General features: G+C 63.1%; 204 protein-coding genes, 3 tRNA genes, 17 pseudogenes and 1 riboswitch (2 of these 225 running past the window's edge). Of the genes and pseudogenes, 125 read left to right on the forward strand and 99 right to left on the reverse strand.

Annotated features, from left to right (window positions below; genetic code table 11):
- On the forward strand, window positions 1–75 hold the 3' portion of the coding sequence (locus tag ACO07W_RS15250; protein WP_421844424.1) for a trypsin-like peptidase domain-containing protein. Its footprint begins 1305 nt before the window's first position; the window shows 75 of its 1380 coding nt (coding positions 1306–1380); its start codon lies beyond the left edge, outside the window; the stop codon is at window positions 73–75.
- Window positions 72–617: a MogA/MoaB family molybdenum cofactor biosynthesis protein gene (locus ACO07W_RS15255; RefSeq protein ID WP_421844426.1), complete on the forward strand. Its 546-nt coding sequence runs from the start codon at window positions 72–74 to the stop codon at window positions 615–617. The genes ACO07W_RS15250 and ACO07W_RS15255 overlap by 4 nt, the downstream gene beginning before the upstream one ends.
- Before the next feature lie 41 nt (window positions 618–658).
- On the opposite strand, the gene ACO07W_RS15260 is transcribed toward ACO07W_RS15255, so the two are convergent.
- The 3 genes from ACO07W_RS15260 to ACO07W_RS15270 all read right to left on the reverse strand — a co-directional run bounded on the left by ACO07W_RS15260 (window position 659) and on the right by ACO07W_RS15270 (window position 2383).
- Complete coding sequence (locus ACO07W_RS15260) at window positions 659–1327, reverse strand: SAF domain-containing protein (protein WP_421844428.1); 669 nt, start codon at window positions 1325–1327, stop codon at window positions 659–661.
- Window positions 1328–1392: 65 nt separating this feature from the next.
- Window positions 1393–1716: an FmdB family zinc ribbon protein gene (locus ACO07W_RS15265; protein ID WP_421844430.1), complete on the reverse strand. Its 324-nt coding sequence runs from the start codon at window positions 1714–1716 to the stop codon at window positions 1393–1395.
- Between the two features lie 73 nt (window positions 1717–1789).
- Window positions 1790–2383, reverse strand: a complete 594-nt coding sequence (locus ACO07W_RS15270) for a 5-formyltetrahydrofolate cyclo-ligase (RefSeq protein WP_421844432.1) — start codon at window positions 2381–2383, stop codon at window positions 1790–1792.
- An 85-nt stretch (window positions 2384–2468) separates the two neighbouring features.
- On the opposite strand from ACO07W_RS15270, the gene ACO07W_RS15275 reads away from it, so the two are divergent.
- The 5 genes from ACO07W_RS15275 (at window position 2469) to ACO07W_RS15295 (ending at window position 6872) form a co-directional block, all read left to right on the forward strand.
- Window positions 2469–3380, forward strand: coding sequence for a UTP--glucose-1-phosphate uridylyltransferase (locus tag ACO07W_RS15275; protein ID WP_421844434.1), 912 nt, complete (start codon window positions 2469–2471; stop codon window positions 3378–3380).
- A 76-nt stretch (window positions 3381–3456) separates the two neighbouring features.
- The gene (gene glp, locus ACO07W_RS15280; RefSeq protein ID WP_421844436.1) at window positions 3457–4740 is read left to right on the forward strand and encodes a gephyrin-like molybdotransferase Glp; all 1284 of its coding nucleotides are present in this window, start codon (window positions 3457–3459) and stop codon (window positions 4738–4740) included.
- A 20-nt stretch (window positions 4741–4760) separates the two neighbouring features.
- Complete coding sequence (locus ACO07W_RS15285; RefSeq protein WP_421844438.1) at window positions 4761–5414, forward strand: GNAT family N-acetyltransferase; 654 nt, start codon at window positions 4761–4763, stop codon at window positions 5412–5414.
- Between the two features lie 232 nt (window positions 5415–5646).
- Complete coding sequence (gene glpR, locus ACO07W_RS15290; RefSeq protein ID WP_421844440.1) at window positions 5647–6747, forward strand: gephyrin-like molybdotransferase receptor GlpR; 1101 nt, start codon at window positions 5647–5649, stop codon at window positions 6745–6747.
- Between the two features lie 52 nt (window positions 6748–6799).
- A tRNA-Ala gene (locus ACO07W_RS15295) sits at window positions 6800–6872 on the forward strand.
- 155 nt (window positions 6873–7027) lie between these two features.
- Here ACO07W_RS15295 and ACO07W_RS15300 read toward each other — a convergent pair.
- Both ACO07W_RS15300 and ACO07W_RS15305 read right to left on the reverse strand, forming a co-directional pair.
- Window positions 7028–7483: a peptidoglycan DD-metalloendopeptidase family protein gene (locus ACO07W_RS15300; RefSeq protein WP_421844442.1), complete on the reverse strand. Its 456-nt coding sequence runs from the start codon at window positions 7481–7483 to the stop codon at window positions 7028–7030.
- Window positions 7484–8458: 975 nt separating this feature from the next.
- Window positions 8459–10432, reverse strand: coding sequence for a PE domain-containing protein (locus tag ACO07W_RS15305; RefSeq protein WP_421844444.1), 1974 nt, complete (start codon window positions 10430–10432; stop codon window positions 8459–8461).
- A 382-nt stretch (window positions 10433–10814) separates the two neighbouring features.
- Here ACO07W_RS15305 and ACO07W_RS15310 point away from each other — a divergent pair, with 382 nt between their 5' ends.
- Window positions 10815–11066, forward strand: coding sequence for a hypothetical protein (locus tag ACO07W_RS15310; RefSeq protein ID WP_421844446.1), 252 nt, complete (start codon window positions 10815–10817; stop codon window positions 11064–11066).
- A gap of 21 nt (window positions 11067–11087) precedes the next feature.
- Here the strand turns inward: ACO07W_RS15310 and ACO07W_RS15315 are convergent, their stop codons facing one another.
- A complete protein-coding gene (locus tag ACO07W_RS15315) occupies window positions 11088–11834 on the reverse strand; it encodes a class I SAM-dependent methyltransferase (RefSeq protein ID WP_421844448.1) in 747 nt (248 codons plus the stop codon).
- 228 nt (window positions 11835–12062) lie between these two features.
- On the opposite strand from ACO07W_RS15315, the gene ACO07W_RS15320 reads away from it, so the two are divergent.
- The 3 genes from ACO07W_RS15320 (at window position 12063) to ACO07W_RS15330 (ending at window position 14510) form a co-directional block, all read left to right on the forward strand.
- Window positions 12063–13013 (forward strand): GNAT family N-acetyltransferase, encoded by a 951-nt coding sequence (locus ACO07W_RS15320; protein WP_421846029.1) that lies wholly within the window; start codon window positions 12063–12065, stop codon window positions 13011–13013.
- A gap of 126 nt (window positions 13014–13139) precedes the next feature.
- On the forward strand, window positions 13140–13823 hold the full coding sequence (locus ACO07W_RS15325; RefSeq protein ID WP_421844450.1) for a DUF5642 family protein: 684 nt from the start codon (window positions 13140–13142) through the stop codon (window positions 13821–13823).
- A 27-nt stretch (window positions 13824–13850) separates the two neighbouring features.
- The gene (locus ACO07W_RS15330; RefSeq protein ID WP_421844452.1) at window positions 13851–14510 is read left to right on the forward strand and encodes a DUF5642 family protein; all 660 of its coding nucleotides are present in this window, start codon (window positions 13851–13853) and stop codon (window positions 14508–14510) included.
- 7 nt (window positions 14511–14517) lie between these two features.
- Here the strand turns inward: ACO07W_RS15330 and ACO07W_RS15335 are convergent, their stop codons facing one another.
- Complete coding sequence (locus tag ACO07W_RS15335) at window positions 14518–15114, reverse strand: alpha-ketoglutarate-dependent dioxygenase AlkB (protein WP_421844454.1); 597 nt, start codon at window positions 15112–15114, stop codon at window positions 14518–14520.
- A 105-nt stretch (window positions 15115–15219) separates the two neighbouring features.
- On the opposite strand from ACO07W_RS15335, the pseudogene ACO07W_RS15340 reads away from it, so the two are divergent.
- The 3 genes and pseudogenes from ACO07W_RS15340 to ACO07W_RS15350 all read left to right on the forward strand — a co-directional run.
- Window positions 15220–16152 (forward strand): annotated as a pseudogene (locus ACO07W_RS15340) (arginine deiminase family protein); the annotation flags it as partial.
- Window positions 16153–16519: 367 nt separating this feature from the next.
- Complete coding sequence (locus ACO07W_RS15345; protein WP_421845748.1) at window positions 16520–17746, forward strand: IS110 family transposase; 1227 nt, start codon at window positions 16520–16522, stop codon at window positions 17744–17746.
- Between the two features lie 21 nt (window positions 17747–17767).
- Window positions 17768–18046 (forward strand): annotated as a pseudogene (locus ACO07W_RS15350) (arginine deiminase family protein); the annotation flags it as partial.
- A gap of 75 nt (window positions 18047–18121) precedes the next feature.
- Here ACO07W_RS15350 and ACO07W_RS15355 read toward each other — a convergent pair.
- Window positions 18122–19690 (reverse strand): dolichyl-phosphate-mannose--protein mannosyltransferase, encoded by a 1569-nt coding sequence (locus ACO07W_RS15355; protein ID WP_421844456.1) that lies wholly within the window; start codon window positions 19688–19690, stop codon window positions 18122–18124.
- Window positions 19691–19714: 24 nt separating this feature from the next.
- Between ACO07W_RS15355 and rsmI the strand changes: the two genes are divergently transcribed.
- The gene (gene rsmI, locus ACO07W_RS15360; RefSeq protein WP_421844458.1) at window positions 19715–20578 is read left to right on the forward strand and encodes a 16S rRNA (cytidine(1402)-2'-O)-methyltransferase; all 864 of its coding nucleotides are present in this window, start codon (window positions 19715–19717) and stop codon (window positions 20576–20578) included.
- A 7-nt stretch (window positions 20579–20585) separates the two neighbouring features.
- On the opposite strand, the gene ACO07W_RS15365 is transcribed toward rsmI, so the two are convergent.
- Complete coding sequence (locus ACO07W_RS15365) at window positions 20586–21707, reverse strand: hypothetical protein (protein ID WP_421844460.1); 1122 nt, start codon at window positions 21705–21707, stop codon at window positions 20586–20588.
- 123 nt (window positions 21708–21830) lie between these two features.
- Entirely contained in the window at window positions 21831–23105 is a 1275-nt protein-coding gene (locus ACO07W_RS15370; protein WP_421846030.1) for an aminodeoxychorismate synthase component I, read from the reverse strand.
- A gap of 523 nt (window positions 23106–23628) precedes the next feature.
- On the opposite strand from ACO07W_RS15370, the gene ACO07W_RS15375 reads away from it, so the two are divergent.
- Window positions 23629–25320: a hypothetical protein gene (locus ACO07W_RS15375; RefSeq protein WP_421844462.1), complete on the forward strand. Its 1692-nt coding sequence runs from the start codon at window positions 23629–23631 to the stop codon at window positions 25318–25320.
- A gap of 41 nt (window positions 25321–25361) precedes the next feature.
- Here ACO07W_RS15375 and metG read toward each other — a convergent pair whose 3' ends face one another.
- Complete coding sequence (metG, locus tag ACO07W_RS15380) at window positions 25362–26918, reverse strand: methionine--tRNA ligase (protein WP_421844464.1); 1557 nt, start codon at window positions 26916–26918, stop codon at window positions 25362–25364.
- Window positions 26919–26937: 19 nt separating this feature from the next.
- Here metG and ACO07W_RS15385 point away from each other — a divergent pair, with 19 nt between their 5' ends.
- The 5 genes from ACO07W_RS15385 (at window position 26938) to ACO07W_RS15405 (ending at window position 33016) form a co-directional block, all read left to right on the forward strand.
- Window positions 26938–27801: a TatD family hydrolase gene (locus tag ACO07W_RS15385; RefSeq protein WP_421844466.1), complete on the forward strand. Its 864-nt coding sequence runs from the start codon at window positions 26938–26940 to the stop codon at window positions 27799–27801.
- A gap of 162 nt (window positions 27802–27963) precedes the next feature.
- Window positions 27964–29091 (forward strand): transglycosylase family protein, encoded by a 1128-nt coding sequence (locus ACO07W_RS15390; protein WP_421844468.1) that lies wholly within the window; start codon window positions 27964–27966, stop codon window positions 29089–29091.
- Window positions 29064–30017: a 16S rRNA (adenine(1518)-N(6)/adenine(1519)-N(6))-dimethyltransferase RsmA gene (rsmA, locus tag ACO07W_RS15395; protein WP_421844470.1), complete on the forward strand. Its 954-nt coding sequence runs from the start codon at window positions 29064–29066 to the stop codon at window positions 30015–30017. Before ACO07W_RS15390 ends, rsmA begins: the two co-directional genes overlap by 28 nt.
- Before the next feature lie 80 nt (window positions 30018–30097).
- On the forward strand, window positions 30098–31057 hold the full coding sequence (locus tag ACO07W_RS15400) for a 4-(cytidine 5'-diphospho)-2-C-methyl-D-erythritol kinase (protein WP_421844472.1): 960 nt from the start codon (window positions 30098–30100) through the stop codon (window positions 31055–31057).
- Between the two features lie 324 nt (window positions 31058–31381).
- Window positions 31382–33016 (forward strand): fatty acyl-AMP ligase, encoded by a 1635-nt coding sequence (locus tag ACO07W_RS15405; RefSeq protein WP_421844474.1) that lies wholly within the window; start codon window positions 31382–31384, stop codon window positions 33014–33016.
- A 69-nt stretch (window positions 33017–33085) separates the two neighbouring features.
- On the opposite strand, the gene pth is transcribed toward ACO07W_RS15405, so the two are convergent.
- The 9 genes from pth to ACO07W_RS15450 form a co-directional block, all read right to left on the reverse strand.
- On the reverse strand, window positions 33086–33661 hold the full coding sequence (pth, locus tag ACO07W_RS15410) for an aminoacyl-tRNA hydrolase (protein WP_421844476.1): 576 nt from the start codon (window positions 33659–33661) through the stop codon (window positions 33086–33088).
- 12 nt (window positions 33662–33673) lie between these two features.
- Window positions 33674–34336, reverse strand: coding sequence for a 50S ribosomal protein L25/general stress protein Ctc (locus ACO07W_RS15415; RefSeq protein ID WP_421844478.1), 663 nt, complete (start codon window positions 34334–34336; stop codon window positions 33674–33676).
- A 156-nt stretch (window positions 34337–34492) separates the two neighbouring features.
- Complete coding sequence (locus ACO07W_RS15420; RefSeq protein ID WP_421844480.1) at window positions 34493–35359, reverse strand: oxidoreductase; 867 nt, start codon at window positions 35357–35359, stop codon at window positions 34493–34495.
- A gap of 183 nt (window positions 35360–35542) precedes the next feature.
- Entirely contained in the window at window positions 35543–36181 is a 639-nt protein-coding gene (locus ACO07W_RS15425) for a TetR/AcrR family transcriptional regulator (protein WP_421844482.1), read from the reverse strand.
- Between the two features lie 76 nt (window positions 36182–36257).
- Complete coding sequence (locus ACO07W_RS15430; protein ID WP_421844484.1) at window positions 36258–36944, reverse strand: LpqN/LpqT family lipoprotein; 687 nt, start codon at window positions 36942–36944, stop codon at window positions 36258–36260.
- Window positions 36941–37309, reverse strand: coding sequence for an arsenate reductase (glutaredoxin) (gene arsC / locus ACO07W_RS15435; protein ID WP_421844486.1), 369 nt, complete (start codon window positions 37307–37309; stop codon window positions 36941–36943). The genes ACO07W_RS15430 and arsC overlap by 4 nt, the downstream gene beginning before the upstream one ends.
- Window positions 37310–38290 carry a ribose-phosphate pyrophosphokinase gene (locus ACO07W_RS15440; RefSeq protein WP_421846031.1) on the reverse strand — a complete coding sequence of 327 codons (981 nt, stop codon included), beginning with the start codon at window positions 38288–38290 and terminating at the stop codon, window positions 37310–37312.
- A gap of 99 nt (window positions 38291–38389) precedes the next feature.
- On the reverse strand, window positions 38390–39889 hold the full coding sequence (glmU, locus tag ACO07W_RS15445; RefSeq protein ID WP_421844488.1) for a bifunctional UDP-N-acetylglucosamine diphosphorylase/glucosamine-1-phosphate N-acetyltransferase GlmU: 1500 nt from the start codon (window positions 39887–39889) through the stop codon (window positions 38390–38392).
- A 121-nt stretch (window positions 39890–40010) separates the two neighbouring features.
- Window positions 40011–40082, reverse strand: a tRNA-Gln gene (locus ACO07W_RS15450).
- A 366-nt stretch (window positions 40083–40448) separates the two neighbouring features.
- Here ACO07W_RS15450 and ACO07W_RS15455 point away from each other — a divergent pair.
- The 4 genes from ACO07W_RS15455 (at window position 40449) to ACO07W_RS15470 (ending at window position 46989) form a co-directional block, all read left to right on the forward strand.
- On the forward strand, window positions 40449–41042 hold the full coding sequence (locus tag ACO07W_RS15455) for a TetR/AcrR family transcriptional regulator (protein WP_421846032.1): 594 nt from the start codon (window positions 40449–40451) through the stop codon (window positions 41040–41042).
- Window positions 41043–41141: 99 nt separating this feature from the next.
- Entirely contained in the window at window positions 41142–44816 is a 3675-nt protein-coding gene (gene mfd / locus ACO07W_RS15460; protein ID WP_421844490.1) for a transcription-repair coupling factor, read from the forward strand.
- Window positions 44817–44824: 8 nt separating this feature from the next.
- Entirely contained in the window at window positions 44825–45889 is a 1065-nt protein-coding gene (locus ACO07W_RS15465; protein WP_421844492.1) for a nucleoside triphosphate pyrophosphohydrolase, read from the forward strand.
- 356 nt (window positions 45890–46245) lie between these two features.
- Complete coding sequence (locus tag ACO07W_RS15470; protein ID WP_421844494.1) at window positions 46246–46989, forward strand: lytic transglycosylase domain-containing protein; 744 nt, start codon at window positions 46246–46248, stop codon at window positions 46987–46989.
- Window positions 46990–47179: 190 nt separating this feature from the next.
- Here ACO07W_RS15470 and ACO07W_RS15475 read toward each other — a convergent pair whose 3' ends face one another.
- The 3 genes from ACO07W_RS15475 to ACO07W_RS15485 form a co-directional block, all read right to left on the reverse strand.
- Entirely contained in the window at window positions 47180–47560 is a 381-nt protein-coding gene (locus ACO07W_RS15475; protein ID WP_421844496.1) for a DUF308 domain-containing protein, read from the reverse strand.
- 149 nt (window positions 47561–47709) lie between these two features.
- Window positions 47710–48204 carry an SRPBCC family protein gene (locus ACO07W_RS15480; protein ID WP_421844498.1) on the reverse strand — a complete coding sequence of 165 codons (495 nt, stop codon included), beginning with the start codon at window positions 48202–48204 and terminating at the stop codon, window positions 47710–47712.
- A 68-nt stretch (window positions 48205–48272) separates the two neighbouring features.
- Window positions 48273–48692: a hypothetical protein gene (locus ACO07W_RS15485; RefSeq protein ID WP_421844500.1), complete on the reverse strand. Its 420-nt coding sequence runs from the start codon at window positions 48690–48692 to the stop codon at window positions 48273–48275.
- Window positions 48693–49043: 351 nt separating this feature from the next.
- Between ACO07W_RS15485 and eno the strand changes: the two genes are divergently transcribed.
- The 4 genes from eno to ACO07W_RS15505 are packed head-to-tail and all read left to right on the forward strand — an operon-like array spanning window position 49044 to window position 52553.
- Window positions 49044–50339, forward strand: a complete 1296-nt coding sequence (gene eno / locus ACO07W_RS15490) for a phosphopyruvate hydratase (RefSeq protein WP_421844502.1) — start codon at window positions 49044–49046, stop codon at window positions 50337–50339.
- Between the two features lie 49 nt (window positions 50340–50388).
- On the forward strand, window positions 50389–51093 hold the full coding sequence (locus ACO07W_RS15495; RefSeq protein WP_421844504.1) for an FtsB family cell division protein: 705 nt from the start codon (window positions 50389–50391) through the stop codon (window positions 51091–51093).
- Window positions 51086–51598, forward strand: a complete 513-nt coding sequence (locus ACO07W_RS15500) for a DUF501 domain-containing protein (protein WP_421844506.1) — start codon at window positions 51086–51088, stop codon at window positions 51596–51598. Before ACO07W_RS15495 ends, ACO07W_RS15500 begins: the two co-directional genes overlap by 8 nt.
- Window positions 51599–51635: 37 nt before the next feature.
- Entirely contained in the window at window positions 51636–52553 is a 918-nt protein-coding gene (locus ACO07W_RS15505) for an exopolyphosphatase (RefSeq protein WP_421846034.1), read from the forward strand.
- Here ACO07W_RS15505 and ACO07W_RS15510 read toward each other — a convergent pair.
- From ACO07W_RS15510 to ACO07W_RS15590, 17 genes are all read right to left on the reverse strand, one after another.
- On the reverse strand, window positions 52550–53332 hold the full coding sequence (locus tag ACO07W_RS15510; protein ID WP_421844508.1) for a mannan-binding lectin: 783 nt from the start codon (window positions 53330–53332) through the stop codon (window positions 52550–52552). The genes ACO07W_RS15505 and ACO07W_RS15510 overlap by 4 nt on opposite strands.
- Before the next feature lie 10 nt (window positions 53333–53342).
- A complete protein-coding gene (locus ACO07W_RS15515) occupies window positions 53343–53897 on the reverse strand; it encodes an Mce protein (RefSeq protein WP_421844510.1) in 555 nt (184 codons plus the stop codon).
- Window positions 53898–53930: 33 nt separating this feature from the next.
- On the reverse strand, window positions 53931–55223 hold the full coding sequence (locus ACO07W_RS15520; RefSeq protein WP_421844512.1) for an MlaD family protein: 1293 nt from the start codon (window positions 55221–55223) through the stop codon (window positions 53931–53933).
- Window positions 55178–56293, reverse strand: a complete 1116-nt coding sequence (locus ACO07W_RS15525; protein ID WP_421844514.1) for an MCE family protein — start codon at window positions 56291–56293, stop codon at window positions 55178–55180. Before ACO07W_RS15525 ends, ACO07W_RS15520 begins: the two co-directional genes overlap by 46 nt.
- A 2-nt stretch (window positions 56294–56295) precedes the next feature.
- Complete coding sequence (locus ACO07W_RS15530) at window positions 56296–57405, reverse strand: MCE family protein (RefSeq protein ID WP_421844516.1); 1110 nt, start codon at window positions 57403–57405, stop codon at window positions 56296–56298.
- Window positions 57402–58448, reverse strand: a complete 1047-nt coding sequence (locus tag ACO07W_RS15535; RefSeq protein WP_421844518.1) for an MCE family protein — start codon at window positions 58446–58448, stop codon at window positions 57402–57404. The genes ACO07W_RS15530 and ACO07W_RS15535 overlap by 4 nt, the downstream gene beginning before the upstream one ends.
- Window positions 58441–59496 carry an MlaD family protein gene (locus ACO07W_RS15540; protein WP_421844520.1) on the reverse strand — a complete coding sequence of 352 codons (1056 nt, stop codon included), beginning with the start codon at window positions 59494–59496 and terminating at the stop codon, window positions 58441–58443. Before ACO07W_RS15540 ends, ACO07W_RS15535 begins: the two co-directional genes overlap by 8 nt.
- On the reverse strand, window positions 59493–60995 hold the full coding sequence (locus ACO07W_RS15545; protein ID WP_421844522.1) for an MCE family protein: 1503 nt from the start codon (window positions 60993–60995) through the stop codon (window positions 59493–59495). Before ACO07W_RS15545 ends, ACO07W_RS15540 begins: the two co-directional genes overlap by 4 nt.
- 1 nt (window position 60996) lies before the next feature.
- Window positions 60997–61764, reverse strand: coding sequence for an ABC transporter permease (locus ACO07W_RS15550; RefSeq protein ID WP_421844524.1), 768 nt, complete (start codon window positions 61762–61764; stop codon window positions 60997–60999).
- 91 nt (window positions 61765–61855) lie between these two features.
- The gene (locus ACO07W_RS15555) at window positions 61856–62722 is read right to left on the reverse strand and encodes an MlaE family ABC transporter permease (RefSeq protein WP_421844526.1); all 867 of its coding nucleotides are present in this window, start codon (window positions 62720–62722) and stop codon (window positions 61856–61858) included.
- 58 nt (window positions 62723–62780) lie between these two features.
- Window positions 62781–63533, reverse strand: coding sequence for a hypothetical protein (locus ACO07W_RS15560; RefSeq protein ID WP_421844528.1), 753 nt, complete (start codon window positions 63531–63533; stop codon window positions 62781–62783).
- Between the two features lie 396 nt (window positions 63534–63929).
- Window positions 63930–65456 (reverse strand): sensor histidine kinase, encoded by a 1527-nt coding sequence (locus ACO07W_RS15565; RefSeq protein WP_421844530.1) that lies wholly within the window; start codon window positions 65454–65456, stop codon window positions 63930–63932.
- Window positions 65453–66226, reverse strand: coding sequence for a response regulator transcription factor (locus ACO07W_RS15570; RefSeq protein ID WP_421844532.1), 774 nt, complete (start codon window positions 66224–66226; stop codon window positions 65453–65455). Before ACO07W_RS15570 ends, ACO07W_RS15565 begins: the two co-directional genes overlap by 4 nt.
- Before the next feature lie 258 nt (window positions 66227–66484).
- The gene (locus ACO07W_RS15575) at window positions 66485–66769 is read right to left on the reverse strand and encodes a WXG100 family type VII secretion target (protein ID WP_421844534.1); all 285 of its coding nucleotides are present in this window, start codon (window positions 66767–66769) and stop codon (window positions 66485–66487) included.
- Between the two features lie 62 nt (window positions 66770–66831).
- The gene (locus ACO07W_RS15580) at window positions 66832–67128 is read right to left on the reverse strand and encodes a WXG100 family type VII secretion target (RefSeq protein ID WP_421844536.1); all 297 of its coding nucleotides are present in this window, start codon (window positions 67126–67128) and stop codon (window positions 66832–66834) included.
- A gap of 158 nt (window positions 67129–67286) precedes the next feature.
- Window positions 67287–68465 carry a PPE family protein gene (locus ACO07W_RS15585; protein ID WP_421844538.1) on the reverse strand — a complete coding sequence of 393 codons (1179 nt, stop codon included), beginning with the start codon at window positions 68463–68465 and terminating at the stop codon, window positions 67287–67289.
- 113 nt (window positions 68466–68578) lie between these two features.
- A complete protein-coding gene (locus tag ACO07W_RS15590) occupies window positions 68579–69403 on the reverse strand; it encodes a PPE family protein, SVP subgroup (protein WP_421844540.1) in 825 nt (274 codons plus the stop codon).
- A 348-nt stretch (window positions 69404–69751) separates the two neighbouring features.
- Here ACO07W_RS15590 and ACO07W_RS15595 point away from each other — a divergent pair.
- A tRNA-Leu gene (locus ACO07W_RS15595) sits at window positions 69752–69825 on the forward strand.
- Window positions 69826–69927: 102 nt separating this feature from the next.
- Here ACO07W_RS15595 and ACO07W_RS15600 read toward each other — a convergent pair.
- Together ACO07W_RS15600 and ACO07W_RS15605 are read right to left on the reverse strand one after the other, a co-directional pair.
- Window positions 69928–70293: a DUF4345 domain-containing protein gene (locus ACO07W_RS15600; protein WP_421844542.1), complete on the reverse strand. Its 366-nt coding sequence runs from the start codon at window positions 70291–70293 to the stop codon at window positions 69928–69930.
- Window positions 70294–70493: 200 nt separating this feature from the next.
- Window positions 70494–71006, reverse strand: coding sequence for a nitroreductase family deazaflavin-dependent oxidoreductase (locus ACO07W_RS15605; RefSeq protein ID WP_421844544.1), 513 nt, complete (start codon window positions 71004–71006; stop codon window positions 70494–70496).
- A 226-nt stretch (window positions 71007–71232) separates the two neighbouring features.
- Between ACO07W_RS15605 and ACO07W_RS15610 the strand changes: the two genes are divergently transcribed.
- From ACO07W_RS15610 to ACO07W_RS15640, 7 genes and pseudogenes are all read left to right on the forward strand, one after another.
- Window positions 71233–72009 (forward strand): DUF427 domain-containing protein, encoded by a 777-nt coding sequence (locus ACO07W_RS15610; RefSeq protein WP_421846035.1) that lies wholly within the window; start codon window positions 71233–71235, stop codon window positions 72007–72009.
- Window positions 72010–72072: 63 nt separating this feature from the next.
- Window positions 72073–73634: pseudogene (locus ACO07W_RS15615) on the forward strand (FAD-dependent monooxygenase).
- Between the two features lie 392 nt (window positions 73635–74026).
- Window positions 74027–75217: a YncE family protein gene (locus ACO07W_RS15620; protein ID WP_421844546.1), complete on the forward strand. Its 1191-nt coding sequence runs from the start codon at window positions 74027–74029 to the stop codon at window positions 75215–75217.
- A 157-nt stretch (window positions 75218–75374) separates the two neighbouring features.
- On the forward strand, window positions 75375–77006 hold the full coding sequence (locus ACO07W_RS15625) for a long-chain fatty acid--CoA ligase (protein WP_421844548.1): 1632 nt from the start codon (window positions 75375–75377) through the stop codon (window positions 77004–77006).
- A 91-nt stretch (window positions 77007–77097) separates the two neighbouring features.
- Window positions 77098–78156, forward strand: a complete 1059-nt coding sequence (locus ACO07W_RS15630) for a dihydrodipicolinate reductase (protein WP_421844550.1) — start codon at window positions 77098–77100, stop codon at window positions 78154–78156.
- An 82-nt stretch (window positions 78157–78238) separates the two neighbouring features.
- Complete coding sequence (locus ACO07W_RS15635) at window positions 78239–79141, forward strand: class II glutamine amidotransferase (protein WP_421844552.1); 903 nt, start codon at window positions 78239–78241, stop codon at window positions 79139–79141.
- A 24-nt stretch (window positions 79142–79165) separates the two neighbouring features.
- Entirely contained in the window at window positions 79166–80047 is an 882-nt protein-coding gene (locus ACO07W_RS15640) for a patatin-like phospholipase family protein (RefSeq protein WP_421844554.1), read from the forward strand.
- Window positions 80048–80076: 29 nt separating this feature from the next.
- Here ACO07W_RS15640 and ACO07W_RS15645 read toward each other — a convergent pair whose 3' ends face one another.
- Window positions 80077–81156: a patatin family protein gene (locus ACO07W_RS15645; protein WP_421844556.1), complete on the reverse strand. Its 1080-nt coding sequence runs from the start codon at window positions 81154–81156 to the stop codon at window positions 80077–80079.
- A gap of 81 nt (window positions 81157–81237) precedes the next feature.
- Complete coding sequence (locus tag ACO07W_RS15650) at window positions 81238–81681, reverse strand: lipoprotein LpqV (protein ID WP_421844558.1); 444 nt, start codon at window positions 81679–81681, stop codon at window positions 81238–81240.
- Window positions 81682–81796: 115 nt separating this feature from the next.
- Here ACO07W_RS15650 and ACO07W_RS15655 point away from each other — a divergent pair, with 115 nt between their 5' ends.
- Both ACO07W_RS15655 and ACO07W_RS15660 read left to right on the forward strand, forming a co-directional pair.
- Entirely contained in the window at window positions 81797–82453 is a 657-nt protein-coding gene (locus ACO07W_RS15655) for a cysteine dioxygenase (RefSeq protein ID WP_421844560.1), read from the forward strand.
- Window positions 82450–82845, forward strand: a complete 396-nt coding sequence (locus ACO07W_RS15660; protein ID WP_421844562.1) for a rhodanese-like domain-containing protein — start codon at window positions 82450–82452, stop codon at window positions 82843–82845. Before ACO07W_RS15655 ends, ACO07W_RS15660 begins: the two co-directional genes overlap by 4 nt.
- Here the strand turns inward: ACO07W_RS15660 and ACO07W_RS15665 are convergent.
- Genes ACO07W_RS15665 through ACO07W_RS15675 form a run of 3 tightly spaced genes read right to left on the reverse strand, consistent with a single transcriptional unit; the run spans window position 82834 to window position 86514 of the window.
- On the reverse strand, window positions 82834–84636 hold the full coding sequence (locus ACO07W_RS15665) for an alpha/beta hydrolase (RefSeq protein ID WP_421844564.1): 1803 nt from the start codon (window positions 84634–84636) through the stop codon (window positions 82834–82836). The genes ACO07W_RS15660 and ACO07W_RS15665 overlap by 12 nt on opposite strands.
- Window positions 84633–85427: an enoyl-CoA hydratase gene (locus tag ACO07W_RS15670; protein WP_421844566.1), complete on the reverse strand. Its 795-nt coding sequence runs from the start codon at window positions 85425–85427 to the stop codon at window positions 84633–84635. The genes ACO07W_RS15665 and ACO07W_RS15670 overlap by 4 nt, the downstream gene beginning before the upstream one ends.
- A 13-nt stretch (window positions 85428–85440) precedes the next feature.
- Complete coding sequence (locus tag ACO07W_RS15675) at window positions 85441–86514, reverse strand: enoyl-CoA hydratase/isomerase family protein (protein WP_421844568.1); 1074 nt, start codon at window positions 86512–86514, stop codon at window positions 85441–85443.
- 242 nt (window positions 86515–86756) lie between these two features.
- Here ACO07W_RS15675 and ACO07W_RS15680 point away from each other — a divergent pair, with 242 nt between their 5' ends.
- A complete protein-coding gene (locus tag ACO07W_RS15680; protein WP_421844570.1) occupies window positions 86757–87608 on the forward strand; it encodes a Bax inhibitor-1/YccA family protein in 852 nt (283 codons plus the stop codon).
- A 161-nt stretch (window positions 87609–87769) separates the two neighbouring features.
- Here ACO07W_RS15680 and ACO07W_RS15685 read toward each other — a convergent pair whose 3' ends face one another.
- Both ACO07W_RS15685 and ACO07W_RS15690 read right to left on the reverse strand, forming a co-directional pair.
- The gene (locus tag ACO07W_RS15685) at window positions 87770–88987 is read right to left on the reverse strand and encodes an acetyl-CoA C-acetyltransferase (RefSeq protein WP_421844572.1); all 1218 of its coding nucleotides are present in this window, start codon (window positions 88985–88987) and stop codon (window positions 87770–87772) included.
- 207 nt (window positions 88988–89194) lie between these two features.
- Window positions 89195–90168 (reverse strand): annotated as a pseudogene (locus tag ACO07W_RS15690) (SGNH/GDSL hydrolase family protein).
- Between the two features lie 230 nt (window positions 90169–90398).
- On the opposite strand from ACO07W_RS15690, the gene ACO07W_RS15695 reads away from it, so the two are divergent.
- The 4 genes from ACO07W_RS15695 (at window position 90399) to ACO07W_RS15710 (ending at window position 95061) form a co-directional block, all read left to right on the forward strand.
- Window positions 90399–91469 (forward strand): alpha/beta hydrolase, encoded by a 1071-nt coding sequence (locus ACO07W_RS15695; RefSeq protein WP_421844574.1) that lies wholly within the window; start codon window positions 90399–90401, stop codon window positions 91467–91469.
- 84 nt (window positions 91470–91553) lie between these two features.
- Window positions 91554–92960 (forward strand): cystathionine beta-synthase, encoded by a 1407-nt coding sequence (locus ACO07W_RS15700; protein WP_421844576.1) that lies wholly within the window; start codon window positions 91554–91556, stop codon window positions 92958–92960.
- A gap of 147 nt (window positions 92961–93107) precedes the next feature.
- Window positions 93108–93779: an RDD family protein gene (locus tag ACO07W_RS15705; protein WP_421844578.1), complete on the forward strand. Its 672-nt coding sequence runs from the start codon at window positions 93108–93110 to the stop codon at window positions 93777–93779.
- Between the two features lie 100 nt (window positions 93780–93879).
- On the forward strand, window positions 93880–95061 hold the full coding sequence (locus ACO07W_RS15710; protein WP_421844580.1) for a cystathionine gamma-synthase: 1182 nt from the start codon (window positions 93880–93882) through the stop codon (window positions 95059–95061).
- A 13-nt stretch (window positions 95062–95074) separates the two neighbouring features.
- Here ACO07W_RS15710 and greA read toward each other — a convergent pair whose 3' ends face one another.
- The gene (greA, locus tag ACO07W_RS15715) at window positions 95075–95569 is read right to left on the reverse strand and encodes a transcription elongation factor GreA (protein WP_421846036.1); all 495 of its coding nucleotides are present in this window, start codon (window positions 95567–95569) and stop codon (window positions 95075–95077) included.
- A 221-nt stretch (window positions 95570–95790) separates the two neighbouring features.
- Window positions 95791–96225: a DUF4307 domain-containing protein gene (locus ACO07W_RS15720; RefSeq protein ID WP_421844582.1), complete on the reverse strand. Its 435-nt coding sequence runs from the start codon at window positions 96223–96225 to the stop codon at window positions 95791–95793.
- A gap of 128 nt (window positions 96226–96353) precedes the next feature.
- On the opposite strand from ACO07W_RS15720, the gene mca reads away from it, so the two are divergent.
- Genes mca through ACO07W_RS15740 form a run of 4 tightly spaced genes read left to right on the forward strand, consistent with a single transcriptional unit; the run spans window position 96354 to window position 99964 of the window.
- The gene (mca, locus tag ACO07W_RS15725) at window positions 96354–97226 is read left to right on the forward strand and encodes a mycothiol conjugate amidase Mca (protein ID WP_421844584.1); all 873 of its coding nucleotides are present in this window, start codon (window positions 96354–96356) and stop codon (window positions 97224–97226) included.
- A complete protein-coding gene (locus ACO07W_RS15730) occupies window positions 97223–97546 on the forward strand; it encodes a hypothetical protein (RefSeq protein WP_421844586.1) in 324 nt (107 codons plus the stop codon). The genes mca and ACO07W_RS15730 overlap by 4 nt, the downstream gene beginning before the upstream one ends.
- On the forward strand, window positions 97533–99566 hold the full coding sequence (locus tag ACO07W_RS15735; RefSeq protein ID WP_421844588.1) for a thioredoxin domain-containing protein: 2034 nt from the start codon (window positions 97533–97535) through the stop codon (window positions 99564–99566). The genes ACO07W_RS15730 and ACO07W_RS15735 overlap by 14 nt, the downstream gene beginning before the upstream one ends.
- Window positions 99567–99580: 14 nt before the next feature.
- Entirely contained in the window at window positions 99581–99964 is a 384-nt protein-coding gene (locus tag ACO07W_RS15740; RefSeq protein WP_421844590.1) for a nuclear transport factor 2 family protein, read from the forward strand.
- Between the two features lie 62 nt (window positions 99965–100026).
- Here ACO07W_RS15740 and trhA read toward each other — a convergent pair whose 3' ends face one another.
- Window positions 100027–100758, reverse strand: a complete 732-nt coding sequence (trhA, locus tag ACO07W_RS15745; protein WP_421846037.1) for a PAQR family membrane homeostasis protein TrhA — start codon at window positions 100756–100758, stop codon at window positions 100027–100029.
- A gap of 147 nt (window positions 100759–100905) precedes the next feature.
- Here trhA and ACO07W_RS15750 point away from each other — a divergent pair, with 147 nt between their 5' ends.
- The 3 genes from ACO07W_RS15750 (at window position 100906) to ACO07W_RS15760 (ending at window position 103708) form a co-directional block, all read left to right on the forward strand.
- The gene (locus ACO07W_RS15750) at window positions 100906–101694 is read left to right on the forward strand and encodes a (2Z,6E)-farnesyl diphosphate synthase (protein ID WP_421846038.1); all 789 of its coding nucleotides are present in this window, start codon (window positions 100906–100908) and stop codon (window positions 101692–101694) included.
- Window positions 101695–101764: 70 nt separating this feature from the next.
- On the forward strand, window positions 101765–103135 hold the full coding sequence (locus ACO07W_RS15755) for a hypothetical protein (protein ID WP_421844592.1): 1371 nt from the start codon (window positions 101765–101767) through the stop codon (window positions 103133–103135).
- Window positions 103136–103285: 150 nt separating this feature from the next.
- A complete protein-coding gene (locus ACO07W_RS15760; RefSeq protein ID WP_421844594.1) occupies window positions 103286–103708 on the forward strand; it encodes a hypothetical protein in 423 nt (140 codons plus the stop codon).
- Window positions 103709–103794: 86 nt separating this feature from the next.
- Here the strand turns inward: ACO07W_RS15760 and coaA are convergent, their stop codons facing one another.
- A complete protein-coding gene (gene coaA, locus ACO07W_RS15765) occupies window positions 103795–104733 on the reverse strand; it encodes a type I pantothenate kinase (RefSeq protein WP_421844596.1) in 939 nt (312 codons plus the stop codon).
- Window positions 104734–104906: 173 nt separating this feature from the next.
- Here coaA and glyA point away from each other — a divergent pair, with 173 nt between their 5' ends.
- From glyA to ACO07W_RS15795, 6 genes are all read left to right on the forward strand, one after another.
- Window positions 104907–106199 (forward strand): serine hydroxymethyltransferase, encoded by a 1293-nt coding sequence (glyA, locus tag ACO07W_RS15770; RefSeq protein ID WP_421846039.1) that lies wholly within the window; start codon window positions 104907–104909, stop codon window positions 106197–106199.
- A 492-nt stretch (window positions 106200–106691) separates the two neighbouring features.
- Window positions 106692–106967, forward strand: a complete 276-nt coding sequence (locus ACO07W_RS15775; protein ID WP_421844598.1) for a hypothetical protein — start codon at window positions 106692–106694, stop codon at window positions 106965–106967.
- A gap of 563 nt (window positions 106968–107530) precedes the next feature.
- Entirely contained in the window at window positions 107531–107737 is a 207-nt protein-coding gene (locus ACO07W_RS15780) for a zinc-ribbon domain-containing protein (protein ID WP_421846040.1), read from the forward strand.
- Window positions 107738–107778: 41 nt separating this feature from the next.
- Window positions 107779–108081 carry a WhiB family transcriptional regulator gene (locus ACO07W_RS15785; RefSeq protein WP_421844600.1) on the forward strand — a complete coding sequence of 101 codons (303 nt, stop codon included), beginning with the start codon at window positions 107779–107781 and terminating at the stop codon, window positions 108079–108081.
- A gap of 119 nt (window positions 108082–108200) precedes the next feature.
- A complete protein-coding gene (locus ACO07W_RS15790) occupies window positions 108201–108341 on the forward strand; it encodes a hypothetical protein (protein WP_421844602.1) in 141 nt (46 codons plus the stop codon).
- Between the two features lie 384 nt (window positions 108342–108725).
- The gene (locus ACO07W_RS15795; RefSeq protein ID WP_421844604.1) at window positions 108726–109010 is read left to right on the forward strand and encodes a hypothetical protein; all 285 of its coding nucleotides are present in this window, start codon (window positions 108726–108728) and stop codon (window positions 109008–109010) included.
- 341 nt (window positions 109011–109351) lie between these two features.
- On the opposite strand, the gene ACO07W_RS15800 is transcribed toward ACO07W_RS15795, so the two are convergent.
- The gene (locus ACO07W_RS15800; RefSeq protein ID WP_421846041.1) at window positions 109352–110182 is read right to left on the reverse strand and encodes an EamA family transporter; all 831 of its coding nucleotides are present in this window, start codon (window positions 110180–110182) and stop codon (window positions 109352–109354) included.
- Window positions 110183–110836: 654 nt separating this feature from the next.
- Here ACO07W_RS15800 and phoA point away from each other — a divergent pair.
- The 6 genes from phoA (at window position 110837) to ACO07W_RS15830 (ending at window position 119658) form a co-directional block, all read left to right on the forward strand.
- A complete protein-coding gene (phoA, locus tag ACO07W_RS15805) occupies window positions 110837–112357 on the forward strand; it encodes an alkaline phosphatase (protein WP_421844606.1) in 1521 nt (506 codons plus the stop codon).
- A gap of 313 nt (window positions 112358–112670) precedes the next feature.
- Window positions 112671–113978 (forward strand): threonine/serine ThrE exporter family protein, encoded by a 1308-nt coding sequence (locus ACO07W_RS15810; protein ID WP_421844608.1) that lies wholly within the window; start codon window positions 112671–112673, stop codon window positions 113976–113978.
- Window positions 113979–114566: 588 nt separating this feature from the next.
- Window positions 114567–116069 (forward strand): group II intron reverse transcriptase/maturase, encoded by a 1503-nt coding sequence (ltrA, locus tag ACO07W_RS15815; protein WP_421840437.1) that lies wholly within the window; start codon window positions 114567–114569, stop codon window positions 116067–116069.
- Window positions 116070–116199: 130 nt separating this feature from the next.
- On the forward strand, window positions 116200–117027 hold the full coding sequence (locus ACO07W_RS15820) for an acyl-ACP desaturase (protein ID WP_421846042.1): 828 nt from the start codon (window positions 116200–116202) through the stop codon (window positions 117025–117027).
- A gap of 344 nt (window positions 117028–117371) precedes the next feature.
- Window positions 117372–118673, forward strand: a complete 1302-nt coding sequence (locus ACO07W_RS15825; RefSeq protein ID WP_421844610.1) for a PhoH family protein — start codon at window positions 117372–117374, stop codon at window positions 118671–118673.
- A 109-nt stretch (window positions 118674–118782) separates the two neighbouring features.
- Window positions 118783–119658 carry a polysaccharide deacetylase family protein gene (locus ACO07W_RS15830; protein WP_421844612.1) on the forward strand — a complete coding sequence of 292 codons (876 nt, stop codon included), beginning with the start codon at window positions 118783–118785 and terminating at the stop codon, window positions 119656–119658.
- A gap of 57 nt (window positions 119659–119715) precedes the next feature.
- Here ACO07W_RS15830 and ACO07W_RS15835 read toward each other — a convergent pair whose 3' ends face one another.
- Both ACO07W_RS15835 and glpX read right to left on the reverse strand, forming a co-directional pair.
- Complete coding sequence (locus ACO07W_RS15835) at window positions 119716–121125, reverse strand: class II fumarate hydratase (protein ID WP_421844614.1); 1410 nt, start codon at window positions 121123–121125, stop codon at window positions 119716–119718.
- A 43-nt stretch (window positions 121126–121168) separates the two neighbouring features.
- Window positions 121169–122254, reverse strand: a complete 1086-nt coding sequence (glpX, locus tag ACO07W_RS15840; RefSeq protein WP_421844616.1) for a class II fructose-bisphosphatase — start codon at window positions 122252–122254, stop codon at window positions 121169–121171.
- Between the two features lie 113 nt (window positions 122255–122367).
- Here glpX and ACO07W_RS15845 point away from each other — a divergent pair, with 113 nt between their 5' ends.
- Window positions 122368–123024, forward strand: a complete 657-nt coding sequence (locus tag ACO07W_RS15845) for a DUF4245 domain-containing protein (RefSeq protein WP_421844618.1) — start codon at window positions 122368–122370, stop codon at window positions 123022–123024.
- Window positions 123025–123062: 38 nt separating this feature from the next.
- Entirely contained in the window at window positions 123063–123860 is a 798-nt protein-coding gene (locus ACO07W_RS15850; RefSeq protein ID WP_421844620.1) for a dienelactone hydrolase family protein, read from the forward strand.
- Here ACO07W_RS15850 and ACO07W_RS15855 read toward each other — a convergent pair.
- The 5 genes from ACO07W_RS15855 to ACO07W_RS15875 all read right to left on the reverse strand — a co-directional run bounded on the left by ACO07W_RS15855 (window position 123841) and on the right by ACO07W_RS15875 (window position 128664).
- Entirely contained in the window at window positions 123841–125010 is a 1170-nt protein-coding gene (locus tag ACO07W_RS15855; protein WP_421846043.1) for an AI-2E family transporter, read from the reverse strand. The genes ACO07W_RS15850 and ACO07W_RS15855 overlap by 20 nt on opposite strands.
- A 338-nt stretch (window positions 125011–125348) precedes the next feature.
- The gene (locus tag ACO07W_RS15860) at window positions 125349–126443 is read right to left on the reverse strand and encodes a 3-beta-hydroxysteroid dehydrogenase (protein ID WP_421844622.1); all 1095 of its coding nucleotides are present in this window, start codon (window positions 126441–126443) and stop codon (window positions 125349–125351) included.
- A 64-nt stretch (window positions 126444–126507) separates the two neighbouring features.
- Entirely contained in the window at window positions 126508–126756 is a 249-nt protein-coding gene (locus ACO07W_RS15865) for an exodeoxyribonuclease VII small subunit (protein ID WP_421844624.1), read from the reverse strand.
- A complete protein-coding gene (gene xseA / locus ACO07W_RS15870) occupies window positions 126746–128047 on the reverse strand; it encodes an exodeoxyribonuclease VII large subunit (RefSeq protein WP_421844626.1) in 1302 nt (433 codons plus the stop codon). Before xseA ends, ACO07W_RS15865 begins: the two co-directional genes overlap by 11 nt.
- Window positions 128044–128664 (reverse strand): lipid droplet-associated protein, encoded by a 621-nt coding sequence (locus ACO07W_RS15875; protein WP_421844628.1) that lies wholly within the window; start codon window positions 128662–128664, stop codon window positions 128044–128046. Before ACO07W_RS15875 ends, xseA begins: the two co-directional genes overlap by 4 nt.
- Before the next feature lie 74 nt (window positions 128665–128738).
- Between ACO07W_RS15875 and ACO07W_RS15880 the strand changes: the two genes are divergently transcribed.
- Complete coding sequence (locus ACO07W_RS15880; RefSeq protein WP_421844630.1) at window positions 128739–129737, forward strand: 4-hydroxy-3-methylbut-2-enyl diphosphate reductase; 999 nt, start codon at window positions 128739–128741, stop codon at window positions 129735–129737.
- Between the two features lie 38 nt (window positions 129738–129775).
- On the opposite strand, the gene ACO07W_RS15885 is transcribed toward ACO07W_RS15880, so the two are convergent.
- Entirely contained in the window at window positions 129776–130933 is a 1158-nt protein-coding gene (locus ACO07W_RS15885) for a DUF6542 domain-containing protein (protein WP_421844632.1), read from the reverse strand.
- A gap of 153 nt (window positions 130934–131086) precedes the next feature.
- Here ACO07W_RS15885 and ychF point away from each other — a divergent pair, with 153 nt between their 5' ends.
- From ychF to ACO07W_RS15910, 5 genes and pseudogenes are all read left to right on the forward strand, one after another.
- Window positions 131087–132160: a redox-regulated ATPase YchF gene (gene ychF / locus ACO07W_RS15890; protein WP_421844634.1), complete on the forward strand. Its 1074-nt coding sequence runs from the start codon at window positions 131087–131089 to the stop codon at window positions 132158–132160.
- A gap of 274 nt (window positions 132161–132434) precedes the next feature.
- Window positions 132435–132800, forward strand: a pseudogene (locus ACO07W_RS15895) (peptidoglycan endopeptidase); the annotation flags it as partial.
- Window positions 132801–132922: 122 nt separating this feature from the next.
- A pseudogene (locus tag ACO07W_RS15900) lies at window positions 132923–134197 on the forward strand (IS256 family transposase).
- A 64-nt stretch (window positions 134198–134261) separates the two neighbouring features.
- Window positions 134262–134432, forward strand: coding sequence for a hypothetical protein (locus tag ACO07W_RS15905; RefSeq protein WP_421844636.1), 171 nt, complete (start codon window positions 134262–134264; stop codon window positions 134430–134432).
- 292 nt (window positions 134433–134724) lie between these two features.
- Entirely contained in the window at window positions 134725–135048 is a 324-nt protein-coding gene (locus ACO07W_RS15910) for a putative quinol monooxygenase (protein WP_421844638.1), read from the forward strand.
- 14 nt (window positions 135049–135062) lie between these two features.
- On the opposite strand, the gene ACO07W_RS15915 is transcribed toward ACO07W_RS15910, so the two are convergent.
- On the reverse strand, window positions 135063–135758 hold the full coding sequence (locus tag ACO07W_RS15915; protein WP_421844640.1) for a guanylate cyclase: 696 nt from the start codon (window positions 135756–135758) through the stop codon (window positions 135063–135065).
- Window positions 135759–135812: 54 nt separating this feature from the next.
- On the opposite strand from ACO07W_RS15915, the gene ACO07W_RS15920 reads away from it, so the two are divergent.
- Window positions 135813–135980: a hypothetical protein gene (locus ACO07W_RS15920; RefSeq protein ID WP_421844642.1), complete on the forward strand. Its 168-nt coding sequence runs from the start codon at window positions 135813–135815 to the stop codon at window positions 135978–135980.
- Here ACO07W_RS15920 and ACO07W_RS15925 read toward each other — a convergent pair.
- Entirely contained in the window at window positions 135974–136807 is an 834-nt protein-coding gene (locus tag ACO07W_RS15925) for an adenylate/guanylate cyclase domain-containing protein (protein WP_421844644.1), read from the reverse strand. The genes ACO07W_RS15920 and ACO07W_RS15925 overlap by 7 nt on opposite strands.
- Window positions 136808–136904: 97 nt before the next feature.
- On the opposite strand from ACO07W_RS15925, the pseudogene gnd reads away from it, so the two are divergent.
- A pseudogene (gnd, locus tag ACO07W_RS15930) lies at window positions 136905–138002 on the forward strand (phosphogluconate dehydrogenase (NAD(+)-dependent, decarboxylating)); the annotation flags it as partial.
- 16 nt (window positions 138003–138018) lie between these two features.
- Here the strand turns inward: gnd and ACO07W_RS15935 are convergent.
- A pseudogene (locus ACO07W_RS15935) lies at window positions 138019–138369 on the reverse strand (alpha/beta fold hydrolase); the annotation flags it as partial.
- 12 nt (window positions 138370–138381) lie between these two features.
- Between ACO07W_RS15935 and ACO07W_RS15940 the strand changes: the two are divergent.
- Window positions 138382–139526, forward strand: a protein-coding gene (locus tag ACO07W_RS15940; RefSeq protein WP_421840069.1) for an IS3 family transposase whose coding sequence is annotated in 2 segments (ribosomal slippage) — window positions 138382–138649 and window positions 138649–139526 — 1146 coding nt in all. Because the reading frame shifts where the segments join, the coding sequence is not laid out codon by codon here.
- A gap of 61 nt (window positions 139527–139587) precedes the next feature.
- Here the strand turns inward: ACO07W_RS15940 and ACO07W_RS15945 are convergent.
- Window positions 139588–140181 (reverse strand): annotated as a pseudogene (locus ACO07W_RS15945) (alpha/beta hydrolase); the annotation flags it as partial.
- A 355-nt stretch (window positions 140182–140536) separates the two neighbouring features.
- Between ACO07W_RS15945 and ACO07W_RS15950 the strand changes: the two are divergent.
- From ACO07W_RS15950 to ACO07W_RS15960, 3 genes are all read left to right on the forward strand, one after another.
- Window positions 140537–141481, forward strand: a complete 945-nt coding sequence (locus tag ACO07W_RS15950; RefSeq protein WP_421844646.1) for an antibiotic biosynthesis monooxygenase — start codon at window positions 140537–140539, stop codon at window positions 141479–141481.
- Between the two features lie 244 nt (window positions 141482–141725).
- Window positions 141726–142631 carry an alpha/beta fold hydrolase gene (locus ACO07W_RS15955; protein ID WP_421846044.1) on the forward strand — a complete coding sequence of 302 codons (906 nt, stop codon included), beginning with the start codon at window positions 141726–141728 and terminating at the stop codon, window positions 142629–142631.
- 4 nt (window positions 142632–142635) lie between these two features.
- On the forward strand, window positions 142636–143877 hold the full coding sequence (locus ACO07W_RS15960) for a WS/DGAT domain-containing protein (RefSeq protein WP_421846045.1): 1242 nt from the start codon (window positions 142636–142638) through the stop codon (window positions 143875–143877).
- Window positions 143878–143883: 6 nt separating this feature from the next.
- Here ACO07W_RS15960 and ACO07W_RS15965 read toward each other — a convergent pair whose 3' ends face one another.
- A complete protein-coding gene (locus ACO07W_RS15965; RefSeq protein ID WP_421844648.1) occupies window positions 143884–144498 on the reverse strand; it encodes a MarR family transcriptional regulator in 615 nt (204 codons plus the stop codon).
- The gene (locus tag ACO07W_RS15970) at window positions 144495–146081 is read right to left on the reverse strand and encodes a pyruvate, phosphate dikinase (protein ID WP_421846046.1); all 1587 of its coding nucleotides are present in this window, start codon (window positions 146079–146081) and stop codon (window positions 144495–144497) included. Before ACO07W_RS15970 ends, ACO07W_RS15965 begins: the two co-directional genes overlap by 4 nt.
- A gap of 235 nt (window positions 146082–146316) precedes the next feature.
- Here ACO07W_RS15970 and ACO07W_RS15975 point away from each other — a divergent pair, with 235 nt between their 5' ends.
- The gene (locus ACO07W_RS15975) at window positions 146317–146835 is read left to right on the forward strand and encodes a DoxX family protein (protein WP_421844650.1); all 519 of its coding nucleotides are present in this window, start codon (window positions 146317–146319) and stop codon (window positions 146833–146835) included.
- 38 nt (window positions 146836–146873) lie between these two features.
- Here the strand turns inward: ACO07W_RS15975 and ACO07W_RS15980 are convergent, their stop codons facing one another.
- The gene (locus tag ACO07W_RS15980) at window positions 146874–148307 is read right to left on the reverse strand and encodes a short-chain fatty acyl-CoA regulator family protein (protein WP_421844652.1); all 1434 of its coding nucleotides are present in this window, start codon (window positions 148305–148307) and stop codon (window positions 146874–146876) included.
- A gap of 110 nt (window positions 148308–148417) precedes the next feature.
- On the opposite strand from ACO07W_RS15980, the gene prpD reads away from it, so the two are divergent.
- The 4 genes and pseudogenes from prpD to ACO07W_RS16000 all read left to right on the forward strand — a co-directional run.
- Entirely contained in the window at window positions 148418–149923 is a 1506-nt protein-coding gene (gene prpD / locus ACO07W_RS15985) for a 2-methylcitrate dehydratase PrpD (RefSeq protein WP_421844654.1), read from the forward strand.
- Window positions 149920–150864 carry a methylisocitrate lyase gene (gene prpB / locus ACO07W_RS15990; RefSeq protein ID WP_421844656.1) on the forward strand — a complete coding sequence of 315 codons (945 nt, stop codon included), beginning with the start codon at window positions 149920–149922 and terminating at the stop codon, window positions 150862–150864. The genes prpD and prpB overlap by 4 nt, the downstream gene beginning before the upstream one ends.
- On the forward strand, window positions 150845–151975 hold the full coding sequence (locus ACO07W_RS15995) for a bifunctional 2-methylcitrate synthase/citrate synthase (protein ID WP_421844658.1): 1131 nt from the start codon (window positions 150845–150847) through the stop codon (window positions 151973–151975). The genes prpB and ACO07W_RS15995 overlap by 20 nt, the downstream gene beginning before the upstream one ends.
- Before the next feature lie 110 nt (window positions 151976–152085).
- Window positions 152086–152553: pseudogene (locus ACO07W_RS16000) on the forward strand (DUF3556 domain-containing protein); the annotation flags it as partial.
- 51 nt (window positions 152554–152604) lie between these two features.
- On the opposite strand, the gene ACO07W_RS16005 reads toward ACO07W_RS16000, so the two are convergent.
- On the reverse strand, window positions 152605–153879 hold the full coding sequence (locus ACO07W_RS16005) for an IS256 family transposase (RefSeq protein ID WP_421840071.1): 1275 nt from the start codon (window positions 153877–153879) through the stop codon (window positions 152605–152607).
- A gap of 129 nt (window positions 153880–154008) precedes the next feature.
- Between ACO07W_RS16005 and ACO07W_RS16010 the strand changes: the two are divergent.
- Window positions 154009–155277 (forward strand): annotated as a pseudogene (locus ACO07W_RS16010) (DUF3556 domain-containing protein); the annotation flags it as partial.
- A 112-nt stretch (window positions 155278–155389) separates the two neighbouring features.
- Here ACO07W_RS16010 and metE read toward each other — a convergent pair.
- Window positions 155390–157669, reverse strand: a complete 2280-nt coding sequence (gene metE, locus ACO07W_RS16015; protein WP_421844660.1) for a 5-methyltetrahydropteroyltriglutamate--homocysteine S-methyltransferase — start codon at window positions 157667–157669, stop codon at window positions 155390–155392.
- A 158-nt stretch (window positions 157670–157827) separates the two neighbouring features.
- Window positions 157828–158043: riboswitch (cobalamin riboswitch) on the reverse strand.
- A 372-nt stretch (window positions 158044–158415) separates the two neighbouring features.
- On the opposite strand from metE, the gene ACO07W_RS16020 reads away from it, so the two are divergent.
- Entirely contained in the window at window positions 158416–159564 is a 1149-nt protein-coding gene (locus ACO07W_RS16020) for a thiolase family protein (RefSeq protein ID WP_421844662.1), read from the forward strand.
- Between the two features lie 318 nt (window positions 159565–159882).
- Here ACO07W_RS16020 and ACO07W_RS16025 read toward each other — a convergent pair whose 3' ends face one another.
- Genes ACO07W_RS16025 through ACO07W_RS16035 form a run of 3 tightly spaced genes read right to left on the reverse strand, consistent with a single transcriptional unit; the run spans window position 159883 to window position 162502 of the window.
- Window positions 159883–160899 carry an NAD(P)/FAD-dependent oxidoreductase gene (locus ACO07W_RS16025; protein ID WP_421844664.1) on the reverse strand — a complete coding sequence of 339 codons (1017 nt, stop codon included), beginning with the start codon at window positions 160897–160899 and terminating at the stop codon, window positions 159883–159885.
- The gene (locus ACO07W_RS16030) at window positions 160896–161408 is read right to left on the reverse strand and encodes an isoprenylcysteine carboxyl methyltransferase family protein (protein WP_421844666.1); all 513 of its coding nucleotides are present in this window, start codon (window positions 161406–161408) and stop codon (window positions 160896–160898) included. Before ACO07W_RS16030 ends, ACO07W_RS16025 begins: the two co-directional genes overlap by 4 nt.
- Window positions 161402–162502 (reverse strand): type III polyketide synthase, encoded by a 1101-nt coding sequence (locus tag ACO07W_RS16035; RefSeq protein ID WP_421844668.1) that lies wholly within the window; start codon window positions 162500–162502, stop codon window positions 161402–161404. Before ACO07W_RS16035 ends, ACO07W_RS16030 begins: the two co-directional genes overlap by 7 nt.
- A 407-nt stretch (window positions 162503–162909) precedes the next feature.
- Between ACO07W_RS16035 and ilvA the strand changes: the two genes are divergently transcribed.
- The 3 genes from ilvA (at window position 162910) to ACO07W_RS16050 (ending at window position 166140) form a co-directional block, all read left to right on the forward strand.
- Window positions 162910–164127 (forward strand): threonine ammonia-lyase, encoded by a 1218-nt coding sequence (ilvA, locus tag ACO07W_RS16040; RefSeq protein WP_421844670.1) that lies wholly within the window; start codon window positions 162910–162912, stop codon window positions 164125–164127.
- Between the two features lie 133 nt (window positions 164128–164260).
- Window positions 164261–165421, forward strand: a complete 1161-nt coding sequence (locus ACO07W_RS16045; protein WP_421844672.1) for an SDR family NAD(P)-dependent oxidoreductase — start codon at window positions 164261–164263, stop codon at window positions 165419–165421.
- The gene (locus ACO07W_RS16050) at window positions 165418–166140 is read left to right on the forward strand and encodes a CPBP family intramembrane glutamic endopeptidase (RefSeq protein WP_421844674.1); all 723 of its coding nucleotides are present in this window, start codon (window positions 165418–165420) and stop codon (window positions 166138–166140) included. Before ACO07W_RS16045 ends, ACO07W_RS16050 begins: the two co-directional genes overlap by 4 nt.
- A 73-nt stretch (window positions 166141–166213) precedes the next feature.
- Here the strand turns inward: ACO07W_RS16050 and ACO07W_RS16055 are convergent, their stop codons facing one another.
- The gene (locus ACO07W_RS16055; protein ID WP_421844676.1) at window positions 166214–167596 is read right to left on the reverse strand and encodes an NAD(P)H-binding protein; all 1383 of its coding nucleotides are present in this window, start codon (window positions 167594–167596) and stop codon (window positions 166214–166216) included.
- 246 nt (window positions 167597–167842) lie between these two features.
- On the opposite strand from ACO07W_RS16055, the gene ACO07W_RS16060 reads away from it, so the two are divergent.
- Both ACO07W_RS16060 and ACO07W_RS16065 read left to right on the forward strand, forming a co-directional pair.
- A complete protein-coding gene (locus ACO07W_RS16060; RefSeq protein WP_421844678.1) occupies window positions 167843–168958 on the forward strand; it encodes a CaiB/BaiF CoA transferase family protein in 1116 nt (371 codons plus the stop codon).
- 54 nt (window positions 168959–169012) lie between these two features.
- A complete protein-coding gene (locus ACO07W_RS16065) occupies window positions 169013–169774 on the forward strand; it encodes a 3-hydroxyacyl-CoA dehydrogenase (RefSeq protein ID WP_421844680.1) in 762 nt (253 codons plus the stop codon).
- Between the two features lie 145 nt (window positions 169775–169919).
- On the opposite strand, the gene ACO07W_RS16070 is transcribed toward ACO07W_RS16065, so the two are convergent.
- A complete protein-coding gene (locus ACO07W_RS16070) occupies window positions 169920–170051 on the reverse strand; it encodes a hypothetical protein (protein ID WP_421844682.1) in 132 nt (43 codons plus the stop codon).
- Between the two features lie 352 nt (window positions 170052–170403).
- Here ACO07W_RS16070 and ACO07W_RS16075 point away from each other — a divergent pair, with 352 nt between their 5' ends.
- The 3 genes from ACO07W_RS16075 (at window position 170404) to ACO07W_RS16085 (ending at window position 173787) form a co-directional block, all read left to right on the forward strand.
- Window positions 170404–172803, forward strand: a complete 2400-nt coding sequence (locus tag ACO07W_RS16075) for an MMPL family transporter (protein ID WP_421844684.1) — start codon at window positions 170404–170406, stop codon at window positions 172801–172803.
- A gap of 133 nt (window positions 172804–172936) precedes the next feature.
- Window positions 172937–173149 carry a hypothetical protein gene (locus tag ACO07W_RS16080; RefSeq protein WP_421844686.1) on the forward strand — a complete coding sequence of 71 codons (213 nt, stop codon included), beginning with the start codon at window positions 172937–172939 and terminating at the stop codon, window positions 173147–173149.
- Window positions 173146–173787: a class I SAM-dependent methyltransferase gene (locus tag ACO07W_RS16085; protein WP_421844688.1), complete on the forward strand. Its 642-nt coding sequence runs from the start codon at window positions 173146–173148 to the stop codon at window positions 173785–173787. Before ACO07W_RS16080 ends, ACO07W_RS16085 begins: the two co-directional genes overlap by 4 nt.
- A gap of 45 nt (window positions 173788–173832) precedes the next feature.
- Here the strand turns inward: ACO07W_RS16085 and ACO07W_RS16090 are convergent, their stop codons facing one another.
- Both ACO07W_RS16090 and ACO07W_RS16095 read right to left on the reverse strand, forming a co-directional pair.
- Complete coding sequence (locus ACO07W_RS16090) at window positions 173833–174546, reverse strand: NAD-dependent deacylase (protein ID WP_421844690.1); 714 nt, start codon at window positions 174544–174546, stop codon at window positions 173833–173835.
- A gap of 115 nt (window positions 174547–174661) precedes the next feature.
- Window positions 174662–174829: pseudogene (locus ACO07W_RS16095) on the reverse strand (DUF1697 domain-containing protein); the annotation flags it as partial.
- Window positions 174830–174906: 77 nt separating this feature from the next.
- Between ACO07W_RS16095 and ACO07W_RS16100 the strand changes: the two are divergent.
- From ACO07W_RS16100 to ACO07W_RS16115, 4 genes are all read left to right on the forward strand, one after another.
- Entirely contained in the window at window positions 174907–175350 is a 444-nt protein-coding gene (locus tag ACO07W_RS16100; protein ID WP_421844692.1) for a PPOX class F420-dependent oxidoreductase, read from the forward strand.
- 21 nt (window positions 175351–175371) lie between these two features.
- The gene (locus ACO07W_RS16105; protein WP_421844694.1) at window positions 175372–175587 is read left to right on the forward strand and encodes a DUF5302 domain-containing protein; all 216 of its coding nucleotides are present in this window, start codon (window positions 175372–175374) and stop codon (window positions 175585–175587) included.
- 431 nt (window positions 175588–176018) lie between these two features.
- Window positions 176019–176591 (forward strand): HhH-GPD-type base excision DNA repair protein, encoded by a 573-nt coding sequence (locus ACO07W_RS16110; protein WP_421844696.1) that lies wholly within the window; start codon window positions 176019–176021, stop codon window positions 176589–176591.
- 33 nt (window positions 176592–176624) lie between these two features.
- Entirely contained in the window at window positions 176625–176771 is a 147-nt protein-coding gene (locus ACO07W_RS16115) for a DUF1059 domain-containing protein (RefSeq protein ID WP_421844698.1), read from the forward strand.
- Window positions 176772–176814: 43 nt separating this feature from the next.
- Here ACO07W_RS16115 and ACO07W_RS16120 read toward each other — a convergent pair.
- Window positions 176815–177935: pseudogene (locus ACO07W_RS16120) on the reverse strand (hypothetical protein).
- A 16-nt stretch (window positions 177936–177951) separates the two neighbouring features.
- Window positions 177952–178671: a hypothetical protein gene (locus ACO07W_RS16125; RefSeq protein ID WP_421844700.1), complete on the reverse strand. Its 720-nt coding sequence runs from the start codon at window positions 178669–178671 to the stop codon at window positions 177952–177954.
- Window positions 178672–178865: 194 nt separating this feature from the next.
- Here ACO07W_RS16125 and ACO07W_RS16130 point away from each other — a divergent pair, with 194 nt between their 5' ends.
- On the forward strand, window positions 178866–180164 hold the full coding sequence (locus ACO07W_RS16130; RefSeq protein ID WP_421844702.1) for a mannosyltransferase: 1299 nt from the start codon (window positions 178866–178868) through the stop codon (window positions 180162–180164).
- A gap of 12 nt (window positions 180165–180176) precedes the next feature.
- Here the strand turns inward: ACO07W_RS16130 and ACO07W_RS16135 are convergent, their stop codons facing one another.
- Window positions 180177–180461 (reverse strand): 4a-hydroxytetrahydrobiopterin dehydratase, encoded by a 285-nt coding sequence (locus ACO07W_RS16135; protein WP_421844704.1) that lies wholly within the window; start codon window positions 180459–180461, stop codon window positions 180177–180179.
- 26 nt (window positions 180462–180487) lie between these two features.
- Here ACO07W_RS16135 and ACO07W_RS16140 point away from each other — a divergent pair, with 26 nt between their 5' ends.
- From ACO07W_RS16140 to ACO07W_RS16165, 6 genes and pseudogenes are all read left to right on the forward strand, one after another.
- Window positions 180488–180889 (forward strand): (deoxy)nucleoside triphosphate pyrophosphohydrolase, encoded by a 402-nt coding sequence (locus tag ACO07W_RS16140; RefSeq protein WP_421844706.1) that lies wholly within the window; start codon window positions 180488–180490, stop codon window positions 180887–180889.
- 9 nt (window positions 180890–180898) lie between these two features.
- Window positions 180899–181081: pseudogene (locus ACO07W_RS16145) on the forward strand (amidase); the annotation flags it as partial.
- A 129-nt stretch (window positions 181082–181210) separates the two neighbouring features.
- Window positions 181211–182485: an IS256 family transposase gene (locus ACO07W_RS16150; RefSeq protein ID WP_421840071.1), complete on the forward strand. Its 1275-nt coding sequence runs from the start codon at window positions 181211–181213 to the stop codon at window positions 182483–182485.
- A gap of 57 nt (window positions 182486–182542) precedes the next feature.
- A pseudogene (locus ACO07W_RS16155) lies at window positions 182543–183859 on the forward strand (amidase); the annotation flags it as partial.
- Between the two features lie 101 nt (window positions 183860–183960).
- Window positions 183961–185847, forward strand: a complete 1887-nt coding sequence (gene typA / locus ACO07W_RS16160; protein ID WP_421844708.1) for a translational GTPase TypA — start codon at window positions 183961–183963, stop codon at window positions 185845–185847.
- Window positions 185848–185919: 72 nt separating this feature from the next.
- Window positions 185920–187812: an ABC transporter family substrate-binding protein gene (locus ACO07W_RS16165; RefSeq protein WP_421844710.1), complete on the forward strand. Its 1893-nt coding sequence runs from the start codon at window positions 185920–185922 to the stop codon at window positions 187810–187812.
- 59 nt (window positions 187813–187871) lie between these two features.
- Here ACO07W_RS16165 and ACO07W_RS16170 read toward each other — a convergent pair whose 3' ends face one another.
- The 3 genes from ACO07W_RS16170 to ACO07W_RS16180 form a co-directional block, all read right to left on the reverse strand.
- Window positions 187872–188498 carry a TetR/AcrR family transcriptional regulator gene (locus tag ACO07W_RS16170; protein ID WP_421844712.1) on the reverse strand — a complete coding sequence of 209 codons (627 nt, stop codon included), beginning with the start codon at window positions 188496–188498 and terminating at the stop codon, window positions 187872–187874.
- A 348-nt stretch (window positions 188499–188846) separates the two neighbouring features.
- Window positions 188847–189890, reverse strand: coding sequence for a PPE family protein (locus ACO07W_RS16175; protein WP_421844714.1), 1044 nt, complete (start codon window positions 189888–189890; stop codon window positions 188847–188849).
- A gap of 15 nt (window positions 189891–189905) precedes the next feature.
- Window positions 189906–190208 (reverse strand): PE family protein, encoded by a 303-nt coding sequence (locus ACO07W_RS16180; protein ID WP_421844716.1) that lies wholly within the window; start codon window positions 190206–190208, stop codon window positions 189906–189908.
- Between the two features lie 256 nt (window positions 190209–190464).
- On the opposite strand from ACO07W_RS16180, the gene mshB reads away from it, so the two are divergent.
- A complete protein-coding gene (gene mshB, locus ACO07W_RS16185; protein ID WP_421844718.1) occupies window positions 190465–191373 on the forward strand; it encodes an N-acetyl-1-D-myo-inositol-2-amino-2-deoxy-alpha-D-glucopyranoside deacetylase in 909 nt (302 codons plus the stop codon).
- A gap of 92 nt (window positions 191374–191465) precedes the next feature.
- Window positions 191466–191927 carry a hypothetical protein gene (locus ACO07W_RS16190; protein ID WP_421844720.1) on the forward strand — a complete coding sequence of 154 codons (462 nt, stop codon included), beginning with the start codon at window positions 191466–191468 and terminating at the stop codon, window positions 191925–191927.
- 10 nt (window positions 191928–191937) lie between these two features.
- On the opposite strand, the gene ACO07W_RS16195 is transcribed toward ACO07W_RS16190, so the two are convergent.
- The gene (locus ACO07W_RS16195; protein WP_421844722.1) at window positions 191938–192825 is read right to left on the reverse strand and encodes a PE family protein; all 888 of its coding nucleotides are present in this window, start codon (window positions 192823–192825) and stop codon (window positions 191938–191940) included.
- Between the two features lie 244 nt (window positions 192826–193069).
- Here ACO07W_RS16195 and ACO07W_RS16200 point away from each other — a divergent pair, with 244 nt between their 5' ends.
- A complete protein-coding gene (locus tag ACO07W_RS16200; protein WP_421844724.1) occupies window positions 193070–195640 on the forward strand; it encodes a bifunctional FO biosynthesis protein CofGH in 2571 nt (856 codons plus the stop codon).
- A gap of 72 nt (window positions 195641–195712) precedes the next feature.
- Here ACO07W_RS16200 and ACO07W_RS16205 read toward each other — a convergent pair whose 3' ends face one another.
- Together ACO07W_RS16205 and ACO07W_RS16210 are read right to left on the reverse strand one after the other, a co-directional pair.
- Window positions 195713–196045 carry a hemophore-related protein gene (locus ACO07W_RS16205; protein WP_421846047.1) on the reverse strand — a complete coding sequence of 111 codons (333 nt, stop codon included), beginning with the start codon at window positions 196043–196045 and terminating at the stop codon, window positions 195713–195715.
- Window positions 196046–196278: 233 nt separating this feature from the next.
- The gene (locus ACO07W_RS16210; RefSeq protein ID WP_421844726.1) at window positions 196279–198318 is read right to left on the reverse strand and encodes an FAD-dependent oxidoreductase; all 2040 of its coding nucleotides are present in this window, start codon (window positions 198316–198318) and stop codon (window positions 196279–196281) included.
- Window positions 198319–198636: 318 nt separating this feature from the next.
- Between ACO07W_RS16210 and fdxA the strand changes: the two genes are divergently transcribed.
- Both fdxA and dapC read left to right on the forward strand, forming a co-directional pair.
- Window positions 198637–198963: a ferredoxin gene (fdxA, locus tag ACO07W_RS16215; RefSeq protein ID WP_421844728.1), complete on the forward strand. Its 327-nt coding sequence runs from the start codon at window positions 198637–198639 to the stop codon at window positions 198961–198963.
- A 38-nt stretch (window positions 198964–199001) separates the two neighbouring features.
- Complete coding sequence (gene dapC, locus ACO07W_RS16220) at window positions 199002–200090, forward strand: succinyldiaminopimelate transaminase (protein ID WP_421846048.1); 1089 nt, start codon at window positions 199002–199004, stop codon at window positions 200088–200090.
- 56 nt (window positions 200091–200146) lie between these two features.
- Here dapC and ACO07W_RS16225 read toward each other — a convergent pair whose 3' ends face one another.
- The gene (locus tag ACO07W_RS16225) at window positions 200147–202969 is read right to left on the reverse strand and encodes a DEAD/DEAH box helicase family protein (RefSeq protein ID WP_421844730.1); all 2823 of its coding nucleotides are present in this window, start codon (window positions 202967–202969) and stop codon (window positions 200147–200149) included.
- A 178-nt stretch (window positions 202970–203147) separates the two neighbouring features.
- Here ACO07W_RS16225 and ACO07W_RS16230 point away from each other — a divergent pair, with 178 nt between their 5' ends.
- Window positions 203148–203717 carry a hypothetical protein gene (locus tag ACO07W_RS16230; protein ID WP_421844732.1) on the forward strand — a complete coding sequence of 190 codons (570 nt, stop codon included), beginning with the start codon at window positions 203148–203150 and terminating at the stop codon, window positions 203715–203717.
- 31 nt (window positions 203718–203748) lie between these two features.
- Here the strand turns inward: ACO07W_RS16230 and ACO07W_RS16235 are convergent, their stop codons facing one another.
- Window positions 203749–205023 (reverse strand): IS256 family transposase, encoded by a 1275-nt coding sequence (locus ACO07W_RS16235; protein ID WP_421840071.1) that lies wholly within the window; start codon window positions 205021–205023, stop codon window positions 203749–203751.
- 126 nt (window positions 205024–205149) lie between these two features.
- Here ACO07W_RS16235 and ACO07W_RS16240 point away from each other — a divergent pair.
- Window positions 205150–205428 (forward strand): annotated as a pseudogene (locus tag ACO07W_RS16240) (alpha/beta hydrolase fold domain-containing protein); the annotation flags it as partial.
- A 58-nt stretch (window positions 205429–205486) separates the two neighbouring features.
- On the opposite strand, the gene istB reads toward ACO07W_RS16240, so the two are convergent.
- Both istB and istA read right to left on the reverse strand, forming a co-directional pair.
- Window positions 205487–206278, reverse strand: a complete 792-nt coding sequence (gene istB, locus ACO07W_RS16245) for an IS21-like element helper ATPase IstB (protein ID WP_421839995.1) — start codon at window positions 206276–206278, stop codon at window positions 205487–205489.
- Window positions 206278–207513 carry an IS21 family transposase gene (istA, locus tag ACO07W_RS16250; protein WP_421839994.1) on the reverse strand — a complete coding sequence of 412 codons (1236 nt, stop codon included), beginning with the start codon at window positions 207511–207513 and terminating at the stop codon, window positions 206278–206280. Before istA ends, istB begins: the two co-directional genes overlap by 1 nt.
- An 83-nt stretch (window positions 207514–207596) precedes the next feature.
- Here istA and ACO07W_RS16255 point away from each other — a divergent pair.
- Window positions 207597–208076, forward strand: a pseudogene (locus tag ACO07W_RS16255) (prolyl oligopeptidase family serine peptidase); the annotation flags it as partial.
- 224 nt (window positions 208077–208300) lie between these two features.
- On the opposite strand, the gene ACO07W_RS16260 reads toward ACO07W_RS16255, so the two are convergent.
- Both ACO07W_RS16260 and ACO07W_RS16265 read right to left on the reverse strand, forming a co-directional pair.
- Window positions 208301–209134 (reverse strand): DUF2637 domain-containing protein, encoded by an 834-nt coding sequence (locus ACO07W_RS16260; protein ID WP_421844734.1) that lies wholly within the window; start codon window positions 209132–209134, stop codon window positions 208301–208303.
- A gap of 537 nt (window positions 209135–209671) precedes the next feature.
- Window positions 209672–211267 carry a PucR family transcriptional regulator gene (locus ACO07W_RS16265; protein WP_421844736.1) on the reverse strand — a complete coding sequence of 532 codons (1596 nt, stop codon included), beginning with the start codon at window positions 211265–211267 and terminating at the stop codon, window positions 209672–209674.
- Between the two features lie 83 nt (window positions 211268–211350).
- Between ACO07W_RS16265 and pruA the strand changes: the two genes are divergently transcribed.
- Together pruA and ACO07W_RS16275 are read left to right on the forward strand one after the other, a co-directional pair.
- Window positions 211351–212982 (forward strand): L-glutamate gamma-semialdehyde dehydrogenase, encoded by a 1632-nt coding sequence (pruA, locus tag ACO07W_RS16270; protein WP_421844738.1) that lies wholly within the window; start codon window positions 211351–211353, stop codon window positions 212980–212982.
- Window positions 212982–213950 (forward strand): proline dehydrogenase family protein, encoded by a 969-nt coding sequence (locus ACO07W_RS16275; RefSeq protein WP_421844740.1) that lies wholly within the window; start codon window positions 212982–212984, stop codon window positions 213948–213950. Before pruA ends, ACO07W_RS16275 begins: the two co-directional genes overlap by 1 nt.
- A gap of 46 nt (window positions 213951–213996) precedes the next feature.
- Here ACO07W_RS16275 and ACO07W_RS16280 read toward each other — a convergent pair whose 3' ends face one another.
- From ACO07W_RS16280 to ACO07W_RS16290, 3 genes are all read right to left on the reverse strand, one after another.
- Window positions 213997–214611: a TetR/AcrR family transcriptional regulator gene (locus tag ACO07W_RS16280; RefSeq protein WP_421844742.1), complete on the reverse strand. Its 615-nt coding sequence runs from the start codon at window positions 214609–214611 to the stop codon at window positions 213997–213999.
- Between the two features lie 136 nt (window positions 214612–214747).
- Window positions 214748–215212: a MaoC family dehydratase gene (locus ACO07W_RS16285; RefSeq protein ID WP_421844744.1), complete on the reverse strand. Its 465-nt coding sequence runs from the start codon at window positions 215210–215212 to the stop codon at window positions 214748–214750.
- Between the two features lie 199 nt (window positions 215213–215411).
- Window positions 215412–215969 (reverse strand): FAS1-like dehydratase domain-containing protein, encoded by a 558-nt coding sequence (locus ACO07W_RS16290; protein WP_421844746.1) that lies wholly within the window; start codon window positions 215967–215969, stop codon window positions 215412–215414.
- Between the two features lie 317 nt (window positions 215970–216286).
- Here ACO07W_RS16290 and ACO07W_RS16295 point away from each other — a divergent pair, with 317 nt between their 5' ends.
- The 3 genes from ACO07W_RS16295 (at window position 216287) to ACO07W_RS16305 (ending at window position 220306) form a co-directional block, all read left to right on the forward strand.
- Window positions 216287–217744, forward strand: coding sequence for an aldehyde dehydrogenase family protein (locus ACO07W_RS16295; RefSeq protein WP_421844748.1), 1458 nt, complete (start codon window positions 216287–216289; stop codon window positions 217742–217744).
- A gap of 111 nt (window positions 217745–217855) precedes the next feature.
- Window positions 217856–218767, forward strand: coding sequence for an alpha/beta fold hydrolase (locus ACO07W_RS16300; protein ID WP_421844750.1), 912 nt, complete (start codon window positions 217856–217858; stop codon window positions 218765–218767).
- A gap of 108 nt (window positions 218768–218875) precedes the next feature.
- Window positions 218876–220306 (forward strand): acyl-CoA synthetase, encoded by a 1431-nt coding sequence (locus ACO07W_RS16305; protein ID WP_421844752.1) that lies wholly within the window; start codon window positions 218876–218878, stop codon window positions 220304–220306.
- A 131-nt stretch (window positions 220307–220437) separates the two neighbouring features.
- Here the strand turns inward: ACO07W_RS16305 and ACO07W_RS16310 are convergent, their stop codons facing one another.
- Window positions 220438–220662: a hypothetical protein gene (locus ACO07W_RS16310; RefSeq protein WP_421844754.1), complete on the reverse strand. Its 225-nt coding sequence runs from the start codon at window positions 220660–220662 to the stop codon at window positions 220438–220440.
- A 165-nt stretch (window positions 220663–220827) separates the two neighbouring features.
- Between ACO07W_RS16310 and ACO07W_RS16315 the strand changes: the two genes are divergently transcribed.
- Entirely contained in the window at window positions 220828–221328 is a 501-nt protein-coding gene (locus ACO07W_RS16315; RefSeq protein ID WP_421844756.1) for a MarR family winged helix-turn-helix transcriptional regulator, read from the forward strand.
- Between the two features lie 16 nt (window positions 221329–221344).
- Here the strand turns inward: ACO07W_RS16315 and dapD are convergent, their stop codons facing one another.
- Window positions 221345–222298 carry a 2,3,4,5-tetrahydropyridine-2,6-dicarboxylate N-succinyltransferase gene (gene dapD / locus ACO07W_RS16320; protein ID WP_421844758.1) on the reverse strand — a complete coding sequence of 318 codons (954 nt, stop codon included), beginning with the start codon at window positions 222296–222298 and terminating at the stop codon, window positions 221345–221347.
- 62 nt (window positions 222299–222360) lie between these two features.
- Between dapD and dapE the strand changes: the two genes are divergently transcribed.
- The 8 genes from dapE to ACO07W_RS16360 all read left to right on the forward strand — a co-directional run bounded on the left by dapE (window position 222361) and on the right by ACO07W_RS16360 (window position 229477).
- Window positions 222361–223425 (forward strand): succinyl-diaminopimelate desuccinylase, encoded by a 1065-nt coding sequence (dapE, locus tag ACO07W_RS16325; RefSeq protein ID WP_421844760.1) that lies wholly within the window; start codon window positions 222361–222363, stop codon window positions 223423–223425.
- A 131-nt stretch (window positions 223426–223556) separates the two neighbouring features.
- Complete coding sequence (locus tag ACO07W_RS16330) at window positions 223557–224126, forward strand: TIGR00730 family Rossman fold protein (RefSeq protein ID WP_421844762.1); 570 nt, start codon at window positions 223557–223559, stop codon at window positions 224124–224126.
- Window positions 224127–224337: 211 nt separating this feature from the next.
- Window positions 224338–226128, forward strand: a complete 1791-nt coding sequence (fadD6, locus tag ACO07W_RS16335; protein WP_421844764.1) for a long-chain-acyl-CoA synthetase FadD6 — start codon at window positions 224338–224340, stop codon at window positions 226126–226128.
- Between the two features lie 128 nt (window positions 226129–226256).
- Window positions 226257–227081, forward strand: coding sequence for a dihydropteroate synthase (folP, locus tag ACO07W_RS16340; RefSeq protein WP_421844766.1), 825 nt, complete (start codon window positions 226257–226259; stop codon window positions 227079–227081).
- Window positions 227078–228076 carry a glucosyl-3-phosphoglycerate synthase gene (locus ACO07W_RS16345; protein ID WP_421844768.1) on the forward strand — a complete coding sequence of 333 codons (999 nt, stop codon included), beginning with the start codon at window positions 227078–227080 and terminating at the stop codon, window positions 228074–228076. The genes folP and ACO07W_RS16345 overlap by 4 nt, the downstream gene beginning before the upstream one ends.
- A gap of 59 nt (window positions 228077–228135) precedes the next feature.
- Complete coding sequence (locus ACO07W_RS16350; protein WP_421844772.1) at window positions 228136–228522, forward strand: DivIVA domain-containing protein; 387 nt, start codon at window positions 228136–228138, stop codon at window positions 228520–228522.
- 5 nt (window positions 228523–228527) lie between these two features.
- Window positions 228528–229106 (forward strand): DNA-3-methyladenine glycosylase I, encoded by a 579-nt coding sequence (locus tag ACO07W_RS16355; RefSeq protein WP_421846049.1) that lies wholly within the window; start codon window positions 228528–228530, stop codon window positions 229104–229106.
- 203 nt (window positions 229107–229309) lie between these two features.
- A complete protein-coding gene (locus ACO07W_RS16360) occupies window positions 229310–229477 on the forward strand; it encodes a DUF3117 domain-containing protein (protein WP_003885506.1) in 168 nt (55 codons plus the stop codon).
- Between the two features lie 46 nt (window positions 229478–229523).
- Here the strand turns inward: ACO07W_RS16360 and glgA are convergent, their stop codons facing one another.
- Window positions 229524–230686, reverse strand: the 3' portion of a protein-coding gene (gene glgA / locus ACO07W_RS16365; RefSeq protein ID WP_421844774.1) for a glycogen synthase. Its footprint extends 1 nt past the window's final position; 1163 of the gene's 1164 nt are visible here — the last part of the coding sequence; its start codon straddles the right edge of the window (only 2 of its three bases are visible, at window positions 230685–230686); the stop codon is at window positions 229524–229526.

A 230686-nucleotide genomic window follows, 5' to 3' on the forward strand; every position in this document is an offset into this window, starting at 1 on the left:
GTGGTTTTGACCTTTGAGGATCCGTCCGGCGGTAGCCGCACGCTTCAAGTCACCCTGGGGAAGGCGGATCAGTGATGGTCGATGCGCAGTGGTCAGACGGCAGATATACGGTTGCAACCATGGAACAAGGTGCGGAGATGGTAGTCGGCCGGGCACTCGTCGTCGTCGTCGACGATCGCACTGCGCATGGCGATGAAGACCACAGCGGGCCGCTCGTCACAGAATTGCTCACCGAGGCCGGGTTCGTCGTTGACGGTGTGGTCGCGGTCGCGGCCGACGAGGTCGAGATCAGAAACGCGTTGAACACAGCTGTGATCGGCGGTGTGGACTTGGTGGTGTCTGTCGGTGGCACCGGGGTGACGCCCCGCGATGTCACGCCAGAGGCCACCCGCGACATTCTGGACCGAGAAATTCTCGGTATCGCCGAAGCCGTCCGGGCCTCCGCGTTGTCCGCGGGCATCATTGACGCCGGATTGTCCCGCGGCTTGGCGGGTGTTTCCGGAAGTACGCTGGTCGTCAACCTCGCCGGCTCTCGCTATGCGGTGCGCGACGGGATGGCGACGTTGAATCCGCTGGCCACGCAGATCATCGGCCAATTGTCGAGTTTAGAGATCTGAATCTTTGATCTGGTTCGGGTCGCGCGACGGCGAGGTCCCGATCAGTGCAGGGTGAGGGTCACCGTTTGACCAAGCGTTGAACCTGCCACGGTGTTGGCCACCCCAGCCGGCAGCGCGACCAACACGACGCGGTCGCTTTCCGTGCCTTGAGCCGTGCGCCTGGCTGAGACAAGGACCACGACGGCGTCAGTGGCGACAACCTTGGTGGTGGCTTGGTTTGCCGCCTGCGAGTCGAGTGCTGGTGCCGCCAACACGTCGACCACATCTCCGACTCGAACAAGGTCGATGAGAGCCGAGTCGGCTAGATGCAGCGGCACGACGCGGGCTCCGGGGCCGGCCGTCGATTCGGCCAGCCTGCTGCCCAGCAGTCGGACGTTTGTGAGCACTTCGCCGCGCCTCGTTGGGCTGGCCAGCGTCGAACCGACCACTTCGCCGAGTTGGGCTTGTGCCCCGTCGGGAAGGGTTGCAGCCGAACGCTTTTCCATCCGGATATCGTCGCGGGTCAATGCCGTGCCGGGGCGCAGGTCGTGGGTGGCCACAACCACTTCGGCTAGATCAGCATCCGGATTCGACCGGATTGCCGCAACGCCGGCCAGCACCGCGAGTGCGCCGGCCGCGATGCGGCGGGCCAACACCGTTCGGGACCAATCCGGGCGCAGCAGCGTCGATAACCGGCTAAACAATCCGGGATTGAGCGAAGATTCCGGCACGCTGCAACGGTAGGCGCAGGACAGCGCCAGGAACTGTCAGGCTGAATCTCTTTGTGGATAACCGCTTAGCTCGACGTGGTCGCCGTAGATGTCGTGGAGCTGGTTGATTTCTCGGCTGAACCCGACGTTTTGCTCTCGGTCGACCCCGAACTCGTGGTTGAGTCGCTGGTGGAGGACGACCCGCTACTCGAATCGTTCGACTTCTTGCCCGACTCGCGGCTGTCGGTGCGGTAGAAGCCGCTGCCCTTGAACACGACGCCGACGGCGTTGAACAGCTTGCGCAGTCGACCGGAGCATTGTTTGCATGAGGTCAACGAATCCTCGGTGAAGGACTGCACAGCATCGAAGCGGTCGCCGCATTCGGTGCATTCGTAGCTATAGGTCGGCACAAAAACCTCCGGGTATATCAGTCCGATTTAGCACTCTATCGCTTCAAGTGCTAGAACCGCTACGTGAGTCTCGTCATTCCCGGCAGGGCAGTGCGAGTAGCCCGCGCTCCGGTGTGAGCGCGTGAGTCATCCGGATGTCGTGTGGTTCGGACGGTAACTCATCGACCAATTCCGCGTCCCGCACGACAGCGACCAGTTGGGCTTGGGGATCTCGGTACGTCAGCGAGCGATCGTAGAAGCCGCCGCCGCGGCCAAGTCGGATTCCGCTGCGGTCGACAGCCAGTGCCGGGACGAACACCAGGCCCGCTTCGGCGAGCACCGACTCGGGCAGCCAGGGCCCGGGCGGTTCGAGTAGTCCCCAGCGCCCGCGGGAAAGTTCGCCGGGTGTGTACTCGCCCCATTGCAGCGGCGAAGCAATACCGTTGGGAGTGGACCGTACGACCGGTAGCAGCACCCGTGCAGCCCGGTCCCGTAACGCATCGAGCATCTCGATCGATCCTGGTTCGGCGCCAACCGGGACGTATGCGCAGATTGTGGATGCGCCACTCGCGATGGTCGTCATCTGGGTGCGCAGCATGCAGGCTTCGGCAGCCCGAACGTCAGCGGCGACACGAGTTCGGGCTGCAAGCAGCTGTTCCCGCCACGCGGTCTTGCTTACGGTTGCCATACCTCTAACCATGACAGCGTGAGCTTTCCGCGGCCACGACGCCTCGGCAACGCCGATTCGTGACATGGGCGATATCGTGTGAACGATGTCTAGCCGCGAAGTGCAGGTTCCTTTCACCGCAATCGTCCCTGCGGCCGGGCTGGGCACGCGTTTTCTACCGGCGACAAAAACGGTGCCCAAGGAGCTGTTGCCGGTTGTTGACACCCCGGGCATCGAGCTGGTCGCTGCTGAGGCTGCCGGGGCCGGCGCCAAACGCTTGGTGATCGTCACCTCTGCGGGTAAAGACGGAGTCGTTGCGCATTTCGTCGAAGACCTCGTTTTGGAGGGCACGCTCGAGGCTCGTGGCAAGCAGGCCATGCTGGCCAAAGTGCGTCGGGCTCCCGCTCTGATCGAGGTTGAGTCCGTCGTGCAGTACGAGCCGCTCGGGCTGGGCCATGCTATTGGCTGCGTGGAGCCGACGCTCTCGGCTGCCGAGGACGCGGTCGCGGTGCTATTGCCCGATGACTTGGTGCTGCCGACCGGTGTTCTCGAGACCATGTCGAAAGTGCGGGCCCGCCGCGGCGGCACGGTGTTGTGCGCTATTGAGGTCGCACCGGACGAGATCAGCGCATACGGGGTTTTTGACGTCGAGACAGTGCCTGACGCCGCTAATCCCAATGTGCTGAAGGTCAAGGGCATGGTCGAGAAGCCCAAAGCCGAAGAAGCCCCGTCGATGTATGCGGCGGCCGGTCGTTATGTGTTGGATCGCGCCATATTCGATGCGCTGCGCCGCATCGACCGCGGCGCAGGTGGTGAAGTGCAGCTCACCGACGCCATTGCTTTGCTGATTGCCGAGGGGCATCCGGTACATGTTGTCGTGCACCGCGGATCCCGACACGACTTGGGAAATCCCGGCGGGTACCTCAAGGCTGCGGTTGACTTTGCATTGGATCGTGATGACTATGGGCCGGATCTGCGGCGATGGTTGGTGGCGCGATTGGGTCTGACCGAGGAGTAGCTGGGCGATAAGACTCGGGCCTGGCGACGATACGGCTGCGGACGATCCGCCTGATTCGACGGCAGAAAGGCGCGCTGTGCGTTCAGTGGAGGAGCAGCAGGCCCGGATCTCGGCCGCCGCGGTAGCCCCAAGACCAATACGTGTCGCCATTGCTGAGGCGCAGGGATTGATGTGTGCCGAAGAAGTGGTCACCGAGCGCCCGCTGCCGGGCTTCGATCAGGCCGCGATCGATGGTTACGCGGTACGCAGTGTCGACGTACTCGGCGTCGGCGAGTCCGCTCCCAGACATGACGAAGCCGATGATTTCGTTGACGAGGACGGGCGTGACGTGCTGACCCTGCCGGTGATGGGATCCATCGATGCCGGCTCTCGCACACCCAGCAGGCTGCAGCCCCGTCAGGCTGCCCGGGTGCAGACCGGGGCTCCGCTACCGACGCTGGCCGACGCGGTTCTGCCGTTGCGGTGGACCGACGGAGGCACGTCGCGCGTGCGAGTGCTGCGCGGTGCGCCGGCGGGTGCTTATGTACGGCGTACCGGCGATGACGTGCAGCCCGGTGATGTCGCCGTGCGGGCCGGGGCGATCATCGGCGCTGCCCAGGTCGGTTTGTTGGCGGCAGTCGGCCGGGAACGGGTGCTGGTGCACCCCCGCCCGCGTCTGTCGATCCTGGCAGTCGGGGGTGAGTTGGTCGATATTTCGCGAACCCCCGGTAACGGGCAGGTTTACGACGTCAATTCCTATGCGTTGGCTGCCGCCGGCCGGGATGCCGGTGCCGAGGTGAACCGGGTGGGCATCGTCAGCAACGACCCGAAGGAACTCGGTGAGGTTGTGCGGGGCCAGATCAACCGGTCTGAGGTCGTGGTAATCGCAGGTGGGGTCGGCGGCGCGGCGGCCGAGGCGGTGCGGTCGGTGCTGTCCGCGCTCGGCGAGATGGAGGTTGTCCGCGTTGCTATGCATCCGGGATCTGTCCAGGGCTTCGGTCAGCTCGGTCCGGAAGGTGTTCCGACATTTCTGCTGCCGGCCAATCCGGTAAGCGCCTTGGTGGTTTTCGAGGTGATGGTCCGGCCGCTGATCCGGCTGTCGCTGGGCAAGCGCCACTCGTTGCGGCGGATCGTCCAGGCTCGCGCGCTGTCGCCAGTTACGTCGGTCGCTGGGCGCAAGGGATACCTGCGCGGTCAGCTGATGCGCGATCAAGACACCGGCGAATATCTGGTCCAGGCTCTGGGCGGTGCTCCCGGGGCGTCGTCGCACTTGCTGGCGACGCTTGCGGAAGCAAACTGTCTGGTTGTCGTTCCCAGCGGTGCGGAGCAAATTCGCACCGGGGAGATCGTCGACGTCGCCTTCTTGGCTCAGCACGGCTAGCGGCAGCACGGCAAATTCTTGTGAATCTGTGGGGCTCCAACGCACGGCATCCGGGTTGGCCGATGGCCGTCGGGCCACTGCGGGTTGATGCCGGGCAGATCCGATTGCGGCCGATCCGGATGCGGGACGGAGCGCATTGGAGCCGGATCCGGTTGGCCGACCGCGCCTACCTTGAGCCGTGGGAGCCCAGCCCGGAAGGGGATTGGACTGTCCGGCACTCGGTTGCTGCGTGGCCGCCAGTGTGTTCGGGTTTGCGTTCGGAGGCCCGCAAAGGTCGCATGCTGCCGTATGTGATCGAGCTGGACGGACAGTTTTGCGGTCAGCTGACCATCGGGAACGTCACGCATGGAGCACTACGGTCCGCCTGGATCGGCTACTGGGTACCGAGTTTTGCGACCGGTGGCGGGGTGGCCACCGGAGCGTTGGCGTTGGGCCTGGACCACTGCTTCGGACCAGTCACGTTGCACCGTGTCGAGGCAACGGTGCGTCCGGAGAACGCCGCTAGCCGGGCTGTATTGGCCAAGGTCGGCTTTCGGGAAGAAGGACTGTTGCGCCGCTACCTCGATGTCGACGCAGCGTGGCGAGACCATCTGTTAATGGCCCTCACTATTGAAGAGGTGGATGGGTCGGTGGCGTCGACTCTGGTACGTGCCGGGCACGCTAGCTGGACCTGAGGGGGTAGGTGGGCGGGCCGAGCAACAGGCGTGAGCTGTCCGGACTGGGTGACCCGTCTCAATGCTTGGTAGCTGTTGCGCGCGGAATTCCCCAAGAATCCTGTTACTAACGTGACACGTGGTGCGTGTGGTGCTTGTAAGACACGAATTACAGGTGTGTAATTGCGGTGGGCGCTTTTGGCCCGGCCGCGCAGGCCACTGACGTGCCTCGCGGGAAAGGAGCAGGTAAGTCATGCCAAGCATCCCGCAATCGTTGTTGTGGATTTCGCTTGTGGTGCTCTGGCTGTTCGTGCTGGTGCCGATGCTGATCAGCAAACGTGACGCCGTCCGGCGCACCAGCGACGTGGCCTTAGCGACCCGGGTACTGACCGGCGGTGCAGGTGCTCGTCTGCTGCGGCGTACGGGTCCGGCCGCGGGGCATCGCAGTGATCCCCACTGGCGGCCCGGGGAAGACTGGGAGCACGAGGCTTTCGACGGCGAACTCACCGACGTCGAGCAGGATCAAGATGCCGACGATGGGCGTGGTCGGGAAGCGGTCGTCGTGCCGGTTGCAGATACCGGTGACGATCAAGACGCGGAGGCCGACGAGCCCGACTATCTGGACGTTGACGTTGTCGACGAAGATTCCGCGGCGCCTCCGGCGGGAGGTGGCACACAGGTAACCGAGCCGGCGCTGCTCGCGGTCGACTGCTCGGCCGACACCGAAGAATTCGATACCGAAGAATTTGAAACCGTTGCAGGATATGTCGTCCAGGACGCCGGCCACGACGGACAGCCCGCTGATCAAGAGCAAATCGGCGAGTACGAATTTGTCGAGGACTCATCCGGGTTGGAGGCTGAGCAGACCGAGGGCGACGACGATGAACCCCCGGTGACCGTCACGGCGGGCTCGTCGCGCTGGCGCCGGTACGACACAAAGACCGCGGCCGCGGTGAGCGCGCGCAAATACGTGTTCCGCAAACGCGTGCTGATGACGATGGCGGTGGTTCTAGTCGGCTCAGCCACTGCCGCGTTTGAGGTAACGCCGTTGGCGTGGTGGGTATGCGGCAGCGCAACCGCGGTGACGGTGCTCTACCTGGCATATCTGAGGCGACAGACTCGGATCGAGGAGAAGGTACGTCGGCGCCGGCTGCAGCGGGTGGCACGGGCGCGAGTTGGCGTGGAGAACGATCATGACCGTGACTATGACGTCGTGCCGTCTCGTCTGCGCCGCCCCGGTGCGGTCGTTCTTGAGATCGACGACGGCGACCCGATCTTCGAGCACTTGGACGATCCGGAGTCGATGCGTGGCTTCGGGTGGCCCAGAGACCTGCCACGTGCCGTCGGTCAGTAGGGCTTGCAATGTTCGGCCCAAAGGGTCGCGACTGGTAGCCTGCTAGCGATCAGGGGCTATGGCGCAGTTGGTAGCGCGACTCGTTCGCATCGAGTAGGTCAGGGGTTCGATTCCCCTTAGCTCCACTTATTTATTGTGAGCTGCGTGAATTCGGCTGTTTGACCCGTGTCAGGACTTTCCGCAGCGAGCACGGGTTCCTATCCGGGGCGCGGGGCCGCCACGTGGTCGGCCTCGCAAGCGATATCGTCCTAACTGGACTCGAGGGTGAGTTTGGTTGTGGTCATCGGCGATCGTCGGCGGTCATCGGAGGGTTGATCGCGTTGCGGAGCAACGGCATAGGGTCGGTCTTGACCGCCGGGTTGTATTCACCGGGCATATAAGAAACGTGTAGGTGCGGGGCGGTGCCGCCGTTGGTAGCTGAATCGGGATTGATCCGCGCAACCCGCTGCCCGGCCCGCACAACGTCGCCGACAGCTACCTCACTGATGATGTGTCCGAGTTCCCAAACCCCGTGATCGGACGCAATGACGAGCCAGCCAGCCGGGTCAGGTCCGCCGTAACCCCGTGCCGCTCCAGTGAAGAGAACACGGCCGCCCTCGGGTGCGTACACGGCACGGTTCCCGCTGCCGCCTGGGAATCCGAAATCAACTCCGTAGTGAAAACCACCACGGCGCGGCCCGTACGGCGAGGTGAGGATACGACCAGATTCCAGCGGCCAGTACGTCACGGCTGACATTTGCTGCAGCTGCGATAGAGGCGGTGGGTCGTGTGTCATTTGTCCGTAGCGGAAAAGTAGTTTCCGACGGATGCCGGGGACGCGACAGTGAACCCGGACCACGTTAGTGGGCTGATCTCCCACAGGGATGTGTTCATTCTTCCCTCCGCAATGGATGGAGTTGTCCGACGATCCATACCGGCAGCATGTGTGGCGACAGGATCGCGACGCATACCAAACGGGAACACGGTCGGCCGCAGGTGGCCCGCACCACACGCAGCGCGCTTCGGGTGCCGCAGTTACCGTGCGGGCCAAGGCAACCTGCCGCGGATGCTGGCCTCGACGCGAGCCAGGAGAGCTGGGTGGTGATCGTTGTCGTCGAGGTTGCCCGAGACGCAGTCTGTGACATCCATGAAGGCAAGACGGCAACGGCCAGAGTTCTTTGACCGGTAGCGTTTGCGCGCCTGCTCGGTGTGGCCCGGCCGCACCTAAGTGGAGTTGGGTGTCCAGCACGCGCGTGATTGGGCGGGCAAGTTGGCTCCTTCCGGCGCCTAACCTGGGATCTCGTGGAGCTGTGTGGTGGAGATGCTGAGACCGCCCGGTTTTAGGTACCCCGCGCCGGCAGGACTGGTGGATGGCCGGCGCGGGGCCCTTCCGTCGCAACATGCGAGAAGCAGGAATCTCGGCGCAACGGAAGACTCTTTGAGCACCGCCGGGCTGCGATGTCTCCGAGGATTACAGCTTGTGCCTTCAGCGGGCAAAGAACATCAGCCAAGATGCGTAAACGGGTGCGATCACCGTCTGCGCTAGTTGGCAGCGCTACACCGAGCCGGATCTTCTTCCGAACGGTTTGTGCGCGTGTGAACTGGCTTTCTGGCGTAGCGGAGGGTGTCGTACTGGGCTGCGCTGATACCGCGGTTCTCGTGGGTAGACGCGGCTGGGGCGTCGAAGCTATGTCAGACGCAATCAACAATTGACGGCCCATTCCGTGGCTTCCTAGGTGACGAAGGGGTTAAATACTGGCGGGATGATTTGGTTGCCGGTCACGCCGGTGAGCCTGACCCAGATCTGTGCGGGGATATTCACTGCCTGGTAGATGCCGGCGCCGATCCAGGAGACCGGTTCCTGTAAGAAGGCGGGCACCGCATCGACGATGTCACTTACCCCCTCGTAGACGAAGAAGGGGATCGTTGCCGCGATCGTGCGCGACGCCAGATTGAGTTGGGTGCCGACATCGGGATAACCCTGAGCGGCGAATGAGGCGCTGAGCACACTGAACAGGTTGGCTCCCGGATCAACAAAGGTGCCACCGAAGCTGGGATCCGTCAGGGGCGCTCCCTGCATATATGGCAGCGGCGCAATGCCGAATTGGTCCATGATGGTTGGCGTTGTACTGACGATTTGCCATGCGTTGTTGATATACCCGTCTGTCGCATCGGTGTAGGCCTCATCAAAGATGAGGAATGTCGCTGTCTCACGGGGTGATTGGAACCCGTGGCCCAAGCCGAACGGGTCGCCCGCTGTGTGACCGTGATCGGTGACGACGAGCGTGGTGAATTCCTCGCCGTTGTTGAGGGGATTGGCCTCCCATTCAGCTACTGCCCCCAACAACCCACCGCCACCTACGGTTTGGGAACCAAGATTTTCATCCATGTTCCGGATAGCCAGCTCGTACTGCGGCGAATCGCCGCCGTACAGATGGCCGACTTCATCAACACCGACGAAGTAAGAGAAGATGAGGTTGCCCTTATCTGGATCGGCGGCCAGGATTGCGGCCTGAGACTTCGTGCCGACGAGGTCCTGGGTAGCAGTCCAATTCGTGTCGCCCGCGATTTGCGGGACGAATTCGATGGTGTCGGCGGGGTGCGAGCCTGCGCCAGCGATTTGAGTTATGATCTCCCAATTGCCGATGACCGTGGTGTTGACCTCGTCGCCATAGGTCATCTCGAGTTGGTTGTAGACGGTTGACCATGTGTCGTATGTCCACGGGGTGAAGACGTTGTTGGTGACGCCAGCGGTCTCGCTCCACACGCCGGTCTGGATGGTGGTCCACGAAGGGTTGGAGACGGTGGTGTGTCCGACGATCGTCGACGCAGAGGTGACGCTCTGTTCCATCAGTGCGTGAAAGTTCGGGGTGCCAAGCGGGTCGGCAAGGATTTTGCTCAAGTTCGTACCATCGGTGCCGACCAACAGGAAATTCGCGTCTGGTGTGGCCATGAGCAGAGCGAGAGCCTCTTGTTGAGACGCCGCTAACAGCACGTTTTCTTGCCCGGCCGAGCCGGCGGCGCCCGCGGCGCCAAACAATGACAATGCTCTGCCGCCGAACCCGCCGGCTCCCGCGGTGATGGCTCCTGCTCCAACGCCGCCAACACCGCCGGCCCCGCCGTTGCCCAGCAACCAGCCGCCGGTGCCGCCGGTGCCGCCGGTGCCGCCTCCGATACCACCGGCGCCGCCGACGCCGCCGTTGCCGATCAATCCGGCACTACCGCCGGGGCCGCCCATCTGGCCCGGTGCCCCGGAGCCGCCCGTGCCGCCATTGCCCCACAGAATTCCGCCAGCCCCACCGGGTTGCCCGGTGCCGGGCGCGCCGTTGGCCCCGTTGCCGATCAGCGGACGCCCCAACAGCATGTTCGTCGGCGCGTTGATCACACTCAGGATGTCGTTGATGGGGGCCTGAAGCGTATGGGCATTGGCCGCCTCCGCGGCCGCATACGCCCCGCTGGCGGCGCCCAATGCCTGCGTAAATTGGTCGTGAAACGTCGCCGCCCGCGCACTGATCGCTTGGTATTCCTGGGCGTGGCCGGAAAACAGCGACGCGATCGCCGCCGACACTTCGTCGCCAGCAGCAGCGATCAGCGTGCTGGTCGGGGCCAGCGCTGCCAGGTTCGCAGCCCTGACCGAGGAGCCGATCGCGGCCGCATCCGTCGCTGCCGTCGTCAACAGGTCCGGTGCGGCGATCAGATACGACATCGTGGCCTCTCCTGAGAATCGGAGAACAATGTGATACGGCCCACAATTACACGATTCCGATAGTTTCGTGAGTGATCCGGAAATGTAGTACGTGGGCGGCATGCAAGACGGCCAGCTGTGTGGGGACTCCAGTTGGGCCGATCGCGGTGATCTATGGCGCACGCGGGCATTCCTGCCTTGTGTGCCAGCTTCGACACCTGGTGATCAACGCATCCGGATCTTCCCGAGACACATCGCGCGCTAGCCGGGCGTGGATCGGTAATGCGCTGTGGCTGCCTCGATCTGGTGGAGGCTAATGGGGATCCAATAATTAGCTGAACATTCGCTAAGACGGGCGTGCCCGCAGCGTATTCCGTCTCTGATCGGTCGTAGTGTCGGGGCCATGAGCACCAAGTATTACTTGCAGAAGGTACCTGTCGAATCGGTTGTTCCCGGCCATTCCCTTGCCGTTCGTCGTGATGGTGACCACCGGCTGTTCCAGGTTGACTGCACCCAAATGTCGCAGCGTAGTGGTAAACCGGTGATGGTCAAGCTCATGACGGAGCCGGCCAATGGTGGCGATCCGTGGGTCGTGGAGTATGAAGCGGGTACGCCCGTGGTCCGGCTCCTCGGCGTGTGCGCGGCTGTTTCGTAGCGCGTGGCACGGCCGGGTTGGCTATCCGGGCTTGCTGGCGGTGACGAACTGTAGCGCACGTTGCGTCTGCTGCTCCACGTCGACCAGGCCCGCTGACCAGAGCAAGTCTACGAATGCGTTTCGGTCGAACATTGTTACACCGATCGCATTGGCGGCGCTGGTCAACGCGTACCGGATGGGAGCCTGTTGGCCGGAATAACTGGTCAGGATTGCGATCCGGCCGCCCGGCTGTAGCGCCCGGATCATCTCGCGGGTAACCCGGAACGGCTCGGGCATCAAGTACAACGCGCCGAAACAGCAGACAGCGTCGAATGTTCCAGCGGCGAACGGCAGCGTGCGAGCGTCACCGCGGACATAGCATGTGCCCGGCCCGCTGTTGTCCAATACCGCACGAGTCAGCATCGGCGCGGAAATGTCGAAGCCGACCGCAAGACCTCGCGACGGCAGCTGTTTTGCCAGGGGCGCAGTGAAATTTCCCGGTCCGCAAGCGACGTCGAGCAATCTGCTGGCGTTTGACAGGCGCAGCGCTGCCGCTGCGCGACGCTGTTCGGCCCCAGTGGTAACACCACTGGCAAGGTAGAAGGACGTCGGACGCCACAGTCTTTCGTACACGTTCGCCACGAACGGGCTGTTCATTGCCCGTTGGGCGAACGTCGGAGCCGGAGAACTCGCGGTTTCGCCCAAGACGTCCAGGAAACCCTGTCTTAACGCCGCTGGCTGGTTGAGCAGATCACGGGTCAGCTCGATTGGATCCTGGCTGCGGCTCATCTAGGCAGAGTATTGTGACGGCTTGCCGCAGTAGTAGCCGGCGCCCTAGCCTGGGGCGCATCGAGACGTGAGCTTGAGGCGTTGGGCAGTCACCGATAGTACGGAGCGGGGGCGGCGGGTCATGGGAATGTGGGCACCGCGGACTTCATTCCGCGGACTCCCGCTTGCTATCGCCGCGATGTTGCTGAGTACGAGTTGACCGAAGCCCGGATCGAAGAACTCGCTGGCATGGATATCTTTGCCGGATGCCCGCCCGATGATTTGATGGCGTTTGCCGCGTGCGTTGCCCCGCTGCGGGCCGGCGCGGGCGAGGTGCTGCTGCGGCAAGGTGAGCAGGCGGTCTCCTTCCTGCTCATCTCGGCGGGTAGAGCCGAGGTCAAACACGTTGGTCGTGACGGTGTGGCAGTTGTCGAGCAAGTGTTGCCGGGAATGATCGTGGGGGAAATCGCTCTGTTGCGCGACATTCCGCGCACGGCGACAGTTGCCACGGTGGAGCCGCTTACCGGCTGGATTGGCGACAGCCAAGCGTTTGCTCGAATGCTGCGCATGCCGGGGGTTTTGCAGCGATTGTTGCGCACGGTCCGTCAGCGGCTCGCTGCTTTCATAACTCCGATCCCGCTGCGGCTGCGCGAGGCAGGTGAACTGATGTTGCGCCCGGTTCTCCCCGGCGACAGGGAGCGAACGGTGCTCGGGCACGTGCAATTCTCCCGTGAGACCCTGTACCGGCGATTTATGTCGCCGGGTGTTCCCGGGGATGCGCTAATGCACTACCTGGCCGAAGTCAACTACGTTGACCACTTCGTCTGGGTGGTAACTGACAGAGGCGATCCCGTGGCCGATGCGCGCTTTGTCCGCGACAAGCTCGATCCGACGGTCGCTGAAATCGCGTTCACCGTCGCCGATGCGTATCAGGGCAAGGGGATTGGTAGCTTTCTGATCGACGCGTTGTTTATCGCTGCACGGGTTGTTGGAATCCAGAAGTTTTTTGCCCGGGTGCTTTCCGGCAATGCGCCAATGCGTGCGATCTTGGACCGCCACGGCGCGATCTGGCAGCGTGAAGACGTCGGCATTGTCACCACCGTTGTCGATGTACCGTGCGTGGGCGACCTGGCCCTCGGGGGCGAGATGGCCGGTCAAGTCAACCGCGTCGCTCAGCATGTGATTGAAGCGGTTGGCTGAGGCTTGGCAGTGGGCTCCCAATGCCAGCTGGTGGGGGAGGGGCTTAAGCGGGACGTGGTTTTCCTGATAGCTCAGGTCCGGCCGCATCCGGCTCCCCGACGCTCACCTGCCGTGATATGAACGGGCGTGCGGCGGTTTTGGACTGGTTTGGTGACAGCCATGTTGGTGTCCGCGTGCGCGCAGTCGCCGGCGCCATCGCTTTCACCGGCACCATCGGGCCGGTCAGCGCGTGGCACCATCAATCCCGCTAATATCAGGAGGGTCATTCGGGAGCTGCCGCCGGGCTATGAGGTGACCAGCAGCGTCCCCAATGCGACTTCACCTGTAGTGATCTGGGGTTTGGGCGCAGATCCAGCGGAAGTACGCGCGCAGCCGCCGCCGTGCAAGAGGCTCGCAGATCCGGGCAATGGACGCAACCAGTACGCGCAAGGTGTGTCCGGCTCAGGTGTGGGCGGAATCATCAACGCAGTGGTAGTGGCTTTCACGTCGGGCTCGGCGACACTGGACCACAACGTGGTCGCGGCTTGCCGGCGGTGGACGTTGAGCACTCGGCGTGCAACGGCCAGGGTCAAGCTCACCGAGGCTCCACGCATTGATGGTGTCGAAACCGTCGGCCTCGTAGCCGACATCCGGATGTCTGTTGAGGCTGGAATCGAAATCGTTTCGCGGGCGCACACGTTCATCGCATACCTAGGCGACTACTACGCGTTTACGACACTGATCACTGACCCCGGTTCGGCGTTTCCGCCGCTGAAGCCGCGTTTCGCCGCTGATCTACTGGTCGAAACGGTGCCGACGTTGCGCAGCTGAACAGCAGCGTTGGGTAAATTGGCCACGATGTTGAGGTTGGTACTCGCGATCGGATCTGTGTGCGGGCTCGTAGGCTGCTCATCTGGCGCCAACTCCGCGCAGTCCACGCATGCTGACATCGCCAAAATCATTGAGGTGAAGGAGAGCTTCGGGCCGGAGTTCAAAGTCACCACCGTCGCTCTGCGCGCCATTGATCCCAAGTTCTTTTCCTCGCAGAAGTTGCCGCCCGGGCTCAGGTTCGATCCGTCGGCCTGCTCGAAAATGGCGGCCGGACCGGAGATGCCGCAGGGACTGCAAGGAAATATGGCCGCGGTGTCCGCCGAAGGTAAAGGCAACCGATTCGTCGTGATCGCGGTGGAGACCTCCCGGCCGCTGCCGTTCAAGGATCCGGGAAAAGAGTGCGAAAAGGTGGCCTTTTTCGGAAGCCGAATACGCGGGGGTGTTGAGGCGGTCGAGGCGCCGCACATTGACGGCGCGCAGACGCTGGGTGTGCACCGTGTGCTGCAAGCGATGGTAGGCGGAGCGGCAAGAACCGGCGAGCTCTACGACTACTCCGCACAGTTCGGTGACTATCAGGTAAGCGTGATCAGCAATCCGCTCGTGGTTCCGGGGCAGCCGGTTGCGCCGGTCGACACAGAACGTGCACGCGACTTGCTGGTCAAAGCGGTTGCAGCGGTCCGCAGTTAAGGCATCCCTAGCGGACGTCGCGCGCCCGGAACTGGATACTGACGCGCGGGCCGGCTGGCGCTGACGTTTTGGGAACCGCATGCTCCCAGGTGCGTTGGCACGATCCGCCCATCACCAGCAGATCGCCGTGTGTCAGCGGCATGCGCAACGACGGGCCGCCGGCGCGCGGTCGCATCGCGAAAACGCGGGTTGCGCCGAGGCTGACGATGGCCACCATGGTGTCGGCGTAGCCGCCGCGACCGGCGGTATCGCCATGCCAGGCCACGCTGTCGGAGCCGTTGCGGTAGCAACACAGTCCAACGGTGGTGAAGGGCTCGCCGAGTTCGCCGGCGTAGATGTCGTTGAGCCGCCGCCGCAGCCGGATCAGCTGTGGGTGCGGCGGATCGTCGATCGTGAGGTCGTAGAAACTCACCAACCGGGGAACGTCGACTACTCGGTCATACATCGCGCGGCGTTCTGCCCGCCACGGCACGGTCGACAACAACGCGTCGAGCAGATCTCCGCCTCCGGCCAGCCAACCGGAACGTATGTCGATAAAGGCGCCGTTGCCGAGTTGTCTACGCTCGTTGTGCTCGAATAGCGAGCCCTGCACCGCAATTGCCACGACCCCTAGGTTATCGCACATTCGTTCGATAGGGCGCGGGCTATCGGCCTGGTGTCGTGGGTCCACAATGCGACTCCAGCGATCGGCGCGGCTACGGTTCTAGCTGTGGCTGTTGTCGAGTTGGGTTCCAATTCCGAGGTTGGCCCGCTGCGGGTCGCGATCCTGCATCGTCCGGGCGCCGAGCTGCGCCGGCTTACCCCTCGCAACAGCGACCAGCTGCTCTTCGACGGGTTGCCGTGGGTGTCGCGCGCGCAGGAAGAACACGACCAGTTCGTTGAGCTGTTGCGGAATCGCGGGGTGGAGGTATTGCTGCTCTCCGAACTGCTGACTGAAGCCCTGAACCACAGCGGAGCAGCCCGAATGCACGGGGTGGCCGCCGCGGTGGATGAGCGCCGGCTCGGGGTGCCTCTGGCACAAGAGCTTTCAGCGTATCTGCGTGGCCTCGACGCGGGCCGGTTGGCGCACATCCTGACCGCTGGAATGACGTTCAACGAACTCCCGCCGGATACTCGGACCGACGTTTCGTTGGTGCTGCGGATGCGACACGGAGCCGACTACGTCATAGAGCCGCTGCCGAACCTGGTGTTCACCAGGGACTCGTCGATCTGGGTGGGGCCGCGGGTGGTGATTCCGTCGCTAGCGCTTCGGGCGCGGGCGCGAGAGGCATCGTTGACCGACCTGATCTATGCACACCATCCGCGTTTCACCGGCGTGCGACGTGCGAACGAATCGCGGACCGCCCCAGTCGAGGGCGGCGACGTCCTCTTGCTCGCGCCGGGTGTCCTGGCTGTCGGCGTAGGCGAGCGGACCAGTCCGGCTGGCGCGGAAGCGTTGGCGCGTAGCCTTTTTGACGACAACCTAGCGACCACTGTGCTCGCTGTGCCGATTGAACAAAAGCGTGCGCAAATGCATCTGGACACGGTATGCACAATGGTCGACACCGACACGGTGGTGATGTATGCCAATGTCGTAGACACCTTGTCGGCGTTCACAATTCAGCGCACAGCCGGTGGCGTATCCATAAGCGAAGCGGCTCCCTAATCGTTTAGTAGGGATTGGTTACCGGTCCGGGTGTTGGTGACCGGGGCCTGTTTCTTGCGGGATCTGCCGTCAGGTGACGTCTGGTGTTCCCGTCGTTCGACGACTTGAGAAAGAGCGGCGCGTCTGGCGGCAGGTCTTGTCGGGTTGGTGGTGAGATTCCGTTGCCCGAGCCCGTCGCAGGGGTGACTTCCTGATGGTTGTTCTCGAGCCTTGAGCTCTTCGACAGAACGAAGTCCTGCGATGTGCTGGAGTCACGGACGGCTAGTGAGATGACGGACCTTGGAGTCCCGCGATTAGGGCGCCGCGTGAGTCCACCGGTAACGGCGCAACCATCCACCGACGAAAAAGTGAGGACGTCTTGGGCTTGTTTTGTGGAATCGACTGGGCTACTGAGCATCACGATGTTGCTGTGGTTGATGACGACGGGAGGGTGGTAGCCCGTGCACGGCTGGGCAATGATGCGGCCGGGTTCGCGCAGCTGTTGACGTTGCTGGCTGAGGCCGGTGACAGTGCCGCTGATCCGATACCAGTGGGGATGGAAACTGATCGTGGCCTGTGGGTGGCGGCGCTGCGAGAAACTGGCCGGGTGATTTATCCGATCAACCCGTTGGCGGCTTCGCGGTATCGGGCACGGTATGCGGTGTCGGGGGCCAAATCCGATGGTGCCGACGCGGTGCTGCTGGCCAATATTGTGCGCACCGACCCCGGCGCGCACCGCCCATTGCCCGCCGACACCGAGTTGGCCCAGGCGATCCGGGTGCTGGCCCGCGCTCAGCAAGACGCGGTATGGGCACGTCAACACATCGGCAACCAGATTCGCGATGTGCTCAAAGATTTCTACCCGGCGGCCATCACCGCGTTCGCCGACCTGCCCGAGGGCGGGCTGGCTCGTCGAGATGCGCGCACCATCTTGGCTGCTGCACCAACCCCCACCCAGGCGACCAAGCTGACCCCGGCCCGACTGCGCCGACTGCTGGCCAAGGCCGGCCGCCGCCGCCATCTCGACCGTGACATCGAACGGTTGCGGGAGGTGTTCACCGACACCTACCTGCACCAACCACCGGTCGTGGAGAACGCGATGGGTATCCAATTGGCAGGGCTGCTGGGTCAGTTCGAGGCTGCCTGCACCACTGCTGCTGATCTCGCCGAGGCGGCAACCGCCCATTTTGAGCAGCACCCGGACTCCACGATCATCACCAGCTTCCCCGGACTGGGGAACCTGGCCGGTGCCCGGGTACTCGCCGAGATCGGTGATGACCGCGCCCGCTTCACCGACGCCCGCGGACTGAAAGCATTCGCCGGAGCCGCGCCGATCACCCGCGCCAGCGGCAAGAAAACCCTCGTGTTGCACCGCCATATCAAGAACCGGCGCCTGGCCGCCGTGGGTCCCATCTGGGCTTTGGCATCGCTGCGCGCCTCGCCGGGCGCCCGTCGCCACTACGACACCCGCCGCGCCGCAGGAGACTGGAACCACCAAGCCCAACGACATCTGTTCAACAAATTCCTCGGCCAACTCCACCACTGCCTGCAAACCGGCCAGCACTACACCGAACATCTAGCCTTTCCACCTCCTCCCTCGCTCGTGGCTTGACTTTTAACTTCGTGAGATGTCTTTCTCGATGCCGCGGCCACGGCGATCGGGGTCGAGAAGCTGCGTGTTATCGACACCGGGCTCGATCCTGTGGTCGCTGAACGCGAACAGTGGGACGACGGCAACAACACATTGGCGCTGGCTCCCGGTGTCGTTGTCGGTTATGAACGCAATGTGCAGACCAATTCCCGATTGGAAGACGCGGGCATTGAGGTGCTCACCATTGCCGGCTCCGAATTGGGCACGGGCCGCGGCGGGCCCCGCTGCATGTCCTGCCCGGCTGCCCGCGATGCTCTTTGACCAGGGTTGGCATCGTGGCGATGGGCGTGAGCGCTCGCCCACGGCCTTCTCGGAGGTTTCGCTGCGGTGCCCGCCTCAGCGCCAGCTGGGCAGCCAGATCTCCATGTTCCATGTTTGTTGTGAGATCGGTAATCCGGTGAGCACCGGAAACAGCCAGGCGAAGTTCGTTACCACCAGAGCTACATAGCACGACACAACAATCAGCCCCAGAGTCTGCCGCTCGGCGCTCACGCCGCGATCATGACCAGGCTGGTAAAGGATATCGCCGAGGATCAACGCGATGGCCATCACGAGGAACGGGCCCATTGTCGCCGCGTAGAAGAAGTACATCTGCCGGTCGATGTCGGCGAACCACGGCAACCAACCGGCGCAATAACCGACCAACACCACGGCGTATCGCCAGTCGCGGCGCACGAACATGCGCCAGGCGGCATAGATCACCACTGGAACCGCCAGCCACCAGATGGCAGGCGTGCCCACCAGCATCTGCGCCTTAACGCACGACTGCGCGCCGCAGCCGGGAATGTCTTGCTGCTCAATGGCGTAGAGGACTGGCCGCAATGACATTGGCCAGCTCCAGGGTTTGGATTCCCACGGGTGGTAGTTGCCCGCGGAATTCGTGAGGCCCGCGTGGAAGTGAAAAGCCCTGGCCGTGTAATACCAGAGTGAGCGGAGGGCGTCGGGCAGCGGTATGACTCCGTGGCGGCCGATCGACTGGCCTGCTTCGTGCCGATCGATTGCGGTCTCGGATGCGAACCAGGGTGCGTAGGTGGCTAGATAGACCACGAGTGGAATGATCGCCAGCGCATAGGCGGTTGGGGCGGTGTCGCGTCGCAGGGTACCCAGCCACGGTCTGGGAACTTGGTACTGACGCCGGGCCGCCACGTCACACGCTAGCGACATCACGCCGAAGAACAACACGAAGTACAGGCCGGACCACTTTGTCGCGCACGCCAAGCCCAGCAGCACGCCCGCGCCGAACCGCCACCAGCGCACGCCCAGTCGTGGGCCCCAGACTGTAGCGGCGTTGCGATTCTGCACCAGCGCGGCGTGCATGCGTTCGCGGACCTGATCACGATCGACGATCAGTGCGCCGAACGCCGCGACCACGAAAAACGTGAGGAAGCCGTCCAGGAGTGCGGTGCGGGCGGTGACGAAGCTAACGCCGTCACAGATAAGAAGCAACCCCGCGGTGGCTCCGACCAAGGTGGACCGGCTGATCCGCCGCACGATCCGCATCACCAGCGCGACCAGGACCACGCCTAGGAACGCGCCGGTGAATCGCCAGCCAAACCCGTTGTATCCGAAGATGGCCTCGCCGATCGCGATCAGTTGTTTGCCCACCGGGGGGTGAACGACCAGGCCGAATCCGGGGTTGTCTTCCACCCCGTGGTTGTTCAGCACCTGCCAGGCCTGCGGCGCGTAGTGCTTCTCATCGAAGATCGGGGTGCCCGCATCGGTAGGTGAGCCCAGATGCAGGAAGCGAATCACCGTTGCCAGCAGGGTGATCACCGCGGTGGCAATCCAGCCGCGCAATCGGTCTACCGGCCCGAAATCGGCGATTGGCACGATCGGCCCGGGGCTGGCGATTGGGACCGCGCGCTCCTCGGCAACGACGGAGGCTTCTGTAAGCGGGGCGGTCATTACGTCGATCGTAGGCTGTCGGTCATGATTCCTGGTCGCCTGTTGCTGGGTGCGACCCCGCTGGGTCAGCCGTCGGACGCGTCGTCACGGCTGATCGACGCGCTCGCGAGGGCCGATGTGGTGGCGGCTGAGGACACCCGGCGAGTGCGGAATCTTGCCAAGGCGCTGGGGGTCCGGATCAGCGGCCGGGTAGTCAGCCTGTTCGACCGGGTTGAGCCTGCGCGAGTGGCCGCCCTGACTGACACGATCGATGCCGGGGGGACGGTGTTGGTCGTCTCCGACGCCGGAATGCCCTTGGTCAGCGATCCCGGCTATCGGCTGGTTGCGGCATGCGTGGACGCCGGCCTCCCCGTGCACTGCTTGCCCGGGCCCTCCGCGGTGACGACCGCGCTGGTGGTATCGGGCCTGCCGCTGGAGAAGTTCTGCTTTGAGGGGTTCGCGCCGCGCAAGGCCTCGGCGCGCCGCGCATGGTTGGCCTCGCTGGCCCAGGAGCGGCGAACCTGCGTGTTTTTTGAGTCACCGCGCCGGTTGGCTTCGTGTCTTAGCGATGCGGTCGAGCAGCTCGGCGGTGCGCGTCCGGCAGTGATCTGTCGGGAGTTAACCAAGGTGCACGAGGAAGTTGTGCGGGGATCGCTTGAGGAGCTGGCTACTTGGGCGGCCGATGGCGTACTGGGTGAGATCACTGTGGTGTTGGCTGGCGCGACTCCGCGGGCCGACTTGCCGGCGCTGGTGGCGCAGGTAGAAGACCTGGTAGCTCGGGGCGCTCGTGTGAAGGACGCGTGCGGTCGTGTCGCGGCAACCCATCCGGAGGCGCGCTCGCGCCAGCTCTATGATGCGGTCCTGCTGTCACGTCGCCAGGCGGATGAGGCGACCGGGTCGGAACTTTAGGCCCGGTTCACCAAGGGGTGCAGACCCCGATGGGCCCGAAGCCGGGAGTGCAGGCGTGCGTAGGAGCCGGCAGCGGCGGCGGTGCGGGCAAAACAGGGGCTGGGGGCAGCGGTGGCAGGCCCGCTGGCAGCGCGGCTGCTGCAGGCAACGCCGGCAGTCCGGCCGCTGCTGCCGGGAGTCCGGCCGCTAGTGCCGGCAGAGCTGCGGCCAGCACAGTGGGATCCACCCCGGGCAGGCCGGCCGGTAGGCCGGCTGCCAGCAGCAGCGGCAACCCGCCTGCCGCCAGGGCGGTCAGGTCGGCCGGCAACATCGCCTGCAGGGCCGGCAAGCTCGTCGGCAGGCCCACCGCGGCCGCCATTGAGGCGATATCCGCCGTAGAAATTCCGGGCAAGGACGCCAAGCCTGGCACGGCACCTGCCGCCGCCAGTGTCAGCAATTGCTCGGGCGACACGCCCGGCAGGCCGGGCAGTCCTAGAGCTGGCAGACCCCCGCCGGGTAGCGCTGGAGGTAGCAACATGGAGGACAAACCGCCGATTGCCTGAGTCGGGAGCAGCCCGCGGGCCTGCAGGGCATCTACTGCGAGCAGGACGGAACTGACGGCCAGAGCGCTTGAACTCACAATGCCCACCGCGGTGCTCCCGGCGCCCAGGAGCCAGTTCACGGTCCCATAGGCCGCGCTGGTTGCGTCGGGTATGCCGAGCAGCGGGGTTGGATCGGGAAGGCCGGGGATAGCGAGGCCCGGGGCGGACGCGGCGCCGGGAACCGCCGCGTTTGGTAGTGGAGGCACCAGCGGTGCAGCCGGCACGCCCGCGGTGCCAGGCACACCGGGAATTCTCGGGGTCAATATTCCGGGCACTGCCCGGACTGCGCGCGGAGCTAACGCTGGGGCTACCGCCTCTTCGATCGGCTCGAAGGGCGCAGGCACTGGGCGCGCCTCGGCGACTGGTCCGGACACATCCGATACAGTGGCCGTCTCGGGCATGAGGACCGACGCGAGTCGATCGCATTGCTGGCCGGCGCTGCACGTCTCGCGCGGCATACTCGACGGCGTAGACAGCGTCAGTGGTGTTACCGCTAGCGCCCCACCCAGCGCGGCTGCGGCTGCGACGCCGGCGACAGCGACTCTCATGACAGACCCCTCCCAGCGTTCCACGCGATTGACACGGGTCAATTGCTAGAGCTTAAGCCCACCGTCTGCGTGATGTGGCCGTTCGGTGAAATTCCCCGCGCTACGTCGATACAAGTTAGCTGGTCACCCGACCTGAGTTGCACTCGCGGCGGCCCGCATCCCGACGATAGGAGCAGCCTTGTGCAGGCACTCTTCCCATTCGGCGTCGGGATCGGAATCTGCGGTAATCCCACCGCCCACACCGAGTACGGCGTTGCCGGCGGTGTCGAACTCGACGGTGCGGATCGCGACGTTGAGTTCGGACCCGGCGATCGGAGAGGCTAAACCAACCGCACCGCAATATATGCCGCGGCGATGCGGTTCCCATTGCGAAATCAGTTGACGAGCTCTGAGTTTGGGTGTTCCGGTGACTGAAGCCGGTGGGAAAGCGGCTTCGAGTAGCGCCGATGTCGGCAGCTCGACCGGAATCTGCGCTGATACCGTTGAGACCAGGTGCCATACGCCTGGTGCGCGTCGAACCACCAGCAGTTCCGGCACCGTGACCGTGCCGGTGATGGCCACCCGGCCGAGGTCATTGCGAACCAGGTCCACGATCATGATGTTCTCGGCCACTTCTTTGGGCGACGCCCGCAATGCAGACGGCCAAGCGTCTAGCGGGAGGGTGCCCTTGATCGGGCTGGAGGCTACCGCCGTGCCGCGGCGCTGCAGGAAAAGCTCAGGGGACAGCGAGGCGATTGCGCCGTGTTGACCAGCGACAAAGGCTGCCCGGGCCGGAGACGTGCGGGCGATGCCATCGACAAAAAAATCCAACGGTGCCCCCGAGACGCTCCCGGTGAATTGCGTGCACACGCACGCTTGGTAGACCTCACCGGCGGCAATTGCTTCGAGGCAGGACAAGACCCCGCTGCGGTGCGCCGAACGATCTGCCGGTTCCCAATCAACGCGGCACGTTGATGCCGGTACGGTCGCTGGCGCCGGTGTGGCTGCCAGCGCACTGATGAGCCACTCGGGCATCGGTGCGCCGGAGAGGCTCTCGTACCACCATTGCCCGTCGCGGTCGCGGCGCAACACGCAGTCAGTCCAAGCTCCGGCGGCCTCGGGGATTCGGCTCGGCCGACCGTCCGCGCCGCCGTCTGGGTAGGACAGGTAGCCAATCCAGCCGCCGCCCACTACGCCGGAATCAGATCGTTCGCACCGGGCGGGCCCCGCTGGTTCCACGAACGTGTCATCGACGTGCACCGGCTGCACTGAGACACTCGGTGCGATCACAGCTAGCGCCCCGAACCATTCACCGGTCAGCGCGGCCGGCGGTGGCAAATCGAGACGGCTGGTAGCGCAGCCCACGGCGCGCAGCACCTGGGGCGCGCCGCCAAGATCGCCAAGTCGGTCGATTCGCACCGTCATAGCTTGACAGAACGTTGGATTTTCGCACCTTAGGCGTGCTCGGAGCGCTGAGGCCCGCGCTAACTGAACGGCCGGGACGACAGTCCAGAGTGCAGGTGACTGCCGGTCACGCCTCGCAGTGGTTCGTTGCCGTGAGTAGGGTCGACGACGGCCACTTCCGGTGATTTCGCCGTCCGTTTCGAGCCCAACCGAACCGCGCCTGCGTGATACGACTTGCCGGTCAATACAGATGCATGACCTGCCCGAATCCGAGTACACTCAGCAGCCGACGAGGCCAGCCAAGGGTGCCTTTCGACACGCCTGGTGTGTGTGCGAAAGGAGTGGTCGTGAAATGCGTCGCCAGGTGGCATCGTTGCGCAGACGGGACACATTCACACATCGGAGAATTCTGTTGCCGCGTGCCTCAGTGCGGATGGGGGCCGCGACCCCCATGGAGGTGTCGCCACCTGGTGGCGGTATGCCGCTGCCGGCTGCCCGCGAGCCGCTGACGTTCGGTGCTACCTGAATCGCGCAAAGAATGGTTCGAACAATTAGGAAAGACATTCTGGCCGTCGTTGCGTGCGCGGCGTTGGCGCTCAGCGGGTGCGGCAGCAATGAAGACCACAGCAGTCCGATGAGCGCGATGGTGGCTCCGGCAATACCGTCGACAGCGCAGGAGATACCCAACCCGCTGCGGGGCCAGTACGAAGACCTTTTGGAACCGCTGTTCCCGCAGGGCGAACCTGCGCAACAACGTTATCCGGCGTGGCCGGCATCATATGACGCCAGTTTGCGCGTTTCGTGGCGGCAGCTGCAGCCCACGGATCCGGCCACGCTGAGCCCCGACACTCCGGACGATCGCAAGTACGACTTCAGCATGATCGACGATGCGCTCTCCAAACTGGCCGATCGGGGTATGCGGTTGACGCTCCGGGTGTATGCCTATAACTCCTGTTGCAACGATTCTTATGCAGACAACACCAACATCGCGATTCCAGACTGGGTGCGTGCTGTTCCGAATACCAGCACCAGCTTTCCGGGGCCAGCGAGCGGACCAGGGCGCGGGGTGACCCAGGTGGTGCCGAACTTCAATGACCCCACCTATCTGAACGCGTTCGCTGAACTGCTTTCAGCGCTCGGCCGCCGCTACGACGGCGACGAGCGGCTCAGCGTTTTCGAATTCTCCGGATACGGTGACTTCAGCCGAAACCAGATCGCCTATCTGCGCGACACGCTCGGAGCGCCGGGCCCGAAGCCCGAAGATAGCGTTGCGGCCCTGGGGTATTACAGCCAGTTCCGTGATCAGAGCATCACTACCACGTCGATCCGGCGCCTGGTTGCAGCCAACGTCGGCGCATTCCCGCACACCCAGCTGGTGACCAGCCCGGCGAACCCGGAAATTGTTCGGGAATTGTTGGCCGATGATGTGACGAGGGGTCTGTCGGCGCCGGTGGGGATCCGGTCGGATTGTCTGGGGGTTCTCGCGCCCTTGCCGACATGGGCAGAGTCCAGCGGTTCGCACTACGTGCGGACCAAAGACCCGGTCGTCACCGACCTGCGGGAGCGGCTCGCGACCGCGCCGGTGATCACCGAGTGGTGCACTCTGCCAGACGGAACGACGCCGCAGGCGTACTACGAGAAGGGCCTGCACGACGTCATCAAACACCACGTCTCGATGACATCGAGCGTTAATTTCCCCGACCGGTATAAGTCCTCACCGATGGACCCCAAGCTGTACCGGTTGTGGGCGCAAGCGAACGCGACAGCGGGCTACCGCTATTCGGTTGAGGCGCGGCCCGGGTCACAAGCACTGAACGGCACCGTGGCATCGATTTCGGTCACATGGACCAACTACGGCTCAGCAGCAGCTACCGAGAAGTGGGTGCCGGGTTTCCGGTTGGTGGATTTCACCGGGGCGATGGTTCGGACCTTGCCCGCCACCGTGGATCTCCGAGCCCTGGTCTCCGATACCTCAGGAGATCGCAACAGTGACCAGCCGCGGCCCGCCTCGGCCACCGAGACAGTGGACGTTGATCTGGCCGGGTTGCCGGCCGGGCACTACACGTTGCGGGCGTCGATCGATTGGCACCAGCACAAGCCGAACGGTTCGCACGTGGTGAACTATCCGCCCATGCAGTTGGCTCGCGATGGTCGCGACGATTCAGGTTTCTACCCGGTTGCCACGCTTGATATACCGCGCGACGCGCAGACCTCGGCCGTCGCAAAATGAGCAGGTGGCTGAACGTGGTCGAGGTGCGCGGCAACGACGATTCAGTCGGCGTCGGCTTGTGGCTGGTAGCGCGGAAACACCCCGGTGGGCGCGGGCAGCGCAGTGCCGGGAGCCAGCCGTAGGCGTAGTGCGGTGAAGTGCCGCTGATCTTCGGTTTGGCCGAGTAGGTCCAGCAGCTTGGCCGCCGACTCCGGCATCACAGGCGCAACCAGCAGTGCTGCGATGCGGACCGCCTCGCAGGTGATGTAGAGCGTGGTGCGGAACCTAGCCTGATCGGCCTCCGATTGGCTCTTGCGCAGCACCCACGGCTGTTGAGCTGAGAAGTACCTATTCGCCTCGCCGAGCATCAGCCAGATCGCTTCGAGGGCCAAATGCATCGCCTGTGCGTCGAAATGAGTCCGGACCCGTTCCAACAAGCCGTCAGCCGTTGCCAGCAGCTCGGTGTCGGCATTGGTGAACTCGCCGGGTTCTGGCACTAACCCGCCTAGGTTTTTGGCCACCATCGACAACGAACGTTGGGCTAGGTTGCCGAGTTCGTTGGCAAGGTCGGTGTTGATCCGCGTAATGATCGCTTCGTCGCTGTAGCTGCCGTCCTGGCCGAACGGGATCTCCCGCAGCAGGAAGTAGCGGACTTGGTCAACGCCGAACGTTTCAACGAGTGCCATCGGGTCGACGGTGTTACCCACCGACTTGCTCATTTTCTGGCCGCGATTGTGTACGAAACCGTGCGCGAACACCCTTCGCGGCAGCTCGATTCCGGCTGACATCAAAAAGGCTGGCCAGTAGACGGCATGAAACCTGATGATGTCCTTGCCGATCATGTGCAAGTCGGCGGGCCAGTAGCGGGCAAACAATTCCGAGCCGATGTCGGGGTACCCGGCCCCGGTCAGGTAATTGGTCAGTGCATCGACCCAGACATACATGACATGGTCGCGATGCTCGGGTACCTGCACCCCCCAGTCGAATGATGTGCGGGAGACGGACAGATCGTGCAGTCCACCCGCCACGAAACTCATCACTTCATTGCGCCGAACTTCGGGCGCGATGAAATCGGGGTTCGCGCGGTAGTGGGCCAGCAGCTTGTCTGCGTATGCCGAGAGCCGGAAGAAGAAGGTCTGCTCCTCTGTCCAGCTGACCGGAGTGCCGGTCTCGACGGCCACGCGGGATCCGTCGTCGAGGAGCTGGGTTTCTGATTCCACGAAGAACCGCTCGTCGCGTACTGAGTACCACCCGGCGTAGGTGTCTAGGTAGATGTCGCCGGCTGCAACCATCCGCCGCCAAATTTCCTTGGATGCCTCGTGGTGGTCTGCGTCGGTGGTTCGGATGAACCGGTCGAACGAGATATTCAGTGTTTCCTGCATTCGTTGGAATACGTCCGAATTGCTTCGGGCCAAGGCGGCGGTCGGGACACCCGCCGCCGCGGCGGCCTGCGCGACTTTGAGGCCGTGTTCGTCGGTTCCGGTGAGAAACCGGACATCGAAGCCGTCGAGTCGCTTGAACCGGGCAATCGCGTCGGTGGCGATGTATTCGTACGCATGACCCACGTGCGGTGCCGCGTTGGGATAGGCGATCGCGGTGGTGACGTAGTAGGACTTCATCGGGAGTCAACCCTATTGTGTGCGCGTGAGCTCCAACCGCGCGGCCAAACGCGAAGCGCCTCCCGCTCCCGAGCCTCTGGCGCCCTTGATCGATGCCCATACTCATCTCGACGCGTGTGGTGCGACCGACCCCGACGGGGTGCGGGCAATCGCTGACCGTGCTGCGGCGGTGGGTGTGGGTGCAGTGGTGACCGTCGCTGACGATATGGATGCTGCGCGCTGGGTGACGAGGGCGGCCGAGTGGGATCCGCGGGTTTACGGTGCGGTGGCGTTGGACCCTACGCGCGCAGACGCGTTCACCGAGGCCGCGCGGGCTGAGATCGAGCGGCTGGCTGTTCATCCACGAGTCGTGGCCGTCGGCGAGACCGGAATGGACATGTACTGGCCAGGTCGGCTTGCTGGCTGCGCGCAACCGGAGGTGCAGCGGGAGGCGTTTGCGTGGCATATCGACCTGGCCAAGCGGATTCAGAAGCCGCTGATGATCCACAACCGCCAGGCCGACCGTGAAGTGCTCGACGTCCTTCGGGCTGAAGGCGCACCTGAGACTGTGATCTTTCACTGTTTCTCGTCGGGTCGTGAGATGGCTCGCCTTTGTGTGGACGCTGGATGGTCGCTCAGCTTGTCTGGGACGGTGAGTTTCCGCAACGCGCGTGACCTTCGGGACGCTGTTCCGGTGATACCTTCGGAGCTGCTTTTGGTGGAAACTGATGCGCCTTTTTTGACCCCGCACCCCTACCGCGGTGCAGCGAACGAGCCGTACTGCCTTCCCTACACCGTGCGGGCCTTGGCTGAGCTGGTTGATCGCTCTGCTGACGAACTGGCCCGAGCGACCACCAGCAATGCTCGTCGAATCTACCGACTTGGCGAACACCCGAACCGTTGACTTTGACATGCCGCCGACACCACCGCGATGGAGTTGCTCAACATTGGTGGGTTCGTTACCGTCTTGTGACCGGACGAATGGCCGCAGGTTTCGTTCGGCGCCACTGACCGTACCGGCTGCCAATGTCGTTTCAGTTGCTGCAGAGATCGGGGTAGACCCACATTGAATCTGTTGACGAAACTTCATCAGACTCCATCGCCGATGTTGCGTGTCGTCGTCGGCGCGTTACTGCTGGTGCTGACGTTTGCCGGCGGCTACGCGGTCTCTACCTGCAAGACTGTGACGTTGACGATCGACGGAACCTCGATGCGGGTGACCACGATGAAGTCTCGGGTCATCGACATTCTGCAGGAGAACGGTTTTGCCGCAGACGAGCGCGATGACTTGTACCCGGCAGGTGACGTGCTGGTGGGCGACGCTGACACCATCGTGCTACGGCGCAGCCGGCCGCTGGCGATCTCGGTAGACGGTCACGCCCCCAAGAAGGTTTGGACGACGGCGGCCACCGTGGATGAAGCCTTGGCCCAGCTTGCGATGACCGACAAGGCCCCAGCGGTGGCTTCGCGCGGCAGCCGGGTTCCACTTGCGGGGATGGCACTGCCAGTCGTGAGCGCGAAGTCGGTACAGCTAAACGACGGTGGTGTGGTGCGCACGGTGCACCTGCCGGCGCCGAATGTCGCGGGGCTGCTTGCGGCTGCAGGCGTGCCACTATTGCAGAGCGACCAGGTGGTGCCTAAGGCTTCGACGCCGTTGATAGACGGTATGCAGATTCAGGTCACGCGGAACCGGGTGGAGAAGATTACCGAGCGCGTGGCGCTGCCGCCGCCTGCTCGGCGTATCGAAGACCCGGACATGAACATGAGCCGGGAATTCGTTGAAGACCCGGGTGTTCCGGGCACCCAGGACGTCACGTTCGCGGTGGCTAAGGTCAATGGCGTTGAGACCGGCCGGTTGCCTATCGCCAATGTGGTGGTGACTCCAGCGCGCGAAGCGGTGGTGCGAGTGGGTACCAAGCCCGGCACGGAAGCGCCTCGGATAGCTGACGGATCAATTTGGGATGCCCTCGCCGGTTGTGAGGCCGGCGGGAACTGGGCGACTAATACCGGCAACGGTTTCTACGGAGGTGTGCAGTTCGACGAGGGAACCTGGGCGGCCAACGGCGGGCTGCGCTACGCACCCCGCGCTGATCTCGCCAGTCGTGAAGAACAGATCGCCGTCGCTCAGGTGACGCAGCAACGCCAGGGGTGGGGCGCCTGGCCGGTATGCAGTGGACGGGTGGGGGCGCGCTGACTATCAAACTGCTCGGGCGCACCGAGATCAGGCGGCTGGCCAGAGAACTTGAACTCCGGCCGCGGAAGTCGCTCGGGCAGAATTTCGTTCATGACGCCAACACGGTTCGCCGGGTGGTTTCAGCGTCCGGGGTCGGCCGGTCCGATCGGGTCCTTGAGGTGGGACCGGGCCTCGGGTCTCTCACATTGGCGCTGCTCGATCGCGGCGCTGCGGTCACTGCCGTCGAAATCGACCCACTGCTCGCCGGCCGGATGCCGCAGACCGTAGCTGAGCATTCGCACAGCGAGGTCCAGCGGCTGACGGTGCTGAATCGCGACATCATGACGCTTCGCCAGGCAGATCTGTCTGACGAGCCGACGGCGGTGGTTGCCAATCTGCCGTATAACGTCGCGGTTCCCGCACTGCTGCATCTGTTTGCCGAATTTCCGTCGATTCGCGTCATGACGGTGATGGTGCAGATGGAAGTCGCCGAGCGGCTCGCTGCGCAGCCGGGCAACAAGGACTATGGCGTACCCAGCGTCAAGCTGCGCTTCTTCGGCGGAGTCCGGCGCTGCGGCACTGTTTCACCGACAGTTTTCTGGCCGATTCCGCGGGTGTACTCCGGGCTGGTGCGCATCGATCGGTATGCGACGCCGCGCTGGCCGACTGACGAAGCCTTCCGCCAGCAGGTGTTCAACCTCGTCGATATCGCCTTCGCGCAACGGCGCAAGACGTCGCGTAACGCTTTTGTGGAGTGGGCGGGCTCTGGCAATGAGTCGGCGAACCGCCTGCTTGCTGCCAGCATCGATCCCGCCCGCCGCGGTGAGACACTGTCTATCGACGATTTCGTGCGGCTGCTGCAACGCTCCGCTGGCCCCGCCGGGACAACCCAGGCCCGTAGGGGCACAACGCTGGGCCAGGTTTCAGGGCGTGCTTCTGCCAGCTGAGGGCCGCTGGCAATGGTTGTCACCTGGGCTATCGGGGCGTCACTGTGTGCTGGGGTAGTTGTAGCAGATAGTCTGCTGCGGTGTCCGCGTCTGACGGCAGTACCGCAGCGCAGTGGGTGCCCACCGGGTCGGCCACCGTTCGAGTGCCGGGGAAGGTCAATCTCTACCTCGCGGTCGGCGATCGCCGCGAGGATGGCTATCACGAACTGACCACGATATTTCAGGCCGTCTCGCTCGTTGACGAGGTCACGGTGCGTAACGCTGATGTGTTGTCACTCGAGCTGGTCGGTGAGGGCGCTGACCAACTGCCGACCGACGAACGCAACCTCGCCTGGCGGGCGGCCGTGCTGATGGCCGACCACGTTGGCCGGGCGCCAGACGTTTCGATCATGATTGACAAGTCCATTCCTGTTGCCGGTGGGATGGCGGGCGGTAGCGCGGACGCCGCGGCGGTTTTGGTGGCGATGAACGCGTTATGGGAACTGAATTTGCCTCGTCGAGACCTGCGTATGCTCGCAGCCCAGCTGGGCAGCGATGTGCCGTTTGCGCTACACGGCGGTACCGCTCTGGGGACCGGTCGCGGCGAGGAGCTGGCGACGGTGTTGTCCCGAAACACTTTCCATTGGGTCCTGGCATTCGCTGACGGTGGGTTGCTCACCCCGGCGGTCTTCACCGAGCTCGACCGACTCCGGGACACGGGGAGGCCGCCGCAGCTTGACGAGCCCGGGCCGGTGCTAGCAGCTTTGGCTGCGGGTGATCCGGAGCAGCTGGCGCCGCTCCTGGGCAACGAAATGCAAGCGGCCGCGGTCAGCCTGGATCCGGCTTTGCGACGGGCTCTGCGCGCCGGTGTCGAGGCGGGCGCGTTGGCCGGCATTGTGTCTGGATCTGGTCCGACGTGTGCATTCTTGTGTGCCACTGCGCCCGAGGCGATCGATGTCGGTTCCCAGCTCTCGGGGGCGGGTGTGTGCCGCACGGTCCGAGTCGCCAGCGGGCCGGTGCCAGGTGCCCGCGTGGTACCGACACCCACAATCGAAGTGTGATATCTGACTCAAAGCGCGCGGGATCTTGGCAGATACTTAAGAAATGTTTAAGATAATCGGCGGTGACGGCCAGCGATGACCAAGCGCGGATGATTCTCAGATCCGCCGGGAACCCCGGCGGACGATCGAGGTATCTGCACCGAACCAGTATCGTGGGGCCGGGCTATTGCAGGTCGTATGGCCGGGCGGGGGCGGCTGATTATGACTATTTCGAGATGCAACTGCTCCCCAACTGTGCACGCGCGCCTGTCGCAAAGTGGCGACGAACAGGCGGAACATGAAAGCCCGGGCCTTGGTTAGGGCGCCTGAGCCGAGGAGGTTCTTGTGAGCAGGTTTACCGAGACGTTGTTCCGCAACGCGCGGGAGAGCAGCAAGGGCATGGTGACCGGTGAGCCTCATACCCCGGTTCGCCACACCTGGGCCGAGGTACATGAGCGGGCGCGTCAAATAGCCGGAGGGTTGGCTGCTGCCGGTGTCGGCCACGGCGACGCGGTCGGTGTGCTCGCTGGGGCGCCGGTAGAGATCGCCCCGACCGCTCAGGGTCTGTGGATACGAGGCGCCAGCCTGACCATGCTGCATCAGCCCACGCCGCGAACTGACTTGGCGTTGTGGGCCGAGGACACCACGACCGTGATCGACATGATCGAGGCCAAAGCGGTCATCATTTCCGATCCCTTTATGCCGGCGGCTCCGGTGCTCGAGGAGCGCGGCATCAAAGTGTTGACCATTGAGAAGCTGCTGGAATTCGATCCGATTGACCCCGTCGAGACCGGCGAGGACGACCTAGCGTTGATGCAATTGACGTCTGGCTCGACCGGGTCTCCCAAAGCTGTTCAGATAACCCACCGCAACGTGTACTCGAATGCTGAGGCGATGTTCGTCGGCGCGGAGTACGACGTCGAGAAAGACGTGATGGTCAGCTGGTTGCCGTGTTTCCACGACATGGGCATGATCGGCTTCTTGACGGTGCCCATGTATTTCGGCGCCGAATTGGTCAAGGTCACCCCGATGGACTTCCTGCGCGACACGTTGCTGTGGGCGAAGTTGATCGACAAGTACAAGGGGACGATGACCGCCGCCCCTAACTTCGCGTACTCGTTGTTCGCCAAACGGCTGCGTAAACAGGCGACGCCGGGCCAGTTCGACCTGTCCACTCTGCGCTTCGCGTTGTCGGGTGCGGAGCCGGTGGATCCTGCAGATGTCGAAGATCTGATCGACGCGGGCAAGCCGTTCGGGCTGAGCTCAAAAGCGATTCTTCCCGCCTACGGCATGGCTGAGACGACGCTGGCGGTGTCATTCTCCGAGTGCGGCGCGGGTTTGGTGGTCGACGAGGTCGATGCCGACCTGCTGGCCGCACTGGGCCGCGCAGTTCCGGCTACTCGGGGCAACACCCGTCGGCTGCCTTCGTTGGGACCGCTACTGGAAGGTCTGGAGATGCGCGTCGTCGGAGAAGACGGCACCGTGCTGCCTTCGCGCGGCGTCGGGGTCATCGAGCTGCGTGGTGAACCGTTGACTCCCGGTTACATCACGATGGGTGGGTTCATGCCGGCTCAGAATGAGCACGGTTGGTATGACACCGGCGACCTGGGTTATCAGATGGAGAACGGCCACGTCGTGGTGTGTGGCAGGGTCAAGGACGTCATCATCATGGCGGGCCGGAATGTCTACCCGACCGACATCGAGCGGGCCGCGGGCCGAGTCGAAGGGGTACGCGCGGGTTGTGCCGTGGCTGTGCGACTCGACGCTGGACACTCTCGCGAGACCTTCGCTGTGGCTGTGGAGTCGAATGCCTTCGAGGATCTCGCTGAAGTCCGCCGCATCGAGCATCAGGTGGCTCACGAGGTGCTTGCCGAGGTTGACGTGCGGCCACGCAACGTTGTGGTTCTCGGTCCGGGCACCATTCCGAAGACGCCGTCTGGCAAGCTGCGGCGCGCAAACTCGATCACTCTCGTCACCTAGACGGTTGGTGCGCACACCGAGGCCACGACTACAGCACGGACGCATTGGGCAAGATGCTTGAGCCGGCTCTCACCACGCGTGGACGCGGTTTTGCGCGGGCTCTAGTCCTAGCTCGATGAGCGACTCGGTGGCGTCGGCCGCCTGTTCGCAGATCGCCGGAACCGTGGTTCGCTCGGCCGTGGTGAAGTTCTCTAGCACAAACGCCGCGGGATCTTTGCGGCCCGGTGGTCGGCCGATTCCGATGCGCACTCGCTGAAAGTCTTTGGTGCCCAGTGCGGCCGCCACCGAACGCAGCCCGTTATGGCCGCCCTCGCCGCCGGCTAGCTTCAGCCGGATACGGCCGAAGTCGAGGTCGAGTTCGTCGTGTATGACGATGATGTCGGCTGGCGATATGGAGTGGAACTTCGCCAGCGGCCCTACCTGTCGGCCAGATTCATTCATGTAGCAGCGCGGCTTGGCCACCAGCACAGCGTGTCCGGCTAGTCGTCCGGTCGCGACTTCGGCCCCGGAACGCTTGTGCACCTTGAATCTTGAACCCAGTCGGGCAGCGAGCAGATCGGCCACCATGAACCCGAGGTTGTGTCGGGTTTTGGCGTAGCTCGTTCCTGGGTTGCCCAGGCCGACCACCAACAGCGGCTCGGCCACGTTGCGAGCCGCCTACTCGGATTCGTCGGTGGCCTCGCCGCCGCCGGACGCTTCTTCGCCTTCTTTGGCGGCCTCCCCGGTTTGGGCTTCCTCGCCCTCGGCCGCGAGCTCTTCGCCCGTTGGCGCGTTCACAACGTTGACCACCAGCAGTTCCGGGTCGGAGACGAGGTTGACGCCACGCGGCAACGGGATTTGTCCGGCGGTGAACTGAGTGCCGGGCTCGGCGCCTTCGATAGACACGCTCAACTGCTCCGGGATCGACAGGGCCTCGGCTTCGATCTCGATGGAGTTGGTGTCCTGAGTTACCAGGGTGTCTGGTCCAGCCTCACCCTCGATGACGACCGCGACATCGACGACGACCTTCTCTCCGCGGCGCACGATCACCAGGTCGGCATGCTGAATGTTGCGGCGAATCGGGTGGATGTCTACCGCCTTCGTCAGCGCCATCTGCTGCTTGCCGGCAATGTTGAGGGTCAGCACTGCATTGGTGCCGGAGTTTCGCAGCACGGCCGCGTAATCATGCGCAGGCAACTCCAAATGCTGCGGCTCGGCGCCGTGACCGTACAGAACCGCGGGAATATTGCCGGCACGCCGGGCTCGCCGAGATGCGCCTTTGCCGGTCTGGGTGCGCACCGTCACGCTCAGCTGGTTGTTGGCCGTGTCAGATTTAGCCATATGTCGCTCCTGTGTGCTCGGTGCCAAGGTGTGTGGCGGGCACGGCTAGGTTCGCGACAAATTGTCGGCCTCCGTCGATAACGGTGCTCTGGAATTCTGTGGGAATCCGCTGGCTACCCTCGCCGTGACGCCTGGCCAGGCTAGCGCATCAGCACCTCAGAGCGGAAATTCGGTGCCGGTGAGCTGCTCGGATAGTTCCCAGAGGGCGGTGGCGGTAGTTTCGTTTCGCGCCCGCCGACTGCGGCCGACCGGCTGAGTGCGGCCCAAGATCCCGAATCGGGGGCCGATGTAGGTGTTGCCAGGCAGATCCTGCGACGCCGCATACAGCGTTTGGCGGGCGCCGAAATCGGAATCGGTGGCCATCCGGGCGCTGGCCGACATGAATGCATCGCCGAGCTTGCGGCCAGTGTGGCCCTGCAGGTTGGTGCGCGAATAGCCGGGATGAGCGGCCAGTGCACGCAGCGGTGAACTCACCGCGTCGAGGCGCCGCTGCAGCTCGCTGGTGAACAGGAGGTTGGCGAGCTTCGATTGGCCGTAGGCTCCCCACCCGGAGTAACGCCGGGATTTCCAGTTCAGGTCTTCGAGGTTGATGCGGCCTATACGGTGCATTATCGAGGACACCGTTACCACTCGGTTGGCAAGTTTGGGAAGCAACAAGTTGGTCAGTGCGAAATGCCCCAGATGATTGGTACCGATCTGGCTTTCCAAGCCGTCGACAGTCAGCGTGTACGGGGTGGCCATGATGCCGGCGTTGTTGATCAGGACGTCGACGTCGACGATCCCATCGGCGAATTCGCGGATCGATGACAGATTTTGCAGGTCGAGTTGACGCACCTCGACATCGCCGCTCATCTCCAGCGCTGCGGCTGCGCCCTTATCAGTGCTCCGGACCGCGAGGATGACCTTGGCGCCGCTGCGGGACAACTCGCGGGCTGTCACTGCGCCCAATCCGCTGTTGGCGCCGGTAATGATCGCGGTGCGTCCGGTGAATGACGGGAGCTCTGCGGCGGTCCAACCGGTCATACAGATCTACCCTAGGGCCGACTTCGCCGCGCGACCAGCAGCTGTCGGCGCGGCCAGGATGGCCGAGCGCACCTCGGCGGCAGTCGGATTGCTATCGGCAGCAACCAGGGTCCACTGGTCGCGCCGGTCCGCACCGCGACCAGTTTGGGGTGGCAGCTGGATCGGCGTGATTGACGTTGGGCACTAAGAAGGCGATAGCCTCGCCAACTCGCCCTTCAACAGCTGCCGCACCGACTCGGCTGCAGTGTCAATCTGTTCGTGGCTTCCGATATAGCCGGCGTAAAAGGTCAAGCCGCATGCCACGACCATCAATGTCTCGATCAACGCCGCGGTATCGATATCGCCGGTGAGTTCGCCGCGTTCTATCGCATCGTTAACAGCCCAGATCAGAAATTCTCTGGCGGCGCGCACAGTATCGTTGCCGTTTGGGCTCAGTTCCGGATGCCGCTGCGATTCCAGCACGTCGGTGGCCAGAAGCGCAGCCGCCGACGGATTGCGGGAATTGGCTTCCACAGCGACGTCGATGATCGTGCTGATCCGCGCAGCCAGGCTTGTCTCGCGAAGAGCCCGTTCGATGCCTGCCTCGACGACGAGTTCGTTGGTTCGGTCCACCACCTCCTGGTACAGGACCCGTTTGTTGGCAAAGTAGTGATTGATGGCTGGCCGGGTCAGGTCGGCGCAGCTGGCGATTTCCTTGAACGTGGCTCCGTCGTAGCCGCGTTGGCTGAAAACGTAACGCGCGGCGCGCACAATGCTTTTGCGCGTTTCGTCTGCGGCGGCCCCGAAGGGGCGACCGGGCCCTCGTTTACCAGAAGTCCTCACAATTGGAGTGTGCCATTACTGGCTGGCGCATCGGCAGTTGTGATGATTATCACGTTCGGTGGTTGCTTGTCGGGTGCTATCTGGCTGACACAACGAATCCACCGATGATCTGCTCGATGTCGGACGCATGCTCCACCGCCTCGTCGGCCAGACTGGTTATGGTGAGTTGAACGAGGTAGCGCTGGTTGGCGGGCGGCGGGCCGGTAGGGATGACGACCCGGTTCCATGTATGCAGTCGGGTTCCCTCAACGTCGTAGCTGCCCTGGATCATTGATGATGGAAACCCGTTGAAGTCTGCTGTCGAGGAATCCAACTCGGCAAAGTTCCGGGTCAGCTGGGCGTCGGCGTTGCCATGCTTGATCGCTTCGGCAACATCGAAGTCTCCGCGTAGCGTAAACGCCATCAGCATGGCCGTCGGGTACGTGCCGCCCTTCGAGATCATCTCCGTTTCCGGGGTGATGTTCGGATTGTCGTGCGGCCCCCAGCCGGAGGGCGTGGGGATCGACACAGTCAAGTCGGTGAGGGTGTTCGGTGCCACCTGTTGTCCGGCGACCCCGACGCTTTCCAGGTATTTCCATAACGGTACTGGTGTTGTTGTCGTCGTCGGAGCGGCGCCGGTTGTCGAACTTGTGGTCCACACAGACTGATAGTCGGGGGCCTTCGGCGCGCACGCGACCACCGACAGCGTCAGCGTGCCGACCACCGCGGCTGCCGCAGACCAGTTAGCGGTCCGGCGACTCGCCCCGTTGCGGCTCGTCGTCACAGAATCTCGCGGACCACGTCGACCGGCCGAGCCAGCCGGGTGCCCTTCGGTGTGACGACAAACGGCCGCTCGATGAGGATCGGGTGCTCGGTCATTGCGTCGAGCAGTTGCTGATCGGTGGCGGCTTCGAGGTTGAGTTCGGCATACAACGGTTCCCGCCGACGCACGGCGGTGCGTACGTCAATGCCGGCAGCGCGGATCATGTCGGCCAATTCGTCACGGGATGGTGGTGATTTCAGGTACTGGATGATCGTTGGCTCGAAACCGTTGTTTCGCAACAAATCCAGTGTCTTACGAGACGTACTGCATTTGGGGTTGTGGTAGATGACTGCATTACGCGGCGCGCTGCTTTGATCCGCTGCCATCTATGCGTCTCCGTCGAATAATCCTGTGACTGAACCGTTTTCGAATACCGCCCGGATAGTGCTGGCCAGCAGCGGTGCGATGGACAAAACCGTGAGCTGGGGAAACCGTTTTTCTTCGGCGATGGGAAGCGTATTGGTGACTATCACTTCGCGGGCACCGCATGCGGCCAGGCGCTGTGCTGCCGGGTCGGACAGCACACCGTGAGTGGCGGCAATCACTACGTCGCGTGCGCCGTCATCGTGCAATAGCTGCACGGCGCCGGCAATGGTGCCGCCGGTATCGATCATGTCGTCGATCAAGACGCACGTGCGTCCCGCCACGTCACCGACAACGCGGTTGGATACCACTTGGTTAGGCACTCGCGGGTCACGCGTCTTGTGAATGAAGGCAAGCGGTACGCCGCCTAATGCATCGGCCCATTTCTCGGCGATTCGCACCCGGCCGGAATCGGGGGAGACCACAACCATGTCGCCGCACGGATAGTTGTCCCCGATGTAGCCGGTGAGCAGGTTCTGGGCGCGCATGTGGTCGACGGGGCCGTCGAAGAAACCTTGTATTTGATCGGTGTGCAGGTCGACGGTGACGATCCGGTCAGCGCCCGCGGTTTTGAACAGGTCGGCGATGAGTCGCGCGGAGATCGGTTCGCGGCCGCGGTGCTTTTTATCCTGGCGACCGTAGGGATAGAACGGCACTACGGCGGTGATCCTTTTGGCGCTGCCGCGTTTGAGCGCGTCAATCATGATCATCTGTTCAACCAGCCAGGTGTTCACCGGCGCCGGATGCGATTGCAGGACGAATGCGTCACATCCGCGCACCGATTCGTGGAAGCGCACGAAGATCTCGCCGTTAGCGAATTCCCGCGCCGTCTGCGCGGTCACGTGAACGTCGAGTTCTTTGGCTACTTGTTCGGCCAGCTCCGGATGTGCGCGGCCGGCGAAAAGCATCAGGTTTTTGCGATTATCGGTCCAGTCGTGGCTCAACGTGCCGCCCTCGCCGTTTCGGGATCGGAATAGGGAATGAAAACCCATCGTACGTAAGCGCTGAGTCCACAATTGTCGCCGGGTTGGTGGGCAGCGAGTTCATTGCGTCTGGTCGGGCTGGGGCGGCTCTGGTGCGGTCGTGGACGTCTTTTCGGCGGCTTTCTTGCCGACCTGATCGGCTGCCTGAGCGGATGCGCTGTCGGGCCGGTTGCGCTGGACCCAGTTTTCGATGTTGCGTTGGGCACCGGCCGACACCGCCAGCGCTCCGGGCGGGACATCGTCGCGGACCACCGTGCCGGCGCCGGTATAGGCGCCGTCGCCGACAGTAACCGGTGCCACGAACATAGTGTCCGACCCGGTGCGGACGTGCGAGCCCACCGTTGTACGGCGTTTTGTCATGCCGTCGTAGTTCACGAACACACTCGATGCACCGATATTGCTGTGTTCGCCGATGTCGGCGTCGCCCACGTAAGTCAGGTGCGGCACCTTCGTTCCGGAACCGATGTTGGAGTTTTTGGTTTCGACGAACGCGCCGAGTTTGCCGTCGGCTCCCAGCAGGGTGCCCGGCCGCACGTAGGTGAAGGGGCCGACAGCGGCGCCGGCTCCGATCGATGAAGACGTACCGTGGGTGCGGACCACTGAGGCATCCTGGCCAACTGTGACGTCGGTGAGGGTCGTGTCTGGGCCGATCACACAGCGACCGCCGATCTGGGTGCGGCCGTGTAGCTGGGTGCCGGGGTGTATGACGGTGTCGCGGCCGATCGTGACGTCAACGTCGATCCACGTGGTAGCGGGATCGACTACGGTGACCCCGGCCATCTGGTGAGTGGCCACAATCCGGCGGTTGAGTTCTGCACCCAGGTCGGCGAGTTGGACGCGGTTATTGACGCCCGCCACCAAAGCGCTGTCCTCGACGTGCCGGGAATGCACGGTTTGACCGTCCCGGCGCAGGATGGCGATGACGTCGGTCAGATAGAGCTCTTGTTGTGCGTTGTTGGAGCTCAGCTGGCCCAGGGCCGACCGCAGCGCGGCGATGTCGAAGGCGTAGACGCCGGCGTTGACTTCGCAGATAGCTCGCTGCGAGGGTGTCGCGTCGGTCTGTTCGACGATCGCCATCACTTCGTTGTCCTGAGTGCGCAAAATACGGCCATAGCCGTGCGGATCGTCCAGGGTCGTGGTCAGCACGGTCACGGCGGCTGAGGTCGCATTGTGGGCATCGACCAGGTCGGCAAGGGTGTCAGCGTCAAGCAGCGGGGTGTCGCCCGCTGCGACGACGACTACGCCGGCGTAATCCTCGGGCAGCTCGGACAGCCCGCAGCGCACCGCGTCTCCGGTTCCGCGGGGTTGATCTTGCAGCGCGACGTCGATCGTGCGTGCGAGGTTCTCGGCTAGCCCGGCGACCAGCGGAGCGATGCGCTGGTGATCGTGGCCCAGCACTACTACCAGATGGCGCGGTGCGAGCTTGGTCATGGTGTGCAGGGAATGCGACAGCATGCTGCGCCCACCAAGGGTGTGCAACACCTTCGGGATGTCTGACCGCATCCGAGTGCCGGGCCCGGCCGCCAAGACCAGGACCGCAGTGTCGCCACGCAACGTCATCGACTCTCCTTAAGTTGGCTTTCACTTACCCAAACGTCAGGGTGGCGTGCTGACACGTCGTCCAGGGTGTCATTTCACGGCCAACCCAGGCAAAGCCACACTCGTGAGCAGGGCGCTGAAGCTCCGTCGCCAGGACTCGAACCTGAACTTTCTGAACCAAAATCAGAGGTGCTGCCGATTACACCACGACGGATCGCACACCAAGGGCGAGCATTCCCAGCGCCACCATGTGACTTTAGTCTGACGACGATGCGGGTCGTGTGCGACCCGAGGAGGAGTTGGACAATTGGGTCTGTTCTGACGACGATGCGGGTCGTGTGCGACCCGAGGAGGAGTTGGACAATTGGGTCTGTTCTGACGACGATGCGGGTCGTGTGCGACCCGAGGAGGAGTTGGACAATTGGGTCTGTTCTGACGACGATGCGGGTCGTGTGCGCCCCGAGGAGGACCCCGCTGGCCTGCAGTTGCGGCAGCTCGCTCCGGGAAAACCGATACCCTGGCTGACGTGGCAGTGCCGGACAAAGAGTCTGACAAAGAGACGCGGGCTCCCCGCGCCAGGATGACCGGTAGCGAGCGCCGACACCAGCTGATCGGCATCGCTCGATCGCTGTTTGCCGAACGCGGATACGAGGGGACATCCATTGAGGAGATCGCTCAGCGTGCCAACGTGTCCAAGCCGGTCGTCTATGAGCATTTCGGCGGGAAGGAAGGCCTGTACGCGGTGGTGGTCGACCGGGAGATGTCGGCGCTGCTGGACGGCATCAGCTCGTCGCTGACCAACAACCGGTCGCGGGTGCGTGTCGAGCTGGTTGCGTTGGCGTTGCTGACCTACGTCGAAGAACGCACCGACGGTTTTCGCATCATGATCCGCGACTCGCCGGCCTCGATCAGCTCGGGCACCTATTCCAGCCTACTCAACGACGCCGTCAGTCAGGTCAGCTCCATTCTGGCCGGCGACTTCGCGCGTCGCGGCCTGGATCCAGATCTGGCCCCGCTTTACGCTCAGGCCCTGGTGGGCTCGGTGTCGATGACGGCGCAGTGGTGGCTCGACACTCGGGTACCGAAGAAAGAAGTCGTCGCGGCACATCTGGTGAACCTGATGTGGAATGGTTTGACGCACCTAGAAGCAGATCCCCGGCTGCAGGACGAGTAACGCTGCGTCGCAACGCAATCGCGTGGCAGCAGCCCAGCTAGCCCAGGATGGCGCCTTGCCCGAAAGCGACGAACATCGGCGCCCTAGAATGGCGGCATCATGACCGCACCGGGGCCTGGTAGCCCAGATCACCCTATCGCGGGGCTCGTCGATTTGGCGCTGACGGCGCCAACCTTCCAGCAGCTCATTGAGCGCACTGCGGATCGACCCGCAGAGCTGGCTGTCGTCGGTCCCGCGAGTGCGCGGCTGTTTGTCGCCAGTGCGTTGGCGCGTCAGGGCCCGGTTCTGGTAGTAACCGCCACCGGCCGTGAAGCTGAGGACCTCGCCGGTGAACTACGAGGTGTATTCGGCGACGCAGCGGCGGTGTTCCCGTCCTGGGAGACCCTTCCGCATGAACGGCTGTCGCCAGGTGTGGATACTGTCGGCACTCGGCTGATGGTGCTGCGTCGCCTGGCCCACCCCGACGATCACCGCCTGGGCCCGCCACTGCGGGTCGTGGTGACCGCGGTGCGATCACTATTGCAGCCCATGACGCCGCAGCTGGGGTCGCTGGAACCGCTGACGCTCACCACCGGCGACGACACCAGCGCCGACGGTGGATTCGAGGGCGCCATCGCCCGGCTGGGCGAACTGGCTTACGCCCGAGTGGACATGGTTGGCCGGCGCGGCGAATTCGCGGTCCGTGGGGGGATTCTCGATGTGTTTCCCCCGACTGCCGAGCACCCGGTGCGCATCGAGTTCTGGGGCGACGAAATTACCGAAATGCGGATGTTCTCGGTAGCCGACCAACGCTCCATCCCGGAGATCGATGTGCAGGAAGTGGTTGCGTTCGCTTGTCGCGAGCTGCTGCTGGATGGCGAGGTGCGGGCGCGGGCCGCGGAATTGGCCGCTAAACACCCCTCGGGCTCGGGTTCGATCACCGGCAGCGTCGCTGACATGCTGGCCAAGCTGGCTGAGGGTATCGGCGTCGATGGCATGGAGGCGCTGATTCCGGTGCTTCGTCCCGACGACCACGCGTTGCTGACCGATCAACTGGCTGCGGGGACTCCGCTGCTGTTGTGCGATCCGGAAAAGGTCCGTAGCCGTGCGGCCGACCTGATCAAGACCGGCCGCGAATTCCTGGAGGCGTCTTGGTCGGTCGCGGCGCTGGATTCCGGTCCGGATGGCCAAGCGCCGGTCGACATCGAGCAGCTGGGGGGTTCGGGGTTCGCTGAACTCGGCGAAGTGCGGGCCGCGGCAACCCGGTCCGGACATCCCTGGTGGACGCTGAGTCAGCTCAGCGACGGGAAGGCAATAGAGCTTGATATTCGCGCGGCACCCGCGGCGCGTGGGCATCAGCAGGACATCGACGGCATCTTTTCGATGCTGCGTGCGCATGTCACCACCGGCGGGTTCGGGGCGATGGTCGCGGCCGGCGCCGGAACCGCGCACCGGGTGGTGGAGCGACTGGCCGAATTCGACGTCCCCGCCGCCATGGTGGAACCGGGAGCGGCGGCTCAAACTGGCCTCAGACCAGGCGTCGTCGGGGTGCTCAAGGGCCCGTTGCAGCAGGGTGTGGTGCTCCCGGGCGCCAACCTGGTCGTCATCACTGAAACCGATCTGACCGGCAGCCGCGCCACGTCCGTCGAGGGCAAGCGACTGGCTGCCAAACGGCGTAACACCGTTGATCCATTAGCGCTTACGCCGGGCGACCTGGTGGTGCACGACCAGCATGGCATTGGGCGGTTCGTGGAGATGGTAGAGCGTACTGTCGGCGGCGCCCGGCGCGAGTACTTGGTGCTCGAGTACGCGTCGAGCAAGCGCAGTCAACAGGCCGACAAACTCTTTGTCCCGATGGATTCTCTGGACCAGCTGTCGCGCTATGTGGGCGGGCAGGCACCGGCGCTGAGTCGACTGGGCGGCAGCGACTGGGCCAATACGAAGACGAAGGCGCGGCGGGCGGTGCGGGAGATCGCCGGAGAGTTGGTGGCGCTATACGCCAAGCGGCAGGCCAGCGCCGGACACGCGTTCGGGCCGGACACTCCGTGGCAGGCTGAGATGGAGGACGCGTTTGGTTTCACCGAGACGGTAGACCAGCTCACCGCGATCACCGAGGTCAAGGCCGACATGGAGAAGCCGGTGCCGATGGACCGGGTCATCTGTGGGGATGTCGGCTATGGCAAGACCGAGATCGCGGTGCGGGCGGCGTTCAAGGCAGTCCAGGATGGCAAACAGGTTGCGGTGCTGGTGCCCACCACACTGCTAGCTGATCAGCATCTGCAGACATTCGGTGAGCGGATGGCTGGGTTCCCGGTGGTGGTGAAGGGTCTGTCCCGGTTCACCGACACCGCAGAGTCCCGCGCAGTGATCGAGGGCTTGGCCGATGGCTCGGTGGACGTCGTGATCGGCACACATCGGCTTCTGCAGACCGGGGTGCGCTGGAAGAATCTGGGCTTGGTGGTTGTCGACGAAGAACAGCGGTTCGGCGTCGAACACAAAGAGCACATCAAATCGCTGCGCACCCACGTCGACGTTCTGACCATGAGCGCCACCCCGATACCGCGGACCCTGGAGATGAGCTTGGCCGGGATTCGCGAGATGTCGACGATTCTGACGCCGCCGGAAGAACGCTACCCAGTTCTCACCTATGTCGGCCCGCACGACGACAAGCAGGTCGGTGCTGCGCTGCGTCGGGAGCTGATGCGCGACGGGCAGGTCTTCTACGTGCACAACCGGGTCGGCTCCATCGATCAGGCGGCTGCCCGGGTTCGTGGCCTGGTGCCCGAGGCGCGAGTTGTGGTCGCACACGGTCAGATGCCCGAGGATTTGTTGGAAAGCACCGTGCAGGGGTTCTGGAACCGCGAGTACGACATCCTGGTGTGCACCACAATCGTGGAGACCGGTTTGGATATCTCCAACGCCAACACCCTCATCGTCGAGCGCGCAGACACCTTCGGGCTGTCCCAATTGCACCAGCTGCGCGGGCGGGTCGGTCGCAGTCGCGAACGCGGCTACGCCTACTTTCTCTACCCGTCACAGGCGCCGTTGACCGAGACGGCACATGACCGATTGGCGACTATTGCGCAAAACAATGAGCTGGGTGCGGGCATGGCGGTGGCGCTGAAGGATCTCGAGATCCGCGGCGCCGGCAACGTGCTCGGCGTCGAACAATCGGGGCACGTCGCAGGCGTCGGCTTCGATCTATACGTGCGGTTGGTGGGCGAGGCTGTGGAGGCCTACCGCGCGGCCGCTGACGGAAAAACCGTGGTCACCGGCGATGAACCCAAGGATGTTCGGATCGACCTGCCTGTCGACGCGCACCTTCCTCCGGACTATATCGCCAGCGACCGGCTTCGGTTGGAGGGTTACCGGCGGCTGGCGGCCGCAACTTCTGATAGTGATATCGCCGCTGTTGTGGATGAGCTGACCGACCGTTATGGGGTGTTGCCCGAGCCCGTCCGGCGGCTGTTGGCGATGGCGCGGCTGCGGTTGCTGTGCCGCGACGCGGGCATCGCCGAAGTGACGGCACCTTCTGCGGCGACCGTGCGGTTGTCGCCGATCACACTGCCGGACTCCGCCCAGGTGCGGCTCAAGCGGATGTATCCGGGAGCGAGTTACCGCGCCACGACCTGCGCCGTGCAGGTTCCGATCCCGCGGGCCGGTGGAGTCGGTGCGCCTCGTCTTCGCGACGTTGAACTGGTCCAGATGGTGGCCGACCTGGTGACGGCGATGCTAGGCAAGCCGCAGCAACAAATTGGTGAGCCGACGTTGACCGAGACGTCGGGTCAGCGGTGACAACCGCCATGATTGTTGTTCTGGTCGACCCTCGTCGTCCGTCGCTGCTGCCTGTTGAAGCCGTCGAGTTTCTTGGCGGTGATCTGCAATACACCGAAGAGATGCCTGTTGCGGTGCCCTGGTCGTTGCCTTCAGCACGTCCAGCGGACTACGGCGACGACGCGCCGGTGTTGTTGTCGTCAGACCCCGACCATCCCTGCGTCACTACTCGTTTGGCTGCCGGAGCTCGGCTTATCTGCGCACCGGTCGCTGAGCGAGGCGAACGGTTGATCGATGCCGTCGCGATGATGGACAAACTGCGCAGCAATGGACCGTGGGAACAGGAGCAAACCCACCACTCGTTGTGCAAGTACCTGTTGGAGGAGACCTACGAGCTGTTGGACGCGGTGCGCAGTGGCGACGTTGACCAGCTGCGCGACGAACTCGGAGATGTGCTGCTGCAGGTGCTATTCCACGCGCGTATTGCCGAGGACGCCTCGCAACTTCCTTTCACGATCGACGACGTTGCCGACGCGCTGATCCGAAAGCTGGGTAATAGGGCACCCGGAGTCCTTGCCGGCGAAACGACTTCGCTTGAAGACCAGCTGACTCAGTGGGAGGAGCGCAAGGCCGCCGAGAAGTCCCGCAGCTCGGTATTGGATGACGTTCACACGGGTCAGCCGGCACTGGCGTTGGCGCAGAAGGTCATTCGGCGTGTTGAGAAAGCCGGGTTGCCTGCCGACTTGATTCCCGACGAGATCACTTTGATTTCGGTGTTGGCCGATGGCGATGTGGAAAACAGCCTCCGCACAGCTGTTTTGGACTTCATTGAGACGGTACGCAGGGCGGAGGGCGCCATCGTTGCTGCGCGCCGCGGTAGCGACGTCGGTCAGCGGCGCGATGGGTCTGAACCTGGAACAACCACAGCAGAGGAGTGGCTGGCCTGTTGGCCAGACGATGTGGCAACTGTTGATGACGATGTGGCCACGGTTGACGACGATGCGGCGACTGTTGATGACGATGCGGCCACGGGAACGCCGGCCGAAACTGTCGCCGAAGTTGAGGACCTGCCCGCGGAAACCGCGGACGAATAGCCGCTTGACGCGCGCTCAGGTGATGGGTGGGTGCGGCGAAGCCGAACGGCCGTTGACAATGCGGGAATTGGTGCCGCGGTTACTGCTAATGCCGTAGGTACTGGCACGCCCGTGTCGCCGTTCCCAGCGGCTATTTGTGGCTGCGCGGGTCGTTGTATAAAGCTAAGAAGACTGGAGTTGCTGATTGTGTGTTTTGCTGCTTATCAGGGGACAATTAGATAGCCGTCTCCGGAAACAGCTAATTCCTTGTTGGCTGGCGAAGGCCATATCGGTATGAGTTGACTGGCGAATGCGATGGGGTCGCCCGTAGCGCCATGGGACGATTGTGGTGACTGAAGCCGGTTTAAGGGAAAGCTGTGTCGCCGAGACGATGGTTGCGTGCGGTCGCCGTGATAGGGGCGACCGCGATGCTGTTGGCGTCGAGCTGTACCTGGCAGCTGAGCCTTTTTATCCCGGACGGTGTGCCGCCGCCGCCAGGTGATCCCGTGCCACCGGTGGATACCTACGCAAGCGGTCGGCCCGCGGATCAGTTGCGTGAATGGGCGGAGGAGCGTGCTGGCGCATTGGAAATTCCTGTGATCGCGCTAGAAGCCTACGCATACGCCGCTCGAGTTGCTGAAGTCGAAAACCCGAAGTGTCACATCGCTTGGACCACGTTGGCAGGCATTGGGCAGGTGGAAAGCCACCACGGGACCTACCGCGGCGCGACCATTGCGCCCAATGGAGATGTGACCCCTCCGATCAGGGGTGTTCGCCTCGACGGCACCGGTGGCACTCTTCGCATCGTGGACAGTGGCGAAGGATTTATCGACAGCGCTTCGGATGAAGAATCCGGCTTTGCCCGGGCGATGGGACCGATGCAGTTCATCCCAGAGACATGGCGGTTGTACGGGGTCGACGCGAATAACGATGGCATCGTCAGCCCGGACAACATCGACGACGCCGCGCTCTCGGCCGCGGGCTATCTGTGTTGGCGCGGAAAGGACCTCTCGACCCCGCGAGGCTGGATTTCCGCGCTGCGTGCCTACAACAACTCTGGGATCTATGCGCGCGCCGTCCGGGACTGGGCGACTGCCTACGCGGAGGGACACCCCAGGTAGCAGCGAGACGTATCCAGACGGTTGAAACGTACTGGCCCGCCACCGCGTGCTGCGTGTCCGGGCGCCGTATGTGTTTGGCCGCGATCCTGGTGGAATAATTCGCTGCGTTCTACAAAACACCGCGGGTGGCGACCAGGCGATGGCCGCCGACGTCTTGGCAGCCTCCGCCCGAGGAGCGATGCCGGGCCGATCAGCGTCGGTGGCGGTGACGGGTTGCTTCGATTACTTCTTCTTTGGTGATGTCAGGGTCGCGGGGACCGGTATCGGGGTGCAGCACCCTTTCTTCGCGCATGATTTCCCGTTGGACCTCTTTGTCACCGGAATGGGTGGGTGCATCGGTCGCAGGTCGATCGTCGGGATAATCGGCGTCAAAGTCGAGGCTTCCGTCGGCTGTGGCCGCGGATTCGCCATCGTGTTGTCGGCGCGCGCGCAGCGTGTCGGCGATCAGCAGCGTTCCCCCGATGATGCCCAACCCGATACATACCCAGCCGATGACCCCGTCGCCGGTGACCAGGGCAGTCACCAGGGCAGCCAGGCCGATGATGGCCATTCCCAGTGCAATGGACTGCATCGATACTTCTCCGAAGGTCAAGGAGGCGCTATTATTTTTATGCCGGGCTGGCCGTTGACGACGCGTTATTCAACCAGCTCAGACGCGGGAATCACGCTCAAGAATAGCCCTAGCCATCCGTGTTGTGTGAAGGCCAGTAGTCGCTGTGCTTACTCGCGTGCGTAGCGGTTGCGAAGTTTGCGCAGCGTGGCTTCGATCCCCGCGGCGTTGCTCTTAACAAAACCCGTACGTTCGTAGTAGCGCAGCCGATCTTTGATCGACCCAGTGTTGCGGTAGTCGAAAGTCTCGGTAACGCGCGTCAGTGTGGGGGATAGCGCCTTAAACTCCCACCGCCAGCGGTGACCAAACGGGTGCCGCCATTCGACCACCTCATCAGGTTTGAGCGCGGTGACGGTGCTGGTGATTCGGTAAGGGATACCGAACATCCGCATCTTGGTCGAGAACCGGGATCCGACGAACAGTTTCGGCGGTACCACGATGTTGTCGCCCACCGTTCCAGAGCCGTCCAGCTCATGATGACGGCGTGGGTCGGCGACGATTGCGAACAATTCGGCGGCTGGCGCGGTCACCTCGACGGATCGGCTCGCCTGACCTGTTCCGACGTCGACGACGGTAACCATGGCGATGTCTTCTTCTCGAGGCATGCTGACTGTCCCTTCTTGGCAGCAGGTGTCAACTTCCCCACAGGGGAACCATCCTCACGAAGACGACCCTAACTCGTCTCGTCGCGGCCCCAGCCAACGTAGGTCAAATACAGTCCGACAATGCCGAAAACAACGCAGTATGAAACCCACAGCGCTGGTGCGTTCACCATGTTGTCGGCAATTGAGACGAAGACTGCGGGGAAGGCCACAAGGAACGTCCCCTTCAACACGGCGACCCAACCCAGCGCCGAGACAACGATTGGCGCAGGTCCGCTCCAGTACTGGTGCGCTGCGACGACGATGAGGCCGAACAGCAGGGCTATGACCCCGCTGATCCATGTCAACAGTGCACTTCCCTTAAGTTCGGCAACCAGCGCCTGCATATCGGAGGTTTGCGCCACCGCAGCTGCGCAGGCAATCACGATGTAGGGGCCGATCACGCGCGAGAATATGCGCGTCCTGGTCTGCGACTGCTGTGAAACGTTCATCATCGTTCCTCCGTCTGCCACGCCCAAAATGAGGGCATTCTGCTGACTATCGGATCATGTCCAACGGCGCCGTGGTAGAGGCTTAGGTCCCGTGTGCCAGGGCCTTCGGCCAATTTGGTGCGCTCGCGCAGGTTCCTGTCGGTGTGGCGTGATCGCGGGTAGCGATGTCTGCGTCGGCTCGAAGCGGCATCGCGTTTCAGCAAGTAATCGTGAGGACAGTGCAGCATCGCCGGCCCCTATCGTCCCGTGCCGGTGAAGCTGCCGATCGCCTCGGGGTGCACTGATGGATCGTCGACTCAGGCTCTACGCTGAAGGACGGCCCGGAGGCAGGCGAACGCAAAGGAGAACCCAGTGCCGATTATCGAGCAGGTCGGGGCACGCGAGATCCTCGATTCCCGTGGCAACCCGACGGTCGAGGTCGAGGTGGCCCTGATCGACGGAACATTCGCCCGCGCCGCGGTGCCGTCCGGCGCGTCGACTGGGGAGCACGAGGCTGTCGAGCTACGCGACGGCGGCGATCGCTACGGCGGCAAGGGCGTGAAAAAGGCGGTCGAGTCAGTGCTCGACGAGATCGGCCCGGCCGTCATCGGACTCAATGCGGACGATCAGCGATTGGTCGACCAGGCGCTGGTTGACCTCGACGGCACCCCCGACAAGTCCCGGCTGGGCGGCAACGCGATTCTGGGTGTCTCGCTGGCCGTAGGCAAGGCGGCCGCGGATTCGGCTGAGCTGCCGCTCTTCCGCTATCTCGGCGGCCCTAACGCGCACATCTTGCCGGTACCGATGATGAATATCCTTAACGGCGGCGCCCACGCTGACACTGCCGTCGACGTTCAAGAGTTCATGGTGGCGCCGATCGGCGCGCCCAGTTTCGGCGAGGCGTTGCGCTGGGGTGCTGAGGTCTACCATGCGCTCAAGGCAGTCCTGAAGAAGCAAGGACTATCCACCGGCCTCGGCGACGAGGGCGGTTTCGCTCCGGATGTGCCCGGTACAACCGCGGCGCTGGATCTGATCAGCCAGGCTATCGAGTCAGCCGGGTTGACGCCGGGTGCCGATGTTGCATTGGCGCTCGATGCGGCGGCTACCGAGTTCTACGTGGACGGTACTGGCTACAACTTTGAGGGCGCGACCCGCACAGCCGAGCAGATGGCAGAGTTCTACGCCGAGCTAGTTGGCGCCTACCCGCTCGTCTCCGTTGAAGACCCCCTATCCGAAGACGATTGGGACGGCTGGGCGGCCCTGACGACGTCGATCGGCGATCGGCTGCAGATCGTCGGCGACGACATCTTCGTCACTAATCCCGAGCGGCTCGAGGAGGGCATCGAACGGGGTGTGGCGAACGCGCTGCTCGTCAAGGTCAACCAGATAGGGACGCTGACTGAGACACTTGATGCTGTCGCTCTGGCTCACCACAGCGGATACCGCACGATGATCAGCCATCGCAGCGGCGAGACCGAAGACACCTTCATTGCCGACTTGGCGGTGGCCCTTGGCAGCGGGCAGATCAAGACGGGCGCGCCGGCACGCAGCGAGCGCGTCGCCAAATACAATCAATTGTTGCGGATCGAGGAGGCACTTGGCGATGCCGCTCGCTACGCCGGCGATTTAGCATTTCCTCGATATGGTCTGGACCCAAAAATTGGTTGATATAGGTTGAAATAGTTTGGTAATCAACAGGAAACGCGGCTGAATCGGTATGCCCGAAGCGAAACGGCCCGATCCGAGGCGCCGCTCCCCGGCATCGCGGCCGGGGAAAGCCGGTGACTCGGCTCGGGGTCGTCGCTCCACCAAATCTCCTTCGCGGCCCGCAAAGCCGTCCCAACCCACACCGACCTCCTCCCAAACGAGCCGCAGCACGGCGCGGGCACCGCGTGAGGACGTCACTGAACCCATCAAACAGTCGTTCGCCAAATCGATCGAGCAGCGGTCCGACCAGCGACTGGGCTTCACCGCGCGGCGGGCTGCTGTGCTGGCCGCGGTTGTATGCGTGCTGACCCTGACGATTGCCGGGCCGGTACGGACGTTTTTCGCCCAGCGCACCGAGATGGCTCAGCTCGCCGCCACCGAAGCCGCATTACGCCGACAAATCGACGACCTCGAGCAGCAGAAAACCAAGTTGTCTGACCCGGCCTATATCGCGGCGCAGGCCCGCGAGCGCCTCGGTTTTGTGATGCCCGGAGAAATTCCGTTCCAGGTCCAGCTTCCTCCGACGGCGGCGGTGCCCAGTAAGCCCGGGACCGATGCGACCGCGCCGTCTAATAACGAGCCCTGGTACACCGCGCTGTGGCATACCGTTGCCGACGACCCGCATCTGCCGCCAACCGCTGGCCCGCCGCCGGAGCCCGGACCGCCTGGACCTGTGCCTCCCGCCTCATCGAATGCCCCCGCGCCCGGTGGCTGATCGTGCGGACCTGGAAACCGTGGCGCGGCAGATTGGTCGTCAGCCGCGCGGTGTCCTCGAGATCGCCTACCGTTGCCCTAACGGAGAACCAGGGGTAGTGAAGACCGCGCCCAGGCTTCCTGATGGAACACCGTTTCCGACGTTGTACTACCTGACGCACCCGTTGCTCACCTCAGCGGCCAGCAGGCTGGAGACCACCGGAATTATGCGCGAGATGACCGAGCGGCTAAAGCTCGATCCTGACCTGGCTGGCGCATATCGGCGGGCACACGAGTCATATCTGGCCGAACGCGACGCAATCGAGCCGCTGCATACGGCAACGTCGGCTGGCGGAATGCCTGATCGTGTCAAATGTCTGCACGTGGTGATCGCGCATTCGCTGGCTAAGGGCCCTGGCCTCAACCCGTTCGGAGACGAGGCATTGGCACGATTGGTCGTCGAGCCGGGACTAGACCTGGAGGAATCCGGGACATTGGTGACGGGGCAGTGGCGTGGCGGCGTCTAAGAACCGGGTGGCTGCCATCGACTGCGGCACCAACTCGATGCGGTTGTTGATTGCCGACGTGGTCGGTGAGCAGCTGCGCGATGTGCATCGGGAAACGCGAATTGTCCGACTGGGGCAAGGAGTCGACGCAACAGGCCAGTTCGCGCCCGAGGCTATGGCGCGGGCGCGGGCGGCACTGGTCGACTATGCCGATCTGCTGAGGGTTCATCGCGTCGAGCGGGTGCGGATGGTTGCAACCTCGGCGGCCCGCGACGTTGACAATCGGGGCGTCTTCTTTGCGATGACGGCCAGTGTGCTTGGCTCGGTAATTCCCGGCGCGATCGCAGAAGTGATCACCGGCGTCGAGGAGGCAGAGCTGTCTTACCGTGGCGCAGTTGGTGAATTAGATTGCGACCGAGCACCGTTCGTTGTTGTCGACTTAGGAGGTGGCTCCACCGAAATCGTGCTCGGTGACGCGACAGCGCAAAGGGTGGCGGCGAGCTACTCGGCCGATATCGGCTGTGTCCGGCTGACCGAACGTTGGCTGCACTCTGACCCACCCACACCGGAAGAAATAGCCGCAGCCCGCGAGGTTGTTCGTGAGCGGCTCGAAGCCGCACTGCGGGTAGTGCCTGTTGGAGCGGCCCGGACCTGGGTCGGGTTGGCCGGAACAATGACCACGATGTCCGCGTTGGCCCACAATATGACGGCGTATGACGCTGCGGCCATTCACCTTTCGCGGATATCCAGCGGTGAGCTGATTGCCTTGTGCGATCGGCTGATCGGCATGACGCGACAAGAGCGGCTCGCGCTGGGACCGATGCACCAGGGTCGGGCCGACGTGATCGGTGGGGGCGCGATCGTGGTCGCGGAGTTGGCGCGGGAGTTGGACACCCGCGCCGGTATCCGCGAGCTGACCGTCAGCGAGCACGACATCCTGGATGGCATTGTGTTGTCGATCGCGGACGTGGTCTAGCTGTACTCCGGGCGCAGCACCGGAACGAGTGCGCTGAGGGGGATGTGCGCTTCGACCGCGCCGCCATCCATCGACCACTTCATGATCAGCGGATCGTAGTTGATCGGATTGTCATAGGCGACCGGGCGGTCCGGCATGTAAAGGATAAGCTCACCAGGAGCCAGTGCCCATGCTTTGTAGCCGCCTGAGTAGGGATCTGCCGGCCCCCATCTGTCGATTGTGAACGGATAGGTTCGGGGTTGGTGTGCTGGCTCTGCCCGGTCGAGAGCCTCTTCAACGAACGGTTGGGCCAACGGTGCGATGGCTGTGTGGGGATCGAGCCCGGGCTTTGTCAGATCGGACAGCTGTAGTCGAGCGCCGCGAGCCATGTCGAAGGTGAACGTGTGGTAGGCGTTATTGGGCTGTGGGCCATCGGCATGGTAGTCCTCGTGGAACACCGCGGTGAGAGTATTTCCGTGTCGAAAAACCTGGTAATTCTCTTCACCAAAGCTGTCCTGGACCATGTTTTGGCCCTTGGTTCTCCACGCATTGAATAGTGTGCGGAGGTAGTCCTGGACCACCGCGCCGGTTGTCGGGTTGTCGATCAGGTCATTTGGCACCGCGACCTTGATATCGCGAACCGCATCGCGCGGGGACCGCACCGTGGTCCGGCAGTACTGGCCATCCCAACTGCCGCTCAAATTGGCGCAGAACGACTGAGCTGACGCGGCTGCGTTCGGCGCAGTGAGCAGCACCGAGACGAGACCCGCGGCACCAAACGCTATCCGGGTCGCCCACATGGCTGTCCTCCTAACGCAATTCGACTTTGCTTGCGCGCCAGTGATCATCAACTTTGTTCATGGTGATCTTCATTCGGCTGCGGTCCACATGCGGATCCGGGCGCACGTCGGCAGCGGTGACTGTCTGGTTGATCATCAGCAGGACGATGACCTCGTTTCTGGACTGCGATTCGATTGCTGAGTCCACCACTGTGCCGCGGGTGTCGGCGTTGTTGTCGATCAGTAGCTGGCGCAGCCGCACACTGGCCCGGGTGTACTTGTCTCTGAACTCCCCAGCGGCACCGTCGAGGACTTCGGCGAACTTCTGGTCGACATTGTCAGAGTCGACGCTAGTCAGCGTTTGCGCGTACTGGACGGCTGTCGCCCGCGCTTCCTGGCCCGCTCTGGCAACCTCACGCTGCTGCCAGAGCCGCCAGCCGCAGAAACTGGAAACACCCAGTGCAGAAACAAATATCGTCAATGCCAGTACGTAGGCCGCGCAGCGGGTCCATGGGTGTTTTCTTGGTGTGTCGTCGGGCGCGCGGCGCAGACCGGGGCCCCGGCCTTCTTCGGTGCGCGCGACCACGGGTTATCTCCTTGTGCTGAGGTTTGGTGTCGGTTAGCTGGGTGGCTCGATGGGCAAGGTCGGGCCACCGTACGGGGTGGGGATGCTGAACTGTCCTTGCGGCGTTGGATCGGTCCGCTGGCCAAGGTTGGCGCCGGGAGGTGGGCCGGCGGTGTCGTCGCCGGCCGGACGTGGAGCGTTCTTGGCGCCTCGGATGAGGACGGCGGGGTCATCGTCGCGGCAGTATGTGTACAAGAACGGTTCGGGGTAGTCGGCCGACGACGGTGGCAGCCGGGGGGTGCCGTAGTCGCAGGTGTAACGAGGGTAGATGTCGGCGGTCGCCCACAATCCGTGATCATGCAAAGTGCTGCCGATAGCTTCGATCATCGAGCCGCGGTAGTCGGGGAAGAGAGCGTTCAAGGCCGGGACCCGCACATAGGACAGGCGCGCAACGGTGGCTAGATTCCCGAGCAGCTGCACCATCGTGTCCGAGTTGTCGGCGAAGAGATTGTCGGCGGCTACCAGAGTGCCAGGGGCGGTGTCGAGCAGCTTTCGATAACCGTTGTCCATTGCGGCAATGCCGGTCATGACATGGTTGAGGTTGCGCGACGTCGCGGCCAACCCGGCGTTCTTGTCGGCGGCGAGTGTCAACACAGTACGGCTGGTCTTGATCATGCTGATCGTTTCGGGCAGCACCGAGTCCAGGGCGGAGAGCAGGAAGATGCCGCCGTCGACGATGTCGGCAAGTTTCTGGGGCCCGTGTTTGCTTATGCCCAGTTCTTTCTTGATGAGTGCGAGCTTTCTTGGATCCATCTGTGCCGACACCCCGTCCACATCGCCGAGAAGCCGTGCCAGTGGGACGGGAGTTTTAGCCCGTCCCCGCGCGATAACGCTGCCGTCCGACAAGTAGGGACCGGAATCGGCGTTCGACGCGAAATCGACGTACTGTTCACCGGCCGGTGAAAGTGCGGACACCCGCACCGCACTCGATGCCGGGATCTTGATCGTCGATTTGATCCGGACGATGGCGTCGACGCCGTCGGGAGTTATGTCGAGCGATTCGACCCTACCGACCGGAACCCCGCGCACCGCCACATCCTGATCAGGCAGCAGCCCACCGGATTCGGGCAGCTGGATTTTGACGCGGTAGGTCGACGCCAGCGGATTCACGCGCAAGGCACCGGTGAGCAGATAAGTAGTTGCCGCGACAAGGGTGAAGATCAAGGCGAGCCCTGACAACCAAGCTCGCCGTCGGCGCGCGGCGCGCACGACTCCCACCACGTTCCTGGCGATTGACTCGATCACCGGCCGGGCCCCCGACCGACAACGCGTTCCTGCAAGCGCCATAGCGTGTATTTCAGGGAGCCGACGAGTTTGTGCCAGTCGTAGCGTTTGGGTCCGTGCAGCCCTGGATCGCCCTTGAATCCGATATCGGGAATTGAGCCCAAGACTAGCTTGTCCACCGAAACTCTTACCGATATCGACGAACTCGGTGTGGCCTTGATGACCGGCGGGAGGAGTCTGTTGAGCGCGGCCAGATTGGTATCGGGGTTTGTCGCAACGTCGTTGAAGGAACGAGCGATGGTGTTGGCGTCCATGATGATGCTGCGACCGCTGGTGTCTGTTCCCGCGACAGACGGGAACCTAGCCAGCTGCCGGGTGGTGTCACCAACTTGGCCTACCAGGTCGGCGATTTGGCTGGTTTGGGCAGCAAGAGTGTCGGTGGCGGGGGCAGCGGCAGCCATCACTTCAGAGATGGTCTGGTTCTTGGCGTCGAGTTGATCGGCCAGCCGCGACATTTCAGACAGTGCTGATTGGATCTGATCGGAGCGTGCGTTGAGCGTGCCCAGCAGACGGTTCGACTCGTGCACGAGGTCGCCAAACGCTTTGCCTTGGTTGCCGGTTGCCTTGCCGAACCCGTTGATGATGTTGGTGAGGTTTCGTACGGCGCCGCCGTTGATCAGGATCGCTGCCGAACTGAGCACCGACTCGACTGTTGCGGCAGCCGCGGTCGAGTCCAGGCCGATGGTGTCGCCATCCTTGAGCAGGGGGGCGCCTGGATTTTGCAGGTTGGGCGGTTTTACGGCGACGAAAACATCGCCAAGTGGTGTCGCCGATCGCAGCTCGGCAGTGGTCCCCACCGGCAATCGGACGCCATCTTTGATCCGCAGCGTGGTGACCGCGGTGTAGTTGCGGGCGCTCATTGAGTCGACTTGCCCGACGTCGGCACCGGCGAGCTTTACCTTGGCATCGGCAGGAAGGTTAAGCGCATTCGAGAACACCGCCGTTAGCTTGTATCCGCCCGAACCCACTCCGGGAGCAGGAAGAGGCAGGTCGGCAAGCCCACTCGTGGAGCAACCGGCAGCAATGACCGCAGTCGCGGCGAGCCCTAGCGCTGTGAGTGCCCGTGTCGCCATCGCTATTGCCCCACCGCGGAGAGGCTGTCTAGCACGTACGTCAGGCCGAAATCGGGGCCGTAGTCCTGGAGAGTCCCTGTGCTGCAGCCCAGTTGCCGCAGACCCAGAATGTTGCAAACCTCTTTGGTGAATTGGCTGTCGAACACCGCCTTGTCGGTGAGGAAGTGTGCGCGGACCGCGCCGTTGTTCCGATCGACAATGTTGTAGATATTGTCCAGCATGAGTGGCAGGACATCGAAGAGTTCGCTGAGTTCGCGCTTGCTGTCGTCGACGGACTGAAGGCTGACGTTTCCGTTCAGGATGGCTTGCTTGATGGTGTCCCGGTTGGCTTCTAAGAGCGAACCCGCTTGTGTGATCACCTCGCTGAGCTTCTTGCCTGTTGTTCCAGAACCGAAATCCTCATCGGCGAGAACTTGGCTGAGTTGGCGGATTGTCGAGCTGAACTGGCGCAAGGCGGTGTCGTTGCGGGCGGCAGCGTCGAGCAGCGAGCTGGTGTTGGTGACGATGGTGGTGAGCTGTTCTCGTGTTTGCCCACCGCCGTCGGCGCTGAGTCTCAATGTCTTTGAGAGTTCATCGAGAGCTGTCTTTATCTTGTTGCCATTGCCGTCGGCGATTTCAGCGCCCGCATTTACGAGATCGGCGATCGGGCCGTTGCCACTCCCGTCGCCGCGCAGCGACAACGACAACTCGTCCAGCACACCGAGTACCCGGTCGAACTCGACGGGGGTTTTGGTCCGGGTCAGGCCGATTGTGCTGTGGTTACCCAAGACCGGCCCGTCTCGGTACGGCGGGCTCAGTTCAATGTGCCGTTCGGTGAGGATTGATGTCGAGACCGTGACTGCCTGCGCGTCAGCAGGAATCCGCACGTTCTTGTCGACTGTGAACTCGACCTCGACGTAGCCGCCTTTAGGGGTGACCTTGGTGACTGTCCCGACCGGGATTCCAAGAACCGCCACCGCGTTGCCTTCGTAAAGGCCTGCGGCGCTGTCGAATTGGGCCGTGACTTCAATGGGTTTGGTGTTTTTGCCGACCAACTTCCACGTTCCGCCCAGCGCAATCGTCAGGAACAGCAGTGCCAGTACCGCGGTGATCAGCTTTCCGGTCCGTCTCATTTGCAGTCCTTGAAGTACTGGATCATGTTGAATTGCTTGGCTCGCCCACTGATCGCGCACATCCACGAGTCGATGACTGCACCGGCAGGTATGTTGAACTCGACGGCGTTGCCGGATCCCGTCGCGTTGGTCAGCCCTCGAATGGTTACCGGAGCGACCTGTAGCAGGTTGCGGAATAGATCGTCGTGCTGCGCGAGCAGTTTGGTGAGATCTTCGAGATTCGCAAGCAAACCGTCGAGACTCGACCGATCGTGGACGACGATCTTGCTCAGGGTGCCTACCAGGTGGGTAACTGCGGCCATCATGGCGTGGAAAGTGGCGCGGCGGACGACGAACTCGCCCATGAGCTGCTGTCCCTGGTTGATGAGATTGCCGATGCCTGCTTGCTGCCGGCGCAGCGTGTTGGTGACCGTCGCAGTGCTCTTCAGCAGGGTGCCGAGCTGATCGCGCCGGGTCGCGATGATCGACGACAGTGCCTGAATGTTCTCCATCGCCTGCGGAACCACCGCGGGCAGTCCGTCGAGTTGGTTGCTCAGGATCGTCAGCGACTGGGCCACATCGTCGAAGTCAACTTGTTCGAACGTGGTGGTCGCGTCGCCGAGGGCGGCTTGAAGATCGTAGGGGACTTCGGTGTGCGCCAGGTCGATCGTCCGGTTAGGCACAGTTCCGTCACCGTCGGGGCGCAGGTCCAGGTAACGGGAACCGAGAATGGTCGTTATCTTGATGCTGGCCTTGGTGTTTTTGCCTAAGACGACGTTGTTGCGGACGCGCAAACCGGCCTCGACGTGATCGCCGGCGAGCTTGGTACTGGTCACGGTTCCTACCGGGATGCCGGCAACAGTGATCGGGTTGCCTGGCCGTAGCGACGCCGCTTGAAGGAACTCCGCGGTGTAGTGCGTGTACCCGATGCCGAGCAATTTGACAAACAGCAATGCGGTGATGAGGACGGCGACCACCGCTATGGCGATGAACCCAAGCCACGTCTTGCTATAGGACTCCAGCCGACGACGTCGGATTCGCTTCCACCGCGATGCGTCAGCCATGAGCAACATTCCTGCATCTGGGTGTGTGCCAGGCGGTTCCGCCGGGGGTCGCGGCGTCGACGATGATCGGTACGACATCGTTGAGGCCAGGGAAGAACCCGGTGGGATTTAGATCGCACAGGTAGGCGTCGCCGTAGGCGCCCTCATTGGTCATGCGCGCGAGACCCTTGAGCGCCAGCGGAAGGTTCGCGCCGAGGAAGGCAAGCTGCGGTTGGATCTCCACCATGTGCTTGGTCCAACCAGGTTGACGGGTGACGAGTTCACTGAACGACGGGTACACATCGTTGGTGATCTCTGAGAGGCGGCGCACTACGGAAGCAATCGACCCCACCGAGGACACCAACGCGGGGCGGCGGCTGTCGAAGTCCGAAACCACCTGGCGCGTTTGTGCAATCACGTCGCCAAGATTGTCGTTCTGCTCCGACAGGTTTCCCACAACCCCGTTGAGATTTGTAATCACGTCCCCGAGCGATTTGTCACGACCAGCGAATGTCTTTGTAAGATTTGATGTTTGGACGATCAAGGAGGTTATTGACGCGTTGTCGCCCTGCAGCGATGCGATTACACCTTTGGTGAGATTGTTTGCCTGCTCCGGGTCGAGCAGGCTGAACAGCGGTTCGTAACCATTGAGTAGCACTCCGACGTCAAAAGATGGGTCGGTCTGTTCCACCGGAATGACGCTTCCGGCGGGGAGCGGCTTCGGGTTGCCGAACTTGCCAAGCGACAGACCGAGGTAGCGCTGACCTACGACGTTTTGGTAGGTGACGGAGGCGACGGTGTTGCCGAAAATCTGTTGGTCGCGTTGCACCACGAAAGAGACCTTCGCCAGTTTTCCTTCGAGTGCCACCTTTTCGACTCGTCCGACGCGCACGCCGGCCATCCGCACGTCGTCCCCATCGTGCAGGCCGAACACATCGGTGAACATCGCCGCGTATGGCGTCGTCGGCCCCGCCACGTCCCGCCGCAATGTCACGTACACCAGCCAGGTCAATACGGTGGCGGTCACCATGAAAAGGGAGAGCCCGAGCAGCGGGCCGCGGAATCTCAACGAGGGCCCCCTTGGGAATCCGATTTTGTCAGAGTGACGTTTGTGCCGCGGGCAACCGGGCCCAAGAGCAGCTGTGTCGCTACGGTGGCGGGCCGGCCGGCGATAAGGCTCAATTGGTCGCGTTCTCGTTTGCTGCCCACCGGCCCGATGTTTCCGCCGAACGAGGCTGGCGCTGTGGGTGCGGGTGGTGAGTCACCGGGGTTGGCGGTGCCTGGTACGGGGGGTGAAGGATTAAGCCACGGTGCCAAAGGCGGATTGGGGTCGGCCAGGTTGGGGTTGGGGTTGATTAGCGGCGGTCCGACGGCCACCAGGTTGCCGTCAGGACCGACGACCGTGCCTGGCGGCGGTGCCAGATCCTTCGGTGGCTGGTAGTTCTGGGGCAGCAGCACCTCAGGCAGGTCTGGTCGCACTGGTATTTCGGGCGCGGTGAAGCAGCTCGGCCCCTTCAGCTGGCCGTACCGGGGACAATCGGCGCGGGTGTAAGAGTATGAGGGCGTCAACGAAAGGTTGACACGCATGTTCGGGGTGTCTAGTTCGGGTATCCAGGTTTCCTGGAAGAACTTGTTCGAAAGCGCGTTAAGCCGAGTGAAGATCGGGACGAAATGGTGGGAGTTGATGGCCAAGACGCCCAGGACCGGCGTCAGATCCGTGGTGATCTGGATCAGCTGGTCGGTGTGATTGTCGAAGGCCTCGCGGGTGGTGCCGACGGTGTTCAATCCGCTGGAGAGCAGGCTGCTGAGTTCTTGTCGCCGTTCGGCCAGAGTCAGCATGGGTTGCACTGCCTGATGCAGGGCGTCCAGAAGATCGGGTGCGGTGGACGAAAGTCCCTGTGCCGCTTCGATAAACGCAGAGATAGTCGATGGTCCGGTGTCGGTGCTGACAACGGAATTGAGTTGGTCGATCAGGCGGCTGAGCTGGGCGCCGCTGGTTAGCAGCTTCACCCGGCGCCTGTCGGTAGCGGCTCCGAGGGCCGCCAGGACTCCGACGGTGTCATCCTCGCGTCCGCGTCCGCTCGCTGCGAGCAGGTCACGGACCCTGCTGATCGTCGTCTGGAACAGCACTGTCGGTAGCTCGGTGTCTTCAGGGATGTTCGCCCCGTCGCGGATCGGGCTACCGGCGCCGCGGTCGACGAGCTGCACTGACGACACCGCGAAGACATTGCTGGGAACAACACGGGCGGTCACTGTATCGGGGATCGATGGGGCGTATGTGGTTTTGAGGTTGATGTGCACGTAGTTGGGCTTGCCATACGATGCGGGGACTACGCCGTCTACCGCGCCAACCAAGACGCCGTGGTATTTGACGTCAGATTTCTGCGGCAGGCCGTCACCGATGTTCGTCAGGTCAGCAACGACTCGAACATAGGCGTTGAGTCGTCCGGTCGACTTAGCCAAGAGTGTGGCCGCTACCAGCGTAGCTACCAACAATACCGCGACACCGCACCCGAATAGCTGCCTGTCTGAAACGCCACGTCCGTCCGGCTCAAAGGAATTCGGCATGCTACCCACCGAACCTTGCGCCAGCGTCGACACCCCAGAACGCCATGGTGAGCAGCATGTTGACCATGATTACCGCGGTGATGGCACCGCGCATCGCATGCCCGGCAGCAACTCCCACGCCTTCTGGGCCGCCGGCGGCGTAGAAGCCGTAGTAGCACTGCACGGTGGAAGAGATCCAGACGAAAACGACGGTCTTGATCACCGAGTAGACGATGTCTTTGCCGGCCAGCATGAGCGTGAAGTAGTGCAGATAGGAGCCCACCGATCCACCGCCGACCAGACCTACCACCAGCTGCGAGGAAAGGTAGCTGATCGCCAGGCATCCAACGTAGAGCGGGATGACGGCGGTCACCGAGGCCATCAGCCGGGTGGTGACGAGGAAGGGGATGGGACGGATGGCAAGGGAGTCCATGGCGTCGATTTCTTCGGCGATCCGCATCGAACCGAGTTGGGCGGTGAACCGGCAGCCGGCCTGCGTCGCGAACGCCAACGAGGCCATGAGCGGGGCCAACTCGCGAGTATTGACCAGAGAGGAGATGAAGCCGGTGGCTGGGCCGAGCCCGAGCAGGTTGAGGAAGTTGTAGCCTTCGATGGCCACGATTGCGCCGGCGCTAAGGCCCAGCACCAAGACCACTCCGGCGGTCCCGCCGCCAACCACGAGCGAGCCGTTGCCCCATGCGATATCCGACAGCAGCCGCACAAACTCCTTGCGGTAGTAGCGCAACACGACAGGCACCGATGCGAGTGCTCGCACGAAGAACACCAGCATGTGACCGATTCGGGTGATTGGCCTCGAAGCCCTACCGTATACACGGACAAACGGCCGGAAAACGGTCGCGGTGTAGGGCGCCGGGATCACGTCACAGCCCCGTCCTGGGGAACAGCATCGTATCCAGTTGGCTGATCACGACGTTGACGACCATCAGCACCAAGATCGATTCGACGACTGCGGCGTTGACGGAGTTCGCGACGCCGATGGGTCCGCCCTTGGTAGACAAGCCTTTTTGGCACGCCACGACAGCCACGATGACGCCGAATATCACCGCCTTGAACAGCGCGACAATGAGGTCCGCCGGGGTGGCGAACGAGGAGAAGGTCGAGATGAAGCTGCCGGGTGCGCCGTCCTGGAAGTACACGTTGAACAAGTAGCTGGCTAGGAAGCCGACGAAACAGGTCACGCCGGTGAGCGCTACCCCGATCATGATCGATGCCGCGAAACGTGGGACCACGAGACGCCGGATCACCGAGACGCCCATGACCTCCATGGCGTCGGTTTCTTCGCGCATAGTGCGGGAGCCGAGGTCAGCGGTGATGGCGGAGCCAACGACCGAAGCCATTAGTATGGCGGCAACTAGCGACGCGGCCTGCCGGACGACGGCCAGGCCACTTCCCGCTCCAGCCAGGGAGGCGGCTCCCACTTGCCCGGCCAGCAGCGCGAACTGGATCGACAGCGTCACCCCGATCGGCAATGCCACCAGGACCGTTGGTAGCACGGCGGTGCTGGCCATAAAGGAACCTTGTCGCACGAACTCAGCCCATTGGAAGCGGCCAGTGAACAAGTCGAGGAAGAAGAACTCGATGGTGCGTATGGCCAGGACAAACTGCTCGCCCACGGTGGCGAGCGACGCCGCTGGATGGCGCCGTATATAGCCGGCTGTCCACTCCTGAATGGCCTCAATGCCATCTGGCGGATGATCCGTGGACGTGTGTTGGTCCTGTGTCGTCATCGGGCCTTGTTCACCAGCAACTGTTCACGCGCTATCTCGCGAAAACACGGCGTTGCCGTCACGGTAGATCTACCTTGGCGGCCAGCCACTTCCCGTTGACGTTTTCCATCGTCATGACAATTCGGCTGCGGTCCAACCGCGGCTCTGGATTGGCCGCATTGGTGACCGATTGATCGACGAAGAGCAGAACCTCGACCCTGTTTTTGGTTTGCGACTTGACGCCCGAGTCGATCACCACGCCGTTTGCAGCGGCTTTGTTGTCGATCAGCAGCTGGCGCAGGTGTGCGGAGGATTTGAGGTACATATCGCGGAACTCCCCGGTTGCACCGTCGATCACAGCGGCGAAATTCTGGTCGATTTTGCCGGGGTCAATGCTGGTTAACGTGACCGCGTAGCTTCGCGCCACGTCAAGCGCGGCTTGTCCCGATGCGTTGACAGCGCGCTGGCGCTGGTACTGCCACCCGAAGAAAACAGCCGCACCCACCGACGCCAGGACCACCACTAGTGCGGCCGCAACACTTACCGAACGCACCCAACGTCTTCGGCGGGCAGGGGATTCGGGCGTGTTGAGTCGGTCGGCTTCGTCGGCGGTGTCTTCGGCGCAAGACTCGTCGAGGTTGGCCTCGGGTTCGTGGTGTCCTTCGTCGGCGCCCGGCTCAGGATCTGGATCCGGTTCGGCGATCCGAGGGGGGTCCGCCTCGGCGCTTGCCGCCTCCGTGTCGCATGACGTCTGCGGAGCTGCGGCCGCGGTTGCGACGTTGACAGATGTAGGCTCATCGGCCCGGGTAGACAGGTGGTTGCTGTCAGTCACGTGTCCGTCCCCCCCTCGTTTCGCCACCGACGCTCTCCGGATCTCCCGGGCTGCATCGGTGTGACGCCTCACTGCCGGCGCCGCGGAATGAGGAAGTGCACATCATCGGAGCAGGTGCCGATTGTCGCCGGCGCATTACGTACTGTAGTTACACGGCGATCAACATGTAAGGGGTTCATAGAAGTCCTGATTGACCATTCCGGGGGTCGCGGACTCTTCCAGCGCAAACGGTTTGGCGACATCATCTTCGGCGCTTCTGTCCGGCGAATTGGGGCCCGGCAAACATGCTCCCCGGTGTCGGGCAGTATTCCGAGCCCACGTCTTTTCCTGTTTAGGCGGGCGGGTTGAGATTCACGAACACCGCCTCGGGCGGGGGCCTAACGGTGCCCGTCTGCCTCAGGCATCAGCTGGTGAGCGTTCGATCATCGGCAGTCGCACCCGAAATGTGGTGCGCCCGTGCGCAGACTCTGCAGCGACCGAGCCGTTGTGCGCCTTGACGATCGAGTTCACTATGGCCAAGCCCAATCCGTGGCCGGGGCTATCAGATTGGACTTTGTGGGCACGGACGAACCGTTCGAACAGGCGGGGCAGGATGTCTTCGTCAATTTCGGGTCCGTCGTTGGCAACCGTCAGCTCGACATATCCACCGCTGTGCTCGCTGGGGTGGCAGGTGATGCCCGTGGTGACCGTGACGTCGGGCGGAGTATGCACCCAGGCGTTGGTGAGCAGGTTGCTGACGAGTTGATGCAGCCGAGCGTGGTCACCATTGACCCACACCGGTCCCTCGGGCAGATCTTTGACCCAGTGATGGGTTGGTGCTGCGACTGCCGCGTCGTTTACCGCGTTGATTACCAAGTCGGTGAGATCCAGATCTTCGGATTGCAGATCCTGGCCTTCGCCGAGGCGTGAGAGCAGCAGCAACTCGTCGACCAACGACGCCATTCGCTGTGCTTCGGACTCGATGCGGGCCAACGCGTATTCGGTGGTCGGCGGCAGGTCTGAGCTGTCCTGACGAGTGAGCTCGGCGTAGCCTTGGATGGCCGCGAGAGGGGTACGCAGTTCGTGGCTGGCGTCGGTGATGAATTGGCGCATCCGCAGATCGGACTCGACGCGATACGCCAGTGCGCTGTCGACGTTGTCCAGCAGGCGGTTCAGTGTGTGCCCGACAATGCCGACTTCGTTGTCAGGGTCGGTATCCTCCGGTCGCACACGTGCGCTGATCTGGTGCTCATCGCCTGCCAGTGACATTGCGGCGACCTCGGCGGCGGTTGCGGCGACCCGCCGGAGCGGGCGAAGGGCGTAGCCAACTACCCACACCGTCAGTGCCGCGGTGACCATCAGAGCGGCTGCGACAAGTGACGTGGTGGTGACGTTCTTGCGGGCGATAATCTGGTTGGCCAGACTTAGCGACACTCCGACGATCAGACGGTCGGATCCGTTCGTTTGGCTGTCAACTCGATACGGTCCCAGGCTGCCGAGGGTTTCGGCCCGTGGCGGACTGTCGTTCCACTCCTGCGCTTCGATAGCGCGGATAACGTCGGGCGGAGCGGGTCGAGGCTCGTCTTCGGAAAAGACGGCTGAGCCGATCACCGTGCCGTCGCGAAGTACGGCGATGAGGTTTCCGGGTGTTTGTCCGGTGAATTCCAGCAGCGCTTGGGAAACCGGCTTGGTCATCGGGTGCCGTAAGTCCTGCGTCGCGTTGCGGTATTTGGTGTACGAGTGGTCCAACGCACGCAGTGATTCAGCCAGCTCCGCGTCGTTCATCGCGGCGACGTAGCCCCGCAGGCTGAGCACGGAGACGGTACCGACGGTCACCAGGACGACGGTCACGACACCGAGAACGCCCAATAGCAACTGTTGGCGCAACGACCGGGGTCGCCACCACGGAATTCGTCTAGCCAGGGTGCTTCGCTCTCTGGTCATCCCGGCGGTCGCAGCATGTATCCAATCCCGCGCACGGTGTGGATCATCGGCTCTCTGTCGGAGTCGATCTTTTTCCTCAGGTAGGAGATGTACAGGTCGACGATGCTGGTACGTCCGGCGAAGTCATAGTTCCAGACTCGGTCGAGGATCTCGGTGCGGCTCAATGCTCGGCGCGGATTGCGCATCAGGAAGCGAAGCAGTTCGAATTCAGTCGAAGAGAGTGAGATAGGTGTACCGTCTCGGACGACTTCCCGGCTGGCGGCATCGAGTTTGAGATCCCCGACTTTTAGAGCCTCATCGGCGGGTGGCGCCAGATGGCTCGAGCGGCGCAGCAACCCGCGCAGCCGGGCGACCAGCTCCTCAAGGCTGAACGGCTTTGTCATGTAGTCGTCGGCGCCAGCCGTGAGACCGGTGACTCGATCCATTACTGAATCGCGGGCGGTGAGGAACAGCGTGGGGGTGTAGGTATCTGATTCGCGAACCCGCTGCAGAATCTGTAGACCGTCGACGTCGGGAAGCATGATGTCGAGGACGAGCACGTCTGGGCCGACCGTGTCGAACTTTGATATGGCTTCTCGCCCGTTATGGGCGATTTCGACGTCCCAGCCCTCGTAGTGCAACGCCATCTTGACCAGATTGGTCAGCGCTGGTTCGTCGTCGACCAACAGCACCCGGATCGGTGAACCGTCGTTGCGGTTTATCCGGGGCAGCTGCCCAAGGATGGCTTGCCGCGGACGCTGGCTGCGCACGTATCCCGACATTGCTGTCATGGTCCTACCATTCTTTCGGCCACACATGCGGTTGTCATGAACCTCATAGAATTCTCAAATCTGATTGAGATTCGCAGCCGTCCTTTAGGCCACCTGCTAGTACTGTGGTAGACAGCCGTTGACCTGCGAGAGCTGGGCCGATCCGAGGGGTAGTTCTCTAGGTCACCGGCTCACCAACTCGCAAGGCTTGGCGCCTGCTCGAAGACAACGTGGCCGCACACCAATTGGTGTGCGGCCACGTTGCGTGAAGCTGTCGCGTTAGGCCCAGCTGGAGCCGACGGCGCTGTCGGTGCTGGCCATGTTGTTACCAGCGGACTGCACTTTGGCGCCGTGGGCGTTGGCCTGCTGGTAGATCATCTGGAAGTTGCGACCCAACTGCGTGATGAACTCCTGGCACGCCACCGAACCGGCCCCACCCCAGAAGTCCCCAGCAGCCAGCACATCACGAACAATGGCCTGGTGCTCGGCCTCCAGGGAGGCGGCCTGCGCACGGATCAAGGCGCCGTGGGCATCCACGTCGCCGAACTGGTAATTAATGGTCATCGAATCTGTTCTCCTTCACTCATCAAAGCGGTATACGGCTACGGTCTTCGCCGCGCCGAAAATTAGCTGCTAAGGATTTGCTGCGAAGACTGCTCTTGCTGCTCGTAGTGATTGGCGTCACGGTGCATACCGTCGCGCACCCCGTGCAGCATGTTGACGATGTTGCGGAATGCCGTGTTCATCTCGCCCATGGTGTCCAGCGAGGTCGCCGAGGCCATACCGCTCCAGCCCGCACCAGCGATGTTCTGCGACGATGCCCACATCTTGCGAGCCTCGTCTTCGACCACCTGAGCGTGCATCTCAAACCGGCCTGCCATATCCCGCATGGCGTGCGGGTCGGTCATGAAGCGTGCTGGCATGTTGCCTATCTCCTTATGTCGAGTTTTGCTGTCGTAAAAGTTCTAGCAGTTCTAGCAGTTCTATCAGGCCGGCGCTGGCGGAATAGCGGACAGATTGCGACCTGTGGGTTAATTGCTGGCGTCAAGCGAGTGACATGTCCTATTTTGCTTTTTTGGAGTCAGATAACCACCTGCTTCGGCATGACAATGGGCTTGAACCCGTACCGCGGCCCGGCATACGCGCCGGCGCCCTTGGCGGCCGCGGCCATCCCCGGCATGCCGGCTACCCCGGTCATTGGCGCGGCTTCTTCGGCAGCCGCGGTCCATCCGCTGCCTTCTGCCACCGAGGTGCCCGTAAGGACAGCCGGGCTGGCTGTCGACCAGCTCGCGGGCACCGACAGGTTGCCCACCAAGGCTGCCTCGCCCAGCGTCGCGCCGACGCCAACCGGAGCGACCGCGTCTGCCAGCCCGGCGGCCGCGGCGGCCGCCCCCTCGGCCGCCGCGATACCGCCCTCGGCGGCCGCGATCGGCGCGCCGCTACCGAGAGCGTCCGCGAGGAATATCGCGGTGGGGATAGTGGCTGTTGTGTACCACGCCGCGGTATTGACCGCGCCGTTGACGATGTTGGCCACGAACGGAATCCCGAGGAAGTCTTCGATGGCCTGCAGGATTGCGGGCAGTCCCGTCGCTTCGACAGCCGAGGTGATCGGGGAGGCGAGTGCGGCGATCGAGTTGGGTAGGCCGGTGATCAGGTTGCCCAGTCCCACCTGCTGCACGCTGCTGGACGCGGCGGCTTGGCTGACCGCGGCCGCCTGGCCAGCGATGCCGGCCGGGTTGGTGGTCTGCGTTGGCGGGGTCAACGGGTTTAGCGTCCCTGCGGCGCCGGCAGCGGCGGCGTAGCCATACATGGCCATCGCGTCCTGGCCCCACATTTCGATGTAGTCCGCCTCGGTGGCCATGATCGCCGGCGTATTTTGACCCAGGACGTTGGTCGCCACCAGCGCTGCGAGCAGAGCCCGGTTGGCTGCGACGACCGGCGGCGGCACCGTCATGGCAAACGCCGCCTCGAAGGCGGCTGCAGATGCCAGCGCCTGGGCGCCGGCGTGCTCTGCGGCCCCGGCTGTATAGGTCAGCCAGGCCAAATAGGGTTGTGCGGCGGCGACCATCGACATCGACGCCGGGCCCATCCACGACTCGGTGGTTAGGCGGGTGATCACTGACTCGTAGGAGGCCGCTGTGGTGCTCAGCTCGACGGCCAGGCTGCTCCACGCGGTAGCGGCGGCCATCATCGGTGCCGCACCTGCGCCGCCGTACATACGCGCGGAGTTGATCTCAGGGGGTATAGCTCCGAAGTCCATTTCTTTGTATCCCGTTCCTTGTGACTGAATGCGGCTCGAAGTTCGCTGGGCCGTTACGACTTGGCTGGTCGAGTAGTTTTCTGATCGTGGGCGACCACGCTGGCTGCAGGTTCTTAAACGCTTACTGCTTTAGGCATGACAATGGGTTTCACGCCGTAGCGCGGCGCACCGAACCCAGCGCTGTTGCGGGCGGCCGAGCCCATCCCCGGCACACCCATGAACCCGCCGGGTGCGGCTTGTGGCGCAGCGGCGGTCCAGCCGGCGCCTGGCAGTGTGCTGGTGCTCGACACCAGGGTGGCAGGTGCGGCCCACGACGGCGGTACCGACAATGCGCCGATCGAGGTTGCCCGCGCCAAGCCGGCAGCGACTGGGGCCGCGCCAAGGGCGGCTTCGGTTGCCCCCAAGGCTCCCAATTCAGCCAGACCGGCCTCCGCCCCGATATTGGCTGCGCCCTCAGCGGCTTCTTCGGCCGGAAGGAGACCGCCGCCTGCAAGACCGAGCAGGGTCGACGTGGCGGAGGCCCAGTTCCCAGCTCCGATGTTGATGAGGTTGCCGATATTGCCCGAAAACGGGTCCGGAATCGCGTCGCCCGCGCCTCCGATGAGGTTCGCCAGGCCGGACGTGAGTTCAGAGAACGGCGAAGCCGCTGCGGCCGAGTTGAGCGACTCGGTTGCGCCGTAGGAGCCGGCGCTGATCCCCAGCGTGCTCACCATCATTTCGTGCATAGCCTGAGCTTCGGCGCTGACCTGCTGGTAGAGCGTGCCGTACGCGGTGAATAGAGACGCCTGAAGTGCCGATACCTCGTCCAGGGCCGCTGGGGCCAAGGCTGTCGTCGGAGCCGCGGCAGCAGCGTTCTGAGCCGTCAGCGAAGACCCGATCGTCTCGAGTTGTGTAGCCGCGGCTGTCAGCTCTTCGGGCACTGCGTTCAGGAAGGACATCCATCGCTCCTCGTGTGTGAAACTTGCCGATGCTCCAACGGCAGATCAAATCCTGTGTGTTGGCGTACGGCCGCCTGTGTGTTGGCGTAAATCTAGCCATCGGCCGATGCAGAGTCCCTATCGAAAAGCGTCAGCTGCCTGTCGTTTACTGCTTCTTAACACTGGCGCCGGTCGCGTTAACAATTCGTTGCCGTCAGACATGGAGGTGTGATCTCGCTCCGGCGGCAGCTCTGCTTCGCGGTCGCCTGGCGCGCGGATGCTACGCGTTGTCAGGCGGCCGCGCACGCTACCGTCGTGGGGGGACGCGACGTCCCGGTGCCGGCACCCGCGCGCTACATTCGCCGCCGGGCCCCCATAGCCCAATTGGCAGAGGCAGCGGACTTAAAATCCGTCAAGTGTCGGTTCGAGTCCGACTGGGGGCACGGCATAATCGCTGTTCAGAGCGTTTTCTTTGGGGCGGTGCGGGTGCCGATCCGCAGGAATCACACCAACCGCGGCCGGTCTACCCCGGCGGGCCAGCTGAGCTACGCCGCGGTCAACAGCGCCGCTGCGCCAACCGCTTCCACGGCGAAGTAAAGCCAATTGGGGTAGAACGGCGTGCGGCCGTCGATGAGCGCGGAGATCGCACGGCCGAAGGCCATCCCGCTCAGCGCTACGCCCACGGTGATCATGACTCCGGTCCGATGAAACTCTGGCTTGATGGCGGTGAGCACCAGAATCCCCGCTATCGCCAAGCCGAATCCCCCGTAAACCGCGCGGACTTCCGACCTCGATTGCGATTCGTGCAGCGTGATACCGAACGGCCGCAGCATCGCTGCCGGCGCGGCGAGTGCGTACACCCCCATTCCGAAAAAGAACACCGCGACCACCGCCGCGACCGTCACATCCATGGTGACCTCCCGTTGTAAGGGTGCGATGCTTGATGTCTAGCGTGTCTGTGAACTCCGCGTGTGGGTTTCATCGATTGCTCAGCGCTGGATTGCATGCTTTCGAGGCCTAGCGCCAGGCGACGATGGCGCAGACGGATCGCATAGTCCAGCGGCAGCGTCCCCACGAATCGACTCACACCGGCGGCTGCCGGGGTGCGACCTCACTCGGCGATGGGTGTCAGGCGGAAGACGCGGATCTCGCGAGGTGCGCAGTTGCTGCGATAGCGTTCATAGCCGATGTAGTAGTCGGCGGCCGTGGTCCACGCTGCAGCGCGTGCGTCGCCGGTGAGTAGCTCGGCACGGTGACGTGCGGGCGGACCCCGGAACTCGACGGTGCATATGGGGTGTTCCTTCAGATTGGCGCTCCAGGCGGGATGGTTCTTGCGTCCGTAATTGGAAGCGATAGCCAGCAAGCCGTCGCCATCGTCGATGAGTGCCAGTGGTTGGGTGCGCTGTGCTCCGGACTTGGCCCCGGTGGTTGTGACCAGCCCGACTTTGTCGAATCCGGCCGAACTCAGCCGGCCCTTTGTCCGGGGAATCAGGGCTTTGTCAATTCGCGGTGCCACGTGCAGGAGGAACTGGTAGCCCACCGGGGTCACCAACAGGCGCTCCAAGAGCGCCTCGTCGAGGCGCAGTCGGCGCCCCCGAACCTGACTTTCACGCCGAAACGACACGGGCCAGACCATACTCGATTGCTGGCGGTTGAATGACCTGTTTGCCCGGCGGCGGCTCATCGTTGGGATACCTTGGTTGGGTCTGGGTGGGAATCGACTCCTCGCGGGTGCTCCAGCAAACGAGGACTTTGCGGATTTTTCTCACGTTGGCGCGCGGCCGAATACAAGCGGCGCCATGGATAACGCGACCGGCCCGGCCGTAACGGAGCGGAGGCGACACATGACCATCAATCGGGACTACCCGGTAATGGCCGCTGCCCGGGGAAGGGTTGAGCCTGCCCCTCGCCGGGTCCGCGGCTATCTTGGCCACGCGCTCGTCTTCGATACGATTGCGGCGCGCTACGTGTGGGAGGTGCCCTACTACCCGCAGTACTACATCCCGCTGGCCGATGTCCGCACGGGATTCCTGCGCGACGAGAATCATCCCCAGACAGTGCAGTTGGGTCCGTCGAGGCTGCACTCGCTGGTCGGGGTTGGCCAGGACCACCGGTCGGCAGCCCGGGTGTTTGACGACGGCGACGGCCCGGTTGCGGGCACTGTGCGATTCGAATGGGATCGGCTGAGGTGGTTCGAGGAGGACGAGCCCGTCTACGGGCACCCGCGCAATCCGTATTCGCGGGTTGATGCGTTGCGCGCACATCGACACGTTCGGGTAGAACTCGACGGCGCCGTGCTCGCCGACACTCGATCTCCGGTGTTGCTTTTTGAAACGGGCTTGCCGACAAGGTATTACATCGATCCAACGGATGTGGCCTTCGAGTACTTGAAGCCGACGTCGACGCGGACGTTGTGTCCGTACAAAGGTGTGACGTCGGGTTACTGGTCTGTGCAGGTGGGTCCGGATCACCCTGTTCATGCCGACCTGGCGTGGACCTACCACTACCCGCTGCCTGCCGTCGCCTCGATTGCCGGTCTGGTGGCGTTCTACAACGAGAAGCTCGATATCACCGTCGACGGCGCCGCCCTGTCCCGGCCGCACACCCACTTCGCCGGTAGCGGCTGAAGTGCTGCGACATACCTCCGGTGCTGACCCACGGCGGCGACGGGAGATGTGAAATGGCGCCCGATGGCTAGCCGCATGGACGACGTCGTCGTTTGCGGGGCGGGGCCCAACGGCCTCATGATCGCGTGCGAGCTCGCATTGTGCGGTGTGCGACCCATTGTGCTGGATTCGCAGATCGGGCCCACCGATGAGCGAAAAGCAAACGGTCTTGTCGGTCAGGTGGTCCGGATGATCGACATGCGCGGGCTGTACCACGAGTTCGGTGGCGCCTCGGTGCGCCACGGCCGGTTCTTGGTGGTTTGTTTGCCGGGATGTCGCTGGACTACCGCGAGTTACCGGACAATCCGATGTACTTTCTGCCGATCCAACAGCCGCGGATGGTGCGTCTGCTGGAGAGACGGGCGCAGAGTTTAGGCGCCGGCATTCGTTGGGGCCACGCGCTGACTGATCTGGTCCAGCACGAGCGCGGCGTCACTGCGACAGTGACCGGACCCGACGGGGCCTACGAGCTGAACACCAGATATTTGATCGGGGCAGACGGGGGACGGAGTTCGGTCCGCAAGCGGGCTGGAATCGACTTTCCTGGAAGTACGACAAGGGTGGTTGTTCGCATCGGTGATGTGCATATTCCAGACGACCTGCGTGCCCACGACGGGGGTGACCCGGATGTCGGCGTCTTCGGGTTCGGCGCGATCGATATTCCCGGGTTCGGCCGATTGTCGTCTGGGCACCACCGCTTCGACAACGGAGTATTGATTCTGCTCGTCGATGCCGAACCTGGCCGGACGCTGGTCGGGACTATGGAATTTGGCAGCGACTCGGAAGTTGACCAGGCCTCGCTCACCGTGCCCGAATTCCGGGAGAGCCTACGCCGGGTTCTCGGTGTCGATCTGCCATTCGAGCCGCTGCCGCTGCCGAATCCGCTGCGCCGGATCAACGGCCTCAACAGCAGACAGGCCAACCGCTACCGCGCGGGCAATGTGTTCTTAGTCGGCGATGCCGCGCACGTGCACTCTCCGCTGGGTGGTCCGGGCCTCAACCTGGGATTGCAGGACGCTGTCAACCTTGGCTGGAAGCTAGCCGCCGCGATACATGGCTGGGCTCCGGGAGATTTGCTGGACACCTACCATAACGAACGGTATCCGGTTGGTCACCGGGTGATGATGCAGTCGACTGCGCAGCTCGCTCTGATGGCGCCGGGGCCCGAGGTGACTGGTCTGCGCAGCCTCATGGGCGAATTGTCGGCTAGGTCGGGCGCTCCGGCGTATTTCGCGCACCTATTGGCCGGATCAGACGTTCGTTACCAGGTCAGCGACGTCCATCGGCTGTCGGGGCGTTTCGTTCCAGACCTGACGCTGTGCGACGGACGACGCGTGGCCGAGCTCATGCGCCCGGCGCGTCCGGTGCTGCTCGACCTGACCGGTGGCGCGTTCGCGGAAACCGCGCAGGTCTGGCGAGATCGGGTCGACGTCGTGATCGCGCGAAGTCGGGACGCACCTGCTGCGGCGTTGCTAATCCGCCCGGATGGTTACGTCGCATGGGCTACTGACCGGCTTGAGCCCGCCGCATCCGATCGATTGCGTGGCGCGATCACCCACTGGTTCGGACCGGCTTTGACGAATTGAGTCCAGAGTGCCACGCCGAGGCGCGCGGAATGTGATATATAACTCTTTCCGTGCGGGGGTGATGAGGGTTTCCTAACGCGACTTCGGCCTCGTCGGGGTGGCGCTGATGTTAGCTCAATTCGCTTCAGGCGCAGTTCGGGCATTCGGGTTGCTTTGCCGACGAGTGCCTGTGGAAATTCTCGAAAATTGGATCCTGTGAATATCCTGAGCTGATCGCGTGACGTCGGTTACAACACCCGAAATGAACAGTCTCTGGCGGGAATTCAACGGCTAGACTCGCGTTGGATCAATCGTAACAGCACCTTATCGGTACTGATATCTGTTTGATATGGACCGTAGCGGCACCTGTCGTCCGCGCGGGTTGTGGCGATTACAGCAAAGGCGGTGCCAACGTGAGCGGTGTGAACGGCCGGAAGGCCGGCGGGGATGTCCGGGGCAGATCGGACGTCCAGGTTTTCGGGATCGGTGCCGCGCCGGAGGTCGTCGAGATCCCGGTGGGCAACGGTCCGATCGGCAGCATCGGTGTCAGCGCGGACGGCAGCAGGGTGTTGGTGAGCAACTACGGCCGGCACACCGTCTCGGTTATCGACACCGACACCTTCCGGGTGATGGAGACTATCGGCGACATCGAAGAGCCGTTCGCGATCGCGATCGGCGGTGCGCACGCGGACCGTGCGTACGTCAGCACTGTGTCAGCGGCATATGACTCGATCGGAGTCATCGACATGTCGACCAATGCGCTGATCGCGACGTATCCGCTGGCGCTCAGCGTGAGCGACGTGACCGTGAGCCCCGATGGAAAATACGTCTACGCCAGCCGCAATGGCGCACGAGGTGCCGATGTCGCGGTTCTCGACACCGAGAGCAACCGGGTGGAGGTCATCGACATCGCCACGGCGGCGGGCACTACCACCGAATGCGTGCGCGTGAGTCCCGACGGGACTCGCCTCTACGTCGGCACCAATGGCCCTTCCGGTGGACAGCTCGTCGTGATCGCCACCGGCGCGCGGACCGCCGCCGGTCCGGCCCGTGGCGGCGACCACTCGAGCCGGCACAAGAAGAGCGCCGACCGGGCCAAGGCCAAGGATGGACAGAACAGACTCCGCGTGGTCGGCGTCATTGAGACGGGATCGGCTATCCGGGATGTGGCGCTCAGCCCCAGCGGCGCGATCGGTTATGTCGCTGGTCTCAGTTCCGAATTCGGTGCAGTGATCGACGTCATCGACACCCGCACACACGAGATCACCAGCACCCGAAAGATCGCGGAGATCGGCAGCCTCGTTACTCAGCTGCAGATCAGTGGCGACGGCGACCACGCTTACCTGGTAAGCGAAGACCGGGTGACCGTTTTGTGCACGCTCACCCACGATGTCGTCGGCACCGTCGCAGTGCGACAGCCGTCATGCGTGGTCGAAAGCCCGGATGGGAACTACCTGTACATCGCTGATCAACGCGGTGTCGTCACCGCGGCATCGGTTGCGTCCACCACGGCCTCCGATATTGACTACGCGGTGCACGAGACCGGTGCGACGTCTGATTGGGATGTGCCTGAGCTGCTGCAATACGAGGCGGCGCTGGCCTAAGCCAGCCGAGTCGAACTCAATGGTCGGGTTGGCTCGACCCAGCGAGTTGAACAGGCGTCTTGGGGCGGCTTGTATCGCATCTCCTCACGTGGCGATAGCATTCGCCCCGACCAACCATGAGGCGGTGCTGCGCCGCGACCCGTAAGGCGGTACATCGATGCTCGGCACGATGCAGGCATTTCCGCTGACGATTACCGCGATCATGCGGCACGGTTGTGGTGTGCACGGTTCGCGGACTGTCGCTACCGCGACTGGTGACGGTTATCGGAGCAGCAGTTATCGCGACCTGGGACAACAGGCCGCCCAGCTGGCAAACGCGTTGCGCCGCCTTGGCATTACTGGCGACCAACGCGTTGCTACGTTCATGTGGAACAACGCCGAGCACCTAGCGACTTATCTCGCGGTTCCGGCAATGGGCGCGGTCCTGCACACCCTCAATATCCGGCTGTTCCCCGGACAGATCGCCTATGTCGCCAACGAGGCCGAGGACCAAGTTGTTCTGGTCGACCTATCTCTGGCTCAAGTGCTCGCGCCGGTGCTGGCCGATCTCACCACCGTGCATACCGTGATCGCGGTCGGGGAGGGCGATACGGCGCCGCTGCAGGAGTCCGGGAAGACGTTGCTGCGGTTCTCCGAGCTGATTGACGGTGAGCCGACCGAATTCGACTGGCCGTCGATCGACGAGAACTCCGCGGCTGCGATGTGCTACACGAGCGGCACCACAGGAAACCCCAAAGGTGTTGTCTACAGCCACCGTTCGAGCTTTCTGCACACGATGGCGGCGTGCACTGCCAATGGCATTGGAGTGGGATCCAGTGATCGGGTGCTGCCGATTGTGCCAATGTTTCACGCTAACGCGTGGGGGCTGCCATATGCGGCGTTGATGGCCGGTGCCGACTTGCTGCTGCCCGACCGGTATCTGGACGCCCGCTCGCTTGTGCACATGATCGAGACGCTGCGGCCCACCGTGGCGGGCGCGGTCCCGACCATCTGGAACGACGTCATGCATCAGCTGGACAAGGACCCAGACCACGACGTGTCGTCGTTGCGTCTGGTCGCTTGCGGCGGCTCCGCGGTGCCCGAATCGTTGATGCGCACCTTCGAAGACAAGCACGGTGTGCAGATCAGGCAGCTGTGGGGCATGACGGAGACGTCGCCGCTGGCCACCATGGCCTGGCCGCCGCCGGAAACCGGGGAGGACCGGCACTGGGAATTTCGCGTCACACAAGGTCAGCCGGTGTGCGGAGTGGAAACCCGGATTGTCGATGACGACGGCCGGGTGCTGCCCGCCGGCGGCGACGCCGTCGGCGAGATTGAAGTTCGCGGGCCGTGGATCACCGGCTCGTACTACCGCGGACATGACAACTCCAAGTTCGACTCGGGCTGGTTGCGCACCGGCGACGTTGGCCGTATCGATGAACAGGGATTTATCACCCTGACCGACCGCGCCAAGGACGTCATCAAGTCTGGGGGGGAATGGATCTCCTCGGTCGAGCTGGAGAATCATCTGATCGCGCACCCGGACGTGCTCGAGGCCGCGGTCGTCGGTGTTCCCGATGAGCGTTGGCAGGAACGGCCGCTAGCCGTGGTGGTCCTCGGGGATACTGCGACGGTTGGAGCGGGTGAGCTGCGAACGTTTTTGGCGGAAAAGGTTGTTCGATGGTGGTTGCCCGAACGATGGGTGTTTGCCGACGAGATTCCCCGCACCAGCGTGGGCAAATACGACAAGAAGACTATTCGATCCCGGCACGCCGAGGACCTCTACCAAGTCATTGAGGTGCGTGACTGAGCACAACCGCGGGTGTGTGCAGACGCGGAAGCCTACAGTTTCGAGCCCAAACGTGCGATTCTGTGTCTGCTCGCGAGGAAGGTGTAAGCGCATGAGTCTGCGGGTTGTTCAATGGGCAACCGGATCGGTCGGGGTGGCCGCGATCAAAGGCGTGTTGGAGCACCCCGAACTCGAACTCGCAGGGTGCTGGGTGCACTCCGAGCTCAAGCGTGGCAAAGATGTTGGCGACATCATCGGCACGCCGCCATTGGGAGTGATCGCGACCAACAGTATCGATGAAGTACTCGCGCTCGATGCTGATGCCGTGATCTACGCGCCGCTAATGCCAAGTGTCGACGAGGTTGCTGCACTGCTGCGGTCCGGTAAGAACGTGGTCACCCCACTCGGCTGGTTCTACCCGAGCGAGAAGGAAGCGGCTCCGCTGGAGGTCGCCGCTCAGGCCGGCAATGCGACGCTGCACGGCGCCGGCATCGGTCCTGGTGCCGCGACCGAGCTGTTTCCTCTGCTGCTGTCGGTGATGTCGACAGGAGTGACTTTTGTTCGTGCCGAAGAGTTTTCGGACCTCCGCACGTACGGGGCGCCCGACGTGCTGCGTTACGTGATGGGTTTCGGGGGCACGCCGGACAGTGCGTTGACTGGGCCCATGCAAAAGTTGCTGGACGGAGGTTTTGCCCAGTCGGTACGGCTGTGTGTCGACCAGCTAGGTTTCGCCGCCGAGCCCGAGATCAACACATCGCAAGAAGTAGCCGTGGCGACCGCCCCCATCGAATCGCCAATAGGGCTGATCGAGCCTGGACAGGTCGCCGGGCGCCGCTTCCGCTGGGAAGCCCTGGTCGGCGAGACGGTGGTCGTCCAGATCAGTGTGAACTGGTTGATGGGCTCGGAAAACCTTAACCCGCCATGGTCTTTCGGGCCGGAAGGGGAGCGCTACGAGGTCGAAGTGCGCGGCAACCCGGACACCTTCGTCACCGTCAAGGGATGGCAGCCGGAAAGTGTAGCGGCGGGACTGCAGAGCAATCCCGGTATCGTTGCCACCGCCGCGCACTGCGTCAATGCCGTGCCGGCGACCTGCGCCGCGGCCGCCGGCATCCAGAGCTTCTTCGATTTGCCGCTCATTACCGGGCGCGCCGCTCCCGGCTTGGCGCGCTGACGCCAATTCAACTGCTGCCGGTCTTGGCGGCGTGGCCGCGCCGTGTTGGGTTGGTGGGAGCTGATTCGCTACCCTCCACGTCATGTGTCGGCTCTTCGGTTTGCATGCCGGGACAAACCGGATTCCTGCGACGTTTTGGCTGCTGGACGCCCCAGACAGTTTGTCTGAGCAAAGTAAGAAGAATCCCGACGGGGCGGGAATCGGTCTCTTCGATGAGCGCGGTCAGCCCGAGTTGCACAAGGAGCCGATAGCCGCTTGGCAGGATGCTGCGTTCGCGACGGAAGCACACGAGTTGACCGGAACCACATTTGTGGCCCATGTTCGCTACGCGACGACCGGCTCGCTCGATATGTGCAACACCCACCCGTTCGTGCAGGATGGTCGGATCTTCGCGCACAACGGTGTGCTCGAGGGGCTCGATGTCATCGATGAACATCTGCGCGAGGTCGGCGTCGACGATTTGGTCTTGGGCCAGACTGATTCCGAGCGTGTGTTCGCATTGATCACCGCCTCGATCCGCGCTCATGGTGGCGACGAAAAAGCTGGTCTGGTCAGCGCGGTACGGTGGCTGGCCGCGAACGTGCCTGTATATGCGGTCAACGTGCTGTTGAGCACGGCCACCGACATGTGGGCAGTGCGTTACCCGGAAACCCACGAGCTGTACCTACTGGACCGACGCTCGGACGGTCATGCTGAGGCGCGCGGACCGGATGCTGATTTCGATTTACGCACCAAGCGAATCCGAGCACGCTCGCAAAGTTTGCACATACGACCGTCGGTGGTGTTCGCGACGGAACCCATGGACGACGACTCTCGCTGGTGTTTGCTCCGGGCCGGGGAGCTGATCCACGTCGACGCAGAACTACGGCTTAGCCGTGAGCTGGTCCTGCCCGACCCGCCTCGGCGGCTGCTGCGCCGGCAGGATCTCAGCGCGCCGGTGCAGGATGGTCAGCACGCTCTGCCGGACACGCGGCGGCTATCTTGACCCGGGCTGGCAGAGTAGGTGGACGTGGCAACCAGACGCGCCCTTGTTTTGGCCGGCGGAGGGCTGGCAGGAATCGCCTGGGAGACAGGTGTTCTGCGTGGCATCGCCGACGAGTCGCCAACGGCGGCACGACTGTTGCTCGACTCCGATGTGTTGGTGGGGACGTCGGCTGGCGCTGCGGTTGCGGCGCAGATCAGCAGCGGGTGCACGCTGGACGCGCTGTTCGAGGCGCAACGCGCCGAAACTTCGGCGGAGATCAATCCTGGTGTCGATATCGACGAGATCTCCGAGCTGTTTCTGGCTGCCCTGCAGCAGCCACAGACCGCGGGGCCGGAAATGGAGCCGGCCAACCCAACCGAACAGTTGCGTCGGATCGCTGCGGTGGCGTTGGCCACCGACACCGTTCCCGAGCCCGTCCGACGTCAGGTGATAGCCCAGCGCCTGCCTTCGCGCGAGTGGCCGAGCCAGGTGCTGCGGCTCACGGCGATTGACACCGAAACGGGTGAGCTGGTCGTTTTCGATCGACAATCAGGTGTCGAGCTGACCGATGCGGTGGCGGCTAGCTGCGCCGTGCCGGGCGTATGGCCCCCGGTTACCATTGCCGACCGCCGTTACATGGACGGTGGGGTGGCCAGCTCAGTCAACCTCGGCGTTGCAGCCGATTGCGATGCGGCCGTGATCTTGGTGCCGGCCGGCGCTGACACGCCATCGCCGTTCGGGGTGGGGCCAGCTGTCGAGATTGCGGCGTTCGCCGGCGCGACATGCGTCGTGTTTGCCGACGATGCCTCGTTGGCGGCATTCGGTGCCAACCCCCTGGATCCGCGCTGCCGCGCCGGCTCCGCGACTGCCGGACGTGACCAGGGGCGGCGCGAAGCGGACGCCATTGCACGATTCCTTGACGCCTAGGCGATCAATTATCTGCTGCGCCGTTCTGATCAGCCTTCGACGGCAGGAGGCACAGGCTTTTCAGCGGCGGCTTCGAGGGCGTTCAAGGCGCGCATGGTGAGTTCGCGACCGGCGGCGATGACGTCGCCCGCTCGGTGGAATTCCAGGCTTCGGCAGGTTGAGCGCGGAACCTCGATCAAGAGATCGGCCGGGTAAGCCGCCAGCGTATGTCGCGCTAGCGCCGACTGGGAGATGTCGATCGTCCGGTTCATCACCTCAAAACTGCCCATTTTGGGTACTTCGGGTCCGTCGGATGTATCGCTGAGGGCATCACGGCTAGCTGCGCTCCGTTCGACGGGTGCGCTATCGGACCAGAAATCCGATTCCGGGGTCCCCGCGCCGAACCGGCTCAGCAACGCGCGTGCGGTCGGCCGGTCGAGCAGCGACCGCGCCGTGGCGGCATCGAACAAGGCAGAAGTGCTGCGCACCATACGGTTCAACCACTCGGCGGTTACGCCGGGTTCCGCATCGCGGGTGCCGCCTGTTTCGCTGCCGTTGAGGCTCACCGCGATGGTCAGGTCGGCGTTGACCGCGGCGACGGGCGCCATCGGCAGTGGGTCCAAGATGCCGCCGTCGGCGAGCAGGCGTCCGTCGATTTCGTGTGGAGCGATCACCCCCGGTATCGCGATGGATGCCCGGATAGCCTCGTCGAGCGGGCCCCGTTGGAACCACACCGACTTGCCTGCCAGCAGGTCGGTGGCCACTGCGGTGTATGGGATAGGCAGCTGTTCGATAGCGACTGGACCGAGTATGTCGCGCACCGCGTCCAGGATCTTCTCGGCCCGCAGCACTCCGGCAGCGGTGATCGATGGGTCCAGCAGTCGCAGTATGGTGCGCTGCGTCAGCGATGTGGCCCATTCGGCGAGCTCGTCAAGTCGCCCGGCCGCTTGCACGCCGCCGACGACCGCTCCCATGGATGAGCCGGCGATCCCGACGATTTCGTAGCCACGTTCTCGCAGTTCCTGGATCACTCCGATGTGGGCGTACCCGCGCGCGCCGCCGCTGCCGAGCGCCAACGCAACGCGAGTCGAAGCCACCCCTTGGGTGGTGACGGCTGCTGGTCCGGGCATTCCTTCATTCTGCGCAGCGCACCGTGCCTTAACACAACCGGCTGACAGTTTTGCGCATCCCGATCTGAATTGGAGACCGCGCTAGTCGCATTCGTCCTTGGCGGCTGCGATTGTCGCGATGATCACCGCCGCCTGCCGCGGCGGGGGCAGGTCGGTCCAGCGGGTATTCCAGCTGCCGGCAACGCCGGACGGCGATGCCTGAACCATCGCCAAATATGGCTCGATCAGTGGCTCGCCGGTCCCGGGCTGGGTCGCCATCCACAGTCTTGCGGCGTGGCAGGCCTGGTAATACTCCTCCTCGGTGGAATCTGCCGGAGCGTCGACCCTGGTCGTCACACCAGCGCCAGAGATGCCTGTTGTACCGTGCCGCAGCGAACTTGCTGGTTGTGAGTGCGTCGGCGGGGAAGGGGCTTGGTCGTTGGTGTCGCTGGGCGAGCAGCCCGCGGCAGCCGACAATATCGCCGCGGCAAGCACGGTCTTGTAGATCGCGTCCCGCTGCTGGGGGCGATGAGGGAACCAACGCACGATCTCAATCTATGCAACACTGGCTCGCGTGACGGAGCGCATCGGATTTCGGGAGTGTTGTCGGCCTTAACGTGCCGCCTCTTGCCCAATCCGTTTCACGCTTTGGAGTTGCCCCATGGCTACACCGGTTTTCGAGCCGCTTTTCACCCCCGACATCACGCCTTCAGCCCTCAGTTCGGCATCGCCGCGGGCGCTGACCCCATCGTTCCCATGCTCGGGGCCGACGCGGCTACGAGTGCCCGACCTGTTGCGCGTCACTGATCAAGCCGCCGACGAGGTGCTCAGCGGACGTTGCGATCATCTGCTTCCCGAGGGCGGTGTACCAGACACTCAGCGTTGGTTCACCCGCATCCATGGCGACGAGGAACTGGATATCTGGTTGATCAGCTGGGTCCCTGGGCATGCGACAGAGTTGCATGATCACGGTGGGTCGCTCGGAGCTTTGACAGTGTTGTCCGGGGCGCTCAATGAATTCCGATGGGACGGTACGCGATTGCGGCGTCGCAGGCTCGATGGCGGCGATCAAGCCGGGTTTCCGTTGGGTTGGGTGCACGACGTGGTTTGGGCGCCCAGGCCTATCAAGGGGCCCCTCGTGGTGCCGGCGTCGACGATTAGGGACGCCAGTTCGACGCCCAGGTCTTTGCAGCCGACCCTGAGCGTGCACGCCTATTCGCCGCCGCTGACCGCGATGTCGTACTACCGGGTCACCGAGCGCAATACCTTGCGGCGCCAGCGTACCGAATTGACCGACGAACCCGAGGGGCCGCAATGAGCCGGATCGAGCGGGTGTTGATCGACGCACGCAGCCGGTATCGGCGCCTTCCCGCCGGTCGCGTGCTAGGTGCGGTCAAGCGCGGTGCGGTGCTGGTCGACATTCGGCCGCAGGCCCAGCGTGCGCGTGAAGGCGATGTGCCGGGTGCGCTGATAGTCGAACGCAACGTCTTGGAATGGCGGTGTGACCCGACCAGCGACGCCCGGTTACCGCAGGCCGTCGGCGACGACGTCGAGTGGGTCATTGTGTGTTCGGAGGGTTATACGTCGAGTCTGGCGGCTGCAGCGCTGCTGGATATTGGCCTGCATCGGTCCACTGATGTCGTGGGTGGCTACCACGCGCTGGCGGCTGGTGGAGTGTTGGCCGAGCTGGACCGCTGGTTAGCCGCTTGAGTTGTTGTCGCCTGGCGAAGCCAGTGGTTTCGCATCGGCGTGCAACAGTTGTCGCAGTTTCGCCGTCTTCTCTGGCGTCCAGCCGGGCGGTGACAGCACCGCGGCCCAACCGTCGGCGGCGGCGGCGACATAGTGGTGGCCATGCCCGTCTGGCACCTGCACCGCCACCGCCATGTCTGCCGAGACTTGAAGGAACGTCACTACCGGGATCCACAGTGTTTGGGGTAGGACGTCGTAGCCTCGTTTTTCCCGCAGCCAATCAGGTTTGCTGAACAGCAGGTCGGGGGTCCACCAAGCGATCGGGTCGGAGGCATGCTGCAAATACACCACCCTCGGCTTGCCCCATGGGGCCTTCGGGCGCCGCAGGTCCTCGGGGCGAGCGACGAAGCGGACGTTCTGGCCGTCTTCGTAGATGGGAAGCCACTCCGGTGACCCACGGTCGCGGCCGGCAGTCAGGTCAGTCCAGATGGTGTTGTTGAACGTCGGCCCGCTGAACAATGCCCCGTCGGTGCGGGCGAGGACGTTGTTGAGGCTCATAAACGGCGCTTCGCCGCCGAACGAACCCAGACTCTCGCCGAACACCACGAGCTTCGGGCGTTGCGATTCCGGCATCTGTCGGATCAGCTCATCGACGGCTTCGAAAAGTGCCTGGCCGGCATGCCGAGCGTTCTCTTTGTCCACGAGGAACGACAACCAGCTGGGCAGAAATGAATACTGCATGCTGACGATCGCGGTGTTGCCGTTGTACATGTATTCCAGCGCAGCGGCTTCTGCTTCGTTGATCCAGCCGGTTCCGGTGGTCGTGGCCACCGCGACGACCGCGCGTTGCAGGCCGCCGGTGCGCTGCAACTCGTGCGCTGCGAGCTGCGCGGTGGCGACGATGCCATCCGCGGAGTTCAATCCGGCATAGGCCCGGATTGGCTGAGCGGCCTGCGTTCCGTTGAATGCGGTGAGTTGGGCGACGGTGGGACCGGCCTTGACGAAGATCCGGCCCTGATGGCCCAATGATTCCCAGGACACCAATGAACCAGGACCACCTGAACGCAGTGGGGTTTTCGGTGGCGCGGAATCGGGACTCATCTCGTTGTTGACTGCGGCGAAGGTGCCGTTCAAGGAATTCATCACGAATTTGAGCACCACGCCGTTAAGCAGGGTGATCGTCAGCACCGTCAGAAGCGTCACGACAATGGCTGCTGAGACGCGAAACGGCGCGATCCGATCGACCTGTCGCACCAGAAAACTAACGACCCACCGGATGAACTGGCCGATTTCGACCAGTGTGAACAAGACGATCAGCGACAACGCCCCCGCAAGCGGGTAGTCGTACCATTGCAGGTGCTCGACGCCCATCAGATCGCGTACGTCGTCCTGCCAGACATGGAATCGGATTGCCATGATGACCATGCCAGCCGCACCGGCCACGATCAGGGGTGGCCATGCCCAGCGCGGCGCCGCCGGGCTGGAGTTCTTCGAGCGCATGTAGCGGACTAGCCAGACGCCAAAGACGCCCAGGCCATAGCCGATAGCACCGGAACAGCCGCTGACCAATCCTTGGAACAACGGGCCGCGTGGCAGTAGTGACGGTGTCATCGAAAACCACACGAAAATCAGGCCGACCGCGGTGCCGGTGAATGTGTAGTGACGACTCCACCACGCGTTGCGGATCGTGAGTCGCTGTTTGGTTTGGGGTCCCGGGGTTGCTGAGGCGGCAGCGGCGTTACCGGATTCCTCGCTGCCGACGCCGGGCTTGTCGCCGGCGTCGGCTGTCGTTGCAGGACCCGCTTCGCTCATCGGTGGGTGAAGCGGGGCGGGCGCTTTTCGATGAAGGCGGTCATTCCTTCGGACTGATCTTCAGTGGCAAAGGCCGAGTGGAAAAGCCGGCGTTCGTACAGAAGACCTTCGGACAGGGGGGATTCGAAAGCCCGGTTCACCGCCTCTTTGGCCATTCGGGTTGCCGACAGCGACATCTGCGAAATCGTGGTTGCAACGGCCTTGGCCTCGGTCAGTAAGTCCTCGGCCGGCACCAACCGCGACACCAGTCCGCTTCGTTCCGCCTCGGCGGCGTCGATGGTGCGTCCGGTCAGGATGAGGTCCATCGCCTTGGCCTTTCCGATGGCCCGCGTCAGGCGCTGCGAGCCACCCATGCCGGGCAGCACACCCAGCTTGATCTCTGGCTGACCGAACTTCGCAGTTTCGGCTGCAATCAGCATGTCGCACATCATCGCAAGTTCGCAGCCGCCGCCTAGCGCGTGTCCGGCTACTGCGGCGATCGTTGGAGTGCGGATTGCCGCGAGTTTGCCCCAGGTGGCGAAGAAGTCGGTGCCGAATGCATCGGCGAACGCCAGACCGGCCATTTCCTTGATGTCGGCACCGGCGGCAAACGCCTTGGCCGAACCGGTGATGATGATTGCCCCGATGCCTGGGTCGTCGTCCAGTGTGGTTGCGGCGTTGGTGACTTCGTGCATCAGCGTGGTATTGAGCGCGTTCAGTGCGGCGGGGCGGTTCAGCGTGATGATGCCGACTCGTTGATCGCGTTCGACCAGGATGGTTTCGTAGGTTGCTTCTTCTGCTTTGGATGCCACCACACTCGCCTTTCTAAAAACTCACGTCGTCGTCGACCGGCGCGAAATACGCGTCGATGTCGGTCGCGGTGACTTCGGCCAGTGTCGCCGGCGACCATTTGGGGTTGCGGTCTTTGTCGACCAGCTGTGCACGGATACCTTCCACCAGATCGTGTGACCGCAGCGAGGCGGACGACACCCGGTAGTCCTGGGTCAGGACATGCTCAAGCGTTTCAAGTTTTGCGGCCCGGCGTACCGCTGCCAAAGTCACCGACAGTGCAATGGGGGAGCGGCCGCCGATCATGCGAGCGGCATCCTGGGCAAGTGTTGCGTCGGCTCGGGCACCGTATTCATCCAATGCCGCGAGTATCTCGGCGACACTGTCACCCGCGTAGCACTCGTCGATCCAGCCACGTTGCGCGGCCAGCGTGCTCGGTGGGGGCTCGATGGCGTGGCTGGCGAGTGCGGCCGTTACGCCGTCGCTGACGATAGCTGCGGTGAAAGCGCCCAGCTCGGTCTGCGGTACGAAGTGGTCGGCGAATCCGAGTGCGATGGCGTCGGCGCCGGAAAACGGCGCTCCGGTGAGTGCGGCGTGCAGTCCCAGTGCTCCGGGCGCCCGGGACAGCAAGTACACACCGCCAACGTCGGGGATGAACCCGATGCCGACCTCGGGCATCGCAACCTTGGAGGTATCGGTCACCACCCGGGTGTTCGCATGCGCACTGACGCCGACACCACCGCCCATCACGATGCCGTCCATTATGGACACGTACGGTTTGGCGAATCGGGCGATTCGTCGATTGAGTAGGTATTCGGTGCGCCAGAAGTGCCGCGCTTCCGCCCCGTCCTTGCGAGCACTGTGGTACACCGCCACGACATCGCCGCCGGCGCACAGCCCGCGTTCGCCGGCGCCCGAGAGCACCACTGCACGAACTGTGTCGTCGTGTTCCCAGCCGGCGAGCACCGAGGTCAGGGTGTTCACCATCGATTGGTTCAGCGAGTTGATGGCTTTGGGGCGGTTCAGTGTCGCAAAGCCGACACCATCATCGACTCGGATCAAAACGTCATCGGATCCCGCGGTCACGCTCTCGCCTCTCCTCGCCGGCATCGGTCCCTGAATTCTTGCTGGAGAATGTCGCCCAGAGTGTTTCCCAAGAGTTTGATCAGCAATCTAGATCGTGACTCGCTGCGCCTTGTTCGCGGGGCTAGGGTTTATCGTGATTCAGACGGCAAGTTATGCGTATGGACGGACCGGAAAACAGCAGCTCCGCTGGGAACCCGGACCAGCCATTAATCGTTGAAGATGTGTTCGCACGTCTCGAGGCCACAGTCACAAGAGAGGATCCGACGGTGCGGGAATCAAGCAACCCGGTTTTTCGTTCGCTGCCTAAGCAGAGGGGCGGATATGCGCAATTCGGCACTGGTGCGGCGCAGACGCAGCAGGGGTACCAAACCGATCCCTACCTGGCTTCGTACCAGGAACCGCGAGAGGTTCGGGCCGCACGGCCACTGACGATCGACGATGTCGTCACCAAGACCGGTTTGACGCTGGCCATGTTGTCGGCCACCGCAGTCGTCTCGTACTTCCTGGTCGCCTCCAATCTCGCGCTGGCGATGCCGTTGACCTTGGTTGGCGCGCTGGGCGGTTTGGGTTTGGTGCTGGTTGCCACCATCGGTCGCAAGCAGGACAACCCCGCGATCGTGCTCAGCTACGCCGCGCTTGAGGGCCTGTTCCTGGGCGCTATCTCCTTCATCTTGGCGAATTTCACGGTGGCGTCGGCCAATGCCGGTGTCCTCATCGGTGAGGCGATCCTGGGCACCATGGGCGTGTTCTTCGGCATGCTTGTGGTCTACAAGACCGGAGCGATCCGGGTCACGCCCAAGTTCACTCGCATGGTGGTTGCCTCCATGTTCGGTGTCCTGGTCCTAATGATCGGCAACCTTGTGCTGGGAATGTTTGGTGTCGGCGGCGGTGAGGGCCTGGGCCTGCGCAGTGGCGGGCCACTGGCGATTATCTTCTCGCTCGTGTGCATCGGCATCGCAGCGTTTAGCTTCCTGATTGACTTCGACGCCGCGGACCAGATGATCCGCGCCGGAGCACCGGAGAAGGCTGCATGGGGTATAGCGCTGGGCCTGACCGTGACGCTGGTTTGGTTGTACATCGAGATCTTGCGTCTGCTCAGTTATCTGCAGAACGACTAGGTTGCTGAAAACCGCTGGGGTACTTCTCTGGGGGTGCTGTCAGCTAGGCGAAAAAGCCGGCACGTACGCGTGCCGGCTTTTTGCGTGCGGACCGGTTGTCGTTTGCAGCGACTAGTCGGCCCTGAACACACACAGGGAAGCCGCTGTTCGCCGAGAACGCTTTAGCTGAGCCGCTCGACCACCATTGCCATACCCTGGCCGCCGCCAACGCACATGGTTTCGAGCCCGAACGTCTTGTCGTAAGTGGTGAGGTTGTTGAGCAGCGTGGTAGCGATACGCGCACCGGTCATGCCGAATGGATGACCCAGTGCGATAGCCCCGCCCGAGACATTCAGCTTGTCCTCATCGATACCCAATTCGCGGGCTGAGCCCAGAACTTGGACCGCGAAGGCCTCGTTGATCTCGAACAAGTCGATGTCGCCGATCGACATGCGAGCTCGTTGGAGCGCCTGCTTGGACGCCTCGATCGGGCCCAGGCCCATGATTTCGGGGGACAGACCGCTGACACCAGTGGACACGATCCGTGCCAGCGGCTTCAGGCCGAGTTCCTTGGCCTTGGTGTCGCTGGTAATCACCAGGGCGGCGGCGCCGTCGTTGAGCGGGCAGGCATTCCCGGCTGTCACGGTGCCGTTGGGTCGGAACACCGGCTTGAGCTCGCTGACCTTCTCGTAGGTGGTTCCCGGTCGTGGGCCGTCATCAGTGCTGATGGTGGTGCCGTCGGGCAGGGTTACCGGGGCGATCTCCCGTTGGAAGAATCCGCTCTTGATCGCTTCCTCTGCGCGGTTCTGACTGCGCACTCCCCAGTGGTCCTGGTCTGCGCGGCTGACACCGGTAATGATGGAGACGTTCTCCGCGGTCTGGCCCATGGCGATGTAGACATCGGGCAGGTTTCCGTCGGTCCGGGGATCGTGCCATCCGTCAGCGCCTGCCGCCGCGGCTGCCGTGCGTTCCTGCGCTTCGTCGTACAGCGGGTTCTTGGTGTCAGGCCAAGAGTCAGAGTTGCCCTTCCCGAACCGGGACACGGTTTCGACACCGGCGGAGATGAACGCGTCGCCTTCCCCGGCCTTGATCGCATGAAAAGCCATCCGCGTGGTCTGCAGCGACGACGAGCAATACCGGTTCACCGTGGTGCCCGGCAGGAAGTCGTAGCCAAGTCCAACCGCGACGACTCGGGCCATGTTGAATCCGGACTCACCGCCGGGCAGGCCACACCCCAGGATCAGGTCGTCGATTTGATCTGGGTTCAGCGCGGGCACCTTGTCGAGTGCGGCGCGCACCATCTGAACGGCGAGGTCGTCGGGCCGCATGCTGACCAGCGACCCTTTCATCGCGCGGCCGATCGGTGAGCGGGCAGCGGAGACGATGACGGCTTCTGGCATGGCGGTTCCCTCCGTTTTGGTATTGCGCGTTCGAATCTAGCCCGGCGACAATGCGGGCCGGGCGGCGGCCCGGTGAGGAGCCGGGCAATTGGGCTAGCCCGGCGACAATGCGGGCCGGGCGGCGGCCCGGTGAGGAGCCGGGCAATTGGGCTAGCCCGGCGACAATGCGGGCCGGGCGGCGGCCCGGTGAGGAGCCGGGCAATTGGGCTAGCCCGGCGGTGCGACCGTTGCCGGCAAGGGTGTGCGGTCGGTCGGTAGCGGCCGCCGACGTAGCCGAGACATGATGGCTTGCCTTGGGCGGCCACTGCCGAGTGTGGAAGTGGCGGACCGCGATGGCGATGGATGTGTGGGGGCGGTGTCTATGCCCAATGCGTTGCGCAGCGCGAGCTGTAGTTGAGCGGCGGCGAGCGCATATGCCGACGCCGAAGGGTGGTAGCGGTCGGAGGAGAGCATCAGCTCGGGTACCGCACGGAATTGGGGAGCCAGCAGATCCGCGAGCGGCACGGGCACGCCCCCTGCGGCCTTGACGGCGACGGCTTGGGCTCGGGCAAGTCGCACGCCGCACGTGTGCGCCAGAGAGCGCAATGGCTGCGGGATAGCGGTAATCACCCCTAGGTCGGGGCAGGTACCAACCACTACGACCACGTCGCGAGCCCGCAACCTTCGCACAGCTGAAGCGAGCCGTTGCGCGGACGGGCCGACACCTTTGAGGGCGGTGACGTCGTTGGCTCCGATCATGATCACTGCTGCGTCCGGCGGCGGTCCCGCTACGAACATCGCGTCGACTTGACTGCAGACGCCTGTCGAGGTGGCCCCGACAATGGCTTTGGTGCTCAGTCGGACACATTTTCCGGACTGCTCGGCGAGTTTGCGCGCGATCAGTACGCCCGGTACTTCCTCCGGACTTACGCAGCCGTACCCAGTTGCTGTTGAGTCGCCGAACATCATCAGGTGCAACTCGGCAGGCATCCCGCGTCGCCAGCGTTGCACGGGCCCGTCGCAGCCGTTGTACACGCCATCGGCGCGGGGCGGGGCGTCGAAGGATTTGGGGATAACGTGCGCGCTTGGATAGCCTGGCCAACCAGAAGGTTGCGCGCGCTCAGATAGGCGCTGCCCGTCGAAGCGAGTGCACCCGCGGTAGCCAAGGCGATCTTCGAACGCCGCGGTACCCGTATGTCCACACAAGTAGTTTAGATCGGCTTCCGTCTTTGCGCGGGCTCCTGAATAAGAAACCGATTACGGTGTGGATCAATTGTGGTATCGAATCAGACTCATTGTGCGCTTCGCCTGGATTATGCTGTAAAGCTAAGTTTACGGAGTTGGCTGGACGCCTTGGATGGCAGTTCAACCGGGCGCTCGGCTTCTCCGGCACATGCTGTTTCGGACTACAAAGACGTAGGAAGTATTGAGCATGACTGCACCTAGTAAGGTATCCGGCTCACCTCGGTATGCCATTCGTCCACGGGACGTCCTGAAGGCACGTAGACTTGAGGCACGCAGGTTCGCAATCAGCGATGGCGCCCCGGTGGAGGTTGTCGAGTCTGGTCCAAGTATTGCTGCGCGATTAGCTACGTTGACATCTCGGCTGACGATCAGGCCGGCTGTGGCTGTCGGTAGCTACGTTCCGCACCTGCCATGGCCGTGGGGTCTCATCGACCTGGCGTCGCGTGTTGTCGCGCCGGTCACGACTACGACACGGGACGCTGTGAGCTTGCCAAATGCCAGTGCTCGCCTTGTGCGGGCGGCTGGTGTGCTACCCGCGGATGGCAAGCGTCGGGCGGTGCTCTACTTGCACGGCGGCGCGTTTCTGACCTGTGGAGCTAACTCGCACTGCAGGCTTGTGGAAATGTTGTCGGAATTTGCTGATTCGCCTGTGCTGGTGGTCAACTATCGGCTGTTGCCCAAGCATTCGGTCGGGATGGCGCTCGACGACTGCAACGATGGCTATCAGTGGCTGAGATCGCGCGGGTACGAGCCCGAGCAGATTGTGCTAGCCGGCGACTCGGCCGGCGGGTACCTGGCTCTTGCTCTTGCTCAGCGTTTGCAGCAGCACGATGGGGAGGAGCCCGCGGCCCTCGTTGCGATCTCGCCACTGCTGCAGCTAGCAAAGGAGTTCAAGCAAGCGCATCCGAACATCAAAACGGATGCGATGTTTCCGGCAAGAGCATTCGACGCGCTTGTCGCTTTGGTTGCTGGAGCGGCCGCCAGGAACGTTGTTGACGGCAAGGCTGAGGAGATTTATGAGCCGCTGGAGCACATCGAACCGGGTTTGCCACGGACGCTGATTCATGTGTCCGGGTCCGAGGTGCTGTTGCACGACGCGCAGTTGGCGGCAGCCAGGCTGGCTGCGGCTGGTGTGCCGGCTGAGGTAAGAGTCTGGCCGGGTCAGGTTCACGATTTTCAGCTTGCGGCACCCGTGGTGCCGGAGGCGGTCCGCTCATTGCGGCAGATAGGGCAGTACATTCGCGAGGCCACCGGCTGAACCTCGGCGAGTGCTTCGGCCGGCGCGGGGGTATGCCAAGAGAGCGGATGCACGGGACCCGCAACCACCTGACACCATGAACGCATGCGAATCGCGCAGCACCTCAGTGACCTGATTGGCGGCACACCACTGGTTCGCCTGAACTCCGTCGTACCCAGCGGGGCGGGCAGCGTGGTCGCAAAGGTCGAGTATCTCAATCCCGGTGGCAGCTCAAAGGATCGGATTGCGGCGAAGATGATCGACGCCGCCGAAGCCAGTGGGCAGCTGAAGCCCGGCGGCACCATCGTTGAGCCCACATCAGGCAACACCGGCGTTGGTCTTGCTCTGGTCGCGCAGCGCCGCGGCTACCACTGCGTGTTCGTTTGCCCCGACAAAGTCAGCGAGGACAAGCGCAATGTGCTGATCGCCTACGGGGCCGAGGTGGTCGTATGCCCGACGGCGGTGCCACCAGAAGATCCGGACAGCTACTACAGCGTTTCCGACCGGTTGGTCCGCGAAATTGACGGTGCGTGGAAACCCGATCAGTACGCCAACCCGGAAGGGCCAGCGAGCCACTACGTGACCACCGGTCCGGAGATATGGGCCGACACGGACGGCAAGATCACCCACTTCGTTGCCGGCATCGGTACCGGCGGCACGATTAGTGGGGTGGGGCGCTACCTCAAAGAGGTGTCGCGCGGAAGACCGGAGGGGAGCGTGCGCATCATTGGTGCCGACCCCGAGGGGTCGGTGTATTCGGGTGGTAGTGGGCGCCCCTACCTGGTGGAGGGGGTGGGCGAGGACTTTTGGCCGGCAGCCTACGATCCGTCGATACCCGACGAGATTATTTCGGTCTCCGACTCCGACTCGTTCGACATGACCCGGCGGCTGGCTCGCGAAGAAGCGATGCTGGTCGGGGGATCGTGCGGAATGGCCGTCGTAGCCGCGCTTAGAGTCGCAGAGCAAGCCGGCCCCGACGCGTTGATCGTGGTTCTGCTGCCAGATGGCGGCCGGGGCTACATGTCGAAGATTTTCAATGATGCATGGATGTCGTCGTATGGGTTTCTGCGCAGCAGACTCGACGGATCCACCGAGCAGCCCTCGGTCGGTGATGTGCTGCGTCGCAAATCGGGTGCGCTGCCCGCCCTCGTGCACACCCATCCATCCGAGACCGTGCGGGATGCGATTGGGATTCTTCGCGAATACGGGGTTTCCCAGATGCCAGTCGTTGGCGCCGAGCCGCCGGTGATGGCGGGGGAGGTCGCTGGCAGCGTTTCTGAACGCGAACTATTGTCGGCTGTCTTCGAGGGTCGCGCTCACTTGGCCGACGCCGTCTCAACGCACATGAGCCGGCCACTGCGGATGATCGGCGCCGGCGAGTTGGTCAGCGTAGCCGGCGAGGTGTTGCGTGACTCGGACGCGCTGATGGTGGTGGAGGAAGGCAAACCGGTAGGGGTGATTACCCGCTACGACCTGCTGGGCTTTTTGTCGGAGGGGTCGCGTCGGCGTTAGCTGGCCACATCGGTTGGGCTACCTAAATAGCGTCGCTGCCAGCCTCGCGTGGGGGCTCGACGAGCTATCGCCATTTCACTCTGCGGGTCTAGACCTCAGGTACTGTAATTTCGACTGGTTCAGCTCGTCCTCAGTGGAAGGTTGCCCATGACCGATCAGCCGCCGCCCGGCGAGGCAGTCCCCCCGCCTCCTTCGTCGTCAGGTGGGTATGAACCTCCACCCGGTGGGAACCAGCCGCCTCCGCCGCCTCCGCCCCCGCCGCCACCCGGCGGCGGCTATCCTCCGCCGCCTCCTGCGGCCGGGGGCTATGCTCCGCCTCCGCCCGGGCGGGCGATCCGTGACATGCCAGCGGAGGCCTACACGCCGTGGATAAGCCGCGTGCTGGCGGCACTGATCGACTGGGCTCCCTACGTTGCCGTGGTCGGTATTGGTTGGGTGATCATGCTGGCCACGCAGACGTCGTCATGTATCACTGATATCAGTCAGTACGACATCAGCCAGTTCTGTGCCTCGCAACCCTCGATGATCGGCCAATTGGCGCTGTGGTTGTTCTCGCTTGTCGGATTGGCCTACTTGATCTGGAACTACGGCTACCGCCAGGGCACCACGGGATCGAGCGTGGGCAAGTCGATGCTCAGGTTCAAAGTGGTTAGCGAAGCCACTGGGCAGCCGCTGGGCTTCGGAATGTCCATTGTGCGTCAGCTCGCGCATATCGTCGACGCGTTCATCTGCTTCATCGGTTTCCTGTTTCCGTTGTGGGATGCCAAGCGGCAGACTCTGGCCGACAAGATCATGACGACGGTCTGCCTGCCTCTCTAGCGCGGCAGCACCGTTCACTACGCGAGGACAGTGATAGTGATGCGCCGCCTTGGCCATGAATCTGCGGCCAGGGCGGTGCCCGTCAAAAGGCTGATTACCAATGAGCGAAATCCAACAGGGACATCACGGAATCGCCGGACAGGCAACGAGAGCCATCCACTCCGGTTACCGCCCGGACTCAGCGACTGGCGCTGTTAACGCGCCGATCTATGCCAGCAGCACGTTCGCCCAGGATGGTGTCGGCGCACTGCGCGGCGGATTCGAGTATGCACGGACCGGCAACCCCACCCGGGCGGCATTGGAGACCGCGCTCGCCTCGGTGGAAGACGGTACTTTTGGGCGCGCGTTCAGTTCCGGGATGGCCGCCACCGACTGTGCCCTACGGGCATTGTTGCGGCCCGGGGATCACATCGTGATACCCGACGACGCGTATGGCGGTACATTCCGCCTGATAGACAAGGTTTTTGGCGGCTGGGGTGTCGAGTACACCCCCGTGTCGCTTGCTGATCTCGGCGCTGTTCGCGCAGCGATCACGCCACGCACTCGACTCATTTGGGTGGAAACACCGACAAATCCGTTGCTGTCGATCGCCGACATCGCAGGCATCGCCCAGCTCGCGGCTGGCCAAGATTCCAAAAAGCCGGTAAAGGTCTTGGTGGACAACACCTTTGCGTCGCCCGCATTGCAGCAGCCGTTGGCGCTCGGCGCCGATGTCGTGCTGCACTCGACCACCAAGTACATCGGTGGACATTCCGACACGGTCGGTGGCGCGTTGATCACCAACGACGAAGACCTAGACAGCTCTTTCGCGTTTCTGCAGAACGGCGCGGGCGCGGTGCCCGGACCGTTTGACGCCTATCTGGCGATGCGTGGCCTGAAGACCCTCGTACTGCGGATGCAGCGGCACTGCGAAAACGCCGCTGCTGTAGCGGAATTCCTCAGTGGGCATCCGGCTGTGCACGCGGTGCTGTATCCGGGACTGCCGGATCATCCCGGGCATGAGATCGCCGCGCGGCAGATGTCTGGTTTCGGCGGTATGGTTTCGGTACGCATGCGTGGCGGGCGTCGAGCCGCGCAGGCCCTGTGCGCCAGCACCCGGGTATTCATCCTTGCCGAATCGCTGGGTGGGGTGGAGTCGTTGATCGAGCATCCCAGCGCCATGACGCACGCCTCGACAACCGGTTCGCAGTTGGAGGTTCCCGACGACCTCGTACGGCTTTCGGTCGGGATTGAGGATGTCGCCGACCTGCTCGCTGATCTTGAGCGGGCACTCGCCGGATAGCGGCGATTCTGAGCTACGAGTGGTACGGCTCCGCGCTGACCAATGTGACCTTTACGGTGTTTCCGTTGGGCACTGTGTAGGTGCGCGTCTCGCCGACCTTGGCGTCGATCAAGGCGCCGCCCAGTGGTGAGTTTGGCGAATACACTTCGAGCTTGCCGTCGCTAACGCCCTCCTGGCGGGTAGCAATGAGGAAGGTCTCGCTGTCTGACTTGTCGCCGTCGTAATAGACCTTCACCACCGACCCGGGCAACGCAACGCCGGACTGCTTGGGCGCCTCGCCAACCTTCGCGTTGTTGAGCAGATCCTGCAGCTGGCGGATGCGGGCCTCTTGCTGGCCTTGCTCGTCCCGGGCGGCGTGGTATCCGCCGTTTTCGCGCAGGTCGCCTTCTTCACGGCGGTCGTTGATTTCCGCGGCGATAACCGGACGATTCGCAATCAAATGGTCGAGTTCGGCTTTGAGTCGGTCATGTGACTCCTGGGTCAACCAGGTCACCTGAGTATCCGTCATCTCGTCGCGCTCCTCGTCATGTCGTTCCGCGTCTTCGCGTACGCTGCTGATCTCGCTGTTGCGAGTATTACGGGTCCCCACCCCGGGTGCTGCCATTGCATTCCGCTCACGGCCGCAAATGCAGCAATACACGGTCACCGCAGGACCGTGCATCAATCTATGTTAACACCGCACATACGGCTGGTGTCTTACATATTCGCAGTTCGACATTTGTTGCGCAGTCACGACGAGCGCAGGTAGCTCGGCACGTTCGTGCCGCAACCGTATACGTCTGCCAGCACCGGCGGCTGGCTGGACTTCAGCGTGGTGGTCGCCTGGACCGTGGCGGCCTCCGAGGGCGGAATCAACACTTCGCGCCTGCCGGTCTCGCTGCCGTCTTTGGATCGAACCCGCACGATGCAGACCACCGGCTGGGTGGGGTCGGAACGTGTCACGCTGATCGTCACCGAGGCTGTCTCATCATCTATCAACCGATAGCCGGCGAGTGCACCTGCGACGTCGCTGGTGCCGAGCCGCAGGTAGCCGACGATGGCGAGAACGGTGCCGCCCGCAACAACCAGGGCGGCCAAACCAATGGCGACCCGGCGCCGTGTCACGCGGGACAGCCGCGACCGGCCGTAGCGGGCTTCGGGACGCAGACTGGTATCGGAGGTCACGTGTGGGTCCATGTTTGGGTGACTTGTCGAGCGTCGGAGTTCGACCGACGGAGTGGAACGATCGAGAACTCAATTATAGGGTCCCCTATAGGCTCAGGGGGTGACCAGCCGGATGGACAAGGGGGCACGTGAGCGAACTGCGGTTGATGGCGGTGCACGCCCACCCCGATGACGAGTCCAGTAAAGGTGCTGCCGCGCTGGCTCGCTATGCCGACGAAGGCCATCGCGTGCTGGTGGTTACGTTGACGGGGGGCGAACGCGGCGAAATTCTCAACCCGGCGATGGATCTGCCAGATGTGCGTGGACATATCGCCGAAATCCGCCGGGACGAGATGGCGAAAGCGGCTGAGATCCTCGGCGTAGAGCACACCTGGCTAGGCTTTGTCGACTCCGGTTTGCCCAAGGGCGACCCATTGCCACCGTTGCCGGAGGGCTGCTTCGCGTTGGTTCCCATGGAGGTGTCTACCGAAGCGCTGGTGCGTGTGGTCCGTGAGTTCCGGCCGCATGTGATGACCACCTACGACGAGACCGGCGGATACCCGCATCCCGACCATATTCGCTGCCACGAGATCTCGGTCGCCGCCTACGAGGCCGCCTGCGACCATCGGCGCTTCCCCGATGCCGGCGAGCCGTGGATGGTGTCCAAGCTGTACTACAACCACGGCTTTTTGCGACAGCGAATGCAGTTGCTGCAGGACGAGTTCATCAAGCACGGCCAAGACGGCCCATTCGAGCGGTGGCTCGCGCACTGGGATTCCGAGCATGACCCGTTCGCCGACCGGGTTACGACGCGCGTCGAGTGCTCGGCATATTTCAGCCAGCGCGATGATGCATTGAGGTCGCACGCAACCCAGATCGACCCGAAGGCCGAATTCTTCGCCGCCCCGATCTCGTGGCAGCAGCGATTGTGGCCGACTGAGGAGTTCGAGTTGGCTCGTTCGCGCGTCCGGGCTCTCTTGCCGGAGACCGAATTGTTCGCCGGGATTGAGCTAGACCGGTGAGCCACCTTTTACTCACCGTGATTGCTGACGGTGCGCCACGCAATACCGGGCCCGATTTCGGTAAGGCCAGTCCACTGGGACTGCTGGTCGTCGTATTGCTGCTGATCGCTACATTGCTGTTGCTGCGGTCGATGAACCGCCATCTCAAGAAGGTCCCCGAATCCTTCGATCGGCAGAATCCCGAACTGGATCAGGCCGCTGACGAAGGTACGGATGCGGCCGGCCGGTATGGCGAGCCGATCTCCGAAACGGATCGGCCCGAGCGCACCGAACACAAAGGTTCTACCCGGCCGCCGGGGCGCGCCGATGAGCCGGGCTGATTACTCCGCGGCGAATACGCTGGCAAGCGCCACCAGTCCGTATTTGCGACAGCACGCCGACAACCCGGTGCACTGGCAGCAGTGGGTTCCGCAGGCGCTGGCAGAGGCGGCTGCGCGTGACGTACCGATCCTGCTGTCCATCGGCTACGCCGCATGTCACTGGTGTCACGTTATGGCCCACGAATCGTTCGAGGACGACGAGGTTGCTGCCGCGATGAATGCGGGCTTTGTCTGCATCAAAGTCGACCGCGAGGAGCGGCCGGACATCGATGCCGTGTATATGAACGCGACGGTCGCACTCACCGGTCAAGGCGGCTGGCCGATGACATGTTTCCTCACTCCTGACGGCCGGCCGTTCTTCTGCGGCACGTACTACCCGAAAACTGTTTTTCTGGAACTACTGTCGGCTATCTCTGGGGCGTGGCGCGAACGCCGCGGGGAGGTGGAAGAGTCGTCTGATCAGATCGCAGGCGAGTTGCGCTCGATAGCGTCCGGATTCTCGGGGCTGTCCGGCGGCAGTCCAGACGTGGCGTCGGAGCTGTGTGACCACGCCGTTGCGGCTGTGCTGCGCGACGAAGACACCGCGCGCGGTGGCTTTGGTGCTGAGACCGCTTCCGGGCCCAAGTTCCCGCCTTCGGCATTGCTGGAGGCGTTGCTGCGCAGTTACGAACGTACGGGGTCATCGGCAGCTCTAGCTGCGGTTAGACGCACCGGCGCTGCGATGGCCCGCGGTGGCATCTATGATCAACTCGCCGGTGGTTTCGCTCGCTACAGCGTCGACAACGCTTGGGTGGTACCGCATTTCGAGAAGATGCTGTATGACAACGCGTTGTTGTTGCGCGCCTACGCGCACTGGGCGAGGCGGACTGGGGATCGGTTGGCACGTCGTGTTGCCGCACAGACCGCGCAGTTTCTGCTCGACGGAATGACCGACGGAGAGATGTTCATTTCGTCGCTGGATGCCGATGCCGACGGTCGTGAGGGGTCAAGCTACGTCTGGACGCCCGCGCAGTTGACCGAGGTGCTTGGTGCCGACGACGGCCTATGGGCGGCAGAGGTTTTCCGGGTAACCCAGCTCGGCACATTCGAGCACGGGGCGTCGGTGCTGCAGCTTCCTGCCGATCCCGACGACGCTGTGCGTCTGGACCGTATCCGTGCATCCTTGCTGGAGGCCCGGCTTACCCGCATCCAACCCGGACGCGATGACAAGATCGTCACGGCCTGGAACGGACTGGCAATCACTGCGCTGGCAGAAGCCAGCGTGGCGTTGCAGAACCCCGAGTTGGCGTTGGCGTCGCGACGTTGCGCGGCAGCGCTTTTGGGTGTGCACGTCGTTGATGGTCGGCTGCGGCGGGCCAGCCTTGGTGGGGTCGCGGGGGAGAGCGCCGCCGTCCTCGAGGATCATGCAATGCTGGCTACCGGGCTGTTGGCGCTGTACCAATTGACCGCCGATGAGGCCTGGCTGACGGCGGCCACCGGTTTGCTGGACGCCGCGCTGGAGCATTTCGCCGATCCGCAGCGCCCCGGCCGTTGGTTTGATACCGCCGACGACGCCGAGCCGCTCGTGCTCCGGCCTGCCGAGCCGCTGGACGGCGCGACTCCATCGGGGGCGGCGTCGATCACCGAAGCGCTGCTCACCGCTGGTCACTTGGCCGACGCTGATCGTGCCGCACGGTATTTGCAGGCAGCACGCAACTCGCTGAGCGCGCACTCGGTGCTGCTAGCTCGCGCGCCGCGATCGGCCGGCCACTGGCTGGCCGTCGCCGAATCCGCGGTTCGCGGTCCGCTGCAGATCGCGGTCGCATGTGCCGGGGCGGCGTCGCCGCTGCTATCCGCCGCGCGCCGGCTGGCGCCCGGCGGCGCGATCGTTGTCGGTGGTGTCCCGAACTCGTCGTCGCTGCTAGAAGGCCGGGATCGGGTGTCCGATGCCGATGCTGCCTATGTGTGCCGTGGCCAGGTCTGTGACCTGCCGGTAACCAGCGCAGTCGAACTCGCCGCCGCGCTCGGCACGACCGAGTAGTACCGTTGTCTGCCATGTCGAATGACACCGATAAGGCCGCAGTGATCACCGACTCGGTTAACCGCTACATTGCGCTGCTCGCCGGCGGGGGTTTGGACGAATTGGTCGGTATCTTTGCCGACGACGCCACTGTGGAAGACCCGGTGGGCGGCGAGGTGCACATCGGGAGTCAAGCCATCCGCGGCTTTTATTCTGCGATCACCCCCTTGCAGCGTGAGGCCGAGCTGGTGTCGCTTCGGGTCGCCGGCAACGAGGCGGCCTTCCAGTTCCGCTTCACTATGACAGCCGGCGGCAACAAGATGCGGGTGGAGCCCATTGATGTCATGGTCTTCGACGACAATGGCAAGGTCACAGCTATGAAGGCATATTGGTCGGCGGCCAACGTGACCCAGCTATAACAGTTCGCTCGGGCCGACTAGGCGCGCGCATAGGCGCTAGGCCAGGGTATCGGCAGGCCGAATCAGAACACGACGAACCACATCGCAATGTAGTGGCAGATTGCCGCCACCGCAGTGCAGGCGTGAAAGAACTCGTGGAAGCCGAACGTTGCCGGCCACGGGTCGGGCCAGCGCAGCCCGTAGAGCACGCCGCCGATGCTGTACAGAGCACCTCCGACAATCAATAACACGGTCGCTGCGACTCCGGCGTTGTGCAAGATCGGACCGACGAACCCGACTGCTACCCACCCCAAAAGCAGATAGAGCGGCACCCCCACCCAGCGTGGCGCCGACGGCCAGCACATTTTCAGCATGATCCCGGCGAGTGCGCCGCCCCACACGATGTACAACACCAGCTTTCCGATGTGCTGCGGCAAGGCCAGCAACGCGAACGGCGTATAGCTGCCGGCTATGAAAACGAAAATCATCGAATGATCTAGCCGCTTCATCCACTTCCGGGCGGTCGCGGATGTCCAATGGACGCGGTGGTAGGTAGCGCTTACGGTGAACATCGCGACTGTCGCCGCGGTGTATCCCAGCGTCGCAAGCCCGGCTTTGGCGGAGGTCAATGCCCAGGACACCGCGACCAGCGATGCACCCGCGAAAACGGCGGCGCCGGCGGTGTAAACGTGGATCCAGCCCCGAAAACGAGGCTTGGTCAGGACTCGGGTAACGCCGTCAACGATCTGGTGGGCCGGCGACAGCTCCTGCGGTTCGGGCTCTGCGTTAGCGGTGGTGCCGGCTTGAGCGCCCATTTCTCCTGCTGCCTCGACTCGTGATTGCCGGTGGTTTCCACCGAACACAGTAGTCCGTTTGAGCATCAGACGAGCCTCGGGTTCGCGGGTGGGATCACCGGAATCACAGGCATGAGTTTGGTGGCTGTCACAGTAGTGTGGATTTTCGTGGAGATCATCCCGCCGCGGCTCAAGGAGCCGTTGTATCGGCTCTACGAGCTGCGGTTGCGTCAGGGGCTGGCTGCAACGAAGTCTGAACTGCCTCGTCACATCGCAGTGCTGTGTGACGGCAATCGGCGGTGGGCGCGCAACGCCGGGTACGAGGATGTCAGCTTCGGGTACCGGATGGGCGCGGCCAGGATTGCCGAAATGCTGCGGTGGTGTCAGGAAGCGGGTGTTGAACTGGCTACCGTCTACCTACTCTCCACCGAAAATCTGCAGCGTGACCCGGACGAGCTCGCCGCTCTGATCGAGATCATCACCGATGTTGTCGAGGAGATCTGCGCGCCGGCCAACCGCTGGAGTGTGCGTACCGTCGGTGATTTGGAGTTGCTTGGCGAGGAGCCGGCCCGCCGGCTGCGCGGTGCGGTGGAATCTACGCCGGACGTGGCCTCGTTGCACGTCAATGTTGCTGTGGGTTATGGGGGCCGCCGCGAGATCGTCGATGCGGTGCGTGCGTTGTTGGGCAAGCAACTGGCCAACGGTGCGACAGCTGAGGAGCTTGTTGACGCCGTGACCGCTGAGGGTATTTCGGAAAACCTCTACACGTCAGGACAACCTGACCCGGACTTGGTGATCCGCACTTCGGGGGAGCAACGCCTGTCAGGGTTTCTGTTGTGGCAGAGCGCGTACTCGGAAATGTGGTTCACCGAAGCGCACTGGCCGGCATTCCGCCGGGTCGACTTCTTGCGTGCGCTGCGCGACTACAGCATGCGACATCGCCGGCATGGCAAGTGACCTGGGTAATCTTGCCGTTTTTGCTGCAGAAGGGCGGTTATCCGGGTTAGCGGCGTGACACACTGGACGGATGGCTGCGCTGTCAGCGGTGGTGTTCACGCTGAGCGGGTGGCTCGGTTTGTACTTGCTGGCCCGTGACCCGCGTAAACCGGTGCTTGTGTTGGCGGCGATCGGACTTTGTGGCTTTGCGCTAGTGGTGGCTCTGGACGCGGTGCGGACAACCACCATCGTGCACGGAAAGCTGCTCAGCCAGCTGGAGATCTATTTGGTGGGTGTTCCCGGCGTGGCGTGGTTTGGGGTGCTCGTCGAGCTATCCCGGCCGCGAGACAGCTGGCGGGGGCGCACCGGTGAGATGATGCTCATCGCTGGTGTTGGCGTCCTGACGCTATTCGGCGCCATGATGGCCGGCAATGTCGACGGTCCACTGCGCTGGGGCCACATCCTGATGTTCGCGGTGGTGTCGACAACCACGCTCGGCGCGATGGCAGCGGTGTTGCTGCGGCCAGCCCCGCCGATGCGTGTCGCCGGCGTTGTCATTGTCGCAACGCTTTTCTTTGCTCTGGGGAATGCCATCCTGATCATTCCGCTGGGCCTGCTGCCCAGCTGGCTGGCCTTGGCTTCGACGGGTTTCGACTTGCTGTTGCTCGGAGTGGCAGTGGCTGGATGGGACGCCTTCGATGAGGGGCAGGCGCTGCGCGCAGATATGCTGCGTTCGTTCACCGGTTCGCTCGTCGTGGCAACAGTGTTCGGTGGTCAGGTGCTGGTTGGGTTGTCGGCTACTCGTCCTGTGCCCGCGGCTCAGTCCGCGCTGACGGTGCTGCTGTTCACCAGTTTGGCGGTCGCGATCACGGTGCAGGTGCTGGCCGATCCACTGGCCGGGATATTGGACCGGTTGGCGTTCGCTGGCTCGCCCGCTCTGCAGGCTGACCGGGCTGCGCTGCGGGACACCGGTGCGGCATTGCCGCTGCGGTCGGCAGATCTTCTGGTCGACGTCGACGACGAGTCCTTCGTTCGGCTCACGCGCCGCGCACTGGGGCACTACGGGGACCTGACTAAGCTGGTCGCGAGCCCGCTAACTACGTTGCCGCTGATTGACGAGCGATTGACCGCTCGGGGAGTACCCGACCGCCCGTTGGAGCGGGCCAACGAACTCAAGGCTGTTCTTGCCGATGGAATTGAGCGGCTTAAGCCACGCGACGGTACCGATTTCGGCACCACCGAGCAATGGCGTCACTACAACTCACTGTATTTTCCGTACGTCGTTGGTGTACGCGCGTATGCACAGAACGCCACCGCCTCGGGTTTGGACCCCACTGCCCGCCGGGCCTGGCAGTGGTTGGTGACTGAGGTTCCACAGCGCTCGCTGCACAACTGGCAGAACGCGGCGGCCCGGCTCATCGCCGCCGATTTGCGCGGGCGGGTCAGCGTCCCCAGCGAATGAGTCAGGCGGGAATCGCGCAAAGAAATACCAGGTCATTCGCCCGGTAGGCAGTATTTGGCAGTGCCGTGAGTCGATCTGGCAGTGCATTGGCGGCACGCTCAAGCATGTTCAATCAACCACTGTCTCTTATGGGTCCCAAGGAGCAATGACATGACCGCCATCGCTGATTCAACAACCCGGCCGCGGCCCGTCTCGGCGGATTCGTTGCTGCGTCTAGCAATGCGGGCCGACGCAGCTTTGACCGCACTGATGGGTCTAGTCGCGGCTTTCGCCGCGGGTCCGATCTCGTCGATTACCGGCCTGACGTCTGCCCAGGAATACAGTATTGGCGCCTTCTTCGTGCTCTACGGTGCGGTGGTGTTCGGCCTGGCCGCATTGCCGAAGGTGCCGCATGTACGTCGCGCGGGAATCGCGGTGATCGCGGGAAACACCCTCTATACCGTGGCCGCCATTGTCGCCGTTGAGCTGGTATCGATGACCGCAGTGGGGGTTGCCGTGACGCTCGCCACCGGTGTCTACACCGCGTTGTTCGCGGTCCTGCAATACCTGGGAGTGCGCCGAATTTGCGGGTAACTCCCCTTCCCGCCGAGCGGGGCGCGTCCGTTACCCACGTTGCGGTACGCCCCGCATCGGCCCGCCTGGTCGGCCACGGTCTTGCATTAAAGTTTGCGTAGGCGTAACCGGTTGATGGAATGATCGGCGTCTTTGCGTAGTACCAGTGTTGCGCGGGGGCGGGTGGGCAGAATGTTCTCGACCAGATTGGGCCGGTTGATCGACCGCCAGATCTCCCGCGCGGCGATGATAGCTTGCGGGTCGGTCAGTGCCGAGTATTGGTGGAAGTGTGACTCCGGGTTCGCGAACGCGGTGGTGCGCATGGCCAGGAAGCGTGATATGTACCACTGCTCGATATCTTCGATCCGAGCATCTACATACAGGGAAAAATCGAACAAGTCCGAAACCATCAGGGTTGGGCCAGTCTGCAACACGTTGAGCCCCTCCAGGATCAAGATGTCGGGATGGCGAACGACCTGTTTGGCTTGCGGGATGATGTCGTAGTGCAGATGTGAGTACACCGGTGCGTATGCGCAGTCTGAACCAGATTTCACCGAGGTGACAAACCGCAGCAGTGAGCGGCGGTTGTAGCTCTCGGGAAATCCTTTCCGGTGCATAAGGTTTCGCCGATCTAGTTCGGCATTGGGGTAAAGGAAGCCATCGGTGGTCACCAGGTCTACCCGGGGGTGGTGATCCCAGCGTGCCAACAGCGCTTGAAGCACACGGGCAGTGGTTGACTTGCCAACTGCCACGCTGCCGGCCACGCCGATGATGAATGGCACCGGCCGATCCGGGTTCTGTTGTGGTTCGCCCAGGAATTCCGCGGTGGCCGCGAACAACCGCTGGCGAGCCGCTACCTGAAGGTGCAGCAGCCGCGCCAAGGGTAGATAAACTTCTTCGACCTCCAACAGGTCGATCTGCTCGCCGAGGCCGCGCAGGCCAATCAGTTCGTCTTCGGTGAGGGCCAATGGTGTCGACATGCGCAGCGCACGCCACTGTTTTCGGTCGAATTCGACGTACGGGCTCGGCTCGCTAAGCCGCGGCATACCGCCAGTCTTACAGGGGCCGGTGCGACGCTGACGGTTGGGCTGGCAAAAAGCTGCCTGCGTCGTGTTAGTGCGCTAGGTATGCCCAGTCTCTCCTAGGACAGCTGGATACACTGGCTGCTGTGACTGCCACTTCTGATGCCCACACTGCTGTCTCCGACACGGCCGCCGTAATGTCTGCCCCGCTCTCCGAGATCGACCCGGATATTGCCGAATTACTCGGCAAGGAGCTGGGCCGACAACGGGACACGTTGGAGATGATCGCCTCGGAGAACTTCGTTCCGCGCGCGGTACTGCAGGCTCAAGGAAGTGTGCTCACCAACAAATACGCTGAGGGACTGCCCGGACGGCGCTACTACGGCGGTTGTGAGCACGTCGACGTCGTGGAAAACATCGCCCGTGACCGGGCCAAAGCTCTGTTCGGGGCCGACTTCACCAACGTCCAGCCGCATTCGGGCGCCCAGGCCAACGCTGCTGTGCTGCACGCGCTGATGTCGCCGGGCGAGCGGCTGCTGGGCTTGGACCTTGCCAATGGTGGTCATCTGACCCACGGCATGCGGTTGAACTTCTCTGGCAAGTTGTATGAGGCCGGCTTCTACAGCGTTGACCCGACAACGCATCTGATCGATATGGGCGAGGTTCGCGCCAAGGCGCTCGAATTCCGCCCGAAGGTCCTTATTGCGGGCTGGTCTGCCTACCCGCGGATCCTTGATTTCGAGGCGTTCCGATCGGTCGCTGACGAAGTCGGCGCCAAGCTATGGGTCGACATGGCGCATTTCGCAGGTTTGGTCGCCGCGGGGTTACACCCGTCGCCGGTGCCGCATGCCGATGTGGTGACCACAACCGTGCACAAGACTCTCGGCGGCAGCCGTTCCGGCCTGATTCTGGGCAAGCAGGAATACGCCAAGGCCATCAACTCAGCGGTGTTCCCCGGTCAGCAGGGGGGGCCGCTGATGCACGTCATCGCGGGCAAGGCGGTCGCTTTGAAAATAGCCGCTACACCTGAATTCGCCGGCCGGCAACAACGCACCGTTGCCGGTGCTCGAATCATCGCCGATCGGTTGCAGGCGCCCGATGTGGCTAAGGCGGGCGTATCGGTGGTCAGCGGTGGCACTGACGTCCACCTGGTCTTGGTTGACCTGCGTAATTCCCCGCTCGATGGTCAGGCTGCCGAGGATCTGCTGCACGACGTCGGCATTACCGTTAACCGTAACGCCGTGCCCAACGACCCGCGGCCGCCGATGGTGACTTCGGGCCTGCGGGTGGGTACGCCCGCCTTGGCGACTCGGGGTTTCGGTGACGCCGAATTCACCGAAGTGGCCGATATCATCGCTACTGCGTTGGCGACAGGCAGTGGGGTTGGTCCCGGGGTCGACGTGCCCGCCCTGCGGCAGCGAGTAACTCGGTTGGCTAGGGATTTCCCGTTGTACGAGGGGCTTGAGGGCTGGAGCCTGGTGGGTCGCTAGCGCTAGGTGACAACGCGGGGGCTCCGGAGCGTGAAGTGACGCTTGGCAATCACTGTCCGGGTCGTATTTTCGGTGCGGTGCTGCTTCATAGGTTCCCCTCATTTTCCTCCCAGCGCGTGAACCTGTATGGGTGTAGAGCGGCGGCTTCACGTCACCTCAGCTGCTCGGAGGCGGGGGAGCGGTCTGTGTGGCATCTGGTCCGGTAGTAATACCAGGCGTGTTGGGCTTTGCCGCGTGACGGCTGAATCGTCGCTGTGCGAGATCGCTTCTGCGTCTCGTGTTGTAGCTGGCGGACCCAGTGATTGGCCCGCGGTCGTGATGTGATCGGCAACCCTTGGCCGGGCGCTTTTCTCGACCGAACTCGCCTGATCGTCGTCGAAGGACGTCCGTGGGTGGAATCGTTCGCTGAACGGATCCACGTATGAAGCGCGGCTAGCGTACCCAAGGCCGCGCACCCTCTGTGTGAATGCGCAAGTCCGAACCTGCGTGCTCATGCCCAAACAGCGCGCCAGCAAGGCCGAACACGTGTTTCAGCAAACAATCGCTCGGAAACTTCGTCCGACGCGTCCTAGCTCTGGGGATGGCGAGCACCGAGCCCAGCCGCAAGCGGACCTGCACTATTGTTTGCGCAAGAAAGTTCATTTTGTTGCGAAAAAAGTTCGCCAGAAATGCGTGTGGATCGAACTCGGGAAAATTAATAGCCGGGCCGGTAAATCGTCAAAGAAACTGGTGCAAATATGGGCGAATTCGGCAAGAAATGAAAATTGATGATTAATGCTTAGCGATTTGCGGCCTTGGGTAGAAGCCCGTGCGGCGGCCGCAAAGACACTCATCGACGTGCCTCCGACAATTACACGCTCACCTGTGACGACGCTCAGAAGGGATTGGCTCAAACTCGAAGTCAACACACCCTTCGCGTCAAACCGGCGGCCCTCGTCGAGGTTCTTTCGTGTGTTTGGGGCGCCGGCAAACTACCCTGGCGGCGCACTTCTCCGAACTCGGTACCCGACCGGGCGACGGTCCCAACACCACCTGACCCCCAACGGATTCCCGTCGATTCCACCCTGCTAGCTTGGTGGCGCCGCACCCAATGCGAAGGCCTTACTAAGCCGCTATCGTCGCCTGAATTCGTGCCGGGGAACGCTGTCCCAACACCGTGCACCTCGACCATCGACCGCCCCGACCACTATCACCTAAGGCCTGCCCGACGAGTCCGCAACGGGCACCTCAACGGCCCCCGACTGTACCCCGGCAGTACTCGCCAGTTTTGGTGCATACTCCGGCCGCGTGAGATCACCACACCACTGAGAAAGCAGGACGCCCCAATGTTGATGACGCCGCAGCTTCCCAACTCGCCACAATCCACCGGGGTCAGCGCCGGAGAATCTGATGCGTATATCAATTACGCCGAAGATCTGGCGTGGTGGAAATGCCATCACTGTGGCCACTTATACGAAGCCACGCTTACCCAACAACTCACCACCACTAGCGCCACCCTCTGCCCGCAACACCAGCACTCCAGCGCCACCGTTGCTTAGCAAACAAAAACCATGATGACTGCCACCCTGGGACGTGACAGATGACTGACTCGACACCGCTCGCCGGGCTGCGCGGGCCACGGCGACTGCCAGAATCGAGCCCCACTATCGAAGATCGATTCGATCTGGCTCACCTGGACTGGCGCAAAGACGCAGTGTGTGCTCAAACAGACCCCGATGTGTTCTATCCCGACAATGGCCAACCCAGCCGCCACGCCAAGCGCTTCTGCGCCACCTGTCCGGTCAAAGCCCCATGCCTGGACTACGCGCTACGCCACGACGAACGCTTCGGCGTCTGGGGTGGACTTTCCGAACGCCAACGTCGCGATTACAAACCCGCCTGACTCCCAGCCGGGGGTAGGCGCTCGAGCGCACTTCGATATTGGTTCGGCCCGGTTTCGTCGCGAAGCTGCACGATCGGCCAGCCGCTATGAGCCAAAATGCTTGTGTAACAATAATTAACATGGTCTTGATCAAGCCGGTGTGGCTTGATGGAGGCGCGTTTCGCCAGGTGAATGCTCGCTCTCGCGGCGCATCAGGCGAAGGCTTTATCGAACGGCTGTGGGGTTTGGAGCGTGGCGAGTCGGGGGCGATGAAGCGTTGATATCTGGCCGCATGCGGCTTCTGCCGTGACGTGAAGCCGACCGGGCAAACAACGCGCCCTGTCGTACCTGCCCGCCCGTGGTGGGCAGGTACGCGGGCGAGGAGCCCGGACGCGTCGCAGTGTAGATCCCGGGAGTGTTGGTGCTTGCCAATAATTGGGTCAACCAATAAATGGACTGAATCGCAATTTGCGGGAAACAAACGGCAAGTCTCTACAGCATTCTGGCGTGGACATCCCATGTTTCAGTTGGTGCTTCGCGGACGGCATCCATCCGGCGGAACCCGACAGCGTGGCTGCTAAAGAAGTTCGCGACCTTGAGCCAGATCCCGTCTTGGTGGGTGCTGACTAACTTGTAGTACTCCTCTATGTGGACGCGGCGCCCATGTGTTTGCCGCCGTAGCGGATTCGTTGACCACATATGCCCGTGGCGTGCGATCTCAGGGTCGGGTGCTGTCGGGGCGAAAGTTCATGGAGGCGAACAGGTCCCGCAAGATACCTGATGCCTCAGGGAACTGTTTGGATGTGACCTCGATACCGTTGGCGATCGTGCGCCAGCAGAAATACTGGATAATCGCTGAAGCGGAGATGGGTCCCAAGATCGACCATGATCGCAGCGGCTGCGGCCGTAGCCCCAACAGTTGGTGTGACGCCAAGGCCCAGCACGGGTAGCTCGGCGCGGCGACGCAGCCTCGATACCGGTGGCAAGGCGACCGCGGTGTCGGTTGCGGCAGATCTGATTTTTCCTGGAGACCAGCACGGCACTTTTCGGATGACAGCATCGGTTCAGATTCCCTTCAAGATTCGGCCTGCTTGCATGAGTAGCTGCCTAGCGGACGGGGCGTCAGCCAGCAGGGGTCGCAGAGCCAGGAGCGGCGAATGAGCATGGTAGATAGCACATTTGAGGATGTTCGGCCGGATCGCAGCGAAACCCCGCGCGGCCAATATGCGGAATCCGACGAGTTATTGAAGGTGTTGGTGCCACCGGGTGCAATGCGCCACAGACAACACGTTCAGCGGTGATCGGGCGCTGTCGACTTTGGGGCCGGATTTTCGATGAGATGGGCCAGGATGACGCAAGCGATGCCCACCAGCTCTGGTCTCGATGGGACCTGCCTGAGCCCGAGGAAGCCGACCAGCACGGCGGAGACCGGCAGCAAGGCCAGCAGCAGCGCGAAGCTCGCCCGGCCAACCATCCGCAACACCAGTTGGTCTAGCGCGTATGGGATGACACTAGAGAACACAGCTAACACGAGCACCATCAGCGCCAGGCGGCCGGTGTTTTCGGGTGGCTTCCAGCGCCAAATGATCACGATCAACAGCGGCGAGGTCACCAGCGCCGAGATAGTCCATCCAACCGCGAGCGAGTCCAGTGAGTTAGCCCGGACCGCAACGGCTTTGCCCAGCACCACGTAGCCTGCCCAAAGGATGCCAGCCATCAATGCCAACGCTATCCCTAGCGTTTGTGCGACGAGTTGCACGTCGGCGATTAGCCCGATGCCCAATACTGCGGCGAGCAACGAGATCAATGCACGCGCCGAGCGGCACTCGTACGCCACAACTGCTATCGGGCCGATGAATTCGATCGCGACGACCGTGCCGAGCGATAGCCGTGCGATCGCCTCATAGAAGCAGAGGTTCATCAACGTGGTAACAACGCCGAAAATGCCGGCTAGCAGCATAGCCCGCCCGGTCCATGCGCTGCGGCGCGGTCGAACGAGCGCGGCCAGGATCAGTGCACTCACCGCGACTCGCAGCCATGCAACACCGGCGGGGTCGATGGAATTGAAAAGCAGGACACCGAAAGTCGCGCCTAGATACATCGAGCAGCCGCTCAACAGCATCAGTGCGGGGGCGGTGAACTGATGCTCTCCCCGTCGGATGTGGGCAAGGGCGCCGCCAACCGATATCACTGCGGAACCTGCGACCAAGCGGCAATAACCCCCACTGAACGGTGAGAAGTATGTCCGCCTGTCAAAACGGGGTAACCGGATTCTGTGCGGGGGTCCATGGTGGGTGCGGGTCGGTTTGTTGGTGTGGGACGGATGGCAGCGTAGCGGGTCAATGGTAGGGCGCAGAACACCATCCAATCTCAGCCAGCCAGCGCCAGGCCAGCGCATCTCCACTGGAAGGGAGCGCGATGACACCACGCATACGTACCGGGAGGCTTCAACATAGGCCCCTGGCGCGGTGTTGTCTGACCCGAACATGGTCGCTGGTGGAGCGGACCATATCGATGGTGTCGAGCAACGCCACGCCGGTCGTGCACCCTACTTAGCTCGGGGGCGTCGGCGAAATCGATAAGGCGTTGTGTCGTTTGGGGCATCAATGCGGAAGCATGTGGCCGAACCGTTTGCGCCAACTGCTGAGACGCCGCTTCGCCGTTAGGGCCCGGTCAATGATGGCTAGCCAGCCATCTAGTATTCCGTAGCGGCTGGTCGCAGATGGCCCAAGCAGACCACTGGCGATATGGGAGTGCCCGGAGAAGAGGTCAGTTGATGCCGATCGGTGCTTTTCGGAGGGCGGCGGCCGTATGCGGGGTTGTCGCGGTCTTGCCGTTCGCGGCGTGTAGCAGTGACATTGCTGCCACCAACGGTGACATCTTGGCCCGCAGCGCCCGTGGCGACCTTTCTGTCCATGGCGGGGCGCGCCGGGTGGACGGTGACCAGTCGCGGGCGATCGGCGACGCGATCAACGACTCCGGCGCGCGTAACGTCATCTTGTTGATCGGTGACGGCATGGGTGACTCGGAACTCACCATGGCACGCAACTACGTCCACGGCGCCGGCGGCAGCTTCCCCGGCATCGATGCACTCCCGCTGATGGGTCAGTACACGCACTACGCGTTCAACAAAGACGGATCGCCGAATTACGTCACCGATTCGGCGGCCAGCGCTAGCGCCTGGGCTACCGGGACCAAAACCTACAACGGTGCGTTGAGCGTCGATATCCACGATCAGCCACAGCGGACCCTCCTTGAGGTGGCCAAGGCCAACGGCTTGGCCACCGGCAATGTCACGACGACCGATATCGGCGACGCGACACCAGCCGCGCAGGTGGCGCACATAACTAACCGCCGCTGTTATGGACCGGTGCAGACGCTGCGGGATTGTCGGGCAAACGCGCTGGAAAGTGGTGGTGCCGGCTCCATCATCGAGCAGCTGCTCAATGCACGTGCCGATGTCACTTTGGGCGGGGGCGCCGAAACATTCGCCCAAACCGCCGGGGCCGGCGAATACCAAGGAAAGACCTTGCGGGTGCAGGCGAAAGAGCGCGGATACAACATCGTCACTACTGCGGAGGGGTTGGCGGGGGTCAGCGCGGCAGACCAGAACGCCCCGTTGCTCGGGCTGTTCTCAGATTCACACATGCCAACGAGTTGGACGGGTCCGAAAGCGGTGCGCAATGGCTATCTGCAGGCGGCGGTGAAATGCGCTCCCAACCCCGGGCGCGCCAACACGGTGCCCACGCTGGTGGGCATGACGCAAAAGGCCATTGACCTGCTCAGGGGAGACCGCAGCGGATTCTTCCTGCAAGTCGAAAGCGGGTCAATCGACAAGCAATCGCACGCGGGCAACCCCTGCGGGCAAATCGGCGAGACCGAAGCCTTCGACCAGGCGGTCCAAAAAGCCCTCGACTTCGCAAAACAAGATGGCAGCACCCTGGTCATCGTCACGGCAGACCATGCGCACACCGGCCAGATCGTCGGGAATGTCACCGAGCAGAACCTGCAAGCGATCGCCGACCGCGACCATTTGCCGTTCGAGGCAGTCCGCGACACCGTCTACCCCGGGCTGACTCGGAAGCTCCGCACGGCCGACAACGCGGATATGACAGTCAGTTACGGCACGTCGACCGACTCCCAGCTGCGACCTCAAAGCCATACCGGAACTCAGCTTCGGATAGCGGCCTTCGGTCCGCGCGCGGCAAACGTGGTCGGACTAACGGATCAAACCGACCTGTTTTTCACGATGGCCGAGGCGCTCGGGCTGAATCGCGACACCACCACCGGCAACTGATCACAATGTTCCCGTGGGGTCTCCGCAGGGCGAGCCAGTGCGGCAACACCCACGATCGGGGCGACCTCACGTAGGCGCTGTCGGGCTACGATGCTCGAATAAGCCTGAAGGCTAAGCCAGTTCGGCGACGCACAAACTGAAATTGGTACCGCCGCACCGCGGAGCCACAAATGTCGAAGCTTAACCGTGCTGTTCGAATGGGCCGACTCTGCGGCCGTAGTGGCCAAGGGCGTATTCCCCGTGTCGGAGACCGCCGCCCCGGCGGGTGGCCCCGATGGCATTAACGTGGCGGCTAGGTCTCACAATGCTTGCTGTGACGACCGTCGAAGCGAGGGACTGGACGCAACGCCTGTGGCGGGCTGTGCGCAAAGAAGATTCGCCCAGCCCGCTAGCACCACCGGGCACCTACTCGAATGACGAGACCGCCGCGATGCTGCGCAGTCTCGGGATGGCGATGCTGGAGGTGGGGCAACCCACCAACATGGTGGAGTCGAAATTGTTGACGATCGCGTCGCGATACACCACGAGCACGGTGCGGCTAGCGGTGTTGCCTACGGTGATCATCGTCAAGATCGAGAACACTCCGGTCACCGAAGTGGATGTGTCGACCCGAGCGACGGCGCGGCTGGATCAGGCCAGCGAGATTGCTGGCATCGCAAACATGGCGGAGGCCGGTGCGATTGCTCCCCAGGCAGCGGTTGCTGCGGTGAATGCCGCGCGACAACTGCCGCACCGGTTCGGCGCTGCGACGACAGTTTTCGGCCATGTGTTGGCGACTATCGGATTCGGGATGGTGCTTAATCCAACGTGGACGGCGTTGCTGGCCTATGCGCTGCTTGGCGGGGTGGTCGGTCTGGTGCTCGTTGCTGGTCGGCGGCTCCCGGCTTTGGCGCCTATTCAGGCGGCGGTATCGGCGTTTCTGGTCACGGTTCTGGCAATCGGTTTCTTGGTCGATGTTGGCCACGACGGGCTGCTGCGTATCATCGCGCCTCCTCTGATCACAATGCTTCCCGGTTTCACGCTCACGAACGGAGCTATCGAGCTGGCCAGCGGCCAGATGATGGCGGGCGCCTCCCGGGTCGTATCTGGCGTGGCGCAGTTGGTGTTGTTGGGAGCCGGTGTAACGCTCGGCGTTCGCCTTGTCGGACTGCCAGACCCGCACCAACCGTGGGCCTTGATGGGGGGCTGGTTGTTGTATCCCGCTGTGGTGGTGATGGCCGTCGGGATGTACCTGTACTTATCCGCACCGAGCGGTTCGCTGATCTGGTTGATTATGGGGCTCGGCGTAGCTTTGATCACACAAGATCTCAGCGCTATGCGCTTAAACCAGGCGATGGCTGGCGCGATAGGTGCCTTTGTCTCAGTACTGTTTGCGATGTTCACGTCGGGATTCAGGGGAGCGCCACCGCGAATGGTCATGCTGATCACCGTGTTCTGGGGCTTGGTTCCTGGGGCATTGAGCTTCATCCGGTTCACCCAGAGAGCGGCCAGCGACATCATTACGTTCAAGACGTTGGAAGACACCGACGTGGCTGTGCTGGCCATTGCGCTGGGCACGCTAATCGGATGGAGTGTGTTCCGGCTGTTTGAGCCGTCCTCGCCGGCGCCGGGTGCCGTCTAGCTATCTTTCTATGCCCGGGGCAGTCGGGTATGGCAACGCCGGTGTGAGCTGCTGGCGCCAGCCGTGGAATCCACTTGTCAACAGGCGGTCCTGCCGTTGGTGGAGTCTGTCTTCGATGACACGTCTGCTGCTAGGTGTGTCACCGGAACCCGGTACGACCGCGTCAGTGAGTGGATTTGCAAAACAGCGGCGCCGATTTGCATAAAATATGTGTATGGTGCGTCCTGAAAGTTGGATTGGGCTAGCGGGTGGGAGTCCCGTCTCGGTAGGTACCGGAGCGCCGGGTAGCAGGCCCCGGTTCGTTGTGGAGACACGGCGGGCTGAGCGGGGTGTCGAAAGCCTCTTCGGAGGGAGCAAGTGCGCGGGCCGTAGCGTCAAGCGAACTCTGCAGCCTCGTCAGATTCACAACGGGAGAGCCGAGCCGCTCATATCACGGCGAAGGCCATGTCTGGTGAGCCCTGGTCCGGGGTTAGCTCACCGGGTCTTTCCGGGGTATGGGAGGCGGCACGTGCACATAGTCTGGTTCGGAACAGGAGAGACCCGTCTGCTCAGCCTGCGTCGGGCAAAGACCGCGGGTATAAGCCGATGGTGAAATCTCGTGGAGGGCAGCGGGAGTCCGATGGGGTCGTAGTACCGCTGATCGGCGTGCAACATAACGCGCCGGGAGGAAAGGACCCCAACTTTGATCACGCGCGTGACGGAGGTAAGCGTGAGGGCATGACCGAGGTGTCTCGGTCCAACCACCCCGGCAGGCTATGGCCTGTCGTAGCCGACGACGAGCCGTTGCAGGCGTCGCCGGTGAAAGTGCGACAACTGCAACGCGCGCTATGGACTGCGGCCAAGCAGTCTGAGGGTCGGCGTTTCCACGCCCTGTATGACCGTATCTACAGGGGTGACGTCTTGTGGGAGGCGTGGGAGCGGGTGTTGAGGAACAAGGGTGCGGCTGGGGTGGATCGTGTCACCGTGGCTGCGGTGCAGGACTATGGCGTGGACCGCATGTTGCGTGAGTTACGTCAGGACCTGCGCCGGGGTGTGTACCGTCCGGCGTTGACACGCCGGGTGGAGATCGCTAAACCCCGTGGCGGTAAGCGGCCGTTGGGGATTCCCACGGTTCGAGACCGGGTGGCCCAGGCGGCTGCCAAGATCGTGTTGGAGCCTGTTTTCGAGGCGGACTTCTTGTCGTGCTCGTATGGGTTTCGTCCGAGGCGTTCGGCTACTCAGGCGATGGAGCGGTTGCGTACCGGCTTCATCGCGGGTCAGGTGTTTGTGGTCGAGTTTGATATCGCTGATTTCTTCGGCGAGATCGACCATGACCGCCTGCTGGAACAGGTGGCCAGGCGGGTGTCGGATCGTCGGGTGCTCAAACTGCTGCGTCTGTGGCTGCAGGCAGGAGTGTTGGTTGATGGGGTGGCCCAGCGGACGGTCGCTGGCACCCCGCAGGGCGGGGTTATTTCCCCGCTTTTGGCCAACATCTTCTTGCATGTGCTCGATACCGAACTGACCCGCCGCGCGGTGGGTGAGTTGGTGCGCTACGCCGATGATGGTGTGGTGTTGTGCCGCAGTGCGGCACAAGCCGAGCACGCCTTGGTCTTGGTTGGAGAAATCCTGGCTGGGCTGGGATTGCGGCTACATCCGAATAAAACGAAGGTAATCGATCTGCGGGACGGCCGTGAGGGCTTGGATTTCCTGGGCTGTCACTTCCGGGCGCGCATGTCGGGGCGGTTGTGGGAGCAGCGCCGGATCGTGCGTTACTACCTGCACCGTTGGCCGAGCCGCGCAGCGATGAAACGACTACGTGAGAAGGTTCGTGGCCTGACTGGGCGCTCGCGCGCAGGTCTGGACATTCGGACGATAATCGTGTCGTTGAATCCGATCCTGCGGGGCTGGGGTAACTACTTTCGTACTGGCAACGCCGCGGTCAAGTTCGGGCAGATCGACGGGTATGTGTGGTGGCGGTTGTTTCGCCTAATGGTGGCAAAGCGTGGCCGTAACCTGCGTGCTGGTCAAGCCGATCAATGGACCGAACAGTGGTTTAACGAACACGGCCTGCACCGGCTTCGCGGCACCATCCAATACCCGAAGGCCGCGTAACCATGTCCAGAAGATCATCGGTAAGCCGTGTGCGGGAAAACCGCACGCACGGATTGAAAGGGGAATGGGGAAACAGGCCCGCAACGCGGGAACTGCGCCCCTGACTACCAATGAGGGTTACAGTTACTGTATGGCACAGAAACCTACAGCCGATGCGCTGATCCTCGAACTCGAACCGGTAGTGAGCGAGAACATGGCTCGTCACCTCGAAACTGAGGATATCTGGTTTGCCCATGACTACGTACCGTTCGACCGCGGCGAGAACTTCGCCCTCCTTGGGGGACGTGACTGGGATCCGTCTCAGGTCACGCTGCCTAAGACCATCACCGATGCCTGCGACATTCTGCTGATCCTCAAGGACAACCTGGCTGGTCATCACCGCGAGTTAGTCGATCACTTCATTCTGGAGGAGAAGTGGGGTCGCTGGCTGGGCAGGTGGACCGCGGAAGAACACTTGCACGCCATTGCATTGCGGGAATACCTGGTTGTGTGCCGCGAGGTTGACCCGGTCGCCAACGAAGAAGTCCGAATCCAGCACGTGGTCAAGGGCTACCGCGCCGACAAGTACTCACAGGTTGAAACGCTGGTGTACATGGCGTTGTCCGAGCGCTCGTATGCCGTCTTCTGCCGCAACTTGGCCGCACAGATTGAGGAGCCGGTTCTGGCCGGACTCATCCTTAAGATCGCCTCGGATGAAGAGCGTCATGAGGAGTTCTTTGCCAACCTTGTCGCGCGCTGCCTGGAATACACCCGTGACGAGACGATCGCAGCGATTGCGGCCCGCGCGGCCGACCTCGAAGTTGTCGGCGCCGACATCGAAGCCTACCGGGACAAGCTACAGACCGTGGCAGATGCCGGTATTTTCAGCGCTGCTCAGCTGCGCCAGGTGATCTCCGACCGCGTCACCGCGTGGGGGCTGGCTGATGAGCCCCAATTGAGGCAGTTCGTCAGCGGCTAGCCGGATTTCCGGGTCGAATTAGTGCTTCTGGATGTCGGTACCGCACTTCGGCGCGCCTGCTCTGCGGGGCTGCGGCCACTGGAGTACCGTCGCACTCGATGGCCAGCGACATGATCTGCTGCCAGGGCGGCGCCTCCCGGTACGACAAGGGAAGGACCGGCCCCGGTCCTGGCGTCGCGGCCCCCATCGAGATGCCTGTGTGGGTCCGCGCGGGCTCAGCCCGACGACGATGCCGCCCGCTTGCAACGGGCCGACGAGGAGTCGGGCAGTCAAACCAAGCCCGGCGAAGATGCTGCTCTCAACGAGCAGCTGAGGACTCGGGTCCCTAGTTCAAGGAGCGCTCTGTGACCGATACCCGGACGTACGTGCTCGACACCTCCGTGCTGCTGTCCGATCCCTGGGCGTGCAGTCGGTTCGCCGAACACGATGTGGTGATTCCGCTGGTAGTGATTAGCGAGCTGGAAGCCAAGCGTCACCACCACGAGCTGGGTTGGTTCGCCCGACAGGCGTTGCGGCTGTTTGACGATTTGCGCTTGGAGTATGGGCGGTTGGATCAGCCGATTCCGGTTGGCGTGCAAGGAGGTTCGCTCCACGTCGAACTCAACCACACTGATCCTGCGGTTTTGCCCGCTGGCTTTCGTACCGACAGTAACGACTCGCGAATTTTGAGTTGCGCTGCCAATCTAGCCGCCGAGGGTAAACGGGTTACGTTAGTTAGCAAGGATATTCCGCTTCGAGTTAAGGCAGCCGCGGTGGGGCTGGCGGCCGACGAGTATCACGCGCAGGACGTCGTCGCCTCCGGATGGTCGGGCATGTGTGAGATCGAGACAGCCGCCCAAGACATCGACGCGCTTTTCGCCGATGGCGAGATTGATCTGACCGAAGCCAGGGACCTGCCCTGTCACACAGGGATTCGGCTGTTGGGTGGCAGTTCGCACGCACTTGGTCGGGTCACAGCGCATAAGCGCGTTCAACTGGTCCGTGGCGACCGGGAGGTGTTCGGCGTACGGGGTCGGTCCGCCGAGCAACGGGTGGCACTGGAGCTGTTGCTCGACGAATCGGTGGGCATCGTGTCGCTCGGCGGCAAGGCGGGCACTGGCAAGTCGGCGTTGGCTTTGTGTGCTGGTCTGGAAGCTGTGCTGGAGCGTCGGACCCACCGCAAGGTTGTGGTCTTCCGTCCGCTATACGCGGTCGGCGGCCAAGAGCTCGGCTACCTGCCGGGCAGTGAGAGCGACAAGATGGGTCCGTGGGCGCAGGCGGTCTTCGACACTCTTGAAGGTCTGGCCAGTGCGGCCGTGCTCGAGGAAGTCCTTTCTCGAGGCATGCTTGAAGTGCTGCCGCTGACCCATATTCGGGGTCGATCGCTGCACGATTCGTTCGTCATCGTTGACGAAGCGCAGTCGCTCGAGCGCAACGTGTTGCTGACCGTGCTGTCCCGGCTGGGGACGGGTTCGCGGGTGGTGTTGACCCACGACATCGCGCAGCGCGACAATCTGCGGGTTGGCCGTCACGATGGGGTTGCGGCGGTTATCGAAAAACTCAAAGGCCATCCGCTGTTTGCGCACATCACGTTGTTGCGCAGTGAGCGTTCGCCGGTTGCCGCGTTGGTCACCGAAATGTTGGAGGAGATCGCTGGGCCGCACTGACCAGACTGGGGTACCTGGCTGGCGGGGAAGCAGGTAGTTGCGTTGTGTTCTGGCCAAGGGCCTGCGGCAAACGCGCTGGTTACCCACCGGCGCCAGGTACGCTGCCAGGGTGCTGAAACGACCCGATGACCAGGCCTGGCGCTACTGGCGCACAGTCTCCGGTGTCGTGGTTGCCGGCGCGGTGTTGGTGATCGGGGGCTTGACCGGCCACGTAACGCGTGCTGACAGCCTGGACTGTTCGATGGTCAAGTGCGTCGCCTTGACCTTCGATGACGGGCCGGGACCGTATACCCCAAGACTGCTGCGGATTCTGCAGGAAAACGCCGCTAAAGCGACCTTCTTTTTGATCGGTAACAAAGTCGCGGCAAACCCGGCGGGTGCCAAACGCATCGCAGACGCCGGCATGGAGATCGGCAGCCACACGTGGGAACACCCCAATATGGTGACGATCCCGCCTGAGCGCATCGACAGCCAGTTTTCCATGGCAAACGACGCGATCACCACCGCGACCGGCCGCACGCCGACGCTGTTCCGCCCAGCCGGCGGGCTATCCAATGACGCGGTGCTTCGAGCAGCCAGCCGGTTCGGGCAAGCGCAAATCCTATGGGATGTCATTCCTTTCGATTGGGCCAACGACTCCGATACCGCGGCCACGCGATATCTGTTGATGAGCCAGATCAAGCCAGGTTCGGTGGTGTTGCTCCACGACACGTACTCGAGCACCGTCGACCTTGTTTACCAGTTCATGCCGGTTCTCAAGGCGAACGGATACCGCATGGTGACGGTCAGCGAGCTGTTGGGGCCGCGAGCTCCCGGGAGTAGCTACGGCAGTCGGGAGAACGGTCCACCGGCCAACGAACTTCATGACATCTTTGTCGGCCAGATCCCGCGTTTGCCGAACACTCCATCACCCAAGCCGATGCCCAACTTTCCGATCACCGATATTCCGGGGCAGAACTCCGGCGGACCGAACAATGGTGCCTAAGGCGGGCCTGATGTTGGCGCCGCTACTTTGCAAGCATCAACTACTCGGATAGCCGTCTCAGGACTCCGCCGATTCAACCTTGGCCATTGCCAAGACATCGAGGCGCCGATCCAACTCTTCGACAGACAGCTTGTCGTTGATGAGTCCGCGATCGATAACGGTCTGCCGGATCGTCTTGCGCTCCTTGAGGGCTTGCTTGGCCACGGCAGCTGCCTCTTCGTAACCGATCGCCGAATTCAAAGGTGTCACGATCGACGGTGAGGACTCCGCTAGTTGTCGCAGGTGTTCGACGTTTGCCGATAGTCCGGTGATGCAGCGCTTTGCGAACAGTTGTGACACGTTGGTCAGCAGCGTGAACGACTCAAGGATGTTGCGGGCCATCATCGGGATGTAGACGTTGAGTTCAAACGCGCCGTTGGCGCCGCCCCAGGCGACCGCGGTGTCGTTGCCGATCACCTGCGCCGCGACCTGGGTCACCGCCTCCGGCAGCACCGGATTCACCTTGCCGGGCATGATCGAGCTACCGGGTTGCAGGTCGGGCAGCTGAATCTCTGCCAAGCCGGTCAGCGGGCCGGAGCCCATCCAGCGGACATCGTTGGCGATTTTGGTTAGCGATACCGCGATAGTGCGCAGTTCGCCGGACGCCTCGACCAGCCCGTCGCGGGCCGCCTGTGCTTCGAAAGAATTTGCGGCCGTGCGCAATTCGGATAACCCAGTCGCCGCGACCAACACCGCAACCACCTTGACGCCGAAGTCCTCGGGCGCGTTGAGGCCGGTGCCCACCGCTGTTCCGCCGATCGCAAGTTCGCCTAACCGGGGCAAGCACCCACGCACTCTTTCTATGCCTGCCTCGATCTGCCGCGCATACCCGCTGAATTCCTGGCCCAGAGTCACCGGAACGGCGTCCATCAGGTGAGTACGGCCTGACTTCACCACCGTGTGCCACTCCAGTCCTTTGGCCGCCAGCGCGTCGTGCAACACGGTAAGGGCCGGGATGAGATGGTGAACCGCAGCCTCGGTGGCTGCGATATGGGTAGCGGTCGGGAAGGTGTCGTTGGAAGACTGCGACATGTTGACGTCGTCATTGGGGTGCACGGGAGTGCCGGCTGCGGCCGCAATGGACGCGATGACCTCGTTGGTGTTCATGTTGGAGCTGGTACCCGAGCCCGTCTGGAACACGTCGATAGGGAATTGGTCATCGTGGAGGCCCTCGGCGATCTCCGCCGCCGCGGCAATGATGGCGTCGGCTTTTTCTGGCGCCAGTAATCCGAGGTCTTTGTTCACCTGGGCGCAGGCACCTTTCAGCAGCCCCAAGGCGCGGATTTGAGCGCGCTCCAGGCCCCGGCCAGAGATCGGAAAGTTCTCTACGGCGCGCTGAGTCTGAGCGCGCCACAAAGCTTCGGCGGGCACTCGGACCTCGCCCATGGTGTCGTGCTCAATGCGGTATCCGGTGGCGTCAAGGGCCATAGATGTGGGTTCCTTATTCCTTTGAGTGCTTGTTTACCAAGGGTTATGGCAGAGGGTAGGCAGCCTTGCTGTCGCCGGTGAAGTCCACGGCGGAGTATTCGTTGAGCTTCGAGAGTCGGTGGTAGGCATCGATCATTCGGACAGTGCCGGACTTGGAGCGCATGACGATCGACTGGGTGGTGCAGCCGCCCGCGTAATAGCGAACGCCCTTGAGTAGGTCGCCGTCGGTCACTCCGGTGGCGCAGAAGAAAACGTTGTCGCCGGAAACCAGGTCTTCGGTGGTCAAAACCTGGTCCAGGTCGTAGCCGGCGTCGATGGCCTTGCGGCGTTCAGCCTCGTCACGCGGCGCGAGCTGGGCCTGGATCGCCCCGCCCATACACCGGATTGCCGCGGCAGTAATGATGCCTTCCGGGGTGCCGCCGATACCGGCCAGCAGATCGGTGCCCGAGTCGTGCCGACACGCCGAGATCGCGCCCGCCACGTCGCCGTCGGTGATCAGCCGGATCCGAGCGCCGGTTGCGCGAACCTCCTCGATGAGTTGGGCGTGTCGTGGCCGGTCCAGAATGCAGACGGTCATGTCGCGTTCCGTCAGTGCTTTGACCTTGGCGACCGCCCGGACGTTGTCGGCGATCGGCGCGGTGATGTCAAGAACGTGTGCGGCGTCGGGCCCAACGGCAATCTTGTTCATGTAGTACACGGCCGACGGGTCGAACATTGCGCCGCGCTCAGCCACGGCCAGCACCGATATGGCGTTGGGCATGCCCTTGCTCATCAGCGTGGTGCCATCGATCGGGTCGACGGCGAAGTCGCAGTCCGGGCCGTCGCCGTTGCCGACTTCCTCGCCGTTGTACAGCATCGGTGCGTCGTCTTTCTCGCCTTCGCCGATAACCACCACTCCGCGCATCGACACCGAGTTCACAAGCTCGCGTATTGCGTCGACGGCTGCCCCGTCGCCGCCCTCCTTGTCGCCGCGACCTACCCAGCGACCTGCCGCCATAGCCCCGGCTTCGGTGACCCGGACAAGTTCCATCGCCAGGTTGCGATCTGGCGCTTCGCCGCGATGCCGCGCTTTGGACGGGTCGTAGCCCGCAACCCCGGTCGGTGGCGAACCGGGCGCCTGAGCAGTCATGGTTGGCAATTGTCCCAGAGGTAGATCGGTGGGCTGGAGCTGGGCTCGGGGCACTGACAAGCCGCCGGACGGGCTCGATAGTGGTTTGGGCACCCGGTTGGAATAATAGTTGGGTGACCGTCGAGCCGCAGCCGACCCCCAAGCCGGCCAAACCGCGTTTACTTCAGGACGGCCGTGACATGTTCTGGTCGCTGGCGCCGCTGGTCATTGGGTGCATCGTGTTGGCAGGCATGGTCGGGATGTGTTCGATTGCGCCGGGCAGAACGAATCGCGGAACCGTTCCGTCCTACGATGCCGCTTCGGCCCTGCGGGCCGATGCCCAGACCCTGGATTTCCCGATTCGTTTGCCTCATCTGCCGGCCGGCTGGCAGCCCAACTCGGGTGGTCGCGGCGGGATAGAAGGTGGGCGAACAGATCTATCAACCGGTAAGCGAGCTAACGCGGCCACCTCGATCGTGGGATACATCAGCCCGAAGGGCATGTACCTGAGCTTGACCCAGAGCGACGCTGACGAGGGGCGGCTGGTCGGTGCCGTCTATCCGGCTCACGCGACGGTTTATCCGACGGGAACCGTCGATGTGGCCGGTACCAGCTGGATTGTCTATCACAGCGACGACCAGGGCGGTTCGGCCGCCGAGCCGGTTTGGACAACCAGGCTCGCAAGCCCGGCCGGTCCTACGCAGATTGCGATAACCGGTGCCGGGAGCACCGATGAGTTCCGTACGCTGGCGTCTGCAACGCAGTCTCAGTCGCCGTTGCCGGCCAGCTGAAACCGGGACATCAAACGAAAGACAGAGAAAGGCGCAGCGTGACCGCACCTGAAGCAGACCTAGTCGGATGGACGGTGGCGCCGTTCACCGGTGGCGGCCTTACCTACGACGTTTATCGCAGAGGTTCGGGCCCCGGAGTGGTACTAATTCCGGAGCTGCCGGGCATTCACCCCGGAGTTCTGGCTCTGGGCAATCACCTGGTGGACAACGCGTTCACGGTGGCTATCCCGTCAGTGTTCGGTGAGCCAGGACGGCCGGTTACAGCTGGCTACGTCGCTGGCCAGTTCACGCGGGGCTGTGTGGCGAAAGAGTTCGCAGCGTTTGCGACCAACAAACAGCGGCCGCTGTCGCTGTTTCTGCGGGCGCTGGCTCGTGACCTCAACGCCGCGACACCAGGCCGCGGCGTAGGCGTGATCGGCCAATGCTTCACCGGCGGCTTCGCGCTGGCCGCTGCCGTCGACGACAGTGTGCTTGCGCCGGTGCTGAGTCAACCTTCGCTACCGCTGCCACTCACACCAGCACGCCGCCGCGATCCCGGGCTCAGCGAATCCGAGCTCCAGGTTGTCGCCGATCGCTGTGCCAACGACGACCTGTGCGCGATGGCCCTACGGTTCACCGGCGACAAGCTGGTGCCGGGGGAACGCTTCGCCGCTCTCAAGGACCGACTGGGCGAGGCTTTCGAAGTGATCGAAATTGACTCCAGCCCCGGCAACGACCACGGCTTCGGGCGGATGGCGCACTCGGTGTTAACCCATGAGGTCCGTGAGGTTGATGGACAGCCCGCCTACGAAGCGCGCAAGCGGGTGGTCGAGTTTCTTACTCGGCGTCTGACCTAGCTGCTGTCCGATCGGCGCCGACCGCTGGCGCTTTCACGTTTCTTCGCCACCGGAGCCATTTTCGACGCGCAGGCTCCGCGCCGGACTCCAGCTCCACACCCTGGTAAACCGCCAGGTATACGTCGATAGTCGTGACGATGATGATCATCAGTACCGGTCCGATGACAATTCCCCATGGGCCGAACATTCCGATACCGGCGAACACCGAAAGTAACATGAGCGCCGAATTCAGTCGGGCGTCGCGCGGAACGAGGACGGGTCGCAAGACGTTGTCGATATTGGTGACGACCAACAGGTGCCAGAGGATCACGAATACGCCGCCGCCAATATTGCCGTAAAAGATCATTCCGATGCCAAACGGAATGGTCACGATTCCACCGCCTAGCGGGATGATCGACAAGCCGGTCAGCAGGATGGCGAAAATGAAAAAGCCGTGATGAAACCCCGCGATGTAAATGGATGCGGCACCGGTGACACCTTGGCAGAACGCAATGACGAATTGGCCGTTCACCGTGCCGCGGACCATGGAGCCCATCTTCTTCAAGTACAAATCCGTGACTTCGTCGCCGAGCGGGTTGAGTTGGCTGATCCGTGTTCGCAACTTGTCCCGATTCACCAGCAGCGCGACGAACGCGTACACAAAGATTATCGCTGACGTGATCGCGCCGGCGAGGCTTCCAGCGGCGTTCTGAAGGACCTGCAGCAGCCATTCCCCAATGTTTTGAGCTGTCGAAATCATTGCTGCGCGCAGGGTCTCAGCGGTCACCGTGAGGTGTAGGAACGGCACTCTGGCCAGCACGTCGTTGACCAGTTGCAGCACCTTGTCGCCGATGCTGCTCAGATCGGTGGTCTTGGCCCACTCGCCGACAGAGTCGACCATGCGGGCGATCTGGACGATGGCGAGTCCCACCAGAAGGCCGATCGGCACGATGACGATGCCCAGCGCAGACAATAGGGTGCAGCCCGCGGACAGACCGGTGTTCAGACGCCGGTTGAACCAATTGAACAGGGGCGTGAATAGATAGGCTCCGACGGCGGCCACCACGATAAGGACGAAATAGTCGCGCAAGAAGTATGCGCCGAATAGCACCGCGATCAGCGTGACGACGGCCAGGGTGCGTTTCTGAGCGGGTGTGAATTCGGTGTCCAGGGCTATCCTCCTGGGGTCTCGGGGAAGTCGGGGTGCCTACCTGTTCTGTGGTGGTTTGACGATGCGCAGAGGGTACCGGGCCCGGTGGCGCGGTGGTGCGGCAACGTGGTCGTGACTACTCAATCGCGGCAGGCTGATCGTGGTGTGGCATGGGGGCATGATTGCCGGTGCCGATTGCTTACCGGCCAGACGGCTCACCCGAACGCCGAGCCACGAAAAAACGCCAAACCGCCCAGATCTGGTTCTCGTTGCAACCCGGCAACGTTAACCGAGGGGCTTTCCAGCGACCAGTTATCTGGCCCAAGTCGGCATGTGCGCCGTGCTGACAATAGAAGTATCTATCCTTTGGCCGCCGCGGCCTTTTTCTTCATCTCTTCGTACAGGCCCACGTAGTAAGGCAGACATTCGGCCATCGCCTGCTCGGTGGTGAACAGGGGTTCGTAGCCCAGGTCGCGGCGCGCTTTGGCGATCGAGAAGTGGTTGTCCAGGTACAGTCGCTCGATCGCCAGAGGCTCAAGCAGGGGCTCGGGGAACCCGAACCGGAAGTGCAGCCGCTGCCACACCGTCATTATCCAGTGCACCAGGCGACCGGGCACTCGTATCCGTGGCCACCGTCGTCCGCACGCTTCCACGACCGGCCGAGCGAACTCGAACATGTTGATCGGCTCGGCGTCGTTGATGAAGTAGGCCTGACCAGGCGCGCTGCCGCCCGGCACCAGGTGTTGGCCGGCCAGGATGAAACCGTGAATCAGGTTGTGCACGTAAGAGTTATCCAGCCGGGCGGACTTGCGCCCGACGAGCACCTTGACGTGGCCGGCGAGCACGCTCTCGAACAGCCTGCGGAACATCGTCTGATCGCCGTCTCCCCAGATGCCGCTGGGCCGGATCGCACACGTCAGGATGCCGTCAACACCGTTTTGTGCCAACACGAACTGCTCGGCGGCCACCTTGGTTTCGGTGTAGAGGTCGTTGAAGCGGGTGGTATAGGGCAGCGTCTCGTCGCCTCCGGCGATATTTTGGCCGCCCATGACCACACTGTTGGAGGCGGTGTAGACGAATCGCTGCACGCCGGCTTTCTGCCCGGCGCGCAGCAGGTTCTCGGTGCCACCGAGGTTGACTGAGAAGCTGCGCTGCCGGTATTCCTCGGTGACCGAAGCGCCGCCCATCAGGTCGATGATCGCAGCCGTGTGGATGATCGTGTCAATGCCGTCGACCGCTGCTGCGCAGACGTCCTCGTCGCAGATGTCGCCCTGAAGCACCTCCAGCTTCGGGTGCTCAGGCAGCGGCGAAGGTGCTCGGTCGAAGGAACGCACCTGGTGCCCGCGGTCAAGCAAGGTGGTAACCAGGTTGGCGCCGACGAAGCCGGAGCCGCCAGTGACCAGAACGCGGCCGAGTTCAGTCGTCAGTGATGGATCGCCCATGCGGCGAAGCATAACTGAAACGTGTTGCAGTTTGGAATTGTCGTTGGTGTGCGGAGATGCCCGTGGAAGGCTTCCATCAGCTGTCGCCGGGGTCGCCGCCGGCCAATGCATCGGTGACTCGCTGCCGCGCGCCAGCTAAGTGCTCCTCGCACCTCTTGGCAAGTTGTTCGCCTCTTTCCCACAGTCGCAGCGACGCATCCAGATCCAGTCCACCCTGCTCTAGGAGGCGCACGACTTCGATCAGCTCGTCTCGGCAATCTTCGTACCCAAGTTGACTAATGGGTGTCGTCGAGCGGGCTTCACCGATCTCTTCGTCAGGAACCATTGATACTTCCTTCACTTACCGCCGCTATCGCGCCGTCGGCAACCCGCACGCGCAACCTGGTGCCTGCGGGTGCGTCGTCAACTGATCGCACCAACCTGAGTGGCGGATTGTCTGACTGCGAGTCGAGCCCAGCCGGCGCGGTCGGTTGTGCCCCGGCTTGCACGATGGCGTAGCCGCGGGCAAGGGTGGCTGCTGGGCCCAACGTGGCCAGCCGCGCGGCCAGGTGGTCAATGCGTTCGGTCTCGACGGTGACCAGCCGGCTGATGTCACGACGCAGCGCCGACCGGGCGCGTTGAATGTCCTCTGCACGTGTCGTCAGCGATTTCAGCGGATCAGCCAAAACTGGGCGGCTGCGTAACTGGGCCAGGGCCCGCTGTTCCCGAGAGACCCAGTTGCGCAGTGCCGCGGCGCTGCGCTGGCGCAGGTCATCGATCAGACGTTGCTCGGCGGCGGCATCTGGAACCAGTCTCTTGGCGGCGTCTGTGGGGGTGGCGGCACGTAGATCGGCGACTAGGTCGCACAGCGGATTGTCGGGTTCGTGCCCCACTGCGCTGATCACCGGCGTGCGACAGGCTGAGATTGCGCGGCACAGGGTCTCGTCGGAAAAGGGCAGGAGATCTTCGATGCTGCCGCCGCCACGGGCCAGCACAACAACGTCGACACCGGAATGGTGATCTAGTTCACGGAGTGCCTCAAGAATCTGCGGCACGGCGTTGGGCCCTTGCACGGCGACGTTGCGAACGGCGAATCGCACCGCTGGCCAGCGGGCGGCGGCCACCGTTGTGACGTCGCGCTCGGCGGCACTGGCCCGTCCGGTGATCAGCCCAATCATGTTGGGCAGGAAGGGGATCAGTCGCTTGAGTCGTGGGTCGAAGAGACCTTCGGCGTCCAACAGCCGGCGCAGCCTATCGATACGTGCCAGCAGCTCGCCGACACCGACAGCGCGAATCTCGCTGAGCCGCAGAGAGAATGTGCCACGTCCGGTATAGAAAGAGGGCTTGCCGCAGACGACGACCTGAACGCCTTCGGCCAGTTTCACCGGCGCGGCCCGTATCAGGTCAGGTGAACAGGTGACGGTTAGTGACATGTCGGCCACCGGGTCGCGAAGCACCATGAATACTGTCTTGGCGTTTGGTCGCATCGCGATCTGGGTCAGTTGGCCCTCAACCCAGACTGTGCCCAGCTTGTCGATCCAACCCGCGACTCGGACGGCTACGGCGCGGACGGGAAACGGATTCTCAGCGGAATTCGGTTCCGCACCCACCGAGGTACTCGGCACTGCTCGCGTCACTTCGCGGTCGCGCGGGTGATCCTGTTCGCGAGCAGTGTCTCAAAGGGAGCGCGTGCCTTGGTGGCCTGCTCGTAGGCCAGCAACGCCTCGAGCTCGTCGATATTGAGTGAGTGCAGCCGGGCGCGTAGCTGGGCCAGTGTGAGCGCCGGATAGTCAAGTTCGGCCGCCACCGCCGGCACTGACTGGTCGGATTTGGGCTTCTTCGGTTGCTTGGCCGGTACCGGTCTGGCCGGCGGATCGAGAGCCGCAGATTCCTCAGAGGTATCGGATACCGAGTACAAGGCGAACCGTCCCTCGGCCCGCGCATCGCCGTCGACGTTGTCGGCACCGGTAGAGCTGGGCAGTGCAGCCGAACTCTCCTCGACGAGGTCGAGATCCTCGTCGAAGGTTGCCCATTCGGGCTGTTCGTCCTTCGGCGGAAACATCGACTCCAGGGTGCCGTCGCCTTTGATCACGAGCTCGGCGAGGTTCTGCTGAAAACGCATCACCATGTTCGCGGCCTGGCTGGCCAGCGTCATCGGGTACATCAGGAGGGATCGCGGCAGCTTTATTGTCTCCTCGACGGCGACCGTCGCCGCGCCGACCAGTAGCCGAACCCCATACGGTGCAGTAGCCATGGTTCCAAGACTGCCTCAACCAGCGGCCAGTTCCAAGCTGGCGGGGCTGCTGGGCGAAAAGTACCCTGGTTGCCATGCCGCCGACGATCGACATGGGGATTCCCGGTGCATCGAGTTCAGTGGCTGACCGGCCGATCCGCAAGCGAGTCCTGCTGGCTGAGCCCCGCGGTTACTGCGCAGGCGTGGACAGGGCAGTCGAGACGGTCGAACGTGCGCTCGAAAAGCACGGCCCGCCCGTTTACGTGCGGCACGAGATCGTGCACAACCGGCACGTGGTCGAAACTCTGGCCAACGCTGGCGCGGTTTTCGTGGACGAGACCGACCAGGTTCCGCAGGGAGCTGTCGTGGTGTTCTCGGCGCACGGCGTGGCGCCAACGGTGTATGTGGCCGCCGCGGAGCGCAAGTTGCACACCATCGACGCGACATGCCCGCTGGTCACCAAGGTGCACAACGAAGCCAGGCGATTCGCCCGTGACGACTACGACATCCTGCTCATCGGACATGATGGCCATGAGGAAGTCATCGGCACCGCCGGCGAAGCGCCTGAACATGTGCAGCTGGTAGATGGTCTAGATGCGGTGTCGAAGGTGACGATCCGCGACGAGAACAAAGTTGTCTGGTTGTCGCAAACCACGTTGTCGGTCGACGAGACCATGGAGATCGTTCAGCGGCTGCGTGAGCGTTTCCCGAAGCTGCAAGATCCGCCCAGCGACGATATTTGCTACGCGACCCAGAACCGGCAGGTGGCGGTCAAGGCGATGGCTCCCGAGTGCGAGCTGGTGATCGTCGTCGGCTCTCGCAATTCGTCGAACTCAGTTCGGCTGGTCGAGGTGGCCTTGGGTGCCGGGTCGCAGACGGCCCACCTGGTTGATTGGGCTGACGACATAGACCCGGCGTGGCTGTCGGGTGTCACCACTGTTGGTGTCACGTCCGGTGCCTCGGTACCCGAGGTGCTGGTGCGCGGTGTTCTCGAGCGACTGGCTGACTATGGCTATGCCGTGGTGCAGCCGGTGACGACCGCCAACGAGACGCTGGTGTTTGCCCTGCCTCGGGAGATCCGGTCACAATCCTGAAGAGGCCCTCGCGACCGGCCTGTTCCGCCGCTGCGGAGTCAGATGTCGTATTCCCAGGATTCGGCCTGGGGCCGGCGCGGTGGCCGCGGTCGGTCGTAGCGGTCTGGACGAGGCCCATCTTTAGCGCCTGATCCGCGGTAGCGCACCTGTGAGATTGGATGGTGGGTCGAGTTGGCCTTGCCTGGCCCAGCTGGTGCGGTGCGGCGGCGCTGCTCGTGGGGGTCGTATGGCTCAGTCGCTCTAGCCGGCGCCCCAGAGGGGCCGTATGCGTCGTGAGGATCGAAGCGACTGCTTCGCGGTGTCGGCCGCTCGTGGGGACTGCGGCGCGTGCGCGGATCTCGGTCCATCTCCCTTTCTCGCGGTGACGGTCGTCTTAGCTCGGGATCGCGTTGCGGCCGGGCGCGTCGTGTTCGGTGTGGCTGGTCGGCGGGGTCGAAGTCGGAGGTTGGTGCCGGGCGCCGGCGCCGCGGCCGGTCGGCGGTCGGGTGCTGTGCCTCGGCCGATCGAGGATGTCGGGAGCGTGTGGGGAGGGGTTGCTTCGCAGTTCGTCCGGTCCGGGCTGCTCGGCCGTTTTTCGCCGGATGGCCGTTTGCCTGGGCAAGCCGAGCGTTGGTGCTGCGGGCTTTGCCGGCCGGCGCACTCTCGTGATCGGAATCGCGAGCAAGGAGCGCGTTCAGTTTCGCGGCGATGCCGCTGATAACCGACATTCGCTCGGTGGCGGTCGCGGGGCCGTCGCTGGTTTTCACGGCTGCACCAGTCCGGTGCGTCATCCCGAAATACCATCTGACGAGGCCGATCAGTAGCACACCTCCAGCAGTGCCCAGCATCAGCGGGAAACGTTCGATGAGTGGATAGCCGCAGTTGATCAGCAGGTCTTTGAGGCTGCCGACCGTGCCTCCATGAAACAGCCAGTATGCACCGGGAACCGTGCAGAAAAGTATCAGCGGCGGCTGGACGACGGCGGTGAACACCGCGGACTGCCGCACAGCGAGGACGGCGGCCATGCAGCCGGCAATATAGAAGCTGGCAAAGATGCCCGTCAGCTCCTTGCTCCCGGACCCGGCATCGAGTGCGTAGCCGATGGCTGCCCCGGTGACGGCTATCAGCACGGCAACCCACCACGACGCACCCTGGATGTTGGGGTGAATCGAGCGGTGGCTTGCCTCCACCGCTGACCTAGCCCGCTGTGCTGACACAAGTCGACCGTACCGGCATCGGGCCGAAAGGCTCGTAAATGCGTGGCCAGCAGTTGGTGGTGTGCCACGCCCAGCCAGGCTCCGGAGCCAGCCCGCAGGTGGTTGTCCGGCCGGCAGTGCCGTCGAACTGTGGGGCCCTAGACTTGGCTCCCTGTGAGCCTCAGCCTGGGAATCGTGGGTCTGCCCAATGTCGGCAAGTCCACTCTGTTCAACGCGCTGACCCGAAACAGCGTGGTGGCGGCCAACTACCCGTTCGCAACGATCGAACCGAACGAGGGGGTCGTTTCGCTGCCCGATCCGCGCCTGGACAAGCTGGCAGAGCTTTTCGGCTCCGAGCGAATCATTGCGGCACCGGTGACGTTCGTGGATATTGCTGGACTGGTCAAAGGCGCGTCGGAGGGGGCCGGGCTCGGCAACAAGTTTCTTGCCCATATCCGCGAATGCCATGCCATCTGCCAGGTGGTGCGGGTTTTCGCTGACGACGACGTGACACACGTCAGCGGACGAGTAGATCCGAAGTCCGACATCGAAGTTATCGAAACCGAGTTGATTCTGGCTGATCTGCAGACTCTTGAGCGTGCGCTGCCGCGGCTGGAAAAAGACGCCCGCAACAACAAAGAGCGCAAACCTGTCTACGACGCGGCAATGCGCGCTCAGGAGCCGCTCAACGGCGGACAGACGTTGTTCGCAGCCGGGGTGGATAGCGCTGCGCTGCGGGAGCTAAATCTGCTAACGACAAAACCGTTTCTGTATGCCTTCAACGCCGACGAGGCGGTGCTGACCGATGCTGTGCGGGTCGCTGAATTACGCGAGCTTGTCGCCCCCGCCGATGCGGTTTTCTTGGATGCGGCGATCGAGTCCGAACTGGCCGAACTTGACGCCGAGTCGGCAGCCGAGTTGTTGGAATCGATTGGGCAGACCGAGCGTGGGCTGGACGCGCTGGCCCGCGCGGGTTTCCACACGCTGTCGCTACAGACTTTCCTGACCGCGGGGCCCAAGGAGGCGCGGGCGTGGACAATCCGGCAGGGCGAGACGGCGCCGAAGGCGGCCGGGGTGATCCACACGGACTTTGAGAAGGGCTTTATCAAAGCGCAGATCGTTTCCTACGACGATCTGATCGCCGCCGGGTCTATGGCAGCAGCCAAAGCAGCTGGCAAGGTCAGGATGGAAGGCAAGGACTATGTCATGGCCGACGGTGATGTTGTGGAGTTTCGCTTCAACGTGTAGGGCCATACGGTGGCAGATGGTCGCGAATGTGTTTGCTTGCCGAAATCCGCGCCGGCCCCATCTTTAGCTGTTTGCGCATATCAATTGCTATTTTATGAGCGGTATACATAGTATGGAATAGGTTGCTGTCCGTAACAGAATCTGCTTTGTTGCACCATATTGTCAATTCCTTAATATTCGTGCTGTAGGCGCGAATATCGCCATTATTGAATTTGAGCGTGATGCGCGACACAAATTTTGATTTACCGGAGATGGCATTGCTAGCGTCCGTCGCATGATTGCTCTTGCGGCACTGTTAACATTGATTAATCAGGTTTCTGGAACTCCGTATATTCCGGGCGGGGATTCTCCGGCTGGAACCGACTGTTCGGGATTGGTTTCGTGGGTATCGAATATGGCGACCGACAGGCCGGTTTTTGGTGACAGGTTTGATACCGGGAATGAGGAAGCGGCGTTGTTATCGCGTGGCTTTCACTACGGAACCGCGCCCAATGCTTTGGTGGTGGGATGGAATGGTGGGCACACGGCGGTGACCTTGCCGGACGGTACGCCGGTATCCAGCGGTGAGCGCGGTGGGGTCAGCATCGGCGGTGGGGGTGCCTACCAGCCTCAATTCACCCACCACATGTTTCTGCCGGTCGCGTCTCATCGCTGGTGTAAATGGTCACGGGCGTAGGTTCCGTCGCAACCGACGAAAGCTATGAAGGAGGGGCTACGCCCGTGACCAAGCGAGTATCGCCGATTGAGCGTGTGCGTGTTGAGATGGATCAGTTGTTCGCCGCGACCGAGCGGCCGTTGACCGAGATTTTGGAGGAGGTCGGGCGGTTATCGGTGCGTCTGGTGTTTCAGGTCGCCGTGGAGGCCGAGGTAGAAGCAGTGTTGGGCCGAGCCCGTCACCAGCGTCGGGTTCAGGACGGCCCGGGCGGGTACCGCAATGGGTATCAACCGCCGGCGACGGTGAAGACCACGATGGGCTCGGTCGAATTATGCCGCCCGAAACTACGCGACACCGACGAGCGGTTCTGTTCGCGGCTATTCGGTGCCGGGGTGACGCGCACCCACGCTCTGGAGGCGTTGGTGATTTCGGGATGGGTGCGCGGTTTGTCGGATCGCGACATCGAGGCCGCGTTGGCCGAGGTGCTGGGCTCGTAGGCGGCGTTGTCGCGCTCGACGGTGAGCCGGATTTGTGCGGCCATCAAAGACGAGTTCGCTGCGTGGTCGTCTCGACGCCTTGATGAGCTGGTGTTGGACTACCTGTTCTTGGATGCCTCGAACTTTCGGATGCATCCCAACGCCCCGGCCGAGCCGGTGCTGGCCGCCTGGGGCATCTGCACCGACGGCAAGCCCCTGTTTATTGGGCTGGCCCCAGCCGCAGCGGAGTCGGCTGATGCGTGGGCCGGCTTCTTGGCTGACCTGAGGAACCGGGGACTACGCCCGCCGCTACTGGGCATCTCCGACGGGGCGCCGGGCCTGATCGCCGCATGGGAGACCACGTTTCCGGCAAGCCTGCGTCAGCGGTGTCTGATCCATCGCTGCCGTAACGTCATCGCCAAGACACCTGTCGCGGTCCAGGACGAGATCAAAGCCGCGTTCTGGTCGATCTTCGATGACATTGACCAGCCACCCGGCCAGCAGGCCGTGGATGAAGCCACCCGCCGCGCCGAGGAGTTCACCACCACATACCGCGGGCTCTACCCAGCCGCGGTCGCTTGCCTGGCCAACGACTTCGCCTCGCTGAGCGTGCATTTGCGCTTCCCCCGCCAACACTGGACACGCATCCGCCATTCCAACCTCATCGAACGCACCTTCGGAGAATCCCGTCGCCGGGTCAAGGTCATCGGCCGCCTACCCGGCGAAACCAGCTGTCTGTCGCTGGTATGGGCCGTCCTCGACCGCGCCAGCCGCGGCTGGCGCGGAGTCACCCAAACATCAGCGACCAGCCGCCACCTCCAAGAACTACGCCACCAACTGCTCGAGCCACCCCGCCCACTGCATCCCCCCACCACAACAACCACGACCGACACCACCGCCGCGTAACATGACCACCAGGAACATGCGCCCAGCGTTTTTACACCAGTCCTAAGACGCCACCTTTCTGCCGATGGATCCCGGACAGCCAGTTGGCGGTGCGCTGCCGCCGGATGGTCCGCCGCCGCTGAATCCGCCGCCGCCTGATGCGGCTCCGGTTGTGGTCGGTGCAATGAATCCGGAAATGCCGGCTCCGGGGCTCGAACGGCCTGCCATCGCCGATTCCGGAATCGCGAATGCATAACCCTCGGTGCCCTCGATAGGGTGATCTGCCTAACAAAGCGCGGCGTGCCGCATGGATTGCATTAATTGGTCTGGGATGACCGGAGTCGCACTCGCTCTCCAAATATGTGAGGTAAATCACGATAGCTTCGGGCGTGGCCGTAGGTCGCTTTGCGGCAGATTGGCGCGCGGCCGGTGCACTACGAATGCAGACACAGTAATTTTGGTGGTATCTGGGTGCGGATCACCTGACGACGTATCCTGACCTCCGGTTGCAGCGATCAATACGGCCAGTAAGGGAGCGGGTACGGGCAATGATTTTCATCGTCGTCAAGTTCGTAATAAGACCAGAGTGGGTTGAGCGCTGGCCGGATCTGGTTGCGCCGTTCACTGCGGCTACGCGGGCCGAGGAAGGCAATCTGTGGTTTGAGTGGTCTCGGAGCCTGGACAATCCGGCAGAGTACGTTCTGGTTGAAGGCTTCCGCGACGATGAGGCGGGCAGCGTCCACGTCAACAGTGATCACTTCAAGCAGGCGATCAATGAGTTGCCGAAGGCTCTGGCGGCAACGCCCAGGATCATCAGCCAAAAGATCGACGCAACGGGGTGGTCGGCGATGGCGGAAATGTCGGTCGGTTAGCCGACGGAGATCGACTAACCGAGGACGACCGCGATTTCCGTGCCCAGCCGATAACCGGGTGTAAGCGGAAGTGTGTCGCCACTCCAGAACGAGCCCGGATCGAACCAGTTCGAGCCCTTGTCGGTAACCAGCAGTCCCATCTCCTGATAGGTGATCGCCACCGTCTCGGCGCAGTATGCGGTCTCCAAGCCTGTCTTGCGTCGCCGTGCTCTGAGTCGATCCGTTTGCGCACGGATTTTTCTGTCAACCAACGGGATTCCCCGTGTCCAGTCGTTGATTGTGGGGATCCGTCCGCGCAGCCACCGACCGGTCAGCCGAACTGTCGTCGGGAACGGGGTTCCGCTTAGCCGCGCAATGACCCGCAGCAGCTTATCTTCCTGCTGACGGTTGGCGTGTGGGGTTAGCTGACGCAGCCAGCACCGCTGACGGTAGCGGTCCGTCCACTGCTGAACGGCTTGTCGGGCATCGTTGAGCTGTACCCCACGGTGATTGGTACCGGTCCACATGTCGATGAGCTTTTCGCCCAGCTCGGCATGCCAGATCAGTGGTGGCAAATCGTCTATGGCCACCGTCATGCCGACGTGGTTGACCGGGCTGTTCGTCAAGGTCTGGATCGCGCGGTCGGGTCGCGACGCACCGCGAAACAGCCACAGGTCGCCAGTCCGGGTTTCGTGCAGTGCTTGGTCCAGAGTCAGAGTGCTCGAGTCCACCCCAGCACCATAGGCAGAACGACACCAGGGCCGCGCTGCGGATAGCCTGTGCTGGTGCGCACCGTCTGGAAGTGGCTGGGGTTGGCCGGTGTCGTCGGTGTCGCCGCCGGTGGTGCGCTGGTAGTGCGCGATCAACGGAAACGCCGCGCCTACACGGCTGACCAAGTCCGCGCCCGGCTGCACCAGAGGTTGGCTGAATCCGAGGCGGAAGGCGATCAGTAGTGATCGCCGTTGGCGGTCGTCTCGACCGCGAACAGGCGATAGTTGCCGGCGAGTCCTCTCAACGCGACGTCGCGGCCCTCGTCGAAGCGGATATCGTCGCAGTTGCTGACGGCGTCTCGCACCGGTTCGCTAACCAAGATCTGGCCGCCGCCGGCTTGTCCGGCCACTCGGGCCGCCATCGCGACGTTGCGGCCGAACAGATCGTCGCCGCGGCGCACCGAGCGGCCCATGTGGATGCCGATGCGTACTCGAATTCCTCTATAACGTTTGCGATTTGTGTCCAGACGCAGTGCGCGCTGGATGTCGATACCACACCGTACCGCCTGCTCTGCGCGAGCGAAGGCGATCATGAATCCGTCACCTTGACTCTTCACCACATGGCCCGCCCGCCGTTGCACGAGACCATGAACCAGCTTGTCGTGCGCGCCGATCAGCTTGACCCATGCGCGGTCGCCGATTCGCTCGTTGAGAGCGGTGGACTCCTCGATATCGGAAAACAGGATTACCACCCGGCCATCCGGGGTGACCCGGGCCAAGTCCGGCTGCTCGACCTCGGCCCAATCGGCGAGGTCCTCGATCGAACTGCGTACCGCCGCGCCGAAGCCCTCCTTGCGCATGAGGTTCGCGGTCTGCCACACGGTCTTGACGGCCTCACGTCCGCCGGATAGCAGCCAGTTGCGCGTATCGGCTCGGTGGCGGAGGTCGTCGAGCTCGCGGCGACTGCGGCAAAGCAATCGCCATAGCACCGCGATCACGCAGGTTTCGACCACGGCGATGGCGGCCAGGATGTAGCCCACGATGTGCAGCGCAGGGCCCACGTCAGGCATCCTGCCCATACTTTCAGGGCTGCTGCGGATCCCATCTGTCGGGCCCATCCGCGATGTCTAGCGTCCCGCCCCGCTACGGCGCGCTCGCCAAACGGATCGGTTCGCAGCAAAATTGGCAGTAGCCGTGGCTGGTACCGAACACGCGAACAGGCCAGTAAGGAGACCCAAGAGGATGCAGCTGGGAATGATCGGCCTGGGCCGGATGGGCGCAAACATTGTCCGACGTCTGGTCGCGGGCGGGCACGAGTGCGTGGTCTACGACCACAACCCCGAGGCGGTCACGGCGATGGGGGGTGAGGAAAACACCACCGGAGTGTCTTCGTTGCGAGAACTGCGCGAGAATCTGGCCACACCGCGAGTTGTTTGGGTGATGGTGCCGGCGGGTGCGATCACCACCACGGTGATCCAGGAACTTGCGAACACCCTGGATTCCGGTGACATCGTCATTGACGGCGGAAATTCCTACTACCGCGATGACATCCGACACGAAAAGCTGCTATCCGAAAAAGGAATTCATCTACTCGACTGCGGTACAAGCGGCGGGGTGTGGGGTCGGGACAGAGGCTATTGTCTGATGATCGGCGGCGAACGGGACGCATTCGCGCGCGCTGAACCGATCTTCGCCACCGTCGCACCGGGAGCGGGTGCAGCCGAGCGAACCCTGGGCCGGCAGGGAGAGGTCGCGCAATCGGAGAAAGGCTATCTGCACTGCGGGCCCTCGGGAGCGGGACACTTCGTGAAGATGGTGCACAACGGCATCGAATACGGCATGATGGCTTCGCTTGCCGAGGGGTTGAACATCTTGCGCAATGCCGATATCGGAACCCGCGTCCAGGGAGGCGACGCGGAGACCGCGCCGCTTGCCGAACCCGAGTTCTACCAGTATCAATTAGACATCCCGGAGATCGCCGAGGTGTGGCGACGTGGCAGCGTGATCGGTTCCTGGTTGCTGGATCTGACCGCGATAGCGCTACATGATTCACCACATTTGACCGAATTTGCCGGGCGGGTCTCTGACTCGGGGGAGGGCCGCTGGACCTCGATCGCGGCAATTGATGAGGGCGTTCCCGCGCCGGTGCTGACCTCGGCACTGTACTCCCGCTTCGCCTCGCGCAAGCTTGACGAATTCGCCGACAAGGCGTTGTCAGCGATGCGCAAGCAGTTCGGTGGACATGATGAGAAGCCAGGTCAATAGGTAACGGGGAATACGGTTAGTACGTTGATGCTGTTCTCTTGACGAAGTCCACCACGACGTCGCTGAACGCATCGTTGTCGTCGCCTGCTGCGGTATGTCCAGCGTCGGCGAGTTCGACGAATTCCGCGCTGGGTAGGCTGGTGAGGAAGTCCTGGGCGCCTTCGCTGCTGACCACGTCCGATAGCTTTCCGCGAATCAACAGGATCGGGATTGTCAGGTTCATGGCTGCTCGCTCGAACTGTTCTATGTGGAGGTCCAGTTCGTCCTCAGGCACGTCTATGAACGCCGGGTCCCAATGCCAGTGGCGTGTTCCCCGTGAATGAGTCCAGCTTGTTTTAGAGTCTCGTGGCCCTAAACGTGGGCTGGAAGGGACAAGGAAATGGCTGGTCGTAAGAGGTATGCCGCCGAAGACATTGTGCGCAAGCTGCGCCGAGCTGATGAGCTGGCCGCCGGCGGCAGCTCCGGTGAGCAGATCGCTGCCGAGCTGGGGGTATCGGCGGCCACCCTGTACAACTGGCGCCGAGCCTACGGGGGAATGGATCTCGATGCGGCCCGCGAGCTCAAGGAACTGCGCGAGCAAAACGGGCGGCTCAAACGGCTGTTGGCCGAGGCCGAGCTCGTCAAAGACGCCCTACGTGAGGTGGCCAAGGGAAAATTTTGAGCCCAGCCGCCAAACGCCGCGCCGTGGACATGCTCACAGAAGTCAAGGGCATCTCAGAACGGTTGGCGTGCCAAGCGGTTGGGCTGGCCCGCTCAACCTACCGACGTGTCCGTATCGACCAGACCCCGGCGGACCCGGATGCCGATCTGCGGGCCTGGCTGCGTTCCTACGCCCGCAAACACCCCTGTCACGGGTTTCGCCGTGCGTGGTCGGCGTTGCGCTACGACGAGCATCACCAGGTCAACAAGAAGAAGATCCACCGGCTGTGGCGCCAAGAGGGACTGCAAGTCGCCGTCCGCTCCCCACGCAAACGTGGTGGTGTGCCCTCAGTGCCGCCGATCATCGCCGATGCCCCCAAGGTGGTGTGGGCGCTGGATTTTCAGTTTGACTCCACTATCGACGGCAGGTCGGTCAAGATCGCCTCGATGCTCGATGAGCACACTCGCGAGTCGCTGCTGGACATGACCGCACGCTCCATCACCGCCGAGGCGCTGGTCGACGAGCTCGAGCGAGTGTTCACCACTGCCGGGGGTCCGCCCACGGTGCTGCGCATGGACAACGGGCCGGAGCTGATTTCTCAAGCGTTGCAGCAGTTTTGCGACGGAAAAGTCGGGCTGACCTATATCCCCCCAGGTCAGCCCTGGAAAAACCCCTACATTGAATCCTTTAACAGCCGCTTACGAAAGGAGTGTCTGAACCGCAACTACTGGACTGACCTGCTCGAAGCCAAGGTGGTGATCAGCGATTTCAAACACGAGCACAACCACCGCCACCGCCACTCATCGCTGGGTTATCGCACTCCGGCCGAATACGCTGCCCAATGCAGCCACACCCATCACCCCATAGCCTGCGACATCAACTAAAATCCAGATCAACAACAACCTGGCTCTAATTCCAGGTGGACCCGATATCGGGGACCAGCCACCAGTACCAGCGCCCATTGCGAAGCCGCAGGTTCTTCTTCAGCCCTTCTGGACTGCGAGGCTTGCTCCGGTGCGGGAGGTAGGCGGCAACCGCGTCGGCGGCATGTTCTAGTGAGTCGAAGCCGTCGACATTGCTGAGCATAAAATCGCGAATACGAGCACCGCCATCCTTTTCGAACCGAGGTACTACGTCGACGAGCACCAGTCCAGCCACGGTATCCGGTCCGGCCTGGTGGGCGGCAAGAATACCGGTCAACCCGCCCATACTTGCTCCAACGAGAACTACCGGCCGCTCGATCGCCTCAAGGACACGGATAACGTCGGCGGTCATCGTCTCGACGGCGTAGTCGGCGTCAGGTGCGCGGTCGCTGTCACCGTGTCCGCGCGCGTCAATCGCGACGACGTGCAACCCGTGGTCGGCAAGGATCTGGCCGGTTTTTTTCCAAGACAACCGATTCTGTCCGCCCCCGTGCAACATCAGAACCGCGGGACGATCGGCCGCGGTCGATTCGCGATTCCACTCCTCGGCGATCAGCGTGATGTCGCCAACGCCGGAAAACTCGACCGTCTGTGGGCTGCTTCTCGTGGTGCTCACGGGCATCCTCTCGCTGGCTCATGCTTCGACGCTATTTAGTCGATTTAAACACTCGCGCCCATGGTCATTACCCGGGGTCAGGAACCGGCACCGGTATCAAATGGTAGATCCTCCTGGCTTGCCGCCGGCGAAACCCGGCTCAACGCCCGCGATAACCCAAACCGAGCGCGACACGTCGCCCGGGTAAGCGGCGCTACTGGTGCGATACCGCCGGATGCACGCGAGACTGAGTCTGACCCAGGACGCCTACCTAACGGAGTGCAGATATGGTCATTCAGCCCCCGGTCGGGCCGGTTGGCTCGACGGGCCCCGTTCATGCCTGTGATGCTGATCCGTGGTCGTTGAGGTGGCCACGGTGAGCGCGGCCACCGGAGTGTCCCTCTTTTATCCGGTGCCCGATCAGGCAGGCTTCGATCGGTGGGTTGCCAGGCTGCGTGCCTGTGCGCAGCGCGCCAACGGATTTCAAGCCTGGCGGGTTTCGGTGCGCAGTGACCCGCAGCTGGATTGGGGAGTAGCAGTCACCTTCGGGACCGAAGCTCAGTTGCATGACTGGCTGGACAGTCCCGAGCGAGTCGGCGTCGTTGAGCACGGTCGTTCGTCTGGATACGCGTCGAATGCCTCCGATGTCGTCATTGTCGACAATGAAGGACCTCCGCCGGCGGTCGGGGTGTTTCGGCAGCGTGTATCCGCGAGTGAAGAAGCAGACTTCGTCGTTGCTCAGGCGGCCATTGTGGCCAAGTGTGCGGCATTTTCCGGATTCGAGGGCACCGCCTTGTTCCCCGCGGACGCATCGGGACTATGGATGACGGTGGTGCGCTTCCGCAGGCCCCACCAGCTGGTGGCCTGGCTGCGGTCGCCCGAACGAGCCGAAGTTGTTCCCGGCGTGCGGGCTCTGAGTGCGGACTATTCCGAAGTCGTTAGCGCGACGGGGTTCGGGTCCATGGTGCGTAGCAAAGACGGGGACACCGCCATTACGCCGTACTGGAAAACCGCCATGTTGGTGCTATTGGTGCTCTATCCCACCGTGATGCTGCTTTCCAGATACCTCTCGCCGATCCTGACGCACCGCGGGGCGCCACCGTGGCTGACCTTGTGGCTCGGTCAGGTGGTCAGCGTCGCGGTGTTGCAGTGGCTGCTGATGCCGCTGGCATCCCGGAGCTTTCGTCGATGGCTGGACCCCGTTGACGGGGCCGGGTGGCGGATCAGTCTGTTGGGGGCAGCAGTGATCATGTCGATCTACGTCGCGAACCTGGCGGTGTTCGCGACTGTTCGGCAACTGCAATATTGGCACTATTTGTGATACGTCGGCGCGACTGTCCACGACATTTCTGCTCGCGGCCAGGTTTCATGGCGGGCCGCGGCGCCGGTTGCGGGGTTCTGAGCAGGTAGCTGGTCGGCGCGCGTTAGTTTGGAGAATGGTTTGGTCGGGGCCCACCGACCTGTTCATCCGAAGCTGCCGAACAGGAGCAAAGATGCCAGAAAATACTGCCAGCGCGGTGCTGTTCGGCTTTACTGCGCCACGGGATTCGATCTAAATGTCCGCCGTGGTGGAACCGCGCTGGATCGACGTCAAGGGCCCCAATGGGGACCTGAAAGCCCTCACCTGGGGGCCGGTGGGCGCCCCGATGGCGTTGTGTCTGCACGGCTTTCCCGATACCGCCTATGGGTGGCGAAAGTTCGCGCCCAGGATGGTCGAATCCGGTTGGCGAGTCGTCGCGCCGTTCATGCGCGGTTATGCGCCGTCATCGATTCCGGTGGATGGCAGTTTTCATGTTGGTGCGCTGATGGGGGACGCCTTGAGGTTACGCGCCGCCGCAGGCGGTACCGACAAAGACGTCGTCATCGGTCATGATTGGGGCGCGCTCGCGGCGACCGGCCTGGCTGCCATGCCCGAGAGCCCGTTCGCCAAGGCGGTGATCATGTCAGTTCCGCCGGCGGCGGCATTCCGCCGGCTGCATCGGCTATCCGACCTGGGCGCGCTGGCCCGCGAGCTACCGCGACAGCTGCTACGTAGCTGGTACATCGTCTATTTTCAACTGCCCTGGTTGCCGGAGAGGTCCGCTTCCTGGGTTCTGCCGATGCTCTGGCGGCGGTGGTCGCCCCAGTATCACGCGGACGAGGATCTGCGCCATGTCGACGCGGCGATCGGGACACCGGAGAGCTGGCGTGCGGCGCTCGGGCCGTACCGTGCAACGGTGCGCAACACCCAGCCGCCGGGTGACTATGTCGAACTGAACCGGCAGTGGATCGCGGCTCCCCGAATGCCGAGCCTCTACCTCCACGGGCAGGACGATGGATGCATCACACCAGCTTTCGCTCGTTGGGCGGAAAAGGTGCTACCCGCTGGCAGCGAGGTGGCCATCGTTGCTGACGCCGGGCATTTCTTGCAGCTCGAACAACCCGAGAAGGTTGCGGAGTTGATACGTGCGTTCATTGGCTCGCCCGGCTGAGGTCGTGACAGCACAGCGGATGGCGGCCGTCGACGCGCAGTTTTACTGGGCATCGGCCAAAATGCCCAACGACCAGTTCCTGCTCTATGCATTCGACGGTGAGACCGCGAACCTTGAGCGCGTCTTCGAACAGATCCGCCTTCGGGCACGTGCTTGCCCTGATCTCGCGATACGGGTTGCCGATGGGTGCAGCCTGACCTACCCGCGGTGGGCGCCGATGGCAGTTGGTCCCGAGCTGTTCGTCCACCATGATCTCGCGGAACCTAGCTGGCAGGTGTGTCTTGACGCTGTTGTCGACCTGGCTGCTGAACAGCTCGACATTCGCCGGACGCCTTGGCGGATGCACGTATTCACCCCGGTAATCGGCATCCCCGGTGTCGGAGGCCCAGGCTCAGTGGTCGTCATGCAGGTTGCCCACGCGCTGGGTGATGGAGCTCGCGCTTCGGCCATGGCGGCGTGGTTGTTTGGTAGGGCTGCCCCGGTAGCCGAGGTAGCCAGGACGTTTGCGGGTTTTCTGCCTTGGCGTGCGGGCCATGCCTCCCGCACCCACCGGCAGCTGGTCCGCGACACCAGCGCAGGACGTCTCGCGCCGAGGGCTGGATCGCGGCCGCTGCTAGCCACGAATGCTCGTCCCGGAAGCGTCCGTGCGATACGCACGCTGGTGCGCAAGCGTGCGGAATTGCCCGGCCCGACGGTTACTGTTGGGGTCCTTGCCGCGGTGTCTACGGCGCTATCGGGCCTGTTAGGCGAATCCGCCGATCTGCTGGGTGCAGAGGTGCCGATGGCAAAACCGGGAGTACCGCTCGCGCATAACCACTTTGCCAACGTGGTCGTAGGTTTGTATCCACGGCTTGGCAACGACGACCGGGTGCAGCGGATTGCTGCTGACCTTGCCAACGGACGCCGGCGCCTCGAGCATCCGGCGGCAAGGTCCGCCGATCGGGCATTCGCCTCGGTGCCAGCCCCGCTAGTGCGATGGGGTGTATCCCAGTTCAACGCTGATGTTCGACCTGTGCAGGTGGCCGGCAATACCGTGGTCTCTAGCGTTCATCGTGGTGCTGCCGATTTGCGGTTCGGGGAAGCAAAGGTGGTGTTGACCGCCGGCTACCCGGCGCTGTCACCAGTGATGGGCCTGACCCATGGCGTCCATGGCATCGGTGACACCGTCGCAATCAGCGTCCACTCCGCCGCGACCGCCTTGCCCGACATCGACTGCTATTTGCGGTATCTTGATGCGGCCCTGTAGTGAAAATTACTGGGCATCACCTGATCTGGCTGCCTCTTCGCGCGTGAGGCCAGCGGCACGTATTAGTTCCTCGTGCAGCTCGAACCACACGGTGTGGTACGAGTCGATGAGTGGACGAGTCAGCCACCGGTGTTCGCCTAACTCGATTTTGTCCAGCGCCGCACGTAGCTTCACCGGGTAGGCCTTCAACCGCGGGAGCTGCGCGGCGGCGGCCGCGATGATCGGGGTCATCCGCCGGTGTATGCCGTCGAGGCGCGCCAGGATCGCGGTGTCGTACTCGGCGTCTTGGTGGGCGTTGGGCTGGCCGTCTTTGAGCTGCCAGTCCGTGACCACGGCTTTAAAGTCGGCATTCACGGAACGGAACTGATCGTAGGCGCTGGCCAACGCGGCTGGGTCGGCACTCGTGAGCTCCTCGGTGAGCAGCGCGTCCAGCCTGGCGCGTCCGCTGGGGCTGATCCGCAATAGCGCGCTGTCGACTAGTTGGCCGGAAGCGGTCAATTGTTGGACGGTGGCGGAGATGTTAGCGGGGCTTTCGCCCAACGGTTCCAAAGTGCCAACCAGGTCGGCGTGACTCACCCTGCCCTTCAATCGGACGGCCTGCAGTACCGCCAAGTCATTCATCGGTGGGCTTTCCCCGCCAGCCGCACCGCCGTCAGCATTGTGATCAGCGGGCTGGGCGATACTACGTCGCGGTATCCGGTGGTCATGGCTACCCGCACACCAGCTTCGGAATCGTCATCCAACCGGGGGTAGTCGCCGGTAGCGTGTGCACGCAGAGGGCTGATTCGCAGCGCGATCTCGGCTAGCTCGCGTAGTTCCGGCGAATCGTCTTCTGACCAAGCGGACAAGGGCAGAATGCCGTCGCGCACTTCGCCTTCGCCGCCGTCGACGGTGATGTGTCTTCCGGCTAGCGACGCAGCGACTCCGTGGCCACAGCCCACCACCGCGGCCCGGCCAAGTTCGCGGCTGACTACTGCCGCATGGCTGGCGGCGCCGCCGATCTCGGTCACAATTCCCTGTGCGGCCAGCATGCCCTGGACGTCTTCGGGCCGGGTTTGGTTGCGCACTAAGATGACCATTTCACCTCGGTCGGCGGCGGCTAGAGCCTCTTCGACGTCGGTGTAAGCTTTCCCGCTTGCCGCACCGGGGCAGGCAGGCAGGCCTTTGGCTAAAAGCTGTGCACCTAGGCGTGCTTCCGGCTGCAACGCAGGGCGAAGCACCGTATGGACAGGTCCGGGCGTCACCTGGCGCAGTGCTTCGGCGTCGTCGATGAGGCCCTCCCGGCGCAGCTGCAGCGCCAGTCGTACTGCGGCTTGCGCCGACCGCTTTGCTGCTCGTGTCTGTAACAGCCACAGCTTGCCGTCCTCCACGGTGAACTCGATCTCCTGGACTTCGCCGGTCAGCCGCTCCAGGTTGTGTGCGTTGTGTAGCAGCTGGTGGTAAACAGCGGGTTGCTCGTCGCGCAGGGCTGTAATCGGTTGGACGTCGACTCGGCCGGACACCACATCGTCGCCCTGGCCGCCTTGCATCCATTCGCCGAATGGCTGGCTGCCTCCCGTGATCGGGTTGCGCGACGACAACACCCCGGCGCCGGAGCGCGCCGACTGGTTCCCGAACACCATCGCTTGGACCACTACGGCGCTACCGGTTTGCTGCCCGGCGTGCTTGTCGAGCCCTGAGTGGTTGCGGTAGGCGATGGCGCGAGGCGAATCCCACGAGCCGAACACCGCCTCGATTCCTGTGCGTAGCTGTATGTACGGGTCCTCGGGGACCGCTGTCGTACCCGCGACGATCCGCCGATACATGTGGGTGAACCGTCGTCGAGTGTCATGCGCAAAATCAACGCCGTACAGCTCGGCCAGAGCGTGTTCGACGCTATCGTTGATGCCCAGATTCAGGATCGTGTCCATCATTCCGGGCATCGACTGGGGCGCGCCCGAGCGCACGCTGACGAGCAGCGGGCACGAGCCCCTGCCGAAGGTGCGTGAGGTCTCGGCTTCCAGCCGGCTCATTGCGGTCAGGACGTCGTTCCAGATCGCGTCGATCGTTTGCTCGGCCTGGGCCAGATACCGTGCGCCCACCTCGGTGGTGATGCAGAACGCGGGTGGTATGGCCAGATTATGCCGGCGCATCGTGGCGATGCCGTATCCCTTATTGCCCAGCATCTCGCGGGGTTGGTTCGCGGTGCCGTCCAGCCAGATCACGGTGTTGCCGGCGGGCACGGCACCAGGGCCGTTCGACGCGCGTTCAGGGGCGTCGTCATGGCGACCATTGCATCCTTGGGTGCGAGTCGTGATGCACCCCCTTGCGGACCTGACAGACCCGGTTGAACTTTCCGGCACGTACCGGGCACGCCTGCTGTGTGCCTACAAGTATCACCGGAGTCAGCTGTTCGCTGCCACTGTCAGGCGTTTGAATAGATCATCTAGTTTTAGTCGCATGACTCCCATCGACATCGGGTTGCTTATTCTGCGGCTAGTGCTGGGTCTGACGCTCGCCGCGCACGGCTTGAACAAGTTTTTTGGCGGGGGACGCATACCGGGCACGGCTCGCTGGTTCGCGAGCATAGGGATGACCCCCGGAAAATTTCACGCCGTAGTAGCCGCGAGCACCGAGACGGCCGCTGGTCTGGGTTTTGCGGCAGGCCTGCTCACGCCGATCCCCGCGGCAGGTTTCGTCTCTCTAATGCTGGTCGCGGGATGGACCGTACACCGAGCCAACGGCTTCTTCATCGTCAGAGACGGTTGGGAGTACAACCTGGTGCTGGCGGTCTCCGCCGTCGCTGTTGCGACCGCGGGCGCTGGAAAATTCAGCTTGGATTGGCTCATCTTTGGTAGGAACTGGTTGGGCGGATGGGCGGGTCTGCTGCTTTCGGTAGGGCTAGGTCTTGCCGGGGCTGTCGGGCTGTTGGCGATCTTTTACCGTCCGCCGCTGCGACAACCGGGTGAGCAGCGCTGAGGGGGCGGTGGGCTGGGCCGTCTGCGGTCTGTGCGCGATTACTGTGGCTGTTCAGCGGAGGAATAGGGCAAACTGCTGCCAGTGTCTTCATCTACCACCACGCGCCCGCCGAGGTAGGGAAACGCGCGCTGGGCGCATGAGGTTCGATTGCAGATCTTGCAGCCGGCTCCGATCGGGACTGGGGTGCTGGGGTCGTTGAGCACCACTCCGGTGGAGTAGACCAGTTTGTCGGCGTGGGCAAGGTCGCAACCCAACCCGATGGCAAAGCTCTTGTGCTGAGCCAAATAGCCGCGTTCCTCGGCGGCGGTGGTCTTGGCCACCCAAAAATACGATCGCCCGTCCGGCATTTTCGCGACTTGGACCACGATCCGCCCCGGTTGGGCGAATGCATCATGTACCACCCACAGTGGGCAGCTGCCGCCCACGCGGCTGAAATGAAATGCCGTAGCCGACTGCCTTTTCGAGATGTTTCCGGCTTTGTCGGTGCGCACAAAAATGAACGGAACTCCGTGCTGCTCCGGGCGCTGCAGCGTGGAAAGACGGTGGCATACGGTCTCGAAGCCCACCTCGAATCGGCGGCCCAGCAGATCGATGTCATACCTCAAGTCCGCTGCCGCCCGATGGAACTCGCGGTAGGGAAGCAGGAACGCGCCGGCGAAATAGTTGGCCAGGCCGATCCTCGCGACGCCGCGGGCCTCGGCGCTGAGCTGGTCGTCGGTGGCCAGGATGGACGAGATGAGCTCTGACTGGCTTATCAGGGCGAGCTGCGTGGCGATCTGAAAGGCGCGCTGACCGGGCCTTAGCCAGTGGGCGACCCGGAGCACTTTGGCATTTGCGTGGTAGCGCCTCTTGTTGGTCTCGGGCAGGGTGTTGTCGATCACCACGCTGATTCCCAACCGTTCTCGCATCAGCTCAGACAGTTGAATATCCAACCCGCCCAAACGCATGCCGCAGTCGGCGAACATCTGTTCCGCCGCCACGTCGAGATCTCCGATGTAGTTGTTGCGGTCGTAGAAGAAATCGCGCACCTCTTCGAAGGGCATCGGTGGTTCTGGTGGCAGTGCCGTATCGGCGGTTGCCCGCGATCGATAGCCGTCCAGTTCCTCGTTCGCATGGCGCAAACGTCGGTGCATGCTGACCAGGCTGTGACCGACCTCAGGCATTCGGGCCACAAATTCTTCTATCTGGGTGCGGCTAATGGCGTGGTCAGTAGCGGTTTCGGTGAAGACATCGCTGAGATCGGCTACCAGCCGGGCTTCGGAGTCAGAAGAAAAGTACTGCGCTGGCAGATCGAAGCGCTCGGTGAGTGCCAGCAGCACCGGCACGGTAATAGGTCGCTGATCGTTCTCCAGTTGGTTTACGTAGCTGGTGGACAAGTCCAGTGCCTGAGCAAGCGCCGACTGAGTGAGTCCGCGCTCTTGGCGCAGCCGGCGGAGACGGGCGCCGGAGAACCTCTTGGCCACCGCTGACATATTACTCCAGCCCGTGTTCGCAATATTCGCAAAATGCGCCATGTCAGGACACAAAATTACGCTTTTACAGGGACTTTCCATCTTCGCGGGTGTTGCATAGCGTGTGGATTATGGTGATGCACACGGTTCGTTCCCGTCGCAGCGCGGATGATTTCCCCCGCGCTGAGCACCTCGCTTACAAAATCGCTGAAGTCGCGGCAGATCCTGTCGCGGTTGAGCCGGAGACCGCGCAGATGGTGCTCAATCGGATTGTCGACAACGCAGCGGTCAGTGCCGCCTCAGTACTGCGCCGGCCAGTAACGGTGGCCCGCCAACAGGCACTGGCGCACCGTGCACGGCACGGGGCGCGGGTGTTCGGCGTCGCGGGAACCTACTCGGCGGAATGGGCGGCCTGGGCCAACGGCGTCGCCGTCCGGGAACTCGATTTTCACGACACGTTTCTGGCCGCGGATTACTCGCATCCTGGTGACAACATCCCACCGCTGATTGCGGTGGCGCAGCAGCTTGGTGTCCGAGGCGCTGATCTGATTCGGGGTCTGGCGACTGCCTATGAGGTCCAGATCAGCCTCGTCCGCGGAGTGTGTCTGCACGAACACAAGATCGATCACGTCGCCCACCTTGGCCCTTCGGTGGCTGCCGGTATTGGCACAATGCTGCGGCTAGACGCCGAAACCATTTACCAGGCGATCGGGCAGGCGCTGCACCTGACCACAAGCACCCGCCAGTCCCGCAAGGGGGCAATCTCTAGCTGGAAAGCGTTCGCGCCAGCGCACGCCGGCAAAGTCGCCGTCGAGGCGGTCGACCGGGCGATGCGTGGTGAGGGATCGCCGGCGCCAATCTGGGAGGGCGAGGACGGAATAATCGGTTGGTTGCTTGGTGGACCGGAGCGTACCTACCAGGTGCCGCTGCCGGCTCCCGGTGAGCCAAAGCGCGCCATCCTGGATAGCTACACCAAGCAGCACTCCGCGGAGTATCAGAGCCAGGCGCCGATCGACTTGGCCCGTCGGCTGCGTACCCGCATCGTCGACCTCGATCAGATCGCCACGATCGTGTTGCACACCAGTCATCACACCCACGTCGTGATCGGAACCGGTTCTGGAGACCCGCAGAAGTTTGATCCAGACGCGTCACGCGAAACGCTGGATCACTCGCTGCCCTATATCTTCGCCGTTGCTCTGCAAGACGGTAGTTGGCACCACGAGCGCTCGTATGCTCCGGAACGGGCGCACAGACCCGACACCGTCGAGCTGTGGCACAAGATCGCCACCGTTGAGGATCCTGACTGGACCCGGCGCTATCACTCAAGCGATCCCGCCGAAAAAGCGTTCGGCGCGCGGGCCGTCGTGACCTTGAAAAACGGCGAAGTGATCGTCGATGAACTGGCGGTAGCCGATGCTCATCCGCTGGGCGCCCGGCCGTTCGAACGTGAGCAATACGTAGAGAAGTTCACCGAGTTGGCCGCTGATGTTGTGGAACCCGCTGAGCAGCAAAGATTCCTGGCTGTTGTTGATTGTTTGTGCGACCTCAAACCCGGTGCTCTCGGCGGGCTAAACGTGTTGGTCGAACCACGGGTACTGGACAAAGCGCCGGTGATTCCATCGGGGATCTTTCGATGAACAGCGCGTTCGGTCCTGGGATCGGTAGTGCTCTCAGTGCTAGCGAGAAGCGCGTGGCGCTGCGGGCCGGCCTGGATTCCGGCCGGCTGCAACGACTTCCGGGTGCGTTCTCGCCGCTGGTGGCTAAGGCGATTGCTGAGAGCGGTTTCGAGGGAGTTTACGTTTCCGGCGCCGCGCTGTCGGCCGACTTGGGGCTCCCGGACATCGGGCTCACGACGTTGTCCGAAGTCACCGCTCGTGGAGCCCAGATCGCCGCGGCGACTGATTTGCCCACACTGATCGACGCCGACACCGGATTCGGTGCGCCGGCCAATGCCGCGCGCACGGTGACCGTTCTGGAGGACGCCGGACTGGCTGGGTGCCATCTTGAGGATCAAGTCAGTCCTAAGCGGTGCGGCCATTTGGACGGCAAAGCCGTCGTGTCAACCGTCGACATGGTAAAGCTGCTGCGTGCGGCGGTTTCTGCACGTCGCGACCCGAAATTCCTCATCTGCGCTCGCACCGACGCGGCCGCTGTCGAGAGTTTGCCGGCCGCCATGGACCGGGCTCGTGCATACGCCGACGCTGGCGCCGACATGATTTTCACCGAGGCGCTGGCCGGTCGTGCTGACTTCGAGCGATTCCGCGCCGCAGTCGATGTTCCGCTGTTAGCCAACATGACGGAGTTCGGCAAGTCGCCGTTGCTGACCGCGCAGCAACTAACCGACATCGGCTACAACGCCGTTATCTACCCGGTCACCACGCTGCGGTTGGCGATGTTTGCGATCGAGGCGGGGTTGCGTGAAATCGACTCGGCAGGAACCCAGTCAGGGCTTTTGGCGCGAATGCAGCAGCGGACACGCCTCTACGAGTTGCTGCGTTACGCCGAGTTCACCGAATTCGACACCGATATCTACCACTTTGAACTTGAGGAGGCCAACGATGACCGCGCCCACTGTTGACGCTGAAACCGACATCAAGAAGGGTCTTGCCGGTGTCGTGGTGGACACCACCGCGATCTCGAAAGTGGTACCCGAGACCAATTCGCTTACCTACCGCGGTTATCCGGTTCAGGATTTGGCGGCGAATTGCAGCTTCGAACAGGTCGCCTTCCTGCTCTGGCACGGCGAGCTGCCGTCCAATGCGGAGCTGGCACTGTTCTGCCAACGGGAGCGCGCCAACAGGCGGGTAGATCGATCGATGCTGTCGTTGTTAGCAAAGCTGCCGGACAATTGTCACCCGATGGACGTGGTGCGCACGGCGATCAGCTATCTGGGTGCTGAAGACCCTGACGAGGACAACGATTCGGCGAATCACGCCAAGGCGTTGCGTCTCATGGCCGTGTTGCCCACTATCGTCGCCGTTGATATGCGACGCCGGCGCGGCTTGGCGCCGATTGCACCGCATAGCGCGTTGGGGTATGCCGAGAACTTTCTGCGGATGTGCTTTGGCGAGGTGCCCGAACCCACTGTGGTTTCGGCATTCGAGCAGTCGATGATCCTTTACGCCGAACATGGGTTCAACGCGTCAACCTTCGCTGCGCGAGTGGTGACCTCGACCCAGTCGGACATCTACAGCGCAGTCACCGGAGCCATCGGCGCGCTTAAGGGTCGGCTGCACGGCGGTGCCAACGAGGCCGTCATGCACGACATGATCGAGATAGGGGACCCGCGCAACGCCCGGGACTGGCTGAGCCGCAAGCTTGACCGCAACGAGAAAATCATGGGTTTCGGTCACCGGGTGTACAAGCACGGTGACTCCCGAGTTCCGACAATGAAAGAGGCGCTAGCCGGCGTTGCAGCGATTCGTGACGGACAGCGCTGGTTGGAAATCTACGATGTTCTGGAGGCTGAGATGTCGGCAGCGACCGGCATCAAACCCAATCTCGACTTTCCGACCGGTCCCGCATACCACCTGATGGGATTCGACATTGCCAGCTTCACGCCGATCTTTGTGATGAGTAGAGTCACCGGGTGGACCGCGCACATCATTGAACAGGCGGCGGCCAACGCATTGATCCGGCCACTAAGCGCCTACTCGGGACATCAGCAGCGGCCACTGCCTGGCACGTAAGTCTGGGCCCACTCAGAGTACCTAGAAGCCAGGCCGTTTCGGGTCGGCTGCATATTCGATTGCATGACCCCCAACGAATGCGCCTAGAACGCGTTCTAGTCTTGGAGACCATGAGATTCCTCAAGCCCAAACTGCCGGAGATCGACATTGCCGAATGGAGTAAGGGCACCCGCAGCGAAAAGATTCGGCCGATGGCCAGACATTGGGCGGAGGTGGGTTTTGGAACGCCGATTGCTCTGCATCTGTTCTACGTCGTCAAAATCTGTCTGTACATCCTTTTCGCCTGGTTAATCGTGCTCAGCACGAGAGGCATCGACGGGTTCACTGACTTCAAGTCTTGGTATGCGGAGCCGATCGTGTTCCAGAAGGTCGTGCTCTACACCATGCTGTTCGAAGTTATCGGACTGGGCTGTGGCTTCGGGCCGTTAAACAATCGGTTCTTCCCGCCGATGGGGTCGATCCTGTATTGGATGCGGTTCGGCACCATTCGGCTGCCACCATGGCCGGATCGGGTCCCGTTGACGAAAGGGACCAAACGAAAGCCAGTGGACGTCATGCTGTACGCGCTCCTGCTGGTGGCGTCTTAGGACTGGTGTAAAAACGCTGGGCGCATGTTCCTGGTGGTCATGTTACGCGGCGGTGGTGTCGGTCGTGGTTGTTGTGGTGGGGGGATGCAGTGGGCGGGGTGGCTCGAGCAGTTGGTGGCGTAGTTCTTGGAGGTGGCGGCTGGTCGCTGATGTTTGGGTGACTCCGCGCCAGCCGCGGCTGGCGCGGTCGAGGACGGCCCATACCAGCGACAGACAGCTGGTTTCGCCGGGTAGGCGGCCGATGACCTTGACCCGGCGACGGGATTCTCCGAAGGTGCGTTCGATGAGGTTGGAATGGCGGATGCGTGTCCAGTGTTGGCGGGGGAAGCGCAAATGCACGCTCAGCGAGGCGAAGTCGTTGGCCAGGCAAGCGACCGCGGCTGGGTAGAGCCCGCGGTATGTGGTGGTGAACTCCTCGGCGCGGCGGGTGGCTTCATCCACGGCCTGCTGGCCGGGTGGCTGGTCAATGTCATCGAAGATCGACCAGAACGCGGCTTTGATCTCGTCCTGGACCGCGACAGGTGTCTTGGCGATGACGTTACGGCAGCGATGGATCAGACACCGCTGACGCAGGCTTGCCGGAAACGTGGTCTCCCATGCGGCGATCAGGCCCGGCGCCCCGTCGGAGATGCCCAGTAGCGGCGGGCGTAGTCCCCGGTTCCTCAGGTCAGCCAAGAAGTCGGCCCACGCATCAGCCGACTCCGCTGCGGCTGGGGCCAGCCCAATAAACAGGGGCTTGCCGTCGGTGCAGATGCCCCAGGCGGCCAGCACCGGCTCGGCCGGGGCGTTGGGATGCATCCGAAAGTTCGAGGCATCCAAGAACAGGTAGTCCAACACCAGCTCATCAAGGCGTCGAGACGACCACGCAGCGAACTCGTCTTTGATGGCCGCACAAATCCGGCTCACCGTCGAGCGCGACAACGCCGCCTGCGAGCCCAGCACCTCGGCCAACGCGGCCTCGATGTCGCGATCCGACAAACCGCGCACCCATCCCGAAATCACCAACGCCTCCAGAGCGTGGGTGCGCGTCACCCCGGCACCGAATAGCCGCGAACAGAACCGCTCGTCGGTGTCGCGTAGTTTCGGGCGGCATAATTCGACCGAGCCCATCGTGGTCTTCACCGTCGCCGGCGGTTGATACCCATTGCGGTACCCGCCCGGGCCGTCCTGAACCCGACGCTGGTGACGGGCTCGGCCCAACACTGCTTCTACCTCGGCCTCCACGGCGACCTGAAACACCAGACGCACCGATAACCGCCCGACCTCCTCCAAAATCTCGGTCAACGGCCGCTCGGTCGCGGCGAACAACTGATCCATCTCAACACGCACACGCTCAATCGGCGATACTCGCTTGGTCACGGGCGTAGCCCCTCCTTCATAGCTTTCGTCGGTTGCGACGGAACCTACGCCCGTGACCATTTACACCAGCGATGAGACGCGACCCTCCTGCTGCTGGTGGTTTTGTTGTCGGCCCTGTTCACAGACGGCACCGGCCCCGTACCCGAGCTTGGCACTACAGTTGGTCTGCTGCCGATGTGGGAAATAGTGGTGATCTTGCTGCTCTTGGCCGTACTGGGGCTGCGCGACAAGGTTATTTTTCTGGCTGCCCGTGGCGAGGTTTACGCCACACTGGTGGTAACTTTCCTGTTCGGCGGTGTCGACATGATCGTCGCGTCGAAACTGGTTTTCCTAGTGATTTGGATGGGCGCCGCGACGTCGAAGCTCAACAAACATTTCCCGTTCGTAATCTCAACCATGATGTCTAACAACCCGCTGTTGAGGCCGCGGTTCATCAAGCGGATGTTCTTCAAAAAGTTCCCGGACGACCTGCGGCCTGGGCTGTTGTCCAAGACGGTCGCTCACCTCGGCACACTTGTCGAGATGGCTGTGCCCGTCGTGCTACTGCTTGCGCACGGAGGCCGGCCGACCATGGTGGCCGCGGTAATCATGGTGGTTTTCCACCTGGCCATCCTGACGGCTATCCCGATGGGGGTGCCACTGGAGTGGAACGTGTTCATGATCTTCGGCGTGCTGTCGCTATTCGTCGGCCATGCCCAGCTCGGTCTGACTGACGTGAAAAATCCTGTGCCGGTAGCGGTTCTGTTTGCGCTGGTAGCGGGAATCGTGATCGCGGGCAACTTGTTCCCGCGAAAGATCTCGTTCCTGCCCGGCATGCGCTATTACGCCGGCAACTGGGACACCACGTTGTGGTGTATCAAACCGTCGGCCTCGGAGAAGATCAACCGAGGCATCGTTGCGATTGCCAGTATGCCGCAATCGCAGCTGGTGCGGTTCTACGGCAGTCCAGAGGCGGCCCAGATCCCGCTCTACATGGGATATGCGTTTCGCAGTTTCAACACCCACGGCAGGGCGTTGTTCACCCTTGTGCACCGGGCCATGGCGGGTGAGAACGAGGACGACTACGTCATCACCGATGGGGAGCGGATCTGCAGCACCGCGATTGGATGGAATTTCGGCGACGGGCACATGCACAACGAGCAGCTGATCGACGCCCTGCAGCAACGGTGCCGGTTCGCGCCCGGCGAGGTGCGGGTGGTGCTGCTCGATGCGCAGCCTATTCACAAGCAGACCCAGACGTACCGCCTGGTAGACGCGGCGACCGGCCAGTTCGAGTGTGGAGTGGTCAAAGTCGCCGACATGGTGAACCGCCAGCCCTGGGAAGACGACGTGCCGGTTGAGGTGCTGTCGCACTGACGTCTGGCTGACGTCGGCCTAGCGCTGGCGGCGAACAACTGCCCGGCTTGTCTCTTTTCGCCGAGCAGAACGCCACTGCGAGATCTTCGCAGTGGCGTTCTGCTCTTGCGTTCTAGGCTTTCGCCGGAGCCGCGCGCACCTCCTGGGCCGCTGCGACCATATTTTCGAGCGACGCATTCACCTCGTCGCCAGCACGGGTCTTGAGTCCGCAGTCGGGGTTGACCCACAGTCGTTGTGCCGGTACGGCTTTCAGCGCGTCACGTAGTGATTCGGCCATCTCGGCGATGCCCGGCACCCGCGGTGAGTGGATGTCGTAGACGCCTGGGCCGACACTGTTGGAGAAACCAATCGCGTTCAGGTCGTCGAGCACCTCCATGTGCGAGCGGGCTGCCTCGATCGAAGTGACATCAGCGTCCAGGTCGGCGATTGCGCCAATCACCTCACCGAACTCGGAGTAGCACAGATGTGTGTGAATCTGCGTTGAGTCGGCGACGCCGGACGTTGCCAAACGGAAAGATCCGACCGCCCATCGCAAATAATCCTCCTGCTCAGTCCGGCGCAGTGGCAGTAGCTCGCGCAGCGCCGGCTCGTCGACCTGAATTACCGCTATACCGGCGGATTCCAGATCCACCGTCTCGTCGCGGATAGCCAGCGCGACCTGGTTGGCGGTCTCGGCGAGTGGCTGGTCGTCGCGGACGAACGACCACGCCAATATCGTGACAGGCCCGGTCAACATGCCCTTCACCGGTTTCTCGGTGAGGGACTGCGCGTAGGTGATCCAATCCACTGTCATCGGCTGCGTCCGGGAGACATCACCGAAGAGGATCGGTGGGCGAACGCACCGACTGCCGTAGGACTGCACCCATCCGTTGTGAGTGGCAAAGAAGCCATCCAGCTGCTCGGCGAAGTATTGCACCATGTCATTGCGTTCTGGCTCACCATGAACCAGCACGTCCAGGCCGAGACGCTCCTGCAGGGCAATAACCTCGGCAACCTCGGTCTTCATCAAGCCGACGTACTCGGTCTCGTCGATCTCCCCGGCGCGCAGGGCCTCTCGAGCAACACGGATCGCGGATGTCTGCGGGTAGGAGCCGATCGTGGTGGTCGGCAGCAGCGGCAGGTGCAGGCGTGCGTCCTGGCTAGCGCGGCGGTTCGCTGCGTCGCCTCGCTGCGCGCCCGAAGCGACGATCGAATCAATACGCGCCCGAACTTTCTTGTTGTGCAGACGCGGATCGCGCTCGCGGGACGCGACCGCGGCGTTGGATGCTGCGATCTCGTCGCCGACCGCCTCACGCCCGTCGCGCAGCGCACGCGCGAGCACAACTACTTCGTGCACCTTCTCGGCGCCGAACGCGAGCCAGCTGCGCAAATTGTCGTCCAGGCCAGTCTCTGGGGCCAGTGAGTACGGTACGTGCATCGTGGAGCACGAGGTCGATACCGCAACTGTTGCCGCCGATCCCAGCAGCGTCGCGAGCCGGCCTAGTGCTGACTGCAGGTCGGTACGCCAGATGTTGCGCCCGTCGACGATTCCGGCCACCAGCGTTTTGGAATTGAGTTCTGGAACAGCAGCCACCGCGGTGCGCGCGCCGGCGGCCAGGTCGACGCCGATCGCTTCAACCGGTGTGCGGGCCAGCGCCCCTAGCGCGGCTCCAGGGTCACCGAAATACGTGGCGACATAGATAGCCGGGCGGTTGGCCAGCGCCCCCAGCGCGGTGTACATCCGCTCGGCCAGCGCGGGTGCATCGGGCGAGATGTCACTTACCAGCGCCGGTTCGTCGAGCTGCACCCATTGCGCCCCATTTTCCTTGAGCAGAGACAGCAGTTCGGAGTAGATCGGAACTAGCTCCTCAAGCCGTTCGATTGGCGCCGACGCGCCATCCACCGCTTTGCTCAGCAAGAGGAAGGTAACCGGTCCGATGATCACCGGACGTGCCGGGATGCTTTGCTGAAGTGCCTCTTTGAGCTCCGACAGCACTTTGTCAGGGTTGAGCGTGAATTTGGTGGTCGGCGCGATCTCTGGAACGAGGTAGTGGTAGTTGGTGTCGAACCACTTCGTCATTTCGAGCGGCGCGACATTGTCGTTGCCCCGCGCGGCGGCGAAGTACCGATCTAACTCGTCGGGGATTGCCGCTACCCGGCCGGGGAGGGCGCCCAACAGAACCGCCGTGTCGAGCATCTGGTCGTAGTAGGAGAACGTGTTCACTGGTACCGAGTCCAGTCCGGCCTGAGCAAGATCCGCCCAGGTGTCACGTCGCAGGGTGGCGGCCACGGACTCCAGTTCGGATCGGCTGGTGCGTCCGGCCCAGTAGCCCTCGGTCGCGCGTTTGAGTTCGCGTCGCGGCCCGATGCGGGGGGAGCCGGTAATGGTTGCGGTAAATGGTTGAACGGTCACAAGCGTCCTTCGATTTGACGGGGTGTTCACCGCCCGCGGACGCACAACCGATTCGGCTGCGGGTGCGCACTGCTGTATGCAGCCAGTCCAGCCCAGCAACCGGTACGGCCAAACGCCCATTCCACGAGGCGGTGAGCCGCCGGACGCGGCGCGTCCGGCACAGTTGGCAGGTCTTCGGACTTGCAGGCGCGCACCGCGTTGGTGCTCCTACTGGCCATCGCTTCCCGGTCTATGGGACCAGTGCTATTGACGGCTGTCGTTCCTGTATACCGCTGCGGGACAGTCCCGGAGTCTCACCGGGTTCCCTCTCGCGAAGCTTCTTTGCTGCGCTCGATGCTGCCGCCTCGTGTTTTGGCGACAGCAGACCAGCTGCGTAGTCCACGTTACTCCGCCGCTCGGTTCACGCGCCAAAGTGATGCCAGTGTCACACTCAATCCGGCCAATCTGGCTTGGTGGGATAGGGCGTGGCACCGGGGCGGCCCTGGGAGATTCGGTGCTTGTGTTCGCGCCCGCCGTTGGATTGCTGCATTGCTGAGTCGTCAATAGCCGGATCATGTCTTGCCGGTATGCGCCCCACCAGGGTGCTATGCGGCGCGAGAGCGCCAGCTCACTAGTCGTGGATTCGGCAGAGGACCTGCGTTGGGTCATGCCCAGCGCCCCGGCGCGCTAACGCCGTTCGCTCTGGTCGACAATCGACTCAGCAGCACCGCGATCAAATACCGGAACGCGCCAAAGGAGGAATACCCATGGCTGAAGCTGTCATCGTCGAAGCAGTGCGCTCACCGATTGGGAAACGAAACGGGGGATTGTCGGGGGTGCACCCGGCTGATCTGTCGGCGCAAGTCCTCAATGGTCTGGTGAACAAAGCTGGCGTCGACCCCGCGATAGTCGACGACGTCATCTGGGGCTGTGTCATGCAGGCCGGGGAGCAGGCCCTCGACGTAGCTCGCACCTCGTTGCTGGCTGCCGGTTGGCCCGAGACCGTGCCCGGAGTTACCGTCGATCGTCAATGTGGGTCGAGCCAGCAGTCGGTGCATTTCGCCGCGGCCGGCGTGGTGGCCGGTCATTACGATGTGGTGGTTGCTGGCGGCGTCGAGTCGATGTCGCGGGTACCGATGGGGTCCTCACTCGCGGCAGCTGGCAGTCCGCTACCGCAAGCATTTAAACAGCGCTACGACGGTGCGAGACCCAACCAGGGCATCGGTGCGGAGATGGTCGCCGAGCAGTGGCAATTCGATCGCGCCGCACTCGACGGATTTTCGCTGGAATCGCACGAAAAGGCAGCGGCTGCACAGGACTCCGGTGCTTTTGATAGTCAGATCGTCGGTATCAAGGACCAAGATGGCAACACCGTGCTGACCGACGAAGGAATTCGCCGCGGGACGCCGATGGAAAAAATGGCTGCGCTCAAGCCAGCGTTTAAAGAAGACGGTGTGATCCACGCCGGTAACTCCTCACAGATCTCCGACGGAGCGGCGGCGCTGCTGTTCATGTCGGCGGAAAAGGCGGCGTCACTGGGCTGCAGGCCGATCGCCAAGGTGCACACCGCGACGCTGGCCGGTGCGAACCCGGTGATCATGCTGACCGCGCCCATCCCGGCGACCCAAAAAGCGCTGAAGCGCTCTGGGCTGAGTATCGACGACATCGGGGCATACGAGGTTAACGAGGCGTTCGCTCCGGTTCCGTTGGCCTGGCTGCGCGATATCGGCGCCGATTGCCAGAAGCTCAACCCCAACGGCGGTGCGATCGCCCTTGGCCACCCGCTCGGCGGGTCCGGAGCGCGGTTGATGACGACATTGATTTATCACATGCGGGACAAGGGAATTCACTATGGTCTACAGACAATGTGCGAGGGAGGCGGTCAGGCTAACGCAACGATCCTCGAGTTGCTGTGACCGACAGCGGTAGCGGCCGACCCGCAATGCGGTTGACAGCACGGTCGGGGGCGCCGGAAGAAGCGCACAGCGACCGCGATGTGCGGGGGATTCTCCAGGACGTTGCCGGTTGCGTGCGTCGTGTCATCGACCAACCGACCATCGCCGCAGTCAGCGCAACATCATTGGGCGGTGGCACTTAGCTGGCGCCGGCTGGCGATCTGGTGGTGGCGGTACTACCCGTGAGTTTGCCGGTCTGTCGAAGTCAGTGCGCGGCAAAGAAGGCCGCGTGCATTCGCCGGGAAACGCCAACCTGTGCGGAAGGCATGCGAAAGCGCCTCAACGCGCCAGAATGTTCACCGCCTGCTGGAAGGCAGGCGGCAGTAACGAGCACGCCGGAACGATGGCACCCCGAGTCGCGCGAGGCGCGCTGGCCAGCACCAGACCGCGGGTAAGGAATCGGTAGTCGCGAGTGACCCGACGCCAGGTGCGCTCATAGGACGACGGTTTGTCGTCGATGATGGCACGGACCGCCGCGGCGGCCTGCTTGACCGCTAGGCTGATGCCTTCGCCGGTCAGCGCGTCCTCGTATCCGGCCGCATCGCCAACCAACAGCACCCGTCCCGCGACTCGGCGGGAGACTAGCTGCCGCAATGGGCCGCAGCCGCGTGCCGGGCCGCAGCTGGTGCCTTGCAGATGACGCGCAAGACTCGGGAAGCGGGCGAGCTCGGGTCGCTGACTTGACAGGATCGCCACGCCGACCAGATCCGGCTCCACCGGTGTTACGTACGCCTCACCCCAACGGGACCAATGCACTTCGACGAACTCCGACCACGCCGGCACCCGGTAATGCCAGCGCACGCCGTAGCGCCGTGGCGTGCCCGCGTGCGCTTCGATTCCCACTGCACGCCGGACCGCGGAGTGCAGTCCATCGGCTGCTACCAGCCATTGCGTGCGGATACCGGCGGCCGAGACGCCGTGCGTATCTTGCTCGACGCCGGTCACCCGCGTCCGGATCAAGTCAACGTCGTGCTCTTTAGCCCGTGTGGCCAGCGCCGCGTGCAAGGTCGTGCGCCGCACACCCCGACCCGGACCGGAGCGAAACCGTGCCTCGGCTCGATGGTGTTGGCTCACGTAGGCGATTCCATGAAATGGTATGCCGGCCGGGTCGACATCGAGCGAGCTGAGCTCAGCCAGGCCGCCGGGCATCCAACCTTCACCACATGCTTTGTCGACAGGATCGTCTCGCGGCTCGGCCACAATCACTGAAAGGCCCTGCTTGCGCGCGTATAACGCGGTGGCGAGGCCTGCCGGCCCGCCACCGACGATCAACAGGTCGGCGTCGTAGGTCGTCATGTGTAGCCCAGTGCCGAGTTCTCCACACGGAGGCGCACAGTCAGCAAAATCGCGTTGGCCACGGTGAAACTCAGAGCGGTCAACCAGGCCGTGTGGACCAGGGGGAGCGCGAACCCTTCCACGACCACCGCGACGTAGTTCGGGTGGTTCAGCCACCGGTATGGGCCCCGTCGCACCAAAGGCTGGTTCGGCAATATGATCACCCGCGTATTCCAGCGCGGGCCCAGCGACGTGACACACCACCAGCGCAACCCCTGGCTCAGAAACAGCACGGCCACCATCGGCCAGCCGAGCCAAGGTATGAAGGGCCTATGCAGCGCCGCCGGTTCGATGATGCAGCCGACCAGCAGCGTCGAGTGCAGGATGACCATCACGGCGTAGTGGGGGCGGCCAAATTCCTTGCCGCCGTGGGCAAAAGACCAACGTGCATTGCGTCGGGCCACCACCAGCTCGGCCAGCCGTTCGACGGCGACCGCCAAGATCAGCAGGTAGTACCAGCGTTCTACCACTTGAGCAGGACCAACTCCGAACAGAAGGCCGGGCCCATCGCGATCATCAGCCCGATTGAACCGGGACGCGGCGGATTAGCCATGTTGGCTCGCAGAACGTCTAGAACTGACACCGATGAGAGGTTTCCATTGTTGCGCAATGAGTTTCGTGTGTGGTCTAGCGCATCCGCGGGCAAGTCCAGGACGTTTTCGACGGTCTCGATCACCCGGGGCCCACCTGGGTGGCACACCCACGTCGTCACGTCTTGCGGGGCCAGCCCGTGATCGGCGAGGAACTTGCGGACGTCCTCGCCCAGGTACTTCTCGGTAACGGTTGCGACATCGACCGACAACACGATCCGAAATCCTTCGCTGCCGATTTTCCAGCCCATGACTTCTTCGGTGTCGGGGTAGATCCGGCTGCGGGTTGCCAGCACCTGCGGACCCCGATGTCCGATGGTTTCCGCGGACCTCTCGGCGGCTCGCAGTGCTCCCTTGGTGATGACGGCGGCGGCACCGTCCCCGAAGAGGCTGGTAGCAACCAGATTGGCGACTGAATTATCCTGGCGCTGAATGGTAAGCGAACACAGTTCGACTGCCAGCAGTGCAGCAACCTGGTCGGGAAACGCCCGCAGATAGTCATGCATACGCGCTACTCCCGCGGCGCCGGCCACGCAGCCCAAACCGAACAGCGGAACACGTTTGACGTCTTGGCGCAGTCCCACGCGATTCGCCAGTCGCGCTTCTAGCGTCGGCACAGCGAGTCCGGTAACCGTAGTGGAGAAGACGACGTCGACTTCGGACGGCCTGATTTTGGCGTCATCGAGCGCCGTCAGCAACGCCTGCTCGCCCAAGTCGAGAGCAACGTCGACGAAGGCGCTGTTTGCCTCAGTGAAGCCGCTCAGCTCGCCGTAGCGTGACAGTGGTAGCGCGGTGTGCCGGGCCTCAACTCCGCTGCTTAGGGCGAATCGCCGAAACTCTGGGCCGGCGATGTCGGTTATTCCGCCGATCGCCTCTTCCTGGCTGTAGCGGTGTTGAGGGAACTTCACGGCTACCGCGGCGACAGCCGGGTCTGCGATGGCCGGTTTGTGCTCGCCGGGGATCATCGGAGGCATCCTGTGATCGTATCCATATTCGGACTTACGTTCCCGCCGTTGAATCGGTTCAAACGCTCGGTGGTAGGCGCGTTGACCTGCAGACATTGACGCCGATAGTGCAGCCGGAGCCATGCAGGTAACCGGCGATCGCCTGGGGACAACCATCGGTTCTGACCTTTTCCACTAGCGTCGTAGTCGATACGCGTGGAGTTGGCCTTATTCTCGGTGGCGCATCAGCGCTGACCAACAGCACCTTCGACGAGTGAGCAAGCGAGGCCAAACATGAATGCCTACGACGTTGTCGTCAACGAATCCCACGATGACGCGCTTCGGCTGACCGCGAGGGTGCGCGTACGGCGGGGCAATGCCGATCGGGATATCCGAAAGGGATATTCGGGGGCCGTTTTCTGGTTGTGGGTTTAGCCATGAGTCTGCTCACGCTCGATCAGATCAACGCGGCCGCGGATCGGCTGGGTCCGGTTATGCGGCTCACCCCTGTCATCGCGTCGCAGATCCTATCCGACCGCACCGGCAAGCAGGTGTGGCTGAAATGCGAGAGCTTGCAGCGCACGGGGTCTTTCAAGCCGCGTGGGGCGTACAACCGGATTGCCAATCTGAGCGTGGGGGATCGGGCCCGTGGTGTGGTCGCGGCCAGCGCAGGCAATCATGCTCAAGGCGTGGCGTGGGCTGCAACGGAGCTAGGGATCTCCTCGACGGTGTTCATGCCGGTCAATGCGGCGCTGCCGAAGCTGGTCGCAACCAAAGCCTATGGTGCGGAGGTCCAGCTAATCGGCGAAACGATTGACGACGCCCTGGTGGCGGCGCGCGAATATTCCGAACAGCACGGCGCGGTACTCATCCACCCTTTTGATCACGCGGACATCGTCGCCGGCCAGGCCACGGTGGCTTTAGAGATCCTGAAGCAGGTTCCCGATGTCGCAACCATCGTGGTGCCGACCGGCGGCGGCGGGTTGGTCTCCGGAATCGCTGCGGCTGTTCATTTCCTGGCGCCGCACGTCCAGGTGATAGGAGTACAGGCCGCTGGTGCGGCCGCCTGGCCGGGTTCGTTGAGCGCCGGTCGGCCTGTGCGCGCCGCGTCGATGTCGACCATGGCCGACGGCATCGCCGTCGCGTTGCCTGGCGCAATCCCATTTGCGCATGTACAGGCGTACGTTCATGCAATTCGCACAGTCAGTGAAGACCAGCTGTCGCGCGCCCTACTGCTGTGCATGGAGCGCGCAAAACTCATTGTTGAGCCGGCCGGGGCGGCCGCGGTAGCGGCGTTGATGGCTTCGGCGGACGAATTCGAGCTGCGCGGCCCGGTCTGCGCGGTTCTGTCGGGCGGCAACATCGACCCGTTGGTGTTGACCGGGGTAATCACCCACGGTCTGCGCGCAGCCGGCCGCTATCTGGCGATGAAGGTGACCATTGGTGATCGCCCTGGCGGGCTCAGCAGTTTGTTGGGCGTGGTCAGCTTGACCGGGGCCAGCGTGCTCGACGTGGTCCACTCCCGCACCGCACCCAAACTGGCGATCGAGGAAGTCGAGGTCATGTTGACCGTTGCAACTCGCGGTTCGGCGCATCGGGAGGAGGTACTGGCTGCCCTGGCCGGAGCCGGGTTCGTCGTCACCGTCGACGACTAGCCTGCTGGGTCTGCGGTGGCCTCCGGCAACGGTTTCTGTCATCCGGGACCGGAACACGCTCGCTCCCGCTAGATTGTGCAGCGCGAGGACTTTGTCCCCTAAAACGGGCGCCCATATCGTCTAGGTTGGAGCCATGCGGATGCTTGTGACCGGCGCCACCGGTTACGTGGGTTCCCGCCTTGTTACTGCGTTGCTGGCGGCCGGCCACCGAGTATTCGCGGCCGCCCGACGTCCTTCTCGTCTGCGGCGTTTTGGCTGGTGCGACGATATCGAGCCGATCACACTCGACGCCTCCGACAAGGCATCAGTTCACACGGCGTTTGCCAGCTGTTGGGACCGGGTGGGCCCGGTCGACGTCGTGTATTACCTGGTGCACAGCATCGGCAGGGCTGGTTTTCGGGAAGCCGACTCGGCGGCGGCGGCGAATGTGGCGGCCGCGGCCAGGGATGCAGGCGTGCAACGCATCGTCTACCTTGGCGGCTTCGTGCCCGACGTCGAGGCGTTGTCCGAACATTTGGCTAGCCGGGCCGAGGTTGCCCAGGCGCTAGCCGTGGAGGACGGTCCAGACCTGGTATGGCTGGGCTCGGCAATGATCATCGGTGCCGGGTCGACATCGTTCGAGATGCTGCGCTACGTCGGCGACCGTTTCCCGGTCATACCCATGCCGGGCTGGATGGACAACCCGATCGACCCGATCTCCATCCGTGATGTACTGCACTACCTGGTCGCCGCCGCCGAATTCGCACGTGTTCCTGCCGGGGCTTACGACATTTGCGGTCCCGACACCAGCTCTTACCGCATGTTGCTCGAAACATACGCGCGCATTTCTGGCAGGTGCCAGGTGGCCTGGCGAGTGCCGGGAATCGGTACCTCGGTTGCATCGACTGTTACCGGGGCGGCGCTGCCGGTGCCGCAGCGGTTGGTTCGCGATCTGGTGGCTTCGCTAGACCATCCAATGCGGGCGTCCCGCAGCGACCTGCGTGACCGAGTTCCTGACCCGACGGGAGGTTTGCTCAGTATCGAGACTGCGCTGGCGCTCGCGTTGGCGGAGACGCCCAACTACCCGACCCGGCCCGTCAGTGCCCTGGCAGATCCCCATCACCTCGCCGACAGCGACCCGGATTGGGCCGGCGGAGACGCGTTGCGCATCCGGCGACTCGCCGGTGCGGTAACCCCATCCATTGCTCGGCCCGTCTTGGGGCTGGTGAGCATCATCCCCGGCCCGTTCGCCGGCGCAATGCGAACTAGCCTCGACATCCTGACCAACCTGCTCCCGAAAGTGCATGCCGCATGAGTCAGACCACCCCTCCCTACCACACCAGCGCGCTCGACGAGCTACGCCGTGCAATCACGAATGTTGCTGTGCCGCATCACGAACCGCCCGCCGTGGTGCGGCGTCGGCGCATCGTTGTTGCAGTCACTTTGGTGATTGGCGCGGTGGTCTTGGGGCTATCGATGAGTCGCCGCCCCGGCGAGCCGACCTTCTACTGGCTGACGTTGACTTTGGCGGCCGTGTGGGCGCTCGGAGCGCTGGCTTCCGGGCCATTGCATCTGGGCGGAATCCACTGGCGCGGTCGCAACCAGCGGCCGGTCATCACCGGGACGACCACTGGTCTCCTGCTCGGCGGCATTTTTGTTCTGGGTGGGCTGGTCGTCAGGGAGCTTCCGGCTGTCTCGACTCTCGTCGAACGCGTGTTGCTATTTGCCAGCCACGGGTCTTTGTTGCTTGTTGTGGTGATCGGGTTGATCAACAACATCGCCGAAGAGATGTTCTTCCGTGGCGCGCTCTACAGTGCGCTCGGCCGTTTCTACCCCGTGCCCGTCTCGACCATTGCGTACGTGGGGGTGATTATGGCCGGCGCCAACCTCATGCTGGGATTTGCCGCAGTCGTCCTGGGTACGGTGTGCGCGTGGGAGCGACGTTCGACTGGCGGTGTGCTGGCGCCGATCCTGACCCACCTGGTGTGGGGCCTGATCATGGTGCTTGCGCTCCCATCGTTGTTCGGGGTTTGACTCGGTGGATTGCACGGAAGGCTGCCCGCTGCTGTTAGCGGCCAGTTTGTCGCGGTGAGCATTGCGCGTTCTTTCATTCAGCCGCGGCAATGATGTCGCGCTTCAGCGCGCGCAACGCTGCGGTGTGAACGGGTCGAAGCAGGACGTGGCACAACCGGCTCGGGATGCCACGCGGGAAGAAGATCGCCCGTTGGACGTACGTGGCATGGCCCTCGTCGTGGGTGTTGATCGTGATTTCTAGCCACGCCGGCCCGTAGGAGGGTGTGTTAGCGCGTAGCCGGAGCACGGCTGGCCCGCGTTCGGCCACGTTCCAGCGGTGCGTGGAGCGGCGTAGCCGCGGCGCGAGCGCAAACGAATACCACTGGCCGTTGTTGACTGCGTCTTCGGCCGCTTTAAAGACCTTTTCCGGCTTAGCCATTGTCGTGGCAGTGCGCACGTCGGTGTAGACGACTTCGCCGGCCCAGGCCGGGTCGCTAGGCAATGGTTCGGCCGGCTCCGAATGCAAAGATGCCCACGTCGCGTCGGGGAGTCCGCGCGCTGCCCGGTTAAGCGCCAACACCACGGCGCGTCGGTAGCCGATTAGACCGCCTGGGGGTGCATCGATAATGGTGTCAATGTCGGAGTCACGCATGACCGCATCGCATTCCAGCGATTCGATCAGCGGCCGTGCTAAGCCCGGAGGTATCGGTGTGACGGTGCCAATCCAGAGGCTGGCGATAGTTGGCGTCAGAAAAGGCAGCACGATCAAATAGCGGCGGCGCAGACCCGCGACCTCAGCGTAGACCTGCATCATGTCGCCGTACTCCAACAGGTCGGGGCCGCCAATGTCCCATGCTCTCGACGACGGCACGTCAGCCGTGGCCGCGGCCGCCAGGTAGTACAGGGCGTCACGCACTGCGATGGGTTGAATCCGGTTGTGCACCCACTTGGGCGTGGTCATCACCGGCAACCGGTCGGTGAGGTGCCTGACCATTTCGAACGACGCCGACCCCGACCCGACGACCACTCCAGCCTGCAGCACGATTGTCTCGATACCGGAGCCGATCAGGACGTCGCCTACGGCTTTGCGGGACTCAAGGTGTGGCGAGAGCTTGCTGCCCGCCGGATGCAGGCCGCTGAGGTACACCAGCCGCCGCACTCCGGCGCGCTGCGCGGCCAACACGACATTGCGTGCCGCGCGGATTTCCTCGGCGGCGAAATCCTTCGACGTTCCCATCGAGTGGACCAGGTAGTAGACAACGTCTATACCGTCAAATGCCGCGACCAGCGAATCGACGTCACTTAGGTCCCCCTGCGCCAGCTCGGCGTGTTCTCGCCACGGCACGTCTGCCAGCTTCATCGGGTTTCGAGCCAGTGCGCGAACCCGATGGCCCTTGTCGAGCAGGAGCGGGACAAGGCGACCGCCAATGTAGCCCGTTGCTCCCGATACAAGACAGCTCGCCTGTCCAGCCGACATGGGGTCTCCATTCTGCCCCTCCACTGTTAAATATTCGCACCAGACGCTCGGCGGGATTGCCGATTCAACACATGCGTTGAGGCGTCGGTTGTAAACCCGCAACTCGGATACCTAGAAATTCGCCATGCGCATCGCTGTGGGTGACCAGGGTGCAGCGCGGCCACTAGCGGCTGCGAAGATGCCACCAACGGGCTTTCGGCGTGGCGCATGTCGATGGTTTTTGGGCGGATGAAAGGTCGGGTGATCATGGCGGCACCGAATAGCGGGCCACTGAGCGGGTTGCGTGTTCTCGAACTGGCCGGCATCGGCCCGGGCCCGCACGCCGCGATGATCCTGGGGGACCTCGGCGCCGACGTGGTCCGCATCGATCGACCTCCGAGGGGATCTGGCGGCGCCGGGGGCGTCGCGAAAGATGCCATGCTGCGCAACCGGCGCATTGTTAACGCGGATCTGAAGTCCGACCAGGGGCGCGAACTTGTCCTGAGCCTCGTCAAATCGGCTGATGTGCTGATCGAGGGCTATCGTCCCGGTGTCACCGAGCGTCTCGGCCTGGGGCCGGAAGACTGCGCCAAAGTCAATGAACGACTGATCTACGCGCGGATGACCGGTTGGGGCCAAACCGGCCCGCGCAGCCAGCAGGCGGGTCACGACATCAACTACATTTCGCTCAACGGAATTCTGCACGCCATCGGCAGGGCCAACGAGCGGCCGGTACCGCCGCTGAACTTGACCGGCGACTTTGGCGGCGGCTCGATGTTCTTGCTGGTTGGTATCTTGGCCGCCCTATGGGAGCGGCAGCATTCTGGCAAGGGTCAGGTTGTCGACGCCGCGATGGTAGACGGGTCCAGCGTGCTGGTGCAGATGATGTGGTCAATGCGGGCTGCGGGGATGTGGTCCGATGTGCGCGGCACCAACATGCTCGACGGTGGAGCGCCCTACTACGACACCTACGAATGTGCCGACGGACGTTATGTGGCGGTCGGTGCCATTGAGCCGCAGTTCTATGCGGCCATGCTCGCCGGGTTGGGGCTGGACGCCGCAGACATGCCGCCGCAGAACGACTTTGCCCGATGGCCCGAACTGCGGGCGCTGCTTACCAAGGCATTCGCCAGGCACGACCGCGATCACTGGACCAAGGTCTTCGCCGATTCGGATGCCTGTGTGACCCCGGTGCTCGCATTCGGCGAGGTGCATACCGAGCCGCATATCGTCGAGCGGAAAACTTTCTATGACGTCGGTGGTGAGCAAAGTGGTCTACAGCCGATGCCGGCGCCGCGGTTCTCGCGCACGGTGCCGAGTGAGCCACGACCGCCCGCAGCACCTGTGACAGACATCGAAGCACTGCTGCGCGACTGGGCGTGACCGACATTCACCGGCTGGCTGGTCATAGGCCATACAACGCAGGAAAGGATTGGCGTGGAGATCAGAGATGCCGTAGCCGTGGTTACCGGGGGCGCTTCGGGCCTGGGTTTGGCCACGGTTAAGCGGCTGCTGGCTGGCGGCGCCCAGGTTGTGGTGGCCGACCTTAAGGGCGACGAAGTGGTTGGCGAACTGGGTGATCGGGCACGGTTCGCGCGTGCCGACGTCACTGACGAGGCCGCCATAGCCCGCGCTTTGGACTTAGGCGAATCGTTGGGTCCGCTGCGCATCGTCGTCAACTGCGCAGGCATCGGCAACAGCATTCGGGTGCTGAGTCGCGACGGTGTCTTTCCATTGGATGCGTTCCGCAAGATTGTGGACGTCAACTTGGTGGGCACTTTCAACGTGCTTCGACTTGGCGCCGAGCGAATCGCCAAGACCGAACCTGTCGGCCCGGAGGGTGAGGAACGTGGCGTCATTATCAACACGGCGTCGGTGGCAGCGTTCGACGGTCAAATTGGCCAGGCCGCCTACTCAGCGTCCAAGGGTGGTGTGGTGGGGCTGACCCTGCCGGTCGCCCGAGACCTGGCCAGCCACCGAATCCGGGTGGTGACTATCGCGCCCGGCCTGTTCGATACGCCACTATTGGCATCGATGCCGGAGGAGGCAAAGGCGTCGCTGCGTATGCAGGTGCCCCACCCCGCACGTCTAGGCGACCCCGACGAGTACGGAGCGCTTGCGGTGCACATTGTCGAAAATGTGATGCTCAACGGTGAGGTCATCCGTCTTGACGGTGCTATCCGCATGGCACCGCGCTAGGGCGCCACAATGAGCCCGGAAACGAGAAAGCCCCCCGCAACAGCGGAGGGCGCGAAGCACTCGAGGGAAATCAGTTACCGACGAAACCATCGGCTGACATTGGGTTCGGCCATGAGTAGCCGTGCAAGCATGCCCATGTTGTCGCTCAGCTTGCCGTAGGCAGCGGATGCCAGTCGTCGAGCTGTTCTGAGGTCTCCCCTTCCACGAGCATGTCGCCGTGGTAAAGGGCCTCGAAGTCAGTCTTGATGGCGTTGGCGCTAGAGTCGTCAATCCACATGCCCCTGAGCTTATGAGCTTCTATTAAGGAATCTTTGTGTCACGATTCGGAAAATCGTGGCAATATTACCCTTGGGTAGGTTCCCGTCGGTGGTACGTGACCTGCGGCTCTGTCGGCTGCGGCCGTGTTGTTTGGGTGCCATTAGTCTCGCCATGCGGCAGTGCGGGCCGCCAACGGCGGCAGTGTCTGTGGCAAAAGCGGCAAAAACCGGCGCCGATGGTGAACCATTCGGTTGTGAGCATTCGTGCCTAGGGCAAAGTGTCGGGAAACAACGCCAACTTAGCAGTGCTAAGTTAGCCCGGTTTGATCTGGTGAAGCGCGACCGGCACCGGCCGGTGGAAGGACCAGAAATATGCTGCAGCGGATCGCTCAACTCGCCATAGCAGCCCCGCGACGCATTATTGGGGTGGCCGTCCTGCTTTTCACGGTGGCCGCGGTTTTCGGAATTCCGGTCGCCGAGCGTCTGTCTCCGGGTGGTTTCCAAGATCCGAGTTCTGAGTCGGCGCAGGCCATCGACGTGTTGACAGACAAGTTCGGGCAAAGCGGTCAAAAGATGCTGATCGCCGTGACGGCACCGGCGGGAGTAGATAGTGACCAGGCCCGCGAGGTCGGGGTCGACATCGTTAACCAGCTGCGGAGGTCGCAGCTGGTGTATAGCGTCGCCTCGCCGTGGACTGGAACCGCCGTTCGGCAGCCAACCGCGGGCGCTGACCTGGTGAGTGCGGATGGCAAGTCAGGGCTGATCGTGGTCAACCTCAAAGGCGGCGAGAACGACGCGCAGAAAAACGCCCAAACCTTGTCTAGCGACATTGTCCACGATCGTGATGGCGTCACCGTGCGCGCCGGTGGCTCGGCGATAGAGTATGCTCAGATCAACAGCCAGAACCAGCGGGATCTGTTGACGATGGAGATGATCGCGATTCCGCTGAGTTTTCTGGTATTGGTTTGGGTGTTCGGTGGGCTACTCGCAGCTGCACTGCCGATGGCTCTTGGTGGTCTGGCGGTGGTTGGCTCGATGTCGGTGTTGCGCCTGGTCACCTACGTCACCGACGTATCAATATTCGCGCTCAACCTCAGCACCGCGTTGGGGTTGGCGCTGGCCATCGATTACACGCTCCTAATCATCAGCCGCTATCGCGACGAACTCGCCGATGGCAACGACCCAGATCGGGCCCTGATACGGACGATGGTCACTGCGGGGCGCACAGTGCTGTTCTCGGCGACGACCGTGGCGTTGTCGATGTCAGCGACTGCGCTGTTCCCGATGTACTTTCTGCGGTCGTTTGCCTACGCGGGGATAGCGACGGTGGCTTTCGTTGCGACCTCGGCCATTCTGGTAACTCCGGCTGCGATTGTGCTGCTGGGCTCCCGCCTGGACGCGTTGGACGTCCGATATCTGGTGCGTCGGGTACTGCCGCGGAAGGTGCGGGGCTCGGATACAGTGCGCAAACCCGTTGACGAGCTGTTCTGGTATAGGTCGACCAAGTTTGTGATGCGCCGTTGGCTGCCGATCGGACTGGCCGTGACCGCTTTGCTGGTGTTGCTGGGGCTTCCGTTTTTCTCGGTGAAATGGGGTTTTCCAGACGACCGGGTACTGCCGCCGTCGGCGTCTGCGCATCAGGTTGGCGACATATTGCGCAACGACTTTGCGCAAGACCCCGCAACGGCGGTGTCAGTCCTTGTCCCTGACGTACGCGGCCTCACCCCGGCCGATCTTTCTCGCTACGCAGCGGACTTGTCGAGGGTGCCCGACGTGTCAGCGGTGACGGCCCCGACGGGAACGTATGTGGGTGGAAACCGGACGGGACCCCCTGCTGCGGCAACCGGGTGGTCCGACGGCAGCGCATTTTTGACGGTGAGCACTACGGCGCCATTGTTTTCGGAGGCCTCCGACACCCAGCTCAACCGGTTGCACCAAGTACGCGGGCCCGCTGGGCGATCTGTCCAGATGGCCGGTGTGGCCCAGGTCAATCGGGACAGCGTTGACGCGGTAATGGAACGCCTTCCGTGGGTGCTGGGTGTGATGGCTGCCATCACATTTGTGCTGCTATTCTTGCTCACTGGCAGCGTGGTGTTGCCTGCCAAGGCCCTGGTCTGCAACCTGCTCTCGTTGACGGCCGCGTTCGGCGCACTCGTTTGGGTCTTCCAGGAGGGCAATCTGGGTGCGCTGGGAACAACGCCTAGCGGCACGCTTGTGGCGAACATGCCGGTGCTGTTGTTCTGCATCGCATTCGGGCTGTCCATGGATTACGAAGTATTTCTGGTCTCTCGGATCCGTGAGTACTGGCTGTCATCCGGAGCCGCCCGGCCGGCGCGGCCTAGCGCAGACCAGGCACACGCCGCCAACGATGAGAGTGTTGCACTGGGGGTGGCCCGCACCGGCCGGGTGATCACCGCCGCTGCGTTGGTTATGTCGATATCGTTTGCGGCGCTGATTGCCGCGCACGTGTCGTTCATGCGGATGTTTGGTCTTGGTCTGACTCTCGCTGTCATCGCGGATGCCACCTTGGTGCGGATGGTTCTGGTTCCGGCGTTCATGCATGTGATGGGCGGATGGAATTGGTGGGCCCCCAAGGCGCTGGTGCGGCTGCATGATCGGTTCGGCATCAGCGAGGCGGTAGACGACGCGGTGATCGATTCTTCTGCAGTCGCTGGGACGACCCCGGGCCAACATTGCCGGGCCGAGACCGAAACAGATGAGCCCGCGGTTCGGAGCGATCCGATCGCGGCCTCGGCGACGCCTTGCGGTTGACATGTCGCATCGCGACAGTGTTAGGCGGTGTTCGACCCAACTGCATTGTTAGGACAAAGACGCACTTCTGGAGGCGGTGTGCGCCCGCTGACTAGCGAGACTTAGCCAGGCAATGGCGTGGGCGGCAGTTTTCGTGACTGTTGATCCGCACGTGCTGTTCGGTGATGTTGACACACTTGCCGACCGGGTGTTGAGCGTTGTGCGCCGCAGCCATATGGTGACTGGGTTGGTTGGTGCCAACGTCACACTTGAGCAGCTGCTGGCCTGGGCGATGGTACGCGGTCCAGGCGATAAGTGGGCTTGGGTGAACAAGCTACCGAGCCCGACGGAGGAGTCGCGGATATGACAGCGGGCGCAGTTTCCACGATCGACAATCCGTTCTTCGCGCGGATATGGCCTTTCGTCGCCACCCACGAAGCCGAGCTGGTACGAGTCCTGCGCCGGGAAAATCTGGCCGGCCTGTCGGGGCGGGTGCTCGAAGTGGGTGCTGGTATCGGGACGAACTTCGACTACTACCCCGAATCCGTGCAAGAGGTCGTGGCGATAGAGCCGGAGTCGCGGCTGGCGACCCTGGCTCGCGCCGCCGCCGCCAGTGCATCCATCCCCATAGTCGTGACGGGGCAGACGGTAGAGGAGTTCAGCGACACCAAGCCGTTTGACGCGGTGGTCTGCTCGCTGGTGCTGTGCTCGGTGAACGACCCCACAGGGGTTCTGGGGCGCCTACATGCGTTGCTCAGGCCGGGCGGGCAGCTGCGGTATCTCGAGCATGTCGCCAGCCCGGGTGCTAGAGGTCGCTTGCAGAGGTTCGCCGACGCGACGTTCTGGCCGAGGCTGTGCGGCAATTGCCACACCCATCGTGACACTGAGCGTTCAATCGTCGGTGCCGGATTCGAGGTGGACACTTCTCGGAGAGAGGGCACGTTGCCGTCATGGGTGCCGCTTCCGGTGTCTGAGTTGGCCCTGGGCCGTGCGCTGCGGCACTAGGGGGGATGCGCTGTCCGTTGGCGTCGCCGGCTGACCTGGGCGCGGCTAGCTCAGCAGAGCGGGCAGCTGGTCCAGCAAGCCAGGCAGCGCCTTGCTGGCAGACTCGCGTATACAGATTGTTGCGCTCTTGGAAAGCGGTGTGGGTTCGGGGTTGACCTCGATCACGACCCCACCGCGCGACAGCGCCAACTCAGGCAGCCCGGCCGCCGGGTAGACAATGGCTGAGGTCCCAACAACCACCATCACGTCAGCGGATTCGGTTGCTTCGACCGCTTGCTGCCACGGCCCTTCGGGCAACGCCTCGCCGAACCACACGATGTCCGGCCGGATCAGACCTCCGCAGCGACAGGTCGGCGGCTCCACTTCCAACGCCGGCTCTGACATCTGCGGAAGTGCCTCAGTGTAGGGAATATTGCAACGTGCACAACGGAATTCGAAGAGGCTGCCGTGTAGGTGATACACCGGAGTGCTACCCGCGCGCTCATGCAGGTCGTCGACATTCTGGGTGACGACGCTGACCTCGACGTGGTCCTGCCAGGCGGCGATCGCACGGTGCCCGTCGTTGGGTTCGACTTCGGCCACCAGGTAGTGTCGCCACAGGTACCATCCCCAGACCCGCTCCGGATTGCTCAGCCACCCTTGGGTGCTGGACAGCTCGTAAGGGTCGAAACGGGCCCACAATCCGTTTTTGTCATCGCGGAACGTCGGTACGCCGCTCTCCGCGGAAATCCCGGCGCCGCTGAGCACCGTCACTCGCATCCCACAAACATAGCCGGGCTTGGTGGCCAGTGGTGGTTTGGAGTTCCGGGATCTATTCGAGGCCGACGTGCGGCCGCTGGGATCTGGCTCCCTGGGGCTATGGGGCGTACGTGATACGTACTGTCGCCGGACAGTCGGGCGACTCCAACAAGACATTGCTGCTGGCCAAGACGGTTCGCACGCTGGCGAATCCGGCTTCGGTAAACGCAGCCGCCGCCCCGGTCATTGGCAGGTCGACACCCCCAACATTGACGCCGCGTAGCAATAGCGCGTATCGGGTCATCACCCGATTCCATCAGTGCGAGTAGGAACTACGTGATTGGGGACCGGTGTGCGGCGTAAGCAACGTAGTCTTTCGGCATGGGACGCCAAGTCTTCGACGACAAGCTTTTGGCCGTGATCAGTGGCAACTCCATCGGAGTGTTGGCGACGATCAAGCAGGACGGGCGGCCACAGCTGTCGAACGTGCAATATCATTTTGACCCGCGCCACGTGGTGCTGCGGGTGTCGATTACTGAGCCGCGAGCCAAGACCCGCAATCTGCGCCGCGATCCGCGAGCTTCGATCCTGGTGGATGCCGACGACGGATGGTCGTATGCGGTGGCCGAGGGCACCGTGGAACTGACGCCGCCTGCGGCGGCGCCCGACGACGCGACGGTGGAGGCGCTGATTGCTTTGTATCGCAGCATTGCTGGCGAACATCCAGACTGGGACGAATATCGCCAGGCGATGGTCACCGACCGACGGGTATTGCTGACGCTGCCGGTCTCGCACGTTTACGGTCTGCCGCCAGGCAAGCGCTAGGACGCAGGTTAGGCTGCCGGTATGGCTGAATCGCACTCGGGTAAAGATGCAAAGTCGTCACGGGCCGAGGGATCCGAGGGGTCAGAGGACGAGAACAAGCGTAAGTTCCGCGAGGCACTGGAACGCAAGATGGCGAAGTCGGCGGGTGGAGCCGAGCACAAAGACGGCGGCGGCAAGCAGTCCCGGGTGCACGGTCGAGCCGAGACTCGTCGGGAGTTCCGTCGCAAGAGCGGTTAAGCCACGACCCGGCATCGTTGCGCAGCCAAAGGATGTCTCCCGTTGCGACGCGTTTTAGACAGAGCGCGAATTATCTTGATTCTCATGGGTTTTGAGGTTTAGAGAGCTGATTTCGGCGTGTTGCTCAACGTAGGGGATGGTGGCTTATCGGTTGGTGCCCAAGCAGCGGTGCCGATCAGGTTCGTGTCGAAAGCCGCTCGACTATCCGAGACGTATCCGATTACAGCCGCACCCATTTTCCCCAAACGCTGTCCTGCTTCTTGAATGCTGCTGGCCCAAATGATCAAGTAACTCCAGTGCAAACGATCGAATGATGTCGATCGATGGAATTGGGATCGAATCCGCGGAAAATCAATCACCGATCCCGGGCTGGCTGGCGGTGTAGGCTACGCCGGGCACTAAGCACCAGCGGCCGGGCCTAGACTGGGTCTGTGCCGAACTTGCGTCTCGCCACCGACCCCGAAGCCAATGCCCTGCTCGATGAGAACCCGTTTGCGCTTTTCGTAGGTTTGCTGCTCGACCAGCAGGTGCCGATGGAAACGGCTTTTGCCGGACCCAAGAAGATCGCAGATCGCATGGGCAGCTTCGATGCCGGTGAGATCGCGGACTGTGACCCGGACAAATTTGCCGCGTTGTGCTCGGAAAGACCTGCCGTCCACCGCTTTCCAGGATCGATGGCTAAGCGCATCCAGGCGCTTGCGCAGATCGTCGTCGACCGATACGACGGGAATGCGGCCGCCGTGTGGATAGCTGGCGAACCCGACGGCAGGGAGTTGTTGCGGCGACTCAAAGAACTTCCCGGTTTTGGCGAGCAGAAAGCCCGAATATTTCTTGCGTTGCTGGGTAAGCAATACGGGGTGACGCCGCAGGGCTGGCGTGCCGCCGCGGGGGAATTCGGTGAGCCGGGCACATACGTATCTGTTGCCGACATCGTCGATGCGCGTTCGCTCGCGCAAGTGCGATCGCATAAGAAGCAGATGAAGGCTGCTAAGGCGGCAAATTAATTAGGTATCGGAGTGCAAGCGAAAGGTGGCAGCGTGAAGACGCACCTGACGTGTCCGTGCGGCGAAGCCCTCGTCGGCAAAGATGAGGATGACCTGGTCGAACAGACCCAGGCACACCTCGCCAGCGTTCATCCAGGCATGGAATACGACCGCGACGCAATCTTGTTTATGGCGTACTAGCGCTCGCTGCCCGGTGGGTCAAGATTGGCCGCCCCAGCTCGTGTTAGGGCACGACTGTGGAGCCGATTGTGGGCATGAACTGGCACTGCTTTTCCTTGGTGGTGACCTGGCCGAAGATCGTCGAAATGATGCTGCCCGAACCGGTGTCGGCGATCGCGGTCAACGTTGTCGGTCCATCCGCGTTGATGTCTGAGCGTGGCTTGAGCGTGACGCTCCCAGACTTCCCGGTGGTCAGGTTTACCCACGTGACGTTCAACGGCAGCTTTTGCAGTTCGGCGGGTCCGGGGGTGCCGACAGCGGTGAATACATAAGCGGTCTGGCTGGGGGCGGGACCAGGAGTCGGGATCGTGGCCGGTCCTGCTACTGACAGTGCCGTCGCGATGGAGCTGCTGCCGTCGGCTAGGCAATTGGTGCCAATTGAGGGATACATGAAGTCCTGCGTCGGTGGGGTGTCTGGGCCGAAATCCGGAGCAGCGGCCGGCGCGGGCGCAGGATCGGGTGCGGCCGGCGCGGGAGCTGGTGCCGCCGCTGGCGCGGGAGCTGGTGCCGGTGCTTCGGGTGCTGCGCCGGGTACCACCGCAGCGGACGGTGGTGCGGCAGCAGGTGGTGCGGCAGCAGGTGGTGCGGCGGCAGGCGGCGGGGCCGCGGCGGCGACCGGGCCCGCTGCGTGGGCCGGATCGACACCTAGTGGCAAGTGTGCCTGCACGCCGGGCTCTACGTCTGGTGCTGGCACGTGCTGCACTGGGAAGGTCTCCGGAGCGGTGAGTTCATCCGCACCTGGAGCGGCGACTGCTGGTGCGGCCGACGCAGGAGACTCGATATCAGGGTGGTTCGGCACCTGTATGAACTGGTTCACCGACGACGCGACGTTCTTGGATTCGGTGGGCGCCGCCGGATTGTGAGTGAACGCTGATGCCGCGGCCATGAGCAGCTGCGTCGCCTGCTCGGGGTTGCTGGCCGCTTGTTGGATTATCGGACTCAACTGAGCTAGCGCCGGCAGGCCCGGTAGCTGTTGGTTGGGGTTGGGCTCAGGTGCGGCCGGATCGGCTGTCGCGCTCGGACAAAGCGCGAGCGCGACAGCCGAGGTGGCGGCGACGGCGGCCAAACCTCTGGACAGACTCCACGTGCGTGCCACAGTGTTCTCCCGATTTCTGATGTGGTCAGCCGTCTGGTTGATGGCTCAGGGGAGCGCGCCGAGCAGGGTTGTTGGTGCGCTTGGGGCTGCGGGCGCTTGTGCGGCTGGGGAGCCAGGTTGAGGTGCAACCGGTGCCCCCGGGAATGCGCTCGAAGCGAGCGCGGGCAGGTCGCCCGGTAGCGAAAGTTGTTGTGGCATGTGCACCGGGAGGTACGGCATAGCCGGCAGGTCTACCTTCGCCGATGGCACCAGACCCGGAGCGGCTGCCTGCACGGCCGCCGGCGCGGCCGGGCCGACGCCTGGGATCGATGCGGCACCCCCGGGCAGCGACGTTGCGGTGGCGGGCGTCGGTGCGGTCAGTCCGGGGATCGGAGCGTTCACCCCAGGAATGGAGGGAGTGGTCGCCTGGGCGACAGGTGCCGTCGGGTTCAATCCCGGAGTGACAGTGCTCAGTCCGGGAACGCCGGAAACCCCGGGAACCCCGGGAACCCCGGGAATTGTGCCGGGTACCGGTTGTGACGGTCCTAGGGCGCCAGTGGGCGCCTGCGTGTTGCCGCTCAGTGCTGAGACGAAGTTCTGCAGGATTTGCGGCGCGTTGGCCGCCGAACTGATCAGCTGTTGCGAAATGTCGGGCGCTGGTGCTGGTGCCGGTGCCGGTGCCGGCGGCGGAGCCGGGTCCGCGTGCGCGATGCCGCCGGTAAGGAGCGCGGCGGATGAACCGACTAAGACAGCAGCGACGCGTACGTAGGTCCAGATGGTTGGCATGACTCTCCCTGGTGTTGACGACAAGTCCCAGGCCAGAAGGTATCGCGGTACAGAAGTGACTCAAGTGACACGTGTGGCATTTATGGGATCGTTACGCATACGAGCAGTAGCGGTTATCGATGGCCCGGACGGCATCTTGTCGCCATGGTTGCCAAGCCCGAGCTGGCAGCCCAATAGCACCCGAGGGCGGCGTGATGGGTTCTGCGGTGGCTAAAGTCAGTCAGATAGACACCACTACAGCCGTCCCGGCGGCAAGCTCCACCCGGCGAAATATGAACTGGCTGGCCACTGCCGCGGTGCTGCTCATGGTCCTTAGCGCCGGGGCGCGATTCGCCTGGACTTACCTGGTGCCCAACGGCGCGAACTTCGTTGACCTACACGTCTACTTGGGCGGCGCGGCCGCTATTGACCACGGCTTGTACAGCTACGTGTACGCCGACCAAACACCGGATTTCCCGTTGCCGTTCACGTATCCACCGTTCGCCGCAGTTGTGTTCTACCCCCTGCAGCTGCTGCCTTTTGGTCTGGTTGCGTTTCTGTGGCAGGCCGCGACGATCTTCGCCCTGTACGGCGCGATTCGGATCAGCCAGCGCTTGATCGGCGCCGCTGGCGGTGCCACTGGCACCACCCCGGCCGCCGCGATGGTGTGGACGGCGATCGCTATCTGGATGGAGCCATTGCGCAGCATCTTTGACTATGGACAGATCAACGTGCTGTTGATGCTTGCGGCGCTGTGGGCGGCTTATTCTTCGCGTTGGTGGTTATCCGGCTTGCTCATCGGTGTGGCGTCCGGAATCAAGCTGACACCAGCAATTGCCGCCGTATACCTCGTCGGTGTTCGGCGGGTGGGTGCTGCCGTGTTTTCGGCATTCGTGTTCCTTGCCACCGTGGCCGTGTCAGCTCTGGTCGTTAGCGATCAGGTCCGCTACTACTTCACCGATTTGCTGGGCGACGCGCGTCGGGTCGGGCCCATCGCCACCTCATTCAATCAATCCTGGCGCGGCGCGCTGTCTCGCATCCTCGGCCACGACGCCAGGTTCGGTCCGCTGGTTATAGCCGCGGTCGCGGTCACGGCAGTATTGGCGGTTCTGGCATTCCGCGCTCTGAAAGGCTCCGATCGCCTGGGCAAGCTGCTGGTGGTCGAGCTGTTCGGCCTGTTGTTCTCACCGATTTCGTGGACTCATCATTGGGTGTGGCTGGTGCCGCTGATTATGTGGCTCATCCACGGGCCACTGCGTGAACACCCCGGTGCCCGGCTTCTGGGTTGGAGCTGGTTGATTCTGACAATCATTGGCGTTCCGTGGTTGCTGAGCTTCGCCCAACCGACCATCTGGGAGATCAGTCGACCCTGGTATCTGGCGTGGGCGGGTACGGTTTACGTGGCGGCGACTCTGGTGACTCTGGCATGGATTGCCACCACCAGGAACAGCGCTAGCCCGCGTGGGTCGGTACGGCCTCCGAACGTAGCGGCGGCGCGTCAGCTGGGCGACTAGGCACGTTGCCGATTAGCCCCCGAGGATCCCGTCTATATCGCGTGCCATCGAGATGTCGCGCTCGGTGATGCCACCCGCGGAATGGGTGACTAGCGCGAATATAACCGTCCGCCAGCGGATATCGATGTCTGGATGATGATCTTTGGCCTCGGCGCGTTCGGCCACCCGACGCACCATGTCGATGCCGGCGAGAAATGTCGGAAACGTGATCGATCGGCGCAGGGTACCGTCGATCCGCTCCCAACCGTTGAGCTCGGGCAGTGCGGCGTCTACTTGTTCATCCGTTAACACAGCCATACACCGACGGTATACCGTCACTGCTCATGGCGAACCAGATCGTCGTTGCCGGAGCGGTCATCTGTGGTTCGACCGTTTTGGTGGCGCAACGGGTTCGGCCGCCAGCGCTAGTGGGGCTGTGGGAACTCCCTGGCGGCAAGGTGGCAGCGGGCGAAACCGATCGCGGCGCGCTGGCCCGTGAGCTGGCCGAGGAACTCGGACTTGACGTCGAAGATGTCGCAGTGGGAGACCGACTCGGCGACGATATTCCGTTGAACGAGACTACGACGCTTAGGGCGTATCAGGTGCGTTTGATTCGCGGCGAACCGAAAGCTGAGCATCACCGGGCGGTGCGCTGGGTAACCGCCGCTGAACTAGCCGACATCGACTGGGTGCCAGCCGATCGCGGCTGGCTGGCAGACCTGACCGGAACTCTTCAACAGTCATAAGATCGGCCAATGCACGTAGACGAGTACCTGGTGTTGGATGCGACCGCATTGGCCGACCTAATAGAGCGCAAAGAGATCACCGCCGCCGAACTTCTTGCCGTGGCGCGCCAGCGCGCCGACGCGGTCAATCCGCGGTTGAACGCGATCATTTGTCGGCTCGACGACGTCGCCGACAAGCAAGCAGCCGATCCGCAGGGTCGCGTCTCATCGCTGGTGTAAATGGTCACGGGCGTAGGTTCCGTCGCAACCGACGAAAGCTATGAAGGAGGGGCTACGCCCGTGACCAAGCGAGTATCGCCGATTGAGCGTGTGCGTGTTGAGATGGATCAGTTGTTCGCCGCGACCGAGCGGCCGTTGACCGAGATTTTGGAGGAGGTCGGGCGGTTATCGGTGCGTCTGGTGTTTCAGGTCGCCGTGGAGGCCGAGGTAGAAGCAGTGTTGGGCCGAGCCCGTCACCAGCGTCGGGTTCAGGACGGCCCGGGCGGGTACCGCAATGGGTATCAACCGCCGGCGACGGTGAAGACCACGATGGGCTCGGTCGAATTATGCCGCCCGAAACTACGCGACACCGACGAGCGGTTCTGTTCGCGGCTATTCGGTGCCGGGGTGACGCGCACCCACGCTCTGGAGGCGTTGGTGATTTCGGGATGGGTGCGCGGTTTGTCGGATCGCGACATCGAGGCCGCGTTGGCCGAGGTGCTGGGCTCGCAGGCGGCGTTGTCGCGCTCGACGGTGAGCCGGATTTGTGCGGCCATCAAAGACGAGTTCGCTGCGTGGTCGTCTCGACGCCTTGATGAGCTGGTGTTGGACTACCTGTTCTTGGATGCCTCGAACTTTCGGATGCATCCCAACGCCCCGGCCGAGCCGGTGCTGGCCGCCTGGGGCATCTGCACCGACGGCAAGCCCCTGTTTATTGGGCTGGCCCCAGCCGCAGCGGAGTCGGCTGATGCGTGGGCCGACTTCTTGGCTGACCTGAGGAACCGGGGACTACGCCCGCCGCTACTGGGCATCTCCGACGGGGCGCCGGGCCTGATCGCCGCATGGGAGACCACGTTTCCGGCAAGCCTGCGTCAGCGGTGTCTGATCCATCGCTGCCGTAACGTCATCGCCAAGACACCTGTCGCGGTCCAGGACGAGATCAAAGCCGCGTTCTGGTCGATCTTCGATGACATTGACCAGCCACCCGGCCAGCAGGCCGTGGATGAAGCCACCCGCCGCGCCGAGGAGTTCACCACCACATACCGCGGGCTCTACCCAGCCGCGGTCGCTTGCCTGGCCAACGACTTCGCCTCGCTGAGCGTGCATTTGCGCTTCCCCCGCCAACACTGGACACGCATCCGCCATTCCAACCTCATCGAACGCACCTTCGGAGAATCCCGTCGCCGGGTCAAGGTCATCGGCCGCCTACCCGGCGAAACCAGCTGTCTGTCGCTGGTATGGGCCGTCCTCGACCGCGCCAGCCGCGGCTGGCGCGGAGTCACCCAAACATCAGCGACCAGCCGCCACCTCCAAGAACTACGCCACCAACTGCTCGAGCCACCCCGCCCACTGCATCCCCCCACCACAACAACCACGACCGACACCACCGCCGCGTAACATGACCACCAGGAACATGCGCCCAGCGTTTTTACACCAGTCCTAAGACGCCACCATCCGCAGCTAAGCGGAGCGTTTGCCGGCGTGCCGTTTCTGATAAAAGACCTTGGGCAGGAGTACCGGGGCTTTCCCACCTCATCCGGATCTCGCTCGCTGATCGATTATGTAGCTGAGCAGCATGCATTGGTCACACAGCGGTTCCTGGACGCGGGGCTGGTGATCTTTGGCAAAACCAACACCCCGGAGTTCGGGGCCAAGGGCGTGACAGAACCCGATTACTGGGGTCCGGCTCGAAACCCTTGGGATACGGCGCGGACGCCCGGCGGCTCATCGGGCGGGTCGGGGGCGGCGGTTGCAGCGGGCATTGTCCCGGCGGCAGGAGCGAACGACGGCGGCGGATCGATCCGAATTCCCGCGGCCTGCAACGGCCTTGTCGGCCTCAAGACCAGTAGAGGGTTGTCACCGTACGGCCCGCAAACAGGTGAGTCGATGTTCGGTATGGGAACTGAGGGGGTCGTGTCGCGCACCGTACGGGACAGCGCCGCCCTCTATGACGCGATCATCGGCGCCAACGCGCGTGCCGACTACCAGGTTGCGCTTCCCGCCGGTCCGTTCGTCGAACACATCAAGAACCGTCCGGGCGCCCTGAAAATCGGGTATTCGACGTCGTCGGCGATCAATAGTCATCCCAGCCGCGAAGCAGTCGCCGCAGTCGAGGCAGCCGCGACAGCGCTGCGCGGCCTGGGCCACCAGGTCGACGAAGTGGTGCCGCCCTACGACGATGCCGCACTGGCGCGCGACTTCCTCACCATTTGGTTCGCGCAGCTCTACCAACAAGTCGTCGAGATCCGAGAGCGACTCGGAGCCCGTGACAGTGACTTCGAGGCCGACACGTTAGCGATGTGCGAACTTGGCCGATCCACCGGCCTTCAGGCGTTGATGCTTGCGCTGGAGAACAGAAACAACCACATCCAGTCCCTGGCGAGTTTCCACGAAAGCTACGACTACTTGTTAACTCCCACCTTGGCCACCTCGCCTCTGCCTATCGGTGCCACGACGACGTCCCCTCGCTTACAACTCGCGGCCCGAACCCTGAGTAAATTGCACGCCGGAAAGGTGATGGCACTCAGCGGAATAATGGACGAACTCATTCAGGAAAGCCTGGGCTGGGTGCCCTATACGCAGCTCGCCAACATCACCGGCCGGCCCGCGATCAGCGTGCCTCTGCACTGGACCGAGGCGGGGCTTCCGCTGGGCGTGCAGTTCGTCGGTCGACTGGGCGCCGACGGTGATCTCTTACAGCTGGCGGCGCAACTCGAAGAAGCCGTTCCATGGGCGCACCGGCATCCTGCGCCTGTCATGGCGGCGACCTAGTCTGGGCCGGCGGTCAGGTTCGACGGATTCGGTTCGGTCGGCGAGGCGACCCTCGACTGCGCATTTCGCTATCCGGGGCCCTCGCTGCCACAATCACCAACGTGCCATTCCGCAATGTCGCCATCGTCGCGCACGTCGACCACGGCAAGACCACTTTGGTAGATGCGATGTTGCGGCAGTCCGGCGCGTTGCGAGAACACGGTGAAGTTCAGGAACGCGTGATGGACACCGGTGACCTGGAACGCGAAAAAGGCATCACCATCTTGGCGAAGAACACTGCTGTGCACCGCCATCACGGTGACGGAACCGTCACCGTGATCAACGTGATTGACACTCCTGGTCACGCCGACTTTGGCGGTGAGGTGGAGCGCGGGCTGTCCATGGTGGACGCGGTCTTGCTGTTGGTTGACGCGGCCGAGGGGCCGTTGCCGCAAACGCGGTTCGTGCTGCGCAAGGCGCTGGCCGCGCATCTTCCGGTGATTCTGGTGGTCAACAAGACAGATCGACCCGATGCTCGGATCAGTGAGGTTGTGGAGGCCAGCCACGACCTGTTGCTCGATGTCGCCTCCGACCTCGACGACGAAGCCGCCGCCGCTGCCGAGCATGCGCTGGGCCTGCCGACGTTGTATGCGTCGGGGCGTGCCGGCGTGGCGGGCACAACGCAACCCCAGGACGGCCAGGTTCCCGACGGCAACAACCTCGACCCGCTGTTTGCGGTCCTTTTGGAGCATGTGCCGCCGCCCAGGGGCAACGTCGATGCCTCGCTGCAGGCGCTGGTCACTAACTTGGACGCGTCGAGCTTTCTGGGCCGTTTAGCACTGATTCGGATCGACAGCGGACGCATTCGCAAGGGGCAGCAGGTCGCATGGATACGCGAAGTAGACGGCCGAGAAACCACAACGACTGCCAAGATCACCGAATTGCTAGCGACTCAAGGTGTGGAACGCGCGCCGACCGACGAGGCGATCGCGGGCGATATCGTGGCCGTTGCGGGCTTGCCGGAAATCATGATCGGCGACACGCTGGCCGATCCGATGAATCCCGTCGCGCTGCCACGAATCACCGTGGACGAACCGGCGATCTCGGTGACTGTTGGCACCAACACCTCGCCGCTGGCCGGCAAGGTGTCCGGCCACAAACTCACCGCGCGAATGGTGCGCAACAGGCTCGATGCCGAACTGGTGGGCAACGTATCGATCCGCGTCGTCGACATCGGCCGGCCGGACGCCTGGGAGGTGCAGGGCCGCGGTGAATTGGCGCTGGCAGTGCTGGTCGAGCAGATGCGCCGCGAAGGCTTCGAACTGACTGTGGGCAAGCCGCAGGTGGTGACCAAGACCATCGCTGGCAAGCTGCACGAACCGGTCGAGGCCATGACGGTTGACTGCCCGGAGGAGTACGTCGGCACGGTCACCCAGCTGATGGCCGCGCGTAGAGGCCGCATGGTGGAAATGGCAAACCACACCACCGGCTGGGTCCGTATGGAGTTCGTTGTTCCCAGCCGCGGCCTGATCGGATGGCGAACCGACTTCCTCACCGAGACTCGCGGCACTGGTGTCGGGCACGCGGTGTTCAGCGGTTATCAGCCATGGGCGGGTGAGATCCGGTCCAGACACACCGGGTCACTTGTCTCGGACCGGTCCGGCACCATCACGCCTTTTGCGTTGCTCCAACTCGCAGACCGGGGCCAGTTTGTCGTCGAGCCAGGCCAAGATACCTATGCGGGCATGGTGGTCGGAATCAATCCTCGTCCGGAGGATCTCGATATCAATGTCACTCGCGAGAAGAAGCTGACCAACATGCGGTCGTCGACCGCCGATGTTTTCGAGACGTTGGCTAAGCCGCTACAGCTGGACCTTGAGCGGGCGATGGAGTTCTGTTCGTCGGACGAATGCGTTGAGGTGACGCCGGAGATCGTGCGGGTGCGCAAGGTCGAGCTGGATGCTACCGCGCGTGCCCGTAGCAGGGCTCGGGCCAAGGCCCGCGGGTAGATGGTCGGTTGGCGTACGCGACCCCGGTTGCGGTGGACCACAGCTCGGGTCCGATCGTTGCTCGATACCCTGATGGGCGTGCCGAGCCCAGTTCGCCGCGTTTGTATGACGGTCGCCGCGCTGGTTGCGCTGCTGGGTTTGTCGATGTCGGCCTGTAGCGTCAGCCCGCCGCCAGCACCGCAAAGCACCGATACACCGCGCAACCGACCGCCGGCACCACGGCGTCCGACCCAGATCATCATGGGCATCGATTCCATCGGGCCCGGGTTCAACCCGCATCTGATGTCGGATTTGTCGCCGGTGAACGCGGCGGTCAGCGCTTTGGTACTACCGAGCGCGTTTCGGCCAGTGCCCGACCCGAACTCGCCGACCGGTTCGCGTTGGGAGATGGACCCCACCCTGCTGGTATCAGCCGATGTGATCAGCGACAACCCGTTTACGGTGAGCTACAAAATCCGGCCAGAGGCGCAGTGGACCGACAACGCTCCGATCGCTGCAGACGACTTCTGGTACCTGTGGCAGCAGATGGTCAGCCAGCCGGGGGTTGTTGACCCGGCCGGCTATGACCTGATCACCGGAGTGCAGTCGCTCGATGGCGGAAAGCAGGCGGTCGTCACCTTCGCGCAGCGATATCCCGCTTGGCGAGAATTGTTCAACGACATCCTGCCAGCGCACATAGTCAAGGATGTGCCGGGCGGCTTCGCCGCGGGACTGGCCCGGGCGCTCCCGGTCACCGGCGGGCAGTTCCGAGTGGAGAACATCGACCCGCAGCGCGACGAAATTCTGATCGCTCGCAATGACCGCTACTGGGGACCACCCGCCAAACCCGGCCTGATCCTGTTCCGGCGGGCCGGAGCACCGGCTGCACTGGCCGACTCGGTGCGTAACGGCGATACGCAGGTGGCGCAGGTGCATGGCGGCTCGACCGCTTTCGCGCAGCTGTCGGCGATCCCTGACGTGCGCACCGCCCGAATCGTGACCCCGCGGGTCATGGAGCTGACGCTGCGCGCAAACGAGCCGAAGCTGGCCGAACGGCAGGTCCGAAAAGGGATTCTGGGGCTTCTTGACGTCGACCTGCTTGCCGCCGTAGGTGCTGGCACCGACAACACCGTCACCTTGGACCAGGCGCAAATTCGTTCGCCCAGCGATCCGGGCTACGTGCCGACCGCGCCGCCCGCGATGACGAGGACGGCAGCGTTGAGCCTGCTGGCGGAGGCGGGGTTCCGCATCGAACCCAATACCTCGGCGTCGCTTGTTCCGCCGGACCCCGACGCGGCGACCACGCCAGTGAGCACCGGGCCGCCAAAAGTCATCCGCGGCAAAATCAGCAAGGAAGGCAAACAGTTATCGCTGGTCATCGGGGTCGCGGCCAATGACTCGACCTCGGTAGCCGTTGCCAACACTGCCGCCGACCAATTACGCAGCGTCGGCATCGCGGCCACGGTATTGGCGTTGGATCCTGCCAAGCTCTACCGCGACGCGTTGAGTAAACATCGAGTAGACGCCATTGTGGGCTGGCGGGCGGCCGGCGGAAGCTTGGGGACGTTGCTGGCCTCTCGCTACGGCTGTCCCGCGTTACAGATGGAGGCGGTGTCACCCACCGCTACATCGTCGCCGGAACCGGCGCAGGCTCCGGGCGGTACGCCCACGACATTGGCTGAAGCGCCAACGCCACTGAGCCGCCCACCTGAACCAGGTGCGCTGGTAAGGGCGCCCTCGAACCTCACCGGAATCTGCGATCCCAGCATCCAATCCAACATTGATGCCGCCCTTAGCGGTACCAAGAACCTCAACGAGGTAATCACCGCGGTCGAACCTCGATTGTGGAATATGGCCACGGTATTGCCGATCTTGCAGGACACCACGATCGTCGCGGCCGGCCCGAGCGTGCAGAACGTGAGCCTGTCCGGGGCGGTACCGGTTGGCATCGTCGGCGACGCTGGCCAGTGGGTAAAGACTAGATAGCTCGGTCATGGGCTGACCGCGGTGTGCTCGACGTCAAAACCGCGACAGCCCGGCGAGTTTTAGGAATTCACCGCCGCGTCATTCGCGCTTACCGGCTGCGCTCTGGGCATGATCACGGCGTCGACGATGCGCCCGAGCTGGTCTCGATCGGGCGGTGAGCCGGTGAACAGCACATGTTGGTGGATCAGGGCGAGTCCGATTCGTGCGGTCAGCGGGGTCAAGATGGCAGGGTCGATTTCACCGGCGCGTGCGCCCTTCTGCAGGATTGATTCGACTATCAGCAGTCGCGGGGCCCACACGGAGTTGACGAAGATTTCGCGCAACTCGGGTTCGTGCATGAGCTGTCCGGCGATTTCTATGCCGGGAAATGGGGTTTTACCCGCCAGGATTTCGCAATTGCTGCTAAACAGCGCAACGAGGTTCTCTCTTGCCGATCGGTCGGCGCGCGGCACGGGTACCGGGGGGAGCGCGAATTGCAGCGCGGCTAATACGAGTTCATGTTTGCTGGCCCAGCGCCGGTACAACGCGGCTTTGCCAGTGCGGGCGCGCGCGGAGATCCCTTGCATGGAAAGCTTGCCGTACCCGACAGACTTTAGTTCGGCGAGGGTCGCCTCGTACAGGGCGCGCTCAAGTACCTCGCCTCGCCGTCGGTATCGGGGGGTTTTCGACGGTGCGCTCGATGCCATCGTTCCGATAGTAGCCAACGCGGATGTGGTCATGACACCGATGTGCGGACTAATCAACATCGGCTTGTGTGGCCGCAGCCCGTCGGTGATGGTGGCCGGACAGGCCGATCGCAACGATTGCCAAGCGGCGTCCGCGCCGATCTTGATCCCACCGCTGCGGCGCGTTCGACAACTGCTTTAGTATTCGATCGATAGTCAATGTGGAACTCACTTTTGCTGTAGAACAACATGTTTCAGTTGTTCGCGGTTCCCGAATGTGGTCCAGGCGCGAACGTGAGTGAGCTTTGGCCACGGCGATTGCGCAGTGGTGGCAGGCGTGCACCGCAGAGAGGAAAGTGCGGCTTCTGGCTAGCCGGCTGCGGGCGAGCAGGGTATGACGGTGGCTCGGCGTCTAGATCCAACGGCGCCCACAGCGGCCCCGGCGATGCCCGCAAACGCCAGCTGGATCCAAGGGGTTCCCGACGTCGTTGACGGACCGCCCGCCGCGGCTGTTGGAGTGGGTGAGGCGCTCGGTGCGGCCGCGATCCAGCTTGGGGGAACCGACAACCTTCCGATAGAGCTTGCGTTTGCTAGAGACGCCGACACGATAGGGTTCAGGGTTCTGCTTAGGGCAGCGCGTGTCAGTAGCGTGCCGAGCTTGCCTAAGGCGAAGCGCTGCAGCATCCCGCCCATGTTGGTGCCCTCGATCATGGAAAGCATGTATGTGAAGGGTGTCGATCCGACTCGCGCACCCATGAACTCGACACGAATCGTTTTAGACAAAACATGGATCAGCTCATGCAGCCTCGGGAATGGTCGTGCCGCGTCCAAGGCAACGGATCTGCCAACCGCTTGGGCCAACGCCGCCAGTTGCGCGGCGGGTCCGCTCGGGTTGGTGGTCGGTGTTGGCGGGCTGAATGGTGTGGGTGTTGAGGCGCCCGCCAGCGTGGCCGCGTAGTTGTACATCGCTTGGGCGTCCTGCACCCACATCTCGGCGTAGTGGGTCTCGGTCACCGCTATCGCCGGAGTGTTCTGGCCGAAGAAGTTGGTGGTGATCAGTTCTAATAGCAGGGCGCGGTTGGCCGCGATCACCGCTGGCGGGACGGTCTGCGCGAACGCTTCTTCATAAGCGCCCGCCACCATTTTCGCCTTAGCTGCGACGAACTCGGCTTGCGCAGCGGTCGCGGTCATCCAGGCCAGATATGGGGCGACGGCCGAGGTCATCGACTCTGATGACGACCCCCGCCATCCAGCTGCTAGTCCGGTAACTTCAGACTCGTAGGAACTGGCGGTGGAATACAGGCTGGCCCCGAGTTCATCCCAGGCCGCCGCGGCAGTCAGCATTGGCTCGGCGCCCGGTCCGGCATACATGCGCGCGGAATTGATTTCCGGCGGGAACATCGCGAAATCCATTGTCATTCAGTGTATTTAGGTGGTGACAATGGCGTTGTTGGTGCTCTCGGTGAGCGCATACAATTTACCGCTGGTCTCCAACGTGGTGACAAACGATTCGTGAATCCGATGGGCTTGGGCGCTGATCGCTTGATACAGCTCGCCATGCGCGGCGAACAGCGTCGCCGCCATCGCGGACAGCTCATCCGCGGCGGCTGGGGTCACCTCGATAGTCGGTGCCGCCGCGGCCGCATCGTTGGCGCTCATCATCGCGCCGATCTGGCGCAGCCTGCTGGCCGCCGCCGTCAGAATCTCGGGCTGTGTGGTCAAAAACGACACGCGCTTCTATCCTCTCCAAGAGTTTTGGGCAGGTAGGGCTTGCGGTATTTCGCTCGCGTCTGGGCGAGCGGAAAACGCTGGGTTCCGCACGGCGTTGTAGACGGCACCGTTCACTACTGTGGTCTTCACCATAGCTGCTACGGTTACGGAACGGTAGCGTTTCTTGTGGGAAATTTTCTCGACCGTCGCCCGCTTCCAGGAGCCGCGACGATCAGTGTTTTGCATCGGCGTTCGTCCGCGTCGATAGGGTGCGTTCATGGTTGAGACGCCGCGGCTGTTGTTCGTGCACGCACATCCCGATGACGAGAGCCTCAGCAACGGTGCCACAATCGCGCACTACACCGCTCGGGGCGCGCACGTGTGCGTGGTTACGTGCACGCTCGGTGAGGAGGGTGAAGTCATTGGTAATCGCTGGGCCCAGCTCGGGGTTGACCATGCCGATCAACTCGGTGGCTATCGCATCGGTGAACTCGCTACGGCATTGCGGGCGTTGGGGGTCAGCGGTCCCGTCTACCTGGGGGGCGCCGGTCGCTGGCGCGATTCCGGCATGGCCGGCACAGAACGGCGCAGTCGGGGAAGATTCATTGATGCCGACGAACGCGAGGCAGTCGGAGCGCTGGTTGAGATCATTCGTGAGCTTCGGCCGCATGTCGTGGTTACCTATGACCCCAATGGCGGCTACGGCCATCCCGACCACATACACACCCACATCGTCACCACTGCCGCGGTGGCGGCGGCCGGCACCGAGGCCAGGGCCGACTACCCGGGTGCCCCGTGGACGGTGCCGAAGTTCTACTGGACGGTTATCGCTGCGGACGCGTTCGGTTCTGCAGCGCGTTCGCTGGGTCGCGACGATCTGCGACCCGAGTGGGAACTGCCTCCGGAAGAGATTCCCTTCGGATACTCCGATGAGAAGATCGACGCCGTGGTTGAGGCAGACGCGGACGCGCGCGCTGCCAAGGTCGCCGCGCTCGCGGCTCATGCCACCCAAGTTGTTGTCGGCCCGACGGGCCGAAGCTGTGCCCTCTCGAATAACCTGGCATTGCCCATCCTCGGGAAGGAACACTATGTGCTCGTTGCAGGGGCAGCGGGGGAGCGTGACGAGCGTGGCTGGGAAACAGATTTGCTCGCTGGGCTGGGTATCACCGGCCCTAACAGGCGGTAGGCTGCCAACCAGGTAGCCGCGGAAGGAATTTCTATGGACCCCGACCTGGATCCGAACCAGCAACATTGGCAGGACCGACTCGATAGCCTGCAGTGGGTCATCGGCTCGATTCTCTCGCAGATCGACAGCGTTCCGACCTGACTACAGCAGCGTCACGCGCCGAGCCGGCCGAAGACGGGGGCGCGGCCCAGTCGGCTATCCGTTTGGTCGTCCTCACGTTATTAGCTGTCGACGGCATTCTGTCCGCTGTCGCAGGTGCGCTCTTGCTGCCCTCGTATGTCGGCTCGTTTCCTTTTCCCATTAGCGGTTTGGTCAGCGGATTGGTCAATGCCGCACTGGTGTGGGCCGCGAGGGGATGGACTAAGTCCTCAAGGGTGGCAGCTCTGCCGTTGTGGATGTGGCTGTTGACCGTTGCTGTGATGAGCCTCGGGATTCCCCATGACGACGTCATCCTCGGTGGCCAGGGGGTGATGGCCTACGGTGCCCTGGTGCTCATAGTTTTGGGCGTCACACCGCCGGCATTGGTGCTCTGGTGGCGCGGTGCCAAGAGCTGACCGACCGAGACTATGCGGCCGCCGGGAGTGGCGGCAACGGCGGGAAGAAGCTGCGGATCCAGTTGATCTCGGTGTTGATGAACTGGTTGATAGACGCCGTGGTCGTATCCCAGAAGTTGCTTAACCCTTGGCCGAATGTGATCGTCCCGTTGAGGACGTCGATGGTGTTGAACAGGCCGCTCTGAACGAGAGGTTCGATGAGGTCGTAGAAGAACATGATCTGTGGAGCCAAGAGGCCGATCCAGGGCAGCCAACCTACCGCCCAGGTGGCGAGCTGGAAGCCATACCGCACCCACGGTTCCACGGTGTTGTAAAAGTTCTTGATCGCGTCGCCGATCGATCCGGCGGCAAACGCGGCTGGTGCTGCCGCCGCGTTGGTTACGGGTTGCAGAAGAGCGCTGGCCGCGGATAGACCGCTGGCAACCCCGCCGGTGGGCGTTAGCGACAGCGCGTTGGCAGCGGCCGCCGCGCGACCGCCGATAGTACTTGCGGCTGCGTCACCGAATATGCTCTGCGCCCGGCCCAGGGCGTTGGTTAGGGTTCCGCTGTTGCCGATCAACGGGTGCCCGAGCAGTGTCTCAGCGGGCTTGCTCAATGCGTTCGCTAAAGTCCGTGCGGCGTTCGTCTCGGCTGCCGCATACGCGGATGCGTTGCTGTTCAGTGCCAGGACAAACTGTTCGTGAAATCCCGCGGCCTGGGCGCTGAGCTGCTGATATCCGCGAGCATGGGAAGAAAATAGGGCCGCTATCTTGGCCGAAACCTCATCGGCGCCGGCTGCCACGATGCTGGCGGTTGGCAGCACTGCGGCCGCGTTGGCCGTGTTGAGGTTCGAGCCGATGCCAGCAAGGTCGGACGCCGCTGTCATCAGAGCTTCGGGCGCTGCGAGTACGAAGGCCATCCAATACACCCCCTGCTTCGCAACGGTATGGCTACCGGCTGTCCTTTTCTTTTGATAGCCCCACAACGGATGGTATCGCGATCGGTGGTCAATGGGTCCCGACTCCATCAAATTGGCGCAGGAACCTCGATCGAGTGGTGGCCTTCGACTGGCGCTACTGTTGCGTTTATGGCACCAAGGTTGCCCGGACCCTCAGATACCGGGCCGCGCGGATGAACTCAGATCGTGAGGAAGTTACACTACTGTGCTGCTGACTCCGGGCCAGGAGCCCACCGCTCTGCCTAGCCCCGTCGTCCCACCCAAGCCCAGTGCGTCGGCGCTGCGTCGCGTATTGCGGCGGGCGCGCGACGGTGTCGGGCTCAATATCGACGAGGCAGCCGTCGCGATGAGCGCACGCGGCGATGATCTAGCCGATTTGTGTGCGAGCGCTGCGCGGGTGCGCGACGCGGGTTTGGAATCGGCCGGACGTTGTGGCTCAACTGGTCGGTTGCCGATCAGCTATTCGCGCAAGGTCTTCATCCCGGTTACTCATCTGTGCCGGGACAATTGCCACTACTGCACCTTCGTCACCGTTCCGGGCAAACTGCGCGCTCGTGGGGCCGGCATGTACCTAGAACCCGACGAGATTCTTGACGTGGCGCGCCGCGGGGGTGAGCTCGGTTGCAAAGAAGCGTTGTTTACTCTTGGCGACCGTCCCGAGGAGCGCTGGCCAGAGGCCCTCGAATGGCTCGAAGAACGTGGCTACGACTCCACGCTGTCCTACGTACGGGCGATGGCCATCCGGGTGCTAGAGGAAACTGGGCTGTTGCCGCACCTAAATCCGGGCGTGATGAGCTGGTCAGAGATGTCACGGCTGAAACCGGTGGCGCCTTCGATGGGCATGATGCTGGAGACGACATCGCGGCGGCTGTTCGAAACGAAAGGACTCGCACACTACGGCAGCCCGGATAAGGACCCCGCCGTCCGGCTGCGCGCACTAACTGACGCAGGCCGGCTGTCTATCCCCTTCACTACCGGTCTGCTGGTCGGTATCGGCGAGACGCTTCCCGAACGCGCCGACACCTTGCACGCCATTCGCGCGTCGCACAAAGCTTTCGGGCATGTCCAAGAAGTGATCGTGCAGAATTTCCGGGCCAAGCAAAACACCGCGATGGCCACTGTCCCGGATGCTTCGCTGGCGGACTACCTGGCCACGGTGGCGGTTGCGCGGCTGGTACTCGGTCCGGGGATGCGCATTCAGGCCCCGCCGAACCTCGTATCCCGCGACGAATGTCTGTCATTGGTTGGCGCCGGTGTCGATGACTGGGGCGGCGTCTCACCGCTCACGCCCGACCACGTCAACCCGGAACGGCCCTGGCCAGCTTTGGAGGAGCTAGCCGCTGTCACCGCTGCTGCTGGTTACGACCTGGTACAGCGCCTGACTGCCCAACCCAAATACGTTCAAGCGGGGGCCGCGTGGATCGACCCGCGAGTGCGAGGGCATGTTATGGCGCTGGCGGACCCAGCGACCGGCTTGGCGCGTGACGTCAATCCAGTGGGTATGCCATGGCAGGAACCCGATGAGGTCGAGTCCTCGGGCCGGGTGGACCTAAACGCGGCGATCGATACCGAGGGGCGTGCAAACGAGGTTCGCAGCGACCTCGATAGTGCTTTCGGAGACTGGGAATCGATTCGTTCGCAGGTGCACGAGCTGACAGCTCGCGCACCCGCGCGCATCGATACCGACGTGCTGGCTGCCCTGCGGTCGGCGGAACGTGCCCCAGCCGGGTGCAGCGACGACGAATACCTGGCGCTGGCCGGCGCTGACGGCGCTGCGCTGGAAGCGGTTGCCGCACTGGCTGACTCGTTGCGGCGCGATGCGGTAGGCGACGATGTGACCTTTGTCGTCAATCGCAACATCAATTTCACCAACATCTGCTACACGGGTTGTCGATTCTGTGCGTTCGCGCAACGCAGGGGAGACGCGGATGCGTATTCGCTGTCGGCGGCCGAAGTCGCCGACCGCGCGTGGGAGGCGCATGTCGCCGGTGCTACCGAGGTCTGCATGCAGGGGGGCATCGACCCGGAGCTCCCGATTACCGGCTACGCGGATTTGGTGCGCGCAGTCAAAGCCCGAGTTCCGTCGATGCATGTGCACGCGTTTTCCCCGATGGAGATCGCCAACGGTGTCACCAAGAGCGGCTTGAGTATTCGGGAGTGGCTGATCAGCCTGCGCGAAGCCGGGCTGGGCACTATCCCTGGAACTGCCGCTGAGATTTTGGACGACGAGGTGCGTTGGGTCCTCACCAAGGGCAAGTTGCCGACCTCGCTGTGGGTTGAGATTGTGACCACCGCACACGAAGTGGGCTTACGGTCCTCGTCCACCATGATGTACGGACATGTTGACAATCCGCGGCACTGGGTCGCTCATCTCAATGTGCTGCGCGGCATCCAAGACCGTACCGGTGGCTTCACTGAGTTCGTACCGTTGCCGTTCGTGCACCAGAATTCGCCGCTATATCTGGCCGGTGCGGCCCGGCCGGGGCCCACTCATCGTGACAACCGAGCCGTGCATGCCCTGGCGCGGATCATGTTGCACGACCGTATCTCCCATATCCAGACCAGCTGGGTCAAGCTCGGGGTCGCGTGCACCCAGGTGATGCTCAAGGGCGGCGCCAACGATTTGGGCGGCACCCTCATGGAGGAGACCATTTCGCGGATGGCCGGTTCAGAGCACGGATCGGCTAAGACTGCGGCCGAGCTGGCCGCGATCGCCGAGGGCATTGATCGTCCCGCGCGCCAGCGCACCACCACGTATGCTTCGCTGGCAGCTTAGAAAGCGAAAGCGGCGTGATATCGCGATTGCGCGCAGGAAATCGCGATATCACGCCGCTTTGGCGAGTCAGGCTCAGTAGTTGTTGCAGGACCCAGCAACCTGGGCGACCAGCCCAATGTACTGTGCGGCCCCGGGAATGGCCTGCAGTTGCGCGGCCATCTGAGCGCGCTGCGGTGGCGGCGCGGCCAGAAAATTACGCAGATAGCTCTGGGCCACCGGGGAGGCGTTGAATCGTGCGGCAGCTCCCGGGTCCTGAGCGTTAAGCGCGGCGATCACCTGCCCGTAGTTACAGGTTGTATTGACGACCTGATCCAACGGGGCCGCAGATGCGATCCCGGCCCCAGCGGTCAACGACAGTGCCAGCCCGCCGACCGCGGCAGCCATTCTAGTCAACGACAGCCTCACCATTTTGTGGACACCTTCCCCGATTGTTCCACCGTCGAATAGACGGCGAGGACATTTGCCCAGCGGTTGCCGTCTTGCTACAGGCTACCAGCACCGTGGGCATGGTCATATCATGATGACTATCGGACCGCGCCCGGCAGCCATAACTATCTGCAGGTCAGCGGTTTATGTGACGGTCGCCCCTGGCTCGACGGCCCAGCTCGGAGACAGTCCGAATGCGGCGTGATCCGCGACTAGAGTCGGGCCGCAAGCTCGGTTCCTTGCCTGATGGCGCGTTTGGCGTCTAGTTCTGCGGCGAATGCCGCGCCGCCGATGATGTGCGGGTTGACACCGATGTGTCGAAGTTCTGCCTCCAGCTCCCGTGCCGGCTCTTGGCCGGCGCAGACCACGACATTTTCCACTGCAAGTAGTTGTGGTCGGCTCCGGTGCGGGCCGAAGCTGATATGCACCCCGTCGTCGTCGATTCGTTCGTAGTTCACCCCGGATAGCTGGTGAACACCTCTGGCCTGCAGAGAAGCCCGGTGCACCCAGCCGCTTGTTTTGCCGAGCCGCTTGCCCTGCTTGCCCTTGGTGCGTTGCAGCAAGTAGACCTCACGGGCAGGCGGAGCGGGGCGGGGAGTGGTCAGTGCGCCACGGCTCTGTTGAGGATCAGTGGCGCCCCACTCCGCTTTCCATTCTTTGAGGTTCAAGGTCGGTGAAGATTCGGTGACCAGCAGTTCGGCGACGTCGAACCCGATGCCCCCGGCGCCAATGACCGCAACAGTTAGCCCGACTGGTTTGACCCTGGTGATGGCCTCGGCATAGGTCAACACCTTCGGGTGCTCAATGCCAGGGATCGCCGGAATGCGCGGCGTCACACCGGTGGCTAAGACAACTTCGTCGTATCCGGCGAGGTCGAAACTGGTCAGCTGGTCGGTCGACACCCGCGTGCCCAGCCGCACGGTGATGCCGTGCCTGCCTAGCATCGTCGAGAAATACCGAATGGTTTCGTTGAATTCCTCTTTGCCGGGAACGCGGCGGGCGAGATCGAACTGGCCGCCGATGTAGTGGTTGGCCTCGAACAGTGTCACTTGATGACCGCGCTGGGCGGCGGTGACGGCCGCGGCGAGTCCGGCTGGGCCGGCCCCGACCACGGCCACTGCGCGGGCGCGTCGCGGTGGTGACAGCACCAGCTTCGTCTCGTGCCCGGCCCGGGGGTTGAGCAGACACGACACCGTTTTCTTCACGAATGCATGGTCCAGGCAAGCCTGATTGCAGGCGATGCAGGTATTTATCTCGTCGTCGCGGCCCGCCTCCGCCTTGTGTACCCACTCCGGATCGCTCAGTAACGGTCGGGCCATCGATATCAGCTGCACTCGGGTATCGGTCAGGATCTGTTCGGCTGCTTGCGGCATATTTATCCGGTTGGATGCGATCACGGGGATGCTGACATGTTCTGCGACAGCGTCACTGATGTCGACAAAGGCGCTGTTGGGCACTGAGGTGACAATGGTTGGCACACGTGCCTCATGCCATCCGAAGCCGGAGTTGATCATGGTTGCGCCGGCAGCTTCAACTTCAGTTGCCAGCGCAACGATCTCGTCCCAGCTCTGACCTTCGGCGACGTAATCGGCCATCGACATCCGATAGCAGATGATGAAGTCGGATCCCACGGCGGCGCGAGTGTTGCGCACGATCTCGACTGGAAATCGTCGGCGGTTGGCGGCTGTGCCGCCCCACGCGTCGGTGCGTTTGTTGGTGCGGGGTGCCAGAAATTGGTTGAGCAGATACCCCTCACTGCCCATGATTTCGACTCCGTCATAGCCGGCGGCGCGGGCCAGCTGCGCACAGCGCGCGTAATCAGCGATGGTCGCCTCGACCGCGCGGGCCGACAATGCCCGTGGTCGGAACGGGTTGATCGGTGCCTTGATCGATGACGCGCTAACCGACAGTGGGTGGTATGCATAGCGTCCGGCATGAAGGATCTGCAGGAGAATCTTGGCGCCCGAGTCATGGACCGCGTTGGTGACGCGGCGGTGCCGTCGAGCTTGGCCAGACGAAACCAACTCGGAGGCGAAGGGCAGTAGCCATCCGGTGCGGTTGGGTGCATAGCCACCGGTAATGATCAGCCCGACACCGCCCCGCGCACGTTCGGCAAAGTATGCGGCGAGCCGATCTATGTCACCGGCTCGATCCTCCAAACCGGTGTGCATCGAGCCCATCACCACCCGGTTGCGCAACGTGGTGAATCCGAGGTCCAACGAAGATAACAGGTGCGGATATCGACTCGTCATGGTACTTCCTGCGGTGGGTTGTGGCGGGTTTCAGCTTGCCCGCCGAGCCAATTCATTGCCTGAGCCGGCCTGTTCGCGCAGCGACAGCACGATCACTTGGGGTAGTGCCACCCGGGCAGGCTAGATGGCGCCAAAGGCCCTATGCAACTAGGTGCATACCCGACGCGCACCGACCGGTGTGCCAAGTGATTCGCGTGTATGTGCAACGTCTAGTCTCAGTAACCGAACGCTTCGCCGACAGGATGCAGGGAAGAAGCCCGGCGAGGCGGGCAGCAGCCCACGTTGAGTAGTGCATGAGGACAGTTTGAGGAGACGTCCGTGACGTACACGATTGCCGAACCTTGCGTCGACATAAAAGACAAGTCGTGCATTGAGGAATGCCCAGTCGACTGTATCTACGAGGGTGTCCGGATGCTCTACATCCATCCTGACGAGTGTGTCGACTGTGGGGCCTGTGAACCGGTCTGTCCCGTCGAAGCGATTTACTACGAAGACGACGTACCCGACCAATGGGGTCAATACACCCAGATCAACGCCGACTTCTTCGCCGAACTTGGATCGCCGGGTGGTGCGGCAAAGGTCGGCGTCACCGAAAACGACCCGCAAGCGGTCAAGGATCTGCCACCGCAGGGTGAAGGCGACTGAACAACCTGGTACGCCACACCTACCCGATGCGCCAGCCGATGGTCTCCGCGGCACTCCCAGAGTTCCCGTGGGACACCCTGACTGCCGCAAAGGAGCTGGCCGGGTCACATCCGGACGGCATGGTCGACCTCTCCGTTGGCACGCCGGTCGATCCGGTCGCCCCGTTGATCCAAGAGGCTCTGGCGACCGCCGGCTCCGCGCCGGGGTATCCCGCGACCGCGGGCACCACGCAGCTGCGGGAGTCTGCGGTGGCCGCGTTGACCCGTCGCTACGGCATCACCGGGCTGGCCGAGGACGCGATCTTGCCGGTGATTGGCACCAAGGAACTCATCGCCTGGTTGCCGACCCTGCTTGGGTTGGGCGCCACGGATCTGGTTGTCGTGCCCGAACTTGCGTATCCGACCTACAGCGTTGGTGCCCGCCTCGCCGGAGCTCAGGTGCTACGTGCCGATTCGTTGACTCAGCTGGGCCCGCGGTCGCCGGCGCTGGTCTATGTGAACTCCCCGAGCAACCCGACCGGACGGGTGCTAGGTATCGACCACTTGCGCAAGGTCGTCGATTGGGCGCGCGGCCGAGGTCTCGTGGTGGCTTCCGACGAGTGCTACCTAGGTCTGGGCTGGGACGACCAGCCGGTGTCGGTGCTGCACCCGGCGGTATGCGACGCCGACCACACCGGGTTGTTGGCCGTGCACTCGCTGTCCAAGAGTTCGTCGCTAGCTGGCTACCGCGCGGGTTTTGTGGCGGGGGATCAGGCGTTGGTAACCGAGCTGCTGACGGTGCGAAAACACGCTGGGATGATGGTTCCGACGCCGGTGCAGGCCGCCATGGTGGCAGCCCTTGATGACGACGACCACGAAAGGCTGCAGCGGGATCGCTACGCGAGACGGCGCGCAACTTTGCTGCCGGCGCTGCGCGCTGCGGGATTCACCGTGGACTATTCCGACGCCGGGCTGTATCTCTGGGCGACGAGGGGTCGGGAGTGCCGTGACACGGTTGCGTGGTTAGCCGGCCGCGGCATCCTGGTAGCGCCCGGTGACTTTTACGGCCCGGCAGGCGCCCAGCATGTACGGGTGGCGCTGACTGCAACCGATGAGCGCATCGCCGCAGCGGCGCGCCGGCTCGGCTAGCGCCGCCGCGATCGTCGTACCGGGCTCGCGACTTCTCCCAAGCCTCGCCCCGCGGGTTAGCGCCAAGTGGTGCGCAGTTGGGTCGAGACCGAAAGCGGATTTTCGCCGCGGAACAGTTCGAGGATGGCGTGGCCTGCCGGCGAATCTGCGCGCAATTGCCGAGCTGGACCGATGTGTTCTTGCCAGGCCTGGCGCAGGCATTGCCGGCGGTCCTTGCGCCTTGTGAACCAGCGAGGCATGGTGTGCCACGCGACAGCGCCGGGCAAGGGCAGACCGACAACTGCGCGGGCTGCGAACAGCGGTCGGGCAAGACGCCCGTTCGGCGGCGTCAGTATCTTGCGCCCAAGCAGATAGCGCGGCTCGGCCAGCGGCGCGATGAGTTCGTCGAGGGCTGTGGTGAACCGGAGCGACTGATCGGTGGGTACGCCGCTGAGTTCGCATCGAATCCAGCCGTCCGGGTCCGGAGTGATTCGCAGTGCCTCCGAGCCCCGTTCCGTACCGCCAGCGGCTTTCAACGCATCCGCGATTGCGGCGGCAAGCTGCTCAAGTGCGTTGGGTGCGTGGCTCAGCCGCCGGCTTTCGGCCAAGGCGGCGGTTGCCACCAGGCTGGCGCTTGCGGCGACGATTCCTGCGGCTGTGGCGGGACCTGCGAGCGGGCCGAGGCTGAGAGCAGCGACTACGGTTCCCGCCGCGCCGCCGGCGGCGGACAGGCCGGCTATGGTGCCCCGTGCCAGGCGCGCTGCCGCTAGTCCTCCCGGCACCGGAGGGGTCAATGCTGAAGTCGGGATGCCGGGCGCGGCGACTCCCAACGACTGGCGGGACTGGATGCGGATGGTCGCTACATCTATTCCTTCGTATGGCGCACCGATCCGCCACCAGATCCGCGCTTGGTCACGTTGCGCGGCGCGCCGTAGTGCCCGCGCAGTGATGGCGTGGGAATCGGCACCTGGTGGACCGTAGGGCGACAGCGACGTATCGCAATGCGTCACACTCGATTCGATACACGCTTGGGGGCTTGCCGCGTAGTATCCGTCGTGTTTGCACGCTAGGCGGAGGTAGTCGGCGTCGCCACGCGGGTGGTCTGGGCTCACGCAGCAGACTGACCAGTTGTCGGCCACCTTTTGCTGGTCGGTGGGATCCTTGCGGATGGCGCGGCCGCGCATCTGTGTTATCGCTGCCGTTGTTGTTGCGCTCGTCAAGTCGATGCTGACGTTGACTGCTGCGCAATCCCATCCTTCACCCAGGAGTGCGCGGGTGCCGACCATAACCTGAGAATGCCCCTGCTGGAAGTACGCCGTTGCCAGCGCGACCCAGGTTCGGGGTGTGAAGGTGCCGCTGCTGCCGCGCACCGTCAGCAAGCCAGGCTGGGCGGCCATAGGCTCGGTTGCGACGGGGGTTCCTCGTTCCGCGCAGAAGGCGATCAGGTCATTCTCGATCGCTGCCGGGCAGGCAAAGACTTGACCGGTCACGAGAAGAGCGTTCAATCGATCGCGTCGCCGAGCATCGGACGCGGCTAGCATGGCAGCGACAAGCTGCGCCGACCCGGATTGGTTGGTGACGGGGGCTGCGCTAAGTGATGTCGGCAGGGCGCCGCTCATCGACTCGAAGTCGCACAGCACTAGTGCTCGCATCCGTGATCCAAGGACGGCCTGCTCGGCGTCGAGGATGTGCGTTGTCGCGGCAACTTTTGCCTCAGATAGTGCGCACACTCTGTCTACTGGCGAGGTAGCTGTGCGTACGCCGCGGCTGGTCAGCCGGTAGCCCAAGCCGGGCAGAATCCGTTTGATCGCGGTCAGCGCTCGAACATCACGGGGATCCTCGCTCTGCTTTAGGTGCCCAAGACAGAAGTCGGTCAAGATGTTGACCCAATCCTGTGCGTCCGGTGCCACGCGGTGCTGCTCGCGGAAGCGTGCGCCGTCTGGCAGCGGAATCAGTCCGTCATGGGCGAAGCGCAGGCCGCTGCACGCGAGGTCGGGTTCGGTGCGTTCGAATGTCGACCACGAGATCTGGCTTCCGCTCCGGGTCGATCGATCCACGATTCGTCTGTGTAGCCAGACAGCCAGCGACATGCTGCCCACCTGTTGTTCGATCAACGACAACATGAGGTCGGCGAAGCGGGCACGCTCGGTGACAACCCAAGCCTGCTCTTCGGGTGTGGGTTCGGTTAGGTAGACCAACTCTTGATAGGGCGCCAGGTCGCCCTCTTTCACCAGCGCTGGTGTTGAGACCTCGAAGTCGGCTGTACCGAAAAGTTCGTCGTGCAGGGTGTGCTGCCAGGCAGTTAGCTCGGTTGCTGGTGTTGCGGTCAGGCCGATCAGCGCCGTCTGCGAGCCAAGGGTCGACGCCAATGCGCTGACTAGCGCACCCCACGTCGCCAGTAGATGGTGACATTCGTCGAGCACCAGAGTCCACGGGCCTAGCCCCTTCGCCCGTTCGATCAACTCCCTGCCGTTGGGGTGCAGCAGCTTCAATAAGGCCTGCTGGTCACGGCTGCGCAGGACTTCCCGGCGGACCGCCGCATCCGTTTCGGCATCGATGACTGCGAGAGACTGATATGTCAGCACATTCGTCGTCGGCGCCAGGTCGCGCTCAGTACCGCATTTCGGTGCCGACGGGTCCGCGGACGGAAAGCTCTTATCCCATGTAGCTGCCCATTGCTGCTGTACGGCAGTGTTGGGCGCCAACACCAGTGTTCGGCGTCCCAATCGGCGTGCCGCTTCCCATCCAATCAACGTCTTGCCTGCGCCTGGCGGTAGCACCAGATAAGACCGATTGTCGCCGGAAGCGACATCAGCATCGAACGCGTCCAACGCCTGCAGTTGATATGTTCGCCACTTGCCGGTGAAGGCCCGCAACTCAAGATCTCGCCCAGGCTCCACGAGAGCTCACCCTAAAGTGTGTCGAGCGCCTCCGATGCCCATTTGCCGGCGCCCAAATAGATGCCGGCTGGGTCACTGGGACTGGACGTCCCGAGTTCGGCTTGTGACTATCGCAGGGTTAGATTCACCAACCAGAAGGCGGCCGGGCAGCACCGGTGGTTCGGCGGGAAGGGCAGCTGTGAAGCGACTAGTGGCCGTGTTCGGATCCCTGCTGGGCTTGTTGTTTACCGTCAACGGTTACCGGCCGCTCACCAAGCACAGTTACGGCTCGCTGTACGCGTTCAGCTACGGTGTGTGCGCCTCAGAACTTCCTCTGCAGTCGCTGGCTGCCCAGTTCACGGTGCTGGCTGCATTGTCCCGCGGGATGCCGCGTCGCGCGCGCTGGTTCAGCTGGCTGGTTTCGGTGCTGTCCTGGCTGGGGCTGCTGGGGCTGCGTCGAATCGGGCAGGTCGCCAACGAACCGCTTGCCACAGCGTTGGACGTCGGTCTGGGAGCTGATCGCCGCACCGATTCGAGCGATTTGTGGAAACAAACCGCCGGCACTGGCGTCACTACCAAGAAACCCGGCGCGGCGCGCATGTTGCGGATCTACCGGGAGTACGCCCTCGATTCTGACATCAGCTACGGCGATTGCGGATCCAAGAACTATCTGGACATCTGGCGCCGTCCTGAACTGGTTCGCGGGGGACGAGCTCCAGTGCTACTGCAAGTTCCCGGGCGCCTGGGTGGCGTCTTAGGACTGGTGTAAAAACGCTGGGCGCATGTTCCTGGTGGTCATGTTACGCGGCGGTGGTGTCGGTCGTGGTTGTTGTGGTGGGGGGATGCAGTGGGCGGGGTGGCTCGAGCAGTTGGTGGCGTAGTTCTTGGAGGTGGCGGCTGGTCGCTGATGTTTGGGTGACTCCGCGCCAGCCGCGGCTGGCGCGGTCGAGGACGGCCCATACCAGCGACAGACAGCTGGTTTCGCCGGGTAGGCGGCCGATGACCTTGACCCGGCGACGGGATTCTCCGAAGGTGCGTTCGATGAGGTTGGAATGGCGGATGCGTGTCCAGTGTTGGCGGGGGAAGCGCAAATGCACGCTCAGCGAGGCGAAGTCGTTGGCCAGGCAAGCGACCGCGGCTGGGTAGAGCCCGCGGTATGTGGTGGTGAACTCCTCGGCGCGGCGGGTGGCTTCATCCACGGCCTGCTGGCCGGGTGGCTGGTCAATGTCATCGAAGATCGACCAGAACGCGGCTTTGATCTCGTCCTGGACCGCGACAGGTGTCTTGGCGATGACGTTACGGCAGCGATGGATCAGACACCGCTGACGCAGGCTTGCCGGAAACGTGGTCTCCCATGCGGCGATCAGGCCCGGCGCCCCGTCGGAGATGCCCAGTAGCGGCGGGCGTAGTCCCCGGTTCCTCAGGTCAGCCAAGAAGTCGGCCCACGCATCAGCCGACTCCGCTGCGGCTGGGGCCAGCCCAATAAACAGGGGCTTGCCGTCGGTGCAGATGCCCCAGGCGGCCAGCACCGGCTCGGCCGGGGCGTTGGGATGCATCCGAAAGTTCGAGGCATCCAAGAACAGGTAGTCCAACACCAGCTCATCAAGGCGTCGAGACGACCACGCAGCGAACTCGTCTTTGATGGCCGCACAAATCCGGCTCACCGTCGAGCGCGACAACGCCGCCTGCGAGCCCAGCACCTCGGCCAACGCGGCCTCGATGTCGCGATCCGACAAACCGCGCACCCATCCCGAAATCACCAACGCCTCCAGAGCGTGGGTGCGCGTCACCCCGGCACCGAATAGCCGCGAACAGAACCGCTCGTCGGTGTCGCGTAGTTTCGGGCGGCATAATTCGACCGAGCCCATCGTGGTCTTCACCGTCGCCGGCGGTTGATACCCATTGCGGTACCCGCCCGGGCCGTCCTGAACCCGACGCTGGTGACGGGCTCGGCCCAACACTGCTTCTACCTCGGCCTCCACGGCGACCTGAAACACCAGACGCACCGATAACCGCCCGACCTCCTCCAAAATCTCGGTCAACGGCCGCTCGGTCGCGGCGAACAACTGATCCATCTCAACACGCACACGCTCAATCGGCGATACTCGCTTGGTCACGGGCGTAGCCCCTCCTTCATAGCTTTCGTCGGTTGCGACGGAACCTACGCCCGTGACCATTTACACCAGCGATGAGACGCGACCGGCGCCTGGATGGTGGGCAGTAAACGCGGACAGGCGCATCCGTTGATGAGTCACTTGGCTGAACTGGGTTGGGTGTGTGTGTCGATCAACTACCGGCTCAGCCCGCGTTCGACCTGGCCGGACCAGATCATCGACGTCAAGCGCGCGATCGCATGGATCAAGGAGCACATTGCCGAGTATGGCGGTGACCCGGAGTGGATCGCGATCACCGGGGGCTCGGCCGGCGGACATTTGTCGTCGCTTGCCGCTCTCACCCCTAACGATCCGCGATTCCAGCCTGTCAACGGCAAGTGAAAACTGATCAGGTTTCGGCAATCGAAAATTGACCAGCTTGGTTTCATTGGTCCTCGGCTGTGGTGGTGTGGCCGAGGTCTCGGTCTTTGATGCGGTAGCTGTCTCCTTTGAGGGCGATGACTTCGGCGTGATGGACGAGTCGGTCGATCATGGCGGCGGCGACTACGTCGTCGCCGAACACTTCGCCCCACCGCCCGAAGGGCTTATTCGAGGTGACGATGAGACTGGCCCGTTCGTAACGCGACGACACGAGTTGGAAGAACAGATTGGCGGCTTCGGGTTCAAACGGGATGTAGCCGACTTCATCGACAACCAGCAGGGGGTAGCGGGCCAGCCGCGCCAATTCGGCTTGCAGGGTGCTGTTGTGATGGGCGCGAGCAAGACGATCAACCCATTGCGAAGCGGTCGCGAACGCAACGCGGTGACCTGCTTGACAAGCGCGCATCGCAATCCCGATCGCCAGGTGGGTCTTGCCGGTCCCTGGTGGGCCGAGGAACACCACGTTGTCTTTAGCGGTGACGAAGTCCAGGGTGCCCAGATGGGCGATGATGTCGCGTTTGAGACCGCGGGCATGATCGAAGTCGAACTCTTCCAACGATTTACGTGATGGGAAGCGGGCAGCGCGGATGCGCCCTTCGCCGCCGTGAGATTCCCGAGCCGACACCTCACGCTGCAGACACGCCGCGAGGAATTCTTCATAGCTCCACGCTTCGGTTCGGGCGCGCTCAGCGAGACGTTCGATGGCCTCACGCAGCGTCGGGGCTTTCAACACCCGGGTCAGATACGCCAGCTCGGCGGTGACATCACGGCTGCTGGTCGCGGTCTTGGCAGCCATCACGCCACCGGCCCGTCAAGGCCCAACAAGGCGTCGTAATCAGCGAGACGGCGTTGTTCGACCTCCACGTGATGCGGTGGACCAACAACCTCGAGCCGTTTGCGCCGCAGCAGTTTCGCGGCCTGGACATGTTCGGGATCGCTGATCGTTTGATGTTTGGCCCAGATCCGGTCGTGGTCGGCGACCAGCGTGCCGTCACACCAGACCCGCACCCGGTTTAGATCTGCGATGATCTCGATACGGCGGCCGATCGCGGCCGGATGCACCGAGTAATCGTTGCTGTCGAGGCGCACGTAATGATCGCGAGGCAACCGCGTTGAGCGTCGCCATCCGATGCTGGGCCCAACCGGCGGCAATGCCAGCATCGCTGCGGTATCGGCGGCGATGCGATCTGCTGGCCGGCATCCCAGCACCCGATGCTGGCGGTGGTTGGCCCCCACCAGCCAGGCCTGCAACTGGATGTTGAAATCGGCTGGGGAGCCAAACACCCGCCCCGGCAAAAACGCCCGCTCCAAATAGTCATGGAACCGTTCAACCAGACCCTTGGCCTCAGGATCAGCGGGTTTACAGATCCCTACCGTGGTGGCCAAGGTCCCGCGGAAAGCCTGACATGCCGGGGTCAACTCTGGTCGGCGTGCCCGCCACCGCCCGACCGCGCCCTCACCATCCCACACCAACACCCGTGGAACCGCACCCAACGTCGAAAGATGCTGCCACCAACCGGCATACAAGTCTTCGGCAGCGCGTGTCGGAATCAACAGCGCCGAAGCCCACCGTGAATACCCACACACCATGGTCAACACCGGTAACGTCGCCGCCCTACGAACCTGGCCATACCCCACCGGCACCACAACATCGGGAAACCAGAAGTCACACTGCCCGACCTCACCGGCCACATACGTCGTCCGTGACACCGGATCCGGCGCCAAATACAGTGGCCGTAACTCACGCACCCGCCCACTCAGTGTGCGGATCGAATACGACCAACCGATCCGCTCAGCAATCACCGTCGCCGGCATCCGCGGATAGGCCGCCAACAACTCCCGAATCCGCGGCTCGGCCTCATCAGCAACAGAACCCCTCACCGCACGCCGATACTTCGGCGGCCCATCAGAAGCCAACGCCGACTTCACCGTATTCCGCGAAATACCCATCACCCGCGCAATCTCGGCAATCGGCAACTGCTCCGACCGGCGCAACCGGCGAATCTCAGCCCAATCCTCCACGTTCAACACCTGCCTCCTCCTTGACACATAGCCAAGGCACTCTAGGAAGCTGGTCAATTTTCAATTGCCGCCCACTGGTCAGTATTCAGTTGCCGCCGACACAGCCAGGGTTTGAGGAGGCCGATACGCGGGTGCAAGCCGCGGTCCCGTTCTACGGTGTCTACGACTTCACCCGCTCGGACAATTCGATGCATCCGATGCTTGTACCTGTCCTGCAGAAACTCGTTTTCAAGCGTAAGCGCCGAGACCATCCCGACCTCTTTCGGATTGCATCGTCGATCACCCACGTCTCCGAGGACGCTCCACCGTTTTTTGTTTTACACGGCAGCAACGATTCATTGGTTCCAGTTGAGCAAGCGCGCCGTTTTGTAGCGCGCCTTCAAGAGGTCAGTCCCCAGCCGGTGGTCTATGCCGAGTTGCCGTGCGCGCAGCATGCTTTCGATATCTTTGGGTCGGCCCGCGCGGCGCACACCGCGGTGGCTGTCGAGCAATTCCTCGCCGAGGTGTACGCGGTCGGGTGTACGGCGAACAGCGTGCGGAACGGCGACGATCTAGCTGCGCGCCGATCGTGATGGATTTATGACTTTGCCGGCTGGGGTGAGACGGCTGGGCGTGAGGCGCCTGGTTGACACCAAACCAGTTGATGCCGCTGGCCACTGATCGCGAGACAGCTCGCTCGATCGATTGGCCGCGGCGACTGCCAGGATGGTCTGCGTGGGGCACTGGTTCGAGGGACCAGCCATAATCGCGGTCGGCGCGATTATGGTGGTCTTGGCTCGACGTAATTCCCGACGAGTTATTGCCCGTCGGGGCCGTGCGGGTGCGACGGCATGGCCCCGGTAACTTCTAGCGCTGTCCGACGATCGGCCACTGTCGCCAGCGCAGCGTTCTTGACACGGGCCATCTGTCGATCGGCTACCGCCGCCAGAGCGGCTTTCCTGATGCCGATCACTCGCGAATGATGGATGTTGTGGCTCGCCGCGATCCGGCGTGCTGATTCAGTACTGTTGTTCAGCCGGGTCAGGATGTCGGCCACGATGTTGGGCGCCAGCGTGGTACTACCGCGCGCCACCAGTTCATCTGCCATTTCGCTGTAGTCAACGGCGCCGAGAGCCGCCGAATCTTCATCGTTCGCCTCTTCTTCAATGGCATCGGGGTGCGACGCGTCGAAATCATGGTCATCGGGGGGATCATCGCGTTGGCTTCGCAGGCGCGACAAGACAGCCAGCCCGTGGGTGGATACGACGAGCATTACTGGGGCTACGGCGGCGATGGATACCGGAAGCCATTGTGTTGTGGATTGGCACAGCGTATGTTCGGACGCTCCGTGCAGCACGTTTCCAGCGATGCTGATGCTCGCCGACCCGGCCAATGTGAACCAGAAGAACAGTCGGTCCCTGAACTGCGCGCCCCCACCGGACAAGGCAACGACAGCCACGGTAGACAGCACGATGGCGCCGTCGACGGCCAGCGGGAACAGCCAGGTCAGATTCTTGGCGATACCGCATCGGCCGGCGAGGTCGGTCAATGTCGCAAAGGACAATATGAAGCTCACAACGATCAACATCGTTGTGATCGCCAACGCTGTCACCAGCGCAACTCTCAGTAGTCCGGTCAAGTACCTCGACACTGCGACGACCCCCCATGGATTGCGGCTAAAGCTGTTGTGGTGGCGGTACCGTATCGCCGACGACGCTGGCAGGCCAAACGATGCAGCTCGGTGATTGGGTGCTCGCCGGTGACACGACTGTCCGCGAGGCTGCCGAGGCGCTCGCAGGTGTGCTTGTCAGTGCTCGACACTATCTTGATCCGTAGCCCATGCACAGAGCAGGTCGTCAAAAACATTGGGAAGGTTGATAAATCATGATGGCATGTCACAGCGGGCCATGCGGGACTGCTCCTTAACCTCGGTTGGGCCCTAAAAGCTTTAGCAAGCCAACCTGTGATGTTGCTGGGTATTGGCTGCTGATTAGCGGGGAGCATAACACCCCGCGTCTTGGGGCATCTTCTGGGCTTGGCGCGAGACCCGAGCGTGCGCGCGGCTATCTAAGACGCACACCGGCGCGCCGAGCTGTCTTGCTGGTTGCCCAAGAGCGACGCGACCTGAAAAGCAGGTCTGGATATTCGAGGGCGAGGCATCGGGGGAGGCCAGCAGTCTGACGGTCACTCATCGGTGAGCCGAGCGCTCGATGGCGCGTAGGCCCAGCGAAAAGAGTAGCCGCGCATTGGGATCGACCAGCGAGGTTGACAACAGCTTCTCGATCCGCCGCACTCGGTAGCGAACGGTATTGGGATGTACTTGCAGTGATTGTGCGGCGTTGTTGATGTCGCCAAAGCTGTCCAGGTAGGTGCGCAAGGTCTCGGCTAGCACGGGTTCCTGGTTGCGTAGATCCCGAACACGCGGGTCGATGAGTCGTGGGTCAGAGCTGACCAGGGTCACGATTTCATCGACCAGCACGGTGGTGCGTACCTCGGCCAGCGATGTCACCTGCCCGATCGAGGTGGGGTGGCGCTCAGCGCTGTCGAGCACACGGTCCACCTCGGAGCGTGCCGCAGCCACACCTATTAGACCGGAGATCGGCTCGGCGACGGTGGCTCTCAGGTTTGCGCCGAGTTCGGTTCGCAATGCGCTGATCGTGCCGCGCACCCACGAGGGAACCGACCGGCTTGCCGCGGTGTGCGGCAGCAACACATAGATCCGCGATCCACTTGAGGCGACCTGGGCGTCGTGACGAAAAGCGCTTGCGCTCAGTGCTAAGACGTCGGTCAGCCGAGCAGGGCGGATTCCAGTGTCGTTGGTCTCGGTGGTGTCGAAGCCGATCAGCGCGGCGTTTCCGTCGGGCGCGATGCGTAGTTCCCGGGCGATGACCTCGATGTCGCCTGGCTCGACTTCGGCCAGTCCAAGAAGCTGCTGCGCGCGTCGCGCGTGGGTGGAAGGCCGGGTGGCCAGTCGGGCCATGATTCGCGCGGCAAGCACCGCGGCACCCCGCAAAATCTCCTCGGCGTCGTCGGCCAGCGGCAGTGAGCCTTGCTGCACCCAGATGGTGCCCGAGAACACCGGTGGTCGTCGCGGGCCGGTCGCCGGCTGGTGAATGCCGATCGCCAATCTCGGACGCAGGTGCAGCTCTGGACGCTCGGCAACGCGTACCACGTCGCTGTCGGTCCGCAGTGCGTCGAAGATGCCCCACTGGCCGATCCAGGTGAGATGTTCGGGCGGGCCGGCGCGGCCCAGAATGGACAGTCGACGCAGTTCGTCGGCCTCGTTGTTGGAAGCCGAATACGCCAGGACATGTGACTGGGCGTCTTCGATGCTGACCATGCCATGGATCCGATCGGCCAGAGACTGTGCCAGACCGAATAGATCTGCGTCCGAGTCATCCGTCGCGCGGTCCCCGTGATGCTCGAACACATGATTGACCAGCTTGTAGAGGCGTTCCCAGCGGGCTCGCGGATCGACGGCCACCACAGCAGCCCCGGTGCGCACCGCCTTGGTCACCACGGCGTCTGTCGGTTCCTTGATGAAGATCGCTACGGGTGCCTGCCCGTCGATCCATCGCAGCGCCTCGGATTCGCTGACGCCTAGCAGGAAGAAGACGTCAGCCGAGCCGGCTGCGTTGGCCAGGCCCAACCGCACATCGTCGGAATCGATCAGCGCTGCCGAGGCCACCCGAAGGTCTAGGCCGCGCGGCGCGTCGATCAGGCTGACCAGGGTTGCGTCCAGCGCGAGAAGCAACTGGCCTAGGCCGACGCCGGTAATCTGCACGTTGTCCTATTTTACTAGTAAAACTCTATACCTTTGTAAGATCGACCAATCAATCGTGGTGCTGATCGAGGGATCCTGTACGAATGGACGCCATTACTCAGGTGCCGATGCCGGCTAACGAACCGGTTCACGACTACGCTCCGAATTCCCCCGAACGCTCACGGCTATGTGCGGAGTTGGCGCTGTTGGCCGACGGCCAGATGACTTTCCCGCACGTGATCGGTGGCCAGCACCGAATGGGTGACGGCGAGCGGATCGACGTCGTGCAGCCGCACCGGCATTCGGCCACGTTGGGAACAATGACCAACGCCACGCATGCCGACGCGAAGGCCGCAATCGACGCCTCCGTCGCCGCAAAGAACGATTGGGCAACCATGCCGTTCGACGAGCGAGCCGCGATATTCCTACGCGCCGCTGACCTTCTCGCCGGTCCGTGGCGGGAAAGGATGGCAGCGGCGACAATGCTCGGTCAATCCAAGTCTGCCTATCAGGCTGAGATCGACGCGCCCTGCGAGTTAGTCGACTTTTGGCGATTCAATGTCGCTTTCGCCCGTCAGATTCTTTCGCAGCAGCCGATCAGCACCCGCGGGGAGTGGAACCGGACCGACTACCGCCCACTTGAGGGTTTTGTTTACGCGATCACCCCGTTCAACTTTTCGGCGATCGCCGGCAACTTGCCGGCAGCGCCAGCGTTGATGGGCAATACAGTGGTGTGGAAGCCATCGATCACCCAGACCCTGGCTGCCTATCTGACGATGCAACTGCTGGAGGTGGCAGGTTTGCCGGCCGGGGTGATCAATCTGGTGACCGGTGACGGATTTGCGGTTTCCGATGTGGCGCTGAACGATTCGCGGCTGGCTGGCATTCATTTCACAGGATCGACGGCCACGTTCCAGCAACTGTGGCAGCGGGTGGGCGCCAATATCGGCAACTATCACAGCTACCCGCGGCTGGTGGGCGAGACTGGCGGCAAGGACTTCGTGGTTGCACACACGTCGGCGCGCCCTGATGTGCTGCGAACGGCCCTGATTCGGGGTGCGTTCGACTACCAAGGGCAAAAGTGTTCGGCCGCGTCGCGCGCGTTTGTGGCGCGTTCGGTGTGGCGGCGGATGGGGGACGATTTCCTCGGCGCCGCCTCCGAGTTGCGTTACGGCGACATCACCGATCTGTCCAACTACGGCGGCGCGTTGATTGACCGGCGTGCGTTCATCAAGAATGTCGACGCCATCGAGCGGGCGAAAGGTGCGGCCGGGGTGACTGTCGCAGTCGGGGGAGACTACGACGAAACCGAAGGCTTTTTCGTGCGCCCCACGGTGCTGCTCTCCGATGACCCAACCGACGAGGCCTTCACGACCGAGTATTTCGGACCGCTGCTGTCGGTCTATATCTACCCGGACGAGCAATACGAGTCCATCCTCGACGCCATCGACACCGGTTCCCGATACGCACTGACCGGGTCAGTTATTGCTGGCGATCGCCAGGCCGTGCTGACAGCGCAGAATCGGCTGCGGTTCGCGGCCGGGAACTTCTATGTCAACGATAAGCCGTCGGGGGCGGTGGTGGGGCGTCAGCCGTTTGGCGGTTCCCGCGGTTCGGGGACCAACGACAAGGCCGGGTCGGTGCTCAATCTCTCACGCTGGACCTCGGCGCGCACTATCAAGGAAACGTTCGTCGCAGCGACCGATCACGCGTACCCGCACATGGCGGCCGGTTGATGGCCCGCTTGTTCGCCCACACCGTGCGGCCGGTGATGCTTGCGGCCAGCAAGGCTGACCGGTTGCGGCGCACTCTTGAGCGCTCGCCGATCACCCGCAACGTGGTGCGCCGATTCGTGCCCGGTGAAAATCTGGATGATGTCCTAAATGTTGTTGCCGTGCTGCGGGAGTCGGGCCGCGATGTAAGCGTCGACTACCTAGGCGAAAATGTTGCCGACGCCGACGACGCGGCGGCCACCGTGCGGGTGTACCTGGATCTGCTCGATAGGCTGGGCCGGCGGGCTGCCCCGGCAGGCAATGGTGTGCAGCCGCTAGAAGTATCCCTCAAACTTTCGGCGCTTGGGCAAGCGCTGGATTGCGACGGTCAGAAGATCGCGTTGGACAATGCGCGCACTATCTGCGAGCGCGCTCAGGAGGTGGGCGTCTGGGTCACGGTGGACGCCGAACAATACGCCAGCACCGACTCAACATTGTCAATCTCTGGTGATTTGCGGGTCGATTTTCCATGGCTGGGTACGGTCGTACAGGCTTACCTTCGACGCGCGCTCGATGACTGCCGGGAGCTGGCGGCCGCTGGCGCTCGGGTGCGGTTGTGCAAGGGAGCCTACGACGAACCCGTGTCGGTGGCCTATCGGGATGGACGTGAGGTCATCGATTCGTATCTGCGGTGTCTTCGGGTACTGATGGCGGGCCGCGGCTATCCGATGGTGGCCTCACACGACCCGATGATCATCCAGGCGGTCTCTGGCATGGCGGGCGAAGCGGGTCGTGTGGCCGGTGATTTCGAGTACCAGATGTTGTATGGCATCCGCGACGATGAGCAGCGGCGGCTGGCTGAGGCTGGCAACCAGGTGCGGGTGTACGTACCTTTTGGAGCCCAGTGGTATGGCTACTTCATGCGCCGCCTTGCCGAGCGGCCAGCCAACCTAGGGTTTTTTGTCCGTGCCTTGGGCGAGCGTCGCCGCTGAGGTGTATTTGCGACCCGGGTCGGGGCCTAGGTGAAGGTCGGCAACGTCATCGGAGTTCAGCTGCGCGGCGCGTCTTTGGGCGTTCGCCACCGAAACCGTGCGTCACATGCGCACGTACGAAATCAGCGGCGACATTCGGATCGTCCATATCTCGGATCGACGAAGGTGTGCTGAAAAGCGAGAACAATATTCGCGCGAACCATTCGCCCGCAGCTGCGACGTCTAGGTCTTTGCGTACCTCGCCGGTGAGTTTGGCAGCAGCAAGATACGGCGCGAAGAAGTCGACGCACTCGCGCAGCAGCACAGCGCCGTCTTTGGTCAGCAGCAAGCTGATCGCGTCTTCGTCGAAGTACCGCTCGGAGGCGATCGCCCGCCGCGCCTGCGTCACGAAAACCGCCGCACGACTTAACTTCTCTTCAAGGGAGTTGCCTCGATTCATTGCCTTGGACATCTCGCGGTAGAACTCCTCGGAGGCGTGTTCGGCGCAAGCTTCCAAAATGGCGGCCTTGTCGCGGAAGTAGTCGTAGACGGTGCTCCGGGACAAGTTGGCCATCTTGGCGATGTCGACAATCGTCGTTTTCCGCAGTCCGTGCTTACGGAAGCAGGCGTTCGCGGACTCGACGATGAGTTCGCGGGTGTCGGTTGCGGTCGCTTGGGTCATTGTGGGAGCACAGCGACCTTGGGCACTGACCTGCTAGCTGTGCCGCCGGCGCCCCCGCTCGCCCGCGGCTTGAGCACGTCGGGTGTGGCGATTCGGTCTGGTCGATTCCTGCGATGGCCGCCGGTCAGCGGGCGAGTCACGGTTCGTTACCGGTGAGCAGGCTGAGGATCGCCGAACCGCTAACGTGATTGCCGAGGCTATTGGCGCCTTGGAAGGTTACTTCGATCAATCCTTCGTGGTCCGGTCGGCCGGGCGCAGGTTTTTTTCCGGTCACGTTGCCGGTGAAGTGCAGCGGATCGTCCGGGAAACACGGCACCCCAAGCCGAATCGACAGATTCTTAACCATTGCTTCGGGTCCTGCCCAGTTGTTGAGGAAACGCACGCACAGTCCGTTGGTGGTCAAGATGTTCATGAAAACGTTGGGCGAACCCTGCTTGTTTGCGTAGTCGCGGTCATGGTGCACCGGCATGAAGTCGCGCGTTGCGATCGCGCCGGCAACGATTGTCGTAGTCGTGATCGGTATCTTGAGCGGCGTTACCTCGTCACCGACATCGATGTCGTCCCATTTCAATGTCGTGGTGCGGGTTTTGGGGGTCGTCATCGGGGTCCCTTTGGGTCTCGGGGGTATGTGCTGCTCAAGGGCGGCGTGCGAAGTGCGCCGAAGCGAGTGCGACGATCCGCGACGCGTTGTCTAGTTGCTACACCGAAATTGCTACGGCACCGGGTCTCGATCAGACCTGGCGAAGCTTTGGCAGCAGAATTCGAGCGCCGTCGCGACCTCGCTGCCAAACGGATCGCCATCAGCGAGCCGGCCGGAATCTGAACACGCGGAATCGTTGCCGCCCCAACACCTCGCCGTTCTGGTCGACATAGGTTGTCAGCCAGGTGAGGAAGTAGCCGGTCCCCAGGTTGGTTTGTTTCTCGTCGGAGACATCCTCGTACACCGCCGTCGCGCTGATGACGTCACCCAGCCGTGGGTAGCGCTCGATCTCGAACTCTGAGTTCGTGGCCACTGTGCTGGTGAACCCGGCTTCATCAAGGAATGCCGTTGGGTTGACTTGGAGTTCAATGGGGAACCCGCCGCGTTCTCCGATACCTTCGATTTTCGGTGCCGGCATAATCCAGGTCTGCAGCATCACCGGCGGCGACACGATTCCGCCGAACCTCGATGTGGCCGCGAAATCCGGATCCAAATAGACGGGGTTCATGTCATCGAGCGCATGCGCCCAATGTCTAATCATCGGCTGATTAACCGGGTCCGGCGCCAGCGAGAGGGTCCCTGAACCAGTGGGCTTCCCGACCAGCGCTCGCAGCTTCTCGCGGAACTCCGATTTTGAGTCGGCTTCTGGATCGGTCACTTGAGGTTGCCCTTCGGTGCGTGTTCTACGGGGTCGGTGGGCATCGGGTGTTCGCTGCAATGCCGGCCGGACCGCCAATGTTGCGTCGCTACGGCCGCGCGCAGCGAGAACTCGGTACCCACGGCAACCTCCCTGCGGCCGGACAGATTAGTGCAATATGTCCTGCGAACTCGTGTCTACTCCCGCGCCGCCTTCTCTGTCAATGTGTGATCTTGCTGTTGAAATAGGCGGGAATTCAAAGTATCGGCGATTGACGTCGAACACCTGTGGGTGTACACCAGGTGGCAATATGACTGGCGCTCAGGTGAGGAAACTAGATGGCTGAGTTACAACCGGCGGGGCTTGTTGATACCTACCAGCTCTACATCGGCGGGCATTGGGTAGAGCCGCAGGATGGTCGCTACGAAGATCTCTGTCCGGCCACCGAAGAGGTCATCGCTACCGCGCCGGATGCGAGCGTTACTCAGGTCGGTGATGCAATCGCGGCCGCACGCCAGGCCTTCGACGCCGGGCCGTGGGCAGATATGAGCCGCGACGGTCGAGCAGCCTGCCTCAATCAGCTTGGCGAGGCGCTGCGGGAATGTGTCGACGACTTCTACGCGCTGTCGCAGGTGGAATGGGGCTGCATTGCCAACGAGCGGATGATGCAAATCGACAGCGTCCCGGACAGGCCGCAACACGCGGCATTGCTCGCCTTGACGTTAACCGAGGAGCCGGTTACCGGCATCGGAACCGGAACGACGTTGCTGCGTCATGAGCCCCTTGGCGTCGTTTCGATTCTGACTCCTTGGAACTTTCCGCACTGTCTCAACGTCATGAAGGTGTCCAACGCGCTAGCCGCAGGTAACACCGTGGTGCTCAAGCCCTCGCCCTTAACTCCGCTCGCGGGGCTTGCGCTTGCTCGGATCATCGACGAGTGCACCGATATCCCGCCTGGGGTGGTCAATGTCGTCACGCCGTCGGGCGTCGAAGCTGCCAAACTGCTGACCACCGATCCGCGAATCGACATGGTCAGCTTTACCGGCAGTTCGGAGATCGGGTGCCAGGTGATGTCCGGTGCGGGCCACACTATGAAGCGGATTTTGCTCGAGTGCGGTGGCAAGTCGGCCGCCGTGATCCTCGACGACACTGAGGTCACCGACGAAATGCTGGAGCAGCTGTTGTTCTCTTGCTGCTCATTGCATGCTGGACAGGCCTGCATCTTGCACAGTCGGTTGCTCCTCCCGGATTCGATGCACGACGAAGTCGTTGATCGGCTCGCGGTGCTCGCCCGCAACCTCAAGGTCGGCGACCCGGTCGATTCGGGCGTGCAGATGGGGCCGCTGATCAGCCGGGAACAGCGGAATCGCGTCGCCGACCATGTCGCGCGGGCACTGAACGACGGAGCGAAGCTGGTAGCTGGCGGTAGTCGTCCGATCGGCCTGAATACTGGCTTCTACTTCGAGCCAACGATTCTCACCGACGTGGCTCCGGATTCGGCTATCGCGCAGGAAGAGGTCTTCGGGCCGGTGCTTGCCGTGCTGCGTTACCGCGACGACAACGATGCGGTGGCGATCGCCAACAACTCCCGATACGGGCTCTCTGGCGCTGTGTGGGGTGCCGATGTGGACCGAGCGGTAGCTGTTGCACGCCGAATGCGGACCGGTCAGATCGCGGTCAACGGTTGTGGTCCCGGTGATGCGCCGTTCGGCGGCTTCAAATTGAGTGGTTTCGGTCGCGAGGGCGGCGGCCTGCACCAGTACATGGAAGTGAAGGCTATTGGGAAGCCCGGGTGACGCGACTGCGCAGAGCGACTGGCCTGTATCGGGTCTCTGCGTGAACCGAGAAGTCCCGTTCGCCGCACCAAAATTGCACAACGCGGCGTCTCACGTGACAAGCTCTCGGTCATGGTCGTTGCTATTGCCCGCCCGAAGCTCGAAGGAAACATCGCAGTTGGCGGAGACCGACAGATCGGCTTCGCGGAATTCGGTGCTCCGCAGGGACGTGCGGTTTTCTGGCTGCATGGGACGCCGGGGGCGCGTCGGCAGATTCCGACGGAGGCCCGGGTCTATGCCGAGCACAACAACATCCGCCTGATCGGTGTCGACCGGCCGGGCATCGGCTCGTCGACACCGCATCAGTACGAGACGATCTCATCGTTCGCCGACGACCTGCGGACCATTGCAGACACGCTCGGAGTTCAGAAGATGGCCGTGGTTGGTCTTTCCGGGGGTGGGCCCTACACCCTTGCGTGTGCCGCGGGGTTGCCGGACCGGGTGGTAGTGGCCGGCGTGCTCGGTGGCGTCGCTCCAACTCGTGGTCCGGATGCGGTAAGCGGCGGTTTGATGAATCTTGGCCTGCGTCTTGCGCCGCTACTCAGGGCGGGTGGAAGTCCGCTGCGGCTCAGTGCCAGCCTGATGATCCGGGTGGCTCGCCCGGTAGCCTCTTCCGCGCTCGATGTCTATGGCCTGCTGTCGCCCCGAGCTGACCGACATCTGCTGGCGCGGCCGGAGTTCAAAGCCATGTTCCTTGATGATTTGCTCAACGGCAGTCGCAAGCAGCTGTCCGCGCCGTTCGCCGACGTTATCGCCTTTGCGCGCGACTGGGGGTTCCGCCTTCATGAGGTGAAAGTCCCCGTCCGCTGGTGGCACGGGGATCACGACCACATTATTCCGTTCTCGCACGGGGAGCATGTCGTTTCTCGGCTACCCGATGCCGAGCTGTTCCACTTGCCCGATGAAAGTCACCTCGGCGGGCTGGGCCGCGGTGAGGAGATTCTCGCCACGTTGATGAAGATCTGGGACGAGCAGGGGGTTTGACCATGCAGGTCGACCACGGTCGGGCAGCAGCGCGGCCCGAGCCGGGTAACCAGGCGCTTCGCCTGAGGCTGCTGCAGTTGCCCGCCGTCGCCGGGTAGCCTCGCTCGCGTGCTGCTGGAATCGCTTAATCCGACTGTCGCCAACGCGGCCGATATTGCTGACGCGGTGTCCATTGACGGTGTTGTGCTGAGTCGCAGCGATCTGGTCGGTGCGGCGACCTCAGTGGCCGAACGGGTCGCCGGGGCGTACCGGGTTGCGGTATTGGCTGCGCCGACGGCGTCGACCGTGCTGGCGATCACTGGCTGTCTGATCGCGGGAGTGCCGGTGGTGCCGGTGCCGGCTGACGTCGGGGTGGTGGAACGCCGACACATTCTGGCCGACTCCGGGGCGCAGGCTTGGCTCGGGCCAGCCCCCAGTGAGGACTCGGAAGGTGATGGGCTGCCGCGGATCCCTGTTCGTGTGCATGCCCGTTCGTGGCATCGATATCCGGAGCCGCCGCCCGAAGCCGCCGCGATGGTGCTGTACACGTCGGGTACCACGGGGCTGCCCAAGGGCGTCCAACTGAGCCGACGGGCGATTAGTGCCGATCTTGACGCGCTGGCGGACGCCTGGCAGTGGACTGCCAACGATGTTCTGGTCCATGGCTTGCCGCTGTACCACGTCCACGGACTGGTGCTGGGCTTACTGGGATCGTTGAGATTCGGAAATCGTTTTGTGCACACCGGAAAACCGACGCCGGCAGGTTACGCGCAGGCTGCCGCTGAACGTGGGGGAACACTGTTTTTCGGGGTTCCTACGGTGTGGTCGCGGCTTGCGGCCGACCAGCCGGCCGCCGAGGCGCTCAGACCGGCTCGGCTGTTGGTCTCGGGAAGTGCTGCACTGCCAGTCCCGGTGTTTGACCGGTTGGTGCAACGTTGTGGGCATCGGCCGGTCGAACGCTATGGCTCTACCGAATCGCTGATCACCTTGTCTACCAGGGCTCATGGAGAACGTCGTGCCGGCTGGGTCGGTATGCCGCTGGCGGGTGTGCAGACTCGGCTGATCGACGACGCTGGCGGTTTGGTTCCTACTGATGGGGAAACTGTTGGAAAGCTCCAGGTTCGAGGCCCGATGCTGTTCGATGGCTACCTGAATCTGCCGGAGGCGACCGCCCAGGCGGTTGACGCTGATGGCTGGTATCACACCGGCGATGTCGCGGTGGTCGACGCCGCTGGCATGCACCGCATCGTCGGACGTGAGTCGGTCGACCTGATCAAGTCCGGCGGATATCGTATCGGCGCGGGCGAAATTGAGACGGTTCTGCTCGGGCATCAGGATGTGACCGAAGCCGCAGTTGTCGGGTTGCCCGATGCGGACTTGGGTCAGCGGATTGTCGCCTACGTTGTTAGCTCATCAGCTGTTGGCGCAGACGACCTGATCGAGTTTGTCGCCCAACAGCTTTCGGTGCACAAGCGCCCGCGCGAGGTGCGACTCGTGGACGCATTGCCGCGCAATGCGATGGGCAAGATCCTCAAGAAGCAGTTGATTTCCGAGGGCTGAGGGCGGTCTGAGCCGATTGGGGTCGGGCATAGGCCGTCATGCGAGAAGTGAGTGCCCGGTGGAGTGTCGGGTGGCACTCCACCGGCTGCCCCCTGGCGGGGGCAGCCGGTGGTCCCCAGCAACAGGAATCACTACGGGATGTGTGCCCATGCGGGGTGTGCCGCTGACCGGACCGGGAAAGTGAGGTCAGCGGAGTCGCGGCACGCCGGGTGCATCGTCGGCGAGACCGCGCGCTGGGGAGGTGCGATCGGGTTGCCCGGGGTTGCGGTGGCTATCACAGGTCCCGCAATTGTTCCCGCGAGCGATAACCCGACTGCGCAGAGAGCACCTACCGACAGCAAGCGAGTTTTCGGCATTTCAGACTCCTTTCCGCTGGGCGGCCTTGCCCTGAACAAAGCCAGGCCCTCAACAAGGCCAGTAGTCCGGATATCCGGTTGCTTCGGTGCCGTGCCGAGATGCTCCAATTGTCATATTAGGTTGACAATTGAAGACGCTACGTGAGGTCTCCTATGATGTCAACCATGGTTGTCGAGTCTGGTTTCCGGTCGCCCCAGACGCAACTTGGGCTGACATTGCGAGTGGCCTGGTGGAGTTATGTCCGTCGGCTCGATATCGACATGGAAGCGGCGGGTTACCCGGAACGGCGCTTTGCGATGAACTACGTCTTCGCGCTGTATGCCCAACCGGAGCCGATCACGATTTCGGAGATGGGTCGACAGTTCGACGTCAGTCGACAGGCGGCGAGCAAGATTGTCGCGGAGCTGCGGCAGCGCGGCTATGTCGAAGTCACTGCGTCGACTAGCGACCAGCGCGAAAAAATAGTCGAGCTCACCCCGAAGGCGATCGAACACGTGACGGCCCGCCTGCGTGCGGCGGCTGCGCTCGATTCTGAGATTCGCGAGCGGGTCGGCGACGCCGGCCTCGGCGATCTATACCGCGCGCTTGAGGCAGTCGGCGAAGTTGCCAGGGGAAAAGCGGATTTCGATCCCGCGAACCGGTTCCGTGCACCCAGTATCTGGTAACCCGTCGTAGCGGCGGTCAGTTGGCGTGCAAATCCTCGTTGAGTTCGATACCGCGCAGCTCGCGGGTCACCACCTCGACGGCGCCGGTCAATGAATTGCGGCGGAATAGCAAATTGTTGGTGCCGGAGAGGTCACGTGCTTTGACCGGGGTGCCGTCCGGGGTGGCGACCTTGGTGCCGGCGGTGACGTAGAGCCCGGCTTCCACCACACAGTCGTCGCCCAGTGAGATGCCCAGCCCAGAGTTCGCGCCGAGTAGGCAGCGCTTACCGATCGAAATGACTTGCGTGCCGCCGCCGGACAGTGTGCCCATGATCGAGGCGCCGCCGCCGATGTCCGATCCATCGTCCACGACCACACCCGCTGAGATGCGGCCTTCTACCATTGAGGCTCCCAGGGTGCCGGCGTTGTAGTTAACAAAGCCCTCGTGCATCACGGTGGTGCCTGGCGCCAGGTGGGCGCCGAGCCGTACCCGGTCGGCATCAGCGATGCGCACCCCGGAAGGCATGACGTAGTCGACCATCCGGGGGAACTTGTCGACTCCGTACACCGTCACCGGCCCGCGGCGGCGCAGCCGCGCCCGAACCGCCTCGAACCCCCCGACCGCGCATGGGCCGTGATTGGTCCACACCACGTTCGTCAATACCCCGAACAGGCCGCCGGCGTTAAGCCCGTGTGGCCTGACCAGGCGGTGCGAGAGCAGATGTAACCGCAGGTAGGCGTCGTAGGTGTCGGCTGCTGCATCGTCGAGCGACTCGATGACGGTACGGATCGCGACGGTCTCGGTGCCGCGATCTTCATCGGGGCCGACCAGTGCGGCCAGCTCGGCGGGCACCTCAGGAGACGTCAGGTGCGACGTACCGCCGGCGGCCGATTCGGCTAGTTCCGGCGCGGGATACCAGGTGTCGAGGACAGATCCGTCGGACGCGAGGGTCGCCAGGCCGATGCCCGCAGCTCCAGTCACGGTCGACACGGTACTTCCCCGGCTGAACGGACCCGCAGGCGCCTGCGAGGAACGCCCACTACGCTGAGATTGTGCTGGACTTGCGCGGGGATCCGATTGAGCTGACCGCGGCCCTGGTCGACATTCCAAGCGAATCGAGAAACGAAGCGCGTATCGCCGACGAGGTTGAGGCCGCGCTGCGCGGACAAACTTCCGGTTTCGAGATCATTCGCAACGGCAACGCGGTGCTGGCTCGTAGCCGGCTGGGCCGGCCGACGCGAGTGCTGTTGGCCGGACATCTGGACACCGTGCCGGCGGCCGGAAATGTGCCGAGCCGCCGGGAACAGGACATGCTGCACGGGTGCGGAACCGCAGATATGAAATCCGGTGACGCGGTCTTTCTTCATCTGGCGGCCACCGTAACTGAACCGGCGCACGACCTAACGCTGGTGTTCTACGACTGCGAGGAAATCGATTCGGCAGCAAATGGTTTGGGTCGGATCGAACGAGAGTTGCCCGACTGGTTGAATGCAGACTTGGCTATCCTTGGCGAGCCAACAGCCGGCCTCGTTGAGGCCGGCTGCCAGGGAACGCTGCGCGTCGTGGTCAGTGCGGCTGGAACTCGCGCGCACTCGGCGCGCTCTTGGCTAGGCGACAATGCAATCCACAAATTGGGCGCGGTGCTGGATCGGTTGGCCGGTTATTCGGCACGCAGCGTGGACATCGATGGGTGTACGTACCGTGAGGGCTTGTCGGCGGTGCGGGTCGACGGTGGTGTGGCCGGAAATGTGATTCCCGACAGGGCCGCGCTAACGGTGAACTATCGTTTTGCGCCCGACCGGTCTTTGGCGGCCGCGCTGCAACACGTGCGCGAGGTGTTCGACGGCCTCGATGTAGAGATCGAACAGACTGATGCAGCTGCGGGCGCCTTGCCGGGCTTGTCCGAGCCCGCAGCTAAGGCGCTGGTCGAGGCGGCGGGCGGCAAAGTCCGCGCGAAATACGGTTGGACCGATGTATCCCGCTTCGCGGCGCTGGGGATACCGGCGGTTAACTACGGTCCCGGCGATCCCAACCTGGCGCACCGGCGTGACGAACGGGTGCCCGTCGGTCAGATCGCTGAAGCTGTAGACATGCTGGGTCGGTATCTGAGCGGTTAATGCCCGCCAGAATCGGCCGTGTGGGCTAGATCGCCCAGGCGTCGCCTGGCTCCTACTGCGCGGCCGCGCGAGCTGCAAGCTGATGGGCCCAATGAGCGTGACGCCGGTGCGGTTGGTTTACCTTTCCGTGTATGTCCTCGACACCTGATGCGGCCAGCCAGTGGGCGGTGGCTGTCTATTGCGCCGCCGGACCGACTCACCCAGAGTTGCTGAGGTTGGCAGCTGACCTTGGCGCGGCTATCGCTAGGCGGGGCTGGACTTTGGTATGGGGCGGTGGACACGTTTCGGCGATGGGTGCGGTCGCGTCGGCGGCGCGGGCCCGCGGCGGCTGGACCGTCGGCGTGATTCCCAAATTGATGGAGCGCCGTGAGCTGGCCGACCGTGATGCCAGTGAGCTGATCGTCACTGACACATTGCGTGAGCGCAAGCACGTCATGGAAGAGCGGGCCAAAGCGTTCATTGCGCTGCCCGGTGGTGTTGGAACGTTGGACGAAATACTCGACGCGTGGACTACCGGCTATCTCGGTATGCATGACAAACCGGTGGTCATTCTCGATCCGGACGGGCATTACGACGGATTGTGGACCTGGCTGCGTGGGTTGGTGAACTCCGGTTATGTATCGCCGATGGCTATGCAGCGCCTGATCGTGGTGCACGAGGTAGCTGCGGCGCTCGACGCGTGTGCACCTGCAGCCGCTTGATGTCGGCCGACACGGGTAGGGCCACCGTGTCCAGTGGCGCCGTGCCAAGAGCGCGTCGCCTACTTCTGCAACCCGGGATGGTCCAGCGTCATCGCTAGGTTCAAGTTAGTACTGTCACCACAGAGAGACGCGATGGCTCTTCGTCTTCGGATCGACATGCCGCCGCCACAGGGTATGTACTGCACAGTTGCAATGCGAATCGAGGGATCAATTGTCTGACAAGGTCGGCGGAGCGCGCACCGCTGTCAAGTTCACCCATGTCGCAGCACGAGTCCCAGGTGTGCTGGCAGATACGCCGTCAATTTTGCGTGGGGCGATGACGGGGTTGCTGCCTCGTCCGAACTCCAAGGCGTCGATCGGCAAGGTGTTCGCCGACCGGGCCGCGCGTTACGCCGACCGTATTTTCTTGAGGTTCGGTGATCAGCAGCTCAGCTATCGCGAAGCCAACGCCATCGCAAACCAGTACGCCGGGGTGTTGGCGGCTCGGGGTGTCGGCCCCGGTGATGTCGTGGGCATCATGCTGCGGAATTCGCCCAACACGGTGTTGGCGATGTTGGCCGTGGTCAAGTGCGGCGCTATTGCCGGCATGCTCAACTACCACCAGCGCGGCGACGTGCTGAAGCATAGTCTTGGCCTGCTGGACGCCAAGGTGCTGATCGCGGAGTCGGACTTGGTTAGCGCCGTCAGCGAGTGTGGCGCCTCGGCCGGCGCGGTACTGACCATCGAGGATCTGGAGCGAAGCGCCGTGACAGCGCCCGCCAACAACCCGGCCTCAGCATCGGCGGTGCACGCCAAAGACACCGCGTTCTACATCTTCACCTCGGGAACAACCGGATACCCCAAGGCCAGCGTGATGACGCATCAACGGTGGCTACGGGCGTTGGCTGTGTTCGGCGGACTGGGGCTACGACTGAAGGGCTCTGACACGCTTTACAGTTGTTTGCCGCTCTACCACAACAACGCACTGACGGTCGCGTTGTCGTCGGTGATCAATTCCGGGGCGACGTTGGCGCTGGGCAAGTCGTTTTCGGCGTCGCGATTCTGGGACGAGGTGATCGCCAGCCGGGCCACTGCGTTCATCTATATCGGCGAGATCTGTCGATATCTGCTCAACCAGCCGCCAAAACCGACCGACCGCGCGCATAGAGTTCGAGTGATCTGCGGCAATGGGCTGCGTCCGGAAATCTGGACCGATTTCACCACGCGGTTCGGAATCGACCGGGTGTGCGAGTTCTACGCATCCAGCGAAGGCACTTCTGCGTATATCAACATCTTCAATATGCCTGGAACTACTGGTATCTCGCCCATGCCACTGGCCTACGTGAAGTACGACCCGGACACGGGTGCACCGCGACGCGATGGCAGCGGGCGGGTGCGCCGGGTGCCCGCGGGCCAGCCCGGCTTGTTGCTTAGCCCGGTCAATAGACTGCAGCCGTTCGACGGCTACACTGACTCGGCGGCTAGCGAAAAAAAGTTGGTGCGCAACGCTTTTCGTGACGGTGACTGTTGGTTCAACACTGGCGATGTGATGAGCCCGCAGGGCATGGGCCACGCCGCGTTCATCGACCGGTTGGGCGACACCTTCCGCTGGAAGGGCGAAAACGTTGCTACCACGCAGGTGGAAGCGGCGCTGGCCACAGAGCCGGCTGTTGAAGAGTGCACGGTCTACGGCGTGGAGATTCCGCGGACCGGCGGGCGCGCTGGGATGGCTGCAGTCAAGCTGCGTGAGGGCGCCGATTTTGATGGCCTGGCGCTGGCCCGCGCGGTATATGGTCAACTGCCCGGTTACGCATTGCCGCTCTTTGTGCGTTTGGTGACGGCGCTTGAGCACACCACGACGTTCAAGAGCCGCAAGGTGGAACTGCGCGAGCAAGGCTATGGCCCGTATGACCCCGGCGTGGCGGACCCGCTCTATGTGTTGGCCGGTCGCGCCGAAGGCTACGTGCCGTACTACGCGGAGTACCCAGATGAAGTAGCGGCCGGTCAGCGGCCACGGGGATAGCCGGCGGCTATGTGCTATCCCGGCTAAATCTGCATCCCGAGGTCAGATGTTTCTCGGCGAATAGGCACTATGGGTGTGTGCAGTCAACGCTGTGCGGCCGTCCGGTCGCTGGGGATCGTCCGCTGATCATGGCGATCGTGAACCGCACCCCGGATTCGTTTTACGACAAGGGCGCGACCTTTGGCGACGAGGCTGCCAGGGCCGCCGTTCACCGGGCAGTCGCCGACGGTGCCGATGTCATCGACGTTGGCGGCGTCAAAGCGGGGCCGGGCAGCAACGTCGACCCGGACACCGAAATCGCGCGGCTCGTTCCGTTTATCGAATGGGTTCGGAGCGCCTACCCAGACCAGTTGATCAGCGTCGATACCTGGCGTTCTGAGGTGGCCAGGCTCAGTTGCGCGGCGGGCGCTGACCTGATCAACGACTCGTGGGGCGGCGTCGACCAAGCCATGCCCGAGGTGGCTGCAGAGTTCGGTGTGGGCCTGGTGTGTGCGCATACCGGTGGCGCATTGCCTCGCACGCGTCCCTTCCGGGTGAGCTACGGTACGACTACCCGCGGCGTGGTCGACGATGTGATTCGCCAGGTCACAGGTGCGGCCGAGCGGGCGGTGGCGGCCGGAGTGGCCCGCGACCGAGTGCTGATCGACCCGACCCACGATTTCGGCAAGAACACCTTCCACGGGCTGCTTCTGCTGCGACACGTGGCCGATCTTGTTATCACCGGGTGGCCTGTGCTCATGTCTTTGAGTAACAAGGACTTCGTCGGGGAGACTCTGGGGGTGGACTTGACCGAGCGGCTCGAGGGAACGCTGGCGGCTACCGCCCTGGCGGCGGCCGCCGGAGCACGCATATTTCGGGTGCACCAGGTTGCGGCTACGCGGCGGGTGCTCGAGATGGTGGCGTCGATCCAGGGGACGCGTCCTCCGACGCGCACGGTGAGAGGACTCGCATGACGGCATCGGAGCTGGTCGCCGGCGACCTGACCAGCGATGGAGTTCTCGCGGCATTGCCAGGGGACATCTGGCTGCCGGATCGCAGCGAAAGTCGTCCCCGTTGGACGATCGACGAGTTGGTAGCGGCGAAGTCTGGGCGGACGGTATCGGTGGTGCTTCCGGCGCTCAACGAGGAACAAACTATCGAGACGGTGATCGACAGTATCTCGCCGCTGGTCCAGGATGGCGCGGGCCTGGTCGATGAACTGATCGTGCTGGACTCAGGCTCCACCGATGACACCGAGATTCGGGCCATCGCTGCCGGGGCCCGCGTCGTGAGCCGTGAGCAGGCATTGCCGGAGGTTCCGACGCGTCCCGGCAAAGGTGAGGCGTTGTGGCGTTCGCTGGCGGCCACGAGCGGCGACATCGTGGTGTTTGTCGACTCTGATCTGATTAACCCACACCCGATGTTCGTGCCCTGGCTGGTCGGTCCGCTGCTTACCGGCGAGGGCCTGCACTTGGTGAAGAGTTTTTACCGACGGCCACTCAATGTCGGCGATGTGGGCGGCAGTGCGGGCCAGACTGGCGGCGGTCGTGTCACTGAGCTGGTGGCGCGGCCGCTCTTGGCGGCGTTGCGCCCGGAGCTGGGGTGCGTGCTGCAGCCGCTGGGCGGCGAATACGCGGCCACCCGAGAACTTCTCACCGCATTGCCGTTCGCCCCAGGCTACGGCGTAGAGATCGGACTGCTTGTTGACACCTTCGACCGGCTGGGCCTCGATGCGATCGCGCAGGTCAACCTTGGCGTGCGGGCACACCGCAACCGCCCGCTGGCCGAGCTGGGGGCAATGAGCCGGCAGGTTATCGCGACCCTGTTGTCTCGGTGTGGGATCCCCGACTCCGGGGTTGGCTTGACTCAGTTCTTTGCCGCTGGCGCAGACGGTGTTGGCTACACCCAGCACACCTGGCCGGTGTCGCTGGCTGACCGGCCGCCGATGAAGGTGCTCAGGCCACATTGAGGTGGGCTGATCGCCGAGCCGTGAGCACCGTGGTGATTGGTTAGGGCAATATCGATCCCATGGCTTTGGTGTTGTTGTATCTGGTCGTGCTCGTCTTGGCGGCGATTGTGTTGTTTAGTATCGCAAGCCTGCTGTTCGGGCGCGGCGAGCGGCTGCCGCCGCTGCCGCGGGCCACGACGGCGACGGCGCTGCCCACCTCCGGGGTTACCGGCGCCGACGTCGACGCGGTCAAGTTCACCCAGGTGGTGCGCGGATACAAGACCAGCGAGGTCGACTGGGTCCTAGATCGGCTTGGTCGCGAGCTTGAGGTGCTACGCGGGCGGCTGGAGGCTATCCAGGCCCCGTCGGTTGTGGGCATCCAGACCAAGGTGGACAGCCTCGAAGTTGCGAACCATCCGGATGCAACGGTGGGCGCCGATGTTGAGGCCCTTCGGGAATCGCAGTGAGCGGCTTGAGCGATCCGAGCTTGGTTCGCTGTGGTTGGTCGGTAATTCGCCCGGGACCAGATGCCGAGCTATATCGCTCGTATCATGACCACGAGTGGGGTCGCCCGTTGCGGGGGCGAGTCGCTTTGTTTGAGCGGTTGAGTCTAGAAGCGTTCCAGAGCGGCTTGTCGTGGTTGATCATCCTGCGCAAGCGCGACAATTTCCGCCGTGCTTTCGCTGGATTCGATATCGAGCAGGTTGCCGGCTTTACTGACGCCGACGTGCGGCGGCTTATGGCTGACGAGGGGATTGTTCGTAACCGGGCCAAGATAGAAGCCACAATCGTCAATGCGCGTGCCGCCGCTGACCTCGGATCGCCCGCAGACCTGTCGGAGCTACTGTGGTCGTTCGCGCCGACGCCGCGGCCCAGGCCGGCCACCGATTCCGAAATTGCTTCGGTCAGCCCGGAATCTAAGGCAATGGCTGGTGAATTGAAGCGGCGCGGATTCCGTTTCGTCGGACCAACCACCGCGTACGCCTTGATGCAGGCAACCGGAATGGTCGATGACCACATCCGTGACTGCTGGGTGCCTTGCGCCAGGTGACGAAGCGGGCCGTGAGCGGGCTGGCGCGGCGCGGCGAGGGCTAGGAAGCGGGTCTTGTGCACCTTTAGACGCCGATAGGGAACAATAGAGGGGTGAATCGGCAGTTCAATGTCGGGTATGGCTGTGGAATCCACAGGCGGGGCATGCTCGGCGCCGGCCAAGTCCGCGACGGCGGGCCAGCTCGAATCTGGAGGGAGCACTCGATGGCGGCGATGAAGCCCCGGACCGGTGACGGTCCGTTGGAAGCGACAAAGGAGGGGCGCGGCATCGTGATGCGGGTACCACTGGAGGGCGGCGGTCGACTGGTGGTCGAGCTGACGCCTGACGAAGCTGCTGCGCTTGGGGACGAACTCAAGGCTGTGACTAGCTGACAACAGCTGGAATCAGTGACGCCGGCCCAGCGGGTAATGGTCGGGGTTATCCACATACCTCCTGGTAGATGTCGAGCGTCTGTTCGGCGACGTTGGCCCAGGAGAATTCCTCAATGCAGCGCTGGCGTCCTGCTTGCCCGAAGCGTTCCGCTTTGCCGGGATCGGACACCAGCTCATTGACTGCTTCTGCCAATCCGGCCTGGTATCCGGCAGGATCGTTGTCGTCGTAGTGCACAAGTAAGCCGGTAACGCCATCGGCGATTACTTCGGGTATCCCGCCGACGTCGGAGGCCACCACTGCCGTGGCGCAGGCCATCGCCTCAAGATTTACGATGCCGAGCGGCTCGTACAACGACGGGCACACGAAAACATTTGCTGCCGACATTATTTCACGCAATGTTCCGATGGGAAGCGTATCCCGGATCCAGAACACGCCAGTGCGATTGCGGGCCAAATCGACTACCGCATTCTGCGCTTCTTCGGCGATTTCGCGGGTATCGGGGGCGCCAGCGCACAGCACCAACTGCACGTCCGGGTTGAATTGGTGCGCGGCTGCTAGCAGGTGGGCGACACCTTTTTGGCGGGTGAGCCGGCCGACAAACGCCACGATGGGCCGGTTTGGAGCGACTCCGAGTTCGCCGAGCTGGGACTTCGGCCGAACTGGCCCGGTCGGATACCACACATTGGCGTCGATCCCATTGCGGACGACGTGAATTCGGTTTGGGTTCACGGTGGGGTAGATGCGCAACATGTCGTCGCGCATGCTGGAGCTGACTGCGATGATGGCGTTTGCGGCCAGCACGGCAGTGTGCTCGACCCACGTCGACACCTGGTAGCCGCGGCCGAGTTGCTCGGCTTTCCACGGCCGTAGTGGCTCGAGTGAATGTGCTGTCAACACATGCGGGATGCCGTAGAGCAGCGCTGCTAGATGTCCTGCCAAGCTTGTATACCAAGTGTGCGAATGAACGACGTCGGCCGCCTTAGCCGCATTAGCCATCACCAAGTCCGACGACAATGTGGCTAATGCCGGGTTGGCGCGACGCAACCGAGGGTCCGGCTGATAGGCGAAAGCATCACTACGGGGTGCGCCCATGCAGTGCACGTCGACTGCGCACCGGTGACGCAACTGAGATACCAGTTCGGTGACGTGTACTCCGGCGCCGCCGTAGACCTCTGGTGGATACTCCCGCGTCATCATCGCCACCCGCA

It is taken from the genome of Mycobacterium sp. (assembly GCF_965230835.1).
Lineage (GTDB): Bacteria > Actinomycetota > Actinomycetes > Mycobacteriales > Mycobacteriaceae > Mycobacterium.

Coding starts and splice junctions, on each gene's coding strand:
- ACO07W_RS15270 (WP_421844432.1), bottom strand. CDS start 2,383: ATGGCAACCGTAAGCAAGACCGCGTGGCGGGAACAGCTGCTTGCAGCC.
- ACO07W_RS15275 (WP_421844434.1), top strand. CDS start 2,469: ATGTCTAGCCGCGAAGTGCAGGTTCCTTTCACCGCAATCGTCCCTGCG.
- glpR (WP_421844440.1), top strand. CDS start 5,647: ATGCCAAGCATCCCGCAATCGTTGTTGTGGATTTCGCTTGTGGTGCTC.
- ACO07W_RS15300 (WP_421844442.1), bottom strand. CDS start 7,483: ATGTCAGCCGTGACGTACTGGCCGCTGGAATCTGGTCGTATCCTCACC.
- ACO07W_RS15305 (WP_421844444.1), bottom strand. CDS start 10,432: ATGTCGTATCTGATCGCCGCACCGGACCTGTTGACGACGGCAGCGACG.
- ACO07W_RS15310 (WP_421844446.1), top strand. CDS start 10,815: ATGAGCACCAAGTATTACTTGCAGAAGGTACCTGTCGAATCGGTTGTT.
- ACO07W_RS15315 (WP_421844448.1), bottom strand. CDS start 11,834: ATGAGCCGCAGCCAGGATCCAATCGAGCTGACCCGTGATCTGCTCAAC.
- ACO07W_RS15320 (WP_421846029.1), top strand. CDS start 12,063: ATGGATATCTTTGCCGGATGCCCGCCCGATGATTTGATGGCGTTTGCC.
- ACO07W_RS15330 (WP_421844452.1), top strand. CDS start 13,851: ATGTTGAGGTTGGTACTCGCGATCGGATCTGTGTGCGGGCTCGTAGGC.
- ACO07W_RS15355 (WP_421844456.1), bottom strand. CDS start 19,690: ATGACCGCCCCGCTTACAGAAGCCTCCGTCGTTGCCGAGGAGCGCGCG.
- rsmI (WP_421844458.1), top strand. CDS start 19,715: ATGATTCCTGGTCGCCTGTTGCTGGGTGCGACCCCGCTGGGTCAGCCG.
- ACO07W_RS15365 (WP_421844460.1), bottom strand. CDS start 21,707: ATGAGAGTCGCTGTCGCCGGCGTCGCAGCCGCAGCCGCGCTGGGTGGG.
- ACO07W_RS15375 (WP_421844462.1), top strand. CDS start 23,629: ATGGTTCGAACAATTAGGAAAGACATTCTGGCCGTCGTTGCGTGCGCG.
- metG (WP_421844464.1), bottom strand. CDS start 26,918: ATGAAGTCCTACTACGTCACCACCGCGATCGCCTATCCCAACGCGGCA.
- rsmA (WP_421844470.1), top strand. CDS start 29,064: ATGCAGTGGACGGGTGGGGGCGCGCTGACTATCAAACTGCTCGGGCGC.
- ACO07W_RS15415 (WP_421844478.1), bottom strand. CDS start 34,336: ATGGCTAAATCTGACACGGCCAACAACCAGCTGAGCGTGACGGTGCGC.
- ACO07W_RS15420 (WP_421844480.1), bottom strand. CDS start 35,359: ATGACCGGTTGGACCGCCGCAGAGCTCCCGTCATTCACCGGACGCACC.
- arsC (WP_421844486.1), bottom strand. CDS start 37,309: ATGGCAGCGGATCAAAGCAGCGCGCCGCGTAATGCAGTCATCTACCAC.
- glmU (WP_421844488.1), bottom strand. CDS start 39,889: ATGACGTTGCGTGGCGACACTGCGGTCCTGGTCTTGGCGGCCGGGCCC.
- ACO07W_RS15455 (WP_421846032.1), top strand. CDS start 40,449: ATGACCGGTAGCGAGCGCCGACACCAGCTGATCGGCATCGCTCGATCG.
- mfd (WP_421844490.1), top strand. CDS start 41,142: ATGACCGCACCGGGGCCTGGTAGCCCAGATCACCCTATCGCGGGGCTC.
- ACO07W_RS15465 (WP_421844492.1), top strand. CDS start 44,825: ATGATTGTTGTTCTGGTCGACCCTCGTCGTCCGTCGCTGCTGCCTGTT.
- ACO07W_RS15475 (WP_421844496.1), bottom strand. CDS start 47,560: ATGCAGTCCATTGCACTGGGAATGGCCATCATCGGCCTGGCTGCCCTG.
- ACO07W_RS15480 (WP_421844498.1), bottom strand. CDS start 48,204: ATGCCTCGAGAAGAAGACATCGCCATGGTTACCGTCGTCGACGTCGGA.
- ACO07W_RS15485 (WP_421844500.1), bottom strand. CDS start 48,692: ATGAACGTTTCACAGCAGTCGCAGACCAGGACGCGCATATTCTCGCGC.
- ACO07W_RS15495 (WP_421844504.1), top strand. CDS start 50,389: ATGCCCGAAGCGAAACGGCCCGATCCGAGGCGCCGCTCCCCGGCATCG.
- ACO07W_RS15505 (WP_421846034.1), top strand. CDS start 51,636: ATGCGGTTGTTGATTGCCGACGTGGTCGGTGAGCAGCTGCGCGATGTG.
- ACO07W_RS15510 (WP_421844508.1), bottom strand. CDS start 53,332: ATGTGGGCGACCCGGATAGCGTTTGGTGCCGCGGGTCTCGTCTCGGTG.
- ACO07W_RS15520 (WP_421844512.1), bottom strand. CDS start 55,223: ATGGCGCTTGCAGGAACGCGTTGTCGGTCGGGGGCCCGGCCGGTGATC.
- ACO07W_RS15525 (WP_421844514.1), bottom strand. CDS start 56,293: ATGGCGACACGGGCACTCACAGCGCTAGGGCTCGCCGCGACTGCGGTC.
- ACO07W_RS15530 (WP_421844516.1), bottom strand. CDS start 57,405: ATGAGACGGACCGGAAAGCTGATCACCGCGGTACTGGCACTGCTGTTC.
- ACO07W_RS15535 (WP_421844518.1), bottom strand. CDS start 58,448: ATGGCTGACGCATCGCGGTGGAAGCGAATCCGACGTCGTCGGCTGGAG.
- ACO07W_RS15545 (WP_421844522.1), bottom strand. CDS start 60,995: ATGCCGAATTCCTTTGAGCCGGACGGACGTGGCGTTTCAGACAGGCAG.
- ACO07W_RS15550 (WP_421844524.1), bottom strand. CDS start 61,764: ATGCTGGTGTTCTTCGTGCGAGCACTCGCATCGGTGCCTGTCGTGTTG.
- ACO07W_RS15555 (WP_421844526.1), bottom strand. CDS start 62,722: ATGACGACACAGGACCAACACACGTCCACGGATCATCCGCCAGATGGC.
- ACO07W_RS15565 (WP_421844530.1), bottom strand. CDS start 65,456: ATGACCAGAGAGCGAAGCACCCTGGCTAGACGAATTCCGTGGTGGCGA.
- ACO07W_RS15570 (WP_421844532.1), bottom strand. CDS start 66,226: ATGACAGCAATGTCGGGATACGTGCGCAGCCAGCGTCCGCGGCAAGCC.
- ACO07W_RS15575 (WP_421844534.1), bottom strand. CDS start 66,769: ATGACCATTAATTACCAGTTCGGCGACGTGGATGCCCACGGCGCCTTG.
- ACO07W_RS15580 (WP_421844536.1), bottom strand. CDS start 67,128: ATGCCAGCACGCTTCATGACCGACCCGCACGCCATGCGGGATATGGCA.
- ACO07W_RS15585 (WP_421844538.1), bottom strand. CDS start 68,465: ATGGACTTCGGAGCTATACCCCCTGAGATCAACTCCGCGCGTATGTAC.
- ACO07W_RS15590 (WP_421844540.1), bottom strand. CDS start 69,403: ATGTCCTTCCTGAACGCAGTGCCCGAAGAGCTGACAGCCGCGGCTACA.
- ACO07W_RS15600 (WP_421844542.1), bottom strand. CDS start 70,293: ATGGATGTGACGGTCGCGGCGGTGGTCGCGGTGTTCTTTTTCGGAATG.
- ACO07W_RS15625 (WP_421844548.1), top strand. CDS start 75,375: ATGCTCGGCACGATGCAGGCATTTCCGCTGACGATTACCGCGATCATG.
- ACO07W_RS15630 (WP_421844550.1), top strand. CDS start 77,098: ATGAGTCTGCGGGTTGTTCAATGGGCAACCGGATCGGTCGGGGTGGCC.
- ACO07W_RS15635 (WP_421844552.1), top strand. CDS start 78,239: ATGTGTCGGCTCTTCGGTTTGCATGCCGGGACAAACCGGATTCCTGCG.
- ACO07W_RS15645 (WP_421844556.1), bottom strand. CDS start 81,156: ATGCCCGGACCAGCAGCCGTCACCACCCAAGGGGTGGCTTCGACTCGC.
- ACO07W_RS15655 (WP_421844560.1), top strand. CDS start 81,797: ATGGCTACACCGGTTTTCGAGCCGCTTTTCACCCCCGACATCACGCCT.
- ACO07W_RS15660 (WP_421844562.1), top strand. CDS start 82,450: ATGAGCCGGATCGAGCGGGTGTTGATCGACGCACGCAGCCGGTATCGG.
- ACO07W_RS15665 (WP_421844564.1), bottom strand. CDS start 84,636: ATGAGCGAAGCGGGTCCTGCAACGACAGCCGACGCCGGCGACAAGCCC.
- ACO07W_RS15675 (WP_421844568.1), bottom strand. CDS start 86,514: ATGCCGGCGAGGAGAGGCGAGAGCGTGACCGCGGGATCCGATGACGTT.
- ACO07W_RS15685 (WP_421844572.1), bottom strand. CDS start 88,987: ATGCCAGAAGCCGTCATCGTCTCCGCTGCCCGCTCACCGATCGGCCGC.
- ACO07W_RS15695 (WP_421844574.1), top strand. CDS start 90,399: ATGACTGCACCTAGTAAGGTATCCGGCTCACCTCGGTATGCCATTCGT.
- ACO07W_RS15700 (WP_421844576.1), top strand. CDS start 91,554: ATGCGAATCGCGCAGCACCTCAGTGACCTGATTGGCGGCACACCACTG.
- ACO07W_RS15705 (WP_421844578.1), top strand. CDS start 93,108: ATGACCGATCAGCCGCCGCCCGGCGAGGCAGTCCCCCCGCCTCCTTCG.
- ACO07W_RS15710 (WP_421844580.1), top strand. CDS start 93,880: ATGAGCGAAATCCAACAGGGACATCACGGAATCGCCGGACAGGCAACG.
- greA (WP_421846036.1), bottom strand. CDS start 95,569: ATGACGGATACTCAGGTGACCTGGTTGACCCAGGAGTCACATGACCGA.
- ACO07W_RS15735 (WP_421844588.1), top strand. CDS start 97,533: ATGAGCCGGGCTGATTACTCCGCGGCGAATACGCTGGCAAGCGCCACC.
- ACO07W_RS15740 (WP_421844590.1), top strand. CDS start 99,581: ATGTCGAATGACACCGATAAGGCCGCAGTGATCACCGACTCGGTTAAC.
- trhA (WP_421846037.1), bottom strand. CDS start 100,758: ATGGGCGCTCAAGCCGGCACCACCGCTAACGCAGAGCCCGAACCGCAG.
- ACO07W_RS15755 (WP_421844592.1), top strand. CDS start 101,765: ATGGCTGCGCTGTCAGCGGTGGTGTTCACGCTGAGCGGGTGGCTCGGT.
- ACO07W_RS15760 (WP_421844594.1), top strand. CDS start 103,286: ATGACCGCCATCGCTGATTCAACAACCCGGCCGCGGCCCGTCTCGGCG.
- coaA (WP_421844596.1), bottom strand. CDS start 104,733: ATGCCGCGGCTTAGCGAGCCGAGCCCGTACGTCGAATTCGACCGAAAA.
- glyA (WP_421846039.1), top strand. CDS start 104,907: ATGTCTGCCCCGCTCTCCGAGATCGACCCGGATATTGCCGAATTACTC.
- ACO07W_RS15775 (WP_421844598.1), top strand. CDS start 106,692: ATGCCCAAACAGCGCGCCAGCAAGGCCGAACACGTGTTTCAGCAAACA.
- ACO07W_RS15780 (WP_421846040.1), top strand. CDS start 107,531: ATGACGCCGCAGCTTCCCAACTCGCCACAATCCACCGGGGTCAGCGCC.
- ACO07W_RS15785 (WP_421844600.1), top strand. CDS start 107,779: ATGACTGACTCGACACCGCTCGCCGGGCTGCGCGGGCCACGGCGACTG.
- ACO07W_RS15790 (WP_421844602.1), top strand. CDS start 108,201: ATGGTCTTGATCAAGCCGGTGTGGCTTGATGGAGGCGCGTTTCGCCAG.
- ACO07W_RS15800 (WP_421846041.1), bottom strand. CDS start 110,182: ATGCTGTTGAGCGGCTGCTCGATGTATCTAGGCGCGACTTTCGGTGTC.
- phoA (WP_421844606.1), top strand. CDS start 110,837: ATGCCGATCGGTGCTTTTCGGAGGGCGGCGGCCGTATGCGGGGTTGTC.
- ACO07W_RS15820 (WP_421846042.1), top strand. CDS start 116,200: ATGGCACAGAAACCTACAGCCGATGCGCTGATCCTCGAACTCGAACCG.
- ACO07W_RS15835 (WP_421844614.1), bottom strand. CDS start 121,125: ATGGCCCTTGACGCCACCGGATACCGCATTGAGCACGACACCATGGGC.
- glpX (WP_421844616.1), bottom strand. CDS start 122,254: ATGACTGCTCAGGCGCCCGGTTCGCCACCGACCGGGGTTGCGGGCTAC.
- ACO07W_RS15860 (WP_421844622.1), bottom strand. CDS start 126,443: ATGCTTCGCCGCATGGGCGATCCATCACTGACGACTGAACTCGGCCGC.
- ACO07W_RS15865 (WP_421844624.1), bottom strand. CDS start 126,756: ATGGTTCCTGACGAAGAGATCGGTGAAGCCCGCTCGACGACACCCATT.
- ACO07W_RS15875 (WP_421844628.1), bottom strand. CDS start 128,664: ATGGCTACTGCACCGTATGGGGTTCGGCTACTGGTCGGCGCGGCGACG.
- ACO07W_RS15880 (WP_421844630.1), top strand. CDS start 128,739: ATGCCGCCGACGATCGACATGGGGATTCCCGGTGCATCGAGTTCAGTG.
- ACO07W_RS15905 (WP_421844636.1), top strand. CDS start 134,262: ATGGATCCCGGACAGCCAGTTGGCGGTGCGCTGCCGCCGGATGGTCCG.
- ACO07W_RS15910 (WP_421844638.1), top strand. CDS start 134,725: ATGATTTTCATCGTCGTCAAGTTCGTAATAAGACCAGAGTGGGTTGAG.
- ACO07W_RS15925 (WP_421844644.1), bottom strand. CDS start 136,807: ATGCCTGACGTGGGCCCTGCGCTGCACATCGTGGGCTACATCCTGGCC.
- ACO07W_RS15965 (WP_421844648.1), bottom strand. CDS start 144,498: ATGAATGACTTGGCGGTACTGCAGGCCGTCCGATTGAAGGGCAGGGTG.
- ACO07W_RS15975 (WP_421844650.1), top strand. CDS start 146,317: ATGACTCCCATCGACATCGGGTTGCTTATTCTGCGGCTAGTGCTGGGT.
- ACO07W_RS15980 (WP_421844652.1), bottom strand. CDS start 148,307: ATGTCAGCGGTGGCCAAGAGGTTCTCCGGCGCCCGTCTCCGCCGGCTG.
- prpD (WP_421844654.1), top strand. CDS start 148,418: ATGGTGATGCACACGGTTCGTTCCCGTCGCAGCGCGGATGATTTCCCC.
- prpB (WP_421844656.1), top strand. CDS start 149,920: ATGAACAGCGCGTTCGGTCCTGGGATCGGTAGTGCTCTCAGTGCTAGC.
- ACO07W_RS15995 (WP_421844658.1), top strand. CDS start 150,845: ATGACCGCGCCCACTGTTGACGCTGAAACCGACATCAAGAAGGGTCTT.
- ACO07W_RS16005 (WP_421840071.1), bottom strand. CDS start 153,879: ATGGATCAGTTGTTCGCCGCGACCGAGCGGCCGTTGACCGAGATTTTG.
- ACO07W_RS16020 (WP_421844662.1), top strand. CDS start 158,416: ATGGCTGAAGCTGTCATCGTCGAAGCAGTGCGCTCACCGATTGGGAAA.
- ACO07W_RS16025 (WP_421844664.1), bottom strand. CDS start 160,899: ATGACGACCTACGACGCCGACCTGTTGATCGTCGGTGGCGGGCCGGCA.
- ACO07W_RS16035 (WP_421844668.1), bottom strand. CDS start 162,502: ATGCCTCCGATGATCCCCGGCGAGCACAAACCGGCCATCGCAGACCCG.
- ilvA (WP_421844670.1), top strand. CDS start 162,910: ATGAGTCTGCTCACGCTCGATCAGATCAACGCGGCCGCGGATCGGCTG.
- ACO07W_RS16045 (WP_421844672.1), top strand. CDS start 164,261: ATGCGGATGCTTGTGACCGGCGCCACCGGTTACGTGGGTTCCCGCCTT.
- ACO07W_RS16050 (WP_421844674.1), top strand. CDS start 165,418: ATGAGTCAGACCACCCCTCCCTACCACACCAGCGCGCTCGACGAGCTA.
- ACO07W_RS16055 (WP_421844676.1), bottom strand. CDS start 167,596: ATGTCGGCTGGACAGGCGAGCTGTCTTGTATCGGGAGCAACGGGCTAC.
- ACO07W_RS16060 (WP_421844678.1), top strand. CDS start 167,843: ATGGCGGCACCGAATAGCGGGCCACTGAGCGGGTTGCGTGTTCTCGAA.
- ACO07W_RS16070 (WP_421844682.1), bottom strand. CDS start 170,051: ATGTGGATTGACGACTCTAGCGCCAACGCCATCAAGACTGACTTCGAG.
- ACO07W_RS16075 (WP_421844684.1), top strand. CDS start 170,404: ATGCTGCAGCGGATCGCTCAACTCGCCATAGCAGCCCCGCGACGCATT.
- ACO07W_RS16085 (WP_421844688.1), top strand. CDS start 173,146: ATGACAGCGGGCGCAGTTTCCACGATCGACAATCCGTTCTTCGCGCGG.
- ACO07W_RS16090 (WP_421844690.1), bottom strand. CDS start 174,546: ATGCGAGTGACGGTGCTCAGCGGCGCCGGGATTTCCGCGGAGAGCGGC.
- ACO07W_RS16100 (WP_421844692.1), top strand. CDS start 174,907: ATGGGACGCCAAGTCTTCGACGACAAGCTTTTGGCCGTGATCAGTGGC.
- ACO07W_RS16105 (WP_421844694.1), top strand. CDS start 175,372: ATGGCTGAATCGCACTCGGGTAAAGATGCAAAGTCGTCACGGGCCGAG.
- ACO07W_RS16125 (WP_421844700.1), bottom strand. CDS start 178,671: ATGCCAACCATCTGGACCTACGTACGCGTCGCTGCTGTCTTAGTCGGT.
- ACO07W_RS16130 (WP_421844702.1), top strand. CDS start 178,866: ATGGGTTCTGCGGTGGCTAAAGTCAGTCAGATAGACACCACTACAGCC.
- ACO07W_RS16135 (WP_421844704.1), bottom strand. CDS start 180,461: ATGGCTGTGTTAACGGATGAACAAGTAGACGCCGCACTGCCCGAGCTC.
- ACO07W_RS16140 (WP_421844706.1), top strand. CDS start 180,488: ATGGCGAACCAGATCGTCGTTGCCGGAGCGGTCATCTGTGGTTCGACC.
- ACO07W_RS16150 (WP_421840071.1), top strand. CDS start 181,211: ATGGATCAGTTGTTCGCCGCGACCGAGCGGCCGTTGACCGAGATTTTG.
- ACO07W_RS16165 (WP_421844710.1), top strand. CDS start 185,920: ATGGGCGTGCCGAGCCCAGTTCGCCGCGTTTGTATGACGGTCGCCGCG.
- ACO07W_RS16170 (WP_421844712.1), bottom strand. CDS start 188,498: ATGGCATCGAGCGCACCGTCGAAAACCCCCCGATACCGACGGCGAGGC.
- ACO07W_RS16175 (WP_421844714.1), bottom strand. CDS start 189,890: ATGGATTTCGCGATGTTCCCGCCGGAAATCAATTCCGCGCGCATGTAT.
- mshB (WP_421844718.1), top strand. CDS start 190,465: ATGGTTGAGACGCCGCGGCTGTTGTTCGTGCACGCACATCCCGATGAC.
- ACO07W_RS16195 (WP_421844722.1), bottom strand. CDS start 192,825: ATGGCCTTCGTACTCGCAGCGCCCGAAGCTCTGATGACAGCGGCGTCC.
- ACO07W_RS16210 (WP_421844726.1), bottom strand. CDS start 198,318: ATGACGAGTCGATATCCGCACCTGTTATCTTCGTTGGACCTCGGATTC.
- dapC (WP_421846048.1), top strand. CDS start 199,002: ATGGTCTCCGCGGCACTCCCAGAGTTCCCGTGGGACACCCTGACTGCC.
- ACO07W_RS16235 (WP_421840071.1), bottom strand. CDS start 205,023: ATGGATCAGTTGTTCGCCGCGACCGAGCGGCCGTTGACCGAGATTTTG.
- istB (WP_421839995.1), bottom strand. CDS start 206,278: ATGGCTGCCAAGACCGCGACCAGCAGCCGTGATGTCACCGCCGAGCTG.
- pruA (WP_421844738.1), top strand. CDS start 211,351: ATGGACGCCATTACTCAGGTGCCGATGCCGGCTAACGAACCGGTTCAC.
- ACO07W_RS16275 (WP_421844740.1), top strand. CDS start 212,982: ATGGCCCGCTTGTTCGCCCACACCGTGCGGCCGGTGATGCTTGCGGCC.
- ACO07W_RS16280 (WP_421844742.1), bottom strand. CDS start 214,611: ATGACCCAAGCGACCGCAACCGACACCCGCGAACTCATCGTCGAGTCC.
- ACO07W_RS16285 (WP_421844744.1), bottom strand. CDS start 215,212: ATGACGACCCCCAAAACCCGCACCACGACATTGAAATGGGACGACATC.
- ACO07W_RS16295 (WP_421844748.1), top strand. CDS start 216,287: ATGGCTGAGTTACAACCGGCGGGGCTTGTTGATACCTACCAGCTCTAC.
- ACO07W_RS16300 (WP_421844750.1), top strand. CDS start 217,856: ATGGTCGTTGCTATTGCCCGCCCGAAGCTCGAAGGAAACATCGCAGTT.
- ACO07W_RS16310 (WP_421844754.1), bottom strand. CDS start 220,662: ATGCCGAAAACTCGCTTGCTGTCGGTAGGTGCTCTCTGCGCAGTCGGG.
- ACO07W_RS16315 (WP_421844756.1), top strand. CDS start 220,828: ATGGTTGTCGAGTCTGGTTTCCGGTCGCCCCAGACGCAACTTGGGCTG.
- ACO07W_RS16330 (WP_421844762.1), top strand. CDS start 223,557: ATGTCCTCGACACCTGATGCGGCCAGCCAGTGGGCGGTGGCTGTCTAT.
- folP (WP_421844766.1), top strand. CDS start 226,257: ATGGCGATCGTGAACCGCACCCCGGATTCGTTTTACGACAAGGGCGCG.
- ACO07W_RS16345 (WP_421844768.1), top strand. CDS start 227,078: ATGACGGCATCGGAGCTGGTCGCCGGCGACCTGACCAGCGATGGAGTT.
- ACO07W_RS16350 (WP_421844772.1), top strand. CDS start 228,136: ATGGCTTTGGTGTTGTTGTATCTGGTCGTGCTCGTCTTGGCGGCGATT.
- ACO07W_RS16360 (WP_003885506.1), top strand. CDS start 229,310: ATGGCGGCGATGAAGCCCCGGACCGGTGACGGTCCGTTGGAAGCGACA.